This window comes from Olivibacter sp. CPCC 100613 (assembly GCF_036959255.1).
In the GTDB taxonomy this organism is placed as follows: Bacteria; Bacteroidota; Bacteroidia; order Sphingobacteriales; family Sphingobacteriaceae; genus Olivibacter.
In genome coordinates this window covers 173,015-403,700 of the sequence record NZ_JAWMTI010000003.1, presented here as the reverse complement: position 1 = coordinate 403,700, position 230,686 = coordinate 173,015, and the positions used below count along the sequence as shown (strand labels likewise).

Here is a 230,686-nt window from a genome sequence, read left to right as displayed (position 1 = left end):
TTTTCCAATACGCTGATAATGATATAAAATACCTTTAATCGCTTGATTAATAGCTTCAGTAGCACCTGATGTGAAAATAATTTCTTTAGGAGAGGCGTGCAGTAATCTTGCAACTTGTTCCCTTGCGAGATCTACTGCTTCGGCGGATTTTCTGCCAAGTTTGTGATAAATACTGGAGGCATTTCCGTAAGCTTCGCTGAAATAGGGGAGCATTCGCTGTAAAACGGCCGGATCAACAGGTGTGGTGGCGCAATAATCAAGGTATATAAAATCGGGATTCAAATTGGACATGGATGTGGCGCTGTAAATTGAATATTCCTAAAACTTTTTTTAAAAGGACTTGTATTGATAAAAGCTCTTTAGAACAGATAATCAACGAAAACAATCGTTGATTATCAGATTGAATCTCAATAGTAGTGTTCGCACTCAATAGAAATCAATGTTAAACAAAGTTAACAAATTTGATGGGTTTGATTGTACATGAATTTTACGTAGGTTTGCAGCGAATTTTTGAGATCTGCTTATCCGCAGTGGTATTCTTCTTTAGAACCACCATCCCTTGGATAATCAAGCTATTAATTAATAAAATGAATAGAAGATCTAAGTATCTTGCCTTTATTGTTTCCATCTTATCTACTTTAACAGCATGTAGCGGAAATTTCAATAAAAAAGAAATTTTCGAATCGGAAGCATTTGTTTTGTATGGAGACAGAGTCGTCCAGGGGACATTTGAAGCAAAGGCGGTGTCGCCACAAGAACTTGTGAGTAACTATAAAAGCCTGTACTACGACACCCTCAGTCCCCGCATAAATTTTAAATTCAGTATAAATGGAAAAGATAACGAACTGCCTTCAGGGATTTATCATTCCGTCGTTGTTCTACCTACTGAAAAGACAGAAAAAATTGTCACTATTAAATTCGGTACACCTTATAAAGACGAGACCAGCGTGCCTTCTAAGGCCTATTTGGCGTCAGGAGCAAAAATTAAAATCAAACTTGATTTAAGAGAGGTTTTCACTGCGTTTGAAAAAGAAGGATTCTATACAAATTTTAATGGCGTAAAAATCTATAAAGAGGACTTTAGTCGCGTTTATGTAGCTGGTAATATAAAGCCTCTTTTGTGGGACTTTGACAATTTGGTCAATCATCCTGAACTTGAAATGAAAGATCACGATGGGGATCATATCTATGAAATCACGTTAACCATTAATCCCCTTGATAAGAAAGGCGATCGGCAACGTTGGAAGTTAACGCAAGATATCAGTTCATTTCCAGCCTACTCGTCTCCTTATCCGCTTTCGGATGCTTTACATAATATGGCTTTGGCGGAACTTATAGAAAAAGTAAAGCCAGACAGCACCCTATTAGTTGACAAAAATTGGTTTAATAACAACGGAAATCAGATTAATAACAGCATTATTCTTTCGTTGGCGACGATTGCACCCGAATTAGCTAAGAAGATTTTGATGCGACAGGTTCAAGACAATGCCTTGCATCAAAGTGATGGAACAGGTGGTTCCTATCCAATTTCTACGGATCGAGCTCTTTGGGTGATTGCATCTTGGGAAGTATATAAAGTAACCGGTGACGTAAATTGGTTGAAAACCTGTTATGAGATTGCAAAAAAATCATTGGAGGAGGATCGCTTGCTGGTATTCGATGCGGACAAAGGGCTCATGCGCGGAGAGTCTAGTTTTTTAAATCAGCGCGAGCAAAGTTATCCGAAATGGATGCAGCCAACAGATATCTATGAATCTATGGCAATCAGTACAAACGCCATTCATTACGGTGCTTTAAATAGCCTTTCTGCTATGGCCAAGCAGCTATCGAAAAGTGCAGAAGGGATGAAATACAAGGTATGGGCAGATAGTTTAAAAACGGGTATTAATAAACAACTATGGATAGACAATAAGTCAAGCTATGCCCAATACCTCTATGGAAGAGTGAATAAAATAACTTCAGAGCGTTCAGATGCACTGGGGCTAGCGTTAGCAGTCTTATACGATGTAGCCGATGAAGATCGTCAGAAAGCAATTATGGAAAATGTGCCTGTCTTACCTTTTGGGATAGCTTGTATTTATCCGCAAACAACCTTTATTCCCAGCTACCAAAACAACGCTATTTGGCCGTTTGTGCAAAGTTATATAGCCATAGCGGCTGCAAAGGTACATAATGAGCGGTCGACGTTGGCTAGTTTAGCTGCTATATATAGGGCATCTGCTATGTATCTTACCAATAAGGCGGCTTTTAGAGCTGATAATGGTAATTATGAACCGATTTTAGCCAATGAAGATGCGGCACTTAGTAGTTTGTCAGGAAATTTGGGCTTAATTTATCAGGTTTTTTTCGGATTTCAATTTGAACCCGATGGGCTACGATTAAAACCTTATATTCCTAAAAATCTACGAGGCGAAAGAAGGTTGACCAATTTCAAGTATCGGAACGCCATTTTGGATATTACATCAAGTGGTTATGGCAATGTCATAACTTCTGTTACACTTGATGGAAGAGAGCTAGAAGAAGCCTTTCTTCCAGGAGATATCAGTGGAGAGCACAGTCTTACCATTATATTAGGAGATAATCAAATCCCTAAGGGAGAAATTCACTCAACACCAAATCGTTTTGCCATTGATATGCCCGCACTTAGTTATGACAATGGTAAGTTGAAGTGGCGCATCATTGAGGGTGCTGCCAATTATAAAGTGTTAAAAAATGGAGCAATGCAAACATTAATTGATCGTAATGAAATTAATATCAATCAAAACGAGTTTGCCGAATATCAAATAATTGCACTTGATTCAGCAGGTATAGAGTCATTTGCAAGTGCTCCTTATATGGTATATTCACCTGAGGCAGAGCAGGTAATTGAAATAGAAAATTTTGGCAAAGTATCAAAAGAACAGGTGGAAGGATATTCGGGTAAAGGTTTTGTCGATTTGTCTCTTCCCGGGAATGATTCATTAAATTTTACGGTCAATGTGCCTGATACGGGCGTTTATGCCATTGATTTTCGATATGCCAATGGGAATGGTTCCATAGGAGCAGGCAACAAATGTGCGGCGGCTTTCCTTGAACATGCGCAACAATCATTGGGTGCGGTGGTTTTTCCGCAAAGGGGGAGTGGAGAATGGTCCGACTGGGGCTTCAGTAATAAAGTAGTTGCTAAATTAGATAAAGGCGAACAAGAACTAAAGCTTATTGTAGCAAATAATAACCCGGTTCGTATTCGACGGTCTCGCGAAAAAAGCGCATATATTGACTATATTAGGGTAATAAAAATAAAATAATATTTTGGCAGCACGGAAGGGTATTATTTACAAAATCAACCAATGGCGTATTCAAAAAATTTCCAATCGAAATTTTTTAGTAATCCTAGCAGTCGTGGTCGGACTAATTGGCGGTTTGGCTGCTGCTGGGCTAAAGGCGCTCACGCATGGCATTGCTGCATTTCTTCAGAATGATGTACAATCAGAATATAAATATTACCTGTACCTGTTTTTTCCCCTCATCGGAATATTGCTAACCGTTATTTATGTTCGACGTTTTATTCGGAAAGGAAAATTTGAACATGGCATCGCACCGATATTATACGCCATTTCGAGGAAGTCGAGTCGCATTGAAAATCACAACGTATATTCTCAAATTATTACGTCAGCCCTGACGGTAGGCTTTGGTGGATCGGCTGGATTGGAAGCCCCCATTGCTTACAGCGGATCTGCAATCGGCTCCAACGTTGCTAGATTTTTTGGATTAAGTTATCGCGAAGTGACGATGTTACTGGCTTGCGGTGCGGCTGCCGGTATAGCGGGTGCTTTTAACAGCCCGGTAGCAGGTATGGTATTTGCAATAGAAATCTTATTGCCGGAGTTTTCTATACCTGCTTTTATTCCCTTACTTATGGCTGCAGCTACCGCCTCGGTAGTTTCGCGGGTATTATATAGTGAACCATTATTTTATTTAGTATCTGACGACTGGGTCTTGCAGGCTTTATTTTTCTATGTGTTGTTAGGAGCGCTTATTGGACTTTTTTCCATTTATTTTACCAAAGTTGATGGCTGGGTTAAGGCTTGGTTTTCTGCAGTGAAAAATCCTTATCATAAAGTTTGGTTGGGAGGGCTCAGTTTGGGTGTATTGATATTCGTTTTTCCTGCCTTATATGGCGAAGGCTATATTGCTATTCAACAGCTCCTGTCGGGTAAAGCAAATTCGTTATTGGCCAATAGCATCTTCGCTGACTATAAACATGTTGGGTGGATGGTTGTTGTTTATGGCGTAGTGACCGTTTTTGCTAAATCCTTTGGTACCCTCATTACACTTAATAGCGGAGGAAACGGTGGAACTTTTGGGCCAAGCCTAGTTATGGGAGGATTTCTCGGCTTTGTTTTTGCACATGGTATCAACCTAACAGGGTTAACATATCTTACGGAAGCTAATTTTATTGTTGCCGGTATGGCAGCTGCCTTAAGTGGCATTATGCATGCTCCTTTGACCGCGATATTTCTAATCGCTGAAATAACCGGTGGTTACACCTTAATGGTGCCGCTTATGATTGTGTCGGCTATCTCTTATTTTATTAATCGTGCCGCGGTTAAATATTCAATCTATACAAAAAATTTAGCACTCCATGGCGACTGGCTTTCTCATGAAGATAAAGATAAAACAGTATTGAGAATGATGAAATTGCGTTATATCTTGGAAACTAACTTTACCGTATTGCATCCCGATGAAAAGCCAACCGACCGGAGATCAGATATTATTCATACCAAAAGGAACATTTTTCCGGTGGTGGATGGAGAGCGGAAATTGTTGGGCGTCATATACAGCGAACGTTTATTTAGCATTCTTATGGGAGAAGAAATAACGGATAAAACGATGAAGGAGCTGGCGCAGGCACCTATAGACGTAGTTCGAATGAATGCTAATATGTACGATGTTATGAGGAAAATGGACCGTGAAGATATTTGGATTTTACCGGTGTTGGACAATGATGATCGTTACATGGGGTTTGTCTCCAAATCTGCGATTTTTAATAAGTACCGAGCTCTTCTAGTGAGACAGGGAGCCTATTTAGATTAGCACTTTTATTTTTCATATGAGACTGTTTAACAAATGTTAACCTTAATTGTCATTTCAATAACTTACTTTTGTTATCGGCTAACAAGAAATTTTAGGATGAATAAGTTACTATTAGCAATATCGCTTTTGATATTCAGTTCCTGTGGTATTAATCAACAGGCTAAACAAATTAAAGCTTTAGAAGAGTGCAAATACGAAGTGAAAAGTGTGGACAGCGTCTTTTTAGCAGGTACAGATGTGGTTAAATTACTGCAGTCAGGAAATATAGATACGCGTAGCATGGGGGGGGTAGCTATGGGAATGTTGCGGAAGGAAATACCTTTAAAAGGCGTGCTCCACTTGAAAATTACGAATCCGACTACAAATTTGGCAGGGATCAATCAGTTTCAATATCAGCTCCTTATGAAGGATAAAGAGTTGGCTACCGGATTAGTAAATCAACAGATAAAGGTGAAACCCGGTGAATCTGCGGAAATTCCGGTTTTAATTGACGCCAATGTTTATGGTTTACTATCAAATGGGTCGGTATTGCAGGAAATTTCTGATTTTATTTCCGGAAAAGAGACAGAACAGGAAAGCATACTAACTATCAAGTTAAAACCAACTATTGCTATTGGTAACAAGACAATAAATTATCCGGGTTGGATAACATTTGATAGAAAAGTTACCCGTAGTTTGCTGCTATAGTTTACAAGAAGCACGAGCGTGGCTTCAAGTTATACTATCATATGAAAAAGAAATTGCCTCAAATCACTTCGCACCATCTTTCTGAAGATGATTCAAGAGAGTTTATCGTTTTCCATATCAATAAGCGTCTGTTGAGTTCAAAGGAATTTGAACCCTATGATATTTTTAACCCTTTCAAATCCGATTTTTTTGCCGTATTGATAGTTCATGAAGGTGCGATCGATATCAACTTAAATTTGCAACATTTTCGCTTAGAAAAAAATAATTTGTTGGCATTTGCTCCTAATATGATTAAACGGTTGATTTCGATTAGTGACGATTGTAAATTTTATGCTATCTTGTATAAATCATCGTTTTTAGTAAATGCAAATATTAGGGAATTTCATCAAGATGTATACGATTTATCAGTTTCAGGCATGCCATTATATAATTTGGCATTACATGAGATCAAAACGTTGAACAATCTTATAGAGGTGATGCTCCTACGGAACCATGTTGAAGATGTAAATATGAACGACGCTGTTGTAAAACACAGCTTTTTAGCTTTTATGTATGAATACGCCTTTTTATATCGGAAATATATAAAAGAAAAAAACAGGAAAGTATCTCGGAAAGAGGATATTATGCTTCGCTTTACAAAATTGGTTGCCGATCATTTCAAGGAGGAGCGAAGTGTCGATTTTTATGCTAAAAAACTTTTCATAACACCAAAGTACCTTTCCGAAGTCACAAAAGATGTGTCAGGCAAAACTGCTAGCGCCATTATCGCTGAGATGGTCATTATGGAAGCAAAAAGTTTACTAAGTATACCTTCTCTAACGGTCATAGAAGTGGCTGATTTTCTCAATTTCAGTGATATGTCCTTTTTTGGGAAGTATTTTAAAAGATATACCAATGTCAGCCCAACTAGTTATCGACGGACAATTACGTAACAGTGAAATACTCATGTTAATGTAAAATTTGTTGGTGATGCAACGATTATTTTTGTTGATAACTTTTTTCTATCACTATACTGTTTATATTAGGCTTTAACTTTATTGTTGTGTTTAATTGATTGAAAATAAGGGGCTAATCCAGCGTTTTATGTTCGTTGTAAAGAATATTTCGTTGACATAAAAGAAATTTTTAAACGGTTTCAAAGATTTTGTTAATTTTATATTAACAAAGCAATATATAAAACCTAATCTTACAGCAAAACGGAATACAGAATTTTAGACGTGTTACTATGGGTCGAATAGCTGTAAAATATTGATTTAATCTTGTTTTGAATGCGTTTTTCTGCAATTTTCATATTTTTGATTTGAAGAAGCATTTAATTTATACAGAAAAAATGACCAATTTTGGCGACATATGTACCTTTTTTAAATTTAATATTGAGTTGATATTTGTGGCGTTATTAGTTGACATACAAACGATTTTTATAATAGATGAATCAGGTGAAAAATAATGATGATTTAGCCATATTCCATCTCGATAACCTGAGCAAGTTGTTGCGAAACAAAGCCAATCAATATTTATCGGCTCAAGGAATTGAAGTGAGAATAGAACAGCTGCCTGTTTTGTTTAGTATACCGGAGGAGGGGCTTCCACAGCAGCAAATTGCAGATGAGATCGGGAGAGATAAATCGTCGGTTCTTCGAACTATATCCAACTTGGAAAAAGAAGATTTGGTTCGGGTAACTACAGATGTAGCTGATAAAAGAAAAAATTGTGTCATGCTTACCCCTAAGGGGCGTGCTTTAGCAAGGCTTATTAAGGATAAAATAGTAAATCTGGAAAAAGTTTTGTTCAATAGTTTGAAAAGTCCGGAGCATGACCGATTTATGCAGGTAATAAAATCGATTGGGAATAACCTGCAGAATATACATATAATATAACTGTGTTAAAAAGTAGATAAACCCTCGGGTTTTAAATTTTCAATTAAATGAGCAGAAATTTTGACAAGCGTATAGCAGATTTTAAAGATGCGGCGGTGATAAAAGAGAAGGGCCTTTATCCTTATTTCAGGCCAATCGAGTCTGGACAGGACACAGAAGTCGTCATCAACGGAAAGAAGGTACTTATGTTTGGCTCAAATTCTTATTTGGGGTTAACCAACCATCCAAAAATTATTGAAGCTGCTCAACGGGCTACCGCAAAATACGGCACCGGTTGTGCTGGCTCACGTTTTTTGAACGGAACGCTCGATATTCATGAAGAACTGGAGACCAAACTTGCTGCTTATGTGGGCAAGGAGGGAGCTGTTTTATTTAGCACGGGTTTCCAAGCAAACCTCGGTGCGCTTTCCTGTTTAACCGGACGAAACGATTACCTGGTTCTGGACGATTGTAACCACGCTTCTATTATAGATGGTAGTCGTCTATCCTTCTCTAAGGTTATTAAGTATAAGCACAATAACATGTCTGATTTACGCAATAAATTAAGCCAACTACCCGAAGAGGCTGTTAAATTAATTGCCGTTGACGGTGTGTTTAGCATGGAAGGTGATTTTGTAAAACTCCCCGAATTGATTGCTATTGCTAAAGAATTTGATGCAGCGGTGATGGTAGATGACGCTCATGGTTTAGGTGTAATTGGTGAAGCGGGAGCTGGAACAGCATCTCATTTTGGTTTGACGAGGGATGTTGATGTCATTATGGGAACTTTTAGTAAATCGTTGGCTTCTTTAGGCGGTTTCTTAGCGAGTGATGCAAACACGATCGAGTATTTGAAGCACCGGGCCCGTTCTTTGATGTTTAGTGCTAGCATGACACCTGCCTCAGCAGCTAGTGTTTTAGCTGCTCTTGAAATCATCCAATCGGAGCCGGAACATATTGAAAATCTTTGGAAGAACACCGAATATGCAAAAAGACAATTGTTGGAAAATGGCTTCGATTTGGGAAAAACAGAAAGCCCTATTCTACCTGTTTATATCCGTGACAATGATGCTACGTTTATAATAACCAAAAAATTGCAAGAAACAGGCGTTTTTGTGAATCCGGTTGTGTCTCCTGCGGTAGCCTCCCAGGATTCCTTGATTCGATTTTCATTAATGGCGTCTCATACATTCAGCCAAATCGACGAGGCAATCAACAAGTTAACCAAGGCATATCGCGAAACTTTAACCAGCGAGTTTGTTAAAATAGCATAGAACTTCAAAATAATATAGGTATAGCATTTATTTTACATGAAGGTAGTCAATGTTTCGTCTAAAAATCAGCTAAAATCCTTTATAGATTTTCCTCATGATTTATATAAGAATGATAAGAATTATGTGCCGGAATTGTTTATTGCTCAACGTGATATGCTCACTCCCGGAAAACATCCTTTCCATAATCATTCTTTCATCCAATTATTTTTGGCTTATGAGGGCGAGCAGATTGTAGGACGGATTGCTGCTATTTATAATACCAACCACAACGCTTTTACACAGGCGAATGATGGTTTTTTTGGCTTTTTTGATGCAATAGATAATCAAGAGGTTGTCAATACGCTGTTATCCCACAGTATTGATTGGCTAAAAAAGCAAGGAGCCAACCGATTAATCGGACCGATTAATTTGTCAACCAATGATTCCTGTGGGCTCTTGGTGCAAGGGTTTGATCGACCGCCTGTAGCCATGATGCCCTATAACATGCCCTATTACGAAAAATTATTTGTAACAGCCGGATTAAAGAAATTTACGGATTTATTGGCTTATCTGGTCGTGCGGAGTAATTTGAATGATCGATCTGTTCGGCTACTGGATGCATTAGAACATCGATTAAAAAGAAGCAACATAAATATTCGCCGAATCGATAAAAAGAATCTAAAGCGAGAAATACCGAAAATAAAAGAACTGTACAACAGCGCATGGGATAAAAATTTAGGCTTCGTGCCTATGACAGATGAAGAGTTCAATTTTTTGGCGAAAGATTTATCGCTTATTTTGGACCCCAAATACTGTATTATTGCAGAACAAGGCGATAAAATGGTCGGATTTGCATTAGGAATTCCGGATATTAACCAAATATTGGCTAAGATAAAACGAGGTAGACTTTTACCTACAGGAATTTTTAAATTATTATTTGGATTAAAGAAGGTGACGGGTGTACGTGTTTTATTGTTAGGCGTTATTGATGGTTATCGAAAAATGGGGATTGAAGCTTGTCTATATGGGACATTGATAAAAAACGCAGAAGGTACTCGCGTTGAATATGCGGAATGTTCTTGGATGTTGGAAGATAACTATCTAATGAATCACGCCATTGAGCAAATAAATGGCCAACAGTATAAGCGCTATCGCTTGTTTGAGAAGGCAATTTAAATTAGATACTTTGGTAGTCGTTGCTTTTGCCGAAAATATTCTTGTTTTGTAAAGGCAAAGAAGTATTGCCTTTTTTTCTTGTTAAATGAGTGAATCTCTGTAAGGAAGGCTATGATTTTTGACTTTTTGACCACAATAGTCTTAAATGAAATTCTTTATTTTGCAGTGTAAATTAGGTGTTACACATCTAAACTAATTGAATTAAGAAGTGAAAGTAAATATCGCAAAGATCCACAAAAAATATACCCGTTTTTGTTTATTGTTTTTTTTCGCGTTACTTGGCCGAGAGGTTGAAGCGCAGACGACGATTGTTCGGGGAGTGATAACTGATGCCGGGACGAAGGAAACACTTCCTTATGTAAGTATTTTAATACCTGGAACCACTATTGGAACTTCTGCTGACGATGAAGGCCATTTTAGTATTAAGATAGACGGGAATTATTCGAAACTGCGGTTTGCTTATATAGGCTACGTCACGGTAGAAAAGGATATTAAACCCGGCGAGGACCAGGTTGTAAATGTCCAGATGACCGTGGATGCTAAAATGTTGAATGAGGTGGTTGTCACCAGTAAAAAGGGGCGATACAGGAACAAAAACAACCCTGCTGTTGAACTGATTAGACAGGTAATTGCTCATAAGAAAGAAAATCAAATGGAAAATTATGATTTCGTTCAATTTGAGGAATATAGCAAGTTGTCCATGGCGTTGAGCAATCTTTCGGATAAATTTAAAGAGAAACGTATATTTAGAAATTATCAGTTTTTATTCTCGGAGCAGGACTCTAATGCGATTGGCGGTAAGAATGTACTTCCCGCTTATATGGAAGAAAAATTGTCGAATATTTATTTTCGCAAAAATCCATACAAAAAGAAACGTTATATTTTAGCTGATAAGAAAGCGGAATTTGATCCACATTTCATAGATAATGATGGTGTAAGTAATTATCTACACCGATTATATGAGGATATTAACATTTATGATAATGATATCTCCATTACGACCAATCTTTTTTTAAGTCCTATTGCTAATAATTCACCTACCTTTTATAAATTCTTTATTAGCGATACTGTAAAAACGGAAAAGCCCTGGTTAATAGAATTAAGTTTTGTGCCGCGCAACAAAGCAGATATGTTATTCGAAGGTAAACTGTTTATCACTTTAGATGGAAATTATGCGGTGCAGAATGCTTATCTTACGGTAAACAAAGATATCAATCTGAACTTTATGCGGGATTTGCAGGCGAAATTGGAGTATAGTAAAAATCCCGATGGGCGATATCATCTAAGCAAAAGTACACTTACAATGGAGTTTGCTTTGGGTGATAAAGGAGGAGGGATATTAGGTGAGCGAACCGTTTCTTTCCAGAAATATTTAATAGGGCAATCTCAACCAGACAGCACCTATAAGGGACCGGATGAGGAAATTGCTTATAATCCGGAAGTGAAAACAACTGAAGAATATTGGAAAGGCGTAAGGCATATGCCATTGGAAATGCGTGAGGTAGGAATTTATAAAAACGTTGATACACTTCAAACGATTAAATCCTTTAGGCGCTTTATGGATTGGGGAACTGTACTCCTAGCGGGCTATAAGTCCTTTGGTAAATTTGAAATGGGGCCTGCAAGCACTTTTTATAGTTTTAATCCAGTTGAAGGGTTCAGGTTACGTTTGGGGGGACGAACCACGACGGACCTTAGCAAGCGAATGTTTTTCGAAACGTATGGAGCCTATGGTTTTCGGGATAAAAAGTGGAAATATTTTTTGAGCGCTACTTATTCCCTAAATAATAAATCGGTATATTCATTTCCCCTGCATTATCTGAAAGCAAGTTATCAACATGATACGAAGATTCCTGGACAAGAGTTACAGTTTGTTCAAGAAGACAACTTTTTACTGTCCTTTAAACGCGGTGATAATAATAGATGGCTTTATAACGACATAGCAAAGTTTGAATATGTACATGAATTGCCAAGTAGATTTTCCTATAAAGTCGGTTTTACACATTGGCGCCAACGTCCAGCAGGTGTATTGATTTATCAACGGGAAGATGCCAACGGTAATCTTTTTAATGTAAATGAATTAACCTCATCGGAGGTCAATGTTGAACTTCGCTATGCTCCGAATGAACAATTCTATCAGGGTAAAGTCTATCGTATTCCGATATTTAATAAATATCCGATATTTACGTTGCGCTATAACATGGGATTAAAGAATGTTTTCAATAGTACCAATGACTACCATAACTTTAGTGCAAATATCTTCAAACGAGTTTATTTGTCGCAATTTGGCTATTCTGACATTACGCTGGAAGGTGGTTATATTTATGGAGAGAACATCCCTTTTCCACTTCTTGCCATCCATCGAGCGAATCAAACCTATGCATATCAGCTAAATTCATACAATTTAATGAATTTCCTTGAATTTGTAAGCGACCATTATGCAGCGGTTAACGTACAGTATTATTTAAACGGTTTTATCTTTAATAAAATACCATTACTTAAACGGTTAAAGTGGAGAGAGGTCGTGAGCTTCAAAGGATTGTGGGGAGGTTTGCGGAATGAAAACAATCCGAACTATAACAATTCAGTGTATAAATTTTCAATGGATGAAAATGGCTTACCGATTACGTATACTTTGGGAAGTAAACCTTATATTGAAGGAAGTGTAGGCATCGCTAATATTTTTAAATTGGTTCGAGTCGATTTAATAAGGAGATTTACTTATTTGGAAAACCCAAATGTTTCTGAATGGGGTATAAGAGCCCGGGTTAAATTTGATTTTTAGTCGTTTTACGACGCTTTTTTATTTATTTTTGTCTATTCTTATCGGCTCATTGGGCAAATCGATAAGCTCATATTATCAAGCATATTATCATGGCAAAGAATTATGTATCTAACTCGCAGGAATCAGTAAGGATGTTCAAGAGCAACTTGCTTGAACCTTTAACAAAGGTGCATTTTACGGTGCCTTTGGTCTTATTTGTGCCAGTTATAGTCTATTTCTCTTGGAGGTCATTTGCAACTTATGCTGTATCTATTGGATTTTACCTGGGATATTTTGCTATCGGCTTGTTTGTTTGGACATTCACAGAATATGTTATGCATCGTTTTGTTTTTCACTTGCCTCCAAAGGGAAAGATCATGGAAAGACTTCATTTCATATTTCACGGTGTGCATCATGATTATCCAATGGATAAACTAAGATTGGTTATGCCGCCTTCTGTGAGTATTCCACTTGCTTTAGCTTTATATTTCTTGTTTAAATTGTTTTTGAACGATGTGCAAATGGCCGCATTTTTTCCAGGTTTTATTGTGGGATATCTTTTTTATGATATAGGTCATTATGCCATGCATCATTACAATTTTAAAAGCGGCATAATGAAAAGAATTAAACAACATCACATGCTGCATCATTACCAAGATGCCGACAAGGGATATGGTGTAAGTTCTCCGTTATGGGATTTCATTTTCGGCTCTAACTTCGAAAAGAAGAAAAGAGCAAAGTAGTTACCTAACTTTTCTCGCAACCGTACAAAGCATTGTTCAATTTTACCTCTAGTTATTGTGAGATTGAGATGAACTTATGAAAGAAAGTAAAACAGCTCTTGATATGTTTGAGCGCAAGCATCGCCAAGAGCAAGAAGGAAGCAAGAAAAAGGAAAATCTTTTTAAAGATAGAAAGCGCACGAATCTTTTAAGAAGCGTTGAGCAACGTGCAATTTCTTATTTGGTTACAAAAATCCCCATGTTTGTAACCCCCAATATACTTACCTGTATAGGCGTCTTAGGTGGTGTAATTGTTTTGCTCGGTTTTGTGCTGGCAAGCTACTTTGATCGTTCCTATCTTGTTTTAGGAGTAATCGGTTTGTTTGTTAATTGGTTCGGTGATTCACTTGATGGCCGAATTGCGTATTACCGAAATATTCCTAGAAAATGGTATGGATTCTCGCTGGATATTATAATGGATTGGATCAATACCGTTATTATGGGGCTTGGTTTTATCATTTATTTGGGCGAAGGCTTTGAGCTCTTATCGTATTTTTTCGTAGCACTGTATGGATGGGCTATGATTATTGCACAATTGCGTTATAAGATTACCGATAAATATACGATCGATGCAGGTACGGTAGGGCCAACGGAAATTAGGGTAATCATCAGCTTAATTTTTGTTCTAGAAGTTATGTACGCTGGGACCGTTAATGTGTTTTCAGCACTTGTAGTAACTGTTTTATTTATTGTCAACATAGTCGATACAAGAAAATTACTACGTTTAGGTGATACTCGTGACATAGCAGAGCGAGCAGTTAAAAACACATCCGCTCATGTTAAAGAAAAGTAGTATCTACATTTTTATTAAGGCCCAGTTTTCTGCTTTTTTGGGAGGGGCAGTTGATTACGGGATAATGGTTTTATGTACCGAATTATTGTACATACATTACACCATTTCAATCGTCATTGGTGGTGTAATTGGCGCGTTGATCAATTTTACGCTTAACAGAAATTGGACATTCAATGAAAGAGAAGTAACAGGAGAAAACAGTGAAGTACTTATTCAATTGTTAAAGTTTTCTTCAATGGTAGTAGGCAGTGTTCTTTTAAAGTCATGGGGTACGTTTCTGTTGACGGAGATGGGACAGATTGACTATAAAGTGAGCAGGATAGTGATAGACGTGCTGGTTTCGATTTGCTTTAATTACACCTTACAACGCTACTGGATTTTTAAAAAAAGCGTTTCATAGAAATAAAGATCAGAAAAGTATACTTATGCGTATAAACATATATAAATGGTTGTTTTATGTGCTTCTTGTAGGAGCTGGATTGACAATGTGTTTACCCCAAATGAGGGCCTCGTCTTTACGACATGAAGATACGTATGCTTATGTAGACTCTTTTCCTATACCAAAAGATGTAGCGCATCTGTTGTTTTATATACAACGAGATCCTAATACAAATACCATTTGTTATACATTAAATGTTGATAAAGAAGGAAAGCTTGATTTGGGAAGTCCCATCCACGCCTTTTGGATTCGCTATCCGGAAGGAGGAGTGCGTAAAGAACTTAATTTTATTCAACGAAAATTCGCGTATGGAATTAATACGAAGAAATTAAATGACGGTAGCTATGATGTCCGATCGGTCGCCTATAGCAAACTGCCACTTAAATTAAAGAAGGATGCGAAGGGAAATTACAGGGTATACGCGAACATCAATGACAAGGAATCGGTGCTGGAAAGAATATTTATTCGAATCGGTGATGGAGGAACTTTCTGGAAACCAGACGTTAAATATATTGAGCTAAAAGGTATCGAGGTGGGAACCGGTAAACGTATACTCGAACGATTTAAACCTTAAATAGGAAGACCCGTATATCGGGTCTTCCTACTATTTATCCTCTAATATTTCTTGACGTTCTTTCAGGCCGACTTTGGCTTCTTGAAGGGCGTTCGCTCCTAGATGGCGCGCTCGAACGTGGTTGTTCGTTTCTTTGTATTCGCGGCTGTTCACTCCTTTGCATCCGAGGTGTGTTATTCGGCCTCGAGCTCCGTTGTCCTTCAGAACGTTGTATATTAGGTACATTATTTCTGTTCGACCGAGTTGAACGACTATTATCGCTTTTTGATCGTTCTATATTCCTTGGTGTTGTGGTCGCAGGTGCACTGTTTTCCCTTTTTCGGATTTCGTTACTAGGATTTCTGGCAGATCCATTTGTCGAACGATTTTGTCTTTCATTTCTCTCACTTCTGTTAATATTAGAGGAGCGCTCTGTACGCCCTGATGTCCGATTAGTTATATTTTCATTTCGACTGGAAGGCCTTGTGGCTGAGATACCGCTTGTACCCTTGACTCTTCCGTCAGTTGATCTATTTGCATTTGATCGAATGTTATTAGCGGAAGTGATCCTAGTTGGTCTTGCGCGTTCATTTTTGCGCACACTTGGGCGATAGATTTCTAATGACCGACCTGTTACTCTTCCCGACCCTGGTCTGCTCGCGTTATTTATACGATGCACAGGTACAGACGATCGAGTTATACGTTGAATGTCACTTCTTCTTGGCCCCGAATAATAACGGCGATTATTATGCACATATGTGTTATTGATGATCGTTGTTCTGTTATAAACATTTACAACCGTTCTTCTCGGTGCATAATAACGATGCATAGAAGAACTTAAGATATAACGTTGTGGGACAAAAACCCAATACGCTGATGGAATATTGACGTTTATTCCAATACTAATACCAGGGCCTAAGGGAGCCCAGCCATAGTAGCCGCCACCTGATCGCCAACTTACCCATGCAGGTCCCCATTCATAGCCTGGTACCCAGCTCCAACCAAATCGTCTATTATAGTTCCATCTACCGTAGTGAAAGGGAGCCCAACCCCAGTCATAATTGGATACCCAAGTATTACCATAATCGGTCATAACCCATCTGCCATTTGTTGCATAGGGTTGGAAATCAGGTTCTACATTTGGTACCCAAATATATCCATATTCAGGGTCATCTATCCATTCACCATAAGGAGACAATTCGTCATAGAATTGCTGGAATGACACCGTTATTCCAGGTTGTGCATATACTCTTTCTGTAAAGCCAATATAAAATACAAAGGCGAGCGAAAAAAGTAGTATACGTATATTATTTAATGTTTTCATGACTCAATTTTTAATCACACAAATTCGTTTTCTAATACTATGACAGAATGTTTCCGGGAAGGTTTAATAAATAAGTCATTGGGTATTGGGATATACAGAATTTGTTAGAGGCGGAAAAACGAAGGTGAATGTTAATCCGCTCCTAACAAGTATTTATAGATTGTTCTTTTTTAGCTCGTTAACGGCAAAATCAACTGCTCTGGCAGAAAAGGCCATATAGGTAAGCGATGGATTTTGAGTAGAAGTTGAAGTCATACATGCACCATCCGTAACGAACACATTTTTGCAATGGTGAAGCTGATTCCATTTATTGAGCAGCGAAGTTTTGGCGTCGTTTCCCATACGAACTCCACCCATTTCGTGAATATCTAAACCTGGAGCTTGGCCTGCTGTATTGGCTTGTATATTGGTAAAACCCGCAGTCGTAAACATTTCCGTCATTTGCTCTATGTAATCCGCTTTCATTTTGGCATCGTTATCGTCATAAGCAACAGCTATTTTTAGCAGTGGAATGCCCCAAGCATCTTTTTTATCGTTGTCTAAAGCAACATGGTTTGATTCCTTTGGTATCGTCTCCGCCATCATATGGGACCCCACACGCCAAGGACCTAGTTTAGGATTTAATAGTTGTTTTTTTAAATCTATACCTAGGTTGGATGTGTCGCGATCAATAGCTCGGTGCGCAGAAAATCCTGCTGCATAACCCCTTATAAAGTCGGTTTCCTGCCTATGAAGATTTCTAAATCTTGGAATATAGCCACCGCCAGCAGGGTTTCGCCCATCTGTCATATATTCCTTTAACCCGTCATATTCGGCACTGATTCTGGCGCTGTAGTTATGGAAAGCCACATATTTCCCTAGTAAACCACTGTCATTACCTAGGCCGTTAGGAAAGCGATTTGATGTTGAATTTAGAAGAATGAGATTTGTATTTATGGCTGCGGCATTTACAAAAATAATTTTTGCGAAATAGTCTATTTCTTCCTTTGTATTCGTGTCGACGACTTTGACACCTACTGCTTTACCCTTTTGTTCATCATAGATAATCGAATGAGCCACTGAGAACGGTCTTAATGTAAGATTCCCTGTCTTTTGTGCCCACGGGAGTGTAGAAGCGTTACTGCTAAAATAACCTCCAAACGGACACCCTCTTTGACATAGAACTCTATTTTGGCATTGTACACGACCTTGTTCTATATGAATGGTATTGGGTTTCGATAAGTGTGCACAACGCGCACTGATGATATGTCTACCTACATATTTATTCTTCAGGACACCCTTAAAATAATCTTCTACAGCATTTAAAGGGTAAGCAGGAAGAAATTCACCGTCCGGCAGTTCCTTTAGGCCATCGCGATTACCGGAAATACCTGCAAATTTCTCAACGTAGCTATACCATGGGGCTAAATCTTTATGTCGAATTGGCCAATCGACAGCGAAACCGTCCCTTGCGGGACCTTCAAAATCATAGTCAGACCATCGTTGTGTTTGTCTTGCCCATAAAAGGGACTTTCCGCCTACCTGATAGCCACGTATCCAATCAAAAGGCTTTTCCTGTATATAGGGGTGTTCATCATCTTTCACAAAAAAATGCATGGCATCTTCTCGAAAAGCGTAGCATCTATTTACGATGGGGGCTGACTCCTGGACTGATAAAGGAACTTCACCTCGGTGTTCAAATTCATAAGGATACAGGTTGGTGGTGGGGTAATCGACCACATGTTTTACATCCCTTCCACGTTCTAACACCAGTGTTTTTAATCCTTTTTCAGTTAGTTCTTTCGCAGCCCAACCGCCACTGATTCCTGATCCGATTACAATTGCATCGAATGTACGGTCCTTAATACTATCTATATTTATATTTGACATGTCTAGTCCCCTTAGCTTAATTTATCAGTTGATTCTTTCACCTTGGCATACCCATTATATCTCCCGGGAATCAGCTCATATTGCTTTAGGTCCTTCATTACATATTGAGAATTTAAGTAGCCTTGAATCGTTCGTCTTTTTGTAATGTTATAAAAACGTTGACGGTCTGATTCTTTTGCACTACTTGCCACTTGCTCAAGAAGGCGAATCCGTTGCTCCGAAGATAGGGCTTTAAATTCTTTCGAAAACATTTCTTTTGCCTGTGTGTCAATGCCTTCTAGACCTTTCACAAAAGCATCCTGATCGGCTTTATTGTGACAATCATCTACCATTTTCAAAACAAAAAGATGTAATTTAAGATCTTTCGCCCCTGGTGTCTTTGTTTTAGGAAGTATCGTTTCTGTGATTTCAGCTAACAAATTCTCTTGCAAATCTGTAATATCTATATTGTGTAACTGAATGGATGCTTTTCCAGCCTGTTCTGAACATGAGGGTAAGATGGCGATACCTCCTGCTATAATAAAAAGGCTCCTGATTGCTGCTCTTCTTTTCATCCGATTTATAGTCTTATTTTAGTTTAGCGTCCTGATGTTATTATATCAAATTCAATATTAGCGATAAATATGCTAAGAAAGAAATTACAGGTATCGATTTGTTTCATTTCCGTTCTTTCCAATTAAATTGATTTTATGAATAGAATTGACAAAGAATTTTCCTTGACTAAAAGGATTTTATACCATATTGTTATTGTAATGGTTGCCTAGGGGAGACGTTCAATAAGCCTTTAAACTTTTTATATCTACAATTGTTCAAACAATAAAAAAAAGAAAGATGAGAAAAACAATCTCTGGTGTTGTGATTTTGTTGCTAATTGCCATTCTTTTAGTCTCCGGATGGTTTATTTACCATAAATTCGACTTGGGCGCGTCAAAAGTAAAAGTGACGGAAGATCTAATGGTTGAGCGTATTACTGACATTGGCAAATTGGAATTGGTTAAATATTCGATGAAGGATGTGCTCGAACGAAAAGAGTTACGCTATTTTTTTCCCGATCAAAGAGTGCTGTTTATAGCAGTTGGAGAGGTGGCAGGTTGTATCGATCTTAGAAAAGTAACAAAAGAAGACGTTGTTAGACATCGTGTCGATTCTGTCACCATCTATTTACCCCAACCTGAAATTTGCTATGTTCGTTTGGATCATAAGAAGTCCAAAGTTTATGATATTTCAGGCGCGTGGTTACCTGGAGATACGAAAGATTTAGTTGAAGGTATTTATCAATTGGCAGAACAGCGTTTGCTGAAAAATGCGCAGGAAATGAACGTCTTAGGTAAGACGAAAGAAAATGCTTCCGTTATTTTTAAACCGATGATTGAAAATATAACTGGAGCAAAGGTAAATATTGCTTTTAGATAGCAATTGTTTTTAATATAAAGAGACCTGAAATCAATAATTTTGTGTCGCGAAAATCAAAAATAACATGGCGGAAGATTTATTTATTAATGAAGGTACAAAAGAAGATCAATATCAGTCTTTATTACCGCAGGTAAAGGCTTTATTAACAGGAGAAGAAGATTTAATCGCTAATTTGGCGAATATTGCTGCTGCACTCAAAACGCAATTCGATTTTTTTTGGGTTGGTTTTTATTTAATCAAGGATGGCGAATTGGTTTTAGGGCCATTTCAGGGACCCGTTGCCTGCACGCGCATACAAATAGGTAAGGGTGTGTGTGGTACTGCCTGGAAAGAGAATCGTGTATTGATTGTTCCCGATGTTGATCAATTCCCAGGCCATATTGCCTGTAGTTCGTACGCTAAATCGGAAATCGTATTACCAGTAAGGCAGCATGGAAAGGTAATTGGTGTGCTCGATATCGATAGTAAGCGTTTGGAGGACTTTGATGAAATAGATCATAAATATTTAGAACAATTACTCATTTTTTTGTCGAAATCTATTTGAACTTTCTGTTTGCCTACTTGTTAACGTATAAAAATCGAAGTTATGCGTTATATCAGACAATTGGCAGTTATTAACTTTATTAGCTATTGTTTCGCATTTCTAATATCTATGTTGGGTCAAACAAGGGATATTGGGGGATATACCATGCGTGAAATGGCAGCTAAATATGAGTCTGGAATTACACCGGCCGCATTCACTTTTTCGGTCTGGTGCGTCATTTATGTGGCTTTGTTTATCATGCTGATCGTTCATTTGATTAAAGCTTTCTCAAAACATCAGCAATATGTGACGAATCAAGAAGTCTTTCAAATTGGTTTTTCTTTTGGAATCAATCAATTAGCCATTGCAACTTGGGTATATACATGGTTAAATGATATGCCTGGTTTGTCATTTGTGCTATTGTTGGTACAGCTTTTTACTTTATACTATATTGCTAAGCGTCTTCAGCTTTTGGCTCCTGAAAAAGGAAGGTTTTCTCTTTTTATTACACAACTGCCTATAAGTATCTATTTTGGATGGATAACAATTGCTTGTTTGGCCAACTTTGCGGCTTGGCTGGTATCTATGGGGTGGTTGTCAAATCCTGCAATCGACCTTTACGTAAGCTATGCCCTGTTATTGACCGCGAGTGTATTAGGGACTGTCATTGTCTATTTTAGGCACAATATATTTTATGGAATGGTTATTATATGGGGTATATATGGCATTTTGATAAAACAGTTTGAGGATGCTGATCCCTATTATCATTCGTTAATTTATGTGGGTGCATTCGGCATTGTCTTTATTTTATTAGCTATCATACGAACTGTTTTGAATTACACGAACAAGCAGAAGAACAATTTTCTAAGCGGAAAGTAAGATTCTGTGCTAATCATTTAATAGTCCATCAATTTTATTATTTTAGTGCTTTTTAGGCTTATCAATTAACTAGAAAGTGCTGAAGATTGCTTTTGATCCGCTATATATTCATCCCGTGCCCCTTGGACATCGCTTTCCTATGCTTAAATATGAATTAATACCTGAACAGCTCGTATATGAGGGAACGGTAGTTTCCAGTAGTTTTTTTAGGCCCCGCGAAATAGACGAATATTACATTAAATTAGCGCATCGAGATACCTACTGGGAGAAGCTGAAAAACCTTTCCCTCTCTACAAAAGAAGAAAGGCGAACTGGTTTTTCCTTAAGCGAGCGACTGATATCCAGGGAGCTTCGCATTGCCCAGGGAACGATCGAATGTTGTATCTATGCTTTACAAGACGGAATTGCATTCAATGTTGCCGGAGGTACCCATCACGCGGGAAGTGATTGGGGGGAAGGGTTTTGTTTATTAAACGACCAAGCTATTGGAGCTCATTATCTTTTAGCACAAAAAAAGGTGGAAAAAATTCTGATAATTGATCTGGATGTACACCAAGGAAATGGAACAGCTGAGATATTTCAAAACGAACAACGCGTTTTTACCTTTTCAATGCACTGTCAACGTAATTTTCCATTTAGAAAAGAACGCTCTGATTTGGATATTGGTTTACCGGAAGGACTGGCGGATGAGGCCTATTTAACGATCCTAAAAAGGAATCTGGCAACATTGTTTAGTCAAGTGAAACCGGATTTTGTTTTTTATTTGGCAGGTGTGGACGTTCTGGAGACGGACAAACTGGGCCGGTTATGCTTAAGTAAACAGGGCTGTAAGATGAGGGATGAAATTGTTTTCGAACATTGTAAACGTTTTGGAGTACCGGTGCAAGTTAGCATGGGAGGAGGTTATTCTGTGCAGATAAAGGATATTGTGGATGCACATTGCAATACATTTAAAGCGGCCATAAGTAGATTATGTTAAAATTATATCATGTATAGGACACTATTATTTCTAAGTTTTTATCTTTTTTTTAACACAGCCGATGCTGCTAAAGTTGATACGGTCCTTACGCCGAGTAAGTCCATGAAAAAAATGATTAAAGCAGTTGTTGTTACACCCCAGGCATATGATGGAACGAAAGAGATGCCTGTTGTTTACTTATTGCATGGTTACAGCGGCAATTATGCCGACTGGATAACGAAAGTGCCCGCCATTCAAGAAATGGTGGATAACTACCAATTCCTCATTGTTTGTCCGGATGGAGGGTTCAGTAGTTGGTATTTTGACAGTCCGGTTGATACCAATTTCAAGTATGAAACTTATCTAGCAAAGGAACTGGTACCTTTTATCGACCAAAAATATAAAACCATAAGATCCCCAAAAGGTAGGGCAATTACAGGACTAAGCATGGGGGGGCATGGAGCGCTTTATCTTGCATTCAGACATCAAGGGTTATTTGGTGCTGCAGGAAGCATGTCGGGAGGTGTAGATATTAGACCGTTTCCTGCAAATTGGGATTTAGCAAAACGTTTAGGAAGTATGTCTGAACATGCAAAATCATGGGAAGAGCATACGGTAACCAATTTGCTGTATCTGTTGACGCCCGGCAAACTAGCTATTATCATCGACTGTGGAACATCTGACTTTTTTTATACTGTTAATGAACAGCTTCATAGAAAAATGGTAGATAGAAACATAGAACACGATTATATTACGAGACCTGGTGCCCACAATTGGCAGTATTGGTCGAACAGTATAACTTATCAACTCTTATTTATGCACCATTTTTTCTCAAAACAAGAATAATATTATTTTTGTCGCCGTTACATCAAAAAAACTATGTTATCATTCTTTGAAGCTTCTTTAACGCAGCTGTCTATCCATCGTGTTGGAAATAAAACGTTGGATGAGCATTATATTCTTTCCGAACAACCGTTGCATCTCGGGGATGAGCTGTTGCCAAAATTATTAATGCAATATTTTCTAACGCCTTTCGAAAAGGTGAATGAGGTCTATAGATTGAATCATAGTAGCGGGGATCGAAGGTTGAATGAACTTTATCATTTTGTACAGCTGTTTTTTGAAGGGGAAACTGACTTTCATTCCGTGAGCCAGCAGATTACTAAACATTTGTACGAATCGTCCAATCATCCGAAGATAAAAGCAGGTGAAGTGTATATTGCACAATTTGAACAAGTGCAATTAGAAGGGGAAATCCTACGAGGTGTCGGCATTTTCAAATCGGAAACCAAGGAAACCTATTTGAAAGTTTACCCCGAACAGGGAGCCTTTAAAGTAGACTATGAGGAAGAAGCCATTAATATTCATAAGCTCGATAAAGGTTGTCTAATCGTTGATACAGAAAAGGAAGAAGGGTATAAGGTGTTGGCAGTAGATCAAACAAATCGGCAGAATGAGGCCGTTTATTGGAAAGATGATTTTATGCAAGTGACTGTTAGAAATGATAGCTTTCATCAAACAGGTAATTTAATGCAAGTCTGCAAGACTTTTGTGAACGAAAAACTGGAGGAGGCTTTTGAAATGGAGCGGGCAGATAAAATTGATCTATTAAATCGTTCTGCTGCCTATTTTAAGGAAAAGGATGTTTTTCAGTTAGATGAGTTTTCAGAAGAAGTGCTCGGTAATCCGGAAGCTATTACGTTATTCAAGGACTATAAGGCAAGTTTTGAAGAAGCACATGATCTAGCAATCGGAGATGGTTTTGAGATTTCAGGCCAAGCGGTTAAAAAGGACTCGAAAATTTTCAAATCTATCTTAAAGTTAGATAAGAATTTTCATGTCTATATCCACGGCAAGCGGGAATATATTGAGAAAGGTTTTGACGATGAAAAAGGTAAAAATTTCTATAAGCTCTACTTTGAGCAAGAGAGCTAATAGTATATTTTGAAATGAGAAAAAAGATTGCTCAACAACTTAAACGAGGCGCTGTCCCCTTGCTGATGTTAGTTCTTTTTGGGTGGCTATCGACGCATAGCGATCTCGTTGAGCGATTTTACAGCGGGAAACTGTTCCCTGTTTTTGCTATTGTCGGGCAATCAATCACCGTATGGATTCCTTTTAGTTTAGGAGATTGTCTATACCTTCTTTGCGCCTTTTTTTTCTTTACCTGTTCAACTAAAATAGTTGTTTGTCTTATTAGAAAAAATTATTCAGCCGCCCTCGTTCAAACCTTACAAGCACTAAATATAGTTTTAATTTTAATTGTTTGCTTTTATCTTTTCTGGGGTATGAATTATTTTAGATTGCCACTTGAGAAAAGAATGGGGCTGCAAATGGAAAAAGGGGAAACTTGCGAATTATTGGAAACTACCGCATTATGTATTGAACGGGCAAACTCTTTTCGGAATCAGTTGACGGAGCGTGATCTGCAGATTTCAAATCAGGAGATTTTTCTAAAGGCCCAAAATCTCATATCCGGCAATAGTACTGTGCAATCGTATATTTTTGGCTATTTGCCGACGATAAAAAAACCGATTACAAATCTTCATGTTAATTACACTGGAGTAGCGGGGTATTTCAACCCTTTTACACAAGAAGCACAGGTAAATACTTCGATGCCTATCTTTTCAAAACCCTTTACGGCCTGTCATGAGCTTAGTCATCAAGCGGGCATCGGATTTGAAGACGAGGCTAATTTAATAGGTTTTATATTATGTGCTGAAAGTAAGGATCCACTTTTTCAGTATGCCGCCTATTATCATGCCGTTTTTATGCTGCTTAATCAACTTGCTTTTCAGGATCGGGACGCTTATTTCAATATGCTAAAATTGATAGATCCGGTTGTTTTGAAAGACGCAAAAGATGAAGAACGCTATTGGAGGCAATTCGATGGTATCTTAACGCATGCCAGTTCCAAATTTTACAACGAGTATCTCCAAATAAACAACCAACCGGAGGGATTGAAGCGGTATAGTAGAATGACAAAATTGTTGATAGCATGGAAAAGGAAGACAGCAATTGATTTTTAATAATGTGGAAAAATTAGTTGATATATTTTGTTTGATTTGTTTTAATAACTATCTTTGCAGCCTTAAACGAAATTAACAATTAGAAAATATATACATCGTTACCTTTGCTATTATTTACCACGACTGTAAAAATGACGAAGAGAGATATGATGTTAGTAAACTGGTTATCATAATGAAGAAAGATTTGCATCCATCAAATTACAGACTAGTGGTGTTTAAAGACATGTCAAACGACTATGCCTTTATAACTAAGTCTTGTATCGACACGAAAGAGACTATCCAATGGGAAGATGGTCAAGAATATCCTTTGGTGAAATTAGAAATTTCCCATACTTCTCACCCCTTCTACACTGGTAAGATGAAGTTAGTTGATACCGCAGGACGTATTGATAAGTTCCGTAACCGTTATAATAAAAAGTAAACCGGTTCAATTAATAAAATAGAGTCTCGATAATTTTATCGGGACTTTTTTTATTTTAGTCCCATACTAGCGGAACATCCGAATCACTAATTTTTATTTTATGCATATCGTTTTATATGACTATCCGGAACAGCGCATCAATTTATATCCTTTAAGTTTAACCAGACCTATTGGTAATCTTCGAGTTGGAACGTTAACGATCGCCGAAAAATGGGAAAAATGGATGGATGTTTCGGTTTCTTACCTTACTGCCGACTATCTACAAGGAAAATATCCTTTATCAACTACAAGCGGAGAAGTTTTAATCGTTAATGGCGGTGTTTGTCCGGATGAAGCTTTATGTGCAGCGTTGGAACGGCTTAGAATAGGTGAGAAATTAGTTGAAAGTAAGCGATTTATCGCTGCTAAAGCTGACGGAGCACATTGGACCAAAGAGCGCGATTTCTCAGATTATAAACCGATCGTTTATGAAAGGGCTTATACTTCCCTCCGCTATCCAGAAGATATTTTTTTACAAAATGGATCCGAAATAGTAAAAGATTTTAACCTATTAACAAAAGGAAGGAGTTCTGCTAATATAAGTTCGACGGTCAGTTTGCTAGGTGAAGCAATTTTTATAGAAGAGGGTGTATCGGCTGAATTTTGCACGATCAATACCTTGAAAGGACCCGTTTATCTAGGAAAGAACAGTGAAATATGGGAGGGGGCTTTAATTCGTGGACCCTTTTCATTGGGAGAAAATTCGCAGGTTAAATTGGGCGCAAAGATCTATAATAATGTAACTGTCGGTCCTGGTTGTCGCGTTGGAGGAGAGTTAAACACCTGTTTGATTTGGGGAAATTCTTCCAAAGGGCACGAAGGTTACTTTGGAAGTGGTGTTATGGGGGAGTGGTGTAATTGGGGAGCGGATACCAACAATTCCAACTTAAAGAATAACTATAAAAATGTGAAGCTATATCATTATGGAGAGGATGCTTATCGTGATACACATATGCAATTTTGCGGGCTAATCATGGCGGACCACGCAAAATGCGCAATTAATACGGCTTTTAATACAGGCACCGTAGTTGGTGTCGCTGCGAGTATCTTTGGAAGTGAAGCACCACCTACCTTTGTTCCCGATTTTTCTTGGGGTATCGGAAAAGGTGCAAGTGTTTATGCCTTGGAAAAAATGTTTGAGACAGCAGAGTTGGTTTTTGCCAGGCGTAATTGTAAATTTGACCCTATAGAAGCATCCATTTTACGTAAAGTTTTTCAGATAACATCAAAACAGAGAAATAATAAAATTTAATCAATCATGCGAAAAAAAATTGTTGCCGGTAATTGGAAGATGAACTTGGGTTACCAAGAAGGAATAAGCCTTTTTTCTGAAGTGGCAAATATGGTAAAAGATGAAGTTATTGGTAATCAGCAAATAATCGTTTGTAGTCCTTTTATCCATTTACATTCTATCGCTTCTTTAACGAACGAGCACAAAAATGTGTTTGTGGGAGCTCAGAATATTCACCAAGAAGATGCAGGTGCGTACACAGGGGAGGTCTCTGCAAAACAAGTGCGTTCGACTGGTGCTGCCTATGTAATATTGGGGCATTCTGAAAGAAGGGCGTATTTTGGTGAGTCCGATGAGTTATTGGCAAAAAAAGTAAATATAGCGCTTACCCATAATCTAGTCCCCATTTTTTGTATCGGAGAAACAAAAGAGGAGCGTGAATCAGGAGAATTTTTTGATGTTATCAAAAAACAGTTGGAAAAAGGTGTTTTCCATCTTTCAGAAAGTGATTTTTCCAAAATAATTCTTGCCTATGAGCCGGTTTGGGCAATCGGTACGGGGCTAACTGCAAGCCCTGAGCAAGCACAGGAAGTGCATGCCTTTATTAGAAAAGAAGTAGAAGCTAAATATGGTTCCGCTGTAGCAGACGAAACCAGTATTCTATATGGCGGGAGCTGTAATCCAAAAAATGCACCCGACTTATTTTCGCAACCGGATATCGATGGGGGATTAATAGGTGGAGCTTCATTGAAATCGAGAGACTTCACCGATATAGTGAAGGTTTTTAACTAATTGTGTATTTTTGAAAGGGTTTCCAATTGATCAAATTCGGAAACCTTTTTTATTTGATAAAATGGACTATAGCGAACTTACTTTTGTTTGTGTGGGAGAAGAGGGATGGCAAAGAGATCTGTTTATTAATGATTTAGCTGCTTTAGGCTTTGATACGTTCGAAGATACTGCCTTGGGTTTTAAAGCTTATATTGCCAGTGCATCATTGGATCTCGTAGCTGTTGAAAATTTGTTGCTCACCTTGCCCGAAAACTTCCACGTCTCTTATAGTCGTCAAGAGATTAGTCCTAGAAACTGGAATGCAGTTTGGGAAAGCAATTTTGAGCCGATTATCATCGATAAGCGTTGCTACGTTCGTGCCACCTTTCATGAACCTGAGCCCGATTTTGAATATGAGGTTATTATAGATCCAAAAATGGCTTTCGGTACTGGGCATCATCAAACAACCTCACTCATGATGGAATATCTGTTGGAGAGCAGTGTTGCAGGAAAGCGTGTACTGGATATGGGATGTGGTACCGGTATACTTGCTATTTTGGCAGCGAAGATTGGCGCAGAAAGGGTCGTAGCAATTGATTATGATCCCGTTTGCTATGAAAGTGTTAAGGAAAATGTTGAGTTGAATCAAGTTTCTGTTATAGAGGTACTTTGCGGATCGAAAGAAGTGATTCCACACGAACCGTATGACTTGATCCTCGCAAACATCAATAGAAATATATTGTTAGACCAATTGGAGGTTTATTCAGCTGTTTTAAAACCGCATGGCCAGCTATTTTTGAGTGGTTTTTATGATGGGGACGATTTAAACCAGTTAGCAGAGGCCGCGAATAAACTGAATATAATTTTCTCGGAAAAAAAGGTAAAAGATAATTGGGTTGCAGCAAAATTTGAACAGAACCATAAAAGAAAGAATATAATATGCGCGTCCATTTTATAGCTATTGGCGGAAGTGTTATGCATAATTTGGCCATAGCATTAGCAAACAAAGGTTATCTTGTAAGTGGCTCAGACGACTTTATATACGAGCCTTCGAGAACTAATTTGACAAAAAACGGCCTGATGCCGGAAGAATTAGGTTGGCATCCTGAACGGATTACGGAAGATATTAATGCCGTTGTACTGGGTATGCATGCAAAGGTGGACAATCCAGAACTTGTCAGGGCGCAAGAACTTGGTTTGCAGATTTATTCTTATCCCGCCTATATTTACGAACAATCTAAAGAAAAAACCCGTGTTGTTATCGGAGGCAGTCATGGAAAAACCACTATTACCTCGATGATTATGCATGTACTAAAAGTACTGGGAAAGGAGTTTGACTACGTTGTTGGTGCTAAACTTGATGGGTTCGAAACGATGGTCAAGATCACAAAGGACGCGCCTTTGATCATTATTGAAGGCGATGAATATTTAGCTTCTGCAGTTGACAGAAGGCCAAAATTTTTACTTTATCATGCTAATATAGCTCTGATAAGCGGCATTGCCTGGGATCATATCAACGTATTTCCAACTTTTCAAGAGTACCTTGAACAATTTAAGCTTTTTATCGAAAGTATAGAAGAAAAAGGTACACTGGTGTATAATAAAGACGATAAAGAGGTGCAAAACCTGGTGTCTAAAGATACTTCTAAGATCAATAAACATGGATACAAACTGCCCGATTTTACTATTAATAAAGGGGTAAGTTATCTTAAAACAGCAAATGGAGAAACGGCTTTACAGATATTCGGAAAACATAACCTTTCGAATTTGGCAGGGGCTTTTACAACCTGCGAATGGTTGGGGATAGGCAGAGAAGATTTTTATAAAGCGATCGGTAGTTTTAAAGGTGCTTCAAGGAGATTGGAATATGTGGCAGATTATGCAGGTAGTGTTGTTTACAAAGATTTTGCTCATTCACCTTCAAAGGTTAGAGCGTCTATTGATGCTGTAAAGGAGCAATACCCAGATAGTAAGTTAGTTGCGATTATTGAACTACATACATTTAGTAGTTTAAACGAGGAGTTCTTGTACGAGTATCGTGATACTATGAGGCAAGCTGACGAAGCCATTGTATTTATCGATCAGCACTCATTCAGACAAAAAAATATAAAGCCGATTGACGCGTTAACTATTAAGAAAGCCTTTAATAGAGATGATATAATTTATTTAAACAATGTACAGGATATAGATACGTACGTCAGCCAATCAAATCCAGTTGGCAAAAATTTGCTTTTTATGAGCTCTGGAAACTTCGGTGGTATAAATCTAGTTAACTTATCAGATAAGTTTTTTAATTTTTAAAAATTATATATATATTTGATATAGTAAGTACGACAATTGGTTAATACCTTCTTCTCCCTGTATACTCGTTGTCTATGGGTCAAGCTAACACACATGTAAAGAATAGTCGAATGAAACCTACGTGATTAATGGAAAGACAAAAGATTATGAAAATAAATCATTTTGGATCATGTACGGTTCCCTGTATACCGACAGGTAGTCATGAGACCGTAAAAAAACAAATTATCTACAAATGAAATCTTTAGGAAAAAAAATAAGATTGCTGCGGCATCAAAATGGGTGGAGCCAAGAGGATGTTGCTAAAAGATTGGACATATCTATTCCCGCTTTTTCTAAAATTGAGACCGGTATAACCGACATTAATCTTTCGAGACTTCAGCAAATCGCCAAGCTCTTTGACATGACGGTGGTGCAACTTTTAAATTTTAACGATGCTGATGAGCAAAAAAAATACAATTCGGATTTAGAGGCTGCCAATAAAAAACTTCAAGAAAGAAATAATGAAGTCATTGAACTACAAAAGAAGGTGATCGAGCTCTACGAAGAATTGAGAAAACTATATGCTAAATGATAGGAACACGCTGACATTAAAATACATATCTTAATGTAGCGTGTTTCTTTCCGAATTGAGCTCCCGTAGCTTTGTGAATTGATAGCATTTCCTTATTGAAATCACCTACCCAAGAGAGTTCCAATTCTTCAAATTGCTTAAGCGGCAACACATACTCTTTTAGCTTTATAAAAAGAACAGATTCCAATCCGTGCTTTTGATAAGCTTTTTTTGTTCCCATCACAATAGCCCGCATACGATTTACTTTACGCTTGTTCAATAAAAATCGAATGCCGTTTAACCAATTCATTTTCCCGTTAAAGTCTTTTATCAATTGATTAGCATCAGGCAATATCAAGATAAAGGAAGCGGGTTCATTATTAACATAAGCAAACCAGATCAAATGCCCATCCATAATTAACTTCATCTTTTTGAAAGATTCCAGGATTGTTTGCATTTTAATAGGTTGAAAATTCTCGAAATTTTCCCATGCATCATTATAGATTTCCATGAAATCCTTGGCGAAAGCTTGTAAATTGTTTTTTTCAAAAGGTTTAAAGGTATATCCCGGTTTTTCCATAACCCAATTAGCAATACGGGTAAAGCGTTCTGGAAAGGGTTTGTTAACCTCTAAATAATTCGTGATCTGTTCATATAGGATGTTAAAACCATAGCGGGTAAAAAGGTTTAAATAATAAGGTTTGTGATAATTCATGCCATAAGATGGTGGCGTAAATCCATCAACTAACAAGCCCCAGAAATTATCATTTTCCCCGAAATTGATGGGACCATCCATTGCCTTCATCCCTTTATCCCCAAGCCATTTTTTTGCAGTATTAAAAAGCTCATTTGCTGCCTCCTGATTATCTATACATTCAAAAAAACCAATGCCACCTACCGGGTTTTCTGATTTATGAATCTTCTCATGATTGATAAAAGCTGCTATTCTTCCGATGGGTTGGTTGTCTTTTAATAATAGCCATCGGATACACTCACCATTTTTATGAAAGTTGTTCTTTTGAGGGTTAAAGATTTGACGTATATCGTCGTCTAATGGGCAGATCCAGTTGTTATCATCCTTATATATATTTTTCGGAACATCTAGAAACTGTTTTTCTTGTTTTTTATCGTTTACCTGGATTATCATTCTTTCCCCAAAATCATTAATAAAAAAGCACCCAGTATAACATACTAAGTGCTTTATATTTTATAATACGGCGATTGCGCGACTAATAGTCGTCATCATCGTCAAAATCGTCGAAATTGTCAAAGTTATCCAAATCATTAAAATCGAAGTCATCTTCATCTTCATCGTCAAAACGTCTTTTTGGTTTTGAATCATTAGGCTTGATACCTGATTTACCCGCTTTTTTTGCTGGATTATTTGATCCAATTTTTTTGTCTGTCTTTTTTGGCGTTTTCATTTCCAATTCTACTAGTTACGCTTGTTTTATATTGTTTGGTTTTGTGCTGATAAAATTACAAAGATTTTAAAACAGTCAAGTAATTTATTGAAAAAATAATACAAAAAAATAGTAGTTATTCAGTTGATTCACCTATACTTTGTTCTTCCGTCAAAATGTCTTTTAATTTTGGTAAATCGGCTGTTGAATTGATGCCGAAATAGTCCATAAACATTTTACTGGTTGAATATAAAAGCGGTTTGCCAATTGATTCTGATTTGCCACTGATTTGTATCAGATCTTTTTCCAGCAACTTTTGTATGGAATAATCGCAGCTCACACCTCTTATTTGCTCTATTTCAAGCTTGGTAATTGGTTGTCTATAAGCTATGATTGCCAGTGTTTCAAGTGCGGCCTGACTCAATTTTTTCTTCGATCGATGGATTTGAAGTTGATTAACAATCTTGTTGTATTCTTTTTTTGTTAAGAATTGATAACCGTTATTGATAGCATACAGTTGAATGGCAAATGCGTCGTTTGCATATTTTAACGTGATTGTTTTAATCGCTTCTTCTATTTGTTCATTCGATAATTCAAGCTCTAAGGCATCGCGAAGAACTTGTTTAATATCAAAAATTTCCACACTCTGTTCAGAAGCAAAGATTAACGCCTCTATATGCTGTACAAAGTTCTCCATGAAATTTTAATCTATTATTAATAGTCGATAATTTGCTCTTGGATGCCTGCGGGGATCTCTCTAAAATCATATTTTTGTGTACGCAGTTGCGGTTCGAAACCAGCCTCTTTTATCGCGTCTTGTATGGAACGCGATGTAAATCGATGTGGTGCGCCTGCCGCAGAAACGACGTTCTCTTCGATCATGATTGATCCAAAATCATTGGCTCCTGCATGTAAGCAAAGTTGGGCAATTCGTTTCCCAACTGTTAACCAAGAAGCTTGGATGTTTTTTATATTAGGAAGCATGATTCTACTCAAGGCGATCATTCGTATATATTCTTCGCCACTTACATTATTGGTAATTCCACGAACTTTCTTTAACAGTGTACCATCATCTTGGAAAGGCCAAGGTATGAAGGCGATAAAGCCATAAGCATCCTTCGGTTTTTCGTGTTGCACATCTCGTATCCAAACGAGATGTTCGAAGCGCTCCTCAATTGTCTCTATATGCCCAAACATCATCGTAGCAGAGGTTGGTAGGTTAATTTGATGCGCGGCTCGCATGACATCTAACCATTCTTTTCCCCCACATTTACCCTTTGAAATTAAACGCCTAACACGATCATTCAATATTTCTGCACCTGCTCCCGGAAGAGAATCTAAGCCGGCATCTTTAAGTGCACGGAGGACGTCTAAATGACTCATGTTTTCCAGCTTGGCAATATGTGCAATTTCCGGGGGGCCAAGCGAGTGCAGTTTTATCGTTGGGTATAATTCCTTTAACTGCTTGAACAAATTGGTATAAAAGCTCAGACCAAGATCAGGATGATGCCCACCTTGCAATAATAGTTGATCTCCACCATAGCGTATCGTTTCTTCGATTTTTCTTTTGTAGGTATCAATGTCCGTAATATAGCTTTCTTCGTGTCCCGGTCTTCTAAAGAAATTGCAAAATTTACAGTTGGCAATACAAACATTGGTTGTATTCACGTTTCTATCAATTTGCCAGGTCACCTTCCCATGGGGAACTTGTCGCTTTCGAAGCTCATTGGCAACATAACTTAACTCAGCAGTTGAGGCATGCTGGTATAGATATAAACCCTCGTCTTTTGACAAAAAATCAAAATTGCGGGCCTTTTGAAGTATTTGTGTAGTATTCATCGAAAATGCCTAATTATAATTGCAAGCTTACTTTTCGCGTATTCATGCACGGTAGACTATGCAAACTTAGCTAATTTTGTTAGGATATCCAATCCTAACGAACGTTCGAATATGAGACTTGGTTTTATGTACTTGCGATGTCTGATGTTTGTCATAACCGCATCTAAACGAATTGTTTTACGCAAAAACTAAGGGGGTTCTTGTAATATGCTTAAAGAAAAATGTATTTTTGCCACTGATTTGAAGCATTGATCAAAGGCATACAAAAGATGTTTACGTAAGATTTGAGCAGTGTCTGTCATCCCAAATTAGAAAAATAGGATGAAGCAACATCAACTTGCATTTTAAACGCAAAAGCTAGTTAAATGAATAAGAAAGTAGCATTTTATACACTTGGCTGCAAACTTAACTTCTCTGAAACTTCTTCCATCGGACGGATTTTTCAAGATGCGGGTTATCAATCTGTGCCTTTCAATGAAGGTGCGGATGTCTATGTTATTAATACCTGTTCTGTAACGGACAATGCAGATAAAAAGTGTAGGAAAGTGGTAAGAGAGGCTTTGAAATATTCTCCAGCGGCCTATATTACAATTGTGGGATGTTATGCCCAGTTAAAACCCAGGGAGATTGCCGAAATTCCAGGAGTCGACATGGTCCTTGGTGCCGCTGAAAAATTCAACATCATTGAACATATCAACGACCTAACTAAGCAGAAAAAAACAATTGTGCATAATTCGCCTATTGAAGAAACCAACGTATTTGTCCCCGCTTTTTCTTTTGGAGATAGAACCAGAACCTTCTTAAAGGTACAGGACGGTTGTGATTATTCCTGTACTTTTTGCACCATACCGCTGGCGCGCGGAACTAGCAGAAGTGGAACGATTGAGTCGCTGGTTAAGCAAGCTGAAGATATCGCCACTTCAGGGGTGAAAGAGATTGTATTGACTGGGGTTAATATTGGTGATTTTGGTATTAGAGAGGGAAAAAGGGAAGATCGGTTTTTAGATTTGATTAAAAAGTTAGATCATGTCGAAGGAATTGATCGGTTTCGTATTTCATCTATCGAACCCAATTTGCTGAGTGATGAAATTATTGACTTTGTAGCTACTTCTAAACGATTTGTACCTCATTTTCATATGCCTCTGCAATCGGGGTCTAATAAAATATTAGGATTAATGCGTAGACGGTACAAGCGAGAACTTTATGTTGAAAGAGTAGAAAGAATCAAAAGTCTTATGCCTGACTGTTGTATTGGTGTGGACGTTATTGTTGGATTCCCGGGGGAAACACGGGAAGATTTTCTGCATACTTACGAATTTTTAAATAGCTTGGATATTTCCTATTTACATGTATTTACCTATTCGGAAAGAGCTAATACAATAGCTGCGCAGATGGAAGGAGCGATACCCGGAAGTGCGAGATCAGAAAGAAGCAAAATGCTGCATATCTTATCGGAAAAAAAGAGAAGAGCATTTTACAAAGGACAACTGGGAAATACGGCCGAAGTGCTTTTTGAAGGTGATGTAAAAGATGGGTATATGCATGGCTTTTCAAAGAACTATATTAAGGTACGTGCAAAATATGATCCTTTACTTGTAAATGAAATAAAAGCAGTTAGATTAACGGATATAAGTAATGAGGGAGATGTAGAGGTAGAGGAGCTAGCATCCTTCGTGATACATTAAGAATTATATATGTACCTTTCGGTTCGAAATATAACCTTTATTTTTCTATCTATCATATTGACGGGAACTTTGACAAGCTGTTTGAGTAGGAAAAGAGGAATATCACCCGTTTTAACACATAAAAATTACCATAAAAAGCGAGGAGATATTTTAACAGATGTTTCGGGTAGATCAGGGCTTTATGTCAGCTCAGGGAACCTGCTTGCAGATTATGCCAACTTATTGGACGTTGATGCTCGTGACCTTAAAAATGAAAAACTTTATCGATTTATAAACGATTGGATAGGTACGCCATACGCTTATGGGGGAACAACAAAAAATGGGGTAGATTGCTCGGGTTTTGCAGCGATGTTAATGAGCGAGATTTACGGTAAGAACCTTCCAAGAAGTTCGGAAGACCAAGCTGATGCTATTAAAAGAAAGTATGAGAAACAGCTGAAGGAAGGGGATTTAGTTTTTTTTAGCTTTGGAAGTTCAAGAATAAACCATGTGGGCATCTATCTACATAACGGTAAGTTTGTTCATGCTTCCACGTCGAAAGGAGTCATTATAAGTAATTTAAAGGATAGCTGGTACTATAAGTCTTTCAAAAGAGCTGGAACGGTTAAATAAATATGAAAGAAAAAAATAAGGAGGATTTTGGCTTTTGGACGCAATATAAGCAGTTTGCCGGAAACGAACTATTACTGTATGCGATCATGGTTATTGGAATTGTATTAGGTATTGTTATTTTTGGATGAACATGCATGTTCATCTTAATGGCACTGCACTACTTTAATAATGGCGGTTATTTATTGCTGACCAATAAAATAATTAGGAATTGATAAAAAAAGAAGAGATGATCTTAAACCTAAAACGCCCATTGGCATTTTTTGATTTGGAAACAACGGGCGTAAATGTTGCTTCGGATAGAATTGTGGAAATTTCAATCCTGAAAGCAATGCCCGATGGGCGTGAGTTAGTGAAAACCTTGCGTATAAATCCCGAGATGCTTATTCCGCTCAGTTCTTCGCTTTTACATGGAATATATGATGAAGACATAAAAGATGCGCCCACGTTCAAGCAAGTAGCACAAGAGATCGCTGATTTCTTAATGGAGGCGGATTTGGCAGGGTACAATTCCAATAAATTCGATATTCCCGTTTTGATGGAAGAGTTTTTAAGAGCCGGTGTTAATTTTGATATTGAAAACAGAAAATTCGTCGATGTTCAGAATATCTTTCATCAAATGGAGCAGCGTACATTGAAAGCAGCTTATAAGTTTTATTGTGATAGAACTTTGGAAAATGCCCATAGTGCTGAAGCAGACGTGCGTGCTACTTATGAAGTGCTAATAGCTCAAGTACAACGATATGAAGGTGTGGAATGGGAAGATAAAAGCGGCAATAAATCAATACCGGTTAAAAATGATGTAGATGTACTTCATCAGTTTACCAATCTGAATCGGCCGGTTGATTTCGCTGGTCGTGTTATTTACGATGAAAATGGCGTAGAGGTATTTAGCTTTGGTAAACATAAAGGTAAGAGTGTAATAGAAGTGTTTAAGATAGAACCAAGTTATTATTCTTGGATGATGCAGGGTGATTTCCCTTTATATACAAAGCGATGCATCGAAAAAATATGGACAGATTATCGGAATGCACAATCCAACAATAGAGGGGGGAATGTCAAAGCCTCCGGTGCTTCGAATGTCGCTTCACAGCCGAAATCAAAATCCTACGGAGGTAACAATAAACCGCAGAGTGGTGGCCAGCACTTTAGCAAAGCGAAAGAAAAAAGTGGACCTATTACGGATGATATGCTGAAGAGCTTACAAGATAAGTTTAAGAAATAGGAAGGGGGTAAGTAGTTAAGTTGATAAATAGAAAGAAATCACTACATAACAACTAAACTACTTACCTATTTCAACAAGCTAAAAAGGTGCTTCATCATCCATGTCGTTCATTCTGGAAGGGCGTGTAATAATTCCTCCCATATTTCCAAATTCCGAAGAAGGCATCATGCCTGCGGAAAAAGGATTATCTTCTCCCACACTTCTGGATTCCGCAAATGATCCCCCACCAAAATCCTCTTCCAGATCTTGGAATTTAACATATTTTCCAACAAATTTGAGAGGAACAATAGTCGTTTCACCGTGTCGATTTTTGGCAATAATTACTTCGCCGACACCGGCAGTTGGCCTTCCTTCTTCATCTTCTGTCATGCCATAATATTCGGGTCTATATAAGAACAATACCATGTCCGCATCTTGTTCAATAGAGCCCGACTCCCGTAAATCAGACAGCATCGGTCTTTTAGACGCCCCTGGCCGACTCTCAACTGCCCGACTTAACTGAGATAAAGCTAAAACGGGAATGTTAAGCTCCTTGGCAACCGATTTTAATGCACGTGATATACTACCAATTTCTTGTTCGCGATTTCCGCCTCCCTTTCCTTCTGCTTTTCCATGCATCAACTGTAAATAATCGACGATCACCATTTGTATATCGTATTGCGCCTTTAAACGTCGACATTTGGCCCTAAATTCGAAAACATTCAGAGCAGGCGTGTCGTCAATTAATAAAGGTGCCTCCGTTAATTTTCCAATGCGCGAATGGAGTTGTGTCCATTCATGATCCGCTAAAGTCCCTTTTTTAAGCTTTTCCTGCTCAATTTCTGTTTCACCTGAAATAAGGCGATTTACGAGCTGAACAGAAGACATTTCCAGTGAAAAAACAGCCACAGGCTTATCGTGTAGGACAGCAGCATTTCGTGCACAAGTCAAAACAAATGCAGTTTTACCCATAGCAGGGCGAGCGGCAATAATAACCAGATCAGAAGGTTGCCAACCGGAAGTAATACGATCTAAAGCTGTGAAACCAGAAGGAACCCCCGTGAGTGAGTCTGTTCTGTCGCGAAGTTGCTCTAAATTGTTAACTGCCTCCCGCATGATATCGTCCATTTTACGCGTATCACGTCTTAGGTTATTTTGGGCGATATCAAACAAACTTTTCTCGGCAGTGTCTAACAAATCAAAAATGTCTGCAGTATCTTCGTAGGCATTGTTTATGATTTCGGTTGAAATTTTTATTAGCTCCCGCTGTATATACTTTTGAGATATAATACGAGCGTGGTATTCGATATTTGCTGCTGAGACGACTCTATCCGTTAATTGGGTAATGTAATAGGCACCTCCCACCATTTCAAGAGCTCCCATTTTTCGTAACTCGGCAGTTACTGTCAATAGGTCAATTGGTGAGGATTTTTGAAATAAATTAACAATGGCTTCAAAGATTTTCTGATGGGCATCCTTATAAAATGTATCTATCTTTAGAATATCTATGACCGTTGACAGCGCATCTTTTTCAACCATAAGCGCTCCAAGAACAGCTTCCTCTAAATCTACTGCCTGAGGAGGTAGCTTGCCAAGCCCACTGACCATATTGCCCAGTCGACTTTTACGTTCAGCAAAAGAGCCTTTTTTAGCGGTATTTCTGGATGGATAATTTTCGTTTTCGGAGTTCATAGCACAAATGTAATTAATTTATAATCCCTTCTGATGTAGAGTTTCTCACAATAGTGAATAATGAAAAATGTTAAGCATTGAATCCGTTCTCATTAGCCTGTTAACTATTCACAAAGGGTGTGGATAAAATGTTTATAAAAGGATCACCTGTTTAAAAATCAATTGCTTAAGATGTATGTGAATAACTTTTCACGTGTTAGTTAAGCGATGCTTAACAATAATAGAAATAGGGGATGTGGTGTTTTTTGCTGTGTCAGTCAATACTTCCGGTAATAATCATTATTAAATATTGAACGTAAACATTATTGCAAAAATGAGGAAAGAATATTGAGAATATATTTGGTAACTTGCACGCCTAATTTTAAGAAAGCATGCGTCAATTTTCAAAACCTATAAAAAGGGAAAGCAATCAAATGATTTTCGGTATTAGAGCCGTAATAGAGGCCATTGATAGTGGAAAGGAAATAGAATCTTTGTTTGTGCAAAGGGGGTTGACGGGCGAGCTATTCAAAGAACTGAAGTATGTTTTGCGTGATAGAAGTATCAGCTACCAGCAAGTTCCGGTAGAAAAGTTAGATCGTATAACACGGAAAAATCATCAAGGTGTCATCGCTGTTATTTCTCCGATAACTTATCAAAAGATTGAAGATGTTATTCCTGCAATATATGAAGAGGGCAGAGTTCCACTGATATTAATATTAGATGGTATAACTGATGTTCGAAACCTGGGGGCAATAGCGCGTACAGCTGCCTGTGCAGGGGTGGATGCCATTGTAGTTCCCAATAAAGGTTCGGCAGAAATTAATCCGGACGCAATAAAAACGTCGGCAGGGGCCCTATATAAAATAACCGTTTGTCGTCACGAAAGCTTAGCCCAAGTAGTGAAATTTCTACAGGAGAGCGGCCTACAAGTCGTTGCATGTACAGAAAAAACAGAAGAAACAATTTATAAACCGGATTTTAAATCGCCAACGGCAATCGTTATGGGAGCAGAGGATATCGGTATATCAGATAATATCATACGACATGCTGATTATTTAGCAAAGATACCGATGATGGGTGATATTGCTTCATTGAATGTGTCCGTAAGTGCTGGTGTGATTATTTACGAAGCCATCAGACAACGATTTAATCAGTAGTATTTAAATTTTTACTTCCCTCATTTCTTCCAAAGCGGAAGGATCATGTTTATGTTTGAAGAGGAACGAAAATAGAAACGCGATAAGGAGTGCATAAGCTGCAAAACAAATCCAGATTTCTTGCCACATCATTTGTCCGTTCAATCTAGTGAAATAATGTTCAATAACGTAGCCACTCATTGCACTTCCAAGGATGGCACCAAAACCATTGGTCATCATCATAAATAAGCCTTGGGCGGAGGAGCGAATATGTGCACCGGTACTTGTTTCAACAAAGAGAGAGCCCGATATATTGAAAAAATCAAAAGCCATTCCGTAAACAATGCAAGAAAGAATAATCATCCAAAGGCCATTAATAGGGTCGGCATAAGCGAGCAAACCAAAACGTAGAACCCAAGCTAGCATACTAATAAGCATCACTTGTTTAATACCAAAACGACGTAAAAAAAAGGGAATTGCCAGAATAAAGACCGTTTCGGAAATTTGAGAAATAGACAAGATGATTGTGGAGTGTCTTACCACCAAGGAATCAGCATAAACAGGATTCTTGCCGAAGTCGGACAGAAAAGCATCTCCGTACATGTTGGTAAGTTGTAAGGCGCCACCCAAGAACATAGAAAACGTAAAAAACAAAGCCATCTTCGGACTACGAAACAACTTGAAAGCATTTAATCCTAGTCGTTCACTAAGCGATGCATTTTCAGATTTTGATTTTGGTGGAGGACAGGACGGTAAAGTGAATGAATATATACCCAATGCGATCGCAGCGATCGCAGCAATATAAAACTGACCTTCCAATGCTTTGTTGCCGCTTAGATCTGTTATCCACATAGCTGCGATAAAACCAACGGTACCCCATACACGAATAGGAGGAAAATCTTGAATTATGTTATACTGGTGCTTTTTCAAAAGTATGTATGCAATGGAGTTAGACAGGGCTATTGTAGGCATATAAAACAACATTGCCAATAGGATCACCCAAAAGAAAGTTTGAGGGTCTTGTACATGGGGTAAATACAGAAAAGTACAACCGAATAGAACATGCAAAACACCATATAGTAATTCAGCATTAACCCATTTATCCGCGATGATACCGGTTAATGCCGGCATAAACAGAGATGAAATTCCCAGTGTAGAGAAGATGGCTCCAAATTCACTGCCCGACCATTGCTTGTTCTGGAACCAATATACACCCACAGTAATCATCCAAGCTCCCCACACAAAAAACTGTAGAAAACTCATCAATGTCAATCTAAATTTTATAGACATATTATGTAAAGCAAAGCTTATGTTGCATTTCTTTAAGAACTACGATGATTTCCGCCGAGATATTTCATCACGTATTTTGGCTGCTTTTTCATAAGCCTCTTCTTGGAGGGCTTGTTGAAGAGCTGCTTTTAATTCATCGTCGGTATAGGATGCGTAAGCGGTTTTTGAACCTTCTCCCGCTGTAGATTGTTCCTCTCTTGGAGTTTCCAGGTTTTCCAGAAACACAAAATCATTGCCTTCAATAACAATTCCTGCGGAAGCAAGAATAAACTCATAAGTATAGATTGGGCAATCAAATCTTATAGCCAAGGCAATCGCGTCGGAAGTTCTAGCATCTATTTCAATATCTTTTTTTCCGTTATTACAAATTAACTTCGCATAAAAGATTCCATCAACCAAATTGTAAATGATGACCTCATGGATGGAAATTCCAAATGTAGAAGCAAAAGTTTTGAACAAATCATGTGTAAGCGGCCTACTGGGAGTAAGCTTCTCGATTTCAATGGCAATTGCTTGCGCCTCAAATCCTCCAATAATGATAGGAAGTCTTCTGCGGCCATTAACTTCACCTAACACCAAAGCATAAGCCCCCGATTGTGTCTGGCTGTAAGATAATCCTACTATTTCTAACTTGATCTTATTCATTTCTCGCAGGCAAATATGCAAAAAGCATTTCATAGCGACGCTATTTTTTTTATAATAGCATCTTATGGGTGTAATTTTTTTTCTTTATAATAAAATCCGGTTTTCGTGCTTAACCAAATGTATACGTATAAATACTTCTGATCATTAACGCCGAAAATTTCAGCTATTTTTATATGCTTTGATGGCCGCAGTGATTTTCGGTACAACGTCAAAAGCATCACCTACGATTCCATAGTCTGCTACTTTAAAGAATGGAGCTTCTGGATCTTTGTTGATAACCACAATCGTTTTTGAAGAGCTTATACCTGCTAAGTGTTGGATAGCTCCTGAAATGCCAATGGCAATGTAGAGGTTTGGGCTTACCGCAATTCCGGTTTGACCAACATGCTCGGAGTGAGGGCGCCATCCTGCATCGGATACTGGTTTGGAACAAGCAGTTGCGGCACCTAGAGCTTCTGCTAATTCCTCTATGATACTCCAGTTTTCAGGGCCTTTTAATCCTCGACCTCCCGACACCACAATTTCTGCTTCGGGTAGAGAAACCTTATCGGTTGCACGAACGATTTCTTTCACAATTATATCGAAATCATCGGATGATGGTTCGCTTTCGAATTTAATTACTTCGGCTTCAACCGGTTTCTCCCGTAACTCAAAGGCGTTTGCGTTTAGCGCAATTACTTTAATAGCTGAATTTAGTTCTGTTATCGCGAAAGCTTTACCTGAAAAGGCAGTTTTTTTTACACGTAATAAAGGGGCTTCTATTGTCGGTAACTCGACGGCGCCATCTGCCAAACCAGCTGAAAGTTTTGCTGCCAGTCGGGGTGCTAAGCCTTTACCACTAAATGAATTGGAAAGTATAACAATGGATGAATTTTCCTGTTTTGCTGCCGCCGCTATAACGGATGCATAGGCTTGATTTGTAAAGGATTTAAGCGCTTCAGAATCAGCGCTTAATATTTTAGTTGTGCCATATTTGCTTAAGTCTTTAAGATTTTCATCTTTTACATCGCCAATAGAAAGCGCAACCAAGGGTTGATTGATGGTATCGGCAATAGCTTTAGCATAAGAAATCACTTCAAATGCTGATTTCTTAAAAATACCCTCTATATTTTCTACAAATACTAATACTGACATCTTTTTTTAATTTAAAATTATTAGGTACTGCTTTACATAATATATTGGCTTTTCAAGTGCCGTACTAGATTACTCTTGCTTTCGTATGTAATAGCTCAATTAATTTTTCGGGTTCTGCCGCATCTATTAGCGTAACTGCACCCCGCGGAGCAGGTGTTTCATATTGTATTATTTTACTGAACGTTTCTACTTCAATGGGTTCTATAACCGTTAATGGTTTTGTGCGAGCAGACATAATACCTCGCATATTAGGTATACGAGGTTCTGCAACACCTTCTGCAGTACCGATCACTAAAGGTAAAGGACTGGAGACAATTTCTTTACCTCCCTCAATCTCGCGCTCTACTGTAGCCTGTCTTTCAAGGATATCGATTTTTTTTGCGATGGAAATGGAAGGGATATGAAGCAATTCACCCAAAAAACCAGCTACTTGCGTTCCATTATAGTCAATGGATTCCCGACCTGTTAAAATTAAATCAAATTGCTTGTCTTGAGCGTAGTTTGCAATTTGTTTAGCAACGAACCACGCATCGCGAGGACTGGCATTCACACGTACAGCATCGTCTGCCCCTGTGGCTAACGCTTTTCTAATAGTAGCTTCAGTGTTTGACTCTCCTACATTTATTACTGTAACACTCCCTTTACCACCTTCTGTCAATTCGATCGCTCTGGATAACGCGATCTCATCGTAGGGATTGATGATAAATTGAATATTTGCACTGTTAAAAGAAGTTCTATCTTCAGAGAAGGTGATTTTTGATGTAGTGTCCGGAACATGACTGATACACACGAGTAATTTCATAATTGCTACCTTTATTAAGTAATAAATTGATTCCCCTCTTCAACCAAAGATAAAAGGAAGTTATCACCACTGTGAAAACAAAATGTACTTTTTTATCTTTGACCTCTAAAGCTTTAAAGATAGGAAAAATCACATAATAATTAAATTTTTAACCATCGAATCTATGAGTAATGACCGTTTGGAGCAACTATTCAACTTTTTAAAAACGAGCCCTGATGAACCATTTATTTTATATGCTATTGCTAGTGAGTATGTTAAAAGGAATGATTTAACTAAAGCATTATATTATTTTCAGGAACTCGTAGATAAGCGACCGGATTATGTGGGTACTTATTACCATTTTGGTAAATTGTACGAAGCTCTTGGAAGAAAAGAAGAGGCTGTTGAAGCGTATCAAAAAGGGATGCTTGCAGCAAAACAGATGAATGACACACATGCTTTTTCTGAACTTCGAACCGTTTACAATAGTATTTTGGGTATAGAACCTGACGACGAACCGTGATGATTCAGGTAACTTATCGAAATATTCAAGCGAAGCGCAATGGCTAATTCCTAATTTTATTTATTTTTACGCCCCTAAAGCATTTAGATTTTGGCAAAGACAGCGAAGAAAGAAACTCCATTAATGCAGCAGTATAATAGTATTAAAGCGAAATATCCAGGTGCTTTATTACTGTTTAGAGTAGGTGATTTTTATGAAACTTTTGGCTCCGATGCAGTAAAGGCTGCGGAAATTCTGGGCATTGTTCTGACCAAGCGTGGTAATGGCAGTGCTTCTGAAACCGCATTGGCGGGATTTCCCCATCATTCGCTTGAAACTTATTTGCCTAAGTTGGTTAGAGCAGGGCAGCGCGTGGCTATCTGTGATCAATTGGAGGATCCAAAATCAGTAAAAACGATTGTAAAACGAGGGGTAACCGAATTGGTAACGCCGGGTGTATCTTATAACGATAATATCATTCAGCAAAAGTCAAATAATTATTTAGCCTCTTTGTTTTTGGATAAGGGTGCTGTAGGCATTTCTTTTCTAGACATTTCAACGGGTGAGTTTTTAGTTGCGCAAGGCAATAATGACTATGTTGACAAACTATTGCAAAGCTTTAAGCCTAGCGAAATTATCCTACCGAAACGCTCCTACGGCGATTTTGTTGCCCAGTTTGGCGATCGATTCTATACATACACATTAGACGAATGGCCTTATAGTGGCGATTATGCGAAGGAGACATTGCTGAAGCATTTTGAAGTCAATTCGTTAAAGGGTTTCGGTATCGATCGCATGCATCTTGCTGTGGTGGCGGCAGGGGTTTCCTTACACTATTTGAATGAAGCACAGCATCGAAATCTACAGCATATCTCTCATGTTGCGCGAATTGAGGAAGACCGCTATATGTGGTTGGACAGGTTTACGATTCGTAATCTGGAATTGATCGGATCAACCAATGAAAATGCTATAACACTTGCTGATGTACTAGACAATACCTCTTCCCCAATGGGAGCCCGATTATTGAAGCGCTGGATGGTGATGCCTTTAAAAGAGGAACGACCCATTAAGGAACGACTGGATGTAGTGGAGTATCTCTTGAGCCAAGTTGATTTGCGTACGGAATTATCACTGGAAATTAAGCAAATCGGTGATTTGGAACGATTGATCAGTAAAATTGGATTGCAAAAGGCAAATCCGAGAGAACTTGTTCAATTGAAGAACGCTTTGCAGGCAATTGGGCGGCTCAAAGAATTAACAGCTAATGCGGATAAGTCGGCGTTAAATGTGATCGCTGAGCAATTAAATCCCTGTAAAATAATTTGTGACCGAATAGAGCGTGAATTACAGCCGGAGCCTCCGGTCTTATTGATTAAAGGAAATGTGATTGCTGATGGCGTTGATGTAGAGTTGGATCGTCTACGCAAAGTTGCATTCGGAGGGAAAGATTATTTACTCGAGATTCAAAGGCGTGAATCGGAAATTACCGGCATCCCCTCTTTAAAGATTTCCTTTAACAATGTGTTTGGCTATTACCTCGAAGTAACGAATGCACATAAAGACAAGGTGCCTACTGATTGGGTAAGAAAACAGACTTTAGTGAATGCCGAGCGTTATATTACCAACGAACTGAAGGAATATGAAGAGCAAATTCTTGGTGCTGAAGATAAAATACAAATCATAGAAAATCGTTTATATAATGAACTCCTTGCGGTGCTGCTCGATTATATAAAGCCCGTTCAATTGAATGCCAATTTAATTTCCCAATTAGATGTATTGTTGAATTTTGCAACAGTTGCGCACAAGAATCATTATGTGAAACCTGTCGTCAATGATGGTAAACTAATTGATATTAAGGGTGGTCGACACCCGGTAATTGAAAAAAATCTACCGATTGGGGAGGAATATATTACCAATGACGTTTTCTTAGATAGCGACAATCAACAAGTCATCATTATTACAGGGCCCAATATGGCTGGTAAATCTGCCTTATTAAGGCAAACCGGTTTGATTGTACTAATGGCACAAATGGGATGCTTTGTTCCGGCAAAACACGCTGAAATAGGCCTCGTCGATAAAATTTTTACGCGGGTTGGCGCTTCTGATAATCTGTCATCAGGTGAATCAACCTTCATGGTTGAAATGAACGAAACAGCTAGCATTCTCAATAACCTATCTGATCGCAGTCTTATTTTGCTGGATGAAATTGGTCGTGGAACCAGTACTTATGACGGGATATCGATTGCCTGGGCGATTGCTGAATATTTACATAATCATCCTTCCGCTAAAGCCAAAACGCTCTTTGCAACGCACTACCATGAGCTTAACGAGCTTACTAATACCTTTGGTCGTATAAAGAATTTTAATGTTTCGGTAAAAGAAGTGAATAATAAGGTTATTTTTCTTCGGAAGTTGGTTCCCGGTGGTAGCGAACATAGCTTCGGAATACACGTCGCTAAGATGGCCGGTATGCCCGCTAAGTTGATTATAAGAGCAAATGAGATACTCAAGCGGCTTGAACAGGAACGTACGGGTGGTGAACATATTAAGGATAGTATGAAGAAGATACAGAAGCAAGCTTATCAGCTGCAAATGTTTTCAATTGACGATCCTATTTTAGTCAAAATCCGTGATATGCTTAATAATTTGGATGTGAATGCATTGACGCCGGTTGAAGCGCTCATGAAATTGGATGAAATTCAGCGCTTGTTAAAAAACTAATCACGTAGCGATAGCCTAACAAGGTACTGGTCATTTTCATCTTCGTAAAGTATTTGGACTACCCAGCCGTCTTGTTGGGCAATTTTTATCAGCGTGCCTTGATCGATATATAACCATCCAAAAGGATTACCTTGCTGATTTTTATATTCATATTGGAATCGCACTTCTCCGTAGTAACTTCCTGTGGCGGGAATGTTTCCTTCGTATAAATAGGCAATATCAGAGGAATCAAATAATAGCTGGCCACCTTTCTTTAAGATCCGTTTACAATGAGCAAGAAGTTGTTTTAAGCCATGAGTCGTTTCAACTAAACCGATGCCATTCATTAGGAAGAGCAGTGTGTCGAATTTTTTTCTTTGATAATGGAAAATGTTCTCATTCACGACTTGTTTGACCCCCCGGTCTTTCATGATTTCACAAGCGATTGTGGAAATTTCTAGAGCAGTGACATCGAAACCCCTATTTTGTAAGTAGAGGCAATGACTACCGACACCTGCTCCCACATCTAATACCGTGCCGTCACATAAAGAAAGCGCGATAAATTCCAACTCCGGAAAATCTTCCTCCTCCCTAAAGAACAGATCCATCGGCATTTCTTCATCCTCGCCATAACTATTATGCAATAGGAGCGGTTCAGTTTGCCCGGTCTTATAAAAATCGAGCAGTGCTGCTCCGTAAACATCGGGATTCATCGTGATATAAGCTAGGGTTTTGGTTAATCATTGATACCAAGAATAGTTTTACTTAATTTAATCATTGCCGGGTCTCCGGTATATTTACCCTTTACATCGGAAAGTTTTACTACAGGTGTCCAGTACGCTTCTTCGGGATAGGCCTCAATCATTTTTATAACAATATTCATAGGCTCTAGATTTACATCATTTGTGAAATTGGTACCTATACCAAAGGAAATACCGATTTTTCCTTGACAATGCTTGGCGATCCGTTCAACTTTTTCATAGTTTAGTCCATCTGAAAAGATGATGGTTTTAGACAAGGGGTCGATTCCCTTACTTTTATAATGCGCGATGGTTTTGTCGGCAAAATCAAGAGGATCACCGCTATCATGCCTTACCCCGTCGAAAAGTTTGGTGAACATTTTATCAAATTGAGAAAAAAAGACATCTGTGGTATAGGTATCTGATAATGCTATTCCCAAATCGCCTCTGTAAACATTTACCCAATGTTCCAGACCTAATCGATTTGCCATCTTGAATCCGTATTTAGCGGCATGGAACATAAACCATTCATGTGCATGTGTACCGATGGGTTTGGTCTGGTTAAGCATCGCCATATGTACATTACTAGTTCCGATAAAGGACATATCACCGAACTGTTTCAATGTCTGTACAACTAAACGATGGGTGTGGTAAGCGTGCCGTCTACGGGTGCCGAACTCGGCAATAGTTACCCCTAATTTTTTATATTGTTCGATTTTACTTTTTGCTCTTTTAATAATTTGTTCATCGCTATCTCCTTGAAGATGATGGAGCTTGTAATAAAGTTCGGATATTAGAGACATGATAGGGACTTCCCATAGGATAGTTCGATACCAATAGCCGGTAATTTTAACAGATAAATTAGTGTCTTCTTGAGAAATTAATATTTCATCAGGATCATAGCGATAGCCTTGTAAAAAATCGAGATAAGTTGGATCGAGATATGGACAGGTATCTTTCAGGTATTTTTTTTCCTCACGTGTTAGGTGTAAACTTGCCATACTGTTAATAGAGATCCTAAGCTCGTCTGCAAAACCGGGCGGAAAATGATGTTTACCGCGATTAATGAACTCGTATTTTGCTTTGGCTTTAGGGAACAATTTGAATACTGCATGCTGCATGGTGAATTTGTAGAAATCATTATCCAACATGGAGTTTAACATGGTGTGAGAATGTGCCATCTTTTATACTAAGTGCCGTACAGGCTAATCGTTTAATTCAACTATTTTTCTTTCGAAATTTTAGGAATAGCCTTAGCCCTGTCCAATTCATTGAACAAGGCGAAGGCTATTCCTAAAGATGATAACTAGAGACCAACTGCTTTAAGCCAAGCTTGAGCCATAAGAGCTGCTCCGGCCAAACTAGGATGAACGCCATCACCTGTCCAATAATTTGCCGGAGCTAGTTTAATTGCTTCATCAAATACTTGTTGATAGGGGATAAAAACAGCATTGAATTCATGCGCTATCTCTTTAGCAGCTGCTCTATATTCGTTAAATTTAGGATACCATTCGTCCGTTACAGCTCGAACATCTTTTACAGCGAACGGTTCACCAATCACTAATTGTAGATGAGGTAATTCCTTTTTTGTTCGCAATAACAGATTTTTGAGGTCATTTTTGTAGGTATCGATTGTCCCTTGATATGGGTTTTCTTTTGCCAAGGTATGCCAATAGTCATTTACGCCAATTAAAATGCTCAGCACATTTGGTTTGATCCTTAAGCAATCATTATCCCATCGATCTGCCAATTGATATACCTTGTTCCCACTGATACCTTTGTTGAAAATTTGAAGATTGAGTGAAGCTTTTTTTAATAATAGCTGCGAAGCGGCAACATAAGCATAACCACTTCCAAGTGTTTTAGGATCATTGACCTCTTCTTTGTCCTTGTCTCTGCCGGCGTCCGTTATGGAATCTCCTTGAAACAAAATGACATCATTTGCGGTTAAGTTAATCGATGTTTCTTTTATGCCGGCTGCTGTAACAATTTGCGGAAGACTGATTGTCGCCGCTGTGCCGAGCGCCAAATTTTGAATAAATTTCCTTCTATTGGTCATAGATTTAAATTTAGTTGAGATAATGGTTAAAAGTGAAAAAAAAATTGTAACAGTTGAATTCAAAAAATATCAAACGAATGTTTAAAAGTAAGTTTTTTAAAATAAACAGTGAGAGACAAAGATCAAAAAATTCATGTAAATATCATAAATAGAGAAAAGATGGAAGCGTTTTAACTTTTGTGTTACTAAATCAGGAATTTATTCAATAAAAAACTACTTTTGCAAAAAAAAGCACTCGGCATTCTTCGTGCCCTTAGCTGATAAATAGAACAAATGATTTCTAAGAAAATAGACCAAAAGCTTATTCAGCTGGGTAATGTACATCACTTTATCATGCGATTCTTCAAGGAGTTGGTTATGCCGCCTTACGAGTTTAAGGAGATCATAAATCAATGCTATGAAGTTGGTGTAAAATCGTTACCACTCATTTCTTTGACAGGTTTTATTACCGGTATTGTATTTACTAATCAATCGAGGCCTTCTTTAGAGGATTTTGGTGCTACCGCAATGCTACCCTCGCTGATTGCTATCGCTATTGTAAGGGCATTAGCTCCTTTGGTGACGGCATTAATTGCTGCAGGGAAAGTAGGTTCTAATATTGGTGCAGAGCTGGGTTCTATGAAAGTAACGGAGCAAATCGATGCGATGGAGGTTTCCGGGACGAATCCGTTTAAGTTTTTAGTCGTCAGCAGAGTATTGGCTACCACCATAATGATCCCTATTTTAAGTTGTTATACTGGATTTGTCGGTCTTATGGGGTCGTTTTTGAATGTCTATCAGCATGAATCTGTCAGTTTTATAAGTTTCTTTGATCAGGTGTTTGAAACGGTGACCTTTCTGGATATCTTTCAGGCTATTATAAAGGCCGGCTTTTTTGGATTTACAATTGGTATTGTCGGTTGCTATCAGGGATATAACTCTTCCAAGGGGACAGAAGGTGTTGGAAAGGCTGCTAATGCCGCAGTGGTCGCTTCCATGTTTCTCATTTTTATTGAGGAACAGTTAGTTGTAATGATTGTTCAAAGTATACGCGGATAAGAATGGAAAAACAGCTATCCCATATTAATTATCAAAACCCTGTAATTAACATCTCCGCACTTCGTAAATCATTCGGAGATCTGCATGTATTGCGAGGTGTAGACCTACAGTTGTTTGAAGGTGAAAACCTAGTGGTTTTGGGACGATCGGGTACAGGTAAATCGGTGTTAATAAAAATTGTGTCCGGTTTGCTTTCGGCCGATGAGGGAAATGTTAATGTTTTAGGGCAAGAAGTAGGTGATCTGGATGAAAAAGCACTCATGGCTTTACGGTTAAAAATTGGTTTTTCTTTCCAGAACAGTGCTTTATATGATAGTATGACTGTCCGTGAGAATCTTGAGTTTCCGCTGGTGAGAAATAAACGATCGCTAACAAGGGGAGAAATTGATAAAGAGGTGCGTGAAGTGTTGGATTCTGTTGGTTTATTGCAAGCATTAAACCAAATGCCTTCTGAGCTTTCAGGAGGACAACGCAAAAGGATAGGTATAGCTCGGACCTTGATTTTACGCCCTGATATTATGTTATACGATGAACCTACGGCCGGCTTAGATCCAATAACCTGTACGGAGATTAATAATTTGATCAACGAAGTACAACAGATATATAAAACATCTTCCATTATTATTACACATGATCTTACCTGCGCAAAAGAAGTCGGGGATCGTATTGTCATGTTATTGGATGGTAAATTTGAGCGACAAGGTCGATTCAATGATATTTTTGACTCGGACGATGCACGTGTCAAAGCATTTTATGATTATAATTTTATCGCATAGTATATGGCTAATAATTCAGATAGTAAAAAGTCGGTAATTGTAGGTTTGTTTACCTTATTAGGGATTATATTTTTTGTTACAGCAATCTTCGTTCTCGGTGGAAATCAAAAACGCTTTACGAAAACTATTGGGCTTAGAACCGTATTAAGCAATGCGGGTGGATTGAAAGCTGGTAACAATGTCTTTTTTTCCGGTGTTAAAATTGGTACCATCAAGAATATCAAATTAATTGAAAACTCTCATGTGGAAATTGATTTCAATATAGAGGAAAAATCGCAAGATTATATCCGTAAAGACGCAGAAGTACGAATAAGTTCTGAAGGCTTTATCGGGAATAAGATCATCGTAATACAAGGTGGAAGTCCGAATGTGGCAGTAGTTGAGGAAGGCGATGTCTTGCAATCTGTAAAAAGTATTGATACGGAAGAGATGATGGCCACTTTACAGGTAAACAATCAAAATCTTGTGGCCATTACAGGCGATATTAAGAAACTAAGTGAAAAAATTGCTAACGGGGAAGGAACGATAGGTGCTATCCTAACTGATTCTACTATGGCACTTCAAGTGAGATCTATTATGACCAGCCTGACTCAGACAGCAGCAAATACTGCTAAAGTGTCGAGCGCATTGGATGCCTTTACGACGAAATTAAATACGGAAGGTTCCTTAGCTAATGAAATTTTGACAGATACAACAGTTTACCAAAGCCTACGGAGCTCCGCAGCGCAGTTGCAGGGCGTTACACAGAGCGCTGCAGCTTTAACCGCAAATCTTACAAAGGCAAGTGAAAAGATGAATAGCAGCGATAACACTTTAGGAGTACTTTTAAATGACCAAGAGATGGCGACGACAATGAAACAAACCATGTGTAATTTGGAAGAAAGTACGGATAAGTTAAATCAAAATATGGAAGCGCTTCAACACAATTTCTTGTTCAGAGGTTTTTTTAAAAAACAAGCAAAGGAAAAAGAGAAAGAAGCTAAGTCCGCCGCGGAAAATTAGAATTAAACATCGTATCGTTCTTCTTTTATTTGTTCAGGTGTTTAAATTTATTTTCACCTTTAACCTCGGTTCTAAAGCTATTAAATCGGGGTTTTACGATCTTTATGCTCTGTTTAGATAAAGCAATACTGGCATTGAGTTCAAAGCCGATCAATATGATAAGGGAGTTTAAGTACAGCCAAATCATAATGACTATAAGTGTACCAATCGAGCCGTAGAGTTTGTTATAGGTGTTAAAATTATTGATATAAAATGCAAAGCCCCAAAAGGTAAGCGCAGCCAAGACAGTGGCTAAAGTTGCCCCAGGACTAAAAAAGCTCCATTTTTTTGAGGAAGATGGCCCATATTTATAAAGAATACTGAGAGTGAAGAAATAGATGCCCAATAATATAATCCATCGTGTAATTCCAATAAGCCAAGCCCAGAAACCGCCTGTGATTTCGATGGTATTTTTCAAGTGATTGATAATAAAAGAGGCTAATGTAACGATACCCATTCCGATAGTTAATGCCATAATAATCATAATGGCGAGAGCCAAGGCGACCAGTCGTTGTTTTACAAAGCTTCTGCTCTCCAATACGAGAGAAGACTTATTGAAAGCGCGCATTAAGCTATGAATGCCGTTGGTAGCAAAAATCATAGCCATTAAAAAACCAAAGGAAAGAAGCCTACTATTTTGATTAGTAACGATATCTAATAGCGTTGATTCAATTGTTTTGTATGCATTTTCAGGTAAGATCATTTGCATGAACTCTAATAATTGCTCCTGAAAATCCTCAATAAAGACTTTAATATAAGGGATCAGTGTAAATAAAAAAATGATACCAGGGAAAATGGCCAACATAAAAGAATAGGCAAGGGAGGAGGCCTTGTTCAACAGCGATTCCCTTGCGATCTCCTGAAAAAAAAAGAGGCCGACGGTATAGAGTGGAAGTTTGCCAAAACCAGGAAGCACCACAATCTTAGTCCACTCGATGAAAAGGTAATAAGGTTTGAGATGTAGTAATTTTCGGTGCAACCAATTCATTTATCCCTCCTCAAAATGTGGTGATAGTCGGTTCAGAAAATCTTGTGGAGGCAAACACGGCTTGTTTTTGTTCATATCGATGAACACAAGCGTTGTCATTCCTATATTGATTAATTCGTCGTTTTCATTGAAAAGCTCATAGTCGAATTTAATTCGTAGAGACGGTTTATAACGAATATATACTTTTATGGTTAACAATTCGTCATATTTTGCCGGTTTTATATATTTACAGGTTAAATCTAAAACAGGCATCATAATTTTACCGGCTTCCATTTGTTTATAAGAAGTGCCCAAACTGCGAAGCATTTCTACCCGTGCTACTTCATAGTATTCTGCATAATTGCCGTAGTAAACATAGCCCATTTGATCGGTTTCACCATATCGTACTCTAATTTGGGTTTCGAATGTCAGCATGTTTATCGTTTAATATTTCGTTCGTTTAAAGCCTGTTGAAATTTTCTTGCATTAATCAAATGCTCGGCCTGATTCGTTGAGAAATTATGATAGCCTGAGAAATCTTCTTTTGCACACATATAAATGTAGTTGTGCTTCTGATAATTGAGTACAGCATCAATTGATGCAATGCTTGGCATCATGATCGGTCCAGGTGGCAGACCTTTATAAATGTAGGTGTTATAGGGAGAATCGGTACGTAAATGCCTGTTCAATACTCTCCGAATGGTAAAATCATTTGTAGCAAATATCACGGTAGGATCTGCCTGTAACAATATGCCTTTTTGCAATCTGTTTAAGTACAGGCCTGCTATTTTCGGCATTTCGTCTGTATGAAGTGCTTCACCTTTTACAATGGAGGCTAATATACTGACCTGAATAGGGGTAAGGTTAATATCGTTCGCTTTCTTTTTGCGTTCTTCTGTCCAAAAATTGTTGTACTCTTTATTCATTCTGGCAAAGAATTCATCAGCAGCAATATTCCAATACATTTCATAAGTGTTAGGAATAAACATAGTAAAGAAATTATCTGTGTTGAATCCATACTTGGCGGCCAGCGTATCACTGTTTAATAAAGCAATTAAAAGCGTGGAATCGGGTTCGATCTGTGTCGCGATATAGCCCGCAAATTGATCCCTAAGTCGAATATTTTGAAAACGCAATTTTACGGGTTCTTGAAATCCACCTCCAAGCATGTTGATTAGCGTGCGGTTGTTTGCCCCCTTTTTTAATTTATATTTTCCAGGTTTGATGCGCGATGGATATTCCATCTTCTCAGCGGCCCATCGAAAGCTTGCGGTATCTGATACAATGTTCTTCTCGCCTAAATCTTCCAACAGATCATTAAAAGTGGCACCCGTTCTAACATAAAGATATTCTTCCGCATCCGTTACGTTAGGTGCAAAATATCGTTTGTAATAGGTATAAGCAATAACGCTACCTGCCAATAATGCAATAATCAGGATGATGCTGATAACCCGCCTGCCTATCGATTTTTTTTTTGGTATAGGAACTGTCTCCATTATGTGATGGTTTAATTGCTTAATGCTAAGTTTACAGGTGTGCCAATACTGACTTTTTTCAAGTTAGTTGTATCTGGCTCTGGTGTCTGGCTAACCACCCGAGCACTGGCACTGTCGACCACAGGTCCCATATATTTCACTGTTCCTAATGTCAACGATGCACCTTTTAGCGAGAATATAGCTTCATCAAGCGTATAACCCACTAGATCAGGAACAGCTACTTCGCTATCACCCATCCCGTTCCCCAGAACCAGATCAATCTTGCTGCCTTTAGGAATCGGTTGCCCTGCATTTATCTTTTGCCCTGCATATTTAACATCCAGCACGCGATCGCGTGCGATGTCTGGTATATAAATAGTATCTCCCAATTTTAAGCCGTAGTTATTCAACGTAGAAATCGCCTCGAGAAGTGCCATCTCTGTCAAATTCGGTAATTGCACTTCGGGCGCGTTTTTTGTGATGATGGTTAAATAAAGTGTTCTGTTCAGCTTTACTTTAGTTCCTGGGTCAGGATCTTGTTCTATGACCAGGCCCGGTTGCTTATCAGCTTGATAAACAGAGTCAACCTGATATCTAAAGCCTTGTGCTTCCAGCTTATCTACTGCATTTTCAATGCTTATCCCTTTTAGAACAGGAACTTCTATTGATTCTCCGTGACGCGTGTAAAATCTCAAGCTATAAAAAAGTAAAAAAAGAAAAACCACACCGGATATAATAGCGATAATTAGATTCTTTCTGAATGTTTGGGTTCTTAAGTACTGAAAAAGTTTGCTCATCTAAGATGTCCTCGTTGAATTTTTAACTTAATTCTAAAACGTAAAAAGTATGCCAATTCTTTTAAGACGATGAATAAAGATAACAATATTCAACTATCTTTGTTCGTAATACTTTACTGATATATGAACGCAAAAATAGCATTAATTACCGGTGGATTTACGGGTGAGATAGAAATTTCCTTAAAAAGTGCCGCTTTCGTTGAACAGAAGCTGTGTGCAAGCCAATACGATGTATATAAAATAATATTAACACAACAAAGCTGGTACTATGTAGATGAGGTAGGTATTAAGCATGAGATAAATCGTAATGATTTTACGTTATCGCTGAAAAATGGGATTGTTAAATTTGATTTGGCCTTCATTATGATACATGGGTCACCGGGTGAAGATGGAAAGCTACAAGGTTATCTTGACATGATTGGATTGAAGTACACTTCTTGTGATACGCTAACCTCTGCTTTAACAATGAATAAGGCGTATACCAAATATTTACTGCAAGGAATCGAAAACCTGTATTTGGCCCCTTCGGTTTGCCTTTCTCCCGCGAATAGAGCGGCGTGTGAGATAAGTATTATAAAGGATCTGAAATTACCTTACTTTGTAAAGCCAAATGGGGGAGGGAGTAGCATTGGTATGACCAAAGTAAAGCAAATTGACGAACTTGCTTCCGCGCTTGACAGAGCCTTTGGTACGGAGAACGCCGGTAAGCAAGTTTTGGTAGAAGAATTTGTTGCCGGTAGGGAGTTTTCTGTAGGTATTTACAACAGCAAAGAAGGATTGAAGGTACTACCCGCAACAGAGGTAATTACTACGCGGGAATTTTTCGATTTTGACGCAAAATACATTCCAGGTCTTACGAACGAAGTTACGCCGGCTGATTTAACAGTTGAGCAACAAGCTAGAATGGAAAAATTGGTGAAAGAAGTTTATATAAGATTAAACTGTAAAGGACTTGTTCGTGTTGATTTTTTCTTGGAACGGGAAACTGATAAATTTTATTTCATTGAAATCAATACCATTCCAGGCCAAACAGAAACCAGCTTTATACCACAGCAGGTAAGGGCAGCGGGCCTTTCAGAAAGTGACTTTTACGTGGAGCTAATTGAACAAGAACTGTTAAATTAGCTCCGAAGAAATCGGCCGAATGGTGCGCGTTAGCCGATTCCCAAAAAAGCTTAGCTTAGATTGAATATTTTTCCAGCATTTCCTCTGTTATAAAGGCCGATCTTCCTGATTTTAATTCAATAAGCGCATAATCGAACCAACCATCGCAGGATACTTTTCCTGAATCTTTAAATTTGATGGCAAAGGTTACGACACATCCTTTGTCCTTCATCTCTTCTACGCCTGTTTCCACAATGAAGTATTGCCCTAGTTTTAGTGGACGTTTATAGTTAACATGAGCGGTACGTACTACCCATCCAAAACCTTGATCCATAAACTCTTCCATGGTCATGCCGTAGAATAATTCCATTTGCTCATACCTAGCTGCCAATACGTAATCAAAATATTTGCTGTTATGTACATGCTGAAACATGTCTATATCATCCGGCCGCACTTTAAATTCGCTCTCAAAACGAGCATAGTTATTCATCATCTCTGCTAAGATAAAGAAATTTTTGTGTCGACCAAGGATTTGCCAGGCGGTGCACAAAAAATTTTACGTTACGTCCGGTATGCGTTGTTGTAAAATATTTAGCGGCTTTATTTTGAAAGGAAATGTAATTGTGTTACCTTTGCACCCAATTAATTTTTTATTAACGCTTTAATATTATTCAAGTAATGTATTTAAGTAAAGAGTACAAAGAAGGAATTTTCTCAGAATTTGCGGGAAATGCCAAGAACACCGGTTCAACCGAAGGGCAAGTAGCATTATTTACCAAACGTATTGCGCATCTAACAGAACATTTGAAAAAAAATCGTAAAGATTTTTCTACGCAGTTAGCTTTGCAGAAGTTAGTAGGTAAACGCCGTGCCTTATTATCTTATTTGTATAAAAAAGATATCGCAAGATATCGTGCTATCATCAAAGCTTTGGAACTGAGAGATATTATAAAATAACTTTTAGTACAAAGAGAGAAAGAAAGCCATTATTAACGTAATGGCTTTCTTGTTTTTCTTAACACTCAACTCTATACTTTGCAGTAGCTGCGTTTAAAAATGTTCAAATACGGTTTGATTTATTGCTCTACTCTTCGCGTAGAGAGTCTATAGGCTTTACACTTGCTGCTCGAACTACTTGAACGGAAATGGTTAGTAATGCGATTATGAACACTAACAGTCCGGCGATAAAAAACATCCACCATTGGAGTTGAACGCTATAGGTAAAATTATTTAACCACTTGTTCATCCAGACATACCCTAGGGGCATTGAAATAAGTAGGGCGATTAGGACAAGTTTGAAAAAATCTTTAGAAAGTAACCCAACTATACCGCTAATCGTCGCACCCATAACTCGTCTTACACCTATTTCTTTGATACGTTGTTCAATCGAGAATATGACTAAACCTAATAATCCCAAACAGGAAATCATGATGGCCAGCACGGCAAAAATAATAGCCAGTTTTGAGGTCGTCACTTCACTGTTATACATGTTTTCATACGCTTGATCTACAAACTGATACATGAAAGGGAAGTTTGGATTTAATTCATTATATACTTTCTCCAAACTGGCGAGGGCAGCTGTTAGTTGATTGGCTTTTGTACGGACAATGATAAAACCGAAATACTCATATTCTTTAACGTCAATAATTATTGGTTTGATAGGATCGTGAAGGGATTCCGTATGAAAATCCTTTAAAACGCCGATGATACGGCCCCTTTTGTTCCAAGCCGATACCCATTTTCCCAAAGGATGCTTATAGCCCATTTGTTTAACGGCTTCTTCGTTTACTAAAAAAGCATCCGTAGAGTCTGTTTTTATATCCTTAGAAAAATCCCTTCCTTCCATAATAGTCAATTTCATTAAACGGATAAAATCGAAACCGACAGAGGCAGGTTTGAAGGCTACCGAAGTATTGGCAGGCTTTCCCTGCCAATTAATAGGTGCGGAGGTTTCGAAACTCATTTCATGAGGGGCTTCTGAGCTTCGATCGATCATGGCGATGCCGGGTAAATTTGATGCTTTTTGTTTAAATAATTGATATTTCTCAAATTTAGAGAGCTCACCTTCAATACGAATGTATAGTAGGTTTTCGCGGTCATACCCTAAGTCGTTATTTTTAATAAAGGACACCTGATTGGTAACAACAATTGTAGTGATGATAAGTAAAGACGAAAGGCTGAATTGAAATATAGTGGTCACTTTTCTAAATAGAATGGCTCTTTTACTTGAGCGAAGAACACCTTTAACTGTTTGAATGGGTTTAAGTGAAGATAAATACATGGCCGGGTAAAATCCTGCAATGATACCGGTTACAACAACTAAACTAATGGTTTCAATCCAAAAGGAAAATTGAAAAAAGGGATAATCCATTTCTTTTGTAGTTAACCAATTAAATGCGGGTAATAAAATTAGCAAGAGTAAAACAGATGAAATTGCAGCCAAAAGGCAAAACAGAATGGATTCGCCAAAAAACTGACCTATTAGATAAATTCGATTTGAACCTATTACTTTTCTAAGCCCCACTTCTTTTGCTCTTTTAACCGATCTGGCCGTAGCCAGATTCATAAAATTGATGCACGCTAAAAGGAGAACAAAAACAGCTGCTCCTTTGAACAGCCGTATATATTCTATACGCCCACCGGTAGGCTCACCGTTCATGAAATGATTGTAAAGATATTGGTCTGCAAAAGGTTGTAAACCCAGTTGCGTTTGAATACCTATTTGCTTTTCCAATCTCGTATCAAGCAGTTTCGCCAATTTCTTCTCCGCCTGTTGTATATTGACATTTTTTTTGAATTGGACATAAGTGAAAATATTAGTAGAAGCCCATTCTAGTAAACGCTTCTGCGCATCCCAATTAAAGAGATAGTCAAATTGAAGCGAACTTTCTTTTGGGATGTTCTCGAATACAGCCGTCACAATAAAGTTGTGTTTGTTTTCATAACGCACCGTCTTTCCCATAGCTTCTCGAGGACTTCCAAAAAATATTTCTGCCATTTTTCGAGAAATAGCAATACCATGAAGGTTTGCCAAAGCCGTTTCGGGGTTTCCTGCAATTAGTGGAAAGCTAAACATATTAAAAAAATCCCTGCTTGCTCGGGAGCCGGCTAATTTGACTTTCGTTTCCCCCACCTGAAAGGTTTCTGGATGGCCCCAGGGCAATTCATAGGCCGCAATATAAAATGAAAGATGTTCTATCTCCGGAATTTGCTCCTTTGCATCTTCCAATAAGAGCGATACTTCGGTGCCGTTGCCCTGAAATGGACTCGCATAAGTGGCTTCTTTCTTTCCGTCGGCTGTTGACGTTATATAGGCAGTGTATAGTCTGTGCTCGTGAAAATTATCTTTACTCCGTTCATCTGATATCCATAATGAAATGAGTAAGTAACAGGTAATGCCTAAGGAAAGACCTATAATATTGATAGCGCTCTGCGCTTTATGCCTGACAATGTTTCGCCAGGCGGTTTTGAAATAACTTGTAATCATTATTATTTATAAAATTGGTATCTTTCAATAATTTTGTCTTCTAGGTGCCAATTTATTGATATTAAGATTGCTTAGATGAAGCAGAATGATTCAAGTTCGTTCAACTTTGTTCAAATACGACCGATTGTGATAAATGACGGAAAATAAAGATATTTATAGACTAGCCTGTTTACGTTTGATCGAACAGAAAATTGGATGGGGGGACAGCTCCCGTTGGTCTAATGCCGATTTTGACAAGCTAAGTGATTTAATATATGAGAAAACGAATGTATTGTTAAGTTCAAGTACATTAAAACGTGTTTGGGGCAGGATACGTTACGAGGGAAAACCTGCAATATCAACATTAGATACGCTTGTAAACTTTATTGACTATGAGAATTGGCGGACATTTGTGGTGCAATATGATGAACAAAGCAAGGAAGAGAAACCTGCGGTAACGCCACTTGAAAAGAAAAAAACGCTAAAGCTCAATTTAAGACTCACATTACCTTTATTAATTGTTTTCCTTGGTTTGTTGGTGGTTTTTTCATTTTTGAATAGAAAACAAGAGGAAAGGATTGCTTCCGCTCAATTATCCGAAAAAGATTTTTCTTTTAATAGCAAGCCCCTCACTAGAGGTATCCCGAATTCGGTAATTTTTACATATGATGCTTCGAAGTCTAGCATTGATTCAATCTTTATACAGCAAACCTGGGATGCAAATCGACGTATTCAGGTTCCCAGAAAAGGAAATACACACACCGCCGTTTACTACGAACCGGGCTATTATACAGCTAAGCTGAGTATAGGAAACCAAATTGTTAAGGAACATCCTTTGTTGATCGCTACGGATGGCTGGTTAGCTACAATTGATCGAAAACCCATACCAATTTATTTAAAAAAAGAATGGTACCTCAATAAAGATCAGTTAAGTGTAAAACCCACGCTCATTGAAGACTTCAAAGCAAGCTTATTACCTAATTCTCCGGTCATCAAATTTTTCAATGTAGGAAACTTTGAATCTCCTTCGGTTGGAGATTTTTCTTTTGAGGCAAAAGTTAAAAACACGTTTAATGAAGGTAGTTCTGCCTGTCAGTTTTCGCACATTTTCCTTATTACTGATGCGATGCCCATTGCTATTCCACTTTCTATAAGAGGCTGTATATCTGATTTGAATTTGATGACAGTGGATTCTGTGATTTCAGGTAAAAGTACAGATCTGTCCAAGTTTGCAGCTGATTTTTCCAATTGGGTAAACGTAAGCTGTAAATCAGACGGTAAGGTGTTACAGTTCTATATAAACAATGAAAAAGCTTTTGAAGCGCCCTTAATTTCCAAGGACGCAAAAATCGTTGGCATGGCTTATGTGTTCGCGGGGACTGGTTCGGTAAAAGGCATTCGATTGGCAAATTCGACTAAATTGCTCTACGAAGCCTTTTGATATAAAATTAAGCCTCCTTAAAATCTACAAACCTCCATCCATCTTCATCATCTTGTTGGTAAGAGACCTTGTATTTCTTTTTACCAATTTCAATCTCGAAAGAAAAAGGCTTACCCCTTGAAAGCTCAGGTTTGTGCTGATTAAGCCTGGCATCGGCAATTTCCTGAATTTGTTCTTTGTTATATACTTGATCCATATCCGTAGTAATTAATCGATATATAATGTTAAAACAATTTTCTACTTGTAATGTTGGCTCTTTTCGAAGAAAAGATAAAACATGGTTTCCTTTTTTCTGAAGTTTCGCTAATATCTTGAATAAGAGAAGCTGATAGGTTGCTTGAAATCCAAGTGTTATCGTAGGGTATTGAATAAATTTAATAACTTTTCAGCAATGAGCTGATTGCCATCATCGGAAGGATGTAAGCCATCATAGGTCATATTAATGGCTTGTATAGGGTATGGATACTCATCGCTGTCTGCATTAAAAGGAATATGGGTATAGTCAGGATAATTGAAATCTTTATATGCATTGGTAAGAGGGTCTCTTAATCTTTTATAATTGACCAAATTTGCTAAACCAAGTTGATCGTTATGAAATAAATCAATTACTTTAACCCCTTCTAGTTTACCAATTCTCCTAATAGCGTTAGCGAACTGTTCCAGCTGCTGCCCATTTTTTTCTTTGTAAGAACCCCATGCATTGTTATGCATATCGTTAATATAAACGAAATCTGTTCGCTGCATTGGCGTTATTAGAACAATGTCCGCCCTAGCGTTTAGCTGCCTGATTTTATTGATTATTGTTTTAAATGCGCCAAATACAGTTGCGTTCCCCGTGTTCTGTTGATAGTCCGTTAATGAACCCAGAGGAAGCCCCGCCCACCAATCATTCGTGCCTAAAAAAATTGTATAAATATCGGCCTTCACCAATCCCAGATTTTCAATCTCTTTAGCGATGCGTACGGCCGTCCATCCGTTATGGCCTTGATTCACATAACGGATAGACGGCTTCTTTTCGACGACACGTGTCATATATCCTTTATGAACACGATTACCTGTTTCGTCTAAATGATCATTTAAATAAGTGATGGAGTCACCTAAGGCTAACCATACGGTTTCTTTTTCTGTAAATGAACAATAGATCGTGAACGTTAGCAAAAGAGCTAAAAATCTTTTCATAGTATAATCGGATTGCTAATTTTTCGAATTATTTCGGTATTGGGCATAAGCAAGCCACCAATCTTCTAATGATCGAATAACGGGCATCAGTGTTTTTCCAAGATCTGTTAATTTATACTCAACTCGGGGAGGGGATTCAGCGTAAGCCTTTCTGCAAATAATACCGTCGCGTTCCAATTCACGTAGTTGCGCAGTTAATGTTGCCTGGGTAACATCTTCCATCTCTCGCCTCAATTCGCCAAATCTTTTTGGACAATCATTATAAATGGCGTTGATAAGTAACACCTTCCATTTTCCGCCAATTACTTTAAAGACATTTGTCACAGCACAGTTATTTTCTTTAAAAGCTGTTTTTTTCTCATTTTCAAGATGCTCATTATCAACAATAGTATTCTTTTCCATACCTAGTATCGTTTACCAAACTACTTGTGCAATTCATTGAAATCCCTCACTTTCGATTGCTAAAGATAAATAAATATGGGCAATCTATTGCGTTTGACGCGCAAATGGACGGCATAAAAAAACGATATGAATAGAACGATTAATAAATGGCTTCTCCTTTTCATTGTTTCATCAGCGATTTTTTTATCAGTCATTGATCTTTTTATTGTCAATGTAGCTTTACCTTCTATAAAAGAAGGTATTAAGGGATCAGATGGAGATATTCAGTTGGTAATCGTGCTATATGTCATCGGTTATGCGGCCTTTTTAGTTATGGGGGGGAGGGCTGGTGATCATTTTGGAAAAAGGCGTGTTTTCATTTCCGGCATCTTAATTTTTACGCTTGCCTCTTGTACAGGTGGATTTGCCCAAAACGCTTGGCAATTAAATATAAGCCGATTGGCGCAAGGAGTAAGTGCCGCTTTCATGGTCCCACAGGGAGTTGCCTTTATTCCGATAATTTTCCCGGAACCCAAGGAGAGAGAAAAGGCGTTGGGTATTTATGGAAGTATTGCTGGTACAGCGTCCGTTATCGGCCAATTTTTAGGAGGTATATTACCGGATACGCATTTACTGATTGCTGGTTGGCGACTTATATTTCTGATTAACCTTCCTGTTGGACTTGTTGCTGCTTTTTTAGCATATCGCTTTTTGAATGATGATAAGCGTGACAGAAGAGCGAAAAAGAAAGGCTCCCCGCAATCGTTGACACAAGACGATAATTTTCAAATACCCGAGAAACCTTTTTTTAATATTTGGGGTGTTTTGCTTCTTATGCTGACATTAATTGCATTCATCTATCCGCTCATTCAAGGACGGGAGTTAAACTGGCCTGGTTGGAGCATTCTTTTATTGCTTTCATCGATACCACTTCTCTTTGCTTTTATCTACAATCAGCAGAAATGTTTACGATTGAAGAAAGAACCACTTATAAACTTCAGCCTTTTTAACAATAGGTATTTTGTTATTGGTTTGTTGGCGGCTGTTTTTTATTATATGGTTCAGGATTCCTATTTTTTAATCAATGCCATGCATCTTCAAAACGGGCTCCATATTAGTTCTTCTACTACCGGGATTTATTTCGTTTTTCAAGGTTTAGGTTATGTTGTGGCGTCTTTTCTTTCGATTAAATTAGTTTTACGTTTTGGTAAATGGGTGTTGATAACTGGTGTCTTTTTCATGATAACTTCTCTTTTATTACATCTTCTTGTTCTGCAGGGCGATCCACAAATAACGATGGTTCTGCCGGTACTATTCGTTTATGGCATGGGATGCGGCTCTGTGCTTCCCACCATGTTTACCATGTCACTTAAGAACATTGCACCTCAATTGGCGGGTTCGGCATCTGGATTGTATTTAACCATTCAACAAGTTTCAATTGCACTAGGTGTAGGTATTATTGGTGGGATTTTTTTTAATTTGTTAGGTAGCGATGCCGCATCACCATATGATGCCTATCGAATAGCTACAATGGCTAATATCGGTCTGTTGGTATTTGTTGCTTTGATCTGTTTTTTGTTTCCATCGCATCGATCAACTGATCAGTGATTGACAATATCGTAGCGTTTTAACGGATTGTCATCTCTGTTTGTCTGAAAGAAGTATTTTGAGGGTTATTTAATAATAAAAATCTTTTTTTCAGGAAGGCTGATAGCGATCTTTTTACCAAGCCAGTCGATGCTGGTCTTTCCTTCATAAATTAAACCTTCTACAAAAACAACTTTAGGATTTTGGATTTGAACAGCATTCTCTGTTGTTTTAATGGAAGCGATCGAACCTTTATAAAACCGATTACTTTTAAGCGAATCGAATTCACTTTTTTTGATGAATGAATTAAATTGGCCTGTATCTAAATCAAGTGTTTTCATAAATTTTGAATGGATCCAAAATGATCGGCTGCCAGCACCTGCATCTAATGCAACTTGAATAGTGGTTTTATTGTTGAGCGTTACATAAGTAAAAATATCTAAAGCCTTTTCGGCATAATCTGCTATCTGAATGTCGATATATTTCTTCTTGTCCTTACTGTTTATTTCATTTAATGTAATGATTTTATTTTCGTAATCGATCGTAATCGGTGTGTGCTGAAAAGCCTGGAGAGAAAGTAAACCGTCAATTCCTTCTAGATTGATATCAAATGTGCTGTAAACTTGATTTTGGAAGTGTTTATCACCGATCTTTAAGTCTTTTGCATAATAAATAGGAGTCGTAATCGCCTCGCCGGTTGCTCGATGTGCCACAAAAAAGTTATCTGATTCTTTTACGTGCAGTTTTTGAGCGAAATCTTTGAAGAATAAATTAAGTCCTGCCCCTGTGTCGAAGATAAAATTTCCTTGAATACCGTTCACTGCTGCCTTGATTACAATGTGTCCCGATGGAGTAAGTGTAAATGGAATAGGATCATGCGCTTTCGATTCAGCAACGAACGCATTGAAAATAAAGAAAAAAATAAAAGCTTTCTTCATAGCTGAATTCAACTGTTCTTTTAAGAAAATCACACTCTTTGAGCTCATTAACCATCCTGATATGTTAATCAATTGATCTCCTGCTTTTTTGATCAAACATAGTAAAAAGCCATCGGATATACAATTTACCGTTTACTGGTTTGACTGAAAAGACAGGTCAATCAAAATCAATATACATGGACTGAAAATTGATTGTCATTTTGTTGAACCTGCCAATTATGTCTTGACCTATGTTACCATAAAAATGCTTGTCAAAATCGCCAAGAGACTCTGTTAATATGGCGAAATTGCTGAGCGTTGTTTTTTTATGATTGATAATAAAAGTTGATGGTGCCATTTTATAAGCGTTGACTTTATGTGTCCCGCCTGCACCGGCTCTACGGATACTATCAACTCTTCCTTCTTGTTCCACCCTTGATTTGTTTGCCTCGTAATACTTCTTGAAAAGCTCTGTTTCGAGTGCCCCTGTATCGAAACGGCAAAGCAATGTATCGTTATCGATTTTTAACTGGATAATAGGTGTTAGCCCGTCCAAAACCAGATTTTGATCAACATTATTAGCAATTTGCTCGGGTATATGAAATAAACCGTCTCGAGTAATCTGTACTTCCTTTAATTGGTTCATGACAGGAAATCCAATGATGCCATGAATGGCATAATCAAGTTGAGGAAATTGCAGGTTTTCATCGGGAAGAACGAGAAAAACCACATTTTTTAATGCTGTTTTATCAATAAAAACAATTGGAGCAACGGCAAGTGTCGCTTCATTTTGTATTGAGGTACTGCTGCTTAAATTGATACGCGTTGGCAGGATCTTCATGTTTAGCTTTTTCGCGTAGCTCAAGCTGATAGTGGATAGGTTGGCACCTGTATCAAATACAAAATCATTCGTTTCTTTTCCGATACGAACCGGGATATTCATTAAGCCAATTTTATCTCTTGTCCATTTTACGGAGCTTTGTATACGATTCGTTTGTTGAGGAGCTACATTTTCCAGTGCTCGCCAAAGCTTTGTTGAATTTCTGATATCCGCAATTTCGGTAGCATCTAAGAACGAGCTATAAGATGAAAGAATATAATCGCCCATCCTTGCTGCCATACTGTAATTGTCTAATTTAACAGCGTTGTCCATTTGAACTTTTAATAACTGTAGTGTCGTTTGACCTTTCAGCTTGCTTCCATTTAATAATCTTTCAATTTTTTTAGTGGATTCTGCACATCGATTTGAAGCATTGTCGATTAAGGCACCGTAATACATGTCATCGAACTCGGAGAGGATATTCTTTTGTTGTTTATAGGCTGCCTCCAATTTAAAGAACTCTTTTTCTTGAAGATATTTGTTGAGCATCTTAATGCCTGTCTGTTTTTGTGCAAGTGAGCTGCTAATGCTGATGAAAATTAAAATAAAGAGGGTCGATGTTTTCATTATCCGGAACCTATTAAACTTTGTTGTTTGAAGACGTGAAAACTTATTAAAAGGTTGCATGGACGCTTTCGCAATCAATTATAACAATGATTTGTTAACATAAAAACATCAAAGAATTCACAATAGGAGAATAGTTTTGTCGGATACTGTACCGTAAAACTATTTGAGATGAAACAGCTCTTCCTTGTATTATTTATTCTTTTAATGGCTAAACTGCCGCTTTTTTCACAAACAACCCAAGCCTCGATTTCAGGTAAAATAACCGATGCTGAAAATAAGCCTATACCTGGTGCCTCGGTTCAGATACGAAACGGATCCACCGGTTTTAACACGAAGAGTTCTACCAATTCAAATGGAGAATTTACTTTTAAAGAATTGCCTTTGGGTGGACCGTATACGGTTAAGGTTTTATTTATAGGTTATGGTGAACAGGTAAGAACAGGTTATATGCTGAATCAAGGAGATGTAGTAAGGGTGGATGTAAGTATGCGTGAATCTTCCCAAGATCTCGATGCGGTGGAAGTTACCGCCAATAGCCTCATCAATAAAGTCGAAAACCTTGGTGCCGCAACCGCCGTATCTGCAAAGGACGTTACTAGACTTCCGGTAAATGGGCGCAATTTTACATCCCTAATGGATTTGTCGCCTTTAAGTAATGGGGATAAGATCTCTGGTCAATTGGGCTCATCGACTAATTTTACAATTGATGGAATGACAGCAAAGAACCCTACTTCGGCTGGGTCAACGACGAGCCGCAGCGGAGCTCCCTATTCTATTTCTATTGAAGCTGTACGTGAATTTAAAGTCGTTACCAACCAATATGACGTTACCTATGGAAGAAGTGGCGGTGGAACTGTAAGCGCTGTAACGAAATCAGGTACAAACACGGTGAGTGGAAGTGCATGGACCTATGCCCGGGCAGATTGGTTGTCCAGTCCGTATGATATTCGTGGTAATAAACGCAATAATGATTTTTCGACCTACCAATATGGGTTTACTTTGGGCGGCCCCATTATAAAGGATAAATTGCATTTTTTTGTAGCATGGGATCACCAACGCGATGCCCGCCCACTAATTATTGCGGATATTCAATCACCTACCGATGAAAGTCGTTTTAACATCACTAGAGAAACTCTGGATGATTTTGTTGATATTGGACGTGCAAAATACGGTCTAGGTAGTGGTCCCCAGTATGGGTCTTTTGATAAAAAAAGAGGGTCTGATGCGGCTTTCGCTCGTATAGACTGGCAAATTAACGAGAAAAATTTATTGACTATTCGGGATAACTATACAAATGATAGAAACAAATTAGGTTTGGCAGATAATACAACCATTAATTTGTATGAATCCTACGGAAACGACAAAAATATAGACAACAGCTTCTTAGCTACCTTGCGGACATCGATCAGTCCTCGGTTAACAAATGAGTTAAAGGTACAACACCTCTACACTTATCAAAAAAGTAGTCCCGGTGATCAATTACCCGAGCAGAATATCCCGAGAGCGATTGTTGAAAATGTTGCTTCAACAATTGACGGCGCAAATAGAGCAACAAATATTCAGTTAGGTGGTCACCGGTTTGCCCAAGAAAGTTTTAAAAATAATGTGCTTCAATTAGTGAACAACCTATACTATAACACAGATAAAATCAACTACACTTTTGGGGTCGATGTCATGTATACGCATGCCAATTCTTTATATGGTAGTGAGGTAAATGGCCGTTTTCAATTTAGACCCAGCGAGGTAAATAGTCAAACAATCACTGCTTTACAAAATTTCGATAATTTAAGTCCCTACGCATTTTATCGAGAAGTACCTTTGGTTGCTGATCCAACTGTCAAAGCGAATATCTTAAATGCCGGTATTTATGGACAAATGCAAACCAAACTGGCTAAAGGTCTAGATATGACGGCTGGTTTGCGTTTAGATTATGGGCATTATCCTAAATCACCACTTAATGAACTTTTGTATGATGAGTTGGGGGTTCGTACCGATAACTCCCTTCAATCCTTTGTAGTACAACCGCGCTTTCAATTTACCTGGGATGTAAATGAGCGACATACCGATTATCTTCGTTTAGGTGCAGGTGTCTTTGCTTCTGACATTAATAATTACATGACCATCAATAACCTAACCTTCGATGGACGACACTTTGCTACGGTGGATGTTCGCGGTGCAGATGTGCCGCCCGTCGATTTTATATCTTATCGGAATAATCCTTCAGCGATACCTACCTTGCCCGAATTTCAAGTACCAACCATTAATACGTATGGTCCGGACGCAAAGATCCCGATCGTATACAAAGGAAATATATCATATACCCGATTTATAAATGATAAAATTAAAATAGGAGTTACCGGTTTCGCTACCTTGGGAAGAAATAATTACATGTATGTCGACCGTAATATGAGTGAAGAACCGTTCTTTAGGCTCAGTAATGAAGACAATAGAGGCGTATATGTACCGGTAGAAGCGATTCAAAATGGTGCGGCCGACTGGAAAGAGGGACGTATCAGCAGGCGTTTCGGTCGTGTATTGGAGCTTAATAGTGAAGGAAAAATCAATCAATTTGCGGTGGTTGTTGATGGAACATATCGGTATTTCAAAGACGGTGAAATATCGGTTAGTTATACTTGGAACGATACGAAAGACAACACTTCCTTTAATGGTAACGTAGCTAATACCGCAACCTTGTCATTACCTGTTAAAGATGATCCACGTGATTTGAGTAAAATGAGTTATTCCGATAACCAATTTAGGCATAAACTAGTTATTTATGGGACTTTGCCGACCTTTTACGGCATTAGTGTTGGCGTACGCTACTCAGGTATTGGTGGTACTAGGTATAGCCTGCTTTCCGGAGGAAATACGAATGGTGATTTTGTGTCCGGAAACAATGACCTGGCATTTATCTTTGACCCTAATAATGCGAGTACACCGTCGAATCTTCAGACAGGTTTACAAGCATTGCTCGATAACCCGGATGCTAGTCAAAGCTTGAAAGATTATATTACTAAATATGCGGGACGAATAGCCGAAAGGAATGGCGGTGTGAATGGATTTTATGGGGTGATTGATTTACGGGTTACAAAGAAGTTTTTCTTGTATAAAACGCATGCACTAGAGTTGTCTTGTGATATTTTCAATGTTGCCAATTTATTTAAGAAAACTTGGGGAGTTAATGAATCATTAGGTAATCAAGCATTATACGCACTCGGTGTTCCTGAAACCGAAACTTCAGCTGCTCTGCCGCAATTCGATACAAATAGACAGCAGTTCAACTACCGAGTGAATAATTCCGGTATTGTGAATCCATCCGGCAACCCCTATCAATTTCAATTAGGGTTACGCTATGGATTTTGATTTTTGATGCATCTTATGCATTCAAACAGCAACTTCCTGCTGAGGCTCGAATGACAGAACGTTTCGATACATTTTACAAAGGCCACACTATAAAGTGATGGCTTTTTTTATTTACCTTTGTGGCAAAATAAGAGTCTAAATAATTAAAAATGGATGCGTTTTTTAAGATGACCAACGCATCATTGAACGAAAACATGAGTTATAACGCAATTAAAAAAGTATTCGATATCGGCGACGGCCGCCAGATCGAAATTGAGACCGGTAAGCTGGCGAAACAGGCTGACGGTTCTGTCGTGGTTAAAATGGGCAATACAATGCTTTTAGCAACTGTAGTATCCGCCCAAGAGGCAAAGCCTGGGACTGATTTTTTACCACTTTCCGTTGATTATCAAGAAAAATATGCGTCAACTGGTCGTATTCCGGGTGGATTTTTGCGAAGAGAGGCCCGTTTGTCTGACTATGAAATTCTAATTTCACGTTTGGTTGACCGAGCCCTCCGTCCTTTATTTCCAGATGACTATCATGCAGATACACAAGTGATGATAACGCTTATATCTGCTGATAAAGATATTATGCCGGATGCATTGGCCGGATTAGCAGCATCAGCAGCGTTAGCGGTTTCGGACATCCCTTTTAATGGACCGATTTCGGAAGTTCGTGTAGCGAAAATTGATGGTAAGCTAGTAATTAATCCTTTGCTAAGTGAATTGGGGAAAGCTTCCCTTGAATTTATTGTTGCCGGTTCGGCTAATGATATTGTGATGGTAGAAGGAGAGTCTAAAGAAATCTCTGAGGAAGAAATGGTGGAAGCTATTGCTTTTGCACATGAGGCGATCAAAGTGCAGGTGCAGGCACAAATTGAATTGGCGGAGATGGTAGGCAGTCAGGAGAAGCGGGTTTATAATCATGAACCTAGTAATCCTGAATTAAAAGAACGTGTTTATACAGCCACCTATGACAGCGTTTATGCTGTTGCAAAGTCCGGTTTATCAAAAAAGGAACGGTCAGCTAAATTTGCCGATATTGCCGAGGCATTTGCCCTTACTTTAGGGGAAGACGTAGATGAAGAAACGGTATTCTTAGCGAAGAAATATTTTCATGACGTACAGTACGATGCAGTGCGGAACCTTATTCTGAATGAAGGGATACGTCTTGATGGGCGTGATGTGCGTACGGTAAGACCTATATGGAGCGAGGTTGACTATTTACCTGCTGCACATGGATCAGCAATCTTCACCAGAGGAGAAACGCAATCGCTTACATCGGTTACTTTGGGAGCAAAGGAGGATGAACAAATGATCGATGGTGCCTTTATTAATGGTTATAGCCGATTTATCTTGCATTATAATTTTCCTGGATTCTCCACAGGTGAGGTAAGACCAAATCGTGGTCCTGGCCGCCGCGAGGTGGGACATGGTAACCTAGCAATGCGTTCCTTGAAACAAGTATTACCTGGGCAAGAAGAAAACCCTTATACGATACGTGTTGTATCTGATATTTTAGAATCAAATGGTTCTTCCTCGATGGCTACCGTTTGTGCGGGAACATTGGCATTAATGGATGCGGGTGTGAAAATTACAGCACCGGTATCGGGAATTGCAATGGGACTTATCACAGACGAAAAAACAGGTAAATATGCTGTATTAAGCGATATTCTAGGTGATGAGGATCACTTGGGTGATATGGATTTTAAGGTTACCGGTACAAGTAAAGGAATCGTGGCTTGTCAAATGGACTTGAAAATCAATGGATTGAGATGGGAAGTTTTAAAAGAAGCGTTGTATCAGGCTAAGGAGTCGCGTTTACATATTTTAGATGAAATGCTTAAAACGATTCAGGCGCCTCGCGAAGATTTTAAATCACATGCACCACGTATTGTAAGCTTAACCATCGATAAAGAATTTATTGGTGCTATTATTGGCCCTGGAGGTAAAATTATCCAAGAAATGCAACGGGAAACCGGAACAACCATCTCAATCGAGGAGATTGAAGGTAAAGGTATCGTGCAAGTGTTTGCTGATAATAAAACGTCTATCGATGATGCGGTAAGACGTATTAAAGCTATTGCAGCAAAACCTGAAGTTGGAGAAATCTACGAGGGAAAAGTGAAATCGATTATGCCTTTCGGTGCTTTTGTTGAGATCTTGCCGGGTAAGGATGGTTTGCTTCATATTTCCGAGATTGATTGGAAACGCTACGAAACGATGGACGGAATTTTCCAGGTAGGCGAAATTGTTAAGGTTAAACTGTTGGATATTGACAAACAAGGTAAATTAAAGCTTTCCAGGAAAGCACTTTTACCTCGTCCAGAGAAAAAACAGGAACCTGAAAATAAACAAGAACAATAGTTAAATATCGGAAGCCATTGCTTTTGCATTTCCGCAATTAGCGATGGCTTTTGCTTTTCGGTCATTTTCATTCTTACAAAAAAGATTTTACCAATGAGTCATTTAGTAGCCCCCTCGATTTTATCTGCTGATTTCGCAAATCTTCAACGTGATATTGAAATGCTTAATAAAAGCGAGGCCGACTGGATCCATGTTGATATTATGGATGGTTTATTTGTCCCGAATATTTCTTTTGGTTTTCCGGTTGTGAAAGCTGTGAAACAGCATGCAACTAAACCGTTGGATGTACATTTAATGATTGTTGACCCAGATCGATACTTAAATGAATTTAAGGAAGTAGGAGCAAACAATATATCGGTCCATTTTGAAGCCTGTATCCATTTGCATCGTACGATACAGAAAATTAAGGAACTGGGTTGTAAGGCAGGTATAGCTATTAATCCACATACACCTATTGCTCATTTAAATGATATTGTCGAAGACATTGATTTGGTATGTATGATGTCGGTAAATCCAGGGTTCGGTGGTCAGAAATTTATTGAAAGTACTTACCGTCGCATTCACGAGCTTCGTTTACTTGCGCAGACTAGAAATCCGAATCTGTTAATAGAAATTGATGGGGGTGTAAACCACGAAAACTCACTTCCTTTATTGCAAGCTGGGGCTGATGTGTTGGTAGCAGGAAACGCTGTTTTTGCAGCTGCTGATCAAACAGCCGCTATTAAAGAATTGAAGGACGTCTCTCCAACAACCAAAATGGTGTAAGAGCAGGTTCAAAAAAAAGAAAAAGGGAGCTTTTGCTCCCTTTTTCTTTTTTTTGAACTTTTTACAAAATTTAATTTTGTTATCTATTCAAGTCAATGAAAAGATTGTCATTATTTTGACAATAAAACCTTAAAAACTTTGAGTTTTTTTTATAAAAAGTTTACATTTGTCAAATAAAAATAATTTTATCGCTATACCAAGTATAAAAGCTATTTAAAGTGAAATTGTTAATTTAATGCTCATTTTTTAAATCTATAGAAAGAATAATGAAACACAATTTTGGTGCGGGGCCGTGCATACTTCCTCCAGAGGTTTTTAGAGAAGCTTCTCAAGCTGTAATTGATTTTAATAATTCCGGTTTATCCATTTTAGAAATTTCCCATCGTTCTAAAGCCTTCGAAGCTGTTATAGAAGAAACTGAAGCATTGGTCAGGGATTTATTAGCTGTTCCTGATGGATATTCTGTATTGTTTTTGCAGGGCGGGGCTAGTCAGCAATTTGCAATGGTCCCCATGAATTTACTCCCTCAAGCTGGAAAAGCGGCCTATTTGGACTCTGGGACCTGGGCATCAAAAGCCTATAAGGAAGCGCAAAAAATCGGAACAATTCAGGTAGTAGCATCTTCCAAGGAGGCAAATTATACCTATATTCCGAAAGAGTATACCGTGCCAGCTGACGCGGCTTATTTTCATTATACTTCCAACAACACAATTTACGGAACGGAGTTGTTTGAAACGCCTCAATCACCTATACCTCTTGTATGTGATATGTCTTCCGATATTTTAAGCCGTAGAATCAATGTGGCTGACTATGGGTTAATCTATGCAGGAGCACAGAAAAATATGGGACCTGCAGGACTAACACTGGTTATTGTGAAGAATGATATCTTAGGGAAGACAGGGAAAGATATTCCGTCGATATTTGATTATCGTAAACATGCAGAGGCCGGTTCTATGTATAATACGCCTCCGGTTTATGCTGTTTATGTCTCTCTATTGAATTTGCGATGGTTGAAAGCTAAAGGCGGTGTAGAGGAAATCGAGCGTGAGAATATAATAAAAGCACGTACATTGTATGATGAAATCGATCGTAACCCATTGTTTAAAGGAACGGCGAAATTGGAAGATCGCTCTAGAATGAATGTTACTTTTGTTATGGAAAACGCAGATTTGGAAAAATCATTCCTGGCGCTAACTGAAGAACGTGGACTGGTTGGACTCAAAGGACATAGAAGTGTAGGCGGTTTCCGCGCATCGATTTACAATGCATTGACCATTACCAGTATTAATACATTGGTTGATCTGATGCAAGAATTTGCTGAGAAAAATGCCTAGCAAAGCAAATCCTTATTGCAAAGATGAATAGTATATATAGGTGATTTTCCTTTTTGTTGATTCATATTGGCAATCGGGATTTGTATGAATTTTTTAAAGATAGAATACATAATATGAAATTATTAGCGAACGATGGTATAGATCCATTGGGAAAAGAATTGTTAGAGAAGGCTGGATTTACCGTTGATATCAACCACATCCCTCAGGATGAGCTGGCTGTGAAATTGCAAGCTTATGATGCCATAACGGTTAGAAGTGCTACAAAAGTTAGAAAAGATTTGATTGATGCTTGCCCTAATTTAAGATTGATTGGTCGGGGAGGAGTGGGCATGGATAATATTGATGTTGAATATGCTCGATCAAAAGGAATTGCTGTTGTCAATACACCCGCCGCTTCTTCTCAGTCGGTGGCGGAACTTGTTTTTGCGCATCTTTATAACGGTGTTCGATTTCTGTATGATGCCAACCGCAAAATGCCTGTAGAAGGAGATACTAACTTTGCCGGTTTAAAAAAGGCCTATGCAAAGGGAATTGAATTAAAGGGTAAAACCTTAGGGGTGATTGGTTTTGGGCGTATTGGCCAAGAAACTGCAAAAGTAGCTTTAGGCGTTGGCATGAATGTGATTGCCAGTGATTTTGTGTCTATACCTAAAACATTAACGTTAAGCTTATCGGGCGGTGTCTCTGTTGATGTGCCGATAACGCAGGTAAGTACTGATGAACTGATCAAACAAGCTGATTTTATCAGTTTGCACGTACCTTTCTTAGATAAACCCGTACTCGGTAAGGAAGAATTTGGCTTAATGAAAAAGGGCGTTGGTGTTGTTAATGCTTCCAGGGGTGGTACGATTGATGAATTGGCTTTAATTGAAGCTTTAAATAATGGAACGGTTTCTTTTGCAGGGCTGGATGTATTTGATAGCGAACCAACACCAAGAAAGGAAATATTGACTCATCCAAAAGTTTCGTTAACGCCGCATATTGGTGCTGCAACAAATGAAGCGCAAGAAAGGATAGGAGAAGAGCTAGCTAATATTATTATTGAATATTTTAAAGGATAGTTTAAACAACCATTCATTCTTAATTATGAGAAGGGAAACATGTTGGTTTCCCTTTTTTTGTTTGAGCAAGCTCACAAAAGGGATTACCTCGCTGTACTCGGTGACCCCGGGGGGAGGGGCTTCAACGCAAAATCACCACTCGCTGCGCTCTTACTTTTGTTGTTTTGATCCTTTTGTTTGAGCAAGCTCACAAAAGCCTATAAACAACAAAACCCGACTAGGTCGGGTTGATTTTGCTTTGGCGGAAAGTGAGGGATTCGAACCCCCGGTCCTGTTACAGACAACGGTTTTCAAGACCGCCGCATTCGACCACTCTGCCAACTTTCCGCGACAAAAGTACAAACTCCGGTCGTTTTAACAAATTTAATTTCACCTTTTTTTGCCCGTGTAAAGTAACTCCTTCATTTCTTGTAAATTAATTTTATGTAAACATAGTATGTCTAGAAACTAAACCGTCCTTCCCATTTCTTTTCATAAAAATACCCCCAGAAAGTGTTTAACTTTCTGGGGGTATTTTTATAAAGCCCCTTTTTCTTTTAAATGACAACTAGCGTTCTCTACTGAGCAAACTTTCTGCAAATTCGATTAAGGGCCGCTTCTTTTCTGAAGGGAGTGCTATAGCCTCCAAAGCCTGATAAGCCTGATCTGCAAAATTCATCTTTTTCTGATGAGCCAGTTTCTCAATACCAAGCTGATTATATATAGCCGTTATACGGCCTATTTTTTGTTGTGGATCAAAATCTTCTGTTTCAATCCAATGAATTAGCTCTTGTTTGTCCAGTCCCTCCGCTAATTGTAAAGCATTAATGAGTAAATAGGTTTTTTTGTTTTCAATGATATCACCGCCAACTTGTTTCCCAAATTTGGTTGGATCACCATAAACATCCAATATATCGTCTTGAAGTTGAAACGCGATTCCCATATTAACGCCAAAAGCATATATATTTTCTCGATCCTGTTTGTTTACCTGCCCAAAAATAGCACCCATCTCTAAAGCAGCGCCTAATAATACGGACGTTTTTAGGCGAATCATGTAGAGATATTCTTCTTCGCTTACCGCCAGTAATTTTTCGAAATCCATGTCCAATTGTTGTCCTTCACACACCTCCTGAGCCATTTTATTAAAAACATTCAGTAATGCTGGAAGTAATTCAGGGTTGCACTCGCCAAGTAATTGATAAGCTGTAATCAATGTTGCATCCCCGGATAAGATGGCCGTGTTAATATCCCATTTTTTGTGAATGGTTTCTCGCCCACGTCTTAACGGAGCTTCATCCATGATATCGTCGTGTATCAAGGTGAAGTTATGGAAAAGTTCAACGGCTAAAGCAGCAGGAAGACTTGCCTTTACGGGTGCTCCAAATAAATCAGCGGCCAATAAAGTAAGTACGGGGCGTAAACGTTTACCGCCAATTTCCAAAAAATATTTGATCGGCTTGTATAGTGTGTCCGGATTGCTAGGGAAATTTCTTTCAATTAAGGCTTCGCCAATAATAGTCTGTAACGCGGCTATCGAATGCATGGCACGAAGATAGAAAAATTAGTTTATATCCCCTTCTATGAACAGGTGTGTTCGTAATAAGAAGGATGCCTTTCGTTAATTTTTGAAAAACATGTTTGCTTTCTATTTGTGAAAAGTAAACATACGGTAAAAAGAAAGGAACATAAAAATGTTCCTTTTAAGGGTCAGATTTCGGCTTAACTCATAAGTGTAAAGTCAATTTGCCGTTTTGCTAAATTAACCGTCTTCACTTTTATCTGCACCTCATCACCTAATTGATAACGTTTCTTTTTACGTTGGCCGATGATGGCATAGTTCTTTTCGTCAAGCGAATAAAAATCGTCTGTAATATCCCTTAGGCGTACCATTCCTTCGCATTTATTTTCTTCGATTTCTACATACATTCCCCATTCTGTCACGCCTGATATGATGCCCGAATAGACAGTACCGATTTGATTCTGCAAGAATTCTGCCTGTTTATATTTTACGGAAGTTCGCTCTGCATCTGCTGCCTTCTTTTCCATTTGGGAAGCATGTACACACATCTTTTCGTACATCTCTTCATTTATCGACTTTCCTCCCGCTAAGTAATGTTCTAATAAACGATGTACCATAACATCAGGATAACGCCTTATTGGCGAAGTAAAATGGGTGTAGTAGTCAAAGGCAAGGCCATAATGGCTATGTTTTTTTGTTGTATAAATAGCTTTTGCCATTGATCGTATGGCTAAAGTAGTCAGAACATTTTGTTCTTTTGTGCCTTCAACATCGTGCATTAATGCATTAAGTGATTTTGCAATCTCCTTTTCCGTTTTGGTATTGACCCGATATCCAAAGCGAGCGGCAAACTGTGCAAAAGATGCTAAACTCTCTTCATTGGGGGCATCATGGCTTCTATAAACAAAAGGCAATTTATTCTTTCCCTTCCCTTGTTTACCGATAAATTCTGCCACTTTTCTATTTGCAAGTAACATAAAATCCTCGATTAATTTATGAGCATCTTTTCGTTCTTTGGTATAAACACCTATTGGCTTTCCATTTTCATCAAGTTTAAATTTAACTTCAGTAGATTCAAAATTGATCGCTCCCTGTTTAAATTTACGATCGCGGAGAATATGTGCGAGCTTGTTCAGTGTTAAAAGCTCTTCACTAAACGGGCCTTCCTTATTCTCCAGAATTTCTTGCGCTTCTTCATAGGTAAAGCGTCTATCTGAATGGATGATCGTTTTTCCAAACCATTGCTCTTTGACCTGTGCCTGCGTGTCGATGATAAATACAGCGGAAAAACAAAGTTTATCTTCATTAGGCCTTAATGAGCATAAGTTATTAGACAACCTTTCGGGCAACATAGGAATGACACGGTCTACTAGATAAACGGAGGTCCCTCGTTCAAAGGCCTCTTTGTCTAAGGCGCTATCCGGTTGGACATAGTGTGTAACGTCGGCAATGTGAATACCAACCTCGTAATTGCCGTCTGCCATTGTACGAAAAGATAAGGCATCATCAAAATCCTTGGCATCGGCTGGGTCAATAGTAAATGTTAAAATGTCCCGAAAATCTTTCCTTTTACTAATTTCGGCTTCACTGATCGATTCTACGATTCGATCTGCTTCCTGTTCTACAACAGCCGGAAATGCTAAAGGGAAACCAAAATCTGCTAAGATAGCATTCATTTCGGTATTATTTTCCCCTTGTTTTCCCAGTACATGTTTGATGCGACCGACAGGGTTTTTACTACCAGTTGGCCAATCGGTTATTGTAACAACAACTTTATCTTGGTCCTTCGCTCCATTTAAATCCTCTAGCGGAATGTAGATGTCGTGAAGCATTTTTCTATCATCTGCGATTAAGAAAGCAAAACGCTTGGACAAGCTAAGTATGCCGGTAAAATCGCTTCTAAAACGTTGAATGATTTCTACAACTTCTCCTTCTTTTTTACGACCTCTGCTTTTTTCATAAACATAAACTTTTACAGTATCACCATGCAATGCATTCCGAAGCTTTCTAGGAGCCACAAAAATATCGTCTTCAAATTCGTCTTCGGTAACAATGTATGCGGAACCATCTGCTGTCATATCTACTTTGCCTACAACGAAGGTATGCAATTCACGTAACGTAAATTTACCTGCTTCGACTTCCTTAAATAAACCGGATTTAGATTTTGATTCTTCTTGGAGGATAGATAATATCGTACTCTTTGATGTAGGGTCTGCAATATTGAGCTTAGCAGATACCTGTTTATAATTTAAGGCCTTATTCCCCGATCTTTCGAATACATCGGCGATCAGTTGAGAAAGTACCTGTTTAATTGCGGTTGCTTTTTTTGTAGACATAAATTAGCTTTTAAATAGAATTGCCCCCAGCTAAAATAATTAAGTATTGATCGATAACATAACATTGGGAACTACTTGATAGTTCTCGCATATTAAATTTAAGCGATGGAAGCTTCTCTTAAAGTTTTACATTTATTGCATATACCTATGGCGTTAACCGAAACCTGGTCGATTGTAAAGCCTGATGGCGTACTAATGTTCGGTAGTTTAATTTCTTCTAAACAGTACACGCTATTGCAATTCGAACAGGTGAAATGTACGTGCTCATCATGATGCTCATGACTTTTACATTGTGTTGAGCAGAGTGCATAAGTGGCCGTTCCGTGTAAATCGAAAATTTTATGAATAATACCTTTTTCTTCAAAGGCGCTCAATACACGATAAAGGGTAACCCGATCAATATCATCTCCAATTGATCTTTCTAAATCCGGTTGAGACGTTGCTGTATCTTTGTTGAAAATCTTTTCCAATACCGTTAACCTTGGATGGGTAACTTTTAGATCATGTTTCCGCAAGATATTCTCGAATGTCCTAATTTTCTCTTCTCTCATCACTGTTTGTATTGAATAATAAAAAGCAATACTTATTTAGTTTTTAGGCCTACTTCACTTCGTTTTCTAAAAATGAGATACAAACCAATAGCCACAAAAGGTAGACTTAACAGTTGTCCCATATTGAGCGCCATGCTGTTTTCAAAAGCTTCTTGATTCTCTTTAACGAATTCAACGATAAAACGGAGTCCGAAAACCATAACCATAAAACATCCAAATAAGAAAGCGGGCTTAAGATGTTTCCCTTGCTTATACAAGTTTAGCAATAAAATAAATATTATTAAATAACCTATTGCCTCATAAAGCTGCGCAGGGTGTCGCGGAATGGCATCGATCTGCGAAAAAACAACAGACCAAGGAAGGTCACTCGGTTTTCCGATAATTTCAGAGTTAAAAAAATTACCTGTTCGAATAAAAGCGCCCGATAAAGCGGCAACAATTACTAAACGATCTGCTACCCACCAGAAGTTTATTTTTGTTTTACGACAATAAAGCAATAAGGCTATGATTATACCGATAGCTCCACCATGACTGGCTAAACCTTGGAAACCGGTAAAGGTGATATGTCCATTTACATTTCTAATCGGTAATATCATTTCCAATAGATGGTTCTTGTAATAATCAAATTCATAAAATAAACAGTGCCCGAGCCGAGCACCCAATACCGTCCCTATAAATACGTAAATGGTAAGCTGATCTAATAGTTCTTGTGGCTTTCCTTCCTTTTTGAAAATCCTTAGCAGGATAACATAGCTTAAAAAGAATGCCAACATGAAGCATAATGTATAATAACGGAGCCCGAACCCACCGATACGGAAAATCTCCGGCTCGATGTTCCAATGTATGCTTGATAAAAAACCGAACATGGATATTTGTGCGTTTATGTGATGTACAAACATAGATAAAATTGTTCAATATGCAACCTTGTATCTTTGCTTGATAATAATAAAATAGCAGAAAAAACACCTATTGATTGATTGAAGCTGCTTTATTGATGCTTATGTATTGTTTTTATAAAACTTTGTTTTTTGAATTTTTATTTGGATAAAATAAAAAATATGTTGTGATTATTTTGCTTATCTTGCGGTCTCTTTTAAATTAAACCTTCATGACTTAAAATAACTGAATTATGAGAGATCTGCTGATTCGCTTTGAAAATAGGCAACCCGAAATCGTTTTTGAATGGAAAGATACAGAAACCGATGCCATCGGATGGGTAGTGATCAATTCTCTGAGAGGGGGTGCGGCTGGAGGTGGAACCCGAATGCGGAAAGGGTTAGATCGTCACGAAGTGGAATCGTTAGCAAAAACCATGGAAGTTAAATTTACAGTTTCGGGCCCGCCAATCGGAGGTGCTAAGTCAGGAATCAATTTCGATCCCGCTGACCCGCGGAAAATGGAAGTGTTGGAAAGGTGGTTTAAAGTGGTCACCCCTTTATTAAAGAATTATTATGGTACAGGAGGGGATTTAAATATCGATGAGATTAACGAAGTAATCCCCTTGACTGAAAATTATGGTTTGTGGCACCCGCAGGAAGGGGTGCTAAATGGACATTTTAATGTTAGAGAAAACGCAAGAATCCACCAAATAGGTCAGCTACGATATGGTGTTTCAAAAGTATTGGAAGATCTGAAATATACTCCGGATCTCCGAAAGAAATATAGAGTAGCGGATATGATTACAGGCTTTGGTGTAGCAGAGTCTATTAAGCACTATTATCACTTGATAGGGAGCGACTGTAAAGGAAAACGAGCCATTGTGCAGGGTTGGGGAAATGTTGCTGCTTCGACAGGCTATTATTTGTCAAAGCTAGGGGTTAAAATTGTAGGAATTGTAGATAGAGTGGGTGGTTTGATGAAAGCTGCCGGCTTTGATCTTCATGAAATCACAAAGCTTCTCACAGATAAAGAGAGGAATACACTAAAAAGTGGGCACTTATTATCTTTTGAAAAAGCAAATGAGGAAATCTGGCACACCGACGCGGAAATTTTTATTCCTGCTGCCGCTTCTCGATTGGTTTCTAAAGAACATGTCGTCCAATTAATGAATCACGGGTTGGAAGTCATTGCGTCAGGAGCTAATGTACCTTTTGCAGATCGCGAAATATTTTACGGTCCTGTGATGGAATTTGCGGATGCACAAGTTGCAGTGATTCCCGATTTTATCGCTAATTGTGGTATGGCGCGTGTTTTTGCTTATTTAATGCAACCGAATGTCGAGATTAGCGATGATGCTATTTTCTCAGATACGTCCCATGTCATACGTAAAGCATTGGAAGCGGTGTTTTTATCTTCTCCTGCAAAGACAAATTTATCTTCGAGAGCTTACGAAATCGCCCTAAATCAATTGATATAAATATAAAAAGAACCGGAAATTTAATTACTCGCTGCCCGACGCGATAGGCAACGAGTATAAGTGTGCTCTTTCCAGTTAGAAATTTGGTTTAAGTAAATACTTGTCGTAAAATTTGAATATGTGACCAGCGGCTTCTTCTGCAGTGTCCACAAGACGATATAGGTTAAGGTCCTCCGGACTGATTTTTCCCTCTTCAAGCATCCTATCTTTTACCCAGTCGAATAAACCCCCATAATATGATTTGCCGACTAAAACGATCGGGAAACGGGCAATTTTACCTGTTTGTATTAAGGTGATCGCCTCAAATAACTCGTCCATGGTACCGAAGCCTCCGGGTAGCACAATATAACCTTGCGAATATTTCATGAACATGACTTTTCTTACAAAAAAATAATTGAATTCCAGTAGTTTATCCCGATCTATGTACCTGTTGTGGAATTGTTCAAATGGAAGTTCAATGTTCAATCCTACAGATTTACCACCAGCTTCATAGGCCCCTTTATTGGCAGCTTCCATAATACCCGGACCACCGCCGGAGATGACACCATAACCTCTCTCCGTCAACAAGCGCGCACACTCTTCAGCAATTTTGTAGTCATTATGATCCCTTGAGGTTCGAGCAGATCCGAAGATCGAAACACAGGGACCTATTTTTGCTAATTTTTCGAAACCTTCTACAAACTCAGCCATGATCTTAAAGATCTGCCAAGAATCTTTTACCTTAATTTCTTGCCAGGTTTTATTCTCAAATGCTTTTCTTATCTTGTCTTCACTTGATATCATATCAATCTATTATTTCAATTATAAATGGTTTCTCTGCATGCCAGAAACTGTTTTTTGCTAATGTAATGAAATTTTTTACCTTTTTATCTATGAACTTTTCTGTCAGTTTTCGCTTACCTTTGTGCTATGAACTTTTCTTCTAAGCTATTAGAGAACGCGGTTAATGAATTCAGTCGCTTGCCCGGTATAGGGCAAAAAACAGCTTTGCGTCTGGTATTACATCTGTTGAATCAGCCCGCCAGTGATGTCACCAAGTTTAGTGATGCTTTAGTTAAGTTAAAATCGGATATATGCTATTGCACTGTCTGTCATAATATTGCCGATGAGCTAATCTGTGAAATTTGTGCGGCACCGAAAAGAGATAAAGGACTGATCTGCATCGTTGAAGATACGCGAGATGTTATGGCAATCGAAAATACGAATCAATTTAGTGGTGTATATCACGTTTTGGGAGGATTGATTTCGCCAATGGATGGAGTTGGACCTTCTGATCTAAATATTGATAGTTTAATAAATAGGCTACGTGAAAACGATGTTCAAGAAATCATTCTAGCACTTAGTGCCACGATGGAAGGAGATACAACGATTTTCTATCTCTATAAAAAACTAAAGGATTTTAATGTCCAAATCAGTACAATTGCTCGAGGAATATCTTTTGGGGGTGAATTGGAATATGTGGACGAAGTAACACTGGGAAGATCCATTGCAACACGCGTACCTTACGAACGGAGTATTGCTTAGAATTTGCGATTAGACTGTTTTCCTCAGACGGTCTATGCCATACAACAACGATTTATGACGAATAAAACGATTATTATAACAGGTGCCTCATCTGGTATTGGACTGGCCTTAGCCAGCGAAATGGCAAAAAGGGGAGCGAACTTGGTGTTGGCTGCCCGAAAATATGTTACTTTATGCCAAATAGCGGAAGAGCTCAAAAAGGAATTTAATATTCAGGTAGTAGCTGTTCAGTGCGATGTATCTCGTGAAGAAGATTGTAAACAACTCGTTGCGCAGACCTTACTAACTTTTAAAAAAATAGATGTTCTTATCAATAATGCAGGTTTAAGCATGCGAGCCTTATTTAATGAGCTCGATTTGTCAGTGCTTCATAACTTAATGAATGTGAACTTCTGGGGAACTGTGTATTGTACGAAATATGCTTTGCCCGCTTTACTCGAGTCCAGAGGTTCGGTTGTGAGTGTATCTTCAATCGCAGGCTATCGCGGTTTACCTGGACGTACGGGATATTCAGCGTCTAAATTTGCTATGAATGGTTTCATGGAATCGCTGCGCGTGGAAAATTTGAAAACGGGTTTGCATGTAATGGTTGCCTGTCCAGGTTTTACAGCTTCTAACATCCGAAATACGGCGCTCAATAAAAATGGGATACAATTCGGGGAAACCAGCATGGAAGAAGAAAAAATGATGACCGCTGAGGAAGTTGCACGACGTATTGTTGTGGGGCTTGTCGCAAAGAAACGTACGTTAATTATGACTACACAAGGAAAGCTTGCGGTGTGGATGAATAAATTTTTTCCATCTTGGGTAGATAAAAAAGTTTTTTCTCTTTTTGCAAGAGAGAAAAATCCTTTGATAAAAGCTTAGCAACAATCGTTTATTACCAAAAATATTTGCAAATATTAATCTAATTAGTCATATTTGCTCTATAAAGTATGAAGATAACATTTGCTCATATAAACTGGTGGTGGCACGGAAGATAAATCGTGGCAAAACCATTTTGTAGTGCATTTAAATAGAATTAACAAAAAGGCTTGCCATATCGCAAGCCTTTTTTTATGGCATAAAAACGAATTTTTAATTTAATGGATTGGTTTCTTAGAACGAAACCTGTTTGAGCACTTAATATTCTTTTTTGCTCAGGATGCATTAATAATTATATAGATGAAAAAAATACTGGCACATTTGTTCGAAAGCAAAACTTTTACGAAGGAAGAAGCGTATGAAATATTAACCAATATTACCTCTGGTAAATACAATCCATCACAAATGGCAGCATTTATGACGGCTTATTGCATGCGGAATATTCGGGTGGAGGAGCTGGCTGGTTTTCGGGATGCTATGCTCGACTTATGTTTGAAAATAGATTTTGAAGGATACAAGTTGATTGATTTATGCGGAACAGGAGGGGATGGGAAAAATACCTTCAATATTTCAACTCTTGCTTCTTTTGTCGTTGCAGGAGCAGGATATCAAGTTGCAAAGCATGGAAACTACGGTGTTTCTTCAGGTTGTGGTTCTTCTAATGTTATGGAGTTTTTGGGGTATCGCTTTACGAATGAGCCAGGCGAAATTTACCGAAGCTTGGATGAAGCTGGTATTTGCTTTTTACATGCACCCTTATTCCACCCAGCCATGAAAACAGTAGCTCCTATACGCAAGGAATTGGGGGTGAAAACGTTCTTTAATATGCTTGGCCCTTTGGTCAACCCGGCCGAACCGGTCTACCAATCGGTTGGTGTATTTAGTTTAGAATTAGCCCGTCTTTACGGGTACTTATATCAGAAGACCAATAAACAATACTCAATATTGCATGCTTTTGATGGCTATGACGAAATTTCGTTGACGGGAGATTTCAAAGTAATTGGCAACTATGGAGAACGGTATGTGTCTTTGGTATCTATTGGATTTGATAAGGTACAGGCTGACGAAATAAACGGTGGAGAAACAATCGAAGAGGCTGCCGGTATTTTTAACGCGGTCTTAAACGGTACCGCTACACCTGCTCAAAATAGGGTCGTACTGTGTAACGCAGCAATAGCTATTCAAACCATTTGCCCTGATAAATCTTTTGCAGATTGCTACGATGAAGCGGAAGTATCGTTACTATCAAAAAAGGCTCTTTATAGTTTTAACAGATTGGTCAGAAAAGAAAAAGCTTTTTATTGATATGCATCCTAAACTGAAGATTTGCGGTATGAAGTATCCTGCTAATATCAAGGAGGTTCTTTCATTAAAACCGGATTACCTCGGTTTTATATTTTATAAGCAATCGAAACGATATATTGCTGATCTATCTCCTGAATTTCTGAGCACATTGCAAGCGGTCAATAAAGTAGGTGTTTTTGTTAATGATTCAGTTGATCGAATAAGGGCTGTAAGATATGATTACAATTTGCAAGCCATTCAATTACATGGAGATGAAGACCCTGTCTTTGTGAGTGAATTAAAAGATCTAGATGTGCCGGTTATTAAAGCTTTTGGCATCTCGCAGGATTTTAATTGGGCTCAATTGAATGACTACGAATCTTTGGTTGATTTTTTTCTTTTTGATACAAAGAGTCAGGCCTATGGAGGTACGGGACAGCGCTTTGATTGGTCGTTGTTGGAACGATATGTGCTGGAAAAACCTTTTTTTTTGAGCGGAGGCCTTGATCAGGAGAATATAGCAACTGCCATGAGAATGAATGACCCGCGCTTACATGCCCTCGATGTAAATTCAAAATTTGAAAAAAGTCCGGGACTCAAGGATGTATCCTTATTGCGATCAGCTTTTCCTGATAGTTTTTCTTAAAAAACCGAGGTCTATACAAATTAATAAAGAAAAATATAAATTGAATGGATAAAATGAGTAATTATCAGGTTAGTGAAAAAGGATATTATGGAGATTTTGGCGGTGCCTATATCCCGGAAATGATGTTCCCAAATATAGAAGAGCTACGGCTCCGTTACTTAGAAATTATCAAAGAGGACAGCTTTAAAAAAGAATTCGAACAACTGTTGAAAGACTATGTTGGAAGACCTTCTCCACTTTATTTAGCGCAGCGACTTTCTGAAAAGTATGGAGCTAATATCTTCTTAAAAAGAGAAGATTTGAACCATACCGGTGCCCATAAAGTAAACAATACGATCGGTCAGATTTTGTTAGCAAAACGTTTAGGGAAAACACGAATTATCGCAGAAACCGGCGCTGGTCAACATGGTGTTGCTACGGCTACCGTATGTGCTTTAATGGGAATTGATTGTGTGGTGTACATGGGTGAAATTGATATAAAAAGGCAAGCACCCAATGTAGCCCGTATGAAGATGATGGGGGCGGAGGTTCGTCCTGCAACTTCTGGTAGTAAAACATTGAAAGATGCTACTAATGAAGCCATGCGGGATTGGATCAATAACCCGGTAGATACGCACTATATTATTGGTTCCGTAGTTGGGCCACATCCTTATCCTGATATGGTTGCCCGATTTCAATCCGTTATATCGGCTGAAACGCGTAGTCAGCTTTTAGAAAAAACTGGAAGGGAAACGCCTGATTATGCGATTGCCTGTGTAGGAGGAGGAAGTAATGCCATGGGAATGTTTTATCATTTTTTAGCGGATGAACAAGTGCAATTAATTGCGGCAGAGGCTGCTGGAAAAGGCGTAGAAAGCGGTCACTCAGCAGCTACTTCGGTTCTTGGAAAAGAAGGTGTCTTACATGGTAGTCGGACTATTTTGATGCAAACAGATGATGGGCAAGTGGTTGAACCCTATTCTATTTCTGCTGGTTTAGATTATCCTGGCATTGGCCCGCAACATGCATTTCTGCATAAAATCGGTCGGGTGAAATATGTAAGTATAACGGACGACGAAGCTATGCAAGCAGGGCTTTTATTAACCAGATTAGAGGGGATTATTCCTGCAATCGAAAGCGCCCATGCTTTAGCACAGTTGGAAAAAATGTCATTTAAACCTTCGGATAACGTGGTCTTATGCCTGTCGGGACGGGGGGATAAGGATTTAGATAATTATATGAAGTATTTCAGTTTTTAAGACAAGCAACAAGCTTAGAAAAAGCATTAGCATGAATAGAATAAAACAACTGTTTGACAACAAGGGCGATAAAAAATTGCTCTCCATTTACTTTACTGCCGGTTATCCACATAGAGATAGTACCATTGAATTAGCAAAATTATTAGAGACATCGGGAGCCGATTTTTTGGAGATAGGTTTTCCATATTCCGATCCGGTAGCTGATGGCCCGGTTATTCAGCATAGTTCGGAAGAAGCTTTAAAGAACGGTATGTCACTCGATCTTTTGTTTGACCAATTAAGTGAATTAAGAAAAGAAGTGCAGATTCCTGTGTTGTTAATGGGATACGTAAACCCGATATTACAATATGGAGTAGAAAAATTTTGTCAAGCTTGCGCAACAGTTGGTGTTGATGGTATCATTGTTCCCGACCTACCGATGTACGAATACGAAGAGCTTTATCAAGAAACTTTTAAGAAATATGATATTAGCAATATCTTTTTAGTTACGCCCCAGACCTCCGATGAACGTATCAGAAAAATCGATGAAATGAGTACGGGATTCATTTACATGGTTTCATCTTATGCCACTACGGGGAAGAATCTCGTTATATCTGAACAAACAACGCATTATTTTCAACGGGTTAAGGCGTTGAATCTTCGTAGTCCTTTAGTGGTTGGTTTCGGTATTGCTGATGAAGTTAGTTTTAATCATGCACTGCAGTATGCAGATGCAGCGATTGTAGGTAGCGCTTTTGTTCGCTTACTTAGCCGTGAAAACTATTTGGAACAAATTCCACCCTTTATCGGACGTATAAAAGGAAATGTCATTGCCTAAGTCATGTGATAAGATCACTGAAATAGCAAAAGGTGAATGAAGCGTTGCCTTTCAACGCTTCATTAATCTGAAAACCCAGATAAAACCTACAGCGGTAATTGTTGTTATAATACCTGTACCCCACCATAAGGAAGTAAAACCATGTGTTGCAGCAACGTGCGTTCCAACATAAGGAGATATGATATGTGCTATAGAGAATGACAGCGCATTTAATCCCATATATGCTCCTTGATTATATTTCCCACTTCTATTAGCGGTAACGGTTGCCATAAAAGGAATGGCCAAAATTTCAGATAGACAAAGAATGAAAATGGAAAAATACAATATCCATTGACCTGCGTGATGATTTAAAAGCACATAGGAAAAACCACATAATAGCGTGCCAAATATAATAACGCTTGCAGTGGATAGTTTTTTTTCGGCCACATGTACAACCAACATTTCCAGAGAAAAAACTACAAAACCACTGAAAGCAAGTATGCGTCCGATCTGGGACTCTGTTAATTGATAGATCGACCGATAAAACATTGGAAGTGTATTGAGCAATTGGAAGAAACAGATTGCATATAAGGCACAAAGAAAGCTAAACAATAAGAAGGGGACATCGGTATAAGGTGAACGTTTTGGAAAGACAGGTTCAGCATTATCTTCTTTTTTCTTCTGATGGCCTTTTTTTCCTTTAAAATAGATAAAGAACAAGATACCTGCCAGTAAACAGGTGATCCCGTTTCCATAAAATAAAAAATCATACGAAATAGAGGCGAGAAAGCCTCCAAGGGCAGGGCCAATCGAAAAACCTAAATTAATAGCCATTCTATTTAAGGAAAAAGCCTTTGTTATGTTTTCGGGTTTCGCATAATGAGCGATAGAAACCGAATTAGCAGGTCGGAACGTTTCGGATATAAGACTCAGTGAAAAGATACCAAAGGCGAGCCATTTCATGGACTGTAGCTGAGGTAAAAGGAAGAAAAGTGGAGCTGTTAAGAATAAGCTGCACGTTTGTATCTTAAAATGTCCGAAACGATCAGTGAGCCATCCCCCGAGCCAAGAGCCGCTAACGGCACCCATACCAAAACAGCTTAAAACGATTCCGGCATCTTCTATCGTGTAGTTAAGTTTGTTGGTCATGTAGACGCCTAAAAAAGGGAGCACCATGGCCCCGCTTCTGTTGATGAACATGACAAGTGCCAGCATCCAAGCAGGGCGAGACAAACCGCGATAAGCATTTAAATAAATGTGTAAGAAACGAGTCATAATCGCATAGCTTATGTTACCATTTGAATGCTTAAAAATTTTTGGTATTAACCTTTTTCAAGGATTGGGAAGCAATGGTACAAACTTAATTAAAAGTGCGATGAGTTTACGAAATATTTATACTTTATATATCCCTCGAACTTTGTAAAATAGATAACATTGATTTAAATTTGTATTACTCTTCCTGAATAATCCTAAAATCTTTCTATTTCTTTTATTTAAGTCCGCATTAAATCCACGTTAAGTCCACCTTATTTCCACATCAACTCCACTTATCCTTTAGTTTCTATCCGCTCCCTATTCTTGTTTTCGTCCATTTCTATATAGCGTATATCGTATGTATATAGCATGGATCTAACACGGAGATATCATGAGTTTACATGGGATTTTAACCGATTTTATGTAGGTTTGCAACAAACACAATAAATTATGTCACACATTAAAAACTATATTGAAGCAAACAAGCAACGGTTTTTAGATGAATTGTTTGAATTGCTACGCTTTCCATCCGTTAGTGCCGATCCAAAATATAAAAACGATGTCTTAAAAACGGCCGATTATATTGCTGAAAAATTAAAAACGGCGGGTGCCAATAACGTGGAGATTTGTCCGACAGCAGGTAATCCAATTGTTTATGGGGAGAAAATTATAGATCCGACTAAACCTACCGTTCTCGTATATGGACATTATGATGTGCAGCCACCGGAACCGCTTGAATTGTGGCACACACCACCGTTTGAACCTACCGTGCGTGACGGTAAAATTTTTGCCCGCGGTGCTTGTGATGATAAAGGGCAAATGTATATGCATGTAAAGGCTTTTGAAGTGATGCAACAAACGGATAGTTTGCCATGCAACATTAAATTCATGATCGAAGGTGAAGAAGAAGTAGGATCCGAAAACCTGGATGTTTTCGTCAAAGCGAATAAAGAGAAACTAGCTGCGGATATTATCTTGATATCTGATACTGCGATGATCAGCTTAGAAACACCTTCGCTTGAAACAGGCCTGAGGGGACTTTCTTATTTAGAGGTAGAAGTGGTTGGTCCTAATAGAGACTTGCATTCGGGCGTGTATGGTGGCGCTGTGGCAAATCCTGCGACCATTTTAGCAAAAATGATCGCCTCACTTCACGACGAGAACAACCACATTACGATTCCTGGTTTTTATGATGATGTTGTTGAGTTGAGTGAAGAGGAAAGAGAGGCATTGAATCAAGCCCCTTTCGATGAAAATGAATATAAAGAAGATCTTGGTGTTGAGGAGCTGTGGGGTGAAAAAGGTTATACAAGCATCGAACGTACCGGAATTCGTCCTACATTGGAAGTGAATGGAATCTGGGGAGGTTATATTGGAGAAGGGGCAAAGACGGTTCTTCCATCAAAGGCCTCTGCTAAAATTTCAATGCGATTAGTGCCAAATCAGCAATCGGCAGTTATTACAAATCTATTCCAAAAGCATTTCGAAAGGATCGCTCCAAAATATGTAAAAGTAAAAGTGACCCCTCATCATGGTGGTGAACCTGCTGTAACACCAACAGACGGTATTGCTTATCAAGCTGCCGAAAAAGCGATCGAGGAAGCTTTTGGAAAAGCACCGATCCCGTGCAGAGGTGGTGGCAGTATCCCTATTGTCGCTTTATTTGAAAAAGAATTAGGATTGAAGACCGTATTAATGGGCTTTGGTTTAGATAGTGATAATCTTCATTCACCGAATGAAAAATATGATATTGCGAACTATTTTAAAGGGATAGAAACCATTCCTTTGTTTCACAAATATTTTGCTGAATTAAGTAAGTAATTAGCATTGATTTTTGTTGTAAGCTGTCTAGAAGCGCGAGTAAGTGTTTTTTAGACAGCTTTTTCAATATACAAGATTCTGTTAGTGATCATGGCTTAAATAGCTTAACTTTGTGCATCATTAAGATAACCATTGAAACAATATTAATTATTCTAGTGAATGACTAGTAGAGAAATAAGACAAGCATTTTTAAATTTTTTTAAAAGCAAGGGACATGAAATAGTGCCTTCTGCACCAATCGTAGTAAAAAATGATCCAACCCTTATGTTTACCAATGCCGGGATGAATCAGTTCAAAGAACTTTTTTTGGGCGAGGCTCCTATTAAGTATTCACGGGTTGTGGATACGCAACGCTGTTTAAGAGTTTCGGGAAAACATAATGATTTGGAAGAAGTAGGTATAGATACTTACCACCACACCATGTTTGAGATGTTGGGCAATTGGAGCTTTGGCGATTATTTCAAGAAAGAAGCCATAGCCTGGAGCTGGGAGCTTTTGACGGAGGTCTACAAAATAGACAAAAGCAGGTTGTACGTTACTGTATTTGAGGGGGATCTTAATGAGGGATTGCCGGAGGATATTGAAGCATATAATTTTTGGAAAGAACACATCGATCCAGCTCGCATTCTGAAAGGCAACAAAAAAGATAATTTCTGGGAAATGGGGGAGACCGGTCCTTGCGGTCCTTGCTCTGAAATACATGTGGACTGTAGAAGTGATCAAGAGCGTGAAATGATTGATGGAGGAACACTGGTGAATGCGGATCATCCACAGGTGATCGAAATATGGAATAATGTCTTTATGCAATTTAATCGCTTAAAAGATGGTTCCTTGCAGGCCCTTCCAGCAAAACATGTTGATACCGGGATGGGATTTGAACGTTTGGTTCGTGTATTGCAAAATAAAACTTCCAATTACGATACGGATGTTTTTCAGCCGCTCATTCAATTAATTGCCGTAGCAGCCAAGGTGCAATACGGTGAAAATGAACAACAGGATATTGCCATGCGTGTAATGGCTGACCATATTCGCGCGATCTCCTTTGCTATTGCAGATGGACAGCTGCCGTCTAATAATAAAGCAGGGTATGTGATTAGAAGAATCCTTCGTCGAGCGGTTCGTTATGCTTATACTTTTCTAAATTTCAAAGAACCTTTTTTAAATACATTAGTACCTTCACTGGCTAAGCAATTTGAAGGTGTATTTGATGAACTTTACAAACAGCAGGATTTTGTACAAAAAGTGGTGTTAGAAGAAGAATTATCTTTTTTAAGAACCTTGGTTACGGGTATTCAACGCTTTGAAAATTATCATGCAGATCAGCATACCGTTAATGGAGACTTCGCTTTTGAGTTGTATGATACTTACGGGTTTCCAATTGACTTAACAGGTTTAATGGCCCGTGAAAAGGGGTGGGAAGTGGATATGAAGGGCTTCGAAACTGCCTTAAATAAACAGAAGGAACGTTCAAGAGCGGCAACAACCATTGATGCGAGCGATTGGGTGATCGTAAACCAGGGAGAAGAAACACTCTTTGTGGGATACGATAGTCTGACTGCCAAAACAAAAATCCTCAAATACCGTAAAGTTTCTGCAAAAGGGAAAAGCCAATATCAATTGGTATTGTCGCAAACGCCATTTTACGCAGAAGGTGGCGGACAAGTGGGGGACAGGGGTACCCTGATCGATGAAGCGTTGAATGAAACAATTCAAATTATTGATACGAAGAAAGAAAACGGATTGATCATCCATTTTTCTGAAAAACTTCCTTCGCATCTTGAAGGTGTTTTTTTTGCAAGGGTGGACGGTACGCGACGTCAGGATATTCAAGGTAATCATTCGGCAACCCATTTATTGCATGCGGCGTTAAAGCAAGTACTAGGCGCGCATGTCAATCAAAAGGGATCCTTAGTAAGTGACGAGCTGCTCCGTTTTGATTTTTCTCACTTTGCGAAGGTTTCCGATAAAGAGCTAATGGAGGTTGAACAAATTGTCAATGCAAAGATCAGAGAAAATTTAGCGTTGGTTGAGCAAAGAAATATGCCATATGATGATGCTATTGCTATGGGGGTTACGGCTTTATTTGGTGAAAAATATGGTGATTTCGTAAGGGTAATTATCTTCGATGAAAATTTCTCCAAAGAATTATGTGGTGGAACGCATGTATTGTATACGGGAAATATAGGATTCTTCAAAATTCTGAGCGAGGGTGCTGTCGCCGCAGGTGTACGACGTATTGAGGCTATTACCGGTAGGCGAGCAGAAGCGTTTGTTGAAGGACAGGAGAGACTTATCAATGAGTTGAAGGACTTACTTAAAAACCCTAATGATCTTAGTATTGCAGTCACCAATCTTTTGCAAGAAAACAGCAAACTGAAAAAGGAGGTAGAGAAGTCCTCTATGGAAAAAGCACAACAGCTGAAGCAAGTACTTATTGAAAAAGCTGTTGATATCAATGGGATCCAATTTATTGGCGAACGAGTGAGCTTATCAACTATAGATGCGATTAAAAATTTGGCTTTCGCTATTAAAAATGCAATTAATAACAATCTGTTTCTCGTATTGGCTGCTGATTTAGATGGCAAACCAAATTTAACAGTGATGTTATCGGACGACCTTGTAAAGCATGGCCTAGACGCTGGAAAAATTGTGAGAGAATTGGCAAAAGAAATAAAAGGTGGTGGAGGAGGTCAACCTTTTTTTGCAACGGCAGGAGGGAAGGATTCTTCGGGTTTAGCTGTTGCTATTGAAAAAGCTAAATCTTTTGTTGTTTAAGTGAAATAATTTGAACTAACTATTTTCGGATGAAAAAAATATTATGGGCCTTAAGCATTTTTGCTTTAGCAGCGTGCAGTAATAAGGATCAGTTTGTGTTGAATGGAGAGCTTATTAATAATGATCAGGTAAAAAAAGTTTTTTTATATGAAGGAGGCGAGATCGTAGATTCAGCTTTTTTGAATGATGATAATAAGTTCAGATTTCGTAGAACAGCACCTATTCCACAATTTTATAATTTAAAGATTGGGGAAAACAATTACTTTTTTGTTTTATCCAATGGTGAAGAAGTAGCTTTCAAAGCTAATATCAAAGATCCTAGTGGTAATTATGAAGTTTTAGGGTCAGAAATTTCTAGTAAAATAAAGGAATTTGGCGAAATTAATACACGTTATTCTGCCATTTCCCGGGAAATAGAAGGGGAATTTCAAATGCGATTAAAAAAAGAGCCATCAAGGGAAAAAGAGATTAGGGATGAGCTATTTGTGAAGTATAAGAATAATCTCGATCAATTCTCTAAAGAAGTGTTAGCTTTTGCAAATCGAAACGTTAACAACTTAGCAGGTTTTTACGCAATAAGTTCTCTCGACCCTGCGGAATATGAAACTGAAATGATGGCATACGCTAGTGCAATAAAAGATAAATTTCCTAAAAATGCGGCGGTTCGGGACTTTATCACACATATGGCTGAATTGAAACCATTAACAGTAGGCCAGAAAGCCCCTGATTTTGAGCTAATGGATCAAAAGGGGAAGACGGTTAAATTGTCAGATTTTAGAGGTAAGTATACGTTGGTTGACTTTTGGGCATCTTGGTGTGTGCCATGTCGAGAAGAAAATCCAAATATTGTCAAGCAGTATAATACATATAAAGATAAAAATTTTACGATATTAGGGGTGTCCTTAGATAATAACCAAACGGCTTGGCTGAAGGCAATAAAAGATGATCATTTGACTTGGACACATGTATCAGATTTACAGGCTTGGAATAGCAAGGCTGCCGAACTGTATAAAATCTCCAGTATACCTGCATCTTTTTTGCTAAACCCGGAAGGTGTTATTATTGCTAAAAATCTAAGGGGGCAAAAACTGGCTGATTTTTTGGGAAAAACACTATAGTTTTAACTAGATGTCAAGCGGTGAGCGATCATTAACAATTTGTTAATACTGTCTTAACTTTTATTTGCGATTAAGTACATAATTTAGGCCTAAAATTATTGAACATGAGTAGTGCTAAATACAAGATATTAGTTGTTGATGATGAACCCGATATAGTCGAACTGATTGAATATAACTTAAAGCGAGAAGGATATTCGGTTTTTACGGCTACTAATGGACAAGAAGCTGTGTCCACTGCACGGAAAATAAATCCTGATCTCATCATACTTGATATCATGATGCCGAAAATGGACGGCATTGAGGCTTGTCGGATTATGAGAAGTATGCCCGAATTTAAAAATACCTTTATGGTTTTTTTAACAGCAAGGAGTGAAGAGTATTCCGAAATAGCCGGATTTAATGTGGGTGCTGATGATTATATTGCAAAACCCATTAAACCCAGGGCTTTGATTAGCCGGATCAATGCAATTTTGAGAAGAAATAGTAAAGGGGAGGAGACTTTAGAAAATAAAGTTGAAATCGCTGATCTTGTAATTGATAGAGAAACCTTTTTGGTATATAAGAATGATGAGAAAATTGTTCTCGCGAAAAAGGAATTTGAATTGTTGTATTTATTAGCCTCGAAGCCTGGAAAAGTTTATACTAGAGAAACGATATTAAAGAGTATTTGGGAAGATTCTGTTGTAGTCACGAACAGAACTATTGACGTGCATATTCGAAAACTTCGCGAGAAGATTGGTGACGACTACGTATCTACTGTAAAGGGAGTTGGTTATAAGTTCGATGCATAATCTTAATTTTTTTTTAAAAGGGAGGCCGTACTCCCTTTTTTAATCGTATCTATTTTATTCGAAGCGAATTTTGCTGATTCTTTATAGCCTGTAAAAATCCCTACTTTTTAACCGGTACAATTTTTTTCTTCCCTGAAACTACATCAGCCATTTTTTGTATCTTGCAATTATGTCAATAAAAAATCATCTTAAGGGATATAGATGATTCTAAAGGAGATAGTTGAATTTATAATTATAGTTTTACGGTATAATTGCTACCTATGGGGATCTATCATCAATGGCTCAATATAATTCCTTTAAATGAACAGGATCGTTTAAGGAAGTTGTACAAATATGATATTCTGAATACCCCTCCTGAAGATGCCTTTGACAAGATTGCGAAACTGGCCATGGAGCTTTTTGAAGCTGCAGGAGCTTTTATATCTTTTGTCGATAAAGAAACGGTATTTTTAAAATCTGATACTACGGGTCATTTTGAGCGTTTCACTGATCGTGCAGATAGCCTTTGTTCTTGGGCCATTTTACAAGACTCGGCGATGGTTATTAATGATATCGAAAAGGCATCTGAAATACTTGAAGATCCAATGGGATTAAAGGTTCTTGGTGTCGGATTCTATGCGGCGGCACCACTGCTAACACCTGATGGCTATAAAATCGGTGCACTTTGTGTCAGTCATCCTGAACCTAAATACCCATCAGATAAGCAAATAGAAATGTTGCAAAGCCTTGCTTCCATCGTTATGGACGAACTGAAGTTTCGCTTAGCTACCCGTAATGCAGTACGTGTACAAACTGATTTAATGAATGTTGCCGTTCACGATCTTAAAAATCCATTAACATCCATCAAGCTTTATGCCCAATTGATTCAGCGCGAAGCAAAAGAGAATAAAAGTACACAAGCGATGACAGAACGGATTATCAAGTCATCTGATTTCATTCTTTCGAGTCTAAATGATTTGTTAAATCTATCGCAAATAGAAGATGGGGAGATGAAACTTAAAATAGAGCCTTGTACAATTGATTTGCTACTTAAGGACCTTTTGTCGGATTTTGAAATTATTGCTAATCAAAAAAAACAACGCGTGATTTTTGAGAATACAATTCATCGACCGGTTGCAGGTGATAAGGTACGATTACGTGAGATTTTTGAAAACCTTCTAAGTAATGCCTCCAAATACGCTTATGCGGATACAACCATTAACTTGATCGCTAAGGAAGTCGATGATAGAGCTTTAATTGAAATTAGAGATCAGGGGCAAGGGCTTTCTGAACAGGATATGAAAAAACTCTTCAAAAAATTTGCGCGCTTAAGCTCTGTTCCAACGGGTAAGGAAGGGAGTAATGGTTTGGGCTTATCAATCGTTAAAACACTGGTAGAACTTCATAGCGGGAAAATTTGGGCCGAAAGTGAGGGGAAGGAAAAAGGAGCTTCTTTTTTTATTGCCTTACCTTTGGCAGTGTTATAAACCATACGAAAGCCTTGCCAGGTGTTGCCATTGAATTTTCAGAGCCGACGAAGAATGGTCGACCCAAGTATACAAGTATAATGTAAATGATGGCGTTTTGATAAACATTTTCATTCTCTTTTTATACCTTTGCACTCCTATGGAAGAAAAAGCGCCGAATTTTAAATATCCGAAGTTTAAGGAACTCGTCATTTTTGAAGATGATAACTTAATAGTTGTAAACAAACCCCCTTTTATTGCTTCATTGGATGAAAGGGAAGGTGGGGAGGTTAATATACTTCGGATGGCAAAATTATATCATAAGGATGCACAGGTTTGTCATCGTATCGATAAAGAAACCTCGGGTTTGCTTTTAATCGCCAAAAATCCGGAGACTTATCGCGCTGTTTCCATCGAGTTTGAGAAAAGAAGGGTAAAGAAAATTTATCACGCTGTTATTGCTGGAACGCATGTCTTTGAAGATTTAAAAGTGGATCTTCCTATTCTAAATTTAGGCAATAGAAACGTTACCATTGACAAAGCTAACGGTAAATTAGCAGAAACCTGGTTTAAGTCGCTTGTCTATTTTAAACATTATACATTGGTTGAATGTCGCCCCGTGACAGGTCGGATGCATCAAATAAGAATACATCTTGCCACACAACATGCATCTATTGTTGGGGACAGCCTTTATAAAGGTAAGCCTGTTTACCTCTCTCAAATAAAACGGGGTTATACTTTAAGTAAAGGACAAGAGGAGCTTCCTATTATGAAGCGATTTGCTTTACATGCTAGATCCTTACACTTTTCGATAAACGAAAAAGACTACAGCTTGGAGGCCCCTTATCCTAAAGATTTCGCAACTTTATTAAAACAGTTGGAGCGATTTGACTCCTGATATCCTAAATATTGCGTGGGAGATTAGTCTCATTTAGTATTTAAATAATCCTTAGGCAAGGAGTATACTGCTTTAAGTTGACAACCCAACATTTGAAAACCTAGCGGCAACTACCGGTTCCTTCGAGTCCGATTGTTGATAATTGTAGAATCCTATAGCCGTTTTTTTGCCAAGGTGACCCGCCGCTACCATGTTAACCAGTAAAGGACATGGTGCATATTTAGCGTTTCCAAAGCCGTTATATAGTACTTTTAAAATGGCTAAGCAGACATCCAAACCAATGAAATCGGCTAATTGCAGTGGACCCATTGGGTGGGCCATACCAAGTTTCATAACGGTGTCGATCTCGATCACGCCGGCAACACCCTCGTACAGGCTGTAAATTGCTTCATTAATCATAGGCATTAAAATTCTATTTGCTATAAAGCCGGGATAATCTTGTACGACAACAGGTACTTTTTGAAGTTTGGCAGCTGTCTTAAGGATTTTGTTTGTAACGGTTTCGCTGGTGTCATAACCTTTTATCACTTCCACCAATTGCATCATGGGCACGGGATTCATAAAATGCATACCGATAACTTTATCCGGTCTGTTCGTGTGGGATGCGAGTCTTGTAATAGAAATAGAAGAAGTATTAGAAGCTAAAATAGTATTGCTAGGACAAAGATTGTCCAGGTCTTTAAAGAGATTTGACTTGATAAGCTCGTTTTCTGTTGCGGCTTCAATGACGAGGTCCGCTTTGGAAACGGCACTTTTCAGATCGGTAAACGTTCTTAAATTATTTAATGTAGCAATTTTATCATCAGCTGTTAATTTGTTTTTATTGATCTGTCGGTCTAAATTCTTTTGGATGGTCTGTATAGCTTTTGTCAGTGCTTTTTCATCTAGATCTACGAGCGATACCGAATACCCGTATTGAGCGAAGGTATGCGCAATCCCATTACCCATTGTACCTGAACCAATAACTGTTATGTTTTTCATCCGTTATATCATTTTTCTTTAATTGATAAATGTGGATTTTATTCCGTTTTCATACCGCTAATCGTTTTTTGCATTTGTGCCATCATGGTGGTCAGTGTTTCCAGGCTTGGCTCTGCGGTTGGTTCCGGAAATTCTGTACTGATGAAAGCCTTGGCTTTCCATATTTCTAAAATATCTGGAGTTTCTACCCAATAAGGTTCGTATACTTTGTTATCGGATACTAACTTCAAGCCTTTTTCCTCTTTGAATTTATGTGCTATCCTTTTGTAGACAATGCCATCCGATTTAGAAATAATGACATAAGTTTGATTCGATTTTATATCAAACCAGTCCTCAACATATTCACAGATAACGATTGTGCCAGGTTGCAAAGGAAGCATGGAATCCCCTTTTAATTCAAAGGCACGGTAGGTCCCTTGTTTAAAGAAAGGCAATCTGAACTTAGGTAACTCGCTAATGTAATCAGGGTCTGCGTAACCATTCAGATAACCGGCACTGGCTTTGACGGGAACAAGTTCAATATTCTCGCGATCGTCTTCGTTGACCGTAATACTTAATACCCGCACGCTTGAGGAATCACCTTTTGGTGTCGGTTTCCATTTATCATCAATTTTTTCATTGACAAGTTCATCCATTGTCAATTCATAATAAGATGCGAATTTTTTTAGTAATTCGTATTTGGGTTCCGCACGATCTTCTTCGTAAGCACCTACCAGAGAACGTTTAATTTCCATGATATCAGCAAATTGCTGCTGCGTGTGCCCTTTTTTTCGTCTAAGAAATTTAAGATTTGATGCGATATTGCTCATTTTTAAAATAATTTTGTTTTTACTAATTTTGTTAGTATTATTGTGCCAATAAAGTTAGTAAATAAAATTCAATTAGCGAAAAATATTAGTGTATTTTGTTATGAAACGATTTGTATATATATTGACAGACTGCAATCGCCAATGTTTACATGTAGGGTTAACCGATGATTTAGCTAAAACTATGGCTTTTTATCGAGAGCACAAGCAATTGTTTTTTGATGCAACCGCAAAGGTTTCGAGACTGGTTTATTTTGAAGAGATGGATACTGAAGACTTAGGAGTCAATCGTTTCAAGCTATTATCTACATTTACGCGCTCTCAAAAGGAACGTCTTATCCGAGCTGTAAATAAAGATTGGCAGGATCTGAGTTCACGTTTGAATATGGATGATTTTGTGATTTGCAGCCAGCCAGCTGCTCATTTTTTCTCGCAGAGAGTATGGTAAAGGTTTTATAGTTAAGCGATGATCTTATTTCATTGCAAATAGTAAAGGCCTAATAGTTTAATGTTAATGAATGACTTTTACTATTCAAATTTGATTAACTAGTAATCAAACAGACTACCAGCCAGGTGCGAAATTAAGGCCAAAAGTACCAAACTTTACGTCTTTTCTATTAAACGGTATTGCATAATAGGGCTCTAATACAAAATAACCGAAGATGTTAACACGTAAAGAAACACCGGCACTCATTGCGGGAACCCGCTCATAGATGTCGACTATAGAGCCATCAGGATTGACCTGTTCACCAATTTTATCAGGATTGCTTTTAAAAGCAACTTTATCTCCAGCACTCCAGGCAAGACCCATATCGAAAAACACGTTTAAATCAGAAAATAAAAGTCCTGACTTAATGGCTGCTAACTTTTCGGGACCTGTGAATGGCAATCTCGCTTCTACGTTTACTACCGCTATCCTGGAGCCCATTAGCTGGTTTACATTGTATCCTTGGTAAACCCGGCCATTGTTATTATAAAACGAAGCGGATTCGTAGCCTCTGATAAGAAAGGGATATCCTATATATAAAGGATATAGTTGATCTTCGCCACTGCCCACACGCATATAGGTATAAGCACGTGCAGCTAAAGAAACAGGTTTTATGCGATGATATTTTCGGAGGTCAACAGTATAGGCGGTGAAGCTAAAGTCGCCGAAATACTTCTCGGCTGCTAATCGATAGCGATAGCCACTTAGCGGAGCAGCTACACCAAAATAAGAGTTATCGCCTACAAAGGCAGCATTTACCTGTTGTAAGGTAAATGAATTGAAATTACTACCATAGGTTCTGCTAGCTTCTTCTTTTGACAATTTTCTTCTATCACTTCCTAAAAAGTAGAACGTGTTGGGATCATAATAATTTGAAAACCGATCAATTCGATAGCTGTAACGGGCTACAGCAGCTCCTAACTCAAATCTAGTTGTTCTGGATAGGGGGTAGGCGGCAAAAGCGTCGATTTGGGTTTGAAATGTCCGTATAATGTCTGTGTTTTCGGTAAAATAAGTGTTTCCATCAATCTCCTCATTACCATAACTCATTAATCCGGACATAAAAGGAATATGTGAAATAGAGCCACCCCAGCTAATCCGTCCTTTTTGATTGATATAGGCAAATTGGCCACCAAAATCGTAGACCTCACCATTGATTGCCAGGCCGGCAAACAATTGATTTCTTCCTAAAATATCGGAGAAGATTCCTTGGATGCCGCTCGATAAACCTGCTCCATATCTACTGCCGACAGCTACACCAACACCACTTCCCTGCAGGTAATCGAGCTGGAATTTTGGTTTATAGGCTATCGGTTTTATATAAGATTTTCCGATACGTTGAAAAATATTATAATTTTTCAGGTTGCTATTAACGACATCCACACCAAGTGATTGAGGGGGAGGGAGCAGCGCGGCATCAAAATTTACTTCATTGTTCGGCACCTCTTTCGCTACGAAGTCGGTCGGCTTAGCATTGTAGATGGTATATTTTTGAGCTCGGTAATAGGAGTACAGGATATCATCGTTTCTAGATACACTCAATGCCGGTGAATATTCCGTGATGCCGCTAATTCCTGTAAAGTAGTCCGTTAATTGTTCTGTTTTTTCGGTGGAAAAGGTATAACGGTATAAGTTTCTGAACCCATCACGATTAGACAGAAAATAAAGTTGTTTATCGTCTGCCGAAAATTGAGGATTTAAATTATTGGCGCCGGCAAAAATATCAATTTTCTGTATCTCTCGGGTGTCTATATCGATAATGGCTAAACCTAAGGGAATATCAACCCCTTCATAACCGCTTTCTAAACTTAAACGATCAGTACTGAATACTATTTTTTTGCCATCCCTTGAAAAGCTCGGATGATAATCTGCATACCAATCGTCGGTGAGCTGGGTTAATTGCCGGTTCGATATATTATACAAGTAGATATCACTATACCCATTTTTAAGTCCCGAAAACGCGACATGATTTCCATCGGGTGACCAGGTTATATTGGCAAATTCACCTATATCTCCCATGCCTTCCATAGAAAGGGTTTTACCGGTCTCAACATCAACTATTAACAATTTGGTGCGTCCCTGACTAAATATACTGAAAGCAAATTTTTTGCTATCGTGTGAAAACGAACCTGCACTTTCTATGTAACTGAATTCATCGATGTGTGAATTATTCTGCCTACTACTAAGTTTTCGGATAATCTTGCCCGTTCGGGCATCCGCTAGAAATAAATCAATACTAAAAAGGTCCTTTTCTGATAAGAATGCAACATATTTTCCATCGGGAGAAATAGTTGGAGACACATTCATATTACCGCCGTTTTTATTATTAATGATCATTTGTCCTTTCGGCACCTGTGCAGTATCTACCAGAAGAGGTTTATAGGCATTTTCGATGCTAGTTCGCCATAGATTGGACAAGGTTGGTTCATCGTATCCAAATGTATGTTTAATAGCCGCTTGATAACCGTATTTGGCTGTATTTTTGAAAAAAGGAACAATAACCGTATCGCCATAAGTAGAACCAATGTAGGCCCAGAACGCCTGACCATATCGATAAGGAAAATATTTGTTGCTTTCAGTCAAATCTCTGAGACTGGGAATATCTTTATTTAAGTAAGCATCGCGCATCCACATGGCTGTAAAAGCATCTTTTTTCCCAACGGACAGGTATTCCGCCATCCCCTCAACCATCCATAACGGGAGATTGCCAATGTTTTCCAATTTCGTCGAATCACCCTCGATGAGGGAATGATATTGAAAGGCATGAACCAATTCATGCCCTAGTACATGACGTGTCTGGTTATTGATTTGCATAATCGGCATAACCACACGGTTCTTTAACCCTTCTGTTACACCTCCCGTACCGATGCTGATTTCCCCACCAATGGCGGTGGTTTGTTGAAAATCCGGATGGTTATTGTAAAGAATCAAGGGATTCTTTCGTAAAAATGTATCTCTAAAGACCTGTTGGTGCAACTCATACCAAAGCTCGCTCTCTTGCATAAAGCGAGTTAACAAACTATCATTCCTGATATACGTGTAAAAATCAAAATGGGGCGACTGTTTTACATTAAAATCCAATGCTTTATAACGCATTTTGTTTTGACCGAAGTATTGTCCAAAAACGGTCGGTATAAAGAAAAATGTCAAGGCCATTAACCAGACAACTTTGTAAAATCTGTCTTTTGCAGGAATAAGGTGCTTCATAATGATGCTTAGGTACAATTCGGAATACTAATTTAGTGTTTAGAATTTATTTGCACAACTTGGCCTGGTTCTATTTATTCATTCTGTTGCGGTTTAAGCTGTTCATTTATTCTTTGAAGCTCATCTTCGTTATGTGGTTCAAAGATCGGATTTAAAGTTGGAGGCAGACTATCCACTCGCGTGCTATCTGGAATTCTAATTCGTGGGCTAGGGCAATTATATGCCCGGGTGATCGGCACCGTCGGTTCGGGAAGAGGGCCATAGGTATAGCCACTTTGCGGATCATGATACAGCTTTTCCATAAACTTAGCAAAGATAGGTAGGGCAGTGCGTGAACCCTCTCCGGTAGCAGAATTTCGAAAATGTATGCTACGTTCATCGTTTCCAACCCAAACACCTGCAACTAGATCTTTTGTGATTCCCATATACCAGCCGTCCACATAGTCTGAAGATGTGCCTGTTTTTCCGCCTATTTGATTCCCCTTCTTCCATAAGTCCCATTCCCACAAGGCTTGTGAAGTTCCACCGGGCTCCTCCATCGTTCCGCGAAGCATGTAGGTCATCAACCAAGCAATTTCTTCACTAATCACCCTTTTCGTTTCAGGCTTAAACTCAACCAGCAGATGGCCGTCCTTATCCGTTATTCGCTTTACCAAAATAGGATTGGCATGATTTCCTTTATTAAGAAAAGTCGCATAAGCACTTACCATCTCATAAACCGTTACATCATTAGACCCTAAACTTACCGATGGTACCGATTCCAAATGGCTGGTTATACCACATTTATGAGCAGTTTTTACAACATTATCCCAACCAACCTTTTCTGTTATCTGAGCTGTTACCGAATTAATAGATCGACCCATAGCCCACCGTAGTGACATATTAATACCGGAAAAGGTCCAATCGGCATTTTTCGGTTCCCAGGTTTTAGCTTCACCTTTTTCAATATAATTGATCTTTACCGCTTTATCTTGAAATTTATCGCAAGGAGACATTCCTTGTTCCAATGCGGTTAAATAAGCAAAAGGTTTGAAGGTCGACCCCGCTTGCCGTTTTGCTTGGTTAACATGATCGTATTTGTAGAATTGGTGATTAATGCCGCCTACCCATACCTTTATTTCTGAATTGTAGGGATCCATTACCATCATGCCCGTGTTAAGCATTTTTGCATAATGCGCAAGAGAATCTATCGTGGAATAACTTACTTCTTCCATACCATCCCAGGTAAAAACTTTCATTTGCTTCGGTTGGTTCAAGTAAAAGAGAATACTATCGACGTTGTGATTGAATTTTTTATCTAGAAAAGCGTAGATAGGCAGTCTTTTTGCGAGATTTTCCAGGAAGTTCTCGATGACTTCTCCCTTGGAGTCGCGCCAAGGGAGTTCTTTTCCCCATACACTTTCGAGTCGCTTTTGTAAGGTAGCCATTTGATCATAAGCAGCTTCTTCGGCGTAACGTTGCAATCTAGAATCGATTGTTGTATATACCCTAAGACCATCCTCATAAAGATCATAACCGTTCTCATCACACCATTTTTCAATGAATCGTTCTGCAGCACCTCGCAAATAAGAATCTTCTTTGCCGATTTCATCAATGGTGCCTAAACTGAGATCAATAGGCTTTGCAATATACTGTTTAAATTGTGATAGTGAAATGAAGCCAGCCTTTTGCATTTGCGATAATACAACATTTCGTCTTTCTAATGAACGTTTTGGATTTCTTACCGGATTATAGAGTGTGGTGGCTTTGAGCATACCTATGAGTAGTGCCGCCTGAGGCGGTGTAACTTCATTGGTATTCTGGTTAAAATACCGCTTTGCTGCCGTTTTGACACCATAGGTGTTGTTACCAAACGACACCGTGTTTAGGTACATTGTTAGGATATCTTCTTTACTATATCGACGTTCCAGCTTGATGGCCGTAAACCATTCTTTGATTTTGATGATTAACATTCGAACGCCGGGGATATTACCTAATAATCCGGCAGACTGGTTATAACGGGTTCGAAACAGATTTTTTGCCAATTGTTGGGTGATGGTACTACCTCCCCGTTTATCTCCCTGTGCAGTTGACAATAAACTGGATGCTACTGCAATGAAATCGACTCCCTTATGTTTGAAAAAGCGTATATCTTCTGTGGCAATCAAAGCCTGGGTTATGCTTTTCGAAATACTGTCGTAAACTACGGGTGATCGATTCTCTTTAAAATAACGACCAATCAATTTACCATCAGCGGTATATAGCTCTGACGCGATATTGAGTGTCGGTGCTTTGATATCTTTTACCGCAGGTGAATAACCAAAGAGTCCTAGGAAATTTAATTCGATCGCGCATAAGAAGATTATGACGAAATAAATAAAAATCAATATATAACGAAGAAACTTACTCTTAATTCTTCTAAACATGCGGTAAATATCTAAAATGATTAGTTAACATAAATGTAAAAAAATGTTAAATAGTCTTTGGGTTAGCCTGCTGTACATCAATAATAGACCTACCGAGCAAATCTCTATAAAAAATCTGAAATTTTATGTAACAGCTGAATTTTGTTGATTGTTGTGGCAAGTGTCAGCAAATACTTTTAGACACTGGATTTTAGATTTTGTCAATTCGGATCCAATCCATACCAGCAGCTTCCGCTGCAGCAACTCCTGGATCACCATCTTCAAAAACAATACAATCTTTAGGTGCTACACCTAATTTTTCAGCTGCGGCAAGAAAGGGATCGGGAAAAGGTTTCCCATTCGGTGTTTCGCCCGCACAAACAAGTATTTCAATATAATCTGTCAAACCCAATACAGCTAAAGTTCGTTGAACAGTGGTACGTGTACCGCCGGATACTACACCAATATGCACATCACCGGCATTTGCTTTCAGGTGTTCGGTAACATAAGCTATTGGTTCGGTTGTGTCGATGTATTTCTCGAAAAATACAGCAGTCTTCTCTTTGGAGAAGGTAGCTGGTAAGATCACGTTGTACCGTCTGCTGATTTCGTCAGCTACAAGTTTTGTTGGCCAACCAGCTAGTTCATCGATAATATCAGTGTCCAAATTAATTCCATATTTAGCTGCAGCCTCTTTATAGGATAATTTATGAGCAAGCATATTGTTTGCTAGTGTTCCGTCACAATCATAAAGTAATGCTTTATACTTTCCACTTGTTTTTTCATTCAGTATGTTCAGTTTATCGCGTGTTTCTTGATTCATCTATATGATATTCAAAATAAATAGCGCAAAGTTGTCCTTTATTTATTTTGTTTCCTAATGGAATTGTAAAAATGACAAAACTAAAAGCGTTAAAAAACTTAGCCTTTGTATCTAAACCATTTGAACAGCTCTTTATAACTGGCCTTTTTCCCGTACATTAAAATTCCAATACGGTATATCCTAGCTGCCACATAAGTCGTCAGTAAAAATCCGATAATCAATAAAGTTATAGAAAGCAACAATTGCCAAATTGGAACGCCGAACGGAATTCTAACAAGCATGCCGATTGGAGAGGTGAATGGAATCATACTTAACCAAAAAGCTAAAGAACCGTGTGGGTTATTAATTAATACAGAGAAAGAGAGCATATAGGTAAAGAGTAGCGGCATAATAATCGGCAGCATAAATTGTTGCGTTTCTGTTTCGCTATCTACAGCTGATCCTACCATGGCAAATAGGGCACTATAAAGAAGATAACCACCAATAAAATAAATTAAAAAACACCCCAGCACATAAGGATAATCAATGGCCTTGACCTCTTGGATAATGGTGTCTACTCTCGATTGTTGTTCTTGATTATTTTGTTTTGTCACTTCGGCACCGGGTATTTTTTTGTCATCAAATGAATTGTGTATTTCCGGATTTGAATTGATCATAATAGCAGAGGTTGCTGTCATGAAACCAGCGGAGAGAATTATCCAAAGGATAAATTGAGTAACACCAACTAAACCGACACCGATTATTTTTCCCATCATTAGTTGAAAAGGTTTAACGGAAGAAATAACTACTTCGATAATCCGGTTACTTTTTTCTTCAATAATGCCCCGCATTACTTGGTTCCCATATAAAAATAGGGATATATAAATGAGAATGGATAATCCAAAACTGATTCCTATTGCCGTTCCGACATGACTATCCTTTTCGCCATCTATCGTAAGCTCCTTGGATTTGATAGATACTGCGGGTTTGATAGTATTTAGAATAGTTACGTCAATACCGGCATCTGCTAAGGCCTTTGCTTTCAGTATGTCATTCAACTTTGTTTCAATCGTGTTGATGGTGGCAATACCTTTTTTTTCGGTATCGTATAGCTCGACAGTTTGAAGTTTTGCTACCTCTTTAGGGATAATCAGTAGGAGGGAACTTGTTTCGCCACGCTCCATTTTTTTTTTCAAGATATCAACTGATTCGTCAGTTTTTAGGAATAGCAAATGTTCTGTATCTTCCAGTTTGTTTTCGACAAATCCTGACTGGTCCACCACGTATACGGTTGTAAGAGGTTCTTGATTGTTTAACGCGACATAAAAGATAAGCGCATACATTGCGATAAACAGAAAAGGAACAAGGAAAGTTGTAACCAAAAATGATTTCTTTTTTACGCGGCTCAAATATTCCCGTCGAATAATAAGAATTATTTTATTCATTATGCTACTAGTTGGCGTTAATGGAGGTTACTTCTTTTATAAAAATCTCATGGATTGTAGGGATGATCTCTTCTACATGTTGGATTTCAACCTGAGGAATGAGGTATGAAAGCGTTTGATTGATCGTTTTTCCATCGGCTATTTTTAGATATAAAGTGGTTGTGTAATCATCACTTAGCTGCTTCTCGACCGTAAATAACGTTTCATTCGGATCTATTGATCGAAGTCCAATATAGCTTACTCTATACTTATTTTCGCGATAGCTATTTTTTATATCGGTAACAGGACCATCTAATATCTTTCTTGATTTGTGAATAAGCGCGATATTATCACAAAGTTCTTCTACTGATTCCATTCGATGGGTGGAGAAAATGATGGTTGTACCGTTGTTATGCAGTTCTAGTATTTCATTTTTTATTATTTCGGCATTCACAGGGTCAAAACCGGAAAAAGGTTCATCTAAAATCAGCAACTCCGGTTGATGCAGTATAGTTGCAACAAATTGCACTTTTTGTTGCATCCCTTTGCTCAAGTCTTCTACTTTCTTATTCCACCAGGATTGCATTTCCATTTTTTCAAACCAATGCTTTATTCTCTTTTTTGCCTCCTCTTTTGGCAGGCCTTTTAATTGAGCTAAATAAAGTAGTTGATCTCCTATTTGCATCTTTTTATAAAGTCCGCGCTCTTCGGGTAAATAGCCTATTTTAGTGATGTGTTCCGGTTGAAGCGGGACATCGTTGAACAATATATATCCACTGTCGGGAGCAGTTATTTGCGTAATAATGCGGATAAGAGAAGTTTTTCCGGCACCATTCGGCCCCAACAGACCGAAGATCGTACCTTTTTCTATTTGTATTGATACGTCATCTAGGGCACGATGATCTGCATATTGCTTTACGATGTTGTTGATTGATAGCATGTGCATTTTTATCTTGTACCGTTTAGATAGGTGAGATGCTTATTTGTTACAACATATGATATATAAAAAAAGGGATGTGCAAAGCACATCCCTTTTGGTTTCGTTGCGTAAAAGTTTAGAAATAAAATTGTACTCCTAATTGAGGTGCAAAGAAATCACTAGCTAAGCCAAAAGAATTGGTGATTTGTTTAGATCCGGTTGCCTCATCTTTAATCCTGTCATTACCGTAGTAAAGACCACGTACACTTAATTCAATACCTACATTTTTATGTGGAAAGAAGGCTAAACCAGGAGAAAGCTGTGCTCCGAAACTAGTTGTGCTAGACACTTTTGTGCCATCTACTTTTGTGTTTCCAAAAGCCATAGGAACAGAAAGTTGACCGAAGAATTTGAACATTTCATTTCCTTTATAGGCACGAGCAAAAGGTGCAACTACAAAAGATCCTTGCTTAACTTTCAAATCCACATCATTTGCTCCGTCGTTGTAGTACTGGCCATAGCGATAACCGACACCGGTACCAATTGCGAAATTATCACTGATAAAGTATCCTATATTAGGAACAATGTTGAAATTCTGGTTTGAATGGTCCGTGCCATTCACTTTGTTGTAATTATAACCAACAGATCCCCCTAGGAAAAGTTTACCTTTTTCAGTTTGTGCGTTGGCTGCAAAAGTTAATGCTACAGCTGCGGTTAGAGTTAAAAATAATTTTTTCATGTTTAATATAAATTTGTTAATGTTATTCGTCAATACAATGACTGACTTTTGATGTGTATTAGTCAATTTATGTGCCAAATAAATAGATTGCATTATATTTAAGTTGTATATGCAACCAATCTTATATTTCTATGACAATAGAAAAAAAAGCAATTTTTATTGATTTTATAAATAAAAATATAACTTACTAATCTATTGATCGTATGTTTTTTTAATGACAAAAATTGATGAGATTTTATACTGACTATTTGTCTATATTTGTCAATATTGACAAACAATCAATAAATTGCATGACAGGAAATTTTAAAAAATAGGATGGTTAAACGTAAAATAGGAGAGCGGAAATAAGAAAGCGTCGATCTGGGGAACAGATCGACGCTTTCTTATTTAAAATGCCTTATTCGAAAAACTCTTTTACACGTTCGAAAAAGCTCTTTTCATTTTTTCCGGGTTGGGGTTTAAAGTTCGGAGATTCTCTTAATTTTTCCAATTGTTCTCGTTCTACTTGAGAAAGTGCTTTTGGCGTCCAAACATTCACATAAATTAATTGATCCCCCTTATGATAAGAATTCACTTCGGGAATACCTTTTCCCTTTAAACGTAGAATTTTTCCTCCCTGTGTTCCCGGGTCGATTTTTATCTTTGCTTTGCCATCAATGGTTGGTATTTCCACACTCGCACCGAGTGCCGCATCCACGAAACTTATATAAAGGTCGTAAATAACATTATTCCCATCACGTTTCAAAATTTCGTGTGGTATCTCCTCAATCAGGATAATGAGATCTCCCGGAACACCACCCCGAGCAGCAGCATTTCCCTTGCCGCTCATTGATAATTGCATTCCCTCACTCACTCCGGCCGGGATATTGATACTAATGGTTTCTTCTCCTCGTACCAATCCTTCTCCATGGCAGGTCGTACACTTTGCGGTGATCTCAACCCCTTCACCATTACAGGTAGGACACGTACTTGTTGTTTGCATCTGCCCTAGAATAGTATTGGTCACTCTTCTTACACTTCCTGTACCACCACATGTGCGGCAGGTAGAAGTAGAAGACCTGTCTTTTGCACCACTACCATCACAAGTTTTACATACAACTTGCTTATTGACCTTGATTTTCTTCTCAACACCTTTTGCGATTTCCTCTAATGTGAGCTTAACTTTTATGCGAAGATTTGTGCCTTTCACGACTCGTCTTCCACTTCGTGATTGCCCTCCACCAAAGAAACTCTCAAATGGATTACCTCCTCCAAAAATATCTCCGAAATTGCTGAAGATATCTTCCATATTCATACCACCGCCATAGCCACCACTCGCGCTGTTTCCGGCATGACCGAAGCGATCATAGCGTTGACGTTTCTCTGAATTGCTTAATACTTCGTAAGCTTCAGCGGCTTCTTTAAACTTTTCTTCAGCTTCCTTATTGTTAGGGTTTTTGTCCGGGTGATATTTTATTGCAAGCTTTCTGTAAGCCGATTTAATTTCAGCTTGTTCTGCATTTTTTGATACACCTAATACGTCGTAATAATCTCTCTTTGCCATCTTTATAATGATTCGCTACCTACCACTACTTTGGCGTAGCGCAAAACTTTATCGTTAAGGAAATAACCTTTCTCTACCTCATCGATTATCTTTCCAACTAATTCAGGTGTCGGGGCAGGAATGCGTGTTATCGCTTCATGGAGATCAGCGTTAAATGCTTGTCCAACTGATTCCATTTCTTTTAATCCTTTTTTGTGAAGAATGGACTTCAACTTTTGATAGACGAGTTCGATACCTTCCTTTACTGAAGTCATGTCCTGTGCATTGTCCATCGACTTACGTGCACGTTCAAAATCGTCCAATACAGTCAATAAATCACCAATTACTTCTTTACCGGCTGTTTGTAACAGCTCTACGCGCTCTTTGGAGGTACGGCGTTTATAATTATCAAACTCGGCATATAAACGGAGATATTTATTGTTGGCTTCCGTTAATTCATGTTGGAGTTTTTCTTCTTTCCCCATTTCCACACCTGCTTCCGTCTCTTCAACATCATCGTTAACTCCCGCTTTCGTATGCTGGCGCGCTTCATTTACCGATTCCAACTCTTCCGCGATATCTTTGTTCTCGAGATTTTGATTCTCCTCCATATTTTCCTTTTTGCGTTGTTCTTCCATAATTCTAAAAAGCAGTTCAAAAATATTTTTGTCAGCACAAAACCTCTGCCAATACAGAGCTGGCAGCCAGTCTGTCAGTCTTTGTTGTACAATACTAACATAATGACGTATTATGTCAAAAGATGTCAGTAACAGAAAAGCAAACAGTACTAGGAAATAGTTACGTTATCATGTAATATGCTGGATTCTGTTTTAACAATGCGAGAAGGCATGTTACGGATAATTTGGTAATCGTGAGTCGCCATTAAAACAGCTGTGCCTGCACGACTGATTTCTTTTAACAACAGGACAATTTCTTCTGAGGTATTTGGGTCGAGATTACCTGTAGGTTCGTCTGCAAGGATAACCTCGGGATCGTTCAATAAAGCTCTGGCAATGACTACCCGCTGTTGTTCACCGCCAGACAATTCATGTGGCATCTTCTTCAGCTTAGAACGTAAACCAACTTTATCTAATACATCAAACATACGTTCTCTTATTAAGTTTTTATCTTTCCAGCCTGTTGCTCGCATCACAAATTCCAGGTTCTTTTCAACAGTACGATCAGTAAGTAAATGAAAATCCTGAAAGACGATCCCCAGTTTTCTGCGTAGAAATGGAATGTCTCTGTCGTGTAATCGACCCAGGTCGAAACCTGCAACTAAACCGTCACCGGTGGATATAGGAAGATCTCCATAGATAACTTTCAGTAAACTACTCTTTCCGGAGCCAGTTTGACCAATCATAAAAACAAACTCGCCCGAATCAATTTGTAAATTTACATTGGAGAGCACTAGATGTTTTTGTTGATAGATGTCTATATTTTTAAGCTTAATAACAGTATTTGGAATCATCTTATAATTCTATTTCTTTTATTTTTCCAAAAGGTAACTCTTCTACTATTTTCATGATGTAGGATGTCCGATCGCCCAAGCCTATTTTTTCTAATGACTTATCTGGCCTGTCAACACGAAAATAAGCTAAGAGCGTGAAATTTTCATCACGCAATTGCACATAATCAGGAATTTTCGCTACGCCTTTTACCTTTATGATATACATAGTACGCCAAAGTTAGTACATTCTATGAAATATCATCTTTTTTCAACGTACATTTTCCTTTTATCGTATGGCTCCCGACGATTAGTGTGATTTGCCACGGGCCTAAAAGCAATTATGAATTCGGTAGTACGCTTAGGATTTCAGCATATAATAGACCACTGCCACCTCCATAATGACGGATGCAGTTTATAGGGGCCAATTCTTTTATCAATTGATCTTCTTCTTCCGGACTTAAACCAGCTCCCATCAAAACAAGATCCAGCGGTCTAGTTTTTCTCATCAAGCAAGCTTCTTGAACATTGTCTATGCCGGTTGCATTCCAATTGGATTCTTTGTTAATCAAGCGTAAGATCGTAGATAAGATGGCCGGATTGGTACAAATAACCAATATTTCTTTCTTTTCCATGACGGTTATCTATTTGAATAAGGGAGGTACTTCAATCAATAAAATTCGAGCATTACGCTTAACAGTAGCCTGAAAATGGGTTAATTCAAATAAGCCAATAGCGTCTCGTGCGTTAAGTATATGCCCATCAACAAGAATAGACCCCTCGATTACAAAAATAAATAATCCATCATCTTTCTTTTTTAGTGAATAGTCCAACGTATGATTTCCATCAAACGATCCTATATGCATCCACGCATCTTGATGGATCCAAACACCTTCGTCATGTTCGAAGGGGGATAGAATTTGGAGCAAAGTATTCTTCTCGAGTTTTGACGAGAAATCAAGTTGATCATAACGTGGCTGAACATTCCTTAGCTTTGGAAAAATCCATATCTGCAAGAATTTGACGGGGGTCTGCTTATTCTTATTGTACTCTGTATGGTAAACCCCTGTTCCTGCACTCATAACTTGTATTTCACCGGCTTTGATACAGGTCGTATTACCCAAGCTATCTTTGTGCTCTAATTGGCCTTCCAAAGGGATGGAAATGATCTCCATATTATCATGAGGATGCTCCCCAAAACCCATACCTCCTTCAACAGAATCATCATTAAATACTCTTAGAGCCCCGAATTGGATCCGTTCGGGATTAAAGTATGTGCCAAAACTAAACGTGTGAAAGCTCTTTAGCCAACCGTGATCCACTATACCCCGATTGCTGCTTTTATAGATTGTATATGTTGAATTATTCTTTCTTTTTGTTGTCATCATCATTTTATTCATCAACAGCAAAGGTAATTTCAGATGACCTCTATACACTTAATCTAGATTAAGAAATCATAGGTAGCGGGTGTTTTATTTTCTATATAGAAGTTTGTGTTTCATTTTACTGAGAAATTCAGGTGTGACACCAATGTAGGAAGCCACTTGTTTCGCCGGAAGCTTGTCTGTCAACCCGGCATATCTTTTACAAAAATTCTGATAGCGTTCTTCGGCAGGAAGACTCAAATTGTCCAGTAAACGCTGTTGGAACGCAACAAGTGAATTCTCTGTAATAATTCTAAAGAAGCGTTCGAATGCAGGGATTTCTTGGTATAATTTCTCTTGTGCGTCTTTCGAAAGCGCTAATATTTCAGTGGTTTCGAGTGCTTGGATGTACACAGTGCCTGGCTTTTGACTGAGCAAACTATACATGTCGGCTATCCACCAGTTCTTTGGAGCAAAACTTAGCACATGTTCAAATCCATTAGCGTCTATTGTATATCCCCGCAAGCATCCTTGGGTAACAAAATAGGAATACTTACAAATTTCGCCCGATTTTAAAACCCAGTCTTTACGTTTAATAGTAATGGATTTTAATAAGGATGTGAAATAATGTTGTTCATCCGCTGTAAGGTGAACCCATTTATTAAGGTTGCCTAGTATAAGTGAATTGTCTTCCATGTGTATGTTGGATCCTTCCTAAATAATTTAATGGGAGTTTTCGTACCGGCTCCGCTCATAAAGTGTATTTACCAAATCGGCAATGCGTGCAATTTGTGCTTCTTCATTTTTTGTATCATTAATTCTATCTAGATAAGATAGCTTGTCCGCCGCACTTAATGTACGATAAAACTGAAGAGCTGCTGGTTCATCTGCTAAGATATCTATAAAATCTACTTCTGTTATTCGATTAGACCGGTTTAAATAAATTTTAAGATGCACGATATCTCCTGCTTGCTTTTGTAACTGTTTACGGATATTTGCATTTAGCGGCAAAAATAACGTTCCATTGCCCATCGGCATAAGGATTACATTGTCAAGTACATAATTGTCAATTGCTCCACTTATTTTTACTTGCCCAAAATGACTGCGATGATCACGTGATATCTCTGGAATCAAAATATAGGACCATCCCCCTTTGCCGGGAAACCTTTCAATTAAAGCTTCTCTGTTTACCTCTATGCTTTCCATTATACAATCGTACTAAGTAATATTACCTCGTATTACTCCAAATCAATTCATTCGGTCATGAAAATTGAAGGAAATTTTCAATGGTTGTTAATTTTTCATCTAAAATAGAAAATATACTGCACTGAATAAAGTGTATTAACAATTGATGGATTGGGATTTTGTAGCAGTTTAGGAGTTCCAACCGTTCCCTCTAAATAAACACAAATAAATTATGAACAAGAAGCTTAGCAAACAAACTATTTCTTTTATGTTATTCTTGATGATCGTCGGATGTAGCAAAGATGAATCTGATAGCGATTTGGTCAAATTATTTCATACCGAATTTTCACAAGGAAAAGACGGCTGGGAATCAGGTTTTGCGGAATATAATGGTAAAAACGAAGATAGTTACGAATTGAAAGCAGACTTGACCAGCTTGCCTGAGCCCCTAAATATCGATCAGCAAGCTTATATGTTATCAGGAATGAATAGAAGCGATGATTTATTTATGTATCTGAAAAAGCAACTTATCGATCTTAAACCTTCAACAACCTATCGTATTAGTTGCACTTTGCACCTGGCATCAAATGCAATGAGTGGAGGAGTCGGAGCGGGTGGTGCTCCTGGAGAGGCTGTTGGTGTCGGGTTTGGGGCTGTCGCGTTGGAGCCCGAGGCGAGCCGGGACGATGCTGATTTTTATCGAATGAATATAGACAAAATCAATCAGTGCTGTACGGATGGGCGAGATATGGTCGTTATCGGAAATGTAGCCAACGGCGAGAGCGAATATACTTTTAAAATGCTGGAGAGAACCGGTGAGTTTACTGCTACTACAGATGATCAAGGAAGACTTTGGATCATTATAGGTACTGATTCCGGTTATGAGGGGAAAACCACCTTGTATTATAGTGATATAAAGTTACAGTTGACAGAAACCACGAAATAAATTCGGCGATCCGACTATTATGTTTACTTTAGTTAGGCATAGAATAATGTATATGGCCGGAATGACAGACTATTTTATCAAGCTCTTTGATTACGACAAGCTAACTAATTTAAAACTTATTGAGCTATTGAAGGAGGAAAAAGGATGTGCTAAAGGTGTTGGCATCATGTCACATTTACTTGTTGCACAACAAATTTGGTTGAAAAGATGTTTGGGAGAATCCGGAGGAGTGGGAAGCTTGTGGCCAAATTGGAAGGTAGATCGGTTGGAGTCTATTCTCGTTGAGAATAATGCCAATTGGATAGGTTTTTTAAGCGCGTTAAACGATGTACACCTAGATGAAATAATTATTAGCTATCAAAACACAAAAGGTGCTACTTTTACCAATCGATTGGAAGACGTTCTAACACATGTTATTAATCATGGGACACATCATCGAGCTCAAATTGGGCAGCATCTAAAATTAGATGGATTTACCCTGCCGAACACCGACTATATTTTTTACATAAGAGAACAAAACCGATAAATGATAGCGATTCTCACTATTAAAATATAGGAGATTTTCTACGCTTGCCCCTTCGGTATCGGTAATAATCGATTGACAGCTTCCCGGATCCGCTAAAGAACAGGGAGAGCGAGGCGCAAAGCATAAACAGCGCAGGAAAGGTATTGGAATATGTATCTCCCATATGCGCTATTAAAAGAGCTGAAATAAAGTTAATGATCATGAAAACTGCGGCTATTCGTTGATAATATCCCAGTATGAACAGACAGCCGCTAATAAATTGTGCATATACCGATATATAAGCTGCCAGCGGATATGGAAAATGATTTGTATTAAGATAGGAAATAAATTCCTGCATGTTTGCTTGACTGAGCATATTGTCAATTACACCCTGTATAAGATGATAACCGGCAATTAGCCTTATAAAAAGAGGAGCCCACTGTCCATATTTTTTAAAGAAAAGATTAGGCCTATCGTATAACATAATAGAGGTTTATTAACGTTATAATTTGCTTATCCAAACTTAAAAAAAATAAAGTTTTTCTCCAATTGACTGATGTTGAATAACCTGAATTCGGATTAATAGGTTAGCAATCAGTTTACTATCTCGGTATTTAAAGGAGAGGAGTTTTTATGATTGCATATGATAACAATTTTATCTATGTTTGCCGAATATTTTTTCACCCGTAGTTCAATGGATAGAATGTCAGATTCCGGTTCTGATGATGGGGGTTCGAATCCCTTCGGGTGAACAAAGAAAAAGGCTAGCTCGTAAGAGATAGCCTTTTTCTTTTGGGAGAGTTGTAAGTTCAAATCTTACACATTAAATCTAAAGTGCATAATGTCTCCATCTTCCACTACGTAGGTTTTTCCTTCCACACTCAACTTTCCGGCTTCTTTACAGGCATTCTCCGATCCGTATTTAATAAAATCTTCATACTTAATCACCTCAGCTCGGATAAAACCTTTTTCGAAATCAGTATGTATTACGCCTGCAGCTTGCGGCGCAGTAAATCCCTTATTTATAGTCCATGCTCTAACCTCTTGGACACCTGCTGTAAAATACGTAGCAAGGTTTAATAACTTATAAGCGGCACGAATAAGTTTATGCACGCCGGATTCTGTCAGCCCTAAATCTTCTAAAAACAATTGGCGTTCTTCATAACTTTCCAACTGGCTTATCTCAGATTCGATTTGTGCTGATATAACGAGAACTTCCGCATCTTCGTCCTTAACGGCTTCACGTACCTGATCTACGTATGCATTTCCCTTTACGACAGAAGCCTCATCCACATTGCATACATATAACACCGGTTTCACGGTTAAAAGACTTAGATCACTGATATATTCAAAATCTTCTTCAGTGATCGGCGCGGTACGTGCTGATTTCCCCGATTCAAGATGTGTTTTGACAATGGATAAAATATCAAAAGTTCTTTTCGCTTCTTTATCACCACCTGTTTTAGCCATTTTCTCTACTTTCTGAATACGCTTTAACACAGTTTCCAGATCTTTGAGCTGCAATTCCGTATCGATAATTTCCTTGTCCCGAATCGGGTCAACAGAGCCGTCCACGTGTATTACATTGCCGTTATCGAAACAACGTAACACATGTATAATGGCATTAGTTGTTCGGATATTGCCTAAAAATTGATTTCCGAGGCCTTCTCCCTTACTCGCACCTTTTACCAAGCCAGCTATATCGACTATTTCGATTGTATTAGGGACTACACGTTGTGGTTTAACCAATTCGGCTAATTTATTCAAACGTTCGTCCGGAACAGAAATAACACCTACGTTCGGTTCGATGGTACAGAACGGGAAGTTTGCAGCTTGTGCTTTCGCATTTGATAAACAATTAAATAAGGTAGATTTTCCTACGTTGGGTAGACCAACAATACCACATTGAAGAGCCATTTGATAAGTGCTTTTTTCTTTTTTGTTACAATTCGGCAAAGATAGGAAATAAAAAGTGTTTTAAAATATCTTCGTTTTTGTTACAAAAAAGGCCTTTTTACTTTGTGGTATCTATAAGTTTTACAAACTTTAATAAAAAAATTAATAAGTCTATTGTTTTTTGATATTTACTTAGTTATGTTTGCTTTATCAATCTAAATTATTGTGGAAGAGAAACCTAAAAAGCAAAATATATTAAAGCTCGATATTTTACGGTATCTCTATTATCGAGGACCTATGGCTATCAATGAGCTCAGTAAACTTGCTGGCAAAAGCTTGCCGTTGATCACAAGCAGCATACATCAGCTGAAAGCGCAGGGTTTGATCATTAATAGTCAATATGCGCAATCGACAGGTGGAAGAAGGGCCCATGAATATCAGCTTAATAAAGAATCGGGGAAATATATAATAGCTGTATCGGTCGATCAACTTATTACCAAGATTGCGGTGTTTAACTTGCACAATGAGAAAATCAAAGAACCTTATGAGAAAGTAATCAACCTGGAAAATGTAAGCGAATCGCTCAATGACCTTATAAGTTTTATTAAAGACTATATAGAAGCATCTTCGTTATCTGTGGCTAATATTCTGGGAATAGGAATCGCAATGCCCGGTTTCGTCAATGCAGAGAAAGGCATTAACAATACCCATTTTGGATTGGGAGATCGAAGCTTAGCCGATTACATAACTGTGCGGGTGGGGTGTGAAGTTTTTATTGACAATGATTCAAGTGCTATAGCATTGGCGGAATTAAATTTTGGAGCAGCCAAGGGAATGCAGGATGTGATGGTCGTGAATGTTGGTTGGGGGATTGGATTAGGAATGGTTGTAAATGGAAAGCTTTTCCGCGGACACAGCGGGTTTGCCGGTGAGTTTAGCCATATTCCACTGGCCGACAGTGACAACCTTTGCATTTGCGGGAAACGTGGTTGTTTGGAAGTTGATGCTTCGCTTTTAGTACTTACGAGAAAAGCCCAGAAAGAAATACAAAACGGATATGCTTCGAAAATGGATGGAATGTTTTCCGAGGACGGTGCTTCTAACGTAGATATTATCTTAAGTGCCGCCAGTTCGGGAGATCAATTAGCGGTTAATTTACTATCCAAAGCGGGTTTTTTAATAGGAAAGGGAATTGCAACACTGATTCACATTATGAATCCGCAAGGTGTGGTAGTCAGTGGGAGAGGAGCTGTCGCCTCTCGGATTTTGATGGCGCCTATACAACAGGCTGTGAACGAGTTCAGTATACCTATGTTGGCTGAACAATGCACCATCTTGGCCTCGCCTTTAAGTAAAGAGGCTGAATTGTTGGGGGCCGCAACCTTGGTTATGGAAAGAACAAGTAGATTCTGAGAAATGGATAAACTAAATAATTGCCTATGATATAAAATCAAAAACCAAATCTAAATTTAAAAATTTATCAACATCAATCAACTAAGTCGAATTTTAACAACCAATCAATCATGAAAGAAATCTATTCAAGAGCACTAGCTGCGGTGTTATTTTGTATGATAACGATCAGCAGCTTTGCACAAAAAGCGGTTACAGGTACCGTTTCAGATGCCCAAGGCCCCTTGCCCGGGGTCACAGTGCGTGTAAAGGGAACTAGTAGGGCGGCTTCCACCGACACAAGAGGTAATTTTACCATTCAGGCATCTTCGGGTGAAATGCTTACCTTTTCGATGATCGGCTATACTACGCAAGAAATAGCGATAACGAATCAAAGTAGTCTAACCATAACCATGCAAAATGATGAAAATGCGTTAGAGGAGGTGGTAGTAACATCGCTGGGTATCAAAAAGGAGGCTAAATCACTTGGGTATGCAACAAGTACGGTGAGTGCTAAAGAATTAACAAAAACAGGCTCTCCTAACTTTGCAGGTGCACTATACGGAAAAGCACCCGGTGTCAGAATTTCAGCGGCACCGGGAGGTGCTACTTCTGGGATTAATATAAATATCCGGGGTGTTAACTCCATTGCAAAAAGTTCACAACCTTTAGTGATTATCAATGGAGTTCCCATGCGCCAAACAGACTTTAACAATTCAAATTACTGGGGAGATCAGCGGGCTAGAGGCAACGGCTTGGAAGATTTGAATCCGGAAGATATTGAATCGATTACGATTTTAAAAGGTGCTTCCGCCGCTGCGCTTTACGGTTCAGAGGCGATGAACGGTGTGGTTTTGGTGACCACAAAATCAGGGAAAGGTACAGAAGGTTTTACGGCCGATTTTAATGCCACCTATACGGCGGATAGAATTGCTTATCTACCTAGGTTTCAAGATGTGCGCGGACCTGGTTATGATGTGTCCTACGCTGATATTGGGCAGGCAGATGATATGTTCTTTTATTATCCCGACGGTGTGCGCGGGGTTGCGAACACGAGTTTAAACTTTGGACCTAAATTTGATGGTCAACCGATTCGTTCGTGGGATGGTGAGATTCGACCTTATAGTGCCCAAAATGCATATGGTAAATTCTTTAATAATCCAAATAATTCCATTTTGAATCTTGCTTTGAGCCATACAGGAAAGAGTTCAAATACACGTTTTTCCCTCTCCAGACAGGATAATCAAATGACTTCTTTGGAATCTTATAATAAAAGGAATATTGCCAGTCTGAATACCTCTTTTAAAATGTGGGATAAACTAACTACGGATGTGGTAATCAACTACGTGAATCAACATACGCATAACCGACCGTTTTTGACCGACCGTTTGATCAATAACTTTACCGGGATGATCTCTACCTTTGATAATCCCGAATGGTATATAAACAAATATAGAACGAGCCAAGGTTATAAATATGTAACGGGCACGAACCCAAGTTTAACGCCTGAGGAAAACTTGACCTATAATGGCTATAAAACCGATGTGTTAGACTACATGTGGAACACCTTGGCCAATCAATCAGATGAGTATTCTAATCGATTAATCGGATCTTTCACAAATACTTGGCAAGTTACACCCGATCTATCTTTTAGAGCTCGTGTTTCTGCAGACATAACATCGATGAAGCGTGAAGATAAAAATCCGACAGAACAACCTATATCAATAAATCCGAATACGGGATCTTATGCGATAAGCCAAACAAATGCTAATGTATATTATACGGATCTCTTAGCTAGCTATAATAAGCAAATAGCAAGTGATGTAAAATTAGGTGCTATTGTAGGATATACAGCAACCAAGTCAGAAGATACCAATGTACAGAGGCAAACAGACGGTGGTTTAAGTGTCCGGGATTGGTTTGATTTGAATGCGTCGGTAAATCGTGCATCATGGAACGGAGACCTCAACCTTTTCAATTACCGGAAAAATATGTTACGTGACGCTTTGTTTGGAACCCTGAACTTTAATTTAAAAGAATATTGGTTTGTGGAAGGAACTTTACGTCGGGAGCGTATCTCAACCATGCACCCAGATGATAATGTGTTGTATTATCCATCCGTAAACTCCAGTTTAATATTGAATGAGGCGTTTACACTGCCAGAAATTTTTAATTATGCTAAACTCCGAGGCTCTTGGGGGATAGTAGGTAATTATCCAAGCATTTATCAAAGTGCGTTAAGTTTGACGCAAACCAGTCTAGGCCAACAGCAGGATGGTGCTCGTCCGGTTACCTACACTTTGATTCCAACTTCTGGATTCGGAAATGAAGGAATTAAGCCAGAAACCAAATATGAATATGAATTTGGTTTGGAAACACGCTTGTTAAATGGCCGATTAGGATTCGATATCACCTATTACAATGGGCAGGTACGTGATCAGATTTTGAACTATACCTTACCGATTACGACAGGAGCATCTTCTATATTAGCCAATGTAGGTACCCTGCGTAATTCAGGATGGGAGTTTGCCATCACGGGTGCTCCTTTGCAGACAGATAATTTTCGCTGGAATACAGTGTTGAACTTTTCCATGAATAAAAATAAGGTGGAGGCACTGCCAGGAGGTGCTGATAGGTTGACGCTCAGAGATTATGATGGTGCTGCGGCGCAATTGGTAGCGAATGTAGGGCAACCTATTGGTGATATTATGGTGCATCCAATTGCAACGGATGAAAACGGAAACAAAATCATAATGGACAACGGTCTCTACCAAGTGGATGGAAACAGCTGGATTAAAGCTGGAAATGCAATGCCAAAGGTAGTGGGAGGTTTAACCAATACCTTTACTTATAAAAACTTCACTTTAGATGCCTTGATCGATTTCCGTTGGGGTGGCCATGTAATGCCTACAGGTATTAACTGGATGATAAGCCGTGGATTGCTTGAAGAAAGCTTAAATTATATGGATGCAGAACATGGAGGCATAAGTTATTATCGAGATTCAGATGGGAGAGGTGTGGCCTACAATGGAACGGTGGGTCCTAATGGAGAAAAAATCTATAACGACGGTATGTTAATGGATGGTGTACTTGCTGATGGTACTGTAAATGATAATATCATTTCTCAGGTTTATTATTATGCAAACACGTATAACTGGGGTGGACCGCAATATTCGTATTCTCGCTATGAATTATATGTAAAGAAAAATAATTATATCAAAATGCGGGAGCTATCGTTGGGTTATAGGCTACCGGCTTCTATCGCTTCTAAATTAAAGGCAAAGAGCCTTCAGCTTTCGGTATTTGGAAGAAACCTATTTTTCCTCTATAGATCCATTAAAGATCTAGATCCTGAACAAATGACTGGAGGATCCTTTTGGATGGATCAAGTATCCAATGCTGGAACAAGCCCTGCGACTAGAACTTATGGTTTAATGTTACGTGCAAGTTTTTAAACTAACAGAAAATGAAAAAGTATTTTATTATAGGCTTGTATGTAGCCTCCTTATTCATATCTTCTTGTAAGAAGTCATCTTTTGACGAGTTTTACAGAAATCCATCAACAGTGACAGAAACGACGGTCGATAAACAATTTGCCGGAATGATTTATAGTTACCGACAGCTGATTGTTCCCGACTATCGCAATTATTTTGTAACCGTCCTGCCAACGATTGCCCGCTATATTCAAATTGATGGATGGGCAAATGATGCGAACCAGTTAACACCAGGCGCCGCTGCTATTGATGACAGATGGTCGAGATATTACGAAGGACTGGCGCAATTTAGAGAACTGGAAAAGACGTATAGCGAATCTGTTCCTTTAATACAAGAAGAGACACGTATATTTTTCTTAGCAGCTAAAATTCTGTTTTACGATCAAACGCAGCAAGCTGTCGACTTGCATGGAGATATTCCCTGGAGCCAGGCTGGAAAATTGAGTACTAATGGAGGAAATTATGCTAGTTCTTATGCACCGTATGATAGTGCGACCGACATCTACACCACGATGTTGGATGATCTCGCGGCAATTCAAACAGAATTAAATAGCATTAGCATTCCCACTACATCAAACTTTTCTTCACAAGATTTCCTAAATAACGGCAGCTTGGAACTTTGGAAGAAATATTGTACGTCTTTGCGTTTAAGGATGTTGACACGTGTGTCTGGGGCGTCCCAATTTAGCGGAAGAGCGCAAACTGAACTGGCTGCTATTGTGTCAGATCCCGCGTCCCTAATTTTAGTAAACGCGGATAATGCACAACTGGATGTTTTTGATGTTTCTACTGGGATCAATGCTTCGGGCTTTCAAGATGCTTTGGAAAGTTGGAACGGTAATATTGCTGGTAAAGTAATGATAGACTATATGCTAAACAACGCTGATCCAAGACTACCTTTTATTTTTGAGCCAGGGGCACAGGCCAACGGTGTATTTATTGGGCTTGACCAATCATTAGCAGGGTCGGTTCAATCCAACCTTATCACAGGGCCCGCATCTAGCGGAGGAGGAACGCTTGCCATCTACAACAGATCAACCTTTTCAAGGAATCAGTTTTTTCCAGGAGTGTTAATTTCAGCTTCGGAAGTAAATTTTCTTTTAGCAGAATACTTTTCAAAAAATGGAGATAACGCTAGCGCGAAAACGTATTTCGAAAATGGCATTAGAGAGTCCATTAACTTGTTTCAAGTTATTAGAGCTAAAAGTAATAACACGCTCGTTCCCGCTGCCAGCGTGCCGACTGTTGCTTCGATCAATGCATATATCAATAACATTAACTGGGATGGAAATACAAACAAAATTCAGTTAATAGCCTACCAAAAATGGTTACACTTTAATATGATGCAGCCAGTTGAGAATTGGGCGGAAATACGACGCTTGAATTATCCTGAATTTTCATTTAGGGTTCAAAATTCTGATATACAGAAAACCGTTCCTGTTAAATTTAATTTGCCATCTTCAGAGCAAGTATATAATGCAACAAACTATGAAGCAGTAAGAGCTCAAGATAACGTCAACACTAAATTATTTTGGGATGTAAATTAATAGGAAACTATTAGTAGAAAAACATTGAAAATTGGTCTATAAATGTTTGAGGGGTGGGCTTTTTGACCACCCCTTTTTTAATGTTTCGACGCGATTATAAGTTGTAATCCTTACTCAATTCAACATCTGTTGTCAATAGGATATTATCCGAAGAAGAACCGATCATAAGCTTAAATCGACCTTTTTCGGTAACCCATTTCATTTGGGCATTTAATAACTTCAAATCTTCTGCATGGAGAACAAACTCCATCTCTTTTTCTTCCCCCGCTTTTAAATGAACTCGTTGAAAATTTTTGAGTTGTAAAACGGGTGTTACAACGCTGGATACTTCATCGCGCACATAAAGCTGGGTAACTTCATCACCGTCATACTTTCCGGTGTTTTTTAGTTTAAAGGAAATACGCAAATTAAAATCGTTGGCTGTTTCGATTAATTGCTGTTTTATAGCGGTGTATGAAAACGTCGTATAACTTAACCCGTAACCAAAGGAATAAAGGGGATTAGCATCAACCTCGACATAACCGTGCTTGTTAGGGTTTTTATAGTTATAGTAAACGGGGAGTTGACCAACTGATTTCGGTACCGATACCGTTAATCGACCTGCAGGATTATAATCGCCAAAAAGCACATCTGCTATGGCATGCCCACCTTCCTGGCCGGGGTACCAAGCATCTATTATGGCGTTTACATGCGCTTGTGGCCAGCTTAAGTTTAGCGGACGCCCTTTGATGGTAACCAATACAACTGGTTTACCTGTCGCTTTTATCGCCTTTAATAGGTCCAATTGTTTCCCCAATAAATCTAATGTTGAACGATCAAAGCCCTCACCACTTTCCATATCACTTATTTTTCCCTGTGTTGCTGTAACCTGAGCAGCACCCGTTTCCTGGTATGATGTTTTAAAATCACGGGCACTGGAACCACCTAAAACAACGATAACAGCATCGGCGTTTTCAGCTGCACGAACGGCCGTATGGATGGCGATCTCGGATGTGTCCCGAATATCGCAACCCTTTACATAATCAATTTTGGTATTGGAACCCAATTTTGATTGTATCCCTTCTAATACGGTTACAACGTTTTCTTCTGCTTGGGGAGCGGTATAATCACCTAGCTGATTATATATGTTATGGGCATTAGGTCCAATAACAGCCAGGCTATTTAATGATTTACTTAAGGGTAAAAGGCCTCCCTCGTTTTTCAATAAAATAATAGATTGCTGGGCCACTTTACGAGCCAATTCAACATGATCGGCGGTTCTGACAATTTCGTTAACTTCCTTTATATCCACGTAGGGATTTTCGAAAAGACCTAAGGCGAACTTCTGATATAAAACATTACTTACAGCGCTATTTAAGGTCGCCTCGGTAACCTTTCCGTCTTTGATAGCTGCCAGAAGAGCTTGACCATATCCATAGCCACTTAAATCTGCGTCGAGTCCGGCATTGATGGCTTGGCTTGCGGCCTCTGCAGCAGTTGCTGCAACATGGTGACTCCCAACTAAACCCGAGATACTCCCTAAATCTGATACGACAAAACCTTTGAATCCCCATTCTCCCCTTAATAGGTCTTTTAGTAGCCATGGATTGGCGGAACAAGGAATACCGTCTATGGAGTTATAAGCTGTCATGATCGATAAGGCACCCGCTTTAATTGCTTCTTGAAAAGGAGGGAGATAACTTTGATAAAGCGCTCGTTTTCCAAGTGTAACACTGCCCCCATTATGGCCCCCTTCAGGCACACCATATGCAGTAAAATGTTTTAGCGTGGAGATTATATTTTTTCCGCTTTTTAAATTGGTTCCCTGGAAACCCGCGACCATAGCTATACCCATTTTTGCGTTTAAAACCGGATCTTCACCATAAGTTTCTTCAAGGCGCGACCAACGTGGATCTTGTGCTAAATCAAGTATGGGCCCATACCCGACATGCCCACCAACAGCACGTGTCTCAGCTGCGATGGTTTGTGCCATCTCCTGTATAAGGGCAGGATTCCAAGTGCTGGCTTGTCCAATAGCGGTGGGAAATACGGTGGTGCCTATAGCCATATGTCCGTGAGGGCATTCTTCAGATAGTAATAGCGGTATTCCCAGTCGTGTACTATCCATCATATACCGTTGCAGGGCATTGGTCGCTATAGCAGCCTCACGTGGTGATAAACCCGTTTCCAATGTTTTTTTAGTCCATGGGTCCGCACGTAGCGTTGCCCAAAGCATGCCTATATGTTCTTTTTTTACGGCTTCTTTAAACTTGGAGCTGGGACTAATCCTTTTACCACTTTTCATATACATTTCCCATCCCAGCAGGGTTGAAAGCTGACCTACTTTCTCTTCCAGAGTCATTCTGCCGAGTAAATCCCTTACACGTTCATCGATTGTTTTTTTTGGATCTTTATAAATCTCCTGTGGTTTTTCGTTTTTAAAAGAAAGGAAGGAGCTAAGGAAAGCAACTGCTAAAACTATGTAGGCTGGTCTTTTGATCATGAGATAATACGCTGATATTTTTTATCTAATTTAATAAAAGTAACAAAAGTGTAAGTATGACTATTAAAAATTCCGATAATAAAAAATGCCGCCCTTGCGGGCGGCATCACTTTTATTTTCAGGAAGCTTATTTAGATTTTTTTGAACCTTCTTCATCTTCCATTTGCTCTTTTAATTGAGCTAGTACATCTAAATCTCCTAACGTAGATTTCTCCACGGAGTCTTTTACCTTTTTAACGGCATTTGATGCAGCTTTCGCTTCTTTCTTACGATTGTTAAATTCTTCAATACGTGCTTCAGCTCTTTCATCTTCCCAAATACGAGAGTGTGAAATTACAATGCGTTTCGCTTCTTTATTGAATTCAATAATCTTAAATTGAGCGGATTCTTCTGCTTTCAAAGCTTTACCATCTTCTTTGATGCTGTGCTTGCTAGGGCAGAAACCTTCAACTCCATAAGGAAGTGCAACGATATCACCTTTATCGGTTACTTTTAACACAGTACCTTCGTGAATAGAATCAACTGTGAAGATCGTTTCAAAAGTATCCCAAGGGTTTTCTTCTAATTGCTTATGCCCTAAACTTAATTTACGATTTTCTTCATCAAGTTCCAATACAACCACATCCAATTCTTCACCTACTTTTGTAAATTCATTTGGATGATTGATTTTCTTAGACCAAGATAAATCTGAAATGTGAATTAAACCATCAACTCCCTCTTCAATCTCAACAAACACGCCAAAATTAGTCATGTTTTTTACGACAGCTTTATGTTTGCTTCCGATAGGATAGCGTTCAGCTATGTTCTTCCATGGATCTGGAGTTAATTGCTTAATACCTAAGCTCATTTTACGTTCTTCGCGGTCTAAGGTTAATACCTCAGCTTCGATTTCGTCACCTACTTTCAAGAATTCCTGTGGGCTACGTAAATTTTGAGACCAAGACATTTCCGATACGTGAATCAGACCTTCTACGCCCGGAGTGATTTCTAAAAATGCACCATAATCAGCAACAGTAACAATCTTACCTTTCACTTTAGATCCTACTGTTAAAGCTGAATCTAAAGATTCCCATGGGTGAGGAGTCAACTGTTTTAAACCTAATGCGATACGTTTTTTCTCATCATCGAAATCAAGAACAACTACGTTGATTTTTTCATCTAATGACAGTACTTCTTTTGGATGCTCAATACGGCCCCAAGAAATGTCAGTAATGTGCAACAACCCATCAACGCCACCAAGATCGATGAATACACCGAAATCTGTAATGTTTTTAACAGTACCTTCCAGTACTTGTCCTTTTTCAAGTTTTGCAACAATTTCTGATTTTTGGTTTTCTAAATCGTCTTCGATTAATACTTTGTGTGAAACTACGACATTTTTGAATTCATGGTTGATTTTAACCACTTTGAATTCCATCGTTTTTCCCACATAGATATCATAATCACGAATAGGTTTAATATCAATTTGAGAACCTGGTAAGAAAGCTTCAACACCTTTAATATCAACGATCAAACCACCTTTTGTACGGCTCTTAACATAGCCATTGATGATCGTGTCGTTTTCCAAAGCCTCATTGATTGCTTCCCAGGATTTTTGCGTTTTGGCACGTTTACGCGAAAGAACTAATTGTCCATTTTCGTCTTCACGTGATTCAACAAACACGTCTACCTTGTCACCCACTTTCAGGTCAGATAAATCGCGGAATTCAGAAAGAGATACCAAGCCATCTGATTTAAAACCGATGTTAAGTACCACGTCTTTGTTGTTAATGGAAACCACGGTTCCTTCAACAATTTCTCCTTTATTAACGGAGTTAAAAGTGCCGGCGTATTGCTCTTCTAATTTAGCACGCTCGTCTGCGCTGTAATTTCCGAAACCTTTTTCATCTTGGTCCCAATCGAAGTCGCCTTCGGGTGTAATCCAAGTGTTAGATTTGATTTCGTCGATGAACTTTGAATCAGCTTCTGATTCGATGTTCTCTTTTTCCTTAACTGATTTTAAATCAGCATCTTGGATTTCAGCTTGTTTAGCTTTTAATTCTTTTTCTGCTTCTTGTTTTTTTGCCATTAATTAATTTGTCTCCTTTTCCCGAAATTCATCAGGACTGCAAAGGTGCAAAAATTATTTTTAAATAAAGCAAAAAATGTGAGTTTTATTGATAAAAAGTGGTGATTATCAGGTGACTTAGCGGATCACGAGCTGCCATTTATGTGCTGCGGGTATGACAACAACCTGACGACGAAACGAGTTAACTGCTTTGGTTTAGAACGTATAACTAACTTTCCGCTTTCTCCACTTTATTCAGTACGAAGTTGAGTTGCTGTACCTCGGTCATATCCGTATTATCTAAAATGATTGCATCCTCTGCTCTTACCAACGGACTCTCCTGTCGCGTAGTATCTTGGTAATCGCGATGCGCAATGTTTTCAAAAACCTCTTCCAACGTGATGTTTTCACCTTTGTTCTTTAGTTCTAAATACCTGCGCTCAGCTCGTATTTTAGGATCGGCTGTCATGAAGATCTTAATCTGTGCATGTGGAAAAACGGCGGTGCCTATATCCCGTCCGTCCATCACTACATTTTTTCGGGCACCCATTTTTTGTTGTTGTTTAACCATTGCCTTTCGAACCGATTTAATTGCACTCACTGCACTTACCTTTTCGGAAACAGGCATTTGCCTGATTTCATCGGAAACGTCTTCGTCATTTAAAAGAACCCGGGTTGTGTCGCCGTCTTTATGGAAATCTATATGAATATGTTCAAGCGCCTGCTGCACCTGTTCTTCATTCGTTGTGTCAATACCATTTCTCAAAAAATAGAGTGTAACAGCTCTATACATGGCGCCACTGTCTACATATACATAGTGAAGTTTATTTGCTAAAGCCTTTGCGACCGTACTTTTCCCGCAGGATGAATAGCCATCGATTGCTATAATAATGTTCTTCTTTGTCATGGGTGCACAAAACTAGAGAAAATGCTTGGTATTCGCGAACATTAATAGAAAAACAAACTCATTTGTAAGAATACCTCTTTGGTATACCTATCTTTGTAGTTTAACGAGATAGTATGTACAGTATAGATGAGCTGAGCACTTATATTCAATATAAAACTTCGAGAAGTGGTGGGAGCGGTGGGCAGCATGTAAACAAGGTTTCTTCAAAGGTTGAACTGCAGTTTGACTTTGAGGCTTGCACGTTATGGAATGACGAGGATAAGGCGCGGATTCGCTATAAACTTGGCAATCGGTTGACATTGGATGGCAAACTGCAAATTACATGTCAAGAGGACCGATCCCAATTTAGAAATAAGATGCTGGTGCAAGAGAAGCTTTTGCGCGCACTCTCAGAAGCATCAAAAACGCCCAAATTACGGAAGACTACCAGGAGAAGCAAAGCATCCATCGAAAAAAGATTAGCTGATAAACGATATCGGGCACTCCTGAAGATTAAACGAAGTGGAAGAGGTGATTGATTAGAATGATTCTTAATAATGTCTTGCCCTTGCTACTTTGCCTGTATGTATTTAGTATTTAGTATTTTTGCAAGAATATGTGTTTTGCGAACTTATTGCTTATTTATTTTTCAATAACAGGTAATATAACCGCAATGGCAATCCCAAAAGCTTGCCAAAGATAAGAAAAACGAAAATTTTAACATGAAGAAGGGAGCTATTTTAGGCATTATAATCATTGCGGTGGCGATTGCAATGATCATTAGTATTTATACAGATTCGAGTACTTATGCGACATTTACCGATGCGCAAAAAACGGAATCAGAAATCCATGTAGTAGGAGAACTAAATAAAACAAAGGCTTTATACTATAATCCAACGGAAAATGCCAATTACTTTGCTTTTTATATGCTTGATAATAATGGTACGGAATGCAAAGTTGTATTTAATGGATCCAAGCCACAGGACTTCGAACGTTCGGAGCAAATTGTTTTGACAGGTAAAATGATCGGAAAGGAATTTCACGCGTCCAAAATTTTGATGAAATGTCCTTCCAAATATAACAAAGATCAGGTAGAGGTTACAGAATCTGCTTCCACAAATGTTTAAGCAAGAACGTATTGTTATATTTTCAGACCCAATTGTAATTTTATTAAATTTTAATGGATATCCAATATCAAGGTGAAAACCTTCTTCCCGGCCAGCTGGGCCAATTTTTCATTATTCTATCTTTTGGTGCGGCATTTTTGTCATGTATTAGCTATTACTTTGCTACTAAATATAAAGAAGAAACCTCTTGGCAGAAAATTGCTCGCATTGCTTTTTTTGTTAATGTCGCAGCCGTAATAGGTATTGGTAGTAGTCTTTTCTATATTATTTACAATCATTTATTTGAGTATCACTACGCATGGTCACACTCTTCACGTACCTTACCTGTATATTATATAATCTCTAGTTTTTGGGAAGGACAGGAAGGTAGTTTTTGGCTTTGGATGTTTTGGCAGGCTATTTTGTCACTTGCAGTAATAGCCAAAGGTAAAAGTTGGGAAAGCCCTGTCATGACCGTTATCATGTTGTGTCAAACGGTTTTGGCTTCTATGCTTTTGGGAATTGAAGTTTTAGGTGAGCGTGTGGGAAGTTCTCCGTTCATCTTGTTGAGACAAGCATTAGAAGCACCGATTTTCTCTAACCCCAATTACCTTAGCATGATCACGGATGGTAATGGACTGAACCCTTTGTTACAGAATTATTGGATGGTAATCCATCCACCTACTTTGTTTTTAGGTTTCGCTTCTATGGTTGTCCCTTTTGCGTATGGTATAGCTGGTTTATGGCAACGAAGATACAAGGAATGGTTGCAGCCTGCCTTACCATGGTCTCTTTTTGCTGTAATGATACTCGGTGCAGGTATTATCATGGGGTCTTTTTGGGCTTATGAAGCCCTTAATTTTGGCGGTTTCTGGGCTTGGGATCCCGTTGAAAATGCTTCTATTATACCTTGGTTTACGTTAATTGCTGCCGTACATGTTATTGTAGCCTATAGAAACGCGGGACATTCTTATTTTACGGCTACTTTTTTAGTGTTGATCAGCTTCGTATTGGTCATTTACGCATCCTTCTTAACACGTAGCGGCGTTTTGGGAGAAACATCGGTACATTCATTTACAGACTTGGGAATGTACTGGCAACTCGTAGCTTTTAACTTGATCTTCTTCATTCTTATGATTTATTTCCTTGTCAGCAGATGGAAAGAGTTACCCATCACCAAGAAAGATGAGGAAACATATTCGAGGGAATTCTGGCTGTTTATCGGGGCCCTGATTTTAGTGGTCGCATGTGTACAAATTATTGCTACAACCTCAATTCCCGTTTTTAATGCAATGTTTGGAACAAAGATAGCACCGCCTGTCGATGCGATAGCGCATTATAATAAATGGCAGGCTGCCTTTGCTATTCTTGTACTTCTACTTTCGGCTATCGCCCAATTCCTAAAATATAAAAAGACAACTCCGAAGGTCTTTTATGCCAATTTATTGGCTTCTTTCATTGTCTCTCTCCTGGCTACTGCTATTTTACTTTATTTTACGAAGGTTTACACCAACTTTATTTATATCGTGCTGTCTTTCGGAGCTGTATTTGCTTTAGTTGCCAATGCAAGAATTTTAGGAGATGCTTTTAAGGGAAAATGGAAATTGGCCGGGTCGTCGGTGGCACACATCGGATTCGCGTTGTTAATTATCGGCGCATTGGTTGCGGCCGCAACGAACAAAGTAGTTTCCTTAAATACGGGAGGTTCCATTCCGATAGCAGGTTTTGAAGAACGCGAAAAACCAGGTGAAAATCTATTCCTTTATATCGATCAGCCGGTTGAAATGAGCGGTTATACGATTACCTATGTTGGTGATAGCGTTGCCATGCCGAATATATATTATAAGGTAAATTACGAACGGAAGGATACGAAGACAGGTAAGGTTACAGAAAGGTTTCAGCTAAGACCCAATGCACAGCAAAATCCGAAAATGGGATTAATAGGAACACCTAGTACTAGGCATTACCTTGCCAAAGATATTTATACGATTGTAACCTCTGCTCCTAAATTGGACGAACCGGAGGAACCAGGGCACAATCATGAGGGGCATGATCCGAACGAAGGCTTTGACGAACCGACAACCCAATTGGTTAACATCGGAGATACATTGCGTTATAAGAACGGTTTTATTGTGGTAAATAGTGTGAATAGAAATGCAACTTTGCAAAATATGCCATTAGCAAATGGCGATTTGCTTTTTGCTTTGCAATTAGAAGTGCATGCGGTTACAGGTGAGGTATTTCAGGCAGATCCTAAATATTTGATAAAAAATGGAAATAGCTTTGATTTTGCGAGGGATGTGGAAGAACAGGGTTTACGCTTTCGTTTTACGAAGATCGTGCCTGATAAGGGTATGGAGTTAATGATATACCAGAAACCGCTGCCTGAAAAAAAATGGATCGTTATGAAAGCAATCGAATTTCCTTATATAAACTTCTTTTGGTGTGGAACGATTATTATGACGCTAGGCTTTTTGCTCTCCATTTTTAGACGAAACAAAGAGTTAAAAGGGAAAATAGCATAAACATTTATCTCCTTTTATTGTTAATTTTATCCCACGGGGACTGCAGTGAAAATCTCAGTCCCCGTTATTCTTTAATTTTTATGGAGATAGTTATTTTAGGTAGTGGAAATGTGGCAACTCACTTGGCTTTTGCGCTGAAAAAGGCTGAATACCATATTAAACAAGTCTATAGTAGGGATTTAAATCACGCGAAGTATCTAGCGGATGGTATTGGCGCTGAACCTGTCGATAGCTTGAGGTATATTACAACTGAAGCAGATGTCTATATTATAGCCGTTAGGGACGAAGCGATTTTTGAGGTAGCCTCGGAACTCCGTTTGCGAAACAAAATTTTACTACATACATCGGGTAGTACCGATATGGAGATACTCAAACCTTTTTCTTCGTCATATGGTGTGTTATATCCGTTGCAAACGATTTCGAAAGAGGTAGAGCTGGATTTTTCAAAAGTGCCGCTTATTTTAGAATTTTCTGATCAAAGAACTAAGGAGGAGATTTTGAATATGGCTTTTAAATTATCACCGATTATTCACGAATATAGCTCTGAGCAAAGACGATGCCTACATCTTGCAGCGGTCATAGCCTGTAATTTCAGCAATTATCTATATGCCATAGCTCATAATTTTTTAGCGGAAAAGAAAGTGGATTTTGATCTATTAAAACCGCTTATAAGTGAGACGGCTCATAAGATACAAAATTACGATCCCAATGAGGTTCAAACGGGACCCGCAGTAAGAAATGATAACAATATTATTCGTAAACATTTAGCCTTATTAGATGAGCATCCGAACTGGCAGCAAATATACGAGCTTATCAGCGAGGATATCGTACGCAAATATGGGCAGGAAAACAAATAAGATGAAACTAAGTGAAAAGAAAGAATGTTATTTGAAAAGTTAAAATCGATTAAAGCGTTTGCTTTAGATGTGGATGGTGTTCTAACCAACGGACAGGTATTGGTGAATGAAGAAGGACACCAATTGAGGAGTTTTAATATCCGTGATGGTTATGCCTTGCAGTTGGCGGTTAAAAAAGGATTCCCAATAATCGTAATAAGCGGAGGTCGATCGGAAGGTGTTCGAAAACGTTTAATGGGGCTGGGGTTAGAAAATATAGAGTTGGGAGCCGATAATAAGGTTGCTGTACTTAAAAGCTGGTTGACTCGGCGTGGATTACAACTGGAAGATGTGTTATATATTGGCGATGATATACCTGATTTTGGAGTAATGAAAATAGTTGGTCTTGCCGCTTGCCCAAATGATGCTGCTGAAGAAATTAAGGTAATTTCGGATTATATAAGCAGCAAAAATGGTGGTGAAGGGGTTGTTAGAGAGGTTTTTGAGAAGGTTTTAAAGTTGCAGGGGGCCTGGGATACAGATCAACGTGTGAAAAGTTCATAAAACAGTATCCTGCCTATAATTCTTTAATATATGAAAAATTTGGATCAAAAAAATATAATTCTGGCTTCAAAATCACCGAGACGAAAAGAGTTGCTGGCCTCTTTAGGGCTTGACTTCAAGGTGGAAGTTAGGGAGGTAGAAGAAACGTGCCCTGAAACGATGAGGGGAGCGGCTGTTGCCTTATTTATTGCTACAAAGAAAGCAGAAGCTTTTCGTTTGAAATCAGATAAAGATATTGTAATTACTGCTGATACCATTGTGAGTATTGATGACCAGATACTGGGTAAGCCGGTTGATTATGAAGATGCGTTTAAGATGTTACAATTGCTTTCCGGTAGGAGACACGAAGTTATTACAGGAGTAGCTTTGAAAACAACGGAAAAAGTTCGTTCGTTTTATGAGGTAACAGCTGTTTATTTTAATGAACTGAATGACGAACAAATAAATTATTATATTAAAACGTTCGAGCCCTATGATAAAGCCGGGGCATACGGTATCCAAGAGTGGATAGGTGCTGTGGCGGTTGATCATATAGAAGGTTCGTATACGAATGTAATGGGGCTGCCTACAGCAAAGCTTTACAAGGAGCTGGTGAAATTATAATTGCAAAGGACAAGAATGACAAAAATAGGGCTGCTCTCTGATACGCATGGTTATTTGGACGATGCAATATTTAAACATTTTGCGTCTTGTGACGAAATTTGGCACGCAGGTGATTTTGGGGATATTGCATTGCTTGATAAATTAGCTGATTTTAAGCCCTTACGCGGCGTTTATGGTAACATTGATAATCGAGAAATTAGAATGCGTTGCCCCGAAAATTTACGATTTATGTGTGAGGGGGTAGATGTGTGGATGACCCATATCGGAGGCTATCCCAATAGATATTCGCCGCGTGTAAAGGCTGTTATTTACGCTAATCCCCCTCAATTATTTATTTCCGGGCATTCTCATATCCTGAAAGCTATGTTTGATAAAAAGATTAATTGTTTACACCTAAATCCTGGTGCTGCCGGTAAACAAGGATGGCATAAAGTTAGAACGCTTATGCGTTTTAGCGTGGACAAAAACCTCATTAAGGACCTAGAAGTGATTGAGCTTTCTGTTGGTTAGTTACACTTATTTGGTTTTGCTTTTTAATAATATTTTCTTTGTAATCTGTTTTTTATCAGTGTAGTACGTGTACAATTTGTGTAGTTTATACACATAAATTGATTATCATGTTTTACACTAAGTGTTGTTTTTTTACTATTTTTGGGGACGATTTTATCATCGTTGTTTAAGAACTATTTCCTTTTATTGTAAATTTTAAAAACTAACTTATGACAGCCGTAAAGACTCTTGGTCAATTTATTATTGAAAAACAAGCTGATTTTCCCTATGCAAAGGGTGAATTAAGCAGACTGTTAAGAGATATTGGTATAGCCGCAAAAATAGTAAACAGAGAGGTCAACAAGGCGGGGTTAGTTGATATACTAGGGGATGCAGGAACAACGAATGTACAAGGGGAGGGGCAGAAGAAACTGGATGTATATGCTAATGAGCAATTTATTTCAGCTTTAAGGAGTGGCGGAGAATGTTGCGTAGTTGCCTCGGAAGAAAATGACGAATGTATCTATATCGAATCGGAAATATCAAAAAATGCAAAATACATTGTGGCGATAGATCCGCTTGACGGTTCGTCAAATATTGATGTAAATGTGGCGATCGGAACAATTTTTTCAATATACCGTCGGCGAAGCTTGGAGGGGAAGCCATTAATTGGTGACGTACTCCAAAAGGGACGGGAACAAGTGGCAGCAGGTTATGTCATTTATGGTTCCTCTACTATGCTAGTGTATACCACCGGCAAAGGGGTGAACGGTTTTACATTAGACCCCTCGATCGGTGAGTTTTGCCTATCTCATCCTAAGATGAGAATTCCAAAAGAAGGTAAGATTTATTCTATAAATGAAGGAAATTATGTTCATTTCCCGCAAGGTGTAAAAGATTATATCAAGTACTGTCAGGAAGAAGATGACGATTCAGGACGTCCCTATACATCTCGTTATATCGGGTCGATGGTGGCAGATATTCATCGCAATCTTATTAAAGGAGGGATTTTTCTTTATCCTGTGTCATCTGCCTATCCGAAAGGTAAATTGAGGCTTGTCTATGAATGCAATCCAATGGCTTTTATTTTGGAGCAAGCCGGAGGTATCGCCACGGATGGTTCCAACAGGATTTTAGACCTTGTGCCCGATCACCTACACCAGCGATCAGCTATTTTTCTTGGCTCGGAAAATATGGTCAATAAACTCATGGAGTTTTTAAGTGGGAATAACTTAGTGACTCGTAAAGTAGAGAACGTTATAAGCGCTCCTTAACTTCTATTAAAAACTGTTTTAATCTTTCAAGGGAATCAATCACACGTTGGTTCTCTTTCGCTTGGTTTTTATTGGCTTTTAAATAATCACGTGCCCCTTGTAAAGTATAGCCTTTGTTTTTTACCAAATTAAATATGATTTTTAGGTGTTCAATATCTTCCGGTGTAAAAAGTCTATTGCCTTTTTTATTTTTCTTTGGTTGAATAATGTCAAACTCCCGTTCGTAAAATCTTATTTGTGAAGCATTCACGTCAAACATTTCTGTGACTTCTCCCATCGTGTAGTAGAGTTTGTTGATTTCTCTTTCTTTATAAGGCATGTTTCATAAATATTAGCATGTGAATTTACAAAAATAATCACTTGTGAGCCAAACGCTCATTTCAGATTCAAAAAAAACGAAAATACCTAAATAATCAAAATAAGATTTTGTCTGTACTTTTCTTCGTACTCCGGGGTATTTGATACTGCATCTATTTTTGCTGGAAGTTGATTGTTTTCGAAGAAGCTCCTGTTTGCCCCTATTCAAGGAAAAGTCTGAAATATGCAATCTGAGAAAGTGAACATTATCATATCCTTAAAAACCAAAAATGCGGTTTCTTCTAGCCGGATATCGAATGGGTATTATGTAGGATATTGGTCAAGATTCTCACCTAGGTACTTATCTTAGAAAGAAAAAAACTATATTTAAGGCCTACTGTTTAAAAGTGCAAATGATTATTGATAGCGTTATTTTATGAACAAAAGTTTTATAGAACATATTTCTCATGCATTTGAAACCCCTTTAACGAATTCGGTATTGATCTTTTCCTTGATTTTGCTGATCATTCTTTTAGCACCTATTTTACTACGGAAAATTAAAATTCCCGGAATTATAGGATTAATTCTTTCAGGTGTTGTTATCGGCCCTCACGGTTTGAACATATTGGCCCAAACAGATGCCGTTAAGCTATTTTCAACAATAGGTTTACTTTATATCATGTTTATTGCAGGGCTAGAGTTGGATATGAATGAGTTTCGTAAAACCAGGCATAAAAGCGTTGTTTTTGGGATTTATACTTTTTTCGTTCCCATTATCATTGGATATCCTGTTTGTTATTATATTTTAGGTTTCGATGTAGGCGCAAGTATATTGGTTTCCAGTATGTTTGCTACACATACATTAGTGGCTTACCCCGTAGTGAATAGTTATGGGATTGTAAAGAACCAAGCGGTTGCCATTACTATTGGAGGAACCATTTTGACTGATACGGCCGTTCTAATTATTCTGGCCGTGATTGTTGGTTCATCGCAAGGGCATCTTGATCAACAATTTTGGATAAGATTGACCATATCTTTTGCCGTATTTTTGGCTATTATGTTCGGCATCGTGCCACGGGTTGCAAAATGGTTTTTTCAGAAAGTGGAGAGTGAAAAAACATCGCATTATATATTTGTTTTATTCATTGTTTTTTTTGCCGCTTTCACGGCCGAGGTATCGGGACTTGAACCGATTATTGGTGCTTTTGTCGCTGGGTTGGCCTTGAATAAATTTATTCCACACTCGTCCGCATTGATGAATAGAATAGAATTTATTGGAAATGCGATTTTTATTCCTTTTTTTCTAATCAGTGTCGGTATGATTGTCGATATCAAGGTGCTCTTTAAGGGACCTGAAGCACTTATTGTCGCTGGTACGCTTACATTAGTAGCTGTATGCGGTAAATGGATTGCTTCTTGGTTTACCCAGCTTACCTTTAAATATACCGGCGCACAACGTCAAGTTATCTTTGGATTGAGCAGTGCACATGCCGCAGCTACATTAGCCATCATCATGGTTGGATATGCGAATGGTATAATTGATGAAAATGTTTTGAACGGAACGATTGTGCTGATTCTGATCACTTGTATAGTGGCTTCCGTTGCCACAGAATCGGCTTCGAAAAAAGTAGTTCTTGCTGGAGAACAGGACGTGATTGAGGAAACCAAGGATGTCCTTCGAGATGAGCATATTTTGGTTCCGATAGCAAATCTTAACAATATGGAAATACTCTTGGATTTTGCTACGATGATTAAAAACAAAAAATCACCTCATCCGGTTACTATATTATCCGTTGTGCCCAATAACGAATTAGCAGAGGCCAATTTAAAAAAGGCCAGAAAAAATTTAGATTCGACAGCGAGATATGCTTCAGGTAGTGAGATAGAAGTGAATATGATGGCAACAATCGACTATAATATTGCCGGAGGCATTAGCAGGGCTTCGAGAGAGATTATGGCAGATAGCATTTTGCTTGGATGGCCCAGCCAAGTTGGTATTATAGAAAAGATGGTCGGAGAGAAAACGGAAAGTATTCTAAATCGTACAGATATCAACATCTTTATGTGTCATTTTGGTAAACCCTTTGTAAGTAATGATAAGATTACCTTGGTTTGTCCGCCAATGGCTGAAGATGAAAAAGGTTTTTCTTATTGGTTAACTAAAATTGGTCAGCTGGCAATCGAGCTCACGTTGCCGGTCGTTTGCATTGCCAATCCCAGATCAGAATCGGCTGTTATCTCCTTTTTAAAAAGGAGCAAAATCAATTGTAATATTCGTTTTGTTCGTCATGAAAACTGGGACGATCTATCGTCTTTTAGAGAATATGTAAATGAGGCCGATTTACTGGTATTTGTTTCGGCAAGAACCGGCGAGGTTTCTTATAATAGAGAATTTGATGGTATACCAAAAAAATTGGCTCGTAAATATGAGAATAATAACAGAATATTAGTTTACCCAAGCAGAAGACCCACCAGTGTATTTGACAATTATGATGAGGTAAGCGCTATGTCAACAAATCGAGGTTATACCCATTTGCAAAGAATGAGTAAGGGACTGGGAAGTATATTGAATATCAAGGCTAGGAATTTGCCAAAATCAAATAAGTAAAAACATTATGGGACAGAAAATAACCGTCAATAGTCAAGGACATTTAACTATTCCTGATAACCCTATCATCCCTTTTATTATTGGTGATGGCATTGGACCTGATATATGGAATGCCGCGGTTCGGGTATTTGATGAGGGGGTGAGAAAGGCTTATGGCGGTGTACGACAGATTGAATGGAAAGAGATCTTGGCAGGACAAAAGGCCTTTGATGAAACGGGCAATTGGCTTCCTGATGACACCGTCCATGCCATGAAGGAATATATTGTTTCAATAAAGGGACCATTAACCACACCTGTTGGTGGCGGTATCCGTTCTTTAAATGTGGCAATTCGGCAGACACTTGATCTATTTGTATGTCAACGCCCTTTATCTTGGATTGAGGGGGTACCATCTCCGGTCAAACATCCTGAGAATGTGAATATGGTAATATTCCGTGAAAATACAGAGGATATTTATGCAGGTATTGAATTTGAGGCTGATAGTAAAAATGCCCAACAGTTAAAAGAATTTTTAACGGATCGACTCGATGTAGATTACCCTTTTAAAGAAGAAACAGCCTTCGGTCTCAAACCCGTATCAAAAGATGGATCGACTCGTCTGATACGCGCGGCCATAGAATATGCCATAAAGGAAAAATTACCTTCGGTGAGCTTAGTTCACAAGGGGAATATTATGAAGTTTACAGAAGGGGCTTTTAAAAATTGGGGTTATGAGCTAGCTGAAAATGAATATGCTGAATACACATTTACCTGGAATCAATGGGAAAGGTTAAAGTCCACGGATGGTGAGCAGGCAGCAAATGATGCACTGCGAAGGGCTCAGCAGGAAGAAAAAGTCATTATAAAGGACGTAATTGCCGATAATTTCTTGCAGCAGATTTTGCTTAACCCAAAGGATTATGCGGTCATCGCAACGCTAAATCTCAATGGTGATTATATTTCTGATGCACTAGCCGCTATTGTTGGCGGAATCGGCATTGCTCCCGGGGCCAATATCAACTACCGCAATGGACATGCCGTGTTTGAGGCAACACATGGAACGGCTCCACGTTTCGCAAATACAGACAGTATGAACCCTTCGTCGGTTATTCTCAGTGGTGTCATGATGTTTGATTATCTGAAGTGGCACGAAGCATCCGAAGTCATCAGGAAAGGACTGGAAAAAACCATTCGTTCGAAACAGGTTACCATCGATTTTTATAATCAGATGGAAGGAGCTATATTGCTCAAAACAAGTCAATTTGCAGATGCCATTATTCGAAATATGAACAACTAATTTATAATAATTAAGTGCTAATCGGCGAAAAAATAGTAGTTTTGTAGATTAACAAAACATACTAAAGAAGAATTGTTTCCGTTGGAGGGATAAAGACAAATAATATGGCCAAAATCCTGCTTGTAGAAGATGATACTACCTTTTCGACTATTCTCGAAGGCTTTTTGAAAAAAAATGGTCACCAAGTTGAAATGAAATATAATGTCAAAAGTAGTGTCAAATCGTTGGACGAATCTATTGATCTTATGTTGTTAGATTATCGTCTAGGAGATGGAACGGGTTTGGATGTGTTGGAAGAAGTACGTAATAGGGGCCTAAATATTCCGGTAATCATCATGACCAGTTTCAATGATGTTCGGACGGCAGTAAGAGCGATGCGCTTAGGGGTGTTTGATTACATTACGAAACCGGTAAACCCTGATGAACTATTAATGGTTTTAAAAGAAGCTTTAAACCACAATAATAGTGAACAGATATCGTCTGCTGTTAAAAAGTTGCCTGAAGAAGAGTCTTCAGATTTTGTAAAAGGAATTAGTACACAATCCAAAAAACTTCAAGAGTACATTAATTTAGTTGCGCCTACTGACATGTCTGTTCTGGTAAGAGGCGAAAGTGGTACGGGTAAGGAATATGTTGCGAGGTCTATTCATTTAAAGAGTAATCGAGCGAATAGACCTTTTGTATCTATCGATTGCGGAACACTATCTAAAGAATTGGCAGCGAGTGAGTTGTTCGGACATATTAAAGGATCCTTTACTGGAGCTCTCACCGACAAAAAAGGGCAATTTGAAGAGGCGGATGGGGGTACACTTTTTTTAGATGAAATCGGAAACTTGTCATATGATGTCCAAGTTAAGTTATTAAGAGCTTTACAAGAACGCGTAATACAGCCAATTGGTGCTAACAAACAAATTAAAGTTGATGTTCGTGTCATAGCAGCTACAAATGATGATTTGCTAGGTAGTTCAGCCTCGGGCAATTTTAGAGAAGATTTATATCATCGGATCAATGAGTTTGAAATTATTGTGCCGGCTTTAAGAGACCGAGGAAGTGATATGGATACGTTTATTGAATTTTTCGTTGATAAAGCCAATAACGAATTGAACAGAAATGTAATGCATCTGTCTAAGGAAGTAAAGGATATTTTCGGGGCTTATGATTGGCCGGGAAATCTTCGAGAACTGAAAAATGTAATAAAAAGGATGGTGCTATTAACGCCTGGAGACACAGCGGAATCAAGCGCTCTACCAGATGAGATGGTCTTGTCAATCAATCAGCATAAGCATAGTAACGGAAGTTATTCGAATTCGGATCATCATCATGTGACGGCGGACCTGAAATCGCAAAGCGAGGCACACGAGCGGCAGCTTATAATGGATGTCCTGCAACAGGTCAAGTATAATAAAAGTAAAGCCGCACAAGTCTTAAATATCGATAGAAAAACGCTTTATAATAAACTGGATAAATACGGTATCTCCTAAGAGCTTCTTTAAAGAGCTTTTGATTTTTCTGTTAGACCTAGAGAACGGTTCCATTAATGAATGATCGACTATGGAGCTCTTCTTTCAAATAGTCTAATAAGCGATATAGCTGATCGATAATTCCTTGAATTTCTAGAATATCAAATTCATTATTTCTGATGTCAATCTCAAGTTTTCGAAGTTTAATGGCAATTTTTTGTCCACCAATTTGAGATGTTCTACCTGCAAGTTTATGACAAATAAGGGCCAACTGCTCCCTTTCATTAGCCTGTAATGCATTTCGGAGATTGATAAGATCTTTTCCTGTATCTTTAATAAAGATGTTTAGTATTTTGGTGACCTGATTGCTGTCATTATAGGTCAATTTTTTTAAATTGGAGAAATCAAAATCTCTTAAATCGTTCCGATTTTTTATTTTGAGCGGTTCCTCAGCTGATTTACGCAATCCCAGTAGATGAAGTAAATCCGTTTCCTTGAAAGGTTTTAGTAGCAAACCGTCAAACCCTTGAGAAATGATTTTTTCACGTTCCTCAGGTAATGCCTGCGCTGTGAAAGCGTATACCTTTACATCATCTCCGATTTTTGGCCGTAATTCATGGTTTAATTCCACGCCGGTTTTTCCAGGCATACGCATGTCCATTAAAACGATATTGACACTTGAATCCCAAGGCGTATTCAGTAAGTCACTTGGATCAGAGAATGTACGATGGTTGATTCTATATTTGTTGAAAATATTGTGACAGAGCTCGAGGATAAAACTATCATCATCAATTACCCAAATAGTCCCAATGAAATCCTTTATAGGAATTAGGTTGTCTTCCTCCTTACTTGCTTCGATTAACGTAGAAGTTTTTAAGGGAATGAACACATCAAATATAGACCCTTTATCGAGCTGACTTTTAATTTCAATACGGCCGCCCATTGCTTCACAAAGCGTTTTTACAATACTCAATCCCAGTCCACTGCCAAAATGGATGCCTGAATTTGAGTTCTCTGCCTGTTCAAATTCATTGAAAATCCGATGAATGTCACTTTCAGGAATACCTTTTCCAGTGTCTTCAATTGTAATCTTCAATTCCGTTAGCTCATTTTTTACTGCCGTACTGACTTTTAGTGTTACCGATCCCTGATCGGTAAATTTAATTGCATTGCTAAGTAAATTATAAAGAATTTGTTTAATGCGGAAAGGATCACCGAATAGATAGCCCGTACCTTCAATTTCTTTGTTCAGATTGAGGGATAACAATTTTTCTTCCGCCTGTAGTTGCATGGCTGCAACTACTTCATCTATTAATTGTGATAGATAAAAATCCTGATTGTTAAAATGAAATTTGCCTGAATTAATGCGATTGTAATCCAATACTTCATTTACTATTTGCAACAAATGCTCTGAAGACTGGTATATGATATTTACTTTACGGCTATCATCAGGGTGTTCATCTCGTAATTGTTCTGCATAACCGATAATCGATTGTAAAGGTGTACGAAGTTCATGGCTCATATTGGAAAGGAACCGTTGCTTAGCGGCACTGTGATATTCGGCTTCTTCTTTAGCGATTTCAAGTTCTCGTCGATAACGATTACTTTTTCTAATATCTGCCAAAATAAGTAAAACGAGAATAATTGTGATGCCCAAAAAGCATAATACTACAAAGTTGATCCGACTTAAACTGTGATTCATCACGGTTCGTGCCCCCATATTCTCATTTTCCATTTGCAGCATTCCTTCTTTTTCTACCGCATTTAGAATACTGAGCATTTTGCTGATCAATAGATTGCCCGCATAGGTCAACTCAACCTCTCTGTCTATAAAAGAATCACTTTGCGCTCGCTGTGTCTCTTCAATAGTTCTTAAGACGCTGTCAATCAGTTTGATGGCGCTGTCTTGCTTTGAGGTAGCGATCGTATCTATCAATTCCTCTATACCTTCTTTAACGATTCGTCTCGACTGTGTAATTGTGTTTGGACGAGGGGAAGCTTTCCGTTTAGATCCAAATATTTTTCCGAAGAACGACCGGTCGTCCTGTATAGAGGAATCAGCTTTTTCAACTTCTCCAGGCTCAATGGTAGTCGTTTCGGTGATTTTTCTCCTTGTTACAACGGTACTATCACTATTGGGTGTGTTTTGGACAATCTCGCCAATGCTTTGTAACTGCTTGGAAAACTCATGACTATCAACCATTTTTTCACGGACCTGTACATAGGCTTTAAAAAGCTTATCACGTTCTTTCAATAGCGTTTTAATGGAGTCGATACGCTTCGTTTGATTACTATCCTGTGCATACAGGCTTTTCAAGGAATCTAATGAAGCGGATACCAGTTTCGACTCTTTTTGCAAATCTTCGTATGAATTATCACTGTCAGTTAATACCTGCGAACGTTGTAGCTGATCGAGTTGCATGATGTCTCGCGATACTTTGCTGACCAAACGCATTTTTTCATTTGGTTTCGAGATATTGTCTACGGCTGATAATACTTGATTAAAAGCATCCTTACTGATGGTCCAAGCTAGGCCAAGAGCAATACAGCAACAGATAAAAACAAAAATAACCTTCCGTCTAACGCCTTTATTCGATAGCTTTTGATCAACCATAAGTGTAAAGTTACGAATTTTGTCGAAGTTGTTGTGTGGTGGAATGGTTAAATGGGTAGGATAGGGGAGACCACGATAAGAAATAAAAAATGTCGAATAATTGATATTCGACATTTTTATAACAATTTACTAGTTATTTTCCTGGTTTTGCAGGAATACAAATTTATGATCAAACATATCCAATTTGATTTTGCTGTCCTTGTCAATTTTTCCTGCAAGAATCTCTTTAGACAGCTCATTTAAAATCCGTTTTTGCATAACCCGTTTCAGTGGGCGTGCGCCGAACTGTGGATCATAACCTAATTGAGCTAACCAATCGAGCGCGTCATCCGAAGCTTCCAATTGTATACCCATTTCAGCTAACTGTTTTTGAACCCCATTAAATTGTAGACGGACGATTTCACCAATCTCCTCACGATTTAGCGGCGTAAACATGATAACCTCATCGATTCGATTCAAAAACTCAGGTCTAATCGATTTCTTTAAAAGTTCGAACACTTCGTTCTTAGTTTTGGCAATAACTTCATCTCTATTGACGTCATTCAGCTCACTGAAATTTTCCTGTATCAAATGTGAGCCAATATTTGATGTCATAATGATAATGGTATTCTTGAAGTTCACAACACGGCCTTTATTGTCGGTTAGGTGGCCATCATCCAATACCTGCAATAATATATTAAACACATCTGGATGAGCCTTTTCAATTTCGTCAAGTAAGACCACTGAATAAGGGCGCCGTCGGATAGCTTCAGTCAGCTGCCCCCCTTCATCATAGCCCACATAGCCCGGAGGCGCACCAATTAGTCTTGATACGGCATGGCGCTCTTGGTATTCGCTCATGTCTATCCGAACCATCGAATGTTCATCGTTGAACAAGAATTCTGCCAGTGCCTTTGCCAGCTCAGTTTTACCGACCCCGGTCGTTCCTAAAAATATAAAGGATCCGATAGGTTTCCTCTTATCACTTAAACCTGCACGAGATCTTCTGATTGCATCTGAAATGGCTTCGATCGCTTCACTTTGCCCAGCTACTCTTTTATGAAGTTCTTCTTCCAGGTGCAAAAGCTTTTCCCGCTCGCTCTGAACCATTTTATTTACCGGGATACCAGTCCAACGTGACACCACATCGGCTATATCTTCTGCAGTAACTTCTTCCTTAAGCATCCGGCCGGGACCTTGTTTTTCTTCAAGTTCTTTTTTCAACTTTTCAAGTTCATCCTGCGCTTGCTTTATTCTGCCATATCTAATTTCAGCTACCTTTCCATAATCGCCAGCTCTTTCAGCCTGCTCCGCTTCCAATTTGAAATCTTCAATTTGCTGTACATGGTGATTTAAATTATCTACCAGCGATTTCTCACTTTGCCAGGCAGCACGAAGCGAATCTCTTTCAGAAGCTAAATTTGCTATTTCCCTACTTAATTCTTCTACTTTATGACTGTCGTTTTCTCGCTTGATCGCTTCGCGCTCAATCTCAAGTTGCATGATTCTACGCTCGATTTCATCAACTGCTTCCGGAACCGAATCCATCTCCAATCGGAGCTTGGATGCAGCTTCATCCATTAAATCAATAGCTTTATCAGGTAAAAAGCGATCTGCAATATAACGTTGTGAAAGTTCAACAGCAGCAATTATCGCTTCGTCTTTTATTCTTACTTTATGGTGTGTTTCGTATCGTTCTTTGATACCTCGTAGAATAGATATTGCATCCTGTGTGTCGGGCTCGTCAACCATTACTTTTTGAAATCTACGTTCTAATGCTTTATCTTTCTCGAAGTATTTTTGGAATTCGTTGAGTGTAGTAGCTCCTATAGCGCGAAGCTCTCCTCTTGCTAAAGCCGGTTTTAAAATATTCGCAGCGTCCATTGCTCCTTCGCCACCTCCGGCGCCCACTAACGTATGGATCTCATCAATAAAGAGGATAATCTCTCCATCACTATCTGTTACCTCTTTTACAACCGCTTTTAGTCGTTCTTCAAACTCTCCTTTATACTTCGCACCAGCAATCAAAGCACCCATATCGAGCGAGAAGACTGTTTTACTTTTCAGGTTTTCGGGTACATCACCTTTGATAATACGATGAGCAATACCTTCTGCTATTGCCGTTTTTCCAACGCCCGGCTCACCTACTAAGATCGGATTATTCTTAGTTCTGCGCGAGAGGATTTGAATAACGCGTCGAATCTCTTCATCCCGTCCTATTACGGGGTCGAGTTTTCCTGATTCAGCAAACTCGTTTAGATTACGCGCATATTTATTCAATGCATTATAAGTTGCTTCTGCATTTTGATCGGTGACGCGGGTATTGCCCCTCAATTCAATAATTGCCTTCTTTAAGTCTTTTTCAGTAACACCTTGATCTTTTAATATCGCCGCAGTTTTATCACCTGCATTTAGAATACCTAAAAGCAAATGTTCTACCGATACAAAATCGTCTTTGAAGTCTTTCAGATAACCTTGTGCTTTTTGTAAAGCAGTATTGGTAGAAGAAGATAAATATATATTGCTTCCACTTACCTTAGGGAAATCATTGATTTGTTGATCCAAGGCTTCGTTCAAACGATTTATATTGACATTGAGTTTTTTTAATAAATGACTTACAACGTTTTCGTCAACTAAAAGAAGAGCCTTCAATAAGTGCGCATTTTCAATAGCTTGATGCTGATTGCCCCCAGCAATTTCCGAAGCCTTTTGTATAGCTTCCTGCGCCTTAATTGTAAAGTTGTTTAAATTCATTTTCGTTCAATTAATAGTCTTATAAAGATTTGCTAGACTATAGCAAAACGAATACCATCAAAAGTAGTTTGATGAAAACCGACATTTTGTCCGTTGAAAATGAATTTGTGATGACTAAGTGTCTGTTTTATAAATATTTATATGAAAAAATGGCGGAAAATCATTCTTAGTATAAAAAAAACCGTCTCTTTTTTAGACGGTTTTTAATGAATTCAAATTCTTAGCGCTAGGACTCCAGCTCTTCTTTCAATTTGGTCGTTTGATAATCCGCTAATTTTTTCAAAGGTCCGCTAGCAAGCATCTTCATCATCATGTTCAGGTCTGCTTCAATAATAAGAGCGGCCTCACTGCTAGTGGCATCAATCGATTTTACTTTCCAAGTTAAACGGAGATCAAAAGGAGCTTTTTCTGACGGTATAATGGATATCTCTTGATTTTCTTTACGCTCATCTACCCTCAGGGTAAGTTTAGCCATGTTTTGCACGGTGAAACTTGCCTCATTTTCGGTAGATGACCAATTGTAAACATTCTCAGGCATTAACTTTTCATGATTATTGCAATTTGCAAGAAAATCGTACACTTTCTCTACCGGTTGATTAACAATATTTTTGCTTTCTATGATCGTCATTGTTACACTTCCTTAGAAAATTATACGGTTTTCGGTTCCCAATTTGCAGGATCTCTTCGCCATTCACGAAGTAAATCTTCTTCCTCGTGATGGACAAAGCCATTCTCGGAAGCATACTTTATTAATGCATTATAGTTTGATAAGGTAGTGTACCTACATTTTGCTGCTTTGAAGTTTTCATCAGCTACATCAAACCCATAACTGAAAATAGCAACCAATCCAACGACGTCACATCCTGCTTCTCTTAATGCTTCAACTGCTTTCAAGCTACTTTTTCCCGTGGATATTAAATCTTCAATAACAACAACCCGCTGCCCGTCTACAATCTCTCCTTCAATCATGTTTTGTCTTCCATGTTCTTTTGCGCTTGACCGTACATAAGCAAAGGGTAGACCTAAGTCTTGTGCCACTAATACACCTTGTGGAATACCTGCAGTTGCAACGCCAGCTATCATACCTATGGAACCAAACTCTTCTTGAATGACCTCTGAAAGCTTTTGTCTAATGTACGTTCTTACGGTAGGATGCGATAAGGATATGCGATTGTCGCAATAAATTGGGGATTTCCAACCCGATGCCCAAGTAAAAGGTTTGGAAGGTTGTAATTTAATTGCTTTAATTTGCAATAAAAATTCAGCAACTTTTTGTTCAATCTCACTCTTGTGATTCATGATGCAAATTTATAAAATTTATATGAACGAATCGGTCCTTCTCTTGACCGATTTTACCCCTGACACCTTAGGATCTTTTCAACAAATTGATTCACAGTCTTTTGATTTCACAAAACTTTTTAAGAAAAGTTTGTCGCTTACAACCCCGACTAAATTTTTACTTTTAGTAGATGATCCGAAAAGACTGCTCAGGGCTATCAAAGGTTCGGTAAGGCTAATTGGTGCAGCTGGTGGTTTGGTGCGAAATGGAGATGGAGACATTCTTTTTATACATCGTTTGGGGAAATGGGATTTGCCGAAGGGTAAAATCGATCCCGGTGAAAAAAGTAAAAGGGCCGCTCTTCGCGAAGTTGAAGAGGAATGTGGTATTCGTGTTGATTACTTAGGGCCAAAAATTATGTCGTCCTATCATGCTTATGAAATAAAAGGGAACGTGGTGCTTAAAAAGACAAATTGGTATGAGATGGGTGTCAATAAAAAACCGAAACTGATTCCTCAGACAAGCGAAGATATTACAGATGCACAATGGATCCAGCCGGAACAGACCCATGAGATTTTATCAAATACCTATGGAATTATCAAAGATGTCTTAGAAAAAAAGGCTTACATATAATTCAATACTTCTTTCGGTACAAGATGTTTGATCGAGCCCTGGTGTTTAAGTATATCCCTTACAATGGTAGAACTGATATGACCGAAACCAGGGCTTGCAGGTAACAATATGGTTTCGATAGTAGGCTCGAGCTGTCGATTATTCTGGGCTATTGCATTTTCGAAATCGAAATCTGCTGCATTACGAAGGCCTCTAAGAATATAAGAAGCGCCAATTTCTTTGCAGTAATTGACGGTTAAACCAGTATAACTCGCTACACGAATAGAGCGGTTGCCTTTAAAGATTTCTTCAAGCATTGTTTGCCTGGTTTCAATACTTAAAAGAGGTGTTTTTGAACTATTTAATGCCAGTGTGATATGGATTTCGTCAAAAAGAGAAACAGCTCTCAAAATAATATCCACGTGGGCATTAGTAATGGGATCGAAAGATCCGGGAAATACGGCGATTCGCTTCTGTATCATGATTTTATCCAATGCTATGATGAAAGTTTAAACATATTGAAAATAATTTGAATATAAGGAATCTAAAGATTTGCAAAGAAACTAAATGATGAATAACCATAAGCTCTTTGTTCTACAAAATATGGATGCTGATCGACCTTTCTGGTAGTAGGATGCTCCAAAATAAACAATCCATTCGATTTTAGTAGCTTATGGTCAAAAATCATCTTTGGTAATAATGGGAGTTGTGGCAAATCATAAGGAGGATCAGCGAAAATAAAGTCAAACGATTGCTTACAATTCACGATGAACTTTAGTGCATCTGCTTTAATGATTTTTAGTTGTTCTAATTGATACTTGCCTTTTAAGTTGTTTATATATCCGCAGCATTTACTATGAATATCAACCGAAACAAGACTTTTAACACCTCTTGAAGCCAATTCGATAGAAATATTGCCCGTACCACTAAATAAGTCTAACGCGTCTGTTTCGCTCCAAACAATTCTATTCTCCAGTATATTAAATAAAGCTTCTTTCGCAAGGTCAGTCGTTGGACGAACTGGCAAATTTGTAGGAGGTGAAAGTCTTAACCCCTTAATATGTCCACCAATTATGCGCATAATAATCCAAACAATGATAATTTTTGATAGGCCTTTTTCAGTAGGTTGAAATTGCTGCAATCGATTAAACTTGACAAATCTAAAAAGGATAATTGCTTATTATACTTTTTTAAGCGTTGATAATTCGGATCATCAAGCTCTATTTGACCAGAAACAAGTATAGAAATAGAAGAAAGATCTATTTCGTATTCCTGTGCAATAGCCAGCAGAAAATAGTTAAGTTCGTCTGTATGTTGGCTTGGTTGGGTATGATGATATATCAATTTTTCGTTTAAAACGTACGAAAAATCGGTGCTGTCGTCCTCTATGTTGATGGACAGGTATTTTTTATGCATCGAAGTAAAGGATGCAAGTGCACATAATATTGCTGTACTGCTTGATTTGATTGTAAAATCCGGAAAATCTGAAAGTAGTTGGTTTCGATCTTCTTTTGATACACCATAAATGCATTGGGCATCGAATGATTTAATATAGTCGCTTAATAGTAAATGATTCTCTTTTTCTAGCGAAAGAGCATTTAGGTAATATATTTCTTGAGATGGATTGTGTAATTCGTTTGGTACAAGTAACTTGTGATTCGTTTCTAAAGATAGAATTTTAGACTCATAGGTTAATTGCAGCAATTGATCAACACGTTCTTCTTTCAGATCCCTTTGCCAGGAGAGGGATAATAACAAACGGTTCTTTTTACTTAAAATGGCCATTTGTGATCGATGTTCGCCCTGTCTTACTAATAATTGGTATTCCTCACTTTTTTCTACGGTGAAGTTGTCGTCAATAAATTCTATTTGCAATAATTCACTCATGGCTAGCAAAAGTACCCTTTAGAAACGATATTGCAAAAAGCATTTTTTTGTGTTAGGTTTGAATGTGGAAATAATTAATAAATTCGAGCAATCTTTTCCCGCTATACCCACTCCTCAGCAAAAGGAAATTTTTAAAGAACTAGCTACTTTCTTAAGTTTCAAACAAGAGACAATCTGTTTTATTCTAAAAGGTTATGCTGGAACAGGGAAGACTACCCTTATAAGCACGCTGGTACGTGTATTGCCGGCTTTAAATATGCGGTCAATTCTTTTGGCACCTACAGGAAGGGCTGCTAAGGTCATGGGCGCTTATGCTGAAAGACCGGCATTCACTATTCATAAAAAGATCTACCGAAAGAAAGTTGCTGGTACACCGGATATGTTTTTTACCTTATCTGATAATTTATATAAGAATACATTGTTTATTGTAGATGAAGCATCTATGATTTCTAATGAAAAAAATGGATTTGGACAAAATGGTTTATTGGATGATCTCATTACCTATGTTGAGCGTGGTGAGAATTGTAAACTTATGTTTGTAGGCGATACGGCTCAGCTACCACCTGTAGGATTATTGGAAAGCCCTGCATTAAATTCACGGTATATACAGGACTATTTTGGTTATTACGTAATGGACAGCGAGATGACAGAAGTCGTGCGACAAGCGAGCGATTCTGGTATTTTGTATAATGCAACTTCAATTCGTGAACAAATTAGACTGGATGAGGTGGATAAAAAGCTTCACTTTCCAAAGCTGCGAGTAAAAGGCTATGCTGATGTTTATCGGATGACGGGAGAACGATTTATCGAAGGCTTGCACTATGCTTACGATAAATATGGAATTGAAAATACAATAGTCGTTTGTCGATCAAATAAAAGCGCTAATTTATACAATCAACAAATACGGAATCGGATTCTCTACCGAGAAGAAGAGTTAACAGGTGGAGATTATATAATGGTGGTGCGAAACAATTATTACTGGGCAAATGGAGAAGATAATGTCCAACAGTTTATAGCTAATGGTGATATGGCTGTTGTAAAGCGCGTTCGAAATATACATGAACAACATGGTTTTAGGTTTGCCGATGTTAGCTTGGGATTCCTTGATCAAGACAATGCGGAACCTTTGTCCTGTAGGGTCATATTGGATTCTTTATATACGGATTCTCCAAATCTACCGGCAGAAAGCCAGCGGAAATTGTTCGAATCGGTGATGATAGACTATCAAGACTTGGGAACTAAAAAAGAACAAATAGCAGCCATTAAAAACGATTCATATTATAATGCATTGCAAATTAAGTTTTCTATGGCTGTTACCTGTCATAAAGCTCAAGGTGGGCAATGGGAAGCCGTTTTTGTAGACCAAGGATTTCTGACGGAGGAGATGCTTAATATGGATTTTCTCCGCTGGCTTTATACAGCTTGTACGAGAGCTAGAAAAGAACTGTTTTTCGTAAACTTTCACGACAAGTTTTTCAATGAATGACTAATTCCTTCTTAATATATCGCTCTAAAGTATTTTGTGACTTAGATTATTTGTTGTGCTTCTACCGGAAGACCGTAAAAAATACTAGCCTTTTCCTTGAAATTTTCAATATTTTCCGTAGTGAAAAACTGCTTCGTCCCGTGCTTTGTACAAAGAGTCTCTATTTCGCTATGTCGATACAGGTAGTTCGCTAAACTTCTTGCTACAATATTCCCCTGTGAAATTATTTGTATGTTTTCAGGGGTGAATTCTTTAATTAACGGAAGTAACAGAGGATAATGTGTACAGGCTAAAATGATTGCATCTATTTCTGCCGATTGTTGCAAAAGTCGATCAATATGTTGTTTAACGAAATAGCGCGCACCTATTGATTCCATTTCATTGTTCTCTACTAAAGGTACCCACATTGGACATGCCTCTTGGTACACCTTAATTTGTGGAAAAAACTTATGGATCTCCAGTACATAGGATTGCGAGTTGACAGTTCCTGAAGTAGCCAAAATACCGACATGATTAGTTCTTGTAAATTGATCTATAATTTCGGTGGTCGGTCTAATCACACCCAAAACGTTCCGTATATCTGTAAGTCTTGGTAGATCTTTTTGTTGGATCGTACGTAAAGCTTTTGCCGAAGCTGTATTACAAGCAAGTATAACTAAATGGCATCCTAAGTCAAATAAATGATTCACACATTCCAACGTATAGTGATAGACGGTGTCATATGAACGCGTGCCATAGGGAACCCGAGCGTTGTCGCCAAGATAAATATAATCGTATTGCGGAAGCATAAGACTGATTTCCTTAAATACAGTCAGACCTCCATAACCAGAGTCAAAAATGCCAATGGGACCCATATATCGAAATTAAATGTTATCTAGTTTGTCATAGGCTTTCTTGCCCATTCTAATTCATCCCAATTGAGGTTATTGAAGTTGGGTGTGAATGAATAAGGATCGCTGATTGTCATTAACAATTCAAATTGCTTTGCGTATGGTTTTTTGAGTAAAGAACCTTTCGGTATATACGGATAGCTATCTAAATAAGTTAAAATTTTATCTGGTGATATTCTTCGATGGATATAAGCTCTATGAATATCATCTGGATGCCTGATACCTGCTGCGGCCATAAGCTCTATTGCGCTTTTTATAGTTTGCTGCTGGAAATTAGCAATGCGTGTTTTTTTGTCTTCCACTACAAGCCCCCTCACCAAATGAGGATCCTGTGTGGCAACGCCGGTAGGACACTTGTTACTATTACATTCTAAGGCCTGTATACAGCCTAAAGCCATCATCATCCCTCTAGCGCTATTGCAAACATCTGCTCCGAGCGCGAAATTCTTAACAAGATCAAAACCCGTTGCTATTTTTCCAGAGGCTACTATTTTAATATGTTTCTTTAGGTCAAAACCAGTAAGTGTATCATAAACAAAGGCTAAAGCATCCCTGAGCGGCATCCCGACATTATTGGAAAACTCCAATGGAGCTGCTCCGGTACCCCCTTCACCACCATCAACCGTAATGAAATCCGGATAAATCTTAGTTTCAATCATGGCTTTGCAGATAGCTACGAATTCACTTCGATGACCTATACATAGTTTAAAACCAATAGGTTTACCTTTGGATAGCTCGCGTAACTGTTGAATAAAATTTAAAAACTCAATGGGTGTTTTAAACGCACGGTGATAGGGGGGGGAATCGACATCTTTACCCATCTCAACTAAACGTATACGAGCAATTTCTTCCGTGAGTTTAGCGGCAGGCAATATTCCGCCGTGTCCAGGCTTCGCCCCTTGCGATAATTTTATTTCAATCATTTTGACCTGAGGAAGGTTAGCCTTTTGTTCAAAGGCTTCAGGATTGAAATTTCCATCAGGATAACGGCACCCAAAATAACCTGTTCCTATTTGCCAGATCAAGTCGCCGCCACCCGCTAAATGATAATCACTTATTCCACCTTCTCCTGTATTATGAGCAAATTTTCCGATTTTTGCTCCCTTGTTTAATGCCATGATGGCATTTTTACTCAAAGCGCCATAACTCATTGCCGATATATTAAGTATGCTCGCCGAGTAGGGTTGTGTGCAGGAGAGACCACCTATAACGACCCTAGGGTCTTCGCAGGAGGCATCGATATGTAATGCATTGATACTGTGATTAAGCCATTCGTAATTGTTTTCGTATACGTTCAACTGTGTGCCGAAAGGTGTCGTATCCATTTCTTTTTTTGCACGTTGATAGATTACACTTCGATGAATCCGGTTAAACGGTCTGCCGTCTGTGTCACTTTCAATAAAATATTGTTGTACCTTGGGGCGAAGCCCTTCCATTACATAACGTAGTCTGCCAAAAACGGGGAAATTACGTCTAATAGCCCTCTTTGATTGGTAAATGTCAAATAGGCCAAGGAAAAATAAAGGTATCAATATAATAAGTGACCAATATATGGGCGTCCACCATATACCAGTCACTATAATTCCCGCTAATAGGAAAAAAGAGATAAAAAAAAATGTGTTTTTCATTCGAATTAATTGTTACTGATCGGCTTACCTTTCTGAAGCACTCATTCGTTTATTTGCTGTAACGACATCGCGAAATAGCGCCATGTCTCTGCCAATAAGGATGTTTTGCCAAAAGACCGATAAACTTTATACGAAAATACTATCTTTGCCATAAAGTGACATCGCGATAAGATTTCATACAAAGCTATTATTAATTAATGAAACCTGCACGCTTGTTACTTAAAAAGCGTTGGTTAAAACGATTTATAAAGATGAAAATTCTAATCATTAATGGACCCAACTTAAATTTACTTGGCGTAAGAGAACCATCAGTATATGGTAATAAAGGATTTGAGCATTACTTCGAAGAATTAAAAGAAAACTTTGCTTCGATTGATCTTACTAGTTTTCAAAGTAATCATGAGGGAGAAATTATAGATAAACTGCATGAGGTGGGATTTTCGTATGATGGTATTGTTTTAAACGCCGGCGCATATACGCATACTTCCGCTGCGATAGGCGACGCAATTGCCTCTATAAAGACGCCTGTTATTGAAGTGCATATCTCGAATGTTCACGCCCGAGAGACCTTTAGGCATCATTCTTACTTAGCGAAATATTGTAAGGGCGTATTATGTGGTTTCGGACTGGACAGTTACCGTTTGGCAATACAAAGTTTTACCTATTAGATAAAAAGAAAACTAATTGTTGTACATGCGGCTCCATATTTCATAAATGGGTGCTCCTTTCGAACTTAATCCACTATGATGCCATTGTCCGTTATCCAATTTACCGTCAAAAGTTAGACGAGCACCTACACGACTATTGTCCCGGGAAAAAAAATCAATATCTTCCATGTACTTTCCGTCTTTGAAGGTATACGTTCCACCACCAGTGCCCGAAAATTCTCCCGTTTTTACATTAATGGCCACCCACTGGAACCGAGTACCACTAAGAATTTTCAGTGTTCTACGATCCTGCAAAGGCATAGCATTCATTTGTTCATCTACTTTTCGGTTGGTAATTCGCCAAACACCAGCTAATGGCGCATCATTGTTATCTACGCGTTGCCAATTTTCCATGCTACCAGTTACGTCGGTGTGAAGATCCTTGTTTATATCAAGTTGAAAAGTGGACGATTTTTGCACTTTTTCAGGATTTGAAGCATTGTACTCAACAGATATTGTTATTTGGTTGTTCTGTAATTTGTATGGGCCGCCCCAGGTATTAACAAATTTTTTACCGTTAAGGTCGTATAGGCAATAAGACAGATAATTGTCGACAAAAACCAAGGTATGGTGAAGATTATCTTTTTTAAGTTGCCAGGCACCTGCCGGCGAATTTGCTTGTCCATAAACCAAAGACAAACAAAAAAAACACGATAAGATGGACAAAAATTTCTTCATATGGGCATTATAAATGGTTTATTTTAAGAACTATTCTTTACTCTTTTTGTTTGCGTTTTTAAAATTTTTTATCGTCCAATTCACTGAATTTACGCTTCTTCAATACAAAATATGCCCAAATAATACTTGCGCGATAAATACCTAATTTTACTTTTTTTGATTTTATTAACTTTCTTTTGCGGGCGTTTCTCCAAAAATTGCGGAAGAAGTTAACATGTGCTTTGCTTATTGCCAAGGCATCTTTTCGCTTTCCTTCCGATAGAAAACGGACCAATGCGATAAAATCCAGCCAGAAACGAATAAATATCACCGATATTGCCTGTATTAAAGGCAGATTTTTTTGCAGCATGATGAGGTTATTTCTGAAGTTAAGGTAAGTTTTAAATGGATTCTCTTTGTTCAAAGTACCTCCACCAACATGATAAACAGACGATTCCGGGCAATAGTATATGCTGTATCCAAGTAACTTTAGTCGCCAACATAAATCAATTTCTTCCATATGCGCAAAAAAATCTTTATCAAAACCACTTGTCTTTCGCCAAGCTTCGCTTTTTATAAAAAAAGCGGCCCCGCTCGCCCAGAATATTTCTTTCGAATAATTATACTGTCCATGGTCTACCTCGGTATTATCGAGTATTCGTCCGGCACAGAAAGGATAACCTAAATAATCAATAAATCCGCCTGCTGCACCAGCATGTTCAAAGCTGGTTTTGTCGTGAAAAGAAAGTATTTTCGGTTGAGCTACGCCTATTCTTTTGTCGGTTTCCATTAATTCGATGACTGGCTCTATCCAACGAGGATTGACCTGTACATCTGAATTAAGGAGAATAAAATAATCTGCTTCAACCTGTTTGAGCACACGGTTATACCCTTCTGCAAAGCCAAAATTCTCTTTATTTTTAATGAGTGTTAGCGACGGATACCTGGTCTGTATAAATTGAACTGATTCATCTGTTGAACCATTATCACCTATTATAATTTCGAGGTTTGGATAGGTGCTAGCACAAACAGAAGGCAAGAATTTTTCTAAATGGTCTTTTCCATTCCAATTCAGTATAACTATCGCTACTTTTTTATTCATATGTTAGGTTTATGCTTCCATCTACGGTGAGACCATAGCCATTGTTCCGGCTTATCATATATCAACCTTTCCAAGTGCTTGTTGTAGGCTAATGTGATTTCATGGTCGTCTGTAGATTTTGGAGTTTCAAACAATGTAGAAAAGGTGCATTCATAATACCCTCGTCTTAACCGATTGATATGACAATAAACGATCGGAAAATCAGTACTTTTAGCTATTTTTTCCATACCTAGAAACATCAATGTTTCTTGTCCGAGAAATGGGGTGAAGAAATTAGATTCGGATCGGGCAGGTGTTTGATCAGAAAGAAACATACTCATATGCGGTGTGTGCCTGTAGGCTAAAATTTGCCTAAGTGTTTGCTTCATTGGTACCATCCGGGCATTGAATCTTGATCGAATATTGTTAAATGTTTCTTCAAAACCTTTATTGGTAAGCGGTTTGTAAATAATTAATAAGGGGTCGTTCAACATCAATGATAATCGATGGATGCCCAACTCCCAATTACTGTAATGTGCTGTTGTACCAATTACCGGTTTCCCTTGAGCTAAATGACGATAAACTTCATGCGTGGCATGGACTACCATTCTCTTCTCTACTTCTTTTGCTGTAATGGATCTCATTTTGATGGTTTCTACAATCATGTCCGAAAGAAAAACAAAAAAGCTTTTGGCAATCCGTTTAATCTCTTCTTGAGATTTCGAGGGAAAAGACTTGGACAGATTTTCATATACTACTTTTTTCCGATAACCAACGATGTGATATAGGATAAAAAAAAGCAGATCACTCAGGCAGTATAATACCCAAAATGGTAGCAAAGAAATTAGCAGTACAAAGAAGGATATAATACGATTCCCTATGTTCATCTTAAATTTAGCCTAGCTGAAATTAAATAAAGAGTTTGCAAATATCTGATTTCTTTACTTTGAAAAGGAATTTTTTGCAAACTTAAATAAGCTAGTTGCGTCGACGTATCTTATTCTTTTTAGAAGCTTGCCATTTATTTATCAGCTATTATGTATTTTCGCGGTTTAATTTCCAATTACCATGGAGAAAACAGACAAACTATTTCCCAGCTTTTATTTGGCTCCTATTGAAGCGATAAGTGAGATGTTGCTGGCAGATGGAGATGAAATTCTTATCGAAAAATTCGAACACTACCCGAAACAGACCTATAGGAACAGGGCAACCATTTACTCGCCGAATGGTAAATTAGATCTGATTATACCCGTTATTAGGGGCACCAAGGTGCATACCGTTATGAAAGACGTAAGGATAAGTTATGATAGCGACTGGCAACGTCTACATTGGATGAGTTTGCAGACTTCTTATAGGCGATCAGCCTATTTTGAATTTTATGAAGATGACTTTGCTCCATTTTATAACAAAACCTATGAATTTTTATTCGATTTTAATATCGAGTTAACAGTCTTATTACTTCGTCTACTAAAAATACGAAAGACCCTGGCCTTTACAAATTCTTATCAAGATGAGTATTCAGGTATTCAGGATTTTAGAAACGGGATTCATCCGAAACAGTTGCGCCAAACCGAATATTTTAAACCTTATTTTCAGGTATTTGAACCCAAACATGGCTTCTTTCCTAATCTAAGCATCGTCGACTTGTTGTTTAATCAGGGGCCCAATAGTTTAAATTATTTGTAAATAACTATAGATATTTCTATTTTACTTCATGCTGCTAGGTTATTTTCCCTCAGCAAATCCATGCGTTCACATATTTTGTTTAAATCTTGGGCGATTTTGCTTACAAAGGATATTTGCTCTGTTATTAATTTCGTTTCTTCGTTCTCGCCTGCGTTCTCTGGTAAGGTTACAGCGGTTTTAATATCTATTTCAGTGAACGGTTCATTCTCTTCATTCATTTTAAATTGAAGAATAGTTTGGGAAAGCTGTTTGAGTGATTTTCGTGTTAGCTTAACATGCTCTGCAGTTAGTGATTTCGGATCAGCATTTTTTACAACTGTAACCAATGCTACTGAGTAAGAGGATAATATATGGTTATATATTAAGAATTTATTTAAATCTTTGGCATTTTTTTGTTTACTTTTCGGTTCCGTTATCATCCGCTGAAAAATGGAGGTCATGTTTGCCATGTTGACATAAACATCTTTTCTCACCAGTTTGTATTCAGTTTCGCTAACCTCAATCCCCACGAGATATTCCAAGGCCCTGGCCAGGTAGTTATAATTGGCAATTAAGAGTTTTCGCATACTGGTCTGCACATTTTTGCCCTCCCAACTGGGGAAAATAATATAACTGGAGGTAAAAGCTAACAAACTACCCGTTATGGTATCAATGATCCGTTCTTGAAGGATTTCTAGCGTGCTCACACCCAAGAAGCTATAGAGCAGCAAAAGGTAAGGAGTCAAAAACATTACGCCAAGAATGTAATTAATGCGGATGAAGCTATAGGCAAGAACCATAAAAAACATGAGAAAAATGAATCTAACAACCTCCTGCTCAACACCAAGGAGAATAGCTATGCCAGCTAATCCTCCGATTATCGTGCCTGACATACGTTGATAGTTACGTTGTTTGGTCAAACTCCAACCTGGTTTAAGAATAACAAGAATCGTCATTAAAATCCAGTAACTATGATTACCAAAGGGAATGAGTTTTGAAATAAAAAATGCGACAATCATCACAATTACCATCCGTAGTGCATGGCGGAATGTGGAAGAGCTTAATGTAAAGTTAGCCTTTAGTATTTTGGCGTCAAACGATTGATGGGATAAGAATTTAGTTAGATCAGTCTCCTGATTATTTAATTGAGTTGCTTGGGCGTCAAAATACTGGTAAATGTTGTTGAGTTTGGTAATGAGGTCTCGAATGTTAACTAATATCTTTTTTAGGATAACCGCGTTTTTACCCGTGTCCTCTACCTTATCAATTGCTGCCTTTATCAATTCCAGATCCGATTTGAAATCGTACAGCTTTTTGGGACGATGATCAGCGGTAATATGGTAGGCTAGATTGTCCATTTCATTGGCCAGCCTATTAACGGTTAATCTGATGGCTCTTAGCGCATCCGTACCCCCAAAGTTTTGTCGAATAGCCTCATAATCGTAATGGGTTGCCATCGTTCGTTCAAAAATATCCACCATGTCGGTGAATATAATCACTAATACCCGTCCTAAACGTGTGGAATCCTTTACTACCGCCTTGCTTTTAAAGAGTAATTCTCTTACGATGTCTTGGTGTTGGTGAACAGTTACTTGCTGATCAATCAGTTTTTGGTAGTTCTTGTCGCTATCAACCGTTACATCATAGAACTTAGCCTTTAGCCTTAAATAATCTGCAGTATCTTGTATGCACTCGGCTAAGGCTTGTTGCGAAAGTCTGAATGGTCTGAATTGCGTTAGCGTAAGACTTAAAAGCAGATACCAAGCTCCGCCGATCGTTGCATAAACGGCATGCATAAGTGAGCTGTCTGCGGTCATTTTTAGATCGTCCATATTCAGAATCATCACGAGAATCGCGGCTGTTCCCAGTGACGCGGCACGCGTACCATATACGGCGATCATGCACATGGAAAAATTGAGTACTGATAAAAAGATAATAACAACGGTGTCAAAAGGATTGATCAACTTTGTGATAAAGGATATCAAAAAGATAAGTCCAACTAAGACTAACATGGCGTTTCTGCGATCTTTTGTAGGACCTGGTGTATCTACTATGCTGGTAATTACCGCCCCCAAAGACACAGCTATTCCCGTCCTTATATCTCCTAAATAAGAAAAAATTAGCGCGGGAACCAGTGCCCCAAAGGCAATTCGCAAACCATCAGCGAAATACTGACTATATAAAAACGTCTTAATAGCTTGTGTTTGTTTCACTAGAAAAAATCAGTAAAGTAATACGATAGATTTTCCCTTGTCATTAGGGGATTTACTGACGAATATACAAAAATCCGGCCGAGTTATTTTTACTTGGAGTATTTTGACGGATTAAAGTCATTTTATTTCTTTTTAACAGACATAGCGATATTTTATCTATATTATTGAAAGTAAAAAACTTATTGGACATGAACGCGTTATAACATTGAACCTAACGGTGTTCTTCTATTGGATTGCTTGGTGTTTGAATTAAAAAATGTTATGATAAGTAGGGGTATTGTTTATTGAATTGTAGTTAAGTTTATATTGTTTTGATATTTATTTGTATTTTGTGCCGTTTTGTTGAAAAAACAATAATTTTTTTGTTTAAACCACGTATTAATCTTTGAGGTGTATTTATGAAACTAAGTCAGAAAGAAGCTATTTACGAGAACGAGGTGCTGACGCGCTTTGAACTCTTTAATAGTCTTTTTTTAACATTACCATTTTACCAAGTTAAACATACCGGGACGTTATTACCTTTTTTTTCAACACATATTGAAAAAGGAGTGAATGACAAAATGGATCCCGAGGCAATCATTGAAAGTTTTTTTGGACAATACGAACAATATATCCATAAGGCTGATCGTTTTGATCTGCTTTTTCGAATTATTCAATATATTGAAAGACAGGTTGTATTATTTGATGCGATAGAAGACGCGGCCTTTTCAAAAACGGGTAGGGCGGATGATGCAGGTTCGCTGGAGTCTTTGTTCAAGCGCGCCGAAAATAACAACGTATTGCGTGATAAGATTATTAATCGACTAAAAGATTTCTCATTACGACTTGTTCTGACCGCTCACCCCACACAGTTTTATCCGGGAGAGGTGCTGGGGATCATTACAGACTTGACATCAGCCCTTAAAAATAATGATATTAATGATATTCATTTGCTTTTGCAGCAATTGGGCAAAACCCCTTTCCTGCAAAAGAATAAACCAACACCTGTTGATGAAGCGCGGAGTCTAACTTGGTTTTTAGAGCATGTGTTCTACCCCGTTGTTTCGGATATCCAACGAATGGTTGATAATGATTTTGATGCGAACGGAGAAGGAGAAAAGCAAATTGTTGAGTTAGGGTTTTGGCCAGGTGGCGATCGAGATGGAAATCCGAATGTAACGACCGAAAGTACGAAAGAAGTTTCAACATTATTGCGAACAATCTTGTTTCGATGCTATTACCGAGATTTCAGAGTGATGAAGCGCCGTATTACGTTCCGAGGAGTAGAGAAATATATGGCGGCTCTACAGGATGTTTTTTACGAAAACAGTTTCAATCCGCAGGAGAATCAGGGCAACGTAAAAGACGCTATTCTTTTCAATTTGGGCGAGGTAAAAAGAGTGTTGACAGATTATCACGATGGACTTTTTGTTAATCTTGTAGATGATCTTTTGCGGAAGGTGAAAATTTTTGGCACCTATTTTTCGAGTTTAGATATCCGTCAAGATAGTAGCATTCTCCGTAAAACATATCAATACCTCTATAAGAATCACCCAACAGAAACAGGGATCGAAGTGGATTTGGCTACATTAGAAGAAGGGGATAAGATCAAAACCGTCTGTTTTCGGGAAGCTGATTTGCCAACAAGCGATATCAAGGATCCCTTGATTTTGGACGTGGTGGAAACGATTCGTTTCGTACAAAGAATTCAGCAATCGGGTGGACCAAAGGCCTGTCATCGTTTCATTATTAGCAACTGTCAACAGGCTTCTGATATTCTATGTCTTATGGAGTTGTTCTTATGGAACGGTTGGACCAAGAAATCACTTTCTATTGACTTTGTTCCATTGTTTGAAACTGTAGACGATTTAAAACGAGCTGCAAATGTAATGGAGATTCTCTATAATAATAAAGAGTATCAAGCACATTTGAAATATCGTGGAAATAAACAAACCATTATGCTCGGTTTTTCTGATAGTACGAAAGACGGTGGATATCTGATGGCCAACTGGTCTATTTACAAAGCGAAGATAGAACTTACCGCAATGGCCCGTCAATACGATGTTGACTTAACTTTTTTTGATGGACGTGGTGGTCCTCCCGCCAGAGGCGGTGGAAAGACGCAGCGTTTTTACGCCTCTATGGGGGATGAAATCGCTAACGATCATATTCAATTAACTATACAGGGTCAAACGATTAGTAGTCAATACGGTTCTTTTGATACGGCCCACTATAATATTGAGCAATTGCTAAATGCCGGTATAACCTCAGGCATAAAAACTAAACCGGGTGATACCCTGAGTCAGGAAAAAAAAGTGTTGATTGATCGGATGGCGGAAGCAAGTTATAATAAATTTATGGAGTTGAGGAAGCATCCACTATTCCTGAAGTATTTGGAAGAGCTCAGTCCACTGAAATTTCTGTCGTCTCTTAACATAAGCAGCAGGCCGGTGAAAAGGAATTCGAATTCAGAATTGCGTTTGGAAGATTTGCGCGCCATTAGTTTTGTAACCGCTTGGAGTCAACTGAAACAAAGTGTTCCCGGCTGTTATGGAGTAGGGACAGCACTCAAAAATGTAGACGATTTGGGCGAGTGGGACAAAGTACAAGAATTGTACAATACATCGGGTATGTTCAAAACGATTATTGACAATAGTATTATGTCCATGACGAAATCGAATTTTAACATTACGGCTTATTTGAAAGATGATAAAAAATTTGGCGCATTTTGGAATATGCTTCGACAAGAGTTCGAGCTGACTAAGAAATATTTTTTAAAATTAACGGGCACGAATGTGCTTATGGAACGCTACCCTGTAGAGCGAAAATCAATCGCTACAAGAGAGAAAATCGTTTTACCACTTGTCATTATTCAACATTATGCCATAAAAAAAATGCATGAGCTGAGTGCAGATGATCCGAATTATGAAATTTATGGTAAGTTACTTACCCGTACTGTATACGGGATTGTCAACGCAGGAAGAAATTTAGTATAGTAAACAAATTTAATTGCGGAGGATTTACGTATAAAATAATTGATAATAGGAAATTTTTATATTAGGTTTGCTGCATAAAACTGTAATACATAAATAGAAATTAGAAATGAATAAGAAGATAGCTTTATTTGGCTTGTCAACTTTTGCATGTGTTTTATCGATGAGCTCTTGTACAAGTGTTGGTGAACATAAGGCCAGTGCAGAGTTATATTACACAAACATCACGAAAGCGGATACCGAAGAATATAGATTTTATCGTACGGTATATCAATTAGCAAATGAGGAAATTGAGTTTGCGGATATCATTTCCCAGCGAGGAAGTAATGCAAATATAAAGTCCCTAGCTACCAATTTGAGCACGCAATATAAAGAAGTGGCAACGAAAGTTCAAGAGCTAGCTACTAAAGCAGATGTTTTGATTCCTTTTCCAGCTATGCATACACTGGAATTGCATGCGGGTTTAGATTCTGCCCAAGCAAACGTATTGGAAAAGGAATTTTTGAAACATGCTTTGCACAACCAAGAAGCTATCCTTCATCAATTTGAAAGTGCTGCACGTAATACACATGTTGGCATTAGAAAATACGCGGAAGAAGCTCTTCCTGCATTTGAAAAAAACGTAGAAGAGATCAAAGCGTTACTTTAACGCTTTTGAAAAAGTCAATCCATTCCTACAAACAAAAGAATGGGTTGGCTTTCTGTACCTAATTGCGAATAGGCTTTTCTATGTTACTTCTAGCCTATATATAGATTAGTGAAGTGAAACCCCTGCTAAGGAAAAAACAGCACTGACTAATTAAAACTATTTTAAGAATTCAGCGTTTTCAAATAATAAAACTTATAAGTATATGTCAAAGTACCCAGTTGTAGCAGGCATCCTTTCCTATGGTATGTCCGGTAGAATATTTCATGCACCTTTTCTCGAAACAAATACGCGATTTAAATTTAAGGCGGTAGTAGAAAGAAGTAAGAAAAACGCGCAACAACGGTATCCTCATATCGTTAGTTATGATACGGTTGATGAGTTGTTGGATGATAATGAAATAGAATTGGTTGTAGTAAATACTCCCAATCAAACACATTTTGACTATGCAAAAAGAGCCTTGTTAAAGGGAAAGCACGTGCTTATTGAAAAACCTTGCGCTGCTACAAGTCAGGAAGTGAAAGAACTTTTTGATTTAGGCAGAAAACAAGGAAAATATGTGATGGTCTTTCAGAATCGAAGGTGGGATAGTGACTTTAAACTTGTTAAAAGAGTTATTGAAAGTGGTGCGTTGGGTGATATAATAGAATTTCATGTTCGCTTCGATCGTTATCGAAAGGAAAAAAGTCCTAAAACGTTTAAGGAAATCAACCAGTCAGCAGCAGGTTTAACATACGATTTAGGACCACATTTGCTTGATCAGATTATATCGCTTTTTGGCAAACCCAAGGATAGCATTAAGCTGACCAGCATACACAGGGAAAATTCAGAAGTGGATGATTTTTTCACCTTTGTACTAAACTATGAGCATGGTCTTACTGTTTTTGCACATGCGAGTTTATTAGTCGCTCAACCGCTACCTGCATATATAATACATGGTACAAAAGGATCTTTTCAGAAGAGTCGGGCAGATGTACAGGAGGAGCAATTAGATAAAGGTATGTGGCCAACTGATGAAAAATTCGGTTTGGAAGCGGTAGGTCAAGAAGGTTTACTAACAATCATCAATAGAAGTAACCAGAAACAGATTTTTTATAAAGAAGCACTTAAGGGCAATTATAAAGGTTTATTCAATGCAGTATATGAACAGATAAGAAAAGATAAACCTTATCCAATTACAGAAGAACAAATCCTGTGGCAAATGGAGCTGCTTGAGGAGACGCCTTGGAATAAATAATCCTTTGTTTTCGGTATTTAATTTGCTTAGCTTTATGTAGATAAATTAAACTGTTATGGCTAAGAAAATCACTAAAAAGCAAAAAAAAGCAGATAAGCAAAAAGTTACCAAATCGCTAACCAAGCGTTTTACGTCGTTGTTAAACGATTTAGGTCACGAAACAAAGGATTTGGCTGATGATATTAAAAAAGTAAGCAAAAGGCTTGCAGAAAAGTTGTCCTCTAAAATAGAGGAGACTAAAAAACAAACTAAGAAAAAGGCAACAGCCGCTAAAAAGAAAGCCAAAGCTCCTGGAGAAAAGGTAGAAAAGAAATTGAAGGAGAAGATAGAAAAAACCTCAAAGGCAGTGGAACAGAAGGCAAAGGCAGCAAGTAAGCCCGTTGCAACCTTAAAAAAAGCGCCAACAAAGGATGAAAAAAATGTAAAAGCCGAAGTCAGTAAAATCAGTGGAAAAGCCCAATCGGTGGCGCAAGCCAAATTACCTATTCCCAAAGCTATCTCCGTTAAACCTACCGCTTCTTCAATAGCAACAACTAATGCAACGAAAAACGCAGGTGTGCAAAAAGCTCCTTCAACAACTACAACGAAGAAAACGGGTACGCAACGAAGTACTTCCGCAACAACAGCTACCGGTATAATAAAAAATGCGAAACAACCAACGACAGTGTCTACAACGGTAAAGGCAGCAACACAACCTAAAACAGTATCCAGCTCCCGGGTCGTAGACCAAACAAAAAAGGAGACTGCACTAAATCCGGTCGTTAAAGAAGAAAAGAAAACGGTTACTGCCAATAAAAAGCCGGAAGCAAAATCGGCAACGGCTTCTACTAGTCGGCCGAAGGCTGCACCTAACAAGGCAACTTCCAGTACAGCAAACAAAACGATAGATAAGTCGTCTACGTCATCAGAAAAACCAGCAACTTCTTGATTTTTATTCATAAAAGGTAATGTTTGCTTAACGTTTACTTAACATTTTTATGCAAAATTTGCTGTCTATAAACGGTATTCTGATAAATGTCTGCATCTTTTAAGAGTAAAGCTCCTTTAATAAATAGAGAGATAAGTTGGTTATATTTTAATGAGCGCGTACTACAAGAAGCGGCAGATAAAACAGTGCCTTTATTAGAACGTCTTCGTTTTCTATCGATATTCTCTTCTAATTTGGATGAGTTTTACCGGGTAAGAGTTGCTACACTTAATCGTTTGGTTAATGTTAACACGAAAGCAAAGGAGTTGTTAGGTTTCAATCCTCGGAAAGTTTTGAATGAAATTAAGAATATTGTTGTTAAACAGGAGAAACGCTTTGAGTACCTATATGAGCATGAGATAATCAAAGAATTGGCCGATGAGAAAATTTTCATTATCAATGAAAAACAACTGAATGTAAGTAGGGGCGAATTTGTTAGGAAGTATTTTCAAGAGAAAGTGCTTCCTAACCTGGTTCCGATTATGTTAGATGGAGATAACACCAAGCCTTTCCCAGAACTAAAAGACCGCCGAATTTATTTTCTTATTAAGCTAACCTATCGTAAAAAGGTCAAATATGCACTACTAGAAGTGCCTAGTAAAAGTGTGAATCGCTTTTTGGTACTACCCCATAGCAATCAACTTAAATTTATTATATTATTAGACGATATAATCCGTTATTGTCTGGACGAGTTGTTTTTTATTTTCAAATACGATACGATTGAAGCCTATACAATTCAGTTAACCCGTGATGCCGAACTCGATATAGATCCAAATGTAAGTGAAAAGTTTATAGAGGCTTTAAGTAAGAGTCTTTTGGGAAGATCGAAGGGTAAACCGATGCGTTTACTCTATGATAGTGAAATTCCATTAGATATGTTGAATTTTTTAGTCTCGAGAATGAATTTGAATAATGGTTTACTTATACCGGGTAACCGTTATCATAATTTTAAAGATTTCATCGCCTTCCCAAATGTAGGAGGGACTTCTTTAGTGTACGAGACGCTTCCTGCTCTTGAGGTAAAAGAACTTGATTTAAGCAATAGTATTTTTACTCAGGTCGCAAAACGGGATTATTTGATCAGTTTACCCTATCAATCGTTTGATTATATTATTCACTTCCTCCGAGAGGCTGCCATTGATCCAAAAGTAGTAGAAATAAACATTACCCTCTACCGTTTGGCTGAAAACTCAAAAATTATCAATGCACTGATCAACGCATCAAAAAATGGAAAAAAAGTAAACTGCCTAATTGAATTGAAAGCAAGATTTGATGAAGGGGCTAATATTTTTTGGAGCAGTAAGTTAGAGGAGGCGGGAGTACATGTACATTATGGGCTATTAGCTTACAAAGTACATTCCAAAATATGCTTAATAAGTCGACGAGAAAAGGGGCGACTCACCTATTATGCGAATCTCGCGACGGGTAACTATAATGAAAAGAGTGCACGAAGTTATTGTGATCACAGTATGTTCACCGTTCACAAAGGTATTACAGCAGATCTGAAAAGGCTTTTCAAAGGATTGGAAAAGAAGTCTTTTTACAAGGGATATAAATATATTATTACTTCACCTTTAGAGATGCGAAACGCAGTTTATCAATTAGTTGACCAAGAAATAGCATTTGCCAAGGCAGGTAAAGAGGCCTATATGATTTTAAAGATGAACAGTCTTTCGGATGAAGGAATGATTCTGAAGTTATACGAGGCAAGTAATGCTGGAGTTAAAATCCAATTGATAGTTCGGGGCATGTGCTGTTTAGTCCCACAACAGCCTGGGTATAGCGAAAATATAAATGTTATAAGTATTGTAGATAGATTTTTAGAGCATGCCCGCGTTTGGATCTTCGGAAATGATGGTCATGAGAAGGTCTATTTATCCTCTGCAGATTGGATGACGAGAAACATTGACAGGCGGTTGGAGGTTAGTTTTCCGGTTGTGGATCCCTCTTTGGTCAAAGAATTAAAAGATATTATTGATCTTCAACTCCAGGATAACACAAAAGCTCGTGTAATTAATGCTACAAATGATAACAAATATGTTAGGAAGAGGAAAAATGACATGATTAACCGAGCGCAGTTAGATACTTACCATTATTTAAAACAAAAGAATAAATAAAGATATATGAGATATGGAGCTATCGATATTGGTTCGAACGCTATCAGATTGTTAATCGCTGATATAATCGAAAACGGTGGAGTTATTTCTTTCAAGAAGAATACGCTTATTCGAGTACCTTTACGTTTAGGAGATGATGCTTTTATTGATAAACGTATTTCTAAAAGAAAGTCAGAGGATTTAATCAAAACCATGTCGGCATTTAAGTCGCTGATGGATGTCTATAAAGTCAGTGAATATATGGCGTGTGCGACCTCTGCTATGCGAGAGGCTGTCAACGGTGTCGAATTGGTAAGCGAGATAAAAAAAGTCGGCATCAAACTGGAAATCATTGATGGCGTCAAAGAAGCTAACATTATTTACAATAGTCATATAGAACAACAATTAGAAAGAAAGAAAAGCTATTTATATATTGATGTTGGGGGTGGCAGTACCGAGCTGTCGGTATTCAGTAACGGCTTTTTGGTCGCTTCCAGATCTTTCAATATTGGAACCATTCGTATATTAGATAATCAGGATAGTGAAGAGACATGGGCAGAGATGAAAGAATGGATCAAGGAGCACACCAAAAACAATAAAGGAATTATTGGCATTGGAACAGGGGGCAATATTAATAAACTGTACCGTTTAGCCGATGAGAAAGGAACAAAACCTTTATCTTTTAACAAACTTAAATCCTTGTACGAGTATTTAAATTCTTTTTCTTTAAAGGAACGTATCAGCGTTCTTGGTTTGAATAACGATCGAGCGGATGTGATTATTCCCGCTTGTGAGATTTTTTTAAATGTTATGAAATGGGGGAGTGTCAAAAATATTGTAGTACCTAGGGTAGGACTGGTAGACGGAATTATCCAGACACTTATTGATGATTATAGGGAATAATTGATAAAAAAGACAATAATGTGTGTTTTGGGTGATAAAAATTAAAGAGATGGTGTGTTGTGATGTTTTTTTTTAAATACAACTGAAACTATATTATAAATATAATAAAATTGAGTATCTTTGGCGCCCGTATAAAAAGACTTTTTATACGGGTTTTTTGTTGTTATTTTTGCGTATTGTTTAAAAGGGCTTATTAACAGCTGCGCCAAGCTTAGATTAAAGGTAGTGCTTGCGACTTCATCAATACCAAAAACAGTAATAGTATCAAAGAAAACAAATTAAACATTCTAATGAAAATCCTAAAATTCGGTGGAACATCAGTTGGTAGTCCTGAGCGCATGAAAAAATTGCTGGACATCATCCAACCTGGTGAAGAGAAACAGATCGTTGTTTTATCTGCAGTGGCGGGTACAACCAATGCATTAGTTGAGATATCACAAGCGTTTACAACAGGTGATAAGCGAAAGGCCGAAGCATTAATTAAAGGTTTACGTGTAAAGTATGAAGAATTTGTTGAAGAGTTATTTGTAAGTCAAGAGGGTAAAGAAAACGGGAAGGAACTGATAGATTATCATTTTAATTTTATACATTCATTCGCTCGAGATCTCTTTACACCTATAGAGGAAAGGGTGATTTTAGCACAAGGTGAATTGTTATCAACTACCCTATATTATTTTTTCCTCACCGAAATTGGCGTGCGATCTAAACTGCTACCGGCATTGGATTTTATGAAGATTGATGAAGACAATGAACCTACTATCGATTTCATCGGCGAACATTTATCTGCTATGTTGGCTGCTTCAAATGACCATCAATTGTTTATCACACAAGGCTATATTTGTAGGAATGCATTTGGTGAAATTGATAATCTAAGACGAGGTGGAAGTGATTATACAGCTTCGCTAATAGGTGCGGCTATAAGGGCAGATGAGGTTCAGATTTGGACCGACATTGATGGCATGCATAATAATGATCCCCGTATTGTAAAAGGCACAAAACCGATTGCGCATTTAACATTTGACGAGGCTGCAGAGCTTGCTTATTTTGGAGCGAAAATTTTACACCCTCAAAGTGTTTTTCCCGCTCAACGATACAATATACCCGTCAGGCTGCTTAACACAATGGACCCCGAAGCACCCGGTACATTGATTAGTAAAGAAGGTGCTGTTAGGGGAGAAGTACGATCTATCGCCGCGAAGGACGGTATCACGGCAATTCGAATTCATTCTTCGCGCATGCTATTAGCCTTTGGTTTTTTAAGAAAAGTTTTTGAGGTCTTTGAACGCTATAAAACACCCATTGATATGATTACAACCTCTGAGGTTGCTGTGTCATTGACGGTAGATGACACACGTTTTCTTAGTGATATCGAAAGAGAATTAAAGGATTTTGGTTCGGTTGAAGTTGATGTCAATCAAACCATCGTTTGTGTTGTCGGTGATTTCAGTTTGAATACACATGGTTATGCGTCTCGAGTATTAGACGCTGTGAAACATATCCCTGTACGTATGATTTCCTATGGTGGCAGTAATTTTAATATCTCGTTATTAGTTAATGCCGACGATAAAATTGAAGTGCTACGTTCTTTACATAATCGCTTATTTTAACAATAATGGCAACCTATACGACAGAAATACATGTTTAACAAAGATATCATAACTGCTTTCGAGCAGAAGGAGACGCCTTTTTTTTATTACGATTTAACGCTGCTTCAGGCAACATTGGACAAAGCACTTAAGGAGGCAAAAAAATATAAATTTCATATACATTACGCGCTGAAAGCAAATTTTAATGAGCGTGTATTGCAAGTTATTCAGCGATCTGGCATCGGGGCTGATTGCGTAAGCGGTAATGAGGTGCTGAAAGCCATAGAAATAGGTTTCCCTTCAGAAAAAATTGTTTTTGCCGGTGTCGGAAAGGCTGATAAAGAAATTATAGCAGCACTGCATCACAATATATTTGCCTTTAATGTTGAATCAGTCCAGGAACTGTATGTTATCGGTGATTTAGCAAAGAAGGAAGGGAAAATAGCCAAAGTCGCGCTTCGGATTAACCCAAATGTGGATGCAAAGACGCATCAATATATTACAACAGGTTTAGATGAAAATAAGTTTGGAATCAAAACTTGGGAGTTAAATGAGTGCCTGGATGTTATTAAAAATTTTTCTTCATTGGAGCTGATCGGTCTCCATTTTCATGTAGGTTCACAAGTAGTTGATTTTAATGTTTTCAAGAGCCTATGTGTGAAGGTGAATGAGTTTAATAATTGGTTTGACGAACGAGGGTACCGCTTAAAAGTACTTAATGTCGGAGGAGGATTAGGTGTTAACTATACAGATCCTGATGGCGAACCTATTGTTGATTTTAAACATTATTTTGAAATCTTTCATCAATTCTTAGAACGAAAAGGGGATCAAGAAGTGCATTTTGAGCTGGGAAGAGCACTTGTTGCACAAAGTGGGAGCTTAATTAGTAAAGTGTTATATGTTAAGAATGGTATTAAAAAGCATTTTTTGATTCTAGATGCAGGTATGACAGAGTTAATGCGTCCCGCTTTATATCAAGCCTATCATAAAATAGAACATCTATCTACCTATCAATCGGAGCAGCAAGAAGAAGGACTGATTAATTATGATGTTGTAGGACCTATTTGTGAGAGTACAGATTGTTTCGGAAAAGAAGTCGAACTCCCAGCGTCAAAAAGAGGCGATTTAATTGCCATTCGTACTGCTGGTGCATATGGTGAGGTAATGGCCTCGAAATATAATCTACGAGATGAAGTGCGATATGTTTATAACGATGAGATCCGGTAAGCATATTGTGTAGTTATATCGTAAACAAAAAGGCGAGCTGTCAACAGCTCGCCTTTTTGTTTAAATACCTATTAGGATACCAGGCTTATTGATAATGGGAATGCGAATCAGATTCGTATCAACAATGCTTTCAGGTAAGAAGATGAACTTCTTATCGTATATGGTTCCACCAATATAGTAGCTAAGTAAATATTCATTCGTTAAACCGAATACCTGTTCATCTATTGCTTCTACCTGGGCGAATTCTTTAGCCCCTACATCGCCAATAAAGTGACGTAAAACAGAGGTCTTTACTTCGCGTTCATTCTTCAGACCATAACCTTTGCTGCTTATGAGCACATTTTTTATAGGTTCTTCCTTTTGGTTGATCAGATAAACATTCCAATTTCTATTGGTAGGTGAATCACTTTCCAATACAATAGCCACATATATATCTTCTACGACATTTGGAGGAAGGTCCTTTTTCATGGAGTTGTTTCAGCTATTTTTTCTTTGTTGCCCTACCCGTACCTTTTGTAGATACTTTCTTTTTATTGTTGGCCGGTTTATCATTTTCCGCTAACTGCAAAATATCGCTGTAGGTTATCTTGTCCACTTCCTTATCTTTCGGAATCTTTATATTCTGTTTTCCAAAACGGATGAACGGACCCCAGCGTCCTTGTTCAATTCGTGCTTCGGGATTTTCGTCGAAGGTCTTAATCACTTTCTCAATGTCTTTCTTTCGCTTCAATTCAATGATTTCAATCGCTTGTGCTTCATTGACATCCATTGGATCTAACCCTTTGGGCAGGGAATAGAAAGCATTGTTATGTCGAATGTAAGGTCCAAATCGGCCAATAGCCACAGTCATATCCTTACTCTCATAATTTCCTACCTTTTTAGGTAATTTGAACAATTCTAGCGCTTCGTCCAGTGTAATTGTTTCGATCATCTGGCCACTACGTAGGCTGGCAAATACGGGCTTTTCATCATCATCAGCCGAACCGATCTGTACCAAAGGACCAAAACGGCCTATCCGCACACTTATTTGCTTGCCAGTTTGTGGATCTGTACCTAGTATCCGTTCACTGCTCGCTCGATCGGCATACTCAATGGTATTGGTTACTTCTTTATGGAATGGACCATAGAAACCGTGAAGCATGGCCGTCCATTCTTTTAGCCCATTAGCAATCTCATCGAATTCTTTCTCAACTGTTGCGGTAAAGTTAAAATCAACGATATCCCTAAAATGCTCAACTAAAAAATCATTGACCAGAATACCGATATCTGTCGGAAACAGCTTTGCTTTTTCAGCTCCTGTAATTTCACTTTTCTTTGTAGTATTTACGTGTCCCTGACCTAAGGTAAGTACATGGTAATCACGTTGCTTACCTTCTCGATCTTCTTTTACAACATAACCTCTGTTTTGGATCGTAGATATAGTAGGCGCGTAGGTCGATGGTCTACCAATACCAAGTTCTTCTAGTTTTTTTACCAAACTTGCTTCTGTATAGCGAGCAGGCGGCCTAGTAAACCGCTCAGTAGCTATCATCTCTTTTAAACCAAGTGCTTGTCCGTTTTTAAGCGGTGGTAAAAGCGCATTATCACCTGACTCTTCCAAATTAACCTCACTTTCTTCATCGGTTGATTCAAAATAAATCTTTAGAAAACCATCGAATTTCATGACTTCACCAACGGCGGTGAACTCTTCATTACGCGTGGAAATATTGATTTTTGCCGTTGTTTTCTCGAACTCAGCTTCGCTCATTTGAGACGCAATGGCTCGTTTCCAAATCAGTTCATAGAGCCTTTTTTCAGCATGATCCCCCTCAACACTGTGTTGATTAAAATAGGTAGGGCGAATCGCTTCGTGCGCCTCTTGAGCACCGGCCGATTTGGTTTTATATTGCCTCTTTTTGTGATACTTGTCGCCATAGGCGGAACGGATCTCTTGTTCTGCAGCCTGTAATGCGGTATCGCTTAAGTTCACAGAATCGGTACGCATATAGGTGATTTTTCCGGACTCATACAAGCGTTGAGCTACTGTCATGGTTCTAGCTACAGAAAATCCCAATTTTCTACTGGCTTCCTGTTGTAGGGTAGAAGTTGTAAAAGGTGCGGCAGGATTTCGCTTACTTGGTTTTGTCTCTAAACTTTTAACTTGATACGATGCAGGAATACAGTCCGTGAGAAATTTTTCGGCTTCGTGTATAGTTGCAAATCGCTTGGATAACTCTGCTTTGAAAAGTTCTCTTTTGTTTTCCTCTGTAAAAAAAATGGCAACTACTCTAAAAGCAGCCTCTGGTTCAAACCTATTTACTTCCCGTTCTCTATCAACCAGCAGACGTACCGCTACGGATTGTACACGCCCTGCAGAAAGCGAAGGTTTTACTTTCTTCCAGAGTACGGGGGAAAGTTCAAAACCAACCAAACGGTCTAATACGCGTCTTGCTTGCTGCGCATTTACTAAGTTAAAATCAATTTTTCGTGGTTGTTCAATGGCTTTTAAAATGGCAGGTTTTGTGATTTCATGAAAAACAATCCGTTTTGTACTGGATTCCTTTAGGTTTAATGTTTCGTATAGATGCCATGAAATCGCTTCTCCTTCCCGGTCCTCATCAGAAGCTAGCCAAACAGTTTCAGCAGATTTAGCTAGCTTTTTTAACTCGCTGACAACTGCTTTTTTATCAGCCGGGACTTCATACTTCTGTTCGAAATTATTTGCGGTATCAATGGCATCATCCGTTTTTACTAGATCGCGGATATGCCCATAACTTGACTTAACTAAAAAATCTTTTCCTAAATATCCTTCTATCGTTTTTGCTTTTGCGGGTGATTCTACAATTAATAAGTTCTTTGCCATTCAGTATCTTGATTTTTGCAAATAAAGGGATTTATTCATGTTTTAGCAAACTGCCTTCGGTTTTTTGGTCAAAAAGCCGAAGTATACATGCTCCGGCTTTTTGTTTTGTCGCTCAAACATAGATAAAATTGTTCGTTATTTGTATAATAGTTAGCTGATTTTATCCATCCTTTTTTGCTTGTCTAAACAATTTTATTAAATCAAATAAAGCATTGGAAATATAGATTACCAAATTTTCTTGATTAAAATTGTATTAAAATTTACATTAAAAAGCCACCACCTAACAGATCATTGCCTTCATAAAAGACAGCTGATTGACCTGGAGCTATACCTTTTACCTCGTGTTGGAATTCTACTTTCATGTTTCCATTATCCTCAACAATTTGGCTAATGGCACCGGTATCCTTATAACGTATTTTTGTTACAGCTTCCATCGGTTCCGCTATATGTTCATATTTAATCAGATTGATATTTCTAACGTACGCCGTCCCTTTTTGTAGCTCCTGTTCCGATCCCAATACAACTGTATTGCTTTCCGGAAGTATTTGAATAACGAAAACCGGGCGACCAAGCGCAATGCCTAATCCTTTTCGTTGGCCAATGGTATAATAGGGATAGCCTGCATGTTTACCAACTATGGTACCATCGGATAAAATAAAATTACCAGCACCTATGCGTTCATCAATATCCTCTACTCGATGGCGTAGAAATGATCGGTAATCATTGTCGGGAACAAAACAGATTTCATAGCTTTCCGACTTATTGGCTAACTCAGTTTGTCCCATTTCAAGCGCCATATGTCTGATTTCTGCTTTTGTGAAGCTTCCCAAAGGAAATTTAGTTCTAGCGAGGTTTTTCTGAGAAACACCCCATAGTACATAGGATTGATCCTTATGTTCATCCTTACCTTTGGATATAACATATCGGTTGTTTTCCTGTAAACGAATATTGGCATAGTGGCCTGTGGCGATAAATTCACAATCGAGTTTATCTGCGCGTTTTAATAAAGCCTCCCATTTGATGTGTGTATTGCAAAGAACACAAGGATTAGGTGTTCTTCCAGCAAGGTATTCGTCTACGAAATTATTGATGACAAAGTCACCAAACTCGTCTCGAATATCTAAAATATAATGAGGAAACCCATAACCAACAGCTAAGGAACGCGCATCATTAATGCTGTCCAAACTACAACAGCCAGTTTCTTTAGAGCTCCCACCAGCGGATGCATAATCCCAGGTTTTCATGGTCAGTCCGATTACCTCATAACCTTGTTCATGAAGCATCACAGCGGCGACTGAACTGTCTACCCCGCCACTCATAGCTACTAAAATTCGTCCGTGCTTGCTCATATCTAAAAAATAAAGCGCAAAGATAAGTCTAAATTTCTGTAAAGCCAGCCCTTTGGTAGTCAGTTAAATGTAATATAGATTTTTTATGCACCCTGCCCTAAATTTATACTTAAGGCACCGTCAATGGTGAAGGTCGCTCCGGTAATGTAATCGCTATCCGACGAAGCTAGGTATATTGCTAAGGGGCCTATTTCTTGTGGTTTGCCTGCACGTTTCATCGGAATGTGTTGCTCTTTCTTTTCCCGAATTTTTTTACTGTTCATAGCCGCTTGATTCATTGGTGTTAATATCATTCCCGGTGCAATGTTATTAACACAAACCCCTTTGGCCGCTAATTCTAACGCTAAGCTTCTACTGAAGTTTTTTACAGCCCCTTTGGAGGCATTATAATCTGCATTCCCCGGTGTACATACCTCTTCGTGAATGGAACTAACAATGATAATTTTACTTCCCTTAAGCCCCCTTTTTCGCAGTTTTAAAAACTCTCTACAGCAATAGAACGCACCATATAGGTTCGTTTTAATACAGGTATCAAAGGTCTTCGTGTCCATTTCCGATACAGGAATATTACTGCCGTTCACTCCCGCGTTACTAACCAATATATCGATCTTGCCGAAATCCTTTATCACTTTACCGAAGACTGATTGAACGCTAATTTCATCACTCACATCCAATTGATAGGTGGAAACTTTTGTCCCTAACTTATTGATCCGCTGTTCAACTTTTTTAGCGCTTTCTTTATCAGAATGATAGGTGACAATAATGTTGGCACCTTCAGCGGCAAAAGATTCGGCGATGGCTCGACCAATACCGGAATCGGATCCTGTTATTAAGGCTACTTTGTCTTTCAATTTATTCATAGAACTTATGGTATTCATTGTATACTATGAATAGAACAAGAAAAAGTCTGAATTGTTGATGGTCAATTGAAAGGATAAGAAGTGTACGGATATCTTAAAAGGTCTTAAGCATTGAAAAACAGCCATGGTGTTGATCGTCATGGCTGTTTTTATCCATTTAGAAATCCATATCCTCCACTTCCTGCGCAGTTTCTTCTATTTTTTTCTTCAATTCTTGCTTGAAGTGAATGAGATTTTGAGCTAGCTGCTGATCAGCCGTTGCTAAAATCTGTGCGGCTAAAAGCCCCGCATTTTTTGCTGCATTTAATGCCACTGTGGCGACGGGAATACCATTGGGCATTTGTAGTATTGATAAGATTGAATCCCACCCATCGATCGAATTGGAAGATTTGACAGGTACCCCAATCACTGGGAGATGTGTAATAGATGCTACCATTCCAGGCAAATGAGCCGCTCCACCTGCACCTGCAATAATTACTTTTAATCCACGAGATGCTGCTGTTTGCGCATAATCGAACATACGCTCAGGAGTTCTGTGTGCAGATACGATGGAAACCTCTACTTGGACACCCAGTTCTTTTAATATTTTAATTGCGTCCTCCATTACTGGAAGATCTGATTTACTGCCCATAATGACTCCTACTGAAGGAAGTTGGCTTGTTTGCATAATAATAGATTGAGTTTTTTATTAAGCCTTTACTTTGATGGTCACTTGGACTTTCCTAGCTAAGTTAATCGCTTTTTCACGATCTTCATTAACAATAGTGACGTGTCCCATTTTACGATAAGGCTTCGTGAATTTTTTACCATAGAGATGCACATAGACACCCTCTTCAGCTAATACATCCTCAAGTCCCTCATAAATGGCTAGCCCTTCATAACCGGGTTCACCAAGCAAATTGATCATCACCGCATTACTCCTTGCCGAAGTATTACCGAGCGGTAAATTGAAAATTGCCCGCAAATGTTGCGCAAATTGTGAGGTATAGTTTCCTTCAATTGTATGATGCCCACTATTATGCGGCCTGGGTGCCAGCTCGTTTACTAAAATGTTTCCGTCTCGCGTTAAGAACATTTCTACCGCGAGAACTCCCACAATTTGGAGGTCTTCAGCAATTTTAATTGCTAACTGTTCTGCTCTTTCTTGTATTTCGAAAGGTAAGATAGATGGGGAGATTAGAAATTCCACTAAATTAAATTCAGTATTAAATTCCATTTCAACCATTGGAAAGGTTGATACATCGCCTTTATCATTTCGAGCTACAATGACGGCGATTTCCTTTTCAAAATCTATCCATTGCTCAATTAAACTAGCGGCCTCAAAAGCATTGGTTAAATCAGCTTCATTCGCGATCTTATGTACACCTTTTCCATCATAACCATCTTTTCTCAATTTCTGTATGTACGGATAAGGAATAGTCAAATCCTTTAATGCCTCTTTTGATGAGATTAATTGAAAAGGCGCAGTTGGGATATCATTTTGTTTAAAAAATTGCTTTTGAAGGCCTTTATCTTGGATTAAGCGGATAACGCGTGCTTGCGGAAAAACGACAATACCCTCTTCCTCTAGTTTTTCCAGCGCATCTACATTTACTTTTTCAATTTCAATCGTAAGCATATCCACTTGCTTACCAAATCTATAAACCGTATCAAAATCGGTTAGCGATCCGGTTTCAAACCGATCGCATAATTTTTTACATGGGGCATCCTGGTCAGGGTCCAATACTGAAACACTTAAGTTCAGATTAATTGCCTCCTGGATAAGCATGCGTCCAAGTTGTCCGCCACCAAGGATACCCAAGCGTAAATCACCATAAAAGTCTTTTTCCATAAATGTATTTAGTTAAGGGAGTTGCTTAACTAATAATTGTGTTTTTTAAGCGTTTATTTTTTCGTTAATAATATGTTCCGATCCTATTTTCTTTTGGAGTTCCAAAAAAGCACCGATCAAGGCCTCGGGTCGGGGAGGGCAACCTTGTACGTACACATCAACAGGGATTATCTTGTCTACTCCTTTCACTACATGATAACCGTGCTGCCAGTATGGCCCGCCACAATTGGAGCAAGACCCCATGGATATAACGTATTTTGGTTCGGGCATTTGCTCATATAAAAGTCGTATCCTATCGGCCATTTTAAAAGTAACAGTGCCCGCTATAATAATGACGTCCGCCTGCCTTGGAGAGGCTCGGGGAAACACACCATATCGATCTAAATCATAAGTAGCAGCCATAGCTCCCATCATTTCAATAGCACAACAGGCTATACCAAAACTAACAGGCCACATAGATGACAACCGCGCCCAGTTAAGCAGATCATCCAATTTGGCTACTATAATGCCACTATCCGTTTGTGTGTTTGTACTCATTACGAATCCTTCCTTACGAATTTAGGTTTAAAGGCGGGTTTAACAATCGCGGGTTGCTCATCCTGTTGTATATTTTTCACTATATGAACAGCCTCAAAAGGCCTTAGCGTATAATTCTGCTTATTTATATTCTCATAAACTTCAAGAGGCACCGCGCCTGGTAAAGTGGGTTGAGATGGGTTCGGCTTTACCCATTCTAGATCTCCTTTTTTCCATACATAAAGTAGACCTATCAATAAAATTCCAATGAATATAAACATCTCAGCAAGGGTATACCAACCCCATCTTCCATCTGCATTGATTAATTCCGTAGCACCAAAGATCGTTGTCCATGGAAAAATAAACACCATTTCTACATCGAATAAGAGGAATACAAGTGCAATGACATAGAACCTTGCGTTAAACTGAATCCACGAGCTTCCTTGCGCCACTTCACCACATTCGTAGGTGCTACTTTTGATCGCATTTGGTTTACGAGGTGATAATAGTTTTCCCAAGAGCAATGTGAAGAGAACGAGGAGTGTTCCAACGATCAAATAAATAAAGACCTTGCCAAACTCAGTTATTTGAGAACCATCTTCCATAAGTCCAAAAATAATAAAAAAATTACTCATAAAAGGTGCCGAATTTCTTTTCTTACTTAGCGGGTACCCTTTGACGGCTAATATGGCGTACGATTTGTTCTGCATGAATTCTTGAGTTTTCGATAAACCACAAGTGCGTATTCATACCTCCACAAACGACACCGGCAAGATATAAGTGGGGAACATTCGTTTCCATTGTCAATTCGTCATGTTCCGGGATTAATAAATCATCGGGAGATAGCTTGATACCCACCTTCTGTAGAAAATCAAAGTCCGGCTGATAGCCTGTTAAGGCCAAAACAAAGTCGTTTTTGATGCGGATTGCTCCATTGGGAGTAGCGATATGGACAACCTCCTCTTCAATGGCTGTTAAACAACTGTTAAAATGAGCTGTAATCGAACCCTCAGCTATACGGTTGTCAATATCGGGACGTACCCAATATTTTACACGATGACTAATTTCGTTTCTTCTTATTACCAAGGTCACTTTAGCTCCTTTTCGATAAGTTTCCAAAGCAGCATCTACGGATGAATTGCTGCTTCCAACCACGACAACATTTTGGTTTGCGTAGTAATGAGGATCATTATAGTAATGCTTTACTTTGGCTAAGTTTTCACCTGGAATATGCATTAAATTGGGCCTGTCATAGAAGCCGGTTGCAACAATGACATTCTTTGCCCGGAACGTATTCTTTACCGTTCGAACAGCAAAAAGATTTTCATCTTTTATTACATTGATCACCTCTTCAAATAAACGAACATGTAACGAAAATTTTTGTTGTACCCGTCGATAGTATTCTAAGGCTTCTAACCTCTTTGGTTTTGGGTTGGTCGATACAAAAGGTACACCACCTATTTCCAATTTTTCAGAAGTTGAAAAGAAGGTCATATGTTGCGGATAATTAAAGAGTGAGTTGACCAAACACCCTTTCTCTAAAATGACATAGCGCAACGCTGCTTTTTCGGCTTCAATCCCACAAGCCAAACCAATGGGACCTCCGCCTATAATAACTATGTCGAATATATCCATATTAATATAAAACTAAGAAGTTATTTAAAGGAACCGTATTTTGTGGTTCCTTTAAATAACTGTAAAATAATCAACTGTTGCAAATCAAAGTGCTAACAGTCTATCCGGAAAACAATCCTGCGGAAATGTCTTATTTACCTGCAGCCTTTGCATGGTCCGCTAGAAACTGAGCTAAACCACTATCTGTGAGCGGGTGTTTCAGGAGTGTTAAAATAGCCGATAATGGTCCGGTCATAACATCCGCGCCAATTTTAGCACATTCAATAATATGCATGGCATGGCGAACAGAGGCTGCTAAAATTTGTGTTTCATAGCCATAATTGTCGTATATTAAACGAATGTCCTCGATCAAGCTTAAACCATCGGTAGAAATATCATCCAGGCGACCAATGAATGGAGAAACGTACGTAGCACCCGCTTTTGCAGCTAACAATGCTTGTCCGGCAGAAAAAACAAGTGTACAATTCGTTTTAATTCCCTCGCTGCTAAAATATTTGATAGCCTTTACACCTTCTTTTATCATAGGAACTTTAACAACAATCTTATCATCCAGCTTTGCCAGATTAAGTCCCTCCTTAATAATATTTTCGTAATCTGTACTGATAACTTCCGCACTGACATCGCCATCCACGATGCTACAAATAGCTTTGTAATGATTGATCACATTTTCTTCACCGCTAATACCTTCTTTAGCCATTAGACTAGGATTGGTTGTGACTCCATCTAAAACCCCTAAATCTTGTGCTTCTTTTATTTGCTGAAGATTGGCGGTATCTATAAAAAATTTCATAAGATATTATTGTTAAAACTTGGTTTTGATTGCAACAAAAGTAACCAATATTTGCTACATTCGTAATAGATAAGTGTAAAAAGAGGAAATAAAAAAAGGGCAAGCCCCTTTTATCGCACCGCTCAACCTTTTACCCTTGCTGTGTTCCCACCCTGGGGGAGTTCAAAGGGAGCTGGTCGTAAAAGACTTACCCACCGCAAAAATAGGAAAAAAACTTAATTTACTAAGCTTTTTTGTAGAAATAGTGCTAGATAGCTGGAGATCAGGCGGTTTTTTTTTGTAGATGCGTCGCTTGTGTTTGGTTACTGGCTTTTATTAATGCGGTTTGCGATTTTTTTAAGTTTATTGTGTTATTCTAAGTATTTCATCAACTTTTTGTAAGAAAAAATAATAAAAACTTAATATTGTCGAAAATTAATGTTATTTTAGCAATCTATTTAAACTAAGCTATAACAATGACAGTTGAAGATATGGAAGAACAGGGATTGTATCGTTCTGATTTTGAGCATGATGCGTGTGGTGTTGGCTTTGTGACTCATTTAAAAGGATTAAAAAGTCACCGCCAGGTTCAAGACGCGTTGACAATGTTGGAAAACATGGAGCACAGGGGCGCTTGCGGCTATGACGAAGAAAGTGGTGATGGCGCTGGTATTATGATTCAAATACCACATGAATTTCTTTGGGAAGAATGTAGCAAGCTAGATATAAGACTGGGAGAACCTGGGTACTATGGTGTAGGGATGACTTTTTTGCCTAAAGAAGATTCGTTAAATAAACAATGCAGACAACTTATTAAGGATTCATGTGCTCAATTAGGACTTGATTTTTTGGGGATACGTGAGGTGCCGGTGAACCCAGAAGGAGTAGGAATGACGGCACTAAGTGCTGAACCGAATATTATTCAATTCTTTGTAGAACGTCCTAAAGGAATTCGTAATACAGAGGATTTCGATAGAAAGCTGTTCGTGCTCCGTCGCTTGCTTGTAAAAAGGATAAAAGAAGAGCTGGGAGAGGCGAAAGAACAATTTTACATGCCATCCCTATCCAGCAAAACACTTATTTACAAAGGTCAGCTTACGACTTATCAAGTGCGTTCTTATTACAATGATCTGTCGGATGAACGGGTGGTTTCTGCCTTCGGTCTTGTACATTCACGGTTTTCAACGAATACCTTTCCTTCTTGGAAATTGGCACAACCATTTCGTATCGTTGCCCATAACGGGGAGATAAACACACTTACAGGAAACTTAAACCGTTTTTATGCCGGTTTAAGATCTATATCTTCTCCTTACTTTTCTGATGAAGAGCTTGATATTTTGCTTCCGGTAGTTGATCCTGGATTATCCGATTCAGCTTCATTGGACAATGTTGTAGAGTTGCTTTTACATAGTGGACGTTCACTTCCTCATGTGATGCTTATGTTGGTGCCCGAAGCGTGGGATGGAAACACGTCTATGGACCCATTACGTAAAGCTTTTTACGAGTATCATGCAACGATTATGGAACCATGGGATGGCCCCGCTGCCTTGTGTTTTACCGATGGTAAAACCATTGGCGCCACGCTGGATCGTAATGGATTGAGACCACTTCGTTATGCAGTGACAAGCGACGATCGCGTCGTGGTGGCTTCAGAGGCCGGAGCCTTACCTATAAGTGAAGATACCATTATAAAAAAAGGGCGCCAGCAACCAGGAAAGATATTTTTGGTTGATATGGAAAAGGGCGAGATTTTGAGCGATGCAGATATTAAACATGAGCTAGCCACCAAACAACCTTATGGAGAATGGTTGGATAAATATAAAATCCATATCAAGGATTTGGCAGAACCTCGTGTTACTTTCACTTATCTCTCGAAAGAATCTGTTTTTAGGTATCAGCAAATATTTGGTTATTCAAGAGAAGATATTGAAGGGATTCTGATTCCCATGGCATTGGATGGGAAAGAACCTATAGGTTCAATGGGAACAGATGTTCCTTTAGCTGTATTATCGGAACATCCGCAACACCTTAGTAGCTATTTTAAGCAATATTTTGCACAGGTAACAAATCCGCCGATTGATCCGATTCGAGAGCGTTTGGTAATGAGTTTGACGACTTTTATTGGGAACTCAGGGAATATCTTGGACGAAGACAAGATGCATTGTCACTGTGTAGCTTTAGAACACCCAATTGTTACCAGCAGGGATTTGGAAAAATTGCGCAGTATCGATACGGGAATCTTTCAAGCAAAGACATTGCAAACCTATTTTAAGGCAGATGGTAAAGAAGGATCTTTAGAAGAAGGTTTAGCGCGTCTATGCCGTTATGCGGAGGATGCTGTTCGGGATGGATTTGAGGTGCTCATACTATCTGATCGGGCAATCGATTCACAACATGCGGCTATCCCTTCTTTGTTAGCTGTATCGGCTGTTCACCATCATTTAATAAAAACAGGTTACCGAGGTGCGGTAGGCTTAGTAGTTGAAGCAGGCGATGTATGGGAAGTTCATCATTTTGCTTGTTTACTGGCTTTTGGTGCTACAGCTATTAATCCTTACATGGCACTTGCCTCTATACGGACACTTAAGGAGGAGGGTGTGATAGAGACTTCTCTTACCTGGCCGGAATTATCAAAAAATTATGTAAAAGCTGTTTGCAACGGATTGCTTAAGATATTCTCTAAAATGGGTATTTCTACTTTGCAGTCGTACAATGGCGCTCAAATTTTTGAGGTACTGGGAATACATAAAGATGTTGTTGATAGCTATTTTTGTGGAGCAGTATCACGCATTGGCGGATTAGGTTTGGATGATATTGCAAGGGAAATATTAAGTAAACATAATCGAGGTTTCCATAGCGAAAAGAAAACTAGTCTATTGCCTGAGGGAGGGATTTATGCTTGGCGTAGAAGGGGTGAAGCACATCTGTTCAATCCTGCTACTGTTCATTTGTTGCAACAGGCCTGCAGAACGGGTAACTACGAAGTTTACAAGCAATATGCAACCCATATCAACAACCAGAAAGAGCGTATGTATACCTTACGTGGTCTCTTTGATTTTGCTAAACATCGTGCCCCGATTTCGTTGGACGAAGTGGAACCCGCAGAAAATATCATGAAACGCTTTGCTACTGGTGCAATGTCGTTTGGCTCGATTTCGCACGAAGCTCATAGTACCTTAGCAATTGCAATGAATCGAATAGGGGGAAAGAGTAATACAGGCGAAGGTGGTGAAGATGAAATTCGGTATAAACCTTTACCCAACGGCGATTCGATGCGTTCTGCAATTAAACAGATAGCCTCAGCTCGTTTTGGTGTAACGTCGAACTACTTAAGTCAAGCCGATGAATTGCAAATAAAAATGGCGCAGGGTGCAAAACCGGGTGAAGGTGGTCAGTTACCAGGACATAAAGTAGATGAGTGGATCGCAAGAGTCCGTCATGCAACTCCTGGCGTAGGGTTGATTTCACCACCTCCTCATCATGATATTTATTCTATCGAGGATTTAAAACAACTGATCTTTGATTTGAAAAATGCCAACCGTACAGCTCGTATTAACGTGAAGTTGGTGTCGAAAGCAGGTGTGGGAACCATTGCTGCCGGTGTGGCAAAGGCGCATGCCGATGTTATATTAATCGCAGGTTATGACGGTGGAACCGGAGCGTCTCCGATTAGTTCTATCAAGCACGCCGGACTTCCTTGGGAACTTGGTTTAGCAGAAGCACAGCAGACTTTGGTGAAAAATCAACTTCGTAGCCGTGTAGTATTGCAAACCGATGGCCAGCTTAAAACTGGAAGAGATCTAGCCATCGCTGCCTTATTAGGTGCCGAAGAATGGGGAGTAGCAACTGCTGCTTTGGTTGCCGGTGGATGTATTATGATGCGTAAATGTCATTTGAATACTTGTCCGGTTGGGGTTGCAACTCAAGATCCCGAACTACGCAAATTGTTTACTGGAAAACCGGAGGATATCGTTAATCTATTCAAATTTTTGGCAGAGGAACTTCGTGAAATTATGGCGAGCCTAGGCTTTAAGACCATCAATGAAATGGTTGGTAAAGCGCAGTTCTTAAAAGTTCGTGAAGATATCAATCACTGGAAAGTCAATAAACTCGATTTATCCGGTATTCTTTATGCATCACAAAATCCATCAGGTAAGAGTTTGTATCAAACCGAATCACAAGATCATGGGATGGATATGATTCTAGATTGGGGTATGCTTAAGCAAGCCGCTAAGGCCTTGGAAAGCAAGACACCTGTATTCGGTACGTTTAATGTGAAGAATACAGACCGTACTATTGGAACATTGTTATCGAATGAAGTTTCTAAAATATATGGTTCAGAGGGACTGCCTGACAATACGATTAATTTTAAATTTGTTGGGTCGGCAGGACAGAGCTTCGGTGCTTTCGCCGCGAAAGGCCTGTCTTTTGAACTTGAAGGCGAAGCAAATGACTATGTAGGTAAAGGTTTGTCGGGTGCTCAATTGGCCATTTACCCCGCGAACGGTAGCCAATTGGTTCCACATGAGAATATCATTATAGGAAACGTGGCACTTTACGGCGCGACATCGGGTCATTTATTTGTATGTGGTCAGGCGGGTGAACGTTTTGCTGTACGTAATTCGGGAGCAACAACCGTTGTTGAAGGAGTCGGTGATCATGGCTGTGAATATATGACCGGTGGACGGGCATTGATCTTAGGTGAGACAGGTCGTAATTTTGCGGCTGGTATGAGTGGTGGTATCGCCTGGGTCTATGATATCAGTGGTACCTTTAAAGATCGATGTAATCTGGAAATGGTTGATCTTGATCCGCTGGAAGAGGAAGATGAAACACAAATCATTAATTTGCTGAAGAGACATATTAATTTAACAAATAGTAAACTGGCGTCGAATATCCTAAGTAATTGGAAAAACGAACGTGGTTTATTTATAAAAGTGTTTCCAAAGGAGTACAAACGTGTTCTACAAGCGAAATTGGTTGAAGCATAATATTATAGGTAAGAGAAATGGGAAAAGTAACAGGGTTTAAAGAGTTTGAAAGACAACTCCCCACGAAAGATACTCCTAAAGAGAGACTTAAAAATTATAAGGAATTCGTTCACACTTACAGTGAGGAAGAGTTAAATACACAAGCCGCACGTTGTATGAACTGTGGCATCCCGTTTTGTCATTCAGGTTGTCCGCTGGGCAATGTTATTCCTGAATTTAATGACGCAGTGTATGACGGCAAATGGGAAGAGGCTTTTGAGATATTATCCTCTACCAATAATTTCCCCGAATTTACAGGACGTATTTGTCCTGCACCCTGCGAATCAGCATGTGTATTAGGGATTAACCGATCACCGGTGGCCATTGAGGAGATCGAAAAACATATTGCGGAAATCGCTTATCAAAAAGGTTTTGCTAAGGCAAAACCCGTAGCCATTAAATCGGGTAAAAGTGTTGCGGTTGTTGGCTCTGGCCCTGCTGGCCTAGCTGCTGCAGCACAACTTATTAAAGCCGGTCATGAGGTAACGGTATTTGAAAGGGACGACAAACCAGGTGGTTTATTGCGATATGGCATACCCGATTTTAAACTGGATAAATGGGTAATTGATAGGCGTATCGAGCTTATGAAACAAGAAGGTGTTGTTTTCAAGTGCAATGCAGAGGTAGGTGTGGATGTTTCGGCTGATGAGCTCAAAGCTTTTGATGCTATCGTGTTAGCCGGTGGTTCTACGATTCCTCGGAATTTGAGTATTCCCGGAAGAGAATTGAAAGGAGTTTATTTTGCGATGGAATTTCTAAAACAGCAAAACAAACGTGTCGGTGAATCCGATTATCAGGAAGAGGAAATTTTGGCGACCCGTAAAAACGTATTGGTAATAGGTGGTGGTGATACAGGATCTGACTGCGTGGGTACCTCCAATCGTCATGGTGCAAAAACCGTTACCCAGTTTGAATTGATGCCAAAACCACCTGCTCAGCGAACAGCGGCTATGCCCTGGCCTAATTACCCGATGCTTCTTAAAAATACAACGTCTCATGAAGAGGGTTGCGAACGCTTCTGGAGTGTTAATACCAAAGCCTTTTTAGGTGATGAACATGGTAACTTGAAAGGCGTTTTAGTAGTTGATTTGGAATGGGAAACTGATACGTTGGGTAGGCCTGTGAAATTTGCGGAAGTACCTGGTTCAGAACGCGAAATACCTTGTGAACTTGCTTTATTGGCAATGGGATTCTTGCATCCGCAACACGAAGGTTTATTAAAACAATTGGGTGTTTCTTTTGATGCTAGAGGCAATGTAAATGCCACTGAAGGAAGCTATAAGACGACCGTAGATAAAGTGTTTGTAGCGGGAGATATGCGTAGAGGGCAATCACTGGTAGTGTGGGCAATTTCTGAAGGACGTGAATGCGCTAGAAGGGTAGATGAATTTCTCATGGGGCATTCTGTACTTGAAAGCAAAGATTCAATCGTGACATACGCGTTCTGATAAAAATTTTCTGCTTGTTATAGCGGCGATACGTTTAGGAATCGCCGCTTTTTAGTTTTAATTTTCGATAAAAATCCCATAGAACGATTCCCGCCGAAATCACAATATTAAAAGAGTGCTTCGTTCCGAATTGAGGGATTTCTATACAATGATCAATTAAACTCATCGCTTCTTCCGAAACTCCGTTGACCTCATTGCCGAAAATCAGTGCATAATTTTCGTCCGCTTGAGGAAAAAATTGATGAAGCATCGTACTACCTTCTGCCTGTTCAATAGCAATTATTTTCTTTCCTTCCCGCTTTAAGTTAGTTATCGCTTCTTGAATATTTTTTTCATATTGCCAGGCAACGGATTGAGTAGCTCCCAGGGCCGTTTTTTCTATATCTCGATGAGGAGGTATTCCGGTAATACCGCAGAGAACAATACGCTCTATAGCAAAGCCGTCAGCGGTTCTAAAAATGGACCCGACATTATGGAGGCTTCGTACGCTGTCCAGTACAACCGTTACTGGTAGTTTGTCCAATTGTTTAAATTCATCCACACTGGGACGCCCCAGTTCATCCATTGATAATTTGCGCATTTTTGCCTTATAAAGAAAAAAGACCTGAATAGCATTCAGGTCTTTTTAATAATTTCGTTAGTAATTTCTTATTTACTTTCAGCAGCAAGTTTATCTAAAACAGCTTTGTTTTTAACAACTTGGCTGCTTTTTGACTCTTTTGATCTACTTCCAGCTTCTATATTGCGGCCAAGCTTCAAGAATTGTACCTCTAAGCGCGATACAGTTTTATTTCTTCTGTCTTTTCTTTTTAAGCGTGTAACTCCCATGGCTTTTATCTTTAATAAATCTTTAATGAGGTCGGAAGCGGATTCGAACCGCTGTAGGAGCTTTTGCAGAGCTCAGCCTAGCCACTCGGCCATCCGACCCTTTCCGTTTAGGCTTGCAAAAATAGTAAAATTATCTTTCTTTACTAATTTTTTTTAACTTTTATCCAAATTATATTTTTTACCTATTTCTGAACAGAATATGGCTGCTGAAACAGCTACATTGAGTGATTCCGCATTTCCAAATCGCGGGATCGTAATGCGTTGTGTTTTATCGTTAACGAGGCCAGGCATTATTCCATTCCCTTCGTTACCCAAAATTAGCAGTCCTTCTTTTCCGAAATCAGTTTTATAGATTGATTGGCCATTTAGCTCAGCTGCAAATACAGGTAACTTTATACCTTTGAGAAAAGCGTGCAAGTTGGTATATCGGATAGAAATGCGGGCTAAAGAGCCCATAGTGGCCTGCACGACTTTTGGATTAAAAGACTCCACCGTTTCTTCTGAACAGATAATATGTTTAATACCAAACCAATCTGCCGTTCTTATTATAGTTCCCAGGTTGCCGGGATCTTGAATAGTATCTAGAACAAGTGTGAACCTGTTTCGTAATTCTTCTTCATAGAACGGCGGATCATTCGGTATTTCTATTAATGCCAATATTCCCTGAGGCGCCTTTAAAGTGCTAATTACCTCCAAATCACGTTCCGATATTGGATAATGTTTTATTTTCTTTTTTAAAATATCGATCTTTGGCTCTACTTTTGGAGTACAATAAATACTATGTATTGCATAATCCGAGTGAAAAAAATCCGTTATGGATTTAAGACCCTCTACGATAAAGAGACCATGTTCTTTTCTGAACTTTTTTTGATGTAAGGATTTTATAAATTGAAGCTGAGACTTTGAGAGCATCGCAATTATCTTACTTATATTTTTTTGTATTCATAGTGCTCGCATCACTGTTTTTCTCGTCTTGTAGATCTACGAGATTATTGGATGATGATCAGGCATTGGTTACAAAGGTAAAGTTAAATGGCATAAATAAAGAATTTAAGGAGGGAGCTGCTACCTATATCCAACGGGAAATTAGGCCTAATTCGAAGATAAACCTTTTCATTTATAATTTCGCCAATAGTAAACGTGGAAAATACCGCACGGATAAGATAAGAAATGTTGGTGAACCACCCAGTATATTAGACAGCTCGTTAGTTGAGATTTCCCGAAATCAAATAGAGCGCTTTTTGGCCTCCAAAGGCTATTTCAATGCGGAAGTTAAAAGCCACATCGCAGTTAGACGTAAACGAGCTCAAATTGATTTTGATGTGAAACAGGGAGGTGTTTTTAGAATCCGCTACATTGAACACGAGATAGGTGATCCGCAGGTAGAAAAATTGTATAGGCAACATATTGCACGTTTTCCGGTATTGCGGCCAGGTATGCGCTTTGATGCTGATACCTTGGTGAAAGAGCGTGAGTCTATTTATAATCTCATGAAACATAACGGCTACTACGACTATTTACGTCAATATGTCCGTTTTGAAGTAGATACAAATATGAATAATAGCCAGGCTGATTTAAGGCTTTTTATTGATAATCCTGAAGGAAAAAGCGGGCACACTGTTTTTAAGATTGACAGTAGCTATGTGTTAATAAAAAATAGTGATGGTGAGCTGGGTACAGACAAACCGGATACGGCTAGTCTACCCAGTGGTTTGCATGTAACAGATCATACGCGTCGTTTTAGACCAAAACCACTGGCTCGATATATCTATCCCAAAATGGGCGATATTTTTGATGTTGAAAAGGAAAATTTAACTTATGATCGCTTATATGAATTAAGTAGTTTTAGAGGAATTAGAACTAGCTATAAGAAAACTGACTCTACTCACCTTAGGATCAATTATGAGCTTACCCCACTAAAGCGAATGTCTAATCGTGTTGAAGGAGAGTATATGTTTACTTCGGGTCGTAGTGGGTTCAATATAGGCAATACCTACACCAATCGGAATTTGTTCGGTGGTTCTGAGCAACTTGAGATTAAGGCACGTTTTGGTGCTCTGTTCGATTCACAACTCGGTGGTCCGTTATGGAGCCGAATTTGGAATCGCGACTTACAATTTGGTGCCAACCTTTCCATCCCACGGTTACTCGTTCCGTTTCGTATTCCCTTAATAGGGAAGAATGGTATGCCACATACGGTTTTTTCAACCAACTGGCAAATATTCGATCAGTTGAATACTTATAGCAACCGTTATATCATTAATTCCATATCCTACAATTGGTACGATACCAAATATAAACTGCATAGCGTTACTCCTATATCTTTAGAATACAGGCTTGGGCGATTAGATAATGCATTCAAGGATTCCCTACAAAATAATGGGTATGAGCTTTATGTCAAAAGTAATGATCGAGCCTATTTTGGTATTGGTAGTCAGTATACATACACTTTTAATACGTTGCGCTTGAATACTTATGATGATTTTTTATATTTCCGAGGCGCCTTGGATCTGAGTGGAAATACACTGAATTTGCTAAGTAAAATCATTAATTTTAAGAAAAATGATATTGGTCAAAATACACTATTAAATGTTCCCTATTTACAATATGTCAAAACAGAGGTCGACTTAAGGGTGTATAGACATTTGGGAGGAGAACGTCAGTTTATTGCTCGGATAAACGCAGGTATCGGCGTCCCTTTTGGAAATAATTCGGAGTTCTTGATTTTTGAAAAGCAATTCTTTGGTGGTGGAATGAATGATCAGCGCGCTTGGCAGGCACGAACTTTAGGGCCCGGTAATTACAATCGATCCGTATTAACGGAGGACTTGCGGAATCGACTCCGGAATCTTGATCAGCTTGGAGAAATCAAAATTTTCAGCAATTTTGAGTATCGATTTAAGTTGTTGAATGACTTTTTAGGGGCGAAGCTGAAGGGGGCAACATTTACAGATATTGGTAATATCTGGCGGTTGAAGGAAAGTGTAGAGAATCCCGGCGGTGAGTTCAAATTTAATAAATTCCTGGGACAGATGGCGATCGGAGCCGGGGCAGGCTTGCGATTCGATCTGCAATATTTTGTCTTCCGTTTTGATGCAGGAATTAAAGTCAAAGACCCACAGTTTGCAGGAGCAGATCAATGGGTGATTACGGAATTATTCAATAGCCGTGAATTTAAACGTAACTATAAGCTAAGCAATGGACCGGATCCTTATAACTTTATTCAGTATAATTTTGGTATTGGAATGCCTTTTTAGGTAATAGCTATTAATGTGTGTTTTAGACTAGCTGCTTTGAAATTCTAAAGTTCCGGTAGCTAAATATCGTATTGCTTAATGACTAATGCATACAATTTACAGCTGTATCAAAAGAAACTCTTTATCCCGGCAGATATAGTCTCAAAAATGCTCTCAAAACTCAATCCTTTATTATAATTAAAATAGGCAAAAGCAAGAAGTGCAATGATTGCTAATAAAATAAGCCGTTTATAAATGGTTGCAATGAATATAATGGCAAGTGGAATCAATAGCAGAAAGACCCAATTGACTTTTATCGGTTTTAATCCGTCATCGTTCTTCATTACATAATACAACTTGCTATGCGTGCCGTGTTCATTTTTATGTTTGAGGAATACAAAAGAGGATTTGTCTATTTCTTGGGGAGAAATGGCTACTCCCTGCGAAAAATTGAGTTGTTGTTTGAACCCGTTGATAACGAATAAAAAAGTGCCGTTTAGTTTATCTGTAGGTTCTTCTAAAGAATCGCAAGCGATGATGGCCAATTTGTTATTTTTTATCAGATTTTCCTTGATGATAAAATTATCTAAACTATATCGTTGTCTCGCCGACACGAAATCGGTATAGAAAAAGAAATAGATACTGCTTAACAATAAAATGAAGCTCGTTTGTTTCATCTGTCTCATTTGATATTATCGGATGCCCTAGCACGGGCTTCGACAGCTCAAACTTAGATAAAATGTACTGCATATGCAAAGTCAATACGGTGTATACAATCTTATGTCCATATTTTGAGAAACATCGTATAACACATTGAGGCTTTCTCCACTGGGTTTCTTTTTTGGAAATGCATAGTTTAGTAGAGGCGGTATTCGAATATAGGAAGCGCGCATAAGAAGGGACTTGTAATAAGTGCCCGAAATGTAAAAAAAATAAAAAAAAGTTAGAAATTAATACTACTAATACGGTATACTTTATATATTTGCTGAATAGAAATATTATTAAGTCATTTTTGTAAGGTTTTTTAACTTAACGATTTTGTAATATTATCTGGTTTTTTTTGTGTTTTTAGCAATCGATAGGTTGAGCAATTTTAGAAATGTGCTTAACATTAACATTTAATAAGGGGTAAACGATGCAAAGTTTCAGAACGGAATTAGAAAATCCAGTAGTGGAGCAAGATATTATAGATCTTGAGAAAAAAATCCATGCCTTTAGAGAAGGTTCTATTCATGATGAAAAGTTTAGAAGTCTCCGACTGGCTCGAGGGATATACGGGCAACGCCAACCTGGTGTACAAATGGTACGCATTAAGCTCCCATTTGGTAAAGTGACTTTTAAACAATTTTTAAGGATAGCGGATATTGCCGATGAATACGGCAGTGGTAATTTACATTTAACTACTCGCCAAGATATACAAATACATTATGTGAGCTTGGATAGAACGCCCGAACTTTGGTCTAAATTGGCAGTGGATGATGTGACTATTCGCGAAGCTTGCGGGAATACCGTCCGAAATGTCACTGCTTCTCCTGCAGCTGGTATTGACCCAGAAGAACCTTTTGACGTTTCTCCATATGCCTATGCTACTTTCGATTATTTCCTAAGAAATCCGATCTGTCAAGAAATGGGGCGCAAGTTTAAAATTGCTTTTTCGTCCAGTGATAAGGATACTGCATATAGTTACGCGCATGATGTTGGATTGATACCTAAAATTGATGAAAATGGTAATCGAGGATTCAAAGTTGTTATAGGAGGTGGTTTGGGAGCGCAACCAATTTTGGCCCACCTTATCTATGAGTTTTTACCTGAGGATCAATTGATTCCGTTCATTGAAGCTGTTATACGTGTATTTGACCGTTACGGTGAGCGTAATAACCGTAATAAGGCTAGGATGAAATACCTTATTCAAAAAATCGGTTTGGAAGAGGTATTGAGGTTAATCGAGGAAGAGAGGGTTGCAACTAAAAGTAAACACTTGCCGATAAATATAGATGCGGTAGAAACACCGAATATTCCAGGTGCTTCCGTTCTCGAAAATGTAACGGATGATGAGCGCCTTCAATATGAAAATTGGTTAAAAACGAATGTATTCGAACAGAAACAGAAGGGGTATTATGGCGTATATATTAAGGTGCTGATTGGTGATATAAAGACAGATTTAGCGAGAACATTTATCTCCTCGATCCAGCCACTTGTAGCTGATGAAATTCGGATTACGCAAAACCAAGGTTTATTGTTGAAATATGTTCCTGAGGCACATTTGCCGGCACTCTTTCATGCATTGAATAAAATAGGTTTTGCTAAGATTGGTTTTGATTCAGTTGCAGATGTCACAACTTGCCCGGGCACGGATACCTGTAATTTAGGGATATCGAATAGTATGACTTTAGCGAAGGTGTTAGAAGATCTTGTGTATGAGGAATATCCTGAGTTTGTTTTTAATAAAGATATCAAGATTAAAATCAGTGGCTGCATGAATTCATGTGGACAACACGGGCTCGCTGAAATAGGGTTTCATGGCAGCTCGTTGAAGGCAGCGGGGAAGGTCGTACCTGCTGTTCAGGTAATGCTGGGTGGTGGTACCGTAGGGGATGGGCTTGGCCGAGCTGCCGAGCGGGTAATCAAAACTCCTTCAAAGCGTGCAACAGACGTTTTGAGGACGCTGCTTAATGACTATAAAGCGAATACTGAAACAAACGAAAGGTTTCAGCAATATTATGATCGGCAAGGGAAAGACTATTTCTATCAATTACTGAAACCTTTAGCTGATCTTTCTACTTTAAGCGAAGAAGAATTTGTGGATTGGGGCCATGAAGAGATCTTCAAGACTGCTATTGGTGTAGGAGAGTGCGCCGGCGTAGTAATCGACTTGGTTGCTACTTTATTGTTCGATGCAGAAGAGAAGCTCATCTGGGCTCAAAAATCGTTGGATAATGGTGCTTGGTCGGATGCTATTTATCATGCATATAGTACGTTAATTGGTAGTGCAAAGGCTATGTTGCTGGATAAAGGGATTAACAGCAGCACGCACATCGGAGTTATTAATGATTTCGATTCAAAATACGTAGAAAGCGGTGAATTTGCTCTGCCAACCAGTTTTGCAGAATTAGCGTTGAAGATCAATAAAGAAGAACCTTCTGCCAGTTTTGCTCAGACTTATTTTGCGGAGGCTGCAGAATTCTTAAAACTAACAAAAACTAAACGAGAAGCGGTATTACAATCATGAATGAGATAAAAAAGAATAGCGTACCGAGAATAACCTTGGTGGGTGCGGGGCCAGGAGATGCAGAGCTTATCACTTTAAAAGGTTTAAAAGCGCTGCAAGGAGCCGATGTGGTGTTGTATGACGCCCTTGTTGGCGAAGAACTGCTACAGTTTATCCCTCCCCATGCGACGAAAGTATATGTAGGTAAACGTTCGGGTGACCATAGTTATTCGCAGGATGTTGTCAATAGATTAATGGTTGATTACGCTCTGAATTTTGGACATGTTGTGCGTTTAAAGGGAGGGGATTCCTTCGTTTTTGGACGAGGTTACGAAGAGTTGGAGTTTGCGGCAGCGTATGACATTCCGGTAACTATTGTCCCGGGTATATCAAGCTCCATTGGTGTTCCCGGTTTGCAACATATCCCGGTTACACATCGTGGTATCAGCGAAAGTTTTTGGGTAATAACCGGTACGACCTCTTCAGGAGCAGTTTCGCAAGACGTTTATCAAGCTGCTCAAACAAAAGCAACGATTGTGGTGCTCATGGGGTTAAAGAAGTTGGGTGAAATTGTGGAAATTTTTAAATCTGCTGGAAAAGGAAATTTACCAGTAGCTATTATACAAAAGGGTTCCACACAGGATGAAAAGTTGTTGATCGGAAATGTTGACAATATTGTCGAAAAAGCACGTAAGGAAACAATTAGCGCTCCCGCAATTCTGGTATTCGGAGAGGTTGTTTCTTTGCACCCATCTTATAAATCGATCGTAAAGGAGTATGCCTCAGTTATTGGAGAATGATGCAGCTCTTTTAGCTGCAGCCGAAGAAAAAGCAATAGGAAACCAATTGTTTCCGGTTTTTTTGAAGTTAAATGATTTATACACACTTTTAATTGGGGGTGGGGCAGTGGCGTTGGAAAAATTGCAGGCACTGATCGGAAATAGTCCGCAAGTAAAAATCAGAATTGTAGCTAAAGAAATCATTCCCGAAATATATCAATTGGCAGAGACCTATCCATTGCTTCATATTTTGCAAAAAGCATTCGAGCCAGCTGATATGGATGGCATGCAGCTTATCGTGGCAGCTACCAACAATAACGAATTAAATGAGGAAATCAGGAAGGCTGCACATGAAAGAAAGCTTTTAGTTAATATCGCTGATAAACCGTCACTTTGTGATTTTTATCTTGGATCTGTTGTTAAAAAAGGAGATCTTAAAATTGCGATCTCGACGAATGGAAAATCGCCAACGATCGCTAAACGGCTCAAAGAGGTTCTTGCTGAGAGTATACCGGAAGAAATCGATCAAACCCTTCAACAAATGAGTGCGTTACGCGGAAAACTCAAAGGTGATTTTTCTGCTAAAGTTAAAAAATTGAACGCGGTAACAGCTACCCTTGTTTCACCCGAACCAATTGAAAATGTCCGTCGAAATTTTAAATGGCTTATCTGGTTGGCTATTATTTTTTCGGTAACGATTGGTGTCCTGGTCTTTTGGCACAAGGAGCCTGGATTTCAGTCATTTTTAACGGAGATCAACCCGGTATTTTATTATTTTCTGGGAGCAGGCTTTGTCTTTGCTATGGTGGATGGAGCTATTGGAATGTCCTACGGTGTTACTTCATCGTCTTTTTCCTTAGCAATGGGCATTCCGCCGGCACCGGCAAGTATGGGAATACATCTTTCTGAGGTGCTTAGTAATGGCATTGCAGGATGGATGCACTATCGCATGGGAAATGTGAATTGGAAGCTTTTCAAGCTCTTACTTATACCAGGTGTTATTGGAGCGATTATCGGCGCTTATTTGCTTTCTTCTCTAGAACATTATAGCGCGTATACGAAACCTTTGGTAGCTTTGTACACAGGTATTCTTGGTGTGGTGATTTTGATGAAAGCTTTCAATATTAAAAGAAACAAAAAGAAGAAAAAGATTGAACGTATTGGCCTATTGGGTTTTTTCGGCGGCTTTATTGATGCTGCATTTGGTGGAGGATGGGGGTCTATTGTTTTATCTAACTTAATAGCCGGTGGCCGGCATCCATTATTCTCGCTGGGCACAGTCAAGATAACGCGATTTTTTATTGCTATATTAAGCTCACTTACCTTTATTTCCATGCTGGGGGGTGCCCATTGGGAAGCCGTTTTAGGACTTATATTGGGAAGTGCCTTGGCGGCACCGATAGCAGCCAAGGTGTCCAATAAAATCTCTGCAAAAACGATCATGGTATTGGTAGGTATTATTGTTCTGATCGTAAGCTTAAGGAACATTATACTGTTTTTGACACATTTATTATAAAATACTTGGGTAATAAGAAAATTAAATAAGGATGGACTTACACGATTTGAAAGAGAAGTTGAGGGGACTGAATATAGTAGAGTCGTTAACCCTTTTGGCAAAAGAATTTAACGGACAGATTGTTTTTTCTACTAGTTTTGGTTGGGAAGATCAGGCTTTAACCCATATAATCTTCAGCAATAACATACCGATTAAGGTATTTACGCTCGAAACAGGCCGACTGTTTCCGGAAACTTATTATGTTTGGAACCGAACATTAGAAATTTACAACAAACCCATCCATGCCTACTATCCGGATAGAAGTTTATTGGAAGATATGGTAAGTACTAAAGGGCCTAGCAGTTTTTATGAATCGGTTGACAATCGAAAAGAATGCTGTTATATTCGCAAAATTGAACCGCTTAAGCGTGCTTTAGCGGGGAACGCATGTTGGATCACCGGTATCCGTGCCGAACAATCAGCGAATAGGCAAGGAATGGAAAATTTAGAGTGGGATGAAGGAAATCAAATTGTTAAATTTCATCCTATTTTCGATTGGTCTTTGACTGATGTAAAAGACTATATTAAAGAAAACCATATCGTTTATAATACCTTACACGACAAAGGTTTTCCAAGTATTGGTTGTGCACCCTGTACGAGGGCTGTTCGGGAAGGAGAGGATTTTCGCGCGGGCCGATGGTGGTGGGAAGATCAATCAAAGAAAGAATGCGGTTTACATGCCGCTCAATCATAATGCAATTAAAATGAGTAAAAACAGTTTAGATTATTTAGATCAGCTAGAAGCAGAGGCTATTCATATTCTGAGAGAAGTAGCTGGTCAATTTGAAAAACCGGCTCTCCTTTTTTCCGGAGGGAAGGATTCTATTACGTTGGTGCGCTTAGCTGAAAAAGCGTTTAGACCAGGGAAATTTCCGTTTCCACTGGTGCACATAGACACTGGGCATAATTTTGAGGAGACCATTGTTTATCGCGACAAAATGATTGAGCGAATTGGCGAACAGCTGATTGTTGGTTATGTGCAAGATTCGATCGATGAAGGAAAAGTCATCGAGCAAAAGGGAAAAAATGCAAGCCGTAATGCCTTGCAAACAGTTACACTTCTCGATACCATTGCCAAGCATGGATTTGACGCCTGCATTGGTGGAGCTCGAAGAGATGAAGAAAAAGCACGAGCCAAAGAACGTATTTTTTCAGTAAGAGATGAGTTTGGGCAATGGGACCCTAAACGTCAACGTCCTGAATTATGGAATATATATAATGGTAAAATTCATAAAGGAGAGAATGTCCGTGTATTTCCCATCAGTAATTGGACCGAGCTAGATGTTTGGAACTATATTAGAAGAGAAGAGATAGAACTTCCATCCATTTATTTTGCACATGAACGTGATTGCATTACACGTAATGGACAGCTGATGGCAGCGTCACCTTTTCTAAATATGGATGAAGAAGACGTCATTACAAGAAAACAAGTACGCTTTCGCACGGTAGGGGATATGACCTGTACGGCAGCCGTAGAATCAGGGGCCTTTTTAATTGATGATATTATTGACGAAATCAGTCGGTCGAAAATTAGTGAAAGAGGTGCGCGTATGGACGATAAAGTGTCAGAGGCAGCAATGGAAGACCGTAAGAAAGGTGGATATTTTTAATGTAATCATCAATTTTGGTGATTTGGTTAATAGCAGATAAATAGGAGTTATAGATACCAACAGGTACTAAATATACGAAGAAAGAAATGAACATATTGAAATTCTTTACGGCTGGTAGCGTGGATGACGGTAAGAGCACACTTATTGGGCGGATGCTTTACGATACGGGCTCAATTTTGGCGGATCAACTGGAGGCGTTGCAAAATTCCAAACGTAAAAATGATGATGGTAGTATCGATTTAGCCATCTTAACAGACGGTTTGCGTGCAGAGCGGGAACAGGGTATTACCATTGATGTTGCTTATAAGTACTTTCAGACAGAAAAACGGAAATTTATAATAGCGGATACCCCAGGACATATACAATATACACGGAATATGGTGACTGGCGCTTCCACGGCTGATTTAGCCATTATTTTAATTGATGCACGTAATGGTGTAGTGGAACAAACTATTCGTCATTCTTACCTTGCTTCTTTATTAGGGATTAAACATTTAATTGTTTGTATCAATAAGATGGATATGGTGGATTACAGTGAAACGGTTTTTGATGCTATTATTGCAAAATATAAAGCATTGGCCCATCAGCTAAATTTGCAGCAAGTCAATTATATTCCTGTGAGTGCACTTAAAGGGGATAACGTGGTGCAGAAGTCTGTTCATATGCCCTGGTATCAAGGGGACAGCTTGTTAAGCTATTTGGAAAATGTAGATGTTAGCCGCGATTTGGATGTAGAATATGCGCGCTTACCAGTACAATGGGTTATTCGGCCGCAAACGGAAGAACTGCACGATTATCGTGGTTATGCCGGAAAAGTTGCCAGTGGCACTTTTAAGGTGAGTGATGAAGTAACAGTTTTGCCCTCAGGATCGAAATCAACGGTTGCTAGAATTGAGCAACTCGATCAGGATCTCGATGAAGCTTTTGCCGGTCAGTCGGTAACTATTCATCTAAAAGATGATATCGATATCAGTAGAGGAGACGTTATCGTAAACAGTAGCAGTTTACCCTATCAATCTCAAACGGTGGAGGCCGATTTATGTTGGATGGATGCACGACCTTTAGATCTTTCCTTAACTTATCTTATACAGCATAATAGCAAGTTATCTCGTTGCAAAGTTCAGGAAATCGTTTACAATGTAGATATTAACACCTTAGAAAAGCATAGCGTCGGCGAGTTTAAGTTGAATGATATTGGTAGGGTGCGATTAAAAACTGCCGATGTGCTTCCTTTTGATTTATATGACGACAATAGAGCAAACGGAGCAGCTATATTAATTGATAGTCGAACTAATCTGACAGTTGGAGCACTGATGTTCCGTGTTGCACTGGATTATTAGAAAAATAACCTGTTTACTATAAAAAAGAAAGAGCTGCCGAATTTCGACAGCTCTTTCTTTTTTAGAAGAACATGTTTCGGTTTAGATTCTAAATCCTAAACCAACGGTCCAAAGTCGCTGTTTAATATCACCGTTAGATCCGTCAGGAGCAAGGTTACTTAATCCAAGACCATAACCGCCGTGAATCATTAGGCCACTATTAAATTCAAATCCACCAATAAAATTCAAACCGAAGTCGGTACCTTTTAAATCGCCGTCTTTGCCAAAATCAAAGTCGGTTTCCGCTTCACCCCAACCACTTTCATATTTGTTTTTACCCGAAATACCGAAAGCGATGTAGGGGCCTGCACCCAAGAAAAAGTTACCGGCATCAGCCGCCGGAAATTTAGCAACGAAGTTTACCGGTACTTCAATCCACATCGTATTTTGTTTAACTGTACCTATTGAGCCATAGGTTAACTTAGCTCCCTTTCCCTGCAAAGAGATTCCAGGTTGAACGTAGAACCTATCAGTCGCAATAGGTGCGTCTAAAAAGGCCGTGATATGAAAATTAGTTGTACTTCCAGTGCTAGCATCACCGTCCGAAAAACTATATTTCGGGAAGTTAACCCCTGCCTTTAAACCAAAACCCATTTCCTGTTGAGCAAATGCTCCTGTTGCAAAAAGTAAAGCTGTAATCGATAATAATAATTTTTTCATGATTTAATTAATTTAACTTTTTATTGTTGTTAGTCAAATTGCAATAGCTAAGCCAAAAACATAAATATTTGTTTTTTAGTGTTTTAAGTTCATTTTTATAAGCTCGATTGCTGTACTTATTTTAAGACAGTGGGCTTACTTCTGCAAAAAAAATGACGACCTTTTAGAACAATGATAATTGATTATTTGTTGATTTTGGTAGGTAGAAGTTCGAGACAGTGACACCTAGTAATCGCACAGCTTTACCTTCAACGGGAGCTGCCTTCAAAAGATCGATTGCAAAAACTTCTAACTGATCAAGGTCGATTGGACTTGGATGCGTATAATTCCGTGTAATCTGCCTGAAATCGGCAAATTTAATTTTGAGTGTTAAGGTGCTCCCTTGCACTTGTTTCACTTCCAGCCTCCTAGCGACTCGTAGCGCTATTATCTTTAATTCAGCGATGAGTTCTTGCTCTTCAATCAAGTCGCGTGCAAATGTATCCTCTGCACCGATCGATTTAAGCTCGCGAAACGTTTGAACAGGCCGGTCATCTATTCCACGGACAATATCGTAGTAGAAATTTCCAACTTTTCCAAAGAGATTGATTAAGTGGGCCTTAGATAGTCTTTTTAAATCGGAGCCTTTGTAAATCTGCAAACTATTCATCTTTTTTGCCGTTACTTTGCCGATCCCATGAAACTTTTGAATGGGCAAAGCTTCAATAAAGGCTTCAATCTTTGACGGACCGATAAAGGTAAGTCCGTTAGGTTTGTTCATATCTGAAGCTATCTTGGCAACAAATTTATTCGTAGACACGCCAGCCGATGCGGTAAGATTAAGCTCGGATCGGATAGCTTCTTTTATTCCCTTTGCAATTTCGATTGCAGAACCGATTTCCAGCTTATCTTCACTGACGTCCAGGTAAGCCTCGTCCAGTGATAAAGGTTCAATAATATCCGTGTATCGATGGAAAATAGCACGTATTTGATTGGAAACAGATTTGTAAACTTCAAATCTCGGTCGTACAAATACTACGTGAGGACAGAGCTGTTGCGCTTTCCTGGAAGACATGGCGGAATGAATGCCAAAAATTCTTGCTTCATAACTTGCCGTTGCCACTACGCCTCGTTGATCCGGTAACCCACCGACAACAATGGGAATACCTCGATAAGCTGGATTATCTCGTTGCTCGATTGATGCATAGAAGGCATCCATATCTACGTGAATAATCTTGCGGAGCAACATAATAAATAAAAATGCTTTAGGCTTTGTTTCTCAACAGAGACAAAGCTAAATTTTCCAACTCATCTAAATCAAAGGGCTTTTTAAGATAACTGTCGGCTCCTGCTTCTTCCGCTAACGTGGGTAGATTGCTATTGGCAGAAAACAAAATAACAGGGATCTCACTTAAACTGGGTGTACTTTTTAACGTTTGAGTTGCCTTTACACCACCTAGTCCGGGTATCCAATTATCGATTAAGATAATATCCGGCATCGCATTTTCTACCTGCTCTAGAATATCTTTACTATGAGGAGACGATACAACCTCAAAATCCAAATTTTCAAATACTACCGAGCAGAAGTAAAGTATATCCTCGTCATCGTCAAGAATCAGTATCTTATTACGCATTCTATTCTATTGCTTTTTACAAAAATACCTTTTTTGTACTAGGCGTCTAAATTTTCAACTATTATTTTACGCAAACCCGTCCGTGTAAGTAAATATAATTCCTATGATTACTAAATAATATTGGCTATATATAAATCAACTGCTAAAGTTAGCTAGATTGTAAAAAACGGAGTAAGTGCACAGGTACCCGTGTTCATAAATATCTTAACAGATAGTACATATAACTCATCAATAACACTTTTTTTTGTGATAAATCGAGGGAATGGCGTGGAAATTGTTCTGTTAATTCTTGTGGTGGGCAATAATATCCCATGACCACGTTATATAATAGATACATTTATTAAAATACGTAGAAATGAGAGCATTTAACAGAACTAGAAGAAGATACAGCATGGCCTTTGGCACACTTGCATTGTTATTAACTATTTTGACCAATTCAGTTGTATATGGGCAAGCACCTGTTCAATCGCAAACTCCACAAGTAAAAGAAGATTTTAAGGAAGAGGAGCTTGATCAATTCCTCAATGCCAACCAAAAGATAACTGATATACAAACGGAAGCCCAAGGCGAGATGGTCAAAATTATTGAAAAGGAAGGAATGTCCGTTGAGAAATTTAACACCATGGCCGAAGCACAGCAGAAGCAAGACAGTACAGTAGCAAAGCAAGATCCAAAAGATGTGGCGGTATTCCAAAAAGCAGCGGAGCAAATCAACGGTATGCAACAGGGTTTGGAAGGGAAAATGGCAAAGGCAGTTGAGGAAGAAGGATTAAAAGTGGAAACTTATTTGCAGATTGCTCAAGCATATCAGCAAAGTGAAAAAGTCAGAGGCATATTAGATAAGAAAGTTAAAGAAAAACAGGGGAAGTCTGCGGGAACAGAACAGAAATAAATAAACCTGCTTATTTGATCAGGACTTCAGGAACAGAATAAAAAGAAGGCCATCATTCATAGAAATGATGGCCTTCTTTTTTTAAGAATTTTACACCGTTATATGAAAAAGGGTGGACGACGAAAAAAAATAAAATCGATCGGCTAATTGAATTATCGATAGGTTTATTATCGACCTCTTTCAAGTATCAAAAAGTGAAAATAAAATCATCGTTAGGATAAAAGGATTATAGTGAACATCACTTAGTTTTGACAAACCATTTATTAATACCGAAGAAGCAAGATGATGCCGCAATTTAACTTATGTCTTTCTGCCTTTCTATTTCTTTTTCTCATTGTATGCCATGCTATCGAAGTTAAATCTCAAGGAATTGAACACAATCCGTTCAAGAAGACAATTACTTTAGTAACTCCAGATACCAAGCTTTCAATAGTAATAGATTATGCTGAAGGCTGTCGGGTAAAAAGGCTTGATTTAAATGGAAAAAATAAGCTTTCTGACCTAGGGATTTATACCGGATTTCGTATAAAAAATGAACAATTTTCTTCCCGGGGACTACTTCAAAATATCCAGATTAAAGAAAGTGTCAACGATATAACACTCGAAGGCATCCGCTTTGGTAATCAAGATTTGACAGTAAATGAAAATTGGAGTTTTCGCCTTCAAAATAACCGTATTTTATGGGAAATTACCAGAACTTATAATAAGGATGCCTTAGTCGAAGAGCTAGCGCTTCCCAAATGGAGCTTTTCAGACCTCTCAACTTGGAAAGGCGGTATTTTTGATAATGGTGGAATGGTGTGGTGTAAATATTTGCAACGAGAAAACGATACATATGGTGTTCATACTGCCGGTGTTACGTTATGGAATGAACACTTGCCTGATGCGTTGCGTATCAAAGCGAGCGCAATGAATGGAGGAAAACTGGCTGCAAAATATTCACATGGCGAAAACCGTACCTTTACAATTATTCAATCAGTAAGTGAAAACACGATGAAGCCGCGTTATCACTTGAGCCGTTTTGTTTCCCAAAAAACAGATGTATTTGCTCCTATAGAAGTAAAAAAGAGTACCGTAAAGTTGCAACTTACCTTAGCGTATGTTGATTATCCGACAGAATATAATCGAGGTGTATTGCCGAGTATTGATGCAGAGGCTGTACGCGAGTTGATGAACACGACAGGGAGGTACGGGGTAGTAGATAATAACATTGTTGGAGCAAATGGCTGGCTGACCAATTGGAAGTGCTTACATGAACCGTTTTTTGCGCAAATAGGTATGGCGCTGAATGATACAAATTATGTTAAAAATATGTCCGCAACACTGGACCAAGAAAGGAACCAAGCTGTATTACCAGATGGTCGGGTGCTCTCGCGATGGCATAACGCCCCTGGCGATGAGATGCAGGGTACCTATAATTCTCAAACCGGCTATTATGAGGCCATGTGGGGATATACCATCGATTCGCAAACAGGTTATGTTATCAACACTGCCGAGCAATTTGCTTTGAACGGTGATCTGAATTGGTTACGTGGCCATCAAGTCAGTTGTGAAAAAGCGCTCGATTGGTTGATTAAACGTGATTCAAATGGTAACGGAATTTTTGAAATGATGAATGAGGGTGTGACTGATAAAACAGCCAGTGACTGGTTGGATATCGTATGGGCCAGTTTTGAAAATGCCTTTGTAAACGCACAGCTATTCGAGGCACTTAGGCTTTGGTCAGAATGTGAACGTGTTTTGGGCAGTCCGAAAAAGGCAACTTATTATATGAAGATTGCAGAATCGCTCAAAGATTCGTTTAACAAACCGGTAGAAGATGGTGGGTTTTGGTTGGAAGAAAAAAAACAATATGTGTATTGGCGTGATAACGATGGCGCTGTGCATGGGGATAACTTGGTAACTCCTATAAATTTTGCGGCAATAGCATTCGGACTTTGTGATGATCCCCAACGGATCAAATTAATCTTGGATCAAATCGAGAAGCGGACGGAAGCGGAAAGACTGTTTCACTGGCCTCTGTGTTTTGATTCGTTTAAGAGGGAAGAAGTAAGCGACGGAAATTGGCCATTTCCAAAATATGAAAATGGTGATATATTTCCAACCTGGGGCTATTTGGGCGTTAGGGCATATGCTAAATACAATAAAGATATTGCTTTAAAGTATATTCAAAACATTCTTAAACAATATAAAAAGGACGGACTCTCGTCTCAACGGTATAGCAGAACTACGCAGCTCGGTCTGGGTGATGATGTACTATCGGGTATTTGTACAAGCATTACAGCACTTTATAGAGATATATATGGTGTGCGTCCACAATGGAATCGGATGGGGCTGGAACCGCATATAACAACTTCGCTAAACGGAACCAAATTTTCATATATACTCCGTGGTGTAAGTTATCAGATAGAATTGCGTGAGAACGATTATCGATTATCAGCTGCAGATTTTTCCGTGAAATCTAATCGTGCATTTGGCGCAATTAAAACCGATAATGTTCTTCGCTTTTATCCCCATAATCGGGAAGAAATGATGTTGAGCATCAAGGAAATGAATAATGGTCATATCGATTTGATGATCGATTCCTGTACCAAAACAAACTTTTCGTTCAATATTGCACCAGGTGAGTATGTTCTTATGTTTGAAGGTTTGCCGCCATCGGAAAATTATACGGTGTTGATTGATAATCAGTTGAGAAGTGTTCGCACCTCTAAAGAAGGCACGCTGTCATTAAAGAACATGTTTGTATCAACAACCCACTTTGTTTTGAAAAAAATCGATAAGCCTAGGGCCGACTAATAATTGAGTAATGGATATAAAAATACTTAGCCCGTTATGGGGATATGAGTGTTTGGAATATAAAACCTTTCTTGAGAAGGTAAAAAAAGCAGGTTATGATGGATATGATTTGTGGTTACCTGACTGTAAAAAAGACCGACATTTGCTCTATAACTTTCTCCAGAAACATGAAATGACTTTGGTAACACATCAACATGCTGCGAATGGCCGTACATTTAATGAGTTTAAAGCTTCTTATGTTCGGGAACTGCTAGCATGTGCTGAACCAGGACCTCTGCTTATCAATTCCCATACGGGAAGGGATTACTTTCCATTGGAACAGCACATTGTTCTGGTTGACATTGCAGAAGAAATTTCTGCTAAAACAGGTGTCGTTATTGTACATGAAACCCATCGGGGGCGACTTGGCTACTCGCCGCAGATGATGCAAACTATTTTTAATCTACGTAAACAGGTTAAGATAACTGCAGATTTCTCTCATTGGACCTGTGTAACAGAAAGCATGCTTCAATACTTTGAAAACACCGTGAAGGAAGCAATTCGTCGTACACGGCATGTGCATGCACGTATAGGGTATGAGCAGGGGCCTCAAGTCCCTGATCCGAGAGCCGCTAAATATCAGTACGCACTCAATCACTTTCTGTATTGGTGGGATCAGATCGTCGAAACTAATAAAGAAATAGGAACCAAGTTGTTGAGCTTCACCACGGAATTCGGGCCTTTTCCTTACATGCCCGCTGATCCTGTTACCAGCGAACCCCTAGCAGACCAATTTGAACTTAATTGTTTTATGAAAAATTTGTTGGACAGCCGCTATAAAAGAACTAATGGTAGTCAGTTCGGAATGCTTTAGGAGAAACGCCATTTTTTTTCTTAAACAAGCGTGAGAAATAAAAGATGGATCCAAAGCCCGTTTTATAGGCGATCTCATTAATAGTTAGATTGGTCGATATCAATAATTCTTTTGCTTTATCTAATCGTAGATCAAGATAATATTGATTAGGAGATATGCCAGTTATCTCCTTGAAACTTTTCCTGAATTTAGAATAACCCATGGGGAGCTCTTTTACCATCTCTTCTAAATTAACCGGATTTTCAATTGATTCCTGAAGTAGAAACTTTGCTTTCGATATCAATTTTGATTGGTGGTTAGCGCCCTGCATTCGATATTTTGATATTGCATTTAATAAGCCCAATATCTGAAGTGTAATACCGGTGATGATTTGTCGATAACCTACCTCGGCTGCAATTACCCTTCCGATCAAATCGCGAAACAATTGTAAAAATTCTTCATTCATCCCAACTTCTACGAAGGGATTTTCAGGCGTGAATATCCCTTTTTGCATCAGCTGATCGGGGTAGGTTCCTTTAAAACCAACCCAATACTCTTCCCAACCGGATTGCGGATGAGGTTTGTATCGATGCCAAATACCTGGAAAGAGAAAAAAGCAAGTGCCTGCTTTAACCTTTGACGCTTTTGTACGTGCAGATTCTAACACACCTTCTCCCTTTGTGATAAAAACGATGTAGTACCCATCAAGAATTCGCCCTTTATCCCATGTGAAAGAATGGTCAATGGGATGCACTCGATTATTTGGATAGTTTTTATTAGGTCCAACCTTTGCAGAGCCAACCGTATTTATATGGAAACCCCAATCTTTCTCAAAAGTGCTAATGCTAAGATATTTACGATAGTTTTCCATCTAGATTTTCTCAAAACATAAAAATAGAATATCTTTTCAAAAAGTGCAAATTATGAAATATGTTACGATCGAAAACAAAATAGAGATCAAGCGATTAAATAAGATTGTGACAGTTGAATATTGATTTGTATATATATAAAAATGCTTGTTACCGTCTGTATTTAGTCATTTATAACCTAAATATTTCCTTCTTTTATAGAGTTATATAGCTGATTTCTACATTATAAAAATATCAAAAAGTATAAATAAAAGTATTTTTTGGTAAAGTGAAAAAGGAATGCCTTTATTTATTTTTGTTTAACCGATTAACAATTATTTACCATTAAATCAGTACTCAAATGAATACAACAATCAGCTCAACACAGATTGAGTTTTATCAGGAAAATGGTTATCTCATTATAGAAAATTTTCTCAATAATCATGAACTGGAGGTTTGGAGAGAGGCAGTGAGTGAGGCAGTTAAGCAGCGACAAGGTCAGAAAATTCCGGGCAAAAACAGTCTGGTTGGCGAAGATGATGGTATCAATTCAGATGCTGAATATTTTGGCAAAGTGTTCGATCAAATGATCAACTTATGGCAAACCAATCAGCGGGTAAGCAAGTTGATGTGCGATCCGAAAATCGGAAAAATGGCCGCACAATTAGCTGGTGTAGAAGGTATTCGTATATGGCATGATCAGGCCTTGATTAAAAAACCATGGGCCAACCCAACTTCTTGGCACCTGGATACGCCATTCTGGTCCTTTTCAGATAGGAGAGCTCTCTCAATCTGGGTTGCCCTGGACGATGCAACCTTAGAAAACGGTTGTCTTTTTTTTATTCCAGGTTCACATAAATTGACAGGATTCGAAAATCCCGGAATCGGGAAAAATATGGATGCTATATTTTCCTTTTACCCAGATTTTGCAAAGGCCAGGTCTGTATCGGCGCCCATGAAAGCAGGTAGCTGCTCTTTTCATAATGGATTAACCATTCATGGCGCTCATGCGAACATGACGTCAGGTATGCGCCGAGCGATGACCTGTGCCTATATGCCTACTGGCAGTGTGTATAATGGAATCCCGAACATTCTACCGGAAGCCTACTTGCATCAGCTTAAAATTGGTGATCTTTTAAATGATGAAAACCAAAATCCACTGATATTTACTGCATAAATATACAGGATATTTCAGGTCGAATAGCAGACTGTAAATGATAATTTGAGGATACCACCAAAAGCCTTGTTAAAAAGCTTCTATCTTCTTCCGAAGGTGAAAGGAGTCGAAAAAATAAATTAACCAAAACTAAAAATTATGAAAAGAACTGAATTGCTTTTGAGGGCGAGGGGGCTATTTCTGTGCCTTCTTGTACTAAACCTTGTTGCGTTGCCAACCTGGGCAATGCAACAAGGTAATATGCACGGGAATGTAGTCGATAGCCTTTCGGGAGTGGCTATACCCGGCGTTACAGTTGCCGTTAAAGGAGGCGCCGGACGGACGACAACGGATGCCGCTGGAAATTTCGTTCTAGTGGTTAAGGCTGGTGAGACCCTCGTGTTTTCATCCATCGGATATAAGCAGGTTGAGATAAGCATCAACAACCAGGCAGAATTACGCGTGAAAATGTCGTCCATTAGCGAAAATCTAAATGAGGTAGTCGTGGTGAGTTACGGTACCCAAAACCGACGGGCAATTACTGGAGCGGTGAGTCAGTTAAACGCAAGTCAAGTGAAAGATATTCCGGTGGCAAATATCGGGCAGAAACTCCAAGGCAGATTTAGTGGAGTTCAGATCAATCAGAATTCTGGAGCCCCTGGGGCAAATATGTCTTTTCGTATCCGAGGAGCGGCGTCCATTAATGCTGGAAATAATCCATTAATTGTGATTGACGGTTTTCCTTCCATGAGTGGACTCGAAGCGATAAGTCCAAATGAAATTGAAACTATTTCCGTGCTGAAAGATGCGTCTGCAGCATCGCTTTACGGCTCACGCGCTTCCAATGGGGTAATTCTTGTTACAACTAAACAGGGGAAACGCACTAAAAGTGTTGATTTCTCTGCCTTTGGAGGAGTTATGGTTGTACCTAAAAAAGGTAGACCTGATTTGATGAACGCGCATCAGTTTGCCCAATTCAAAAAAGAATATTATGAAGATGCTGCGCGTTATGAGGGTTACACAGGAGGCATACCCGAAGTTTATCAAAATCCAGAACAATATGGCCCCAAGGATGGCACGGATTGGTATGATGTACTATTACGGAATGCATATATACAGGATTATAATTTAACGTTATCTGCTGGGGGTGAAGATTTGAAATCACTCACTACGTTGAGCTATAATAAACAAGAAGGTGTTGTATTGAACACCTTTGCGAACAGACTCAACGGTCGTACCAATAATGTGTATAATGCGACAGAAAATTTAACCATCGGATTAAATTTGGCAGGTACTTTTCGTCGAAGTCAGGTAACTCCTGGTTTGGATAATGGTAGGAATATTATCCAGCAAGCGTTCTTAATGGATCCGACTTTAGCATATAAAAACCCCGATGGAACTTATCCGGTTGCTTTTTCACAGCCCGGTATGTTTCCTAATCCCAACTTCTACCGTGTTTTAACCGAACGGATAAATCCGGTGGAGCAAACAACGCTACTTGCAAATGCTTTTGCCTCTTATAAGATATTGCCAGCCTTGGAATATAAATTGAGTGTCAATGGCAATATAGAAAACGCTGTTAATAGGTCGTTTACACCCTCTACGGCTCAGGGTGGGTTAGGAGGTGCCCCACCACAGCCGCCATCAGGAAATTACAATACTACTAAATTCCATACCTGGTTGGTGGAGAATACGTTGAGCTATCGAGTAAGCTTCTCTGATAAACATAATATCGATGCCTTTGTTGGTTACACTTTTCAGAAATTCGGGTCAGAAAATAGTACGATTCAAGCATCGGAATTTCCCGACGACAATGTACAGTGGATCAACGCCGCTACGACAAGGATCGGTAATGTTGGTCATACCGAATCTTCTCTTTTGTCTTATATCGGAAGACTGAATTACGATTTTGATAACAAATATCTTTTTTCGGTCGCATTTAGACGGGACGGTTCTTCACGTTTTGGTTCAAATAAAAAATACGGAAATTTTCCTTCCGTATCGGTAGGTTGGCTTGTTTCAGAAGAAAATTTTATGCAAAATGTGTCTCCAATCAGCTTGTTGAAGTTAAGAGCCAGTTATGGGAAAGTAGGTAATAATAACATTGGAGATTATACCTATCTGGCTTCTGTTATTTCAGATAATTACGTGTTCGGCAACCAAGTAACACCTGGGAAAATGCTAAATGGAATAGGCAATGCATTTCTAACTTGGGAAACGACTGAAAGCTATGATTTAGGTATGGAATTAGGTTTTTTCGAAGGACGATTGGCCTTGACATATGACTATTATTGGAAAAAAACGGACGGACTCCTCTATGCAATTGATATACCTGTTCAGTCGGGCTTCAATAACATAACCTCCAACATTGGACGCTTTGATTTCTGGGGACATGAATTTGCTATTGAATCAATAAATATGACCGGTCCTTTCAAATGGACGACTAACCTAAATATTTCATTTGATCGAAACAAAGTAATAAAGCTGGGTACGAACGACGCACCGATAGGCGGTTATGCCTTGTATTGGGATGACAATCGTACAGCAGTTGGCCATCCTATCGGTTTATTCTATGGTTACATAAACACGGGCGTATATATGACACAGGAAGAGTTCGATAGCCAACCACACGGTGCTTCTGATATGGTAGGTACAGCTCGGTTTGCAGACGTTAGCGGCCCGAACGGAGCCCCGGATGGTATCATTGACGAACATGATCGGACGTTTATCGGTAATCCAAACCCTGATTTTACTTATGGAATTACCAATACGATGAGCTATAAGGATTTTGATCTGAGTGTAGTAATGGCTGGCTCGGTAGGAAATGATATTGCCGATGATTCCTTTCAATCAACTGAGAATCTGGACGGTGTTTTTAATGTCCGGAAGGATGTTGCTAATAGGTGGAGATCACCAGAAAATCCAGGTGATGGCATCTATCCCAGAACGAGAACCGGCACCACGGCCAGTTTCCGGAACTTTACTTCGCGGCAGGTATTCAGTGGCACCTATCTTGCCATTAAAAATATAACCCTAGGTTATAATTTAGCAGTGAATGCAAAGAGCGGGATCAAGCGTGTTCGTCTGTACCTGAGCACACAAAACCCATTTATTTTTAGTAGGTATCCAGGTATGAACCCAGAAGCCGGCATATCAGGTCTCAATGGCTTAAATCAAGGTCGCGATTTTACTGCTTATCCCATAGCCAAAACATATACGGTGGGAGTAAATATAGGCTTGTAACTTAAAATATAAAAAATCATGAAGACGAAAATGATATTTTTTTGGCTTGTTATATTTGCTATGACTTCTTGCAAAGATAGCCAATTGGATCTGACACCGCAGACAAGCGTCAGTTCGGTAACCTTTTTTAAAAATGAAGCTGAATTTCAGCAAGCAGTTGTTTCGGCTTATAGTAATCTCAGAACGATTGCATATACGGGTATATATATGGATGAAATGCGTTCTGATAATACGTTCTTCACCTATTACTCATCAGATAGGGGAACAGAAACGAGTGTGGAGGCCATGGCCACCTTCCTCGATAATAGTTTGTCAAGTGCAGAACCAAACAATCCAGGTAATAGATATGGTAACGATTACGCTGGTATAGCCAAGGCAAATACAGTACTTAGTCGATTGGAAACAAGTCCTATTGAGCTTTCTTCAGAGGTGTACGATGATCTTTCCGGGCAGGCGCTTTTCCTGCGTGCATTTTACTATTTCGATTTGGTAACCCATTATGGAGGGGTACCAATACATGTTGTGGAAATTACTGCTGAACAGGATGCTTTCTTACCCAGAAATACTATTGAAGAAGTTTATAATCAGATTATTGAAGATCTAAATAAGGCAATTCCCAAACTTCAAATAGCGAGTACTTTTCCACAGAGCGGTCGGGCCACCCAAGGTGCTGCAAAAATGTTATTGGCGTATGCTTATATGTCTAAACCAAGCCCCGACTATGCCAAAGCAGAAATGGAATTGCTGGATATAACTCGGATGAATTACGAACTTTTAACAAATTATGAGGATATCTTTGACATAAACAATAAAAATAACAGAGAATCTATTTTTGAAGTTCAGTTTAAAGCAGGAAATGATGGTCAGCAGAGTGATTTTATCTGGCGATTTATTCCCAAAACGACGAATAGTGAAGCGATTTTGGGCTTACAAGGAACAAATGCTCGTGGAGGACTTTCAAGTGGTGGGTGGAACGTGCCTACGCAAGAGATGGTAAATTCATACGAATCCAATGATAAAAGGTTGGCTGCTTCTATAGGCGTCGCTGTAGGTACACAGGTGGGGGAGGCTTTAACGATTAACTCCGTGGAAAGTCCAGTTAACTTTGCAGCTCCGCAGGGGAAAGTATTCCGGTATTTTATACGAAAGTATCTTCATCCTCCTTATCAAGTGGAATGGAATACGGGTGATAACTGGCCGATTTATCGTTATGCGGGCGCCTTACTATTACTGGCGGAATGTTTGGTGAAGCAAAATAAACCCATGGACGCTTTACCCTATCTCAATCAGGTTCGCCGCCGAGCGGGTTTAACAGATTTATCGGAGGCGACGGAACTAGCCGTGGCGAATGAAATGCGACATGAGCTTGCCTTTGAAAACCATCGATGGACTGATCTGATCCGCAATGGAAAAGCAATTGAAGCGCTCACCCAAAAAGGACAGCGCTTAAAAGCGATGAATGGATGGCTTTTGCCTGGTTCATTCGATGTGACGGAAAATAGATTGATTTACGCTATCCCTTCACGTGAAATATTGATCAATACGAATTTAGTGCAAAATCCAGGGTATTAAGTATGAAGAATTTTTTAAGAATCCCTTTTTATTATTTCTTGGTGATCTATTCCATCTCCTGCTGTGTTGCACAAACGGAGCAATGGGATGCCCTGTGGATAGGGATTCCACATACACAAAAGGACACCAATATATGGACCGCTTTTCGGAAAGATATAGATATCAAATATTTGCCGAAAGTGGTTCGGACCAAAATTGCTACGGACTCCAAGTATTGGTTATGGGTCAACGAAAAATTAGTAGTGTTTGAAGGGCAACTGAAAAGAGGACCAAATCCACAGGACACCTATTATGATGAGTTAGATTTAGCACCTTATCTTTCTGTTGGTCAAAACACGATTGCCGTTTTAACCTGGTATTGGGGACGGGACGGCTATGATCACAAAAGTAGCGGAAAATCTGCATTGCTTTTCGAGGCTGATTTAGGTGACAATCGTATTTTATCTGACAGTACATGGAGCGTAATTAGACACCCTGCATACGGCAATACAGCTCCCCCCTTACCCAATTATCGCTTGCCTGAGTTTAATATTCTTTTCGATGCACGAAAGGATGTTTTTCGATGGCAAGCAACAGACTTTAACGATCGTTCTTGGGCTAAGGCCATTGCTTACGGGAAACCACCGATAGGCCCCTGGCATCATCTCGCTGTAAGGCCTATTCCGTTCTGGAAAGATGAGGGCCTACATCGCTATGTTAATTTAAAGGCTATTCCAAAACAGCGTACCGGAGAACTGATCATTGCCAAGTTGCCTAAAAATATTACCATTACACCCTATCTGAAGATAGAGGCTACAGAAGGACAGAAAATCGATATCAGAACAGACAACTACAAAGGGGGGAGTGAATTTAACGTGCGAACAGAGTACATTACCAAAGCCGGTATTCAGGAGTTTGAGACTTACGGGTATATGAATGGACATGAAGTCCATTATCGAATACCCAAGGGAATAAAAATTATCGATCTGCAGTATCGAGAAACTCGTTTTGATACCGAAAAGATTGGTTTATTCAAGGCTGATGATGAATTTTACAATAGGCTTTGGGAAAAATCATATACTACATTGAACGTAAACTTACGCGATGCCATTCAGGATCCCGACAGAGAGCGTGCACAATGGTGGGGTGATGCAGTGATACTGATGGGTGAAATGCTATATGCATGCGATAGCAACAGTAAGAAAATGATGCAAAAGGCAATCCGGAATCTCATCGACTGGCAAAAACCGAACGGGGTTTTATATTCGCCTGTTCCAGCAGGTAGTTGGAATGGGGAACTACCTGCTCAGATGCTTGCAGCCGTAGGTAAATATGGTATTTGGAACTATTACCTGTACACAGGAGATAACAAGATCATTCATTATGTATATCCCGCAATAAGAAGATACTTGTTGTTATGGCGACTAGGTAAGAATGGTTTGGTAATTCACCGAGAGGGAGACTGGGATTGGATGGATTGGGGGGAGGATATAGATGCACCACTGATAGAAAACGCTTGGTATTATATGGCACTTGAAGCCGCTATTAACATGGCAGAATTGACCGGACACCAATCAGATATCCCTGAATACCGAAAACGATTAAATCTTATTAACGAGAATTATAATGAGAAATTCTGGAATGGGAAAGCATACAGAAGTCCATCCAATAAAGGAGCCACAGACGATAGAGGGAATGGTTTAGCCGTTGTGGCAGGGATAGCCGACGTCAGCAAATATGGAGCCATCAAGAAAGTCCTTCAAAACGAATACCATGCAAGTCCTTACATGGAAAAGTATATATTGGAATCGCTCTTTATTATGCACGATGCATCGGCTGCATTGGAGCGAATGAAGTTACGTTATGCTAAAATGGTGGATAGCCCGCTTACTACCCTTTGGGAAGGTTGGGGTATTGGTGCAGAAGGTTACGGTGGCGGATCTTACAATCACGGATGGTCAGGAGGACCATTGACATTAATGGCCCAATATGTGGCCGGTATACAACCACAAAAACCAGGATATGAAATGTTGAAAATTGTGCCACAACCTGGGGATCTAAAAAATATCAAATGCGTTGCCCCGACAACAAAAGGAAATGTGGTTGTGGAGTTGATTCGCAAAGAGCAAAGGTTAATTTTAGATGTTACTATTTCTAACACTGTAAACACGTTGATTGGCATACCGAAAATAGATCCAAAATTTTCGAATATTATCGTTAACAAAAAGTCGTACTTTAAAGGTCGAAACGATGTCTCCATGCAAAATGGACCAACTTTCGTAAAAGAGGATGCCGATTATTTTTATTTTCATGTCGTAGGTGGGAAATGGGTCTTTGAACTATTTTGAAAATTGAAACTCCTAATTATTAGCAAAGAGGGGTTAACACGCTTACAGGTTCCAGATCTCTGATGTAACCTTTAACTTTTGGGTAATATTTGAATAGGTGCTATGAAAGAATAATTGAGTAATATACTTAATTAGATTTCATCCTATTCCTATTCATTACGTAAAGCATCAATTGGGTTGGTTTTTGCCGTTCTAACAGTTTGAAAACTAACCGTGATCAAGGTGATTAAAAACACTGCTACAGCGGTCAGCACAAATAACCATGGTGAAATTGCTAGTCGATAATCATAATGATCAAGCCATTGTTGCACTAAAAAAGTAGATAGCGGAATGGCCAATGCAAAAGAGATGAAAACGAGTTTTGTAAAATCCGCTGACAATAATACCCATAAATTTGTAACCGTAGCACCTAAAACTTTCCGTACGCCAATTTCTTTAGTGCGCTGCTCGGTCATAAAAACTGCTAAACCGAAAATACCCATACAGCTGATTAATAACGCGAAGCCTGCAAAACATGATGCAATACGGCCAACACGTTCTTCCATGGCAAATTTCCTTGCATAATCGTCGTCCACAAAACTGTAATCGAAAGGCACGGAAGGCACGTACTTCTTATAAATGCGGGCAATGGTGGTTATCGCACTGGAAGGTTTTATTTTTGGATTCAATCGAATCGTGGTGGCCGCGCGCATATTGTTTGATAATATGTATACTGCGGGCATAATTTTCTGATAAGGTGAGCTTGTCACAATATTTTTTATAACACCCACCACGGTATACGGTATATCATCAAATCTGACAGTTTCATTTATTGGATTACTCAGCTGCATGTAGCGAGCGGCCGCTTCATTTAAAATCATCGCTGAAGAGTCGGTTCCGTAACCAGGTGAAAAATCACGGCCCGCTACTAATTGCCACCCTACGGTTGTACCGAAATCCTGGGTTATCCATGAAACGTTGAAATCAGGATCAATACCGGGATCTTTTCCTTTCCAATCAAAACCTATCAACGTTGCTCGGAAGTCGGTCATTGAGTTTGAGGCTTCTGCGACATGGATCGCTGCCCCCGAATTAAGCAATTCGTGACTGATTAACTCATATTTTTTGTATAAATCGTCCGTTTTCATTTCAACAGTTATTAATCCATTTGCATCATAACCAATCGGCCTATTTTTAGCATACTGAACCTGTTGATACACAACCAGCGTACCCACAATTAAGGCAAAAGATATCGTAAATTGCATAACCACCAATACTTTTCGCTGCCGATTTGCACCATTTGCAGAATCAAAAGTACCTTTTAAGGATTTTATCGGATTAAAGGAGGATAAATATAGTGCTGGGTAACTCCCCGCAAGTATACCGGTAAGTAATACAAATAAAATGCTGGTTAGCCAAAATGTTCCGCTGGTATATGGAATAGAAATATTTTTACCCGTTAACTGATTGAACCAAGGAAAACAACAGTAAACTAGAAGAATTGCCAACAATGAAGCGATAAAAGTAGTTAAAATTGATTCCACAAAGAAAAACCAGGTCAATTGCCTATAAGTTGATCCGATGGTCTTTCTAATACCGACTTCTTTGGCTCGCTTTTGTGCTCGGGCCGTGCTTAAATTCATAAAATTAATACAGGCCAATAATAATATAAAGACACAAATGATCAAAAATAGGCGAACATATAAGATGTTTCCCCCTGTATTCTTACCTTCTTTGAATTCATCATAAAGATGCCATTTATCCATAGGGTGTATAAAAACCCGTGGCTTGTCATTCCTGTCCGGCTTCCCTTTTAGTAACCCTTCTATGCGGTGATTTACAGCGGTTAATGAACGTTCTTTTTTTAATTTAGCATAAAGTCGAAAGGAGTTATTGTTCCACTGTTCACTAGCCTGTTGAACCCATGATTGATGTTTTTGTAGGTAAGACCAAGGTTGGATAAAATCGAGCCCGGCAAAAGAGGTATTGGATTCGAAATCAGCGAAGACACCGATTACCTTGACAACCGCATTATTATCCAGTGTAACTAGTTGATTAATTGGGTTGTCGCTGCCAAATAAGCTTTTGGATGCGCGTTCTCCAATGAGTACCGCATTTATATTGTCAAAGCCTTTATCGGTTCCTTCTATAATATTCGGCGATAAAATATTAAGAATTCCAGGTTCGGCATAATAACCTTTTAAACTGATTGGTTCTTGGCGATAAGAAAAAATATGATCTCCTGGTTTTGCCAGTGCAACTGATTCGAAATCATCCATATATTTCTCTCTTAGTTCGTTTGCTGCGGGAACAGGCATTACATTTTCTGTAAGTGTGGTGCCATAGGCTTTACTCTCCCAATGATGCATCACCTGCACTACCCGATCATAATCTATAATGGTTTTGTTAAAAGTCAACTCATCTTTTACCCAAAGACCAATTAAAATGGCAGTAGCCATTCCGATGGAAAAACCAAGCAGATTGATTACTGTATAGGTTTTATTTCTAAAGAGATTTCTCCAAGCAATAGTCAAGAAGTTACGTATCATAGCCTGCTGTTTGACGTACATGCTTGTCAGACAACAAAAATGCCATAATAATAATGGAGCTTAATGAAGATTCAGCTCATTCTATGGAAATATTTCCTGTACGATTTCGTACAAAAAGTGTTCGTAAACGTACACCGCAATAGATTTGGGTAAACCCCTGTTTTCAGGTATATCAATGGACGTCAAGTTTTTTAACTTTGCCGCTTATTAATAACTTGACATCTAATTTAGTTTCATCATGATCAAACGAATTAAATACTATATGTTGATCGTTCTATGTTTTGCGATCCTGTCCTGTCAATCTACGAGTCCTGAGCATTTTTTTGATCAGGTTGTCTTGAATACAAATTACATCGTTGATTTTGCTCCTGAAAGATTTGGAAAAGAATTAGAGGCTCAGACCATTGAGTACCCCGATATACCGGCCAGCAAGAAGAAAGGCGATGAAGCACAGAATGTTGTTCAAAACAAAGTTATAGCTATCGAAAGGGCATTAGAAAATATCAAGGCACTTAGGGCTGGAGATGATGAAATGAAAATGCTGAAAGAAAACTCAATTGAACTCTTTGAAACTGTTCTACCTGTTTATAAAAAAGAATACATGGAGTACGCGCGCCTTTGTGATTCCAAAGAACCATCCTCCCAAAAGGAAGCCATATTACATGCCATTGACTCGATCTATCTACCCAAGGTGGCCGAATTAATGGAAAATGTATATCAAAAAGGGAAGAACTATGCCGATAAACACCACATTGACGTTAAGTGGGGTCGTTAAATGATGGAAGAAATAAAATTAAATCGCAATAGCCAAAAATCGAAGCATATACTTATTTTTCATTTAGTTATCTTATTGGTTACTACCGAAAGTATATTTCTTAATTCTTCCGTTTCTTCCAGTGTAAGCGGTTTCAATGGACTTCTTAATGGGTTTATTGATTGACGAAGTTGTTGCGCATTTGAAATTAGGCAAAAGAATAAAGGCTATTTACGTTACCCCACACAGACAATATCCGACAACTGTAACATTGAGTTTAAGAAGGAGATTGGATCTAATACGTCTTTCTAATGAATATGGTTTTGTAATTATAGAAGATGATTATGACAATGAATTTCATTTCGGTTATCGTCCTGTATTGCCTTTGTCAAGTTTTAGTGAACTCAAAACATATGTTTATATTGGTACAATGAGCAAGGTTGTTGCACCTGCTTTACGTATTGGATATTTGGTAAGCAACGACAGCTCTTTAATAAGAAAAGTAGGTGGTTTGCGGAAAATTATTGATGTCCAAGGTGATAGTATTATGGAACAGGTCATACTACAACTTATCAAAGAGGGAACGATAAAACGACACATTAAGAAGGCTACAAATCACTACAAAGCAAAAAGAGATTTTACAGCGTCCTTGTTGAAAAATCATCTAAAAGGCAAAGCAACTTTTACTATTCCTGACGGTGGTTTAGCTTTTTGGATTGTTCCTACTAAAAAAATAGATTGGTCACAGCTTTTTTTGAAACTACAAGGCAAAGGCATTAAGATGATCACCCCTGATAGTAATAGCTTTGATAAAAACATAAATGGCCTAAGATTGGGCTACGGCTCGCTAACGGAAAAAGAATTAGAAGAAACCATACTTGCGTTGGCTAAAGCGCTCTGATTGACACCTTTTATTAAATACTTTTTGTATTGTTCGGAAGGCAATTTATATTGCACACTTCCACAATTTCGTGCTTAAGGGCAAGACACGATGAAACACTTGTGAAAGAAAGTGAATTTACGTAAGTTTGGTAATTATATGCCTCGCTATTCTTGTTGTTTTCTAAAAAAATAAGGGTCAACGCTCTTTTAGTTGTCTTGTTCATAAAAGGAAAAATATTTGCGATGCTACCATTTTTACATACAGATACAAAAGAAAGAAAAATCAAACCGTTTTGAACGCACGTTAAAGAATGGTTGATGATCATATCAACTGATAAAGAAACCTATTGCTCAGATGAAGTATTAAAACAGAGAACCGTGCACACGTCCGCTATACATTATAATGACCTGGCGCTTATTCTTACCTGGCCCGACGCAACCATCCGAGGTGACGAAAAATGGATGATGTTTTTCAAAAAAATAGGCCTTGTAAAAAACCTTAATTTCAAGGTCGGACATACGGGCATTGTTATAGTAAAACGGGAAACGGGCGAAATGCATTTCTATGATTTTGGACGTTACATTACATCTAGAGGCTATGGCCGGGCTCGTTCTAAGTTATCCGATCCCCGACTGGAAATAAAACTGACAGCAAAATTTGAGGGGCAATGTATTGCCAATCTGGAAGAGATCGTTACGCAATTTGAAAAACAGAAAGCCGCTATGTATGGAGAAGGTACCCTTTATTTCTCTGTTGCATCCGATATTAATTTTGAATTGGCAAAGGCGTACGGAGATGCATGTGTGCATCAAGGTACCTTTCCATACGGAGCGGTGGCTCCTAATAATAATAATTGTTCCCGTTTTATCTGTCGTATGTTGATGCGTTCTTCGAGAAAATATTGCTGGTATCACAGTATCAATTTACCGGAAACTATCAAAGCAAGTCCAATTAGCAATGTGGTGAATGCCGTAGCTGATCGCATGGTTTATTCATATACGCCCGAACAGGGCATGCAACATTTTAAGATGAGTCGTTGGCAATCATTTTGTTTCTTGCTAAAAAAACTGGGTGACAATATAAGAGCTGAAAAGGCCCATTTATTGCCTGATGACCGAATTATTGGTTGCATGACTCACTCTTCAAAACCTATTTCGATTCCTGAGCATGCTCAATATCTAGGCGGGGTGGGGGATGGTGCATGGTTCGTTGTGCAAGCAGTAGATGCTAAAAAAGTCATTGTCGAACGTTATACTTCAAAAGGGGATTTAGAATATATGATTCTCGGAGAACCGACGGAAGAAATAGATATTTTAGCATCGTTTGAAATAACTTATGACAGCCACTTACTATTTACACATATCAGACAGGGGGGGAGAAAGATACGGATAAATCATACACAATGCCTTATGACCTGTTCCATTTAATGGTTGGGTAAAACGGGATTTTATCTTTTCAAAAAGTTATAGTCATATTAAACAACAATTATTTGACGTGTTGTCGAATTTTGCGTTTGAAAAGATAAATTCTAAAAAGCAGATTGTCATATAACAGGGCCAGTATCAATACTGCCGACGCGATGAGCGTTGTTTTCATAATCAGCAACTGGTACATAAAACCGCCAAGTGTTGATCCGAGAAAAAAGAAGAAAATTATAGCAATACGTAACTTAATACTTCTGCCCAATTTTTTTCGATCGTCATGTCTTCTGAAAAAAAACAGTTGAGAAAGCTCAATCCCCATATCTGTAAAGAGCCCGGTTAAATGTGTTGTTCTTACTACTGATTGAGATACTGTGGTGACGAGCGCGTTCTGGAGACCCATAGAAAATAACATTAAAAAAGCGAGGTATTGTTTTGGAAGGCCCTCCTCTAAATAGGTATCACCAAGGAAACCGAGGAAGAGTAACAAAGTAATCTCTACAAGCATGGAAACGGTATGATCAACTGAAGGCCTTATTCGGTTCATAGCTTGTGTAACAAAGCCACAAAAGAAAGCGCCGAGTAAAAAGAAAACTATATAAAACAGAAAGATCGCAGCCGTTCCATAATTCTTTTGTAAGGTTTGTTCGGCAAAAAAAGCAAAGTGGCCCGTAACATTCGTGGTCAGTGTTGACACAGACAACAGCCCAATAATATTGACATTGCCGGCGACAAAAGATAACATGGAAGCTAAACGCATATTGTGTTTAAAAGTGCGCGTCTTCCCCTTATGCCTGAACATAACCTGTGTTTTTACTTGTTTTTACGAGTACAAATATAATCTATAGACCTATAGCATATAAGATACTATCTGTAATTTGTTCGCTCAATAAGTGCGTGAATATCTTTTATCCATATTTTTCGACCGTGTGTTTGAAGAACATCAGCCGATTTAAATTCCTTTAGCAAGCGAATAACATTTTCCTTGGCTACACCGGCTATATTGGCCAAATCTGTTCTGGAAATATTGATAACAGATTCATTATGTGGACCTTGAGGCTTATATTTTTCCCGCAGAATGATCAAGGCGATAGCTAACCGTTCGGAGGCCGAGCGATGAGCCAATACGGAAATGGAGTTGGTTAACACTGAAAATTCACGACTCATGGCCTTAAGTAGAAGCCTTGCAAAAAGAGGTGAACGTTGTAACGTATCCATAAAATCTTCCTTGGGAATAAAATCGAGTACAGCATTTTCCAAGGCTGCTGCCGAATCCGGATAACGGTCATTCGAGAGCACGGCATGGTATCCGATTAATTCCCCTTCGCCAGCGATATAAATAACCTGTTCCTTACCACTCACATCAACTTTATATTTTTTTACTTTGCCAATTCTAATAATAAAAACACCGGAAGGCACTGCTCTCTCCCTAAAGATGATATCGCCCTTTTCATAGCGCTGCGTACTTCGATTTTTGCTTAAATGAAGAAAATCAGCTTCCGAGAGCCGATCAAGAGCGGCCTTCGTATCAAAATTCCATCGATCAATCGGAAATATGCCAGTCAAACCCATACATACAAACATATATAAAATACATTGAATAAATAAAGATAGTCATTATAGACCCGTAACTTCTTTTTTTGATCATATGACCAGCAGAATATTACCATTACCGCATAGTTAAAAACTGATTTTTATCAGTTTTTAACATAATATAATTCCATTTGTTCCCTTTCACTTTCAGGTTATCTTTGAAGTCTTATAGAAGGGGTTAATAAATAATCAAATCCGTATATAGCGATATCATGCAACAGCATAAAAGTAAAGAGGATTACTCTTTTTGGACAAAATATAAAAAGTTTGCAGTCAATGAAATACTATTGTATGTTATTATGATAATTGGTATTTTACTAGGTATTCTCATTTTTATTTGAACTTCTTTTCACAGGTAAAAAAATCAGTTTAACGAAAAGCAGCGCTCAATTGTTATGTCCACATCACTTCTATCAGTCGATTATTTCTCAAACGATCAGGCATTTGATAGTCTTTTTCCTCAAAAAGTACAGGATTTATCAGCACTTCACTGGACACCCTTAGAAGTGGCAACAAAAGCTTCTGCTTTTCTGGCTTCTGGGCGAGAAACAAAAGTTCTTGATATCGGCAGTGGTGTTGGTAAATTTTGTTTAGTCGGAGCAAAAACTACACCACACGCGCAATTTTATGGAATAGAGCAACGAGCGGATCTAGTTGAGCAGGCCTTAGTGGCAAAGCGAAAACTGCACATCAACAATACCCATTTTTTACACGGAAATATTATGGATCATGATCTCAAACGTTACGACAGTTTCTATTTTTATAACGCATTCGGTGAAAACCTGAGAAAAAATGCCAGCATTGACAACCATGTTCCCCTTTCTATATCACGCTATCTCCAATACACGATTTATTTAAGGGATGTGTTGATAAACAAACCAATAGGAACTAGGTTAGTAACATTTCACGCATTAAAAGTTGTTGTGCCAACGAATTATAAAATCGTTTCTTCTTATTTAGAAGATACATTAATGATGTGGGTTAAAAGCGACTAATGATAAATAAAAGAATAATATAACAATGAATTATGTGTATATTAATTAAATACACCTAATACCCACCTCACATCAAAAGCATCGATCATTTCAACAAGTTTTTGGTCATCATCATTTTCGATAGATCGATCTTCTGTATTAGCTAATAGTTTTTTAATAAGCTCCTTTCTAGCATAAATACTTTTACAATGCAGAAAAATAGACATATAATTTCCGAGCATTCTTCCTTCGTTATGTACGAGGTCCGAGCCATAAATAATTATATTATCCGAAATGAGCGAACCAATAATGACAGGCATTTCTTTACATCCCAATATTTCTTTTTCAAAAGTTTCAAATTGCAATGTACCGCCAAAGCAGTTTTGGTAAAATGTGAGTGCTTTCCTACAATTACCGGAAAACGTTATAAAAATGGCATTCACTAATTTGTCACTAGCAAATGCCCGAAATAGCTTTTCCGGGCTTGTCTTGATTACGTTATGTAATGGAACCTTATTATTTGCCATTTTTCGTCTTTGCCCTTTCCTCATTCTCCTTTTTTCTAAACATCACGATTTTTTTTATTAATGTTTCGGGCAGCGGTTGATCTGTTGGAATTTGGATAGCCGCTTTACTGGTTTTATACCCCTTTAAATCAGTCTTGAAATGCTCCCAAAAGGCCTCACTGTAAGGATTTGACAACGTGATATGTTTAGGAAAGGTGCAGTAGTATATTAGATAACCTTTATATTTAAAGCAAGGTATCTGATAACTAATACGTTCTTCAACCCCGGGTACTGCTTCATGAATGATGTTTCGGATGGTTTGCATCCGGACCAAGGATTCCCCGCTAAACGCTTGGTGATATTGATCTATGCTTTGATAATCGGTCTTCGCCATTAGTTCGGATTTTATTGTTATACACGTAGGAGACTACAAGAATCCCCAGTACCACAAGCGGCATTAGCATGAAGCCAATGTTTTTATCTACACTGGCGTGACTAACGAATGCAAAGATCAGATTAAATGTGAGTCCCGCATATGCCCATTCCTTTAGTCTACCCGGTGTCTTCGGATAAGAAATAGCTAATACCCCGAGTGTTTTACAGATGATAAGCGTATAGGCAAAATAATCAGGATAGCCTAAAGGTTTTGTCCCCGCATTCACATACTGTGGTGCAAATAGTATGGTACTTAGTGGCATTACCCCCTCCCAAAGTATAATAATGGTAGTTGCCACCCAGAAGATTATTTTGTTCTTTTTCACGTTACGAATAATAAAGGTTTATGAATTAGTTGATTCAACGTACTTTACGAAATTATTCAAGATGGCTTGCCATCCTTGTTTTTGAAATTCAGGATC

199 protein-coding genes, 3 tRNA genes and 1 other RNA gene (2 of these 203 cut by a window edge) are annotated in these 230,686 nt (G+C 38.6%); 107 read left to right on the top strand and 96 right to left on the bottom strand.

The features are described from left to right. A protein-coding gene (locus RYH73_RS12710; RefSeq protein WP_335313809.1) for a cysteine desulfurase family protein crosses the window boundary here: on the bottom strand, nucleotides 1-291 show its 5' end (the start). The gene continues 906 nt to the left of window position 1, outside the view; only the first 291 of its 1,197 coding nucleotides appear in the window; the start codon lies at nucleotides 289-291; the stop codon falls past the left edge of the window. A gap of 296 nt (nucleotides 292-587) precedes the next feature. On the opposite strand from RYH73_RS12710, the gene RYH73_RS12705 reads away from it, so the two are divergent. The 12 genes from RYH73_RS12705 to RYH73_RS12650 all read left to right on the top strand — a co-directional run bounded on the left by RYH73_RS12705 (nucleotide 588) and on the right by RYH73_RS12650 (nucleotide 15,400). After that, entirely contained in the window at nucleotides 588-3,287 is a 2,700-nt protein-coding gene (locus tag RYH73_RS12705; protein WP_335313808.1) for an alpha-L-rhamnosidase-related protein, read from the top strand. Between the two features lie 4 nt (nucleotides 3,288-3,291). After that, a complete protein-coding gene (locus RYH73_RS12700) occupies nucleotides 3,292-5,076 on the top strand; it encodes a chloride channel protein (RefSeq protein ID WP_335313807.1) in 1,785 nt (594 codons plus the stop codon). Nucleotides 5,077-5,172: 96 nt separating this feature from the next. Then, complete coding sequence (locus RYH73_RS12695; RefSeq protein WP_335313806.1) at nucleotides 5,173-5,763, top strand: LEA type 2 family protein; 591 nt, start codon at nucleotides 5,173-5,175, stop codon at nucleotides 5,761-5,763. Between the two features lie 41 nt (nucleotides 5,764-5,804). After that, a complete protein-coding gene (locus RYH73_RS12690; RefSeq protein WP_335313805.1) occupies nucleotides 5,805-6,695 on the top strand; it encodes a helix-turn-helix domain-containing protein in 891 nt (296 codons plus the stop codon). Between the two features lie 495 nt (nucleotides 6,696-7,190). Continuing rightward, a complete protein-coding gene (locus RYH73_RS12685; RefSeq protein WP_013666291.1) occupies nucleotides 7,191-7,640 on the top strand; it encodes a MarR family winged helix-turn-helix transcriptional regulator in 450 nt (149 codons plus the stop codon). A 47-nt stretch (nucleotides 7,641-7,687) separates the two neighbouring features. Next, on the top strand, nucleotides 7,688-8,893 hold the full coding sequence (gene spt / locus RYH73_RS12680) for a serine palmitoyltransferase (protein WP_335313804.1): 1,206 nt from the start codon (nucleotides 7,688-7,690) through the stop codon (nucleotides 8,891-8,893). Between the two features lie 36 nt (nucleotides 8,894-8,929). Beyond that, nucleotides 8,930-10,048 carry a hypothetical protein gene (locus RYH73_RS12675; RefSeq protein ID WP_335313803.1) on the top strand — a complete coding sequence of 373 codons (1,119 nt, stop codon included), beginning with the start codon at nucleotides 8,930-8,932 and terminating at the stop codon, nucleotides 10,046-10,048. 208 nt (nucleotides 10,049-10,256) lie between these two features. Next, on the top strand, nucleotides 10,257-12,833 hold the full coding sequence (locus RYH73_RS12670; RefSeq protein WP_335313802.1) for a DUF5686 and carboxypeptidase-like regulatory domain-containing protein: 2,577 nt from the start codon (nucleotides 10,257-10,259) through the stop codon (nucleotides 12,831-12,833). A gap of 89 nt (nucleotides 12,834-12,922) precedes the next feature. After that, nucleotides 12,923-13,555 carry a sterol desaturase family protein gene (locus RYH73_RS12665; protein ID WP_335313801.1) on the top strand — a complete coding sequence of 211 codons (633 nt, stop codon included), beginning with the start codon at nucleotides 12,923-12,925 and terminating at the stop codon, nucleotides 13,553-13,555. A gap of 76 nt (nucleotides 13,556-13,631) precedes the next feature. Next, nucleotides 13,632-14,387 carry a CDP-alcohol phosphatidyltransferase family protein gene (locus RYH73_RS12660; protein ID WP_335313800.1) on the top strand — a complete coding sequence of 252 codons (756 nt, stop codon included), beginning with the start codon at nucleotides 13,632-13,634 and terminating at the stop codon, nucleotides 14,385-14,387. After that, nucleotides 14,371-14,787: a GtrA family protein gene (locus RYH73_RS12655; protein WP_335313799.1), complete on the top strand. Its 417-nt coding sequence runs from the start codon at nucleotides 14,371-14,373 to the stop codon at nucleotides 14,785-14,787. The genes RYH73_RS12660 and RYH73_RS12655 overlap by 17 nt, the downstream gene beginning before the upstream one ends. 25 nt (nucleotides 14,788-14,812) lie before the next feature. Further along, nucleotides 14,813-15,400 (top strand): DUF4833 domain-containing protein, encoded by a 588-nt coding sequence (locus tag RYH73_RS12650; RefSeq protein ID WP_335313798.1) that lies wholly within the window; start codon nucleotides 14,813-14,815, stop codon nucleotides 15,398-15,400. Between the two features lie 34 nt (nucleotides 15,401-15,434). Here RYH73_RS12650 and RYH73_RS12645 read toward each other — a convergent pair whose 3' ends face one another. The 3 genes from RYH73_RS12645 to RYH73_RS12635 all read right to left on the bottom strand — a co-directional run bounded on the left by RYH73_RS12645 (nucleotide 15,435) and on the right by RYH73_RS12635 (nucleotide 19,126). Beyond that, nucleotides 15,435-16,703 carry a DUF6600 domain-containing protein gene (locus tag RYH73_RS12645; protein ID WP_335313797.1) on the bottom strand — a complete coding sequence of 423 codons (1,269 nt, stop codon included), beginning with the start codon at nucleotides 16,701-16,703 and terminating at the stop codon, nucleotides 15,435-15,437. Nucleotides 16,704-16,856: 153 nt separating this feature from the next. Continuing rightward, the gene (locus tag RYH73_RS12640) at nucleotides 16,857-18,572 is read right to left on the bottom strand and encodes a GMC family oxidoreductase (RefSeq protein ID WP_335313796.1); all 1,716 of its coding nucleotides are present in this window, start codon (nucleotides 18,570-18,572) and stop codon (nucleotides 16,857-16,859) included. An 11-nt stretch (nucleotides 18,573-18,583) separates the two neighbouring features. Beyond that, entirely contained in the window at nucleotides 18,584-19,126 is a 543-nt protein-coding gene (locus RYH73_RS12635; RefSeq protein ID WP_335313795.1) for a gluconate 2-dehydrogenase subunit 3 family protein, read from the bottom strand. Between the two features lie 277 nt (nucleotides 19,127-19,403). On the opposite strand from RYH73_RS12635, the gene RYH73_RS12630 reads away from it, so the two are divergent. The 13 genes from RYH73_RS12630 (at nucleotide 19,404) to RYH73_RS12570 (ending at nucleotide 30,708) form a co-directional block, all read left to right on the top strand. Next, nucleotides 19,404-19,985 (top strand): DUF4230 domain-containing protein, encoded by a 582-nt coding sequence (locus RYH73_RS12630; RefSeq protein WP_335313794.1) that lies wholly within the window; start codon nucleotides 19,404-19,406, stop codon nucleotides 19,983-19,985. Between the two features lie 64 nt (nucleotides 19,986-20,049). Beyond that, a complete protein-coding gene (locus tag RYH73_RS12625) occupies nucleotides 20,050-20,529 on the top strand; it encodes a GAF domain-containing protein (protein WP_335313793.1) in 480 nt (159 codons plus the stop codon). A 42-nt stretch (nucleotides 20,530-20,571) separates the two neighbouring features. Then, entirely contained in the window at nucleotides 20,572-21,387 is an 816-nt protein-coding gene (locus RYH73_RS12620) for a hypothetical protein (RefSeq protein ID WP_335313792.1), read from the top strand. A gap of 76 nt (nucleotides 21,388-21,463) precedes the next feature. Next, nucleotides 21,464-22,366 (top strand): histone deacetylase family protein, encoded by a 903-nt coding sequence (locus tag RYH73_RS12615; RefSeq protein ID WP_335313791.1) that lies wholly within the window; start codon nucleotides 21,464-21,466, stop codon nucleotides 22,364-22,366. A gap of 9 nt (nucleotides 22,367-22,375) precedes the next feature. Then, entirely contained in the window at nucleotides 22,376-23,191 is an 816-nt protein-coding gene (locus RYH73_RS12610; protein WP_335313790.1) for an alpha/beta hydrolase, read from the top strand. A 33-nt stretch (nucleotides 23,192-23,224) separates the two neighbouring features. Continuing rightward, nucleotides 23,225-24,280 carry a nucleoid-associated protein gene (locus RYH73_RS12605; protein WP_335313789.1) on the top strand — a complete coding sequence of 352 codons (1,056 nt, stop codon included), beginning with the start codon at nucleotides 23,225-23,227 and terminating at the stop codon, nucleotides 24,278-24,280. Nucleotides 24,281-24,294: 14 nt separating this feature from the next. Beyond that, a complete protein-coding gene (locus RYH73_RS12600; RefSeq protein ID WP_335313788.1) occupies nucleotides 24,295-25,374 on the top strand; it encodes a DUF3810 domain-containing protein in 1,080 nt (359 codons plus the stop codon). A 172-nt stretch (nucleotides 25,375-25,546) separates the two neighbouring features. After that, nucleotides 25,547-25,795 carry a type B 50S ribosomal protein L31 gene (locus RYH73_RS12595; protein ID WP_013666308.1) on the top strand — a complete coding sequence of 83 codons (249 nt, stop codon included), beginning with the start codon at nucleotides 25,547-25,549 and terminating at the stop codon, nucleotides 25,793-25,795. A gap of 100 nt (nucleotides 25,796-25,895) precedes the next feature. After that, nucleotides 25,896-27,086 (top strand): putative sugar nucleotidyl transferase, encoded by a 1,191-nt coding sequence (locus RYH73_RS12590; RefSeq protein WP_335313787.1) that lies wholly within the window; start codon nucleotides 25,896-25,898, stop codon nucleotides 27,084-27,086. A 6-nt stretch (nucleotides 27,087-27,092) separates the two neighbouring features. Next, the gene (gene tpiA / locus RYH73_RS12585; protein WP_335313786.1) at nucleotides 27,093-27,857 is read left to right on the top strand and encodes a triose-phosphate isomerase; all 765 of its coding nucleotides are present in this window, start codon (nucleotides 27,093-27,095) and stop codon (nucleotides 27,855-27,857) included. Between the two features lie 61 nt (nucleotides 27,858-27,918). Beyond that, nucleotides 27,919-28,794: a 50S ribosomal protein L11 methyltransferase gene (prmA, locus tag RYH73_RS12580; RefSeq protein WP_335313785.1), complete on the top strand. Its 876-nt coding sequence runs from the start codon at nucleotides 27,919-27,921 to the stop codon at nucleotides 28,792-28,794. Continuing rightward, complete coding sequence (locus tag RYH73_RS12575) at nucleotides 28,776-30,137, top strand: UDP-N-acetylmuramate--L-alanine ligase (RefSeq protein WP_335313784.1); 1,362 nt, start codon at nucleotides 28,776-28,778, stop codon at nucleotides 30,135-30,137. Before prmA ends, RYH73_RS12575 begins: the two co-directional genes overlap by 19 nt. Before the next feature lie 232 nt (nucleotides 30,138-30,369). Further along, the gene (locus RYH73_RS12570; RefSeq protein ID WP_013666313.1) at nucleotides 30,370-30,708 is read left to right on the top strand and encodes a helix-turn-helix domain-containing protein; all 339 of its coding nucleotides are present in this window, start codon (nucleotides 30,370-30,372) and stop codon (nucleotides 30,706-30,708) included. Nucleotides 30,709-30,724: 16 nt separating this feature from the next. Here RYH73_RS12570 and RYH73_RS12565 read toward each other — a convergent pair whose 3' ends face one another. The 4 genes from RYH73_RS12565 to mqnC form a co-directional block, all read right to left on the bottom strand. Continuing rightward, nucleotides 30,725-31,834 (bottom strand): GNAT family N-acetyltransferase, encoded by a 1,110-nt coding sequence (locus RYH73_RS12565; protein WP_335313783.1) that lies wholly within the window; start codon nucleotides 31,832-31,834, stop codon nucleotides 30,725-30,727. Nucleotides 31,835-31,916: 82 nt separating this feature from the next. Continuing rightward, the gene (locus tag RYH73_RS12560) at nucleotides 31,917-32,111 is read right to left on the bottom strand and encodes a hypothetical protein (protein ID WP_335313782.1); all 195 of its coding nucleotides are present in this window, start codon (nucleotides 32,109-32,111) and stop codon (nucleotides 31,917-31,919) included. A gap of 115 nt (nucleotides 32,112-32,226) precedes the next feature. Continuing rightward, nucleotides 32,227-32,787 (bottom strand): SMC-Scp complex subunit ScpB, encoded by a 561-nt coding sequence (gene scpB / locus RYH73_RS12555; protein WP_335313781.1) that lies wholly within the window; start codon nucleotides 32,785-32,787, stop codon nucleotides 32,227-32,229. Nucleotides 32,788-32,804: 17 nt separating this feature from the next. Continuing rightward, a complete protein-coding gene (gene mqnC / locus RYH73_RS12550; RefSeq protein ID WP_335313780.1) occupies nucleotides 32,805-33,929 on the bottom strand; it encodes a cyclic dehypoxanthinyl futalosine synthase in 1,125 nt (374 codons plus the stop codon). A gap of 365 nt (nucleotides 33,930-34,294) precedes the next feature. Here mqnC and mtaB point away from each other — a divergent pair, with 365 nt between their 5' ends. The 4 genes from mtaB to RYH73_RS12530 all read left to right on the top strand — a co-directional run bounded on the left by mtaB (nucleotide 34,295) and on the right by RYH73_RS12530 (nucleotide 37,448). Further along, nucleotides 34,295-35,614 carry a tRNA (N(6)-L-threonylcarbamoyladenosine(37)-C(2))-methylthiotransferase MtaB gene (gene mtaB, locus RYH73_RS12545; protein ID WP_335313779.1) on the top strand — a complete coding sequence of 440 codons (1,320 nt, stop codon included), beginning with the start codon at nucleotides 34,295-34,297 and terminating at the stop codon, nucleotides 35,612-35,614. Nucleotides 35,615-35,695: 81 nt separating this feature from the next. Beyond that, a complete protein-coding gene (locus RYH73_RS12540; protein WP_335313778.1) occupies nucleotides 35,696-36,226 on the top strand; it encodes a C40 family peptidase in 531 nt (176 codons plus the stop codon). A gap of 2 nt (nucleotides 36,227-36,228) precedes the next feature. Further along, the gene (locus RYH73_RS12535) at nucleotides 36,229-36,354 is read left to right on the top strand and encodes a hypothetical protein (protein ID WP_335313777.1); all 126 of its coding nucleotides are present in this window, start codon (nucleotides 36,229-36,231) and stop codon (nucleotides 36,352-36,354) included. Between the two features lie 98 nt (nucleotides 36,355-36,452). Beyond that, nucleotides 36,453-37,448 carry an exonuclease domain-containing protein gene (locus RYH73_RS12530; RefSeq protein WP_335313776.1) on the top strand — a complete coding sequence of 332 codons (996 nt, stop codon included), beginning with the start codon at nucleotides 36,453-36,455 and terminating at the stop codon, nucleotides 37,446-37,448. Nucleotides 37,449-37,526: 78 nt separating this feature from the next. Here RYH73_RS12530 and dnaB read toward each other — a convergent pair whose 3' ends face one another. Beyond that, nucleotides 37,527-39,119 carry a replicative DNA helicase gene (dnaB, locus tag RYH73_RS12525; RefSeq protein ID WP_335313775.1) on the bottom strand — a complete coding sequence of 531 codons (1,593 nt, stop codon included), beginning with the start codon at nucleotides 39,117-39,119 and terminating at the stop codon, nucleotides 37,527-37,529. Nucleotides 39,120-39,490: 371 nt separating this feature from the next. On the opposite strand from dnaB, the gene rlmB reads away from it, so the two are divergent. After that, entirely contained in the window at nucleotides 39,491-40,258 is a 768-nt protein-coding gene (rlmB, locus tag RYH73_RS12520; RefSeq protein ID WP_335313774.1) for a 23S rRNA (guanosine(2251)-2'-O)-methyltransferase RlmB, read from the top strand. Between the two features lie 3 nt (nucleotides 40,259-40,261). Here the strand turns inward: rlmB and RYH73_RS12515 are convergent, their stop codons facing one another. The 4 genes from RYH73_RS12515 to RYH73_RS12500 form a co-directional block, all read right to left on the bottom strand. Further along, nucleotides 40,262-41,527, bottom strand: a complete 1,266-nt coding sequence (locus RYH73_RS12515; RefSeq protein WP_335313773.1) for a nucleoside permease — start codon at nucleotides 41,525-41,527, stop codon at nucleotides 40,262-40,264. Nucleotides 41,528-41,566: 39 nt separating this feature from the next. Beyond that, on the bottom strand, nucleotides 41,567-42,172 hold the full coding sequence (locus RYH73_RS12510) for a bifunctional nuclease family protein (RefSeq protein ID WP_335313772.1): 606 nt from the start codon (nucleotides 42,170-42,172) through the stop codon (nucleotides 41,567-41,569). A gap of 159 nt (nucleotides 42,173-42,331) precedes the next feature. After that, nucleotides 42,332-43,306 carry an electron transfer flavoprotein subunit alpha/FixB family protein gene (locus tag RYH73_RS12505; RefSeq protein WP_335313771.1) on the bottom strand — a complete coding sequence of 325 codons (975 nt, stop codon included), beginning with the start codon at nucleotides 43,304-43,306 and terminating at the stop codon, nucleotides 42,332-42,334. 64 nt (nucleotides 43,307-43,370) lie between these two features. Beyond that, nucleotides 43,371-44,108, bottom strand: coding sequence for an electron transfer flavoprotein subunit beta/FixA family protein (locus RYH73_RS12500; RefSeq protein ID WP_335313770.1), 738 nt, complete (start codon nucleotides 44,106-44,108; stop codon nucleotides 43,371-43,373). Between the two features lie 163 nt (nucleotides 44,109-44,271). Here RYH73_RS12500 and RYH73_RS12495 point away from each other — a divergent pair, with 163 nt between their 5' ends. Together RYH73_RS12495 and mutS are read left to right on the top strand one after the other, a co-directional pair. Beyond that, nucleotides 44,272-44,610, top strand: a complete 339-nt coding sequence (locus RYH73_RS12495) for a heme biosynthesis protein HemY (protein ID WP_335313769.1) — start codon at nucleotides 44,272-44,274, stop codon at nucleotides 44,608-44,610. Between the two features lie 90 nt (nucleotides 44,611-44,700). Next, entirely contained in the window at nucleotides 44,701-47,310 is a 2,610-nt protein-coding gene (gene mutS / locus RYH73_RS12490) for a DNA mismatch repair protein MutS (RefSeq protein ID WP_335313768.1), read from the top strand. Here the strand turns inward: mutS and RYH73_RS12485 are convergent. The 3 genes from RYH73_RS12485 to RYH73_RS12475 form a co-directional block, all read right to left on the bottom strand. Continuing rightward, complete coding sequence (locus RYH73_RS12485) at nucleotides 47,307-48,002, bottom strand: class I SAM-dependent methyltransferase (protein ID WP_335313767.1); 696 nt, start codon at nucleotides 48,000-48,002, stop codon at nucleotides 47,307-47,309. The two genes, mutS and RYH73_RS12485, sit on opposite strands and share 4 nt — an antisense overlap. Before the next feature lie 23 nt (nucleotides 48,003-48,025). Next, the gene (pncB, locus tag RYH73_RS12480; protein ID WP_335313766.1) at nucleotides 48,026-49,210 is read right to left on the bottom strand and encodes a nicotinate phosphoribosyltransferase; all 1,185 of its coding nucleotides are present in this window, start codon (nucleotides 49,208-49,210) and stop codon (nucleotides 48,026-48,028) included. A gap of 125 nt (nucleotides 49,211-49,335) precedes the next feature. Continuing rightward, nucleotides 49,336-50,088: an SGNH/GDSL hydrolase family protein gene (locus RYH73_RS12475; protein WP_335313765.1), complete on the bottom strand. Its 753-nt coding sequence runs from the start codon at nucleotides 50,086-50,088 to the stop codon at nucleotides 49,336-49,338. A 273-nt stretch (nucleotides 50,089-50,361) separates the two neighbouring features. Between RYH73_RS12475 and RYH73_RS12470 the strand changes: the two genes are divergently transcribed. Genes RYH73_RS12470 through RYH73_RS12460 form a run of 3 tightly spaced genes read left to right on the top strand, consistent with a single transcriptional unit; the run spans nucleotide 50,362 to nucleotide 52,904 of the window. Then, complete coding sequence (locus RYH73_RS12470) at nucleotides 50,362-51,126, top strand: MlaE family ABC transporter permease (RefSeq protein WP_335313764.1); 765 nt, start codon at nucleotides 50,362-50,364, stop codon at nucleotides 51,124-51,126. Nucleotides 51,127-51,128: 2 nt separating this feature from the next. Then, nucleotides 51,129-51,902: an ABC transporter ATP-binding protein gene (locus RYH73_RS12465; RefSeq protein WP_335313763.1), complete on the top strand. Its 774-nt coding sequence runs from the start codon at nucleotides 51,129-51,131 to the stop codon at nucleotides 51,900-51,902. A 3-nt stretch (nucleotides 51,903-51,905) separates the two neighbouring features. Continuing rightward, a complete protein-coding gene (locus RYH73_RS12460; RefSeq protein WP_335313762.1) occupies nucleotides 51,906-52,904 on the top strand; it encodes an MlaD family protein in 999 nt (332 codons plus the stop codon). A 25-nt stretch (nucleotides 52,905-52,929) separates the two neighbouring features. Here the strand turns inward: RYH73_RS12460 and RYH73_RS12455 are convergent, their stop codons facing one another. Genes RYH73_RS12455 through RYH73_RS12440 form a run of 4 tightly spaced genes read right to left on the bottom strand, consistent with a single transcriptional unit; the run spans nucleotide 52,930 to nucleotide 56,182 of the window. After that, complete coding sequence (locus RYH73_RS12455) at nucleotides 52,930-53,931, bottom strand: YihY/virulence factor BrkB family protein (protein WP_335313761.1); 1,002 nt, start codon at nucleotides 53,929-53,931, stop codon at nucleotides 52,930-52,932. Beyond that, entirely contained in the window at nucleotides 53,932-54,345 is a 414-nt protein-coding gene (locus RYH73_RS12450) for an acyl-CoA thioesterase (RefSeq protein ID WP_335313760.1), read from the bottom strand. 2 nt (nucleotides 54,346-54,347) lie between these two features. Beyond that, entirely contained in the window at nucleotides 54,348-55,406 is a 1,059-nt protein-coding gene (gene mltG / locus RYH73_RS12445) for an endolytic transglycosylase MltG (protein ID WP_335313759.1), read from the bottom strand. Nucleotides 55,407-55,417: 11 nt separating this feature from the next. After that, nucleotides 55,418-56,182: a PASTA domain-containing protein gene (locus tag RYH73_RS12440; protein ID WP_335313758.1), complete on the bottom strand. Its 765-nt coding sequence runs from the start codon at nucleotides 56,180-56,182 to the stop codon at nucleotides 55,418-55,420. Between the two features lie 123 nt (nucleotides 56,183-56,305). Here RYH73_RS12440 and RYH73_RS12435 point away from each other — a divergent pair, with 123 nt between their 5' ends. Continuing rightward, nucleotides 56,306-57,307 (top strand): D-alanine--D-alanine ligase, encoded by a 1,002-nt coding sequence (locus tag RYH73_RS12435; protein ID WP_335313757.1) that lies wholly within the window; start codon nucleotides 56,306-56,308, stop codon nucleotides 57,305-57,307. A gap of 55 nt (nucleotides 57,308-57,362) precedes the next feature. Here the strand turns inward: RYH73_RS12435 and RYH73_RS12430 are convergent, their stop codons facing one another. Further along, nucleotides 57,363-57,779: an acyl-CoA thioesterase gene (locus tag RYH73_RS12430; protein WP_335313756.1), complete on the bottom strand. Its 417-nt coding sequence runs from the start codon at nucleotides 57,777-57,779 to the stop codon at nucleotides 57,363-57,365. A 185-nt stretch (nucleotides 57,780-57,964) separates the two neighbouring features. On the opposite strand from RYH73_RS12430, the gene rpsO reads away from it, so the two are divergent. Then, entirely contained in the window at nucleotides 57,965-58,243 is a 279-nt protein-coding gene (gene rpsO, locus RYH73_RS12425) for a 30S ribosomal protein S15 (RefSeq protein WP_335313755.1), read from the top strand. A 127-nt stretch (nucleotides 58,244-58,370) separates the two neighbouring features. Here the strand turns inward: rpsO and RYH73_RS12420 are convergent, their stop codons facing one another. Next, nucleotides 58,371-60,773 carry an ABC transporter permease gene (locus RYH73_RS12420; protein ID WP_335313754.1) on the bottom strand — a complete coding sequence of 801 codons (2,403 nt, stop codon included), beginning with the start codon at nucleotides 60,771-60,773 and terminating at the stop codon, nucleotides 58,371-58,373. 133 nt (nucleotides 60,774-60,906) lie between these two features. Here RYH73_RS12420 and RYH73_RS12415 point away from each other — a divergent pair, with 133 nt between their 5' ends. Then, nucleotides 60,907-62,193 carry a hypothetical protein gene (locus tag RYH73_RS12415; RefSeq protein WP_335313753.1) on the top strand — a complete coding sequence of 429 codons (1,287 nt, stop codon included), beginning with the start codon at nucleotides 60,907-60,909 and terminating at the stop codon, nucleotides 62,191-62,193. A gap of 7 nt (nucleotides 62,194-62,200) precedes the next feature. On the opposite strand, the gene RYH73_RS12410 is transcribed toward RYH73_RS12415, so the two are convergent. From RYH73_RS12410 to RYH73_RS12400, 3 genes are all read right to left on the bottom strand, one after another. Further along, the gene (locus RYH73_RS12410; protein WP_335313752.1) at nucleotides 62,201-62,389 is read right to left on the bottom strand and encodes a hypothetical protein; all 189 of its coding nucleotides are present in this window, start codon (nucleotides 62,387-62,389) and stop codon (nucleotides 62,201-62,203) included. Between the two features lie 155 nt (nucleotides 62,390-62,544). Continuing rightward, nucleotides 62,545-63,372 carry an SGNH/GDSL hydrolase family protein gene (locus RYH73_RS12405; protein ID WP_335313751.1) on the bottom strand — a complete coding sequence of 276 codons (828 nt, stop codon included), beginning with the start codon at nucleotides 63,370-63,372 and terminating at the stop codon, nucleotides 62,545-62,547. Nucleotides 63,373-63,387: 15 nt separating this feature from the next. Continuing rightward, a complete protein-coding gene (locus tag RYH73_RS12400; protein ID WP_335313750.1) occupies nucleotides 63,388-63,774 on the bottom strand; it encodes a winged helix-turn-helix transcriptional regulator in 387 nt (128 codons plus the stop codon). Nucleotides 63,775-63,900: 126 nt separating this feature from the next. Here RYH73_RS12400 and RYH73_RS12395 point away from each other — a divergent pair, with 126 nt between their 5' ends. Then, a complete protein-coding gene (locus RYH73_RS12395) occupies nucleotides 63,901-65,361 on the top strand; it encodes an MFS transporter (protein WP_335313749.1) in 1,461 nt (486 codons plus the stop codon). A gap of 65 nt (nucleotides 65,362-65,426) precedes the next feature. On the opposite strand, the gene RYH73_RS12390 is transcribed toward RYH73_RS12395, so the two are convergent. Together RYH73_RS12390 and RYH73_RS12385 are read right to left on the bottom strand one after the other, a co-directional pair. Continuing rightward, entirely contained in the window at nucleotides 65,427-66,326 is a 900-nt protein-coding gene (locus RYH73_RS12390; RefSeq protein ID WP_335313748.1) for a retropepsin-like aspartic protease, read from the bottom strand. A 109-nt stretch (nucleotides 66,327-66,435) separates the two neighbouring features. Continuing rightward, complete coding sequence (locus RYH73_RS12385) at nucleotides 66,436-67,704, bottom strand: retropepsin-like aspartic protease (RefSeq protein ID WP_335313747.1); 1,269 nt, start codon at nucleotides 67,702-67,704, stop codon at nucleotides 66,436-66,438. 168 nt (nucleotides 67,705-67,872) lie between these two features. Between RYH73_RS12385 and RYH73_RS12380 the strand changes: the two genes are divergently transcribed. The 5 genes from RYH73_RS12380 to RYH73_RS12360 all read left to right on the top strand — a co-directional run bounded on the left by RYH73_RS12380 (nucleotide 67,873) and on the right by RYH73_RS12360 (nucleotide 76,575). Further along, a complete protein-coding gene (locus RYH73_RS12380) occupies nucleotides 67,873-71,067 on the top strand; it encodes a TonB-dependent receptor (RefSeq protein ID WP_335313746.1) in 3,195 nt (1,064 codons plus the stop codon). A 194-nt stretch (nucleotides 71,068-71,261) separates the two neighbouring features. Then, entirely contained in the window at nucleotides 71,262-73,415 is a 2,154-nt protein-coding gene (gene pnp / locus RYH73_RS12375) for a polyribonucleotide nucleotidyltransferase (protein ID WP_335314114.1), read from the top strand. A gap of 93 nt (nucleotides 73,416-73,508) precedes the next feature. Further along, nucleotides 73,509-74,180 (top strand): ribulose-phosphate 3-epimerase, encoded by a 672-nt coding sequence (gene rpe / locus RYH73_RS12370; RefSeq protein ID WP_335313745.1) that lies wholly within the window; start codon nucleotides 73,509-73,511, stop codon nucleotides 74,178-74,180. 266 nt (nucleotides 74,181-74,446) lie between these two features. Further along, nucleotides 74,447-75,514: a 3-phosphoserine/phosphohydroxythreonine transaminase gene (gene serC, locus RYH73_RS12365; RefSeq protein WP_335313744.1), complete on the top strand. Its 1,068-nt coding sequence runs from the start codon at nucleotides 74,447-74,449 to the stop codon at nucleotides 75,512-75,514. 113 nt (nucleotides 75,515-75,627) lie between these two features. After that, the gene (locus RYH73_RS12360; RefSeq protein WP_335313743.1) at nucleotides 75,628-76,575 is read left to right on the top strand and encodes a D-2-hydroxyacid dehydrogenase; all 948 of its coding nucleotides are present in this window, start codon (nucleotides 75,628-75,630) and stop codon (nucleotides 76,573-76,575) included. A gap of 239 nt (nucleotides 76,576-76,814) precedes the next feature. Here the strand turns inward: RYH73_RS12360 and RYH73_RS12355 are convergent. The 5 genes from RYH73_RS12355 to lgt form a co-directional block, all read right to left on the bottom strand. Continuing rightward, nucleotides 76,815-76,902 (bottom strand) — tRNA-Ser (locus RYH73_RS12355). A gap of 220 nt (nucleotides 76,903-77,122) precedes the next feature. After that, nucleotides 77,123-78,097 (bottom strand): polyprenyl synthetase family protein, encoded by a 975-nt coding sequence (locus RYH73_RS12350; RefSeq protein WP_335313742.1) that lies wholly within the window; start codon nucleotides 78,095-78,097, stop codon nucleotides 77,123-77,125. A 176-nt stretch (nucleotides 78,098-78,273) separates the two neighbouring features. Further along, complete coding sequence (gene rnr, locus RYH73_RS12345) at nucleotides 78,274-80,409, bottom strand: ribonuclease R (protein WP_335313741.1); 2,136 nt, start codon at nucleotides 80,407-80,409, stop codon at nucleotides 78,274-78,276. Nucleotides 80,410-80,507: 98 nt separating this feature from the next. Further along, a complete protein-coding gene (locus RYH73_RS12340) occupies nucleotides 80,508-80,960 on the bottom strand; it encodes a Fur family transcriptional regulator (protein WP_335313740.1) in 453 nt (150 codons plus the stop codon). 32 nt (nucleotides 80,961-80,992) lie between these two features. Then, a complete protein-coding gene (lgt, locus tag RYH73_RS12335; protein ID WP_335313739.1) occupies nucleotides 80,993-81,859 on the bottom strand; it encodes a prolipoprotein diacylglyceryl transferase in 867 nt (288 codons plus the stop codon). A 230-nt stretch (nucleotides 81,860-82,089) separates the two neighbouring features. Here lgt and RYH73_RS12330 point away from each other — a divergent pair, with 230 nt between their 5' ends. Next, on the top strand, nucleotides 82,090-83,316 hold the full coding sequence (locus tag RYH73_RS12330) for a Glu/Leu/Phe/Val dehydrogenase dimerization domain-containing protein (RefSeq protein ID WP_335313738.1): 1,227 nt from the start codon (nucleotides 82,090-82,092) through the stop codon (nucleotides 83,314-83,316). A 75-nt stretch (nucleotides 83,317-83,391) separates the two neighbouring features. On the opposite strand, the gene RYH73_RS12325 is transcribed toward RYH73_RS12330, so the two are convergent. Beyond that, nucleotides 83,392-84,096, bottom strand: coding sequence for a TIGR00730 family Rossman fold protein (locus tag RYH73_RS12325; RefSeq protein ID WP_335314113.1), 705 nt, complete (start codon nucleotides 84,094-84,096; stop codon nucleotides 83,392-83,394). Nucleotides 84,097-84,225: 129 nt separating this feature from the next. On the opposite strand from RYH73_RS12325, the gene recR reads away from it, so the two are divergent. The 6 genes from recR to trpA all read left to right on the top strand — a co-directional run bounded on the left by recR (nucleotide 84,226) and on the right by trpA (nucleotide 89,689). Next, nucleotides 84,226-84,840, top strand: a complete 615-nt coding sequence (recR, locus tag RYH73_RS12320) for a recombination mediator RecR (protein WP_335313737.1) — start codon at nucleotides 84,226-84,228, stop codon at nucleotides 84,838-84,840. 54 nt (nucleotides 84,841-84,894) lie between these two features. Then, nucleotides 84,895-85,707: an SDR family oxidoreductase gene (locus RYH73_RS12315; RefSeq protein ID WP_335313736.1), complete on the top strand. Its 813-nt coding sequence runs from the start codon at nucleotides 84,895-84,897 to the stop codon at nucleotides 85,705-85,707. 297 nt (nucleotides 85,708-86,004) lie between these two features. Next, nucleotides 86,005-87,009 carry an anthranilate phosphoribosyltransferase gene (gene trpD / locus RYH73_RS12310; protein WP_335313735.1) on the top strand — a complete coding sequence of 335 codons (1,005 nt, stop codon included), beginning with the start codon at nucleotides 86,005-86,007 and terminating at the stop codon, nucleotides 87,007-87,009. A 28-nt stretch (nucleotides 87,010-87,037) separates the two neighbouring features. Further along, nucleotides 87,038-87,634, top strand: a complete 597-nt coding sequence (locus RYH73_RS12305; protein WP_335313734.1) for a phosphoribosylanthranilate isomerase — start codon at nucleotides 87,038-87,040, stop codon at nucleotides 87,632-87,634. 53 nt (nucleotides 87,635-87,687) lie between these two features. Then, nucleotides 87,688-88,872, top strand: coding sequence for a tryptophan synthase subunit beta (gene trpB / locus RYH73_RS12300; protein ID WP_335314112.1), 1,185 nt, complete (start codon nucleotides 87,688-87,690; stop codon nucleotides 88,870-88,872). Between the two features lie 31 nt (nucleotides 88,873-88,903). Next, on the top strand, nucleotides 88,904-89,689 hold the full coding sequence (gene trpA / locus RYH73_RS12295) for a tryptophan synthase subunit alpha (RefSeq protein WP_335313733.1): 786 nt from the start codon (nucleotides 88,904-88,906) through the stop codon (nucleotides 89,687-89,689). Nucleotides 89,690-89,740: 51 nt separating this feature from the next. Here the strand turns inward: trpA and RYH73_RS12290 are convergent, their stop codons facing one another. Then, nucleotides 89,741-90,943: an MFS transporter gene (locus RYH73_RS12290; protein WP_335313732.1), complete on the bottom strand. Its 1,203-nt coding sequence runs from the start codon at nucleotides 90,941-90,943 to the stop codon at nucleotides 89,741-89,743. Nucleotides 90,944-91,372: 429 nt separating this feature from the next. On the opposite strand from RYH73_RS12290, the gene RYH73_RS12285 reads away from it, so the two are divergent. From RYH73_RS12285 to RYH73_RS12260, 6 genes are all read left to right on the top strand, one after another. Beyond that, entirely contained in the window at nucleotides 91,373-92,743 is a 1,371-nt protein-coding gene (locus tag RYH73_RS12285) for a dipeptidase (protein ID WP_335313731.1), read from the top strand. A 159-nt stretch (nucleotides 92,744-92,902) separates the two neighbouring features. After that, a complete protein-coding gene (gene alaS, locus RYH73_RS12280) occupies nucleotides 92,903-95,518 on the top strand; it encodes an alanine--tRNA ligase (RefSeq protein WP_335313730.1) in 2,616 nt (871 codons plus the stop codon). 29 nt (nucleotides 95,519-95,547) lie between these two features. After that, on the top strand, nucleotides 95,548-96,636 hold the full coding sequence (locus RYH73_RS12275; protein ID WP_335313729.1) for a peroxiredoxin family protein: 1,089 nt from the start codon (nucleotides 95,548-95,550) through the stop codon (nucleotides 96,634-96,636). A gap of 104 nt (nucleotides 96,637-96,740) precedes the next feature. Beyond that, the gene (locus RYH73_RS12270; protein WP_013666371.1) at nucleotides 96,741-97,427 is read left to right on the top strand and encodes a response regulator transcription factor; all 687 of its coding nucleotides are present in this window, start codon (nucleotides 96,741-96,743) and stop codon (nucleotides 97,425-97,427) included. 260 nt (nucleotides 97,428-97,687) lie between these two features. Next, nucleotides 97,688-98,893, top strand: coding sequence for a GAF domain-containing sensor histidine kinase (locus RYH73_RS12265; protein ID WP_335313728.1), 1,206 nt, complete (start codon nucleotides 97,688-97,690; stop codon nucleotides 98,891-98,893). A gap of 139 nt (nucleotides 98,894-99,032) precedes the next feature. Further along, entirely contained in the window at nucleotides 99,033-99,770 is a 738-nt protein-coding gene (locus RYH73_RS12260) for an RluA family pseudouridine synthase (RefSeq protein WP_335313727.1), read from the top strand. Between the two features lie 72 nt (nucleotides 99,771-99,842). Here RYH73_RS12260 and RYH73_RS12255 read toward each other — a convergent pair whose 3' ends face one another. Together RYH73_RS12255 and RYH73_RS12250 are read right to left on the bottom strand one after the other, a co-directional pair. Then, nucleotides 99,843-100,751 (bottom strand): 3-hydroxybutyryl-CoA dehydrogenase, encoded by a 909-nt coding sequence (locus RYH73_RS12255; RefSeq protein WP_335313726.1) that lies wholly within the window; start codon nucleotides 100,749-100,751, stop codon nucleotides 99,843-99,845. Nucleotides 100,752-100,789: 38 nt separating this feature from the next. Then, nucleotides 100,790-101,560 (bottom strand): XRE family transcriptional regulator, encoded by a 771-nt coding sequence (locus RYH73_RS12250; protein WP_335313725.1) that lies wholly within the window; start codon nucleotides 101,558-101,560, stop codon nucleotides 100,790-100,792. 100 nt (nucleotides 101,561-101,660) lie between these two features. On the opposite strand from RYH73_RS12250, the gene RYH73_RS12245 reads away from it, so the two are divergent. After that, a complete protein-coding gene (locus RYH73_RS12245; protein WP_335313724.1) occupies nucleotides 101,661-102,005 on the top strand; it encodes a GIY-YIG nuclease family protein in 345 nt (114 codons plus the stop codon). A gap of 114 nt (nucleotides 102,006-102,119) precedes the next feature. Here the strand turns inward: RYH73_RS12245 and RYH73_RS12240 are convergent, their stop codons facing one another. The 14 genes from RYH73_RS12240 to RYH73_RS12175 form a co-directional block, all read right to left on the bottom strand. Further along, entirely contained in the window at nucleotides 102,120-105,251 is a 3,132-nt protein-coding gene (locus tag RYH73_RS12240; RefSeq protein ID WP_335313723.1) for a basic secretory protein-like protein, read from the bottom strand. A 74-nt stretch (nucleotides 105,252-105,325) separates the two neighbouring features. Next, on the bottom strand, nucleotides 105,326-107,656 hold the full coding sequence (locus RYH73_RS12235) for a transglycosylase domain-containing protein (protein WP_335313722.1): 2,331 nt from the start codon (nucleotides 107,654-107,656) through the stop codon (nucleotides 105,326-105,328). Nucleotides 107,657-107,846: 190 nt separating this feature from the next. Further along, on the bottom strand, nucleotides 107,847-108,458 hold the full coding sequence (locus RYH73_RS12230) for an HAD family hydrolase (RefSeq protein WP_335313721.1): 612 nt from the start codon (nucleotides 108,456-108,458) through the stop codon (nucleotides 107,847-107,849). Nucleotides 108,459-108,556: 98 nt separating this feature from the next. Beyond that, nucleotides 108,557-109,882: an ABC transporter permease gene (locus RYH73_RS12225; RefSeq protein ID WP_335313720.1), complete on the bottom strand. Its 1,326-nt coding sequence runs from the start codon at nucleotides 109,880-109,882 to the stop codon at nucleotides 108,557-108,559. A gap of 7 nt (nucleotides 109,883-109,889) precedes the next feature. Then, entirely contained in the window at nucleotides 109,890-110,807 is a 918-nt protein-coding gene (locus tag RYH73_RS12220) for an ABC transporter ATP-binding protein (RefSeq protein ID WP_335313719.1), read from the bottom strand. Nucleotides 110,808-110,916: 109 nt separating this feature from the next. Further along, complete coding sequence (locus RYH73_RS12215) at nucleotides 110,917-111,519, bottom strand: acyloxyacyl hydrolase (RefSeq protein WP_335313718.1); 603 nt, start codon at nucleotides 111,517-111,519, stop codon at nucleotides 110,917-110,919. A gap of 397 nt (nucleotides 111,520-111,916) precedes the next feature. Further along, nucleotides 111,917-113,062: a molecular chaperone DnaJ gene (dnaJ, locus tag RYH73_RS12210; RefSeq protein ID WP_335313717.1), complete on the bottom strand. Its 1,146-nt coding sequence runs from the start codon at nucleotides 113,060-113,062 to the stop codon at nucleotides 111,917-111,919. Nucleotides 113,063-113,064: 2 nt separating this feature from the next. Beyond that, nucleotides 113,065-113,679, bottom strand: coding sequence for a nucleotide exchange factor GrpE (locus tag RYH73_RS12205; protein ID WP_335313716.1), 615 nt, complete (start codon nucleotides 113,677-113,679; stop codon nucleotides 113,065-113,067). A gap of 149 nt (nucleotides 113,680-113,828) precedes the next feature. Continuing rightward, complete coding sequence (locus tag RYH73_RS12200; protein WP_335313715.1) at nucleotides 113,829-114,512, bottom strand: cell division ATP-binding protein FtsE; 684 nt, start codon at nucleotides 114,510-114,512, stop codon at nucleotides 113,829-113,831. A gap of 1 nt (nucleotide 114,513) precedes the next feature. Then, complete coding sequence (locus RYH73_RS12195) at nucleotides 114,514-114,717, bottom strand: fructose-6-phosphate aldolase (protein WP_335313714.1); 204 nt, start codon at nucleotides 114,715-114,717, stop codon at nucleotides 114,514-114,516. A 112-nt stretch (nucleotides 114,718-114,829) separates the two neighbouring features. Beyond that, entirely contained in the window at nucleotides 114,830-115,123 is a 294-nt protein-coding gene (locus RYH73_RS12190; RefSeq protein WP_335313713.1) for a hypothetical protein, read from the bottom strand. Nucleotides 115,124-115,132: 9 nt separating this feature from the next. Continuing rightward, nucleotides 115,133-115,888 (bottom strand): pirin family protein, encoded by a 756-nt coding sequence (locus RYH73_RS12185; RefSeq protein ID WP_335313712.1) that lies wholly within the window; start codon nucleotides 115,886-115,888, stop codon nucleotides 115,133-115,135. 72 nt (nucleotides 115,889-115,960) lie between these two features. Continuing rightward, entirely contained in the window at nucleotides 115,961-116,548 is a 588-nt protein-coding gene (locus RYH73_RS12180) for a Crp/Fnr family transcriptional regulator (protein WP_335313711.1), read from the bottom strand. Nucleotides 116,549-116,575: 27 nt separating this feature from the next. After that, on the bottom strand, nucleotides 116,576-117,058 hold the full coding sequence (locus tag RYH73_RS12175; protein ID WP_335313710.1) for a YdeI/OmpD-associated family protein: 483 nt from the start codon (nucleotides 117,056-117,058) through the stop codon (nucleotides 116,576-116,578). 211 nt (nucleotides 117,059-117,269) lie between these two features. On the opposite strand from RYH73_RS12175, the gene RYH73_RS12170 reads away from it, so the two are divergent. Next, nucleotides 117,270-117,983, top strand: a complete 714-nt coding sequence (locus RYH73_RS12170; protein ID WP_335313709.1) for a hypothetical protein — start codon at nucleotides 117,270-117,272, stop codon at nucleotides 117,981-117,983. Between the two features lie 52 nt (nucleotides 117,984-118,035). Next, nucleotides 118,036-118,509: a DinB family protein gene (locus RYH73_RS12165; RefSeq protein WP_335313708.1), complete on the top strand. Its 474-nt coding sequence runs from the start codon at nucleotides 118,036-118,038 to the stop codon at nucleotides 118,507-118,509. Nucleotides 118,510-118,528: 19 nt separating this feature from the next. On the opposite strand, the gene RYH73_RS12160 is transcribed toward RYH73_RS12165, so the two are convergent. Continuing rightward, entirely contained in the window at nucleotides 118,529-118,972 is a 444-nt protein-coding gene (locus RYH73_RS12160; protein WP_335313707.1) for a DoxX family protein, read from the bottom strand. A gap of 196 nt (nucleotides 118,973-119,168) precedes the next feature. Here RYH73_RS12160 and RYH73_RS12155 point away from each other — a divergent pair. Next, nucleotides 119,169-119,240: transfer RNA gene (locus RYH73_RS12155), tRNA-Arg, on the top strand. Between the two features lie 64 nt (nucleotides 119,241-119,304). Here RYH73_RS12155 and ychF read toward each other — a convergent pair. Next, complete coding sequence (ychF, locus tag RYH73_RS12150; RefSeq protein WP_335313706.1) at nucleotides 119,305-120,405, bottom strand: redox-regulated ATPase YchF; 1,101 nt, start codon at nucleotides 120,403-120,405, stop codon at nucleotides 119,305-119,307. A gap of 204 nt (nucleotides 120,406-120,609) precedes the next feature. On the opposite strand from ychF, the gene RYH73_RS12145 reads away from it, so the two are divergent. From RYH73_RS12145 to RYH73_RS12135, 3 genes are all read left to right on the top strand, one after another. Beyond that, on the top strand, nucleotides 120,610-121,797 hold the full coding sequence (locus tag RYH73_RS12145) for an ROK family transcriptional regulator (RefSeq protein WP_335313705.1): 1,188 nt from the start codon (nucleotides 120,610-120,612) through the stop codon (nucleotides 121,795-121,797). Nucleotides 121,798-121,907: 110 nt separating this feature from the next. Further along, entirely contained in the window at nucleotides 121,908-125,228 is a 3,321-nt protein-coding gene (locus RYH73_RS12140) for a SusC/RagA family TonB-linked outer membrane protein (RefSeq protein ID WP_335313704.1), read from the top strand. Between the two features lie 11 nt (nucleotides 125,229-125,239). Further along, the gene (locus tag RYH73_RS12135; RefSeq protein WP_335313703.1) at nucleotides 125,240-126,814 is read left to right on the top strand and encodes a SusD/RagB family nutrient-binding outer membrane lipoprotein; all 1,575 of its coding nucleotides are present in this window, start codon (nucleotides 125,240-125,242) and stop codon (nucleotides 126,812-126,814) included. A gap of 94 nt (nucleotides 126,815-126,908) precedes the next feature. Here RYH73_RS12135 and RYH73_RS12130 read toward each other — a convergent pair whose 3' ends face one another. From RYH73_RS12130 to cmk, 3 genes are all read right to left on the bottom strand, one after another. Further along, on the bottom strand, nucleotides 126,909-129,296 hold the full coding sequence (locus RYH73_RS12130; protein ID WP_335313702.1) for a glycoside hydrolase family 3 N-terminal domain-containing protein: 2,388 nt from the start codon (nucleotides 129,294-129,296) through the stop codon (nucleotides 126,909-126,911). Nucleotides 129,297-129,423: 127 nt separating this feature from the next. Beyond that, nucleotides 129,424-131,364, bottom strand: coding sequence for a 30S ribosomal protein S1 (rpsA, locus tag RYH73_RS12125; RefSeq protein ID WP_335313701.1), 1,941 nt, complete (start codon nucleotides 131,362-131,364; stop codon nucleotides 129,424-129,426). A 208-nt stretch (nucleotides 131,365-131,572) separates the two neighbouring features. Continuing rightward, nucleotides 131,573-132,250 carry a (d)CMP kinase gene (gene cmk, locus RYH73_RS12120; protein WP_335313700.1) on the bottom strand — a complete coding sequence of 226 codons (678 nt, stop codon included), beginning with the start codon at nucleotides 132,248-132,250 and terminating at the stop codon, nucleotides 131,573-131,575. A gap of 113 nt (nucleotides 132,251-132,363) precedes the next feature. On the opposite strand from cmk, the gene arfB reads away from it, so the two are divergent. The 8 genes from arfB to fbp all read left to right on the top strand — a co-directional run bounded on the left by arfB (nucleotide 132,364) and on the right by fbp (nucleotide 139,626). Continuing rightward, nucleotides 132,364-132,768, top strand: coding sequence for an alternative ribosome rescue aminoacyl-tRNA hydrolase ArfB (arfB, locus tag RYH73_RS12115; protein ID WP_335313699.1), 405 nt, complete (start codon nucleotides 132,364-132,366; stop codon nucleotides 132,766-132,768). 183 nt (nucleotides 132,769-132,951) lie between these two features. Then, a complete protein-coding gene (locus tag RYH73_RS12110) occupies nucleotides 132,952-133,356 on the top strand; it encodes a cytochrome c maturation protein CcmE domain-containing protein (RefSeq protein ID WP_335313698.1) in 405 nt (134 codons plus the stop codon). Nucleotides 133,357-133,409: 53 nt separating this feature from the next. Beyond that, complete coding sequence (locus RYH73_RS12105) at nucleotides 133,410-135,860, top strand: heme lyase CcmF/NrfE family subunit (RefSeq protein WP_335313697.1); 2,451 nt, start codon at nucleotides 133,410-133,412, stop codon at nucleotides 135,858-135,860. 80 nt (nucleotides 135,861-135,940) lie between these two features. Next, nucleotides 135,941-136,717, top strand: coding sequence for a Rossmann-like and DUF2520 domain-containing protein (locus RYH73_RS12100; RefSeq protein WP_335313696.1), 777 nt, complete (start codon nucleotides 135,941-135,943; stop codon nucleotides 136,715-136,717). Nucleotides 136,718-136,741: 24 nt separating this feature from the next. Beyond that, nucleotides 136,742-137,260, top strand: coding sequence for a KdsC family phosphatase (locus tag RYH73_RS12095; protein ID WP_335313695.1), 519 nt, complete (start codon nucleotides 136,742-136,744; stop codon nucleotides 137,258-137,260). Between the two features lie 30 nt (nucleotides 137,261-137,290). Continuing rightward, nucleotides 137,291-137,863: a Maf family nucleotide pyrophosphatase gene (locus RYH73_RS12090; protein ID WP_335313694.1), complete on the top strand. Its 573-nt coding sequence runs from the start codon at nucleotides 137,291-137,293 to the stop codon at nucleotides 137,861-137,863. A 15-nt stretch (nucleotides 137,864-137,878) separates the two neighbouring features. Beyond that, nucleotides 137,879-138,373 (top strand): metallophosphoesterase family protein, encoded by a 495-nt coding sequence (locus RYH73_RS12085; RefSeq protein ID WP_335313693.1) that lies wholly within the window; start codon nucleotides 137,879-137,881, stop codon nucleotides 138,371-138,373. A 209-nt stretch (nucleotides 138,374-138,582) separates the two neighbouring features. Next, on the top strand, nucleotides 138,583-139,626 hold the full coding sequence (gene fbp, locus RYH73_RS12080) for a class 1 fructose-bisphosphatase (RefSeq protein WP_335313692.1): 1,044 nt from the start codon (nucleotides 138,583-138,585) through the stop codon (nucleotides 139,624-139,626). Here fbp and RYH73_RS12075 read toward each other — a convergent pair. Continuing rightward, nucleotides 139,610-139,945 carry a MerR family transcriptional regulator gene (locus tag RYH73_RS12075; protein ID WP_335313690.1) on the bottom strand — a complete coding sequence of 112 codons (336 nt, stop codon included), beginning with the start codon at nucleotides 139,943-139,945 and terminating at the stop codon, nucleotides 139,610-139,612. The genes fbp and RYH73_RS12075 overlap by 17 nt on opposite strands. A 414-nt stretch (nucleotides 139,946-140,359) precedes the next feature. Here RYH73_RS12075 and RYH73_RS12070 point away from each other — a divergent pair, with 414 nt between their 5' ends. From RYH73_RS12070 to RYH73_RS12060, 3 genes are all read left to right on the top strand, one after another. Next, the gene (locus RYH73_RS12070) at nucleotides 140,360-142,531 is read left to right on the top strand and encodes a cation:proton antiporter (RefSeq protein ID WP_335313689.1); all 2,172 of its coding nucleotides are present in this window, start codon (nucleotides 140,360-140,362) and stop codon (nucleotides 142,529-142,531) included. A gap of 7 nt (nucleotides 142,532-142,538) precedes the next feature. Continuing rightward, nucleotides 142,539-143,807 (top strand): NADP-dependent isocitrate dehydrogenase, encoded by a 1,269-nt coding sequence (gene icd / locus RYH73_RS12065; protein ID WP_335313688.1) that lies wholly within the window; start codon nucleotides 142,539-142,541, stop codon nucleotides 143,805-143,807. A 104-nt stretch (nucleotides 143,808-143,911) separates the two neighbouring features. Then, entirely contained in the window at nucleotides 143,912-145,288 is a 1,377-nt protein-coding gene (locus RYH73_RS12060) for a sigma-54-dependent transcriptional regulator (protein WP_335313687.1), read from the top strand. Between the two features lie 37 nt (nucleotides 145,289-145,325). Here the strand turns inward: RYH73_RS12060 and RYH73_RS12055 are convergent, their stop codons facing one another. The 4 genes from RYH73_RS12055 to pyrE form a co-directional block, all read right to left on the bottom strand. Next, on the bottom strand, nucleotides 145,326-147,995 hold the full coding sequence (locus RYH73_RS12055) for an ATP-binding protein (RefSeq protein ID WP_335313686.1): 2,670 nt from the start codon (nucleotides 147,993-147,995) through the stop codon (nucleotides 145,326-145,328). Nucleotides 147,996-148,010: 15 nt separating this feature from the next. Further along, nucleotides 148,011-150,614, bottom strand: coding sequence for an ATP-dependent chaperone ClpB (clpB, locus tag RYH73_RS12050; protein ID WP_335313685.1), 2,604 nt, complete (start codon nucleotides 150,612-150,614; stop codon nucleotides 148,011-148,013). A gap of 226 nt (nucleotides 150,615-150,840) precedes the next feature. Continuing rightward, nucleotides 150,841-151,242 carry an SRPBCC family protein gene (locus tag RYH73_RS12045; protein ID WP_335313684.1) on the bottom strand — a complete coding sequence of 134 codons (402 nt, stop codon included), beginning with the start codon at nucleotides 151,240-151,242 and terminating at the stop codon, nucleotides 150,841-150,843. Between the two features lie 20 nt (nucleotides 151,243-151,262). Continuing rightward, nucleotides 151,263-151,913, bottom strand: coding sequence for an orotate phosphoribosyltransferase (gene pyrE, locus RYH73_RS12040; RefSeq protein ID WP_335313683.1), 651 nt, complete (start codon nucleotides 151,911-151,913; stop codon nucleotides 151,263-151,265). Nucleotides 151,914-151,935: 22 nt separating this feature from the next. Here pyrE and RYH73_RS12035 point away from each other — a divergent pair, with 22 nt between their 5' ends. Next, nucleotides 151,936-152,526 carry an NUDIX hydrolase gene (locus tag RYH73_RS12035; RefSeq protein WP_335313682.1) on the top strand — a complete coding sequence of 197 codons (591 nt, stop codon included), beginning with the start codon at nucleotides 151,936-151,938 and terminating at the stop codon, nucleotides 152,524-152,526. Here RYH73_RS12035 and coaD read toward each other — a convergent pair. The 3 genes from coaD to RYH73_RS12020 all read right to left on the bottom strand — a co-directional run bounded on the left by coaD (nucleotide 152,517) and on the right by RYH73_RS12020 (nucleotide 154,392). Next, the gene (gene coaD / locus RYH73_RS12030; protein ID WP_335313681.1) at nucleotides 152,517-152,987 is read right to left on the bottom strand and encodes a pantetheine-phosphate adenylyltransferase; all 471 of its coding nucleotides are present in this window, start codon (nucleotides 152,985-152,987) and stop codon (nucleotides 152,517-152,519) included. The two genes, RYH73_RS12035 and coaD, sit on opposite strands and share 10 nt — an antisense overlap. 62 nt (nucleotides 152,988-153,049) lie before the next feature. Further along, nucleotides 153,050-153,586, bottom strand: a complete 537-nt coding sequence (locus tag RYH73_RS12025) for an RsmD family RNA methyltransferase (protein WP_335313680.1) — start codon at nucleotides 153,584-153,586, stop codon at nucleotides 153,050-153,052. Further along, nucleotides 153,577-154,392: a DUF3822 family protein gene (locus RYH73_RS12020; protein WP_335313679.1), complete on the bottom strand. Its 816-nt coding sequence runs from the start codon at nucleotides 154,390-154,392 to the stop codon at nucleotides 153,577-153,579. Before RYH73_RS12020 ends, RYH73_RS12025 begins: the two co-directional genes overlap by 10 nt. A gap of 49 nt (nucleotides 154,393-154,441) precedes the next feature. On the opposite strand from RYH73_RS12020, the gene RYH73_RS12015 reads away from it, so the two are divergent. After that, nucleotides 154,442-155,878: an ATP-dependent DNA helicase gene (locus tag RYH73_RS12015; protein WP_335313678.1), complete on the top strand. Its 1,437-nt coding sequence runs from the start codon at nucleotides 154,442-154,444 to the stop codon at nucleotides 155,876-155,878. A 41-nt stretch (nucleotides 155,879-155,919) separates the two neighbouring features. Here the strand turns inward: RYH73_RS12015 and murI are convergent, their stop codons facing one another. Both murI and RYH73_RS12005 read right to left on the bottom strand, forming a co-directional pair. After that, nucleotides 155,920-156,732, bottom strand: coding sequence for a glutamate racemase (gene murI / locus RYH73_RS12010; RefSeq protein ID WP_335313677.1), 813 nt, complete (start codon nucleotides 156,730-156,732; stop codon nucleotides 155,920-155,922). Nucleotides 156,733-156,752: 20 nt separating this feature from the next. Continuing rightward, nucleotides 156,753-158,396 (bottom strand): FMN-binding glutamate synthase family protein, encoded by a 1,644-nt coding sequence (locus RYH73_RS12005; protein ID WP_335313676.1) that lies wholly within the window; start codon nucleotides 158,394-158,396, stop codon nucleotides 156,753-156,755. A 251-nt stretch (nucleotides 158,397-158,647) separates the two neighbouring features. On the opposite strand from RYH73_RS12005, the gene aroQ reads away from it, so the two are divergent. Continuing rightward, nucleotides 158,648-159,064: a type II 3-dehydroquinate dehydratase gene (gene aroQ / locus RYH73_RS12000; protein WP_335313675.1), complete on the top strand. Its 417-nt coding sequence runs from the start codon at nucleotides 158,648-158,650 to the stop codon at nucleotides 159,062-159,064. 12 nt (nucleotides 159,065-159,076) lie between these two features. On the opposite strand, the gene RYH73_RS11995 is transcribed toward aroQ, so the two are convergent. From RYH73_RS11995 to RYH73_RS11985, 3 genes are read right to left on the bottom strand one after another with little or no spacing between them, the layout of a single operon-like run. Continuing rightward, on the bottom strand, nucleotides 159,077-159,781 hold the full coding sequence (locus RYH73_RS11995; protein WP_335313674.1) for a hypothetical protein: 705 nt from the start codon (nucleotides 159,779-159,781) through the stop codon (nucleotides 159,077-159,079). Nucleotides 159,782-159,839: 58 nt separating this feature from the next. Then, on the bottom strand, nucleotides 159,840-160,862 hold the full coding sequence (locus RYH73_RS11990) for a glycosyltransferase family 2 protein (protein ID WP_335313673.1): 1,023 nt from the start codon (nucleotides 160,860-160,862) through the stop codon (nucleotides 159,840-159,842). Next, nucleotides 160,859-161,728 carry a lysophospholipid acyltransferase family protein gene (locus RYH73_RS11985; protein WP_335313672.1) on the bottom strand — a complete coding sequence of 290 codons (870 nt, stop codon included), beginning with the start codon at nucleotides 161,726-161,728 and terminating at the stop codon, nucleotides 160,859-160,861. The genes RYH73_RS11990 and RYH73_RS11985 overlap by 4 nt, the downstream gene beginning before the upstream one ends. Before the next feature lie 181 nt (nucleotides 161,729-161,909). Here RYH73_RS11985 and RYH73_RS11980 point away from each other — a divergent pair, with 181 nt between their 5' ends. Beyond that, on the top strand, nucleotides 161,910-162,527 hold the full coding sequence (locus tag RYH73_RS11980) for a WbqC family protein (protein ID WP_335313671.1): 618 nt from the start codon (nucleotides 161,910-161,912) through the stop codon (nucleotides 162,525-162,527). A 26-nt stretch (nucleotides 162,528-162,553) separates the two neighbouring features. Here RYH73_RS11980 and RYH73_RS11975 read toward each other — a convergent pair whose 3' ends face one another. Continuing rightward, a complete protein-coding gene (locus RYH73_RS11975; protein WP_335313670.1) occupies nucleotides 162,554-164,719 on the bottom strand; it encodes an FUSC family membrane protein in 2,166 nt (721 codons plus the stop codon). 398 nt (nucleotides 164,720-165,117) lie between these two features. Here RYH73_RS11975 and RYH73_RS11970 point away from each other — a divergent pair, with 398 nt between their 5' ends. From RYH73_RS11970 to lysA, 8 genes are all read left to right on the top strand, one after another. Next, on the top strand, nucleotides 165,118-167,694 hold the full coding sequence (locus tag RYH73_RS11970; RefSeq protein WP_335313669.1) for a phosphoenolpyruvate carboxylase: 2,577 nt from the start codon (nucleotides 165,118-165,120) through the stop codon (nucleotides 167,692-167,694). Between the two features lie 106 nt (nucleotides 167,695-167,800). After that, entirely contained in the window at nucleotides 167,801-168,340 is a 540-nt protein-coding gene (locus RYH73_RS11965) for a DUF4142 domain-containing protein (RefSeq protein ID WP_335313668.1), read from the top strand. A gap of 202 nt (nucleotides 168,341-168,542) precedes the next feature. Continuing rightward, nucleotides 168,543-169,574: a Gfo/Idh/MocA family oxidoreductase gene (locus tag RYH73_RS11960; RefSeq protein ID WP_335313667.1), complete on the top strand. Its 1,032-nt coding sequence runs from the start codon at nucleotides 168,543-168,545 to the stop codon at nucleotides 169,572-169,574. Nucleotides 169,575-169,629: 55 nt separating this feature from the next. Next, nucleotides 169,630-170,502: a hypothetical protein gene (locus tag RYH73_RS11955; RefSeq protein WP_335313666.1), complete on the top strand. Its 873-nt coding sequence runs from the start codon at nucleotides 169,630-169,632 to the stop codon at nucleotides 170,500-170,502. Between the two features lie 86 nt (nucleotides 170,503-170,588). After that, a complete protein-coding gene (gene ppk1 / locus RYH73_RS11950; RefSeq protein ID WP_335313665.1) occupies nucleotides 170,589-172,658 on the top strand; it encodes a polyphosphate kinase 1 in 2,070 nt (689 codons plus the stop codon). 6 nt (nucleotides 172,659-172,664) lie between these two features. Next, nucleotides 172,665-173,540 carry a Ppx/GppA phosphatase family protein gene (locus RYH73_RS11945; protein WP_335313664.1) on the top strand — a complete coding sequence of 292 codons (876 nt, stop codon included), beginning with the start codon at nucleotides 172,665-172,667 and terminating at the stop codon, nucleotides 173,538-173,540. A gap of 290 nt (nucleotides 173,541-173,830) precedes the next feature. Beyond that, nucleotides 173,831-175,147 (top strand): aspartate kinase, encoded by a 1,317-nt coding sequence (locus RYH73_RS11940; RefSeq protein ID WP_335313663.1) that lies wholly within the window; start codon nucleotides 173,831-173,833, stop codon nucleotides 175,145-175,147. A 30-nt stretch (nucleotides 175,148-175,177) separates the two neighbouring features. Continuing rightward, a complete protein-coding gene (gene lysA, locus RYH73_RS11935) occupies nucleotides 175,178-176,353 on the top strand; it encodes a diaminopimelate decarboxylase (protein WP_335313662.1) in 1,176 nt (391 codons plus the stop codon). 60 nt (nucleotides 176,354-176,413) lie between these two features. On the opposite strand, the gene RYH73_RS11930 is transcribed toward lysA, so the two are convergent. The 11 genes from RYH73_RS11930 to ffs form a co-directional block, all read right to left on the bottom strand. Then, nucleotides 176,414-176,821 (bottom strand): hypothetical protein, encoded by a 408-nt coding sequence (locus RYH73_RS11930; RefSeq protein WP_335313661.1) that lies wholly within the window; start codon nucleotides 176,819-176,821, stop codon nucleotides 176,414-176,416. A 13-nt stretch (nucleotides 176,822-176,834) separates the two neighbouring features. Further along, nucleotides 176,835-179,195, bottom strand: a complete 2,361-nt coding sequence (gene topA / locus RYH73_RS11925; protein ID WP_335313660.1) for a type I DNA topoisomerase — start codon at nucleotides 179,193-179,195, stop codon at nucleotides 176,835-176,837. Between the two features lie 260 nt (nucleotides 179,196-179,455). Then, the gene (gene mnmA / locus RYH73_RS11920) at nucleotides 179,456-180,544 is read right to left on the bottom strand and encodes a tRNA 2-thiouridine(34) synthase MnmA (RefSeq protein ID WP_335313659.1); all 1,089 of its coding nucleotides are present in this window, start codon (nucleotides 180,542-180,544) and stop codon (nucleotides 179,456-179,458) included. 83 nt (nucleotides 180,545-180,627) lie between these two features. Then, on the bottom strand, nucleotides 180,628-181,404 hold the full coding sequence (locus tag RYH73_RS11915) for an SDR family NAD(P)-dependent oxidoreductase (protein ID WP_335313658.1): 777 nt from the start codon (nucleotides 181,402-181,404) through the stop codon (nucleotides 180,628-180,630). A gap of 157 nt (nucleotides 181,405-181,561) precedes the next feature. Then, nucleotides 181,562-182,071, bottom strand: coding sequence for a 5-(carboxyamino)imidazole ribonucleotide mutase (gene purE, locus RYH73_RS11910; RefSeq protein WP_335313657.1), 510 nt, complete (start codon nucleotides 182,069-182,071; stop codon nucleotides 181,562-181,564). Nucleotides 182,072-182,092: 21 nt separating this feature from the next. Then, nucleotides 182,093-183,235: a 5-(carboxyamino)imidazole ribonucleotide synthase gene (locus RYH73_RS11905; RefSeq protein ID WP_335313656.1), complete on the bottom strand. Its 1,143-nt coding sequence runs from the start codon at nucleotides 183,233-183,235 to the stop codon at nucleotides 182,093-182,095. Between the two features lie 45 nt (nucleotides 183,236-183,280). After that, nucleotides 183,281-183,772, bottom strand: a complete 492-nt coding sequence (locus tag RYH73_RS11900; protein WP_335313655.1) for an NADH-quinone oxidoreductase subunit B — start codon at nucleotides 183,770-183,772, stop codon at nucleotides 183,281-183,283. Then, nucleotides 183,772-184,386 carry an NADH-quinone oxidoreductase subunit A gene (locus tag RYH73_RS11895; RefSeq protein ID WP_335313654.1) on the bottom strand — a complete coding sequence of 205 codons (615 nt, stop codon included), beginning with the start codon at nucleotides 184,384-184,386 and terminating at the stop codon, nucleotides 183,772-183,774. Before RYH73_RS11895 ends, RYH73_RS11900 begins: the two co-directional genes overlap by 1 nt. 22 nt (nucleotides 184,387-184,408) lie before the next feature. After that, nucleotides 184,409-185,386 carry a YpdA family putative bacillithiol disulfide reductase gene (locus RYH73_RS11890; protein ID WP_335313653.1) on the bottom strand — a complete coding sequence of 326 codons (978 nt, stop codon included), beginning with the start codon at nucleotides 185,384-185,386 and terminating at the stop codon, nucleotides 184,409-184,411. 130 nt (nucleotides 185,387-185,516) lie between these two features. Then, nucleotides 185,517-186,176 (bottom strand): fructose-6-phosphate aldolase, encoded by a 660-nt coding sequence (gene fsa, locus RYH73_RS11885; RefSeq protein WP_335313652.1) that lies wholly within the window; start codon nucleotides 186,174-186,176, stop codon nucleotides 185,517-185,519. Between the two features lie 94 nt (nucleotides 186,177-186,270). Beyond that, an RNA gene (gene ffs / locus RYH73_RS11880) (signal recognition particle sRNA small type) lies at nucleotides 186,271-186,369 on the bottom strand. 262 nt (nucleotides 186,370-186,631) lie between these two features. Here ffs and gltB point away from each other — a divergent pair. Both gltB and RYH73_RS11870 read left to right on the top strand, forming a co-directional pair. After that, entirely contained in the window at nucleotides 186,632-191,146 is a 4,515-nt protein-coding gene (gene gltB / locus RYH73_RS11875; RefSeq protein WP_335313651.1) for a glutamate synthase large subunit, read from the top strand. Nucleotides 191,147-191,163: 17 nt separating this feature from the next. Further along, on the top strand, nucleotides 191,164-192,633 hold the full coding sequence (locus RYH73_RS11870; protein ID WP_335313650.1) for a glutamate synthase subunit beta: 1,470 nt from the start codon (nucleotides 191,164-191,166) through the stop codon (nucleotides 192,631-192,633). A 34-nt stretch (nucleotides 192,634-192,667) separates the two neighbouring features. Here the strand turns inward: RYH73_RS11870 and RYH73_RS11865 are convergent, their stop codons facing one another. From RYH73_RS11865 to RYH73_RS11850, 4 genes are all read right to left on the bottom strand, one after another. Further along, complete coding sequence (locus RYH73_RS11865) at nucleotides 192,668-193,213, bottom strand: RNA methyltransferase (RefSeq protein ID WP_335313649.1); 546 nt, start codon at nucleotides 193,211-193,213, stop codon at nucleotides 192,668-192,670. Nucleotides 193,214-193,281: 68 nt separating this feature from the next. Next, nucleotides 193,282-193,461, bottom strand: a complete 180-nt coding sequence (locus tag RYH73_RS11860) for a spore protein (RefSeq protein ID WP_335313648.1) — start codon at nucleotides 193,459-193,461, stop codon at nucleotides 193,282-193,284. 28 nt (nucleotides 193,462-193,489) lie between these two features. After that, nucleotides 193,490-193,560: transfer RNA gene (locus tag RYH73_RS11855), tRNA-Cys, on the bottom strand. Nucleotides 193,561-193,614: 54 nt separating this feature from the next. After that, nucleotides 193,615-194,373, bottom strand: a complete 759-nt coding sequence (locus RYH73_RS11850; RefSeq protein ID WP_335313647.1) for a TrmH family RNA methyltransferase — start codon at nucleotides 194,371-194,373, stop codon at nucleotides 193,615-193,617. Nucleotides 194,374-194,408: 35 nt separating this feature from the next. Here RYH73_RS11850 and tamL point away from each other — a divergent pair, with 35 nt between their 5' ends. Beyond that, nucleotides 194,409-196,718: a translocation and assembly module lipoprotein TamL gene (gene tamL / locus RYH73_RS11845; RefSeq protein ID WP_335313646.1), complete on the top strand. Its 2,310-nt coding sequence runs from the start codon at nucleotides 194,409-194,411 to the stop codon at nucleotides 196,716-196,718. 107 nt (nucleotides 196,719-196,825) lie between these two features. On the opposite strand, the gene RYH73_RS11840 is transcribed toward tamL, so the two are convergent. Next, nucleotides 196,826-197,374, bottom strand: coding sequence for a hypothetical protein (locus RYH73_RS11840; protein ID WP_335313645.1), 549 nt, complete (start codon nucleotides 197,372-197,374; stop codon nucleotides 196,826-196,828). Between the two features lie 458 nt (nucleotides 197,375-197,832). Here RYH73_RS11840 and RYH73_RS11835 point away from each other — a divergent pair, with 458 nt between their 5' ends. From RYH73_RS11835 to RYH73_RS11810, 6 genes are all read left to right on the top strand, one after another. Continuing rightward, nucleotides 197,833-199,926 carry a HEPN domain-containing protein gene (locus RYH73_RS11835; RefSeq protein WP_335313644.1) on the top strand — a complete coding sequence of 698 codons (2,094 nt, stop codon included), beginning with the start codon at nucleotides 197,833-197,835 and terminating at the stop codon, nucleotides 199,924-199,926. Further along, nucleotides 199,923-200,705, top strand: a complete 783-nt coding sequence (gene cobA, locus RYH73_RS11830; protein ID WP_335313643.1) for a uroporphyrinogen-III C-methyltransferase — start codon at nucleotides 199,923-199,925, stop codon at nucleotides 200,703-200,705. Before RYH73_RS11835 ends, cobA begins: the two co-directional genes overlap by 4 nt. Continuing rightward, nucleotides 200,683-202,200, top strand: a complete 1,518-nt coding sequence (locus RYH73_RS11825) for a TSUP family transporter (protein ID WP_335313642.1) — start codon at nucleotides 200,683-200,685, stop codon at nucleotides 202,198-202,200. Before cobA ends, RYH73_RS11825 begins: the two co-directional genes overlap by 23 nt. A gap of 31 nt (nucleotides 202,201-202,231) precedes the next feature. Beyond that, nucleotides 202,232-202,933 carry a phosphoadenylyl-sulfate reductase gene (locus tag RYH73_RS11820; RefSeq protein ID WP_335313641.1) on the top strand — a complete coding sequence of 234 codons (702 nt, stop codon included), beginning with the start codon at nucleotides 202,232-202,234 and terminating at the stop codon, nucleotides 202,931-202,933. 10 nt (nucleotides 202,934-202,943) lie between these two features. Next, nucleotides 202,944-203,849 (top strand): sulfate adenylyltransferase subunit CysD, encoded by a 906-nt coding sequence (gene cysD / locus RYH73_RS11815; RefSeq protein WP_335313640.1) that lies wholly within the window; start codon nucleotides 202,944-202,946, stop codon nucleotides 203,847-203,849. Nucleotides 203,850-203,935: 86 nt separating this feature from the next. Beyond that, entirely contained in the window at nucleotides 203,936-205,189 is a 1,254-nt protein-coding gene (locus RYH73_RS11810; protein WP_335313639.1) for a sulfate adenylyltransferase subunit 1, read from the top strand. Between the two features lie 81 nt (nucleotides 205,190-205,270). On the opposite strand, the gene RYH73_RS11805 is transcribed toward RYH73_RS11810, so the two are convergent. The 3 genes from RYH73_RS11805 to RYH73_RS11795 all read right to left on the bottom strand — a co-directional run bounded on the left by RYH73_RS11805 (nucleotide 205,271) and on the right by RYH73_RS11795 (nucleotide 207,501). Continuing rightward, nucleotides 205,271-205,888 carry a porin family protein gene (locus RYH73_RS11805; RefSeq protein WP_335313638.1) on the bottom strand — a complete coding sequence of 206 codons (618 nt, stop codon included), beginning with the start codon at nucleotides 205,886-205,888 and terminating at the stop codon, nucleotides 205,271-205,273. 163 nt (nucleotides 205,889-206,051) lie between these two features. Further along, nucleotides 206,052-207,116, bottom strand: a complete 1,065-nt coding sequence (gene dinB, locus RYH73_RS11800; RefSeq protein WP_335313637.1) for a DNA polymerase IV — start codon at nucleotides 207,114-207,116, stop codon at nucleotides 206,052-206,054. Nucleotides 207,117-207,132: 16 nt separating this feature from the next. Next, complete coding sequence (locus tag RYH73_RS11795) at nucleotides 207,133-207,501, bottom strand: response regulator (protein WP_335313636.1); 369 nt, start codon at nucleotides 207,499-207,501, stop codon at nucleotides 207,133-207,135. Between the two features lie 355 nt (nucleotides 207,502-207,856). Between RYH73_RS11795 and RYH73_RS11790 the strand changes: the two genes are divergently transcribed. The 3 genes from RYH73_RS11790 (at nucleotide 207,857) to RYH73_RS11780 (ending at nucleotide 212,045) form a co-directional block, all read left to right on the top strand. Continuing rightward, a complete protein-coding gene (locus tag RYH73_RS11790; protein ID WP_335313635.1) occupies nucleotides 207,857-208,393 on the top strand; it encodes a DUF4168 domain-containing protein in 537 nt (178 codons plus the stop codon). A 282-nt stretch (nucleotides 208,394-208,675) separates the two neighbouring features. Further along, entirely contained in the window at nucleotides 208,676-211,192 is a 2,517-nt protein-coding gene (locus tag RYH73_RS11785; protein WP_335313634.1) for a hypothetical protein, read from the top strand. 10 nt (nucleotides 211,193-211,202) lie between these two features. Then, complete coding sequence (locus RYH73_RS11780) at nucleotides 211,203-212,045, top strand: sugar phosphate isomerase/epimerase family protein (RefSeq protein ID WP_335313633.1); 843 nt, start codon at nucleotides 211,203-211,205, stop codon at nucleotides 212,043-212,045. On the opposite strand, the gene RYH73_RS11775 is transcribed toward RYH73_RS11780, so the two are convergent. Next, a complete protein-coding gene (locus RYH73_RS11775; RefSeq protein WP_335313632.1) occupies nucleotides 212,017-212,895 on the bottom strand; it encodes an AraC family transcriptional regulator in 879 nt (292 codons plus the stop codon). The genes RYH73_RS11780 and RYH73_RS11775 overlap by 29 nt on opposite strands. 338 nt (nucleotides 212,896-213,233) lie before the next feature. On the opposite strand from RYH73_RS11775, the gene RYH73_RS11770 reads away from it, so the two are divergent. The 4 genes from RYH73_RS11770 (at nucleotide 213,234) to RYH73_RS11755 (ending at nucleotide 221,170) form a co-directional block, all read left to right on the top strand. Further along, nucleotides 213,234-214,049 carry a phytanoyl-CoA dioxygenase family protein gene (locus RYH73_RS11770; RefSeq protein WP_335313631.1) on the top strand — a complete coding sequence of 272 codons (816 nt, stop codon included), beginning with the start codon at nucleotides 213,234-213,236 and terminating at the stop codon, nucleotides 214,047-214,049. 138 nt (nucleotides 214,050-214,187) lie between these two features. After that, nucleotides 214,188-217,271: a SusC/RagA family TonB-linked outer membrane protein gene (locus RYH73_RS11765; protein ID WP_335313630.1), complete on the top strand. Its 3,084-nt coding sequence runs from the start codon at nucleotides 214,188-214,190 to the stop codon at nucleotides 217,269-217,271. Nucleotides 217,272-217,289: 18 nt separating this feature from the next. Continuing rightward, nucleotides 217,290-218,843: a RagB/SusD family nutrient uptake outer membrane protein gene (locus RYH73_RS11760; protein ID WP_335313629.1), complete on the top strand. Its 1,554-nt coding sequence runs from the start codon at nucleotides 217,290-217,292 to the stop codon at nucleotides 218,841-218,843. A gap of 2 nt (nucleotides 218,844-218,845) precedes the next feature. Beyond that, complete coding sequence (locus RYH73_RS11755) at nucleotides 218,846-221,170, top strand: alpha-L-rhamnosidase-related protein (RefSeq protein WP_335313628.1); 2,325 nt, start codon at nucleotides 218,846-218,848, stop codon at nucleotides 221,168-221,170. 149 nt (nucleotides 221,171-221,319) lie between these two features. Here the strand turns inward: RYH73_RS11755 and RYH73_RS11750 are convergent, their stop codons facing one another. Further along, the gene (locus RYH73_RS11750; protein WP_335313627.1) at nucleotides 221,320-223,698 is read right to left on the bottom strand and encodes an ABC transporter permease; all 2,379 of its coding nucleotides are present in this window, start codon (nucleotides 223,696-223,698) and stop codon (nucleotides 221,320-221,322) included. Nucleotides 223,699-223,936: 238 nt separating this feature from the next. On the opposite strand from RYH73_RS11750, the gene RYH73_RS11745 reads away from it, so the two are divergent. The 3 genes from RYH73_RS11745 (at nucleotide 223,937) to RYH73_RS11735 (ending at nucleotide 226,762) form a co-directional block, all read left to right on the top strand. Then, nucleotides 223,937-224,473, top strand: a complete 537-nt coding sequence (locus tag RYH73_RS11745) for a hypothetical protein (RefSeq protein WP_335313626.1) — start codon at nucleotides 223,937-223,939, stop codon at nucleotides 224,471-224,473. Nucleotides 224,474-224,609: 136 nt separating this feature from the next. After that, nucleotides 224,610-225,353, top strand: a complete 744-nt coding sequence (locus tag RYH73_RS11740) for an aminotransferase-like domain-containing protein (RefSeq protein ID WP_335313625.1) — start codon at nucleotides 224,610-224,612, stop codon at nucleotides 225,351-225,353. 299 nt (nucleotides 225,354-225,652) lie between these two features. Continuing rightward, nucleotides 225,653-226,762, top strand: coding sequence for a DUF6695 family protein (locus tag RYH73_RS11735; protein ID WP_335313624.1), 1,110 nt, complete (start codon nucleotides 225,653-225,655; stop codon nucleotides 226,760-226,762). 58 nt (nucleotides 226,763-226,820) lie between these two features. On the opposite strand, the gene RYH73_RS11730 is transcribed toward RYH73_RS11735, so the two are convergent. Together RYH73_RS11730 and RYH73_RS11725 are read right to left on the bottom strand one after the other, a co-directional pair. After that, entirely contained in the window at nucleotides 226,821-227,558 is a 738-nt protein-coding gene (locus tag RYH73_RS11730; protein WP_335313623.1) for a YoaK family protein, read from the bottom strand. A gap of 65 nt (nucleotides 227,559-227,623) precedes the next feature. Further along, nucleotides 227,624-228,328: a Crp/Fnr family transcriptional regulator gene (locus RYH73_RS11725; protein WP_335313622.1), complete on the bottom strand. Its 705-nt coding sequence runs from the start codon at nucleotides 228,326-228,328 to the stop codon at nucleotides 227,624-227,626. Nucleotides 228,329-228,744: 416 nt separating this feature from the next. Between RYH73_RS11725 and RYH73_RS11720 the strand changes: the two genes are divergently transcribed. After that, on the top strand, nucleotides 228,745-229,344 hold the full coding sequence (locus tag RYH73_RS11720) for a methyltransferase domain-containing protein (RefSeq protein ID WP_335313621.1): 600 nt from the start codon (nucleotides 228,745-228,747) through the stop codon (nucleotides 229,342-229,344). Nucleotides 229,345-229,385: 41 nt separating this feature from the next. Here RYH73_RS11720 and RYH73_RS11715 read toward each other — a convergent pair whose 3' ends face one another. The 4 genes in view from RYH73_RS11715 to RYH73_RS11700 are tightly spaced (at most 18 nt apart) and all read right to left on the bottom strand, a layout consistent with a single transcriptional unit that may run on beyond the window. Next, the gene (locus RYH73_RS11715) at nucleotides 229,386-229,850 is read right to left on the bottom strand and encodes a glyoxalase (RefSeq protein ID WP_335313620.1); all 465 of its coding nucleotides are present in this window, start codon (nucleotides 229,848-229,850) and stop codon (nucleotides 229,386-229,388) included. After that, a complete protein-coding gene (locus RYH73_RS11710) occupies nucleotides 229,840-230,223 on the bottom strand; it encodes an iron chaperone (protein WP_335313619.1) in 384 nt (127 codons plus the stop codon). The genes RYH73_RS11715 and RYH73_RS11710 overlap by 11 nt, the downstream gene beginning before the upstream one ends. Then, nucleotides 230,174-230,590: a DoxX family protein gene (locus RYH73_RS11705; protein ID WP_335313618.1), complete on the bottom strand. Its 417-nt coding sequence runs from the start codon at nucleotides 230,588-230,590 to the stop codon at nucleotides 230,174-230,176. Before RYH73_RS11705 ends, RYH73_RS11710 begins: the two co-directional genes overlap by 50 nt. 18 nt (nucleotides 230,591-230,608) lie before the next feature. Further along, nucleotides 230,609-230,686 carry the 3' end of an SRPBCC family protein gene (locus RYH73_RS11700; protein ID WP_335313617.1) on the bottom strand. 348 nt of this gene lie beyond the right edge of the window, so only the last 78 of its 426 coding nucleotides appear in the window; the start codon falls outside the window, past its right edge — the gene reads right to left on this strand; it ends in the stop codon at nucleotides 230,609-230,611.

Coding starts and splice junctions, on each gene's coding strand:
- RYH73_RS12705 (WP_335313808.1), top strand. CDS start 588: ATGAATAGAAGATCTAAGTATCTTGCCTTTATTGTTTCCATCTTATCT.
- RYH73_RS12695 (WP_335313806.1), top strand. CDS start 5,173: ATGAATAAGTTACTATTAGCAATATCGCTTTTGATATTCAGTTCCTGT.
- RYH73_RS12690 (WP_335313805.1), top strand. CDS start 5,805: ATGAAAAAGAAATTGCCTCAAATCACTTCGCACCATCTTTCTGAAGAT.
- RYH73_RS12685 (WP_013666291.1), top strand. CDS start 7,191: ATGAATCAGGTGAAAAATAATGATGATTTAGCCATATTCCATCTCGAT.
- spt (WP_335313804.1), top strand. CDS start 7,688: ATGAGCAGAAATTTTGACAAGCGTATAGCAGATTTTAAAGATGCGGCG.
- RYH73_RS12675 (WP_335313803.1), top strand. CDS start 8,930: ATGAAGGTAGTCAATGTTTCGTCTAAAAATCAGCTAAAATCCTTTATA.
- RYH73_RS12665 (WP_335313801.1), top strand. CDS start 12,923: ATGGCAAAGAATTATGTATCTAACTCGCAGGAATCAGTAAGGATGTTC.
- RYH73_RS12660 (WP_335313800.1), top strand. CDS start 13,632: ATGAAAGAAAGTAAAACAGCTCTTGATATGTTTGAGCGCAAGCATCGC.
- RYH73_RS12655 (WP_335313799.1), top strand. CDS start 14,371: ATGTTAAAGAAAAGTAGTATCTACATTTTTATTAAGGCCCAGTTTTCT.
- RYH73_RS12650 (WP_335313798.1), top strand. CDS start 14,813: ATGCGTATAAACATATATAAATGGTTGTTTTATGTGCTTCTTGTAGGA.
- RYH73_RS12645 (WP_335313797.1), bottom strand. CDS start 16,703: ATGAAAACATTAAATAATATACGTATACTACTTTTTTCGCTCGCCTTT.
- RYH73_RS12640 (WP_335313796.1), bottom strand. CDS start 18,572: ATGTCAAATATAAATATAGATAGTATTAAGGACCGTACATTCGATGCA.
- RYH73_RS12635 (WP_335313795.1), bottom strand. CDS start 19,126: ATGAAAAGAAGAGCAGCAATCAGGAGCCTTTTTATTATAGCAGGAGGT.
- RYH73_RS12630 (WP_335313794.1), top strand. CDS start 19,404: ATGAGAAAAACAATCTCTGGTGTTGTGATTTTGTTGCTAATTGCCATT.
- RYH73_RS12625 (WP_335313793.1), top strand. CDS start 20,050: ATGGCGGAAGATTTATTTATTAATGAAGGTACAAAAGAAGATCAATAT.
- RYH73_RS12620 (WP_335313792.1), top strand. CDS start 20,572: ATGCGTTATATCAGACAATTGGCAGTTATTAACTTTATTAGCTATTGT.
- RYH73_RS12610 (WP_335313790.1), top strand. CDS start 22,376: ATGTATAGGACACTATTATTTCTAAGTTTTTATCTTTTTTTTAACACA.
- RYH73_RS12605 (WP_335313789.1), top strand. CDS start 23,225: ATGTTATCATTCTTTGAAGCTTCTTTAACGCAGCTGTCTATCCATCGT.
- RYH73_RS12600 (WP_335313788.1), top strand. CDS start 24,295: ATGAGAAAAAAGATTGCTCAACAACTTAAACGAGGCGCTGTCCCCTTG.
- RYH73_RS12595 (WP_013666308.1), top strand. CDS start 25,547: ATGAAGAAAGATTTGCATCCATCAAATTACAGACTAGTGGTGTTTAAA.
- RYH73_RS12590 (WP_335313787.1), top strand. CDS start 25,896: ATGCATATCGTTTTATATGACTATCCGGAACAGCGCATCAATTTATAT.
- tpiA (WP_335313786.1), top strand. CDS start 27,093: ATGCGAAAAAAAATTGTTGCCGGTAATTGGAAGATGAACTTGGGTTAC.
- prmA (WP_335313785.1), top strand. CDS start 27,919: ATGGACTATAGCGAACTTACTTTTGTTTGTGTGGGAGAAGAGGGATGG.
- RYH73_RS12575 (WP_335313784.1), top strand. CDS start 28,776: ATGCGCGTCCATTTTATAGCTATTGGCGGAAGTGTTATGCATAATTTG.
- RYH73_RS12570 (WP_013666313.1), top strand. CDS start 30,370: ATGAAATCTTTAGGAAAAAAAATAAGATTGCTGCGGCATCAAAATGGG.
- RYH73_RS12565 (WP_335313783.1), bottom strand. CDS start 31,834: ATGATAATCCAGGTAAACGATAAAAAACAAGAAAAACAGTTTCTAGAT.
- RYH73_RS12560 (WP_335313782.1), bottom strand. CDS start 32,111: ATGAAAACGCCAAAAAAGACAGACAAAAAAATTGGATCAAATAATCCA.
- scpB (WP_335313781.1), bottom strand. CDS start 32,787: ATGGAGAACTTTGTACAGCATATAGAGGCGTTAATCTTTGCTTCTGAA.
- mqnC (WP_335313780.1), bottom strand. CDS start 33,929: ATGAATACTACACAAATACTTCAAAAGGCCCGCAATTTTGATTTTTTG.
- mtaB (WP_335313779.1), top strand. CDS start 34,295: ATGAATAAGAAAGTAGCATTTTATACACTTGGCTGCAAACTTAACTTC.
- RYH73_RS12535 (WP_335313777.1), top strand. CDS start 36,229: ATGAAAGAAAAAAATAAGGAGGATTTTGGCTTTTGGACGCAATATAAG.
- RYH73_RS12530 (WP_335313776.1), top strand. CDS start 36,453: ATGATCTTAAACCTAAAACGCCCATTGGCATTTTTTGATTTGGAAACA.
- dnaB (WP_335313775.1), bottom strand. CDS start 39,119: ATGAACTCCGAAAACGAAAATTATCCATCCAGAAATACCGCTAAAAAA.
- rlmB (WP_335313774.1), top strand. CDS start 39,491: ATGCGTCAATTTTCAAAACCTATAAAAAGGGAAAGCAATCAAATGATT.
- RYH73_RS12515 (WP_335313773.1), bottom strand. CDS start 41,527: ATGTCTATAAAATTTAGATTGACATTGATGAGTTTTCTACAGTTTTTT.
- RYH73_RS12510 (WP_335313772.1), bottom strand. CDS start 42,172: ATGAATAAGATCAAGTTAGAAATAGTAGGATTATCTTACAGCCAGACA.
- RYH73_RS12505 (WP_335313771.1), bottom strand. CDS start 43,306: ATGTCAGTATTAGTATTTGTAGAAAATATAGAGGGTATTTTTAAGAAA.
- RYH73_RS12500 (WP_335313770.1), bottom strand. CDS start 44,108: ATGAAATTACTCGTGTGTATCAGTCATGTTCCGGACACTACATCAAAA.
- RYH73_RS12495 (WP_335313769.1), top strand. CDS start 44,272: ATGAGTAATGACCGTTTGGAGCAACTATTCAACTTTTTAAAAACGAGC.
- RYH73_RS12485 (WP_335313767.1), bottom strand. CDS start 48,002: ATGAATCCCGATGTTTACGGAGCAGCACTGCTCGATTTTTATAAGACC.
- pncB (WP_335313766.1), bottom strand. CDS start 49,210: ATGGCACATTCTCACACCATGTTAAACTCCATGTTGGATAATGATTTC.
- RYH73_RS12475 (WP_335313765.1), bottom strand. CDS start 50,088: ATGACCAATAGAAGGAAATTTATTCAAAATTTGGCGCTCGGCACAGCG.
- RYH73_RS12470 (WP_335313764.1), top strand. CDS start 50,362: ATGATTTCTAAGAAAATAGACCAAAAGCTTATTCAGCTGGGTAATGTA.
- RYH73_RS12465 (WP_335313763.1), top strand. CDS start 51,129: ATGGAAAAACAGCTATCCCATATTAATTATCAAAACCCTGTAATTAAC.
- RYH73_RS12460 (WP_335313762.1), top strand. CDS start 51,906: ATGGCTAATAATTCAGATAGTAAAAAGTCGGTAATTGTAGGTTTGTTT.
- RYH73_RS12455 (WP_335313761.1), bottom strand. CDS start 53,931: ATGAATTGGTTGCACCGAAAATTACTACATCTCAAACCTTATTACCTT.
- RYH73_RS12450 (WP_335313760.1), bottom strand. CDS start 54,345: ATGCTGACATTCGAAACCCAAATTAGAGTACGATATGGTGAAACCGAT.
- mltG (WP_335313759.1), bottom strand. CDS start 55,406: ATGGAGACAGTTCCTATACCAAAAAAAAAATCGATAGGCAGGCGGGTT.
- RYH73_RS12440 (WP_335313758.1), bottom strand. CDS start 56,182: ATGAGCAAACTTTTTCAGTACTTAAGAACCCAAACATTCAGAAAGAAT.
- RYH73_RS12435 (WP_335313757.1), top strand. CDS start 56,306: ATGAACGCAAAAATAGCATTAATTACCGGTGGATTTACGGGTGAGATA.
- RYH73_RS12430 (WP_335313756.1), bottom strand. CDS start 57,779: ATGATGAATAACTATGCTCGTTTTGAGAGCGAATTTAAAGTGCGGCCG.
- rpsO (WP_335313755.1), top strand. CDS start 57,965: ATGTATTTAAGTAAAGAGTACAAAGAAGGAATTTTCTCAGAATTTGCG.
- RYH73_RS12420 (WP_335313754.1), bottom strand. CDS start 60,773: ATGATTACAAGTTATTTCAAAACCGCCTGGCGAAACATTGTCAGGCAT.
- RYH73_RS12415 (WP_335313753.1), top strand. CDS start 60,907: ATGACGGAAAATAAAGATATTTATAGACTAGCCTGTTTACGTTTGATC.
- RYH73_RS12410 (WP_335313752.1), bottom strand. CDS start 62,389: ATGGATCAAGTATATAACAAAGAACAAATTCAGGAAATTGCCGATGCC.
- RYH73_RS12405 (WP_335313751.1), bottom strand. CDS start 63,372: ATGAAAAGATTTTTAGCTCTTTTGCTAACGTTCACGATCTATTGTTCA.
- RYH73_RS12400 (WP_335313750.1), bottom strand. CDS start 63,774: ATGGAAAAGAATACTATTGTTGATAATGAGCATCTTGAAAATGAGAAA.
- RYH73_RS12395 (WP_335313749.1), top strand. CDS start 63,901: ATGAATAGAACGATTAATAAATGGCTTCTCCTTTTCATTGTTTCATCA.
- RYH73_RS12390 (WP_335313748.1), bottom strand. CDS start 66,326: ATGAGCTCAAAGAGTGTGATTTTCTTAAAAGAACAGTTGAATTCAGCT.
- RYH73_RS12385 (WP_335313747.1), bottom strand. CDS start 67,704: ATGAAAACATCGACCCTCTTTATTTTAATTTTCATCAGCATTAGCAGC.
- RYH73_RS12380 (WP_335313746.1), top strand. CDS start 67,873: ATGAAACAGCTCTTCCTTGTATTATTTATTCTTTTAATGGCTAAACTG.
- pnp (WP_335314114.1), top strand. CDS start 71,262: ATGAGTTATAACGCAATTAAAAAAGTATTCGATATCGGCGACGGCCGC.
- rpe (WP_335313745.1), top strand. CDS start 73,509: ATGAGTCATTTAGTAGCCCCCTCGATTTTATCTGCTGATTTCGCAAAT.
- serC (WP_335313744.1), top strand. CDS start 74,447: ATGAAACACAATTTTGGTGCGGGGCCGTGCATACTTCCTCCAGAGGTT.
- RYH73_RS12360 (WP_335313743.1), top strand. CDS start 75,628: ATGAAATTATTAGCGAACGATGGTATAGATCCATTGGGAAAAGAATTG.
- RYH73_RS12350 (WP_335313742.1), bottom strand. CDS start 78,097: ATGCATTCGATAGCCGCGTTACAGACTATTATTGGCGAAGCCTTAATT.
- rnr (WP_335313741.1), bottom strand. CDS start 80,409: ATGTCTACAAAAAAAGCAACCGCAATTAAACAGGTACTTTCTCAACTG.
- RYH73_RS12340 (WP_335313740.1), bottom strand. CDS start 80,960: ATGAGAGAAGAGAAAATTAGGACATTCGAGAATATCTTGCGGAAACAT.
- lgt (WP_335313739.1), bottom strand. CDS start 81,859: ATGTTTGTACATCACATAAACGCACAAATATCCATGTTCGGTTTTTTA.
- RYH73_RS12330 (WP_335313738.1), top strand. CDS start 82,090: ATGAGAGATCTGCTGATTCGCTTTGAAAATAGGCAACCCGAAATCGTT.
- recR (WP_335313737.1), top strand. CDS start 84,226: ATGAACTTTTCTTCTAAGCTATTAGAGAACGCGGTTAATGAATTCAGT.
- RYH73_RS12315 (WP_335313736.1), top strand. CDS start 84,895: ATGACGAATAAAACGATTATTATAACAGGTGCCTCATCTGGTATTGGA.
- trpD (WP_335313735.1), top strand. CDS start 86,005: ATGAAAAAAATACTGGCACATTTGTTCGAAAGCAAAACTTTTACGAAG.
- RYH73_RS12305 (WP_335313734.1), top strand. CDS start 87,038: ATGAAGTATCCTGCTAATATCAAGGAGGTTCTTTCATTAAAACCGGAT.
- trpB (WP_335314112.1), top strand. CDS start 87,688: ATGAGTAATTATCAGGTTAGTGAAAAAGGATATTATGGAGATTTTGGC.
- trpA (WP_335313733.1), top strand. CDS start 88,904: ATGAATAGAATAAAACAACTGTTTGACAACAAGGGCGATAAAAAATTG.
- RYH73_RS12290 (WP_335313732.1), bottom strand. CDS start 90,943: ATGACTCGTTTCTTACACATTTATTTAAATGCTTATCGCGGTTTGTCT.
- RYH73_RS12285 (WP_335313731.1), top strand. CDS start 91,373: ATGTCACACATTAAAAACTATATTGAAGCAAACAAGCAACGGTTTTTA.
- alaS (WP_335313730.1), top strand. CDS start 92,903: ATGACTAGTAGAGAAATAAGACAAGCATTTTTAAATTTTTTTAAAAGC.
- RYH73_RS12275 (WP_335313729.1), top strand. CDS start 95,548: ATGAAAAAAATATTATGGGCCTTAAGCATTTTTGCTTTAGCAGCGTGC.
- RYH73_RS12270 (WP_013666371.1), top strand. CDS start 96,741: ATGAGTAGTGCTAAATACAAGATATTAGTTGTTGATGATGAACCCGAT.
- RYH73_RS12265 (WP_335313728.1), top strand. CDS start 97,688: ATGGGGATCTATCATCAATGGCTCAATATAATTCCTTTAAATGAACAG.
- RYH73_RS12260 (WP_335313727.1), top strand. CDS start 99,033: ATGGAAGAAAAAGCGCCGAATTTTAAATATCCGAAGTTTAAGGAACTC.
- RYH73_RS12255 (WP_335313726.1), bottom strand. CDS start 100,751: ATGAAAAACATAACAGTTATTGGTTCAGGTACAATGGGTAATGGGATT.
- RYH73_RS12250 (WP_335313725.1), bottom strand. CDS start 101,560: ATGAGCAATATCGCATCAAATCTTAAATTTCTTAGACGAAAAAAAGGG.
- RYH73_RS12245 (WP_335313724.1), top strand. CDS start 101,661: ATGAAACGATTTGTATATATATTGACAGACTGCAATCGCCAATGTTTA.
- RYH73_RS12240 (WP_335313723.1), bottom strand. CDS start 105,251: ATGAAGCACCTTATTCCTGCAAAAGACAGATTTTACAAAGTTGTCTGG.
- RYH73_RS12235 (WP_335313722.1), bottom strand. CDS start 107,656: ATGTTTAGAAGAATTAAGAGTAAGTTTCTTCGTTATATATTGATTTTT.
- RYH73_RS12230 (WP_335313721.1), bottom strand. CDS start 108,458: ATGAATCAAGAAACACGCGATAAACTGAACATACTGAATGAAAAAACA.
- RYH73_RS12225 (WP_335313720.1), bottom strand. CDS start 109,882: ATGAATAAAATAATTCTTATTATTCGACGGGAATATTTGAGCCGCGTA.
- RYH73_RS12220 (WP_335313719.1), bottom strand. CDS start 110,807: ATGCACATGCTATCAATCAACAACATCGTAAAGCAATATGCAGATCAT.
- RYH73_RS12215 (WP_335313718.1), bottom strand. CDS start 111,519: ATGAAAAAATTATTTTTAACTCTAACCGCAGCTGTAGCATTAACTTTT.
- dnaJ (WP_335313717.1), bottom strand. CDS start 113,062: ATGGCAAAGAGAGATTATTACGACGTATTAGGTGTATCAAAAAATGCA.
- RYH73_RS12205 (WP_335313716.1), bottom strand. CDS start 113,679: ATGGAAGAACAACGCAAAAAGGAAAATATGGAGGAGAATCAAAATCTC.
- RYH73_RS12200 (WP_335313715.1), bottom strand. CDS start 114,512: ATGATTCCAAATACTGTTATTAAGCTTAAAAATATAGACATCTATCAA.
- RYH73_RS12195 (WP_335313714.1), bottom strand. CDS start 114,717: ATGTATATCATAAAGGTAAAAGGCGTAGCGAAAATTCCTGATTATGTG.
- RYH73_RS12190 (WP_335313713.1), bottom strand. CDS start 115,123: ATGGAAAAGAAAGAAATATTGGTTATTTGTACCAATCCGGCCATCTTA.
- RYH73_RS12185 (WP_335313712.1), bottom strand. CDS start 115,888: ATGAATAAAATGATGATGACAACAAAAAGAAAGAATAATTCAACATAT.
- RYH73_RS12180 (WP_335313711.1), bottom strand. CDS start 116,548: ATGGAAGACAATTCACTTATACTAGGCAACCTTAATAAATGGGTTCAC.
- RYH73_RS12175 (WP_335313710.1), bottom strand. CDS start 117,058: ATGGAAAGCATAGAGGTAAACAGAGAAGCTTTAATTGAAAGGTTTCCC.
- RYH73_RS12170 (WP_335313709.1), top strand. CDS start 117,270: ATGAACAAGAAGCTTAGCAAACAAACTATTTCTTTTATGTTATTCTTG.
- RYH73_RS12165 (WP_335313708.1), top strand. CDS start 118,036: ATGGCCGGAATGACAGACTATTTTATCAAGCTCTTTGATTACGACAAG.
- RYH73_RS12160 (WP_335313707.1), bottom strand. CDS start 118,972: ATGTTATACGATAGGCCTAATCTTTTCTTTAAAAAATATGGACAGTGG.
- ychF (WP_335313706.1), bottom strand. CDS start 120,405: ATGGCTCTTCAATGTGGTATTGTTGGTCTACCCAACGTAGGAAAATCT.
- RYH73_RS12140 (WP_335313704.1), top strand. CDS start 121,908: ATGAAAGAAATCTATTCAAGAGCACTAGCTGCGGTGTTATTTTGTATG.
- RYH73_RS12135 (WP_335313703.1), top strand. CDS start 125,240: ATGAAAAAGTATTTTATTATAGGCTTGTATGTAGCCTCCTTATTCATA.
- RYH73_RS12130 (WP_335313702.1), bottom strand. CDS start 129,296: ATGATCAAAAGACCAGCCTACATAGTTTTAGCAGTTGCTTTCCTTAGC.
- rpsA (WP_335313701.1), bottom strand. CDS start 131,364: ATGGCAAAAAAACAAGAAGCAGAAAAAGAATTAAAAGCTAAACAAGCT.
- cmk (WP_335313700.1), bottom strand. CDS start 132,250: ATGACAAAGAAGAACATTATTATAGCAATCGATGGCTATTCATCCTGC.
- arfB (WP_335313699.1), top strand. CDS start 132,364: ATGTACAGTATAGATGAGCTGAGCACTTATATTCAATATAAAACTTCG.
- RYH73_RS12110 (WP_335313698.1), top strand. CDS start 132,952: ATGAAGAAGGGAGCTATTTTAGGCATTATAATCATTGCGGTGGCGATT.
- RYH73_RS12105 (WP_335313697.1), top strand. CDS start 133,410: ATGGATATCCAATATCAAGGTGAAAACCTTCTTCCCGGCCAGCTGGGC.
- RYH73_RS12100 (WP_335313696.1), top strand. CDS start 135,941: ATGGAGATAGTTATTTTAGGTAGTGGAAATGTGGCAACTCACTTGGCT.
- RYH73_RS12095 (WP_335313695.1), top strand. CDS start 136,742: ATGTTATTTGAAAAGTTAAAATCGATTAAAGCGTTTGCTTTAGATGTG.
- RYH73_RS12090 (WP_335313694.1), top strand. CDS start 137,291: ATGAAAAATTTGGATCAAAAAAATATAATTCTGGCTTCAAAATCACCG.
- RYH73_RS12085 (WP_335313693.1), top strand. CDS start 137,879: ATGACAAAAATAGGGCTGCTCTCTGATACGCATGGTTATTTGGACGAT.
- fbp (WP_335313692.1), top strand. CDS start 138,583: ATGACAGCCGTAAAGACTCTTGGTCAATTTATTATTGAAAAACAAGCT.
- RYH73_RS12075 (WP_335313690.1), bottom strand. CDS start 139,945: ATGCCTTATAAAGAAAGAGAAATCAACAAACTCTACTACACGATGGGA.
- RYH73_RS12070 (WP_335313689.1), top strand. CDS start 140,360: ATGAACAAAAGTTTTATAGAACATATTTCTCATGCATTTGAAACCCCT.
- icd (WP_335313688.1), top strand. CDS start 142,539: ATGGGACAGAAAATAACCGTCAATAGTCAAGGACATTTAACTATTCCT.
- RYH73_RS12060 (WP_335313687.1), top strand. CDS start 143,912: ATGGCCAAAATCCTGCTTGTAGAAGATGATACTACCTTTTCGACTATT.
- RYH73_RS12055 (WP_335313686.1), bottom strand. CDS start 147,995: ATGTCGAATATCAATTATTCGACATTTTTTATTTCTTATCGTGGTCTC.
- clpB (WP_335313685.1), bottom strand. CDS start 150,614: ATGAATTTAAACAACTTTACAATTAAGGCGCAGGAAGCTATACAAAAG.
- RYH73_RS12045 (WP_335313684.1), bottom strand. CDS start 151,242: ATGACGATCATAGAAAGCAAAAATATTGTTAATCAACCGGTAGAGAAA.
- pyrE (WP_335313683.1), bottom strand. CDS start 151,913: ATGAATCACAAGAGTGAGATTGAACAAAAAGTTGCTGAATTTTTATTG.
- RYH73_RS12035 (WP_335313682.1), top strand. CDS start 151,936: ATGAACGAATCGGTCCTTCTCTTGACCGATTTTACCCCTGACACCTTA.
- coaD (WP_335313681.1), bottom strand. CDS start 152,987: ATGATACAGAAGCGAATCGCCGTATTTCCCGGATCTTTCGATCCCATT.
- RYH73_RS12025 (WP_335313680.1), bottom strand. CDS start 153,586: ATGCGCATAATTGGTGGACATATTAAGGGGTTAAGACTTTCACCTCCT.
- RYH73_RS12020 (WP_335313679.1), bottom strand. CDS start 154,392: ATGAGTGAATTATTGCAAATAGAATTTATTGACGACAACTTCACCGTA.
- murI (WP_335313677.1), bottom strand. CDS start 156,732: ATGGGTCCCATTGGCATTTTTGACTCTGGTTATGGAGGTCTGACTGTA.
- RYH73_RS12005 (WP_335313676.1), bottom strand. CDS start 158,396: ATGAAAAACACATTTTTTTTTATCTCTTTTTTCCTATTAGCGGGAATT.
- aroQ (WP_335313675.1), top strand. CDS start 158,648: ATGAAAATTCTAATCATTAATGGACCCAACTTAAATTTACTTGGCGTA.
- RYH73_RS11995 (WP_335313674.1), bottom strand. CDS start 159,781: ATGAAGAAATTTTTGTCCATCTTATCGTGTTTTTTTTGTTTGTCTTTG.
- RYH73_RS11990 (WP_335313673.1), bottom strand. CDS start 160,862: ATGAATAAAAAAGTAGCGATAGTTATACTGAATTGGAATGGAAAAGAC.
- RYH73_RS11985 (WP_335313672.1), bottom strand. CDS start 161,728: ATGAACATAGGGAATCGTATTATATCCTTCTTTGTACTGCTAATTTCT.
- RYH73_RS11980 (WP_335313671.1), top strand. CDS start 161,910: ATGGAGAAAACAGACAAACTATTTCCCAGCTTTTATTTGGCTCCTATT.
- RYH73_RS11970 (WP_335313669.1), top strand. CDS start 165,118: ATGAAACTAAGTCAGAAAGAAGCTATTTACGAGAACGAGGTGCTGACG.
- RYH73_RS11965 (WP_335313668.1), top strand. CDS start 167,801: ATGAATAAGAAGATAGCTTTATTTGGCTTGTCAACTTTTGCATGTGTT.
- RYH73_RS11960 (WP_335313667.1), top strand. CDS start 168,543: ATGTCAAAGTACCCAGTTGTAGCAGGCATCCTTTCCTATGGTATGTCC.
- RYH73_RS11955 (WP_335313666.1), top strand. CDS start 169,630: ATGGCTAAGAAAATCACTAAAAAGCAAAAAAAAGCAGATAAGCAAAAA.
- ppk1 (WP_335313665.1), top strand. CDS start 170,589: ATGTCTGCATCTTTTAAGAGTAAAGCTCCTTTAATAAATAGAGAGATA.
- RYH73_RS11945 (WP_335313664.1), top strand. CDS start 172,665: ATGAGATATGGAGCTATCGATATTGGTTCGAACGCTATCAGATTGTTA.
- RYH73_RS11940 (WP_335313663.1), top strand. CDS start 173,831: ATGAAAATCCTAAAATTCGGTGGAACATCAGTTGGTAGTCCTGAGCGC.
- lysA (WP_335313662.1), top strand. CDS start 175,178: ATGTTTAACAAAGATATCATAACTGCTTTCGAGCAGAAGGAGACGCCT.
- RYH73_RS11930 (WP_335313661.1), bottom strand. CDS start 176,821: ATGAAAAAGGACCTTCCTCCAAATGTCGTAGAAGATATATATGTGGCT.
- topA (WP_335313660.1), bottom strand. CDS start 179,195: ATGGCAAAGAACTTATTAATTGTAGAATCACCCGCAAAAGCAAAAACG.
- mnmA (WP_335313659.1), bottom strand. CDS start 180,544: ATGAGCAAGCACGGACGAATTTTAGTAGCTATGAGTGGCGGGGTAGAC.
- RYH73_RS11915 (WP_335313658.1), bottom strand. CDS start 181,404: ATGAATAAATTGAAAGACAAAGTAGCCTTAATAACAGGATCCGATTCC.
- purE (WP_335313657.1), bottom strand. CDS start 182,071: ATGCAAACAAGCCAACTTCCTTCAGTAGGAGTCATTATGGGCAGTAAA.
- RYH73_RS11905 (WP_335313656.1), bottom strand. CDS start 183,235: ATGGAAAAAGACTTTTATGGTGATTTACGCTTGGGTATCCTTGGTGGC.
- RYH73_RS11900 (WP_335313655.1), bottom strand. CDS start 183,772: ATGAGTACAAACACACAAACGGATAGTGGCATTATAGTAGCCAAATTG.
- RYH73_RS11895 (WP_335313654.1), bottom strand. CDS start 184,386: ATGAGTAATTTTTTTATTATTTTTGGACTTATGGAAGATGGTTCTCAA.
- RYH73_RS11890 (WP_335313653.1), bottom strand. CDS start 185,386: ATGGATATATTCGACATAGTTATTATAGGCGGAGGTCCCATTGGTTTG.
- fsa (WP_335313652.1), bottom strand. CDS start 186,176: ATGAAATTTTTTATAGATACCGCCAATCTTCAGCAAATAAAAGAAGCA.
- gltB (WP_335313651.1), top strand. CDS start 186,632: ATGACAGTTGAAGATATGGAAGAACAGGGATTGTATCGTTCTGATTTT.
- RYH73_RS11870 (WP_335313650.1), top strand. CDS start 191,164: ATGGGAAAAGTAACAGGGTTTAAAGAGTTTGAAAGACAACTCCCCACG.
- RYH73_RS11865 (WP_335313649.1), bottom strand. CDS start 193,213: ATGCGCAAATTATCAATGGATGAACTGGGGCGTCCCAGTGTGGATGAA.
- RYH73_RS11860 (WP_335313648.1), bottom strand. CDS start 193,461: ATGGGAGTTACACGCTTAAAAAGAAAAGACAGAAGAAATAAAACTGTA.
- RYH73_RS11850 (WP_335313647.1), bottom strand. CDS start 194,373: ATGCTCTCAAAGTCTCAGCTTCAATTTATAAAATCCTTACATCAAAAA.
- RYH73_RS11840 (WP_335313645.1), bottom strand. CDS start 197,374: ATGAAACAAACGAGCTTCATTTTATTGTTAAGCAGTATCTATTTCTTT.
- RYH73_RS11835 (WP_335313644.1), top strand. CDS start 197,833: ATGCAAAGTTTCAGAACGGAATTAGAAAATCCAGTAGTGGAGCAAGAT.
- cobA (WP_335313643.1), top strand. CDS start 199,923: ATGAATGAGATAAAAAAGAATAGCGTACCGAGAATAACCTTGGTGGGT.
- RYH73_RS11825 (WP_335313642.1), top strand. CDS start 200,683: ATGCCTCAGTTATTGGAGAATGATGCAGCTCTTTTAGCTGCAGCCGAA.
- RYH73_RS11820 (WP_335313641.1), top strand. CDS start 202,232: ATGGACTTACACGATTTGAAAGAGAAGTTGAGGGGACTGAATATAGTA.
- cysD (WP_335313640.1), top strand. CDS start 202,944: ATGAGTAAAAACAGTTTAGATTATTTAGATCAGCTAGAAGCAGAGGCT.
- RYH73_RS11810 (WP_335313639.1), top strand. CDS start 203,936: ATGAACATATTGAAATTCTTTACGGCTGGTAGCGTGGATGACGGTAAG.
- RYH73_RS11805 (WP_335313638.1), bottom strand. CDS start 205,888: ATGAAAAAATTATTATTATCGATTACAGCTTTACTTTTTGCAACAGGA.
- dinB (WP_335313637.1), bottom strand. CDS start 207,116: ATGTTGCTCCGCAAGATTATTCACGTAGATATGGATGCCTTCTATGCA.
- RYH73_RS11795 (WP_335313636.1), bottom strand. CDS start 207,501: ATGCGTAATAAGATACTGATTCTTGACGATGACGAGGATATACTTTAC.
- RYH73_RS11790 (WP_335313635.1), top strand. CDS start 207,857: ATGAGAGCATTTAACAGAACTAGAAGAAGATACAGCATGGCCTTTGGC.
- RYH73_RS11785 (WP_335313634.1), top strand. CDS start 208,676: ATGATGCCGCAATTTAACTTATGTCTTTCTGCCTTTCTATTTCTTTTT.
- RYH73_RS11780 (WP_335313633.1), top strand. CDS start 211,203: ATGGATATAAAAATACTTAGCCCGTTATGGGGATATGAGTGTTTGGAA.
- RYH73_RS11775 (WP_335313632.1), bottom strand. CDS start 212,895: ATGGAAAACTATCGTAAATATCTTAGCATTAGCACTTTTGAGAAAGAT.
- RYH73_RS11770 (WP_335313631.1), top strand. CDS start 213,234: ATGAATACAACAATCAGCTCAACACAGATTGAGTTTTATCAGGAAAAT.
- RYH73_RS11765 (WP_335313630.1), top strand. CDS start 214,188: ATGAAAAGAACTGAATTGCTTTTGAGGGCGAGGGGGCTATTTCTGTGC.
- RYH73_RS11760 (WP_335313629.1), top strand. CDS start 217,290: ATGAAGACGAAAATGATATTTTTTTGGCTTGTTATATTTGCTATGACT.
- RYH73_RS11755 (WP_335313628.1), top strand. CDS start 218,846: ATGAAGAATTTTTTAAGAATCCCTTTTTATTATTTCTTGGTGATCTAT.
- RYH73_RS11750 (WP_335313627.1), bottom strand. CDS start 223,698: ATGATACGTAACTTCTTGACTATTGCTTGGAGAAATCTCTTTAGAAAT.
- RYH73_RS11745 (WP_335313626.1), top strand. CDS start 223,937: ATGATCAAACGAATTAAATACTATATGTTGATCGTTCTATGTTTTGCG.
- RYH73_RS11740 (WP_335313625.1), top strand. CDS start 224,610: ATGGACTTCTTAATGGGTTTATTGATTGACGAAGTTGTTGCGCATTTG.
- RYH73_RS11735 (WP_335313624.1), top strand. CDS start 225,653: ATGATCATATCAACTGATAAAGAAACCTATTGCTCAGATGAAGTATTA.
- RYH73_RS11730 (WP_335313623.1), bottom strand. CDS start 227,558: ATGTTCAGGCATAAGGGGAAGACGCGCACTTTTAAACACAATATGCGT.
- RYH73_RS11725 (WP_335313622.1), bottom strand. CDS start 228,328: ATGGGTTTGACTGGCATATTTCCGATTGATCGATGGAATTTTGATACG.
- RYH73_RS11720 (WP_335313621.1), top strand. CDS start 228,745: ATGTCCACATCACTTCTATCAGTCGATTATTTCTCAAACGATCAGGCA.
- RYH73_RS11715 (WP_335313620.1), bottom strand. CDS start 229,850: ATGGCAAATAATAAGGTTCCATTACATAACGTAATCAAGACAAGCCCG.
- RYH73_RS11710 (WP_335313619.1), bottom strand. CDS start 230,223: ATGGCGAAGACCGATTATCAAAGCATAGATCAATATCACCAAGCGTTT.